Source organism: Rhodococcus sp. NBC_00297 (assembly GCF_036173065.1).
Lineage (GTDB): Bacteria > Actinomycetota > Actinomycetes > Mycobacteriales > Mycobacteriaceae > Rhodococcoides.
In genome coordinates, this window is sequence record NZ_CP108041.1 from 1722171 (window position 1) to 1950069 (window position 227899).

The window sequence follows — 227899 nt, forward strand, 5'->3', positions numbered from 1 at the left end:
ATGGCGCCGTCGGCGTGCGCGGTGATGACGGACGCGTCGGTGACGGGGAGCAGCGGCGGTGCGTCGACGACGACGTAGTCGAAGCTCGCGCGGAGCGTGTCCATGACTGTGCGCGCCGCCTCGGACCCGAGCAGCTCGGACGGGTTGGGCGGCAACGGTCCGGAGGCGAGCACGTCGACACCGTGGAACTTGGTCGGCTGCAACACCTCCTCCACGTCCGCCTGTCCCGACAGCACGGTGGAGAAGCCGACCGACCCGACGAGGCCGAGGTACTTCGAGACACGGGGACGACGCAGGTCGCCCTCGATGAGCGCCACGCGGTGGCCGGCCTCGGCGAGGACCAGCGCGAGGTTGACGGCCGTGGTCGTCTTGCCCTCGGCGGGCACGGCGGACGTCACGACGATGACGCGCGGCGGTGAGTCCACCTCGAGGAACTGGAGGTTGGTGCGCAATTCGCGGAACGCCTCGGCGGTGCCGGAGGACGACTCGGCGAACGAGAGCGCCGCCTCCTCCTTGATGGTCTTGTCGAAGGGCACGACGCCGACGACGGGAACGCCCGAGAGATCGGCGAGGGCGGTGCGGTCCTTGATGGTGTTGTCGAGCCGGTCGCGGATCACGGCGAGCGCGATACCGAGCAGCAGTCCGACGGCCACACCGAGCGCAAGGTTGCGCGTGGTCTTCGGCGAGATCGGGCCGGTGGGAACCTGTGCCGGCTCGACGACGCTGACCTGGGCCAGCGGAGCGCCGCCGCCGGGAGGCGTCTCGAGGTCGTCGACGAAGTCCACGAACGTGGTGCCGATGCCGTTCGCGAGATCGCGCGCGGTCGTCGCGTTGGAATCGGAGACGCACGTGTCGATCAGCACGGTGTCGGGTGAGGACGTGGTGCGGACCTTCGACGCCAGTGCCGACGGGCTCATGGAGAGGCCGAGGCTGTCGATGGTGCGCTGCGCGACGCTCTCGCCGCCGAGGAGCTGCGTGTAGGAGGCGACGCGCTGCTGCGAGGCCAGGTTGCCCTGGTACACCTCGGTCACCGAGGACGACGACGAGCCGGTGGAGACGTAGAGGCGTGTGCACGCCTCGTAGACGGGCGTGGACACAAGTGAGAACACCAGCGACGCCGCTGCGGCGATCACCGTGGTCAGAACAATCACGATCCACCGCGCGCGGAGAATTCTCACGTAATCAGATATCTCCACCGAGACGACTCCTCACATCGATGACGGCCGGACCGAGCACCCGGACCACGCATCTGGGGCAAACTTCTGGACTCACCTTAACCATGTCGTGACCATCGGGCATCTCGGGAACGGGGTGAAAGCCCCGCTCCGGTTTTTACGCGATAAATGTGAGAAACACCGATTTCCGAAATCGCCATCGAGTTCGTGAGCACTACATACTTCGGCCCGCGCCGCTCGCCGTGTGGCACAGTTCACCACGTGACCAAGCTCGACCGCACCGATGCTCGCCTGTTGCTCGCGCTCTGCGACATCCCTCGCGCCACCGGAGTCCACCTCGCCTCGGTTCTCGGACTGGCGCGAAACACGGTTCAGGCCAGACTCTCTCGTTGGGACGACTCACATACCCTCGCGCCGATGGACCGGCTCGTCTCCCCTCGGGACCTGGGGTATCCCCTCCGCGCGTACGTGGGCGCAGTGACGGACCAACACCGCCTCGAAGCGGTCATCGATCGCCTGCGGGACATTGCAGAGGTGACCGAGGTGGTCGGCGTCTCGGGCGGAGCGGATCTGCAGATCGGCGTCTCGGCCGCCGACGCAGATGATCTGTATCGCGTGGCCGGGCTCATTCTCGCGGTTCCCGGAGTCGAACGCACGACGGTCTCCGTCGTGATGCGCGAAGCGATTCCCTATCGCACCCGGCCGCTGATCGAAAGACTTGCGCGCGAGAACGACAATTCCTGATTCCACTCCTGTTACGTATGCGCAAAACAGGGATCGGGCCCGACGGAAGCGTGCAACCACCCCTCGACGCAGGTTCCACGCTGATACCGTCCGACAGGTGATACGCCCAGGTTCCGGCGGCCGCAGTCGTGGTCGGTCCCGGGCACCCTTGACCGACGTCGTGCGTCGCCGTATCGCTGTACTGATCCCGACGTTCGCCGTCCCCGGCATCCTGACGATGTTCAGCGCCGCCGGCCCGGCCGCCGGCGCCCCGCGTATCGCTGCCATCGCCGTCCTGCTGTCCACTCTTCCCGTGGCTGCAATCGTCGCCACCGCTCGCAAGTCGTTCACGTGGTGGCGCCGGGCGCGCACCCAGCGCGCCGTCGCTCTGGCCTTCACCGTCTACGCCGACGTGGGGACGTCGACCTTCCTCCTGCTGTGCAGCAGTCACGCTCTGGGTCTCGCCGGGTGCGCCCTGTTCGCGGTCATCAGTTCGTACGTCGCCTTCTTCGGCGGACGCGCCACCGTGGTGGTGCACCTGGTGCTGACCACCGTCGTGATCGGCTGGATGACGGCGCTGGTCCTGCGCGAGCAACCGATCGGCGCCATGGCCACCATCGCCGCGGCGACGAGCATCTGGCTGGCGGTCAACGCGACCATGTCCATCGTCAGCACCACCTCGATGTCCCTGCACCGGCACCTCGAGCGCCAGATCGACAGTGCGCGGACCGATCCGCTGACGGGACTGCTCAACCTGCGCGGCCTGGAGGTGCAGGCGAAGCGGCAGCTCCGCGGACGGTCACAGGTGGGATTCCTGCTCGTCGACCTCGATCACTTCAAGTGGGTCAACGATCATCACGGGCACATCGCGGGCGACGGGGTGCTCGCGCTCGCCGCCCAGCGCCTGCGCAATCACCTGGGTGACCGGGCAGTGGTCGCGCGACGCGGCGGCGAGGAGTTCCTCGTGGTGCTCGACGCGCAGTCCACCGGTCTGCATGCAATCGCCGAGTCGATCCGGCTCGCGCTGTCCGACACGTCCGACCTCATCCCGGTGACGGTGAGCATCGGGGTCTCGTGTCTCGACACCACGCGGATGACGGCGGCCCCGATCGCGTCGACCATCAACCACGGCATGCACCTCGCGGACATCGCCATGTACCGAGCGAAGGCGGCGGGCCGCAACACCGTGGTGGTCTACGCGGACTGACGTCCGCGCGGTTTGCCGTCCTCCTCCTCGGGTAGCTCGCACGCGAGCCATCACCCGACGACGAAAGGACCGTCCCATGGCCGTCAATCCGATCGAACTGCAGAAGCACCTGGCCGGCGCCGACTACCCGGCGTCGCCGAAAGATTTGGCCGATCTCGCGAAGAGCAACGGCGCGGACGACGACGTGGTCGACGCACTGTCGTCCATGCCCGACGACAGCTACGACGGACCCGACGCCGTCAGCGCCGCCATCACCAAGAAGTAGGTCAGGAGTCGAAGCGCCGGGGCGGCACCGGACTCGTCGGCAGGTAGATCAGCTCCGACGATCCGATGTCCGCCGGCGCGACGTTCTGCGCGGCGATGATCGCGGCGGCGTGCTCGCTGTCCGTGGTGCCGTGCGCCCGCGCCAGGCGTGACAGCCGAGTGCGTGCCGCCGACGTGGAGTCGTCGAAGAATTCGGCCAACACACCGGTCGCACCCGAGATGGTGGCCGCGCCGCTGAGCAATGCCTGCACGGCGGCCGACGCGTCGACGCGTCGTATCTCCGACGCTCCGGTGGTGAGGGCCAACGCCGTCAGGTCGGCGAGCATCTGCCCCAGCTCGTCCGGACGCTGGGTCCCCCACGGCTCGGCGGTGTAGACGGCCAGGGCGCCGAGTCCGACGCCCAGGGCGACGACCGGATACGCCCGCACGGCGCCGACGCCGCTCTCCTCGGCGAGTGCGCGGTACTGCTCCCACCGGCTGCTTCCCGCCGCCGAGGCATCGCCGATCATGGCCACGGCCGTTTCCCGGGCACTGGTGCGGACGGGGCCGGACGTGAAGAGCCGCTCGTCGGCGGCCGCACTGCCGACACTGGCGGTGGCCACGGCGTGCAATGCGTCGCCGTCCAGCAGGGAGATGACGGCGATGTGTGCGTCGAACCCGGTGAGTGCGGTGCCCGCGATGCGCTCGAGGAGGGCGGGCAGGTCGAAGCGAGTGATCAGCGTGGCGGTGATGTCGGCGAGGGCGAGCCGAGTGGGCGTCGTGTTCACCGGGGACCTCCGTTGTCTCGTTCGTCTCTCATGCTGATCCGACGGGCCACGACGTCGGCGGCGACCTCGGTGACGCTGCGCCCTCGCGCGAAGGCGTGCGCGCGCAGGCGGTCCATCGCCACATCGGTGGTCACGGCCAGTTGCACCGCGATCATGCCCGCCGCCACGTAGACGTCGGCGCGGCTGTACGGGCCGGCGCCCTCGATGGCGGCGACGTCCTCCGATGCCAGAGCATCCTCCGGGGTGGCCGCCGCGTCGTCGGTGTCGTCCGGGTTCACGTAGTGCCCGAGCACCGTACGCGCGATCGCGACGGCGCACATGCGGGCCGCGTCGTGCTCGACGTCGGTCAGGTCCACGGGCGTCGAGCGGTAGAGCTCCAGGACGCCGAACGACGACGCGCCACCCAGCAGCGGGTAGGCGTACATCCCGCGAGCGCCCAGCGTGGCCGCGCCCTGTCCGAAGATGGGCCAGCGGGCCGCGGAATCGGGCGAGCGGATGTCGCCCACCCGTACCGGTTCTGCGGAGCGATGCGCGTCGATGCACGGGCCTTCGCCGACGGTGAACTGCAGTTCGTCGAGCTGCTGCGAGAGGGCGTCGGTGGCGAAGACGAGTTCGCGCACGTCGTGCGAGGTGCCGAGAAGCGCGACCGCGGCCCCGTCGACACCCGTCAGCCGCACCGACGTCTCGGTGACGTGGCGGATACCGGTGAACGAGGATGCACCGTCACGTGAGGACCCCCGACGATCGTCGTCACGGGTGGGGTCGTCGGGCATGGAATCCACGAGCGAACCTCCTCCGGACGCCCGGTGCGCCTCGCACCCAGTGTCCCACGCGCAGTGTCCCGGACGCGGAATGCGCCTCCTACTTTCCGATCCCGCTGCGCAGCAGCTTCCACGGGACGGCGGCGGACTCGAGCTGCACTGCGAGGCTCATCTTGGAGGTGCCGTCGACGCGCTCCTCGAAGCGGATGGGCACCTCGGCGATGCGCAGCCCGTGCTTGATGACGCGGTAATTCATTTCCACCTGGAAGGCGTAGCCGTTGCTGCCGACGGACGCGACGTCGATGGTGCGCAGCGTCGATGCACGCCAGGCCTTGAAGCCGGCCGTCGCGTCCTTGACCTTCAACCGCAGGATCGCGTTGACGTAGAGGTTGGCCCACTTCGACAGCGCCTTGCGGTGCCACGGCCAGTCCTCGGCGACGGCGCCGCCCGGCACGTAGCGCGATCCGAGCACCACGGCGGCGTCCGACTCCTGCAGGCGCTGCACCATGCGCGGAATGGCCTCGCACGGGTGGGAGAGATCGGCATCCATCTGCACGACGATGTCCGCCCCCTCCTCCAGCGCGCGCAGGATGCCGGCGACGTACGCGCGGCCCAGCCCGTCCTTGGTGGTGCGATGCAGAACACTCACCGGGATGGCGGCGGAGGTGGTGAGCCCGTCCGCCACGTCGCCCGTCCCGTCCGGCGATCCGTCGTCGACCACGAGGACGCCGAGGTTCTTCATGTGCAGGTCGGTGAGCATTCCGACCAGCTTGGGAAGGTTCTCGCGCTCGTTGTACGTGGGTACGACGACGGTGATGCGGGGGTCAGCGGAGGCTTCGGACACTGTGGAATGGTGATGGATCGGCCGGTAGATCGCAAGAACCGGACATACCGCGTCGTTCAGCGGCGCGGGACCATGGCCCACATCGCTGCGAGCACCGTGGACGCTGCGACGCACCACACCATCACGGCCGGTGCCCCGCCCACCATCAGTCCCAGCGTCGTACAGAGAAGAAGGACAGCGAGTACTGACGCTGTGCGAGCGTCGAGTCGCCTGGTCATCGTCGACCCGAGCCTTTGTGTCCACGCGTGACCTGATCGGGGTCGGCCACCGCTCGACCCGTGATCACCCGGTCCTCACACGACGTCTCTCCCCCACCGACCTCACCGACGAATCCGCCGACCGCTGCCCCGACCGCGACACCGAGGGGCCCGCCGGCCGCGCCCAACATGCCTCCGACACTGGCACCGCTCAGTGCTCCGCTGAGCATCCCGGACGAGCATTCGTCCACCGCAAACTCCCACGACTCGGCGAATCCCTGCACCGGATCGATCACCTCGGTCGCCGCTGCCGACCCCGCGCTAACGGCCGCGCACAATCCGACAGCTACTGCGATGACGAGTGTTCGTGCGAGCTTCATCTGATCCCCCGATTCGTGGCGACGCCGTGTCGCCTCGCTATCGAGAGAAACAGCCCCCGAACAGGTAGTCCATGACGTCGCCGCACGAACACAGATTGGCCACATGGACGCACGGCTCGCTGTTCAGATCTGAACTGAGAGTTCAATAGCAGGCGGGTGCGAGCGCGACCATCGATTCCGCGACACCGTCACTGCACACAGCCCGGAGTATCACCTCAATCATTCAGACAGACCACAAATCCTGCGCGGCACCGGCATTCACTGCGATATTCGACACATATCCTGACACTTTCCCCAGCAAGACGGGCACTGCAGCCTGTTGTAGGCTTCGATCAATCGGGACGCGCACACCGCGCACACGCCGCTGACAATCGCTGCGTGGAAATACCGCACAAGTATTGTGGGGAATGCATGACCAATCCATCTGTGCATATCATTGGCACTCGTGGCTACCCGAGTTATTACGGGGGCTTCGAAACGCTGGTCCGTCGCCTCGCCCCGTACCTCGCGGATCAAGGCTGGGACGTCACCGTGTACGGCCGGGGCCGTACCGCCGACGCCGGCAAGGCGGACGGCGACTCTCGCATCCGCTCCATCGACACGGTGGGCGTCGAATCCAAGTCGTTGAGCACTCTCTCCTACGGCCTGACCTCGACCGCTCACTGTGCCTACGCCAAACCCGACGTGGCTCTCGTCATGAACGTGGCCAACGGCTTCTGGCTCCCCCTTCTTCGCGCTCGGGGGATTCCCACACTGGTGAACGTGGACGGCATCGAATGGGAACGTGCCAAGTGGGGCAACGCGGCCAAGAAGTTGTTCCGAGCAGGAGCAACCGCGACTGCGCGGCACGCCGACAACCTCGTGTTCGACTCGAAGGCGCTGGGCGCGAGGTGGGGCGACGAGTTCAACCGTACCGGTGAATTCATCCCCTACGGAGGTTCGTTCGGCAAGGACCGGCCGGTCGTCGACGGACTCGAGCGCAGAGGCTACATCCTCATGGTGGCGCGATTCGTGCCCGAGAACACGGTCGCAGAGTTCCTCGAAGCTGCAGAAACGCTGAGCGAGCGCTGGGATGTCGTGGTCGTAGGGTCGTCCGGGTACGGCGGCGAGCTGGAAGACCGACTCACCGCTCTCACGGAGCGCAACCCACGGGTGCGATGGTTCGGTCATGTCAGCGATGACGAGGTGCTGTTCTCACTGTGGGAGAACTGTGGTGTCTACTTCCACGGGCACAGCGTGGGCGGGACGAATCCCGCACTTGTTCAAGCAATGGCCCTGGGCGCACCGACGGTGGCTCGAGACACAGTCTTCAATCGGGAAGTACTTCAGGACGCGGGTAGCTTTGTACACCCCACGGCTAGCTCAATACAAGAAGGTCTAGCAAATTTGATGGACCTGCCTTCTACACAAGAATCTCATAGCGCGAAAGCCATCCGACGTGCAAAGGAAGCGTATACATGGGAGTTAATCTGCCAGCAATACAACGACGCTTTGATGGCACTGCAACGGTAATATCGATGCCAAGCCAGTAGTGTTCAAAGTATAAGACAACAACATTCGTTCGAACAGTTGGTGCTCATTTGGCTTTCCGCCTTAAGATCGACTTACCGAGGTCGGTAAATACCTTCAGGTCCCGTCGAAAAGGTCTAAGCAATCCTAGCACCGCAATCGAAACGACTGCTGAAATCGAAAATAGGACGGCACGAACTCCGTCACCGTCGATCACCGAAGCAAGTCCAGCGTACGTTATACAAGCCAACGCGGCGTGAAAAAGCACACGGATCGTTACGTTGAATAACTCGACCAGCACTTGCGGATTAATAAAGTAAAACGATAGGTGCGCGATCGCGAAATTCACCATAGCAGCGCCGGCCACGATACACGCCACGGCCAATGCACCACCCTGAGCGAACACGAAGCAGGCCACTATCATCGCCACGCGGCCAGGCAACTCCGCAAAGAATAGGGCGCCCACCCTATTGCTCGACATTGCTAGCCAGTAAACCGAATAGCCAACTGCCTGATAGAAAGAAGCAACGGCTAGGATCGCCATAATCTCGGGAGCGCCGCCCCACCCACCGCCCAAGAGGATCATGGAAACCAACTCTGAATTACATCCGATCCAAACCGCAAGCCCACCAAGCGTATAAGAGAAGATGATGTGAGCACGACGTATAGTATCCGTAAACTGCGAAACGCCCCTCGAGGCAGCCAGCGCAGGCAACAAGACTCGCGTAATGGGCTGACCTATTTGCTGCAACGGTAACGACAATATCTGCAGCACGCGCGAATAACTGCCGACGACCGCCGGGCTGGTTGCTATGCCGAGGGCCGCGGGCTGAATACTTACGGACGCATAATTGACCAGCTGCGTCCCGGTTGTCGAAAACCCGAAGGTGAAGAAAGATCGCATGCCGTTGCCACGTCTCCACGCTTGCGGCCGCCAACGTGTCGCCATGACCAAACCGAACAGCAGAACCGCAGCCGCAGTGACCTGCTGCAACACAAGCGCCATCGCACCGAGTCCGAGTTGCGCACCACCGATAGCTACGACCAGCCCTAAACCCTGCGACGCGACATCGATCGACGCCAAGAACCCGAATCGCCCCTCCCTTGTCAGAAGCACCCTGTACTGCGTCGACAGGCCGTTCAGAAGAAACACTACTGAAATGACCCAGGTCAAGGTATTCAAATCTAGAGCGTAAAACGCCGAGATGAGCGGAGCGAATATGCATACTACCCCAGCAACTGCAGCACCAAGAATGCTATTCAGCCAGAACAGGTTTGAGGACTGCTGATTCGACAGACTTTCCCTAGCTAACGCCGCCAACGAGAAACCGAAGTCACCGAGCACGTTCGCGAACCCAGCAAACGCCAAGACCATGGCAACTGCTCCGAACTGCGCTGACTCCAGCATCCGGCTCAAGATAACAATTCCGGCAAGTTGAAAAAGAACTTTAGCGGCCTGTCCCACCATGGTGATTCCGGCCGACCGTCCCAACGATGGACGACCACCAGTTCTGCGCCCGCTCAAACCCTCAGTCATATACTTCCGTGCATCAGGCCGAGTTTCTTGAAACGTCTCCGGGATGCGCTGTTGTAGACATCCACTGTTTGCTCGACCGTAAAGGCCCAAGATCTGTTCTCATCGAATACAGGCATACCGGAACGCGGGCCTACGGACCAGCAGACTGCCTCTTGCAGGTCAATTGTGTCAAGATCGCCCGAAAAATACCTGACCCATTCTTTACCGACTTCCTGCTGCAACTCAAAAGTGGCTGGCGTGCCTCTAATCAGCAAAGGCCTGCCTACCGAAAGTGCGAACAGAGCGGAACCTGAATTCTCAATATTTCTGTATGGAAGAACGATTAGATCCGCCTTGCGCACTACCTCGTTAAGTTCCTCTTGACTGAGGTACCGCATGTCGAGGCTTGCGCCCGCAGTCTCGTCGATTGCCGTAGAGAGGTACCGCGCGAAGTCAGAATCATTGCATTCACCGACCACAGTCAAGGTAACACCAACGTCATGCTTCTTCAAATCCCGGAAAGCGTCAATCAGATACTCAACACCCTTATACTTTCTCAACTGTCCAAAGAAGACGATACCAACCGACTTAGAAGTTTTTCGCGGCTCGAACGGCGCAATATTACGGTAATCTGGGTGAAGCACCACGACCCGTTTCGTGTCACTCACGAAACCTGAAGAACGGTTCAAAACAAAAGATACCTTGGTCTGCCGGTCGAGCATGACCAAAAGCCATCGATGGACCCGACCGTGTCCACTTTCGTGAGGTGCGATGTTGTGCATTGTGCGCACAATGGTGAACCGCGAACATGCCGAGCGCGCTATCACCAATAGAAGAAGCGCCCGCTTCGCTATACGGCCGTACCAAGTTCGAGAGGCAAGCAATGCCTCCGGCCAGTGAACGTGGAAAACATCCACGCGTTGAAACAGCAAACCACGCCAGGCGAAAGGCACGACGTCCACATGTTCCGCAACAAGGGCCGAAAGTGTCGTTACGTACGGATTTGCTTTTGGATCATCTCCGCGGAAAGAAAACATCACGCTGGTCCGTCTCGACTGTTCGAAGTTCATGCGCGCTACTACCAACGCCGACTACTAACAGGGGGAAGCTGCAACATTGGGTTCACTCTCCGCATTCGACTCGACCTCTTACAGCGTCTAGATACTGTCGCCTAATCCTCGAAGGCGCGAACACTTCGGCTTTGTAAGATCGCACTTCCCGCGATTCCGGTTTCAGCTGGTCGTTGTAGACCCCGTTGTCGAGTTCGAGGAGGAACGATTTGAGAAATGAGATGTCTTGCAGAATAACACCTTCACCGCATCGCAGTACTATCTCGCTGGGCCCATCGCCGGCGAGACATACCGGAAGTGTGCCACACGCTATTGCCTCGGCAACAGTTCGGCCAAACGCCTCATGCTCGGAGATGTTGAACAAGACGTCGATGTCTGACAGTAACTCCATCACCTTATCGGTTCTGTCGATTATTTGCACTCTGTCTGAATTGTCAGCACGTTCGCGAACATACCGCTCGAAGTCGGACCGGGCTTTCTCGTCCGGTTCACCACCTACCACTATAAGTGAAGTCCGCACTAGTTTGAGGTCAGTAAAAAGATCCACTAGAAAATCGACACGCTTGTGTGAAACTACCTGTCCAATTATTGCGGTTACGATAGAACTGGAGAAATCTTGGTCCGGTCGTGTGCTGTCTGAAGGCACTACAATATCTTCCAAAGGCCGCGGTACTACGATCGTTCGCTCATGCTCGATTCCGAATCGATCAATTATTGACTGCGACGGTGCGATGACGAGATCAGCCGAATGACACACCCTGCGGGCGACCATACGTCCGAGACGACCGCCGATCGTCTCGTGGAGGTCCACGACAAGGCGGCATCTTCTGATCTTTGCCGCAACCAGGACTTCCAGCGCTTGCCATAGGCTGAAAGCTACAACAATCTGGCGAGTATCTAGAATTTGCACGAGACGTGCGACACTCAAGATAAATTTCGGCAAACGGCTGGCAACGAGTACCAGGGCTGTTTTGAAGGTAGAGCCCTCCGACCCACCCGACAGCGTCAAGGTGTTATTTAGCGCGAATGCATGACCAACCGTGTCAATACCACGTTCGAACGCAACTGCGTGTAGTGGAGATTCATTATCAGCAACTATGAAGGTGTTGCGTTCGCCGTCCAATAGCGCGAGTAACGAGGTCTCCGCACCCCACACGCTCGGCGATTCCGTAACGAATGCTACTTTTTCATTGCCAACAATATTTACATCCCTACCCATTGCGCGACTCCGGTCGGATGCCAATCTGCTTCGCAGGTACGCCGCCAACGATCGTGAACGGTGCGACATCCTTATTCACCACGGCACCTGCTGCGACGATCGCACCGTTTCCGACCTTCACGCCCGCGAGAATGGTTACGTTTGAACCCACCCACACATCGTCACCGATATCCACACACTGCCGGGTTTCGCCCTGCTCGCGTATTGGCAAATCCCTACGTTCGAACTTATGATTCTCGGACATTATTACAACGTTTGGCCCCAACAGAACATCCGAACCAATCCGTATTCCCCCTTGCCCTTGCAACACGTTTGACATGCCGATCGACGTCCGAGCACCGACAGCAATACCCGTACCCAAGTTTCGGTAGACGCCGGATACTTTCAGGGACGCATTTGAGTCTACTGTTACGTGTTCACCTAGGCTTATATCGCCACCTACAGCATCCAGTCGCACACCAGAACCCAGGGAACAGTTTCGACCAAGAATCAGCCTTCTGCGACTCCGAATAATCACAGCCGGCCCCATGTATACCAGCGGCCGGCCTCTGATGAGACCGCGGACTCGCCAAGCAATCTTTGAAGCGACGAACGCCAGCAGTTCGCTTGTAGAAAGGTTGGGGTCCAGTCCTTGTCCCAGCGCTCGGTTGCGACGGTACAAGTAGTCAATCAGTCTGCGCGCACTCGTACTGACCGACATCAAACCGACCTTCTCTTGTAGTTCAATTCTTCCGCGACTGATCGAATACCGGACACAACAGTTCCCCACTGGGGGAGAGTGTACTCAGCCTTCGGAACAGTCCGGCTGCCGACAGCCTCTGTGATAGCTCGAGCCATGTCGTGATTATCATCTGGGTCGAAGAAGTGGCTGGCAGGTATCATAGATTTGAACTCGCCAAAAGCAGGGATAGAACTAAGTGCAATTGGCGCGCCGCACATCAAAGCCTCCACCACCGGGAGTCCAAAACCTTCGTCCAATGACGGAAAGACAAAGGTGGCGCAATTCTCGTACAGCCACTTCAAATTTTCCGGAGATACCGCTCCAAGGAACATGACATGCTTTTGCAAAGCCTCTTGTGTGTGTTCAAGAGTAAGCCCTAGCCCGTCTCGTTCGCCCACAATATACAAGACCACGTCCTGCGCTGAGTCTGTAGCAGTCATCGATAGAACGGTTTCAATCAGTCGCTCAATATTCTTACGACGATTCAGACGCCCTACCGAGAGAAGGAACGGACGGTTGTCGACAGTCTCTGGACGTTCAGCGCAGGCTTCTGCGAACGAGGACGGGACCGCGAGACCGACCGCTTTGGCTTGTCGTGGTAATCGGAGCTGCTCATTTATATAGTTTGCTTCATGAATCGATGAGGTGCAAAGCGCGGTCGCTCGTCGCAGGCTCAACTCCATCAACTTGAAGTAGGCACGTTCGCCGACGCTGAAGAACTCGGGTCGCCGTCGAAAAATAAGATCGTGTAAGAATGTGATAGTAGGAACAGATCGAACAATTGGTGTGAAGTTCTGGGTAATTAGAACGTCGCCGCCGGTAGCCAAAACCCCTGCTTCAAGCAGGTTGGATAAACCATGTTGATTAATTCTCGCGTTAATCTGCCTGACGTTTGTAGGCAAGTCCAGGATTGGCGACTTACTGATCAGTTGGACCGTGTCCCCAGGGTACGAAGTCGTCCAGCTTTCTACCAGCGAACGGAGTACGTTCCTGCCCGAGGGGGGTCCGTTATTCCACCAATGTGCTTCAAAGACCACCCTCATAGTCGATCTCCGATCAAAGATGCACGTGAGTCTTTCGAACCCCGCTGTTGGGCCAGAGTGAACAGCATGACAACTGCGGCGGTAAGCCAAAAGTATCCGTACCAGACAGGGTTTGTTGTTGTAGACACGACCGCGAAGGTTCCTATCAGCAACAGACCCGCCACTCCATTAAAGAATGCAAAACCGATGAGCGCAAGAACAATTAGGGATGCTCCGACATAACCGGTATCATAAATAATGGCGACCCAAAAGTTTGCTAAATATTCGCGTCCGTCGGAAGCAGTCGCCGAGAAATGGGTTTGCGGATATGAGTTTGTGCCGTATCCAAATAGTCTATTTTCGATTGGTCCGGTGTTGATCTCTTCCAGTGCGTTGGCAGCGACTTGGGCACGCAACGCCCCCGTTCCGGTCGCGCCCGCATTGCCAAAACTATTAACCCGGTCCGCAACGGCGACAGCGAGCGGGTTAGTCGTGTTGTCAACCGAGATGTTTGGCTTCCATACACCGGTTGCGAGTAGTAACACAGCGAGAAACGTCGTTGCCACCACGGTAAAGGCAATTAACGGCGTGGCTCGCTTGCAAATGAGGACCAGAATGAGCGCCAAGTACACGACTATGGCTGTTCTAGTCAGGCTCGCCAGGATTACGAGACCAGTCATTGCGCACTGCGTAGTGATCAGAAGTGTCGGTATTCTACGGCCATAGGCCACCGTGATGACCAGCAGACAACACAGGTAGGACGCTACGAGGTTGGGTTCTATCATCAACCCCTTCGCGCGAAGGACTTCGCTTGCGTAGTCCTGCTGTACAAAGATAGTCAGCTCGTCGTAGTTAACGGAAAGCATCCACGCAAGGAATACGATCGTTGCATAGCAAGTAGCAGCAACGCAGACATCACTTGCGACACTCGCGGCGTCCATCCCAAGCCGCACCACAACGAGTAACGTGAAAACGGAAATCATCAACCACGCAAGAATCTTGATGCTTGAGAATGTATCGTTAGCCATCAGTAGGCTTGCTGTGATACATAGGCCAAGCCACAATACCAAGAGGAGCATGAGCCACTGATCGGTTGCGCGATACGTGGGCCGCCCGAATGGTCGGCCAACGAGTTTCATCACCACCACGGCTACCAGCAAATGTTCCGGTAGGAAAGTAACGCCGAATGCTGTGACCGTAAATCCTGAACATCCGGTTGCCGATACCAATACCACCAACGCGTAGCGATCACTTCTCAGAACGAGGAGTGCCGCAACCAGAACACCACAGGCGTATGCGAAAATCGGGGCGACAAATTGCGATGCGGCAAGCGCAAGGGGCAAGACGCTCGCTGAAGCGATCAAACCGTACCGGTTGGTGCCTGTCGAACGATCTCCCGAGCCTGCATTCGGTGTATCGGCTCCGAGCGAGTCCCGGAGCCGTTCAGCAACTTGATGCGTTGTGTCCATCGTATTCCGTGCCTTCACTCGAGCTTCGGTTCGGTCCTACTTCAAGTGCGAACGCTGTCAAACAACACTCCGACAGATAGTAACTGTTGGCCTCCCCCGCCAAGCCAATGCGCGGTTCGGACCGATCGTCGGACGAAACCCTGACCAGCAACTTCGCGCATACTACGCAGATCGATCGAGGTTCATCGCATACACATCTGCAGACCTGGGTGTTTGCGCTGGACGTGAGGCGGCGTTTTTCGCGAGTGAAGGAACGGAAAACTTCGCGGCCATGCTCCGCTTCGGGGAGTTGTCACCAAAACTGGCTTCGTGTGATCAGTTCTGAGCCGTCGTGGCGGCGACGCAGTTGCAGTTTTGGTAAATCTATTATGGCAGTTTCGAGCATGCAAGCACCGTGCGGTTCCCCCGGTGTGACCGCCCAGTGACCGCTTAATCCCATGCGCCGGCCGATCGAGGAACCGCCGGCTTCTGCGATGCACCAGAGGATCGTCGCCAGGAACGGGCACTATGCTGACAGGTCTGAACTCGCCGTGGTGGGTAGGCCTCTTTTCGCGGATTCCCGACCGCGACCGCACTGCCAGGTTGATCCGCCGCATGAGCGAATCATGACAGAATTAGTCGTTGTTCGCGTGTCGAGTGAGGGCACGCACACGGTCGCCGAGTGCAGCCCCTTGGTAACAGTTGGGCTTTCGCAACCACCTACCTACTGATTCACACCACATCGGCGCACACCATGGCTTTGACAATTGAGTCGAAGTCACGTGTAACGCTCCATCCCAGGGTCGTGCGCGCCTTCGATGCATCGCCGACTGCAACCGCGGCGTCTGCGGGTCGCCGTAACTCGGAGTCCGAGAGGACCAGGTGCTGCCAATCGGAGATACCCATCGTATTGAAAGCCGCTGCTAGGAACTCCATGATCGACCTCGCCTCCCCCGTCGCCACGATGAAGTCGTCGCCCTTCCCGTGCATCGCCATCCGGTACATCGCATCCACGTAGTCCGGGGCCCAGCCCCAGTCGCGCCGGATGCTCGTGTCGCCGAGTGTCAGGGTGTCCTGCTTGCCGGCCGCGATGGCGGCGACGGCCGCGGTGATCTTGCGGGTGACGAAGGTGGTCGGTCGGCGAGGTGACTCGTGGTTGTACAGAATTGCGTTGGTGCCCTCGAGACCGCGGGCTCGGTAGACCTGAACGAGGTTGTGCGAGAACGCTTTGGACGCGCCGTACGGCGACGTGGGCCGGATAGGGGTGTCCTCGGTCTGCGGAGACTCGGTCGATCCGGCGAAGATCTCGGCGGACGAGGCGTTGACCACCATCACCTTCTTCCCCGACTTCTCCTGCTGCTGCAGGCAGGCGTCGAGCAACGCCGCCGCGGAGACTCCGTTGACTCGCGTGGTGGTCACCGGGTCCTGCCACGACTTCCACACGGACGAGATGCCGGCCAGGTGGAAGACGTAGTCGGGCGCGATCTCCTGCACCGCCGTCGTCGTCGCGACCGGGTCGGCGATGTCCTGGTATCGCACGGTCACGCCGTCGAGGTACTGCAAAAACGGGGGTCCGTCGTCGTTCGGGCGCGTGATGCCGTGGACCTGCCACCCTTTCGACACCAGCAGCTCGGCCAGGTAGGTGCCGTCCTGACCACCCACTCCGGTGATCAGCGCTACGGGTGCGGTGTCGTCGAGCTCCACGTCGGTAGGGCCGGTGCTCATGCGGTCAGTATGCCGTCCCGCGTGCCTCGATCCCCAGCCACGTTCGCGGTGTTGCCCAGTCGTGAGCGGGCGAAGTCGTACGCCTCGGTCAACCGCCCGGCCATCAGCGCGAAGTCGAAGGACTTCGCCACCTCCACCGACTGCGCCCTCACGAGCTCCTGGTAGTCCAGGTCGGCGAAGAACCGCCGGACGGCGATCGCCATCTCCACCGGGGTGGTGCCGGCGAGGGGGTAATTGAGCGACACCATGCTGGGAATCGAGCGGCTGAGAATCGGGCATCCCATCTCGGCCGCCTCGAGAGTGGACAGCGGAGCACCTTCCCACGCAGCGGTGTGGAGGTAGAGGCTCGCGGTCTGGACCAGACGACGAACCTCGGCCGGCTCGATCCATCCCGTGATGCGCACACCCGCGCGCTCGAGGCACTCGCGCCCCTCGTCACCCGAGCCGATCCACACGAACTCGCACGACGAGCCCACCACCTCGGCCACCTCGGCGAAGAAGCGCGGGTCCTTCTGGTCGGCGATCCGTCCGAGCATCGCCACCAACGGGCGGTCCGACGCGGGCGGTCGCTCCACGACGAGGGACATGGGGGTGGCGGTGTTGGGCACTTCGCGGCTCGGCATGCTCGGGCGCAGATCGTGCCCGATGGCCAGTTCGCGAGGACTCACGGCCATCAGCATCTGCTCGCGGCCGGCGAGAAAACGTTCCACCGCCCAGTACGTGAGGCGCTTCGCGGGCGGGTGGCCCTCCTCCATGGCGTAGCAGTGCGGGGAGTAGACGATGCGGGTGCCCTTGGGGAGCATCGCGCGCAGCAGCCCCGCGTAGCTCGAATGCAGGTGCACGATGTCGAAGTTGTTGTCCAGGATGAACCTTCGTGCGTCACGGAGGAACGCCATGAGGTCGCCGTCGAACGTCTGGACGGTCGCCGTCTCCGGCACGTCGAACGTCTCGTGCCCCACGCGCGTGCGGACGAACAGATGGTGCTCGTGGGCGTCGGCACCGCGGACGTAGTTCACGATGGCGCTCCGCAGCCCGCCGCCGAACGCTTCCGACACATGCACGATCTTCATCTCGCACCTTCTCGGTCGTGGGTGGCACGACGCTCCCCACCCGCGTGCAGACGAAACATAACGCCCAGAACCATTCTTTGCACGTCGAACAATGTTTGTTCACATCGGTTGCGTTCTTACAATGGAAAAGGCGAGGCTACTTTACCCATAAGGGTGCTGAAACTGGGCAGAAAGCGGCGTCGTGACTGTTTCGAGGCTGCGGGCGCATGCTGACGGACCACGACGATCCGTCCATTTTCGTGCAATAGTTGTCGGCATGGCGGCACCGGTCTCGACGGACGATTCGCGCAAGCAGTGGGTCTCGCGCGTGCAGACGGGCGCTCGGGAGCAGGCCGGTGAGCGGCTCTACAACGTGGTGATCACCCGGATCCCGTCACGCACGCTTCGAGTGGGCTGGTTGCGGCTGTTCGGGGCCACCATCGGCGAGGGCACGACCATCAGGATGGGCACCCGAGTGTTGGGGCTGCGCTCCCTTGTCATCGGTGCGCACTGCGCCATCGGTGCAGGCTGCCTGCTCGACGCGCGGGGGCAGGTCACCATCCACGACGACGTGGAGATCGACGCGCACGTGCAGATGATCAGCGGCCAGCACGTCGTCGACTCTGACGATTTCGGTACCACCTACTGCCCCATCGTCATCGGACACCACGCCTGGATCGCCAGCCGGTCGATGGTGGTGGTCGGCGTGCGCATCGGAGCCGGTGCAGTGGTGGGAGCCGCGTCGCTCGTGCGCGACGACGTGGCGCCGAGGACCGTCGTCGCGGGTGTCCCTGCTCGTCCCATCGGGACACGCGACGCGGCGCTCGACTATCACCCGGTACGGAGCCCGCGCCTCACCTGAGGTGCGTCGTGCTGCCTGCGCCGACGGTGGCTGGTGGCCACGCACCCCAGGACACTCGCGCCGGACAGTCCCAGCTTCCCCACCGAGTGCGTCAGATCCGCCGAGGTGGTCGACCCCAGAAGCGCCACCAGCAGGACGCCGTCCGCGACTCCCGCGAGGACGGCCGCGTCGGCCGAGCACAGCACCGGCGGTGCGTCGATGATGACGAACTCGAAATACTCGTGAAGTTGCTTGACCATCTCGTTCATCGTCACGCGGCCGAACAGGGCGCTCGACGACTCGGTGGCGACGCCGGTACCGATGATGCTGAGGTTGTCACGGTCGGTGGGGACCACGGCGTCGTCGAGTGTGGCCTTGCCGCGCAGCAATTCGCTCAGCCCCGGCACGCCCCCGATACCGAACAGGGTCGGGAGCCTCCCGCCGCGGAAGTCGGCGTCGATCAGGGCCACCGATCTGCCGGTGTCCGCCAGTGCAGCCGCCAGTCCTGCCGCCACCGTCGTCGATCCGGTCCCCACCGTCGGCGCCGCCACCACCATGGTCCGCGGCGGCGTGCCCGTTCTGAGCGCGAGGATCACTGTGCGGATCTCGCGGAACGCTTCCTCCGCCGTCGGAAACGACGAGCCGAGAAGCAAGGAGTCGGCGTTCGCGTCCTCCTGGCGGGGAACGACACCGAGCACGGGCCCGGCGGCGCCGGCCGCGATGTCGTCGTCGGTGTGCACGGTCGAGTCGAGGGCCGAGCGACCCACCGCCGTCGCGAGACCGAGGATCAACCCTCCGAACAGCCCGAACACCAGGTTGCGACCCCAGCGGGGACTCGAGGGAGCGACCGGGAGATCAGCGAAATCGGCCACGGTGGCGGTGGCTGCCGGCAGTTGCCCCGCCTGTGCCGTCTCCAACTCCTGCACGAGCTGACTCGTCTGGGACGCCACCGCATTGGCCAGGTCGCGAGCAGCGGCCGCGTCGGAATCGCTGGCCGTGACGTCCAGCAGAACTGATCCCGTGACCGCCGCGGCGGTGACTCTCGACATCACGCTCTCCGGAGGAACGTTCAGACCCAGTTCGTCGATCGCGCGCTCGGCCACCTGCTTGCCCACCGCGAGCCCCGCGTACGACGCGACGCGACCGGTGGAGAACAGGCTGCCCTGATACGCGTCGCTGATGGAGCCCGCACCGGTGGTCGAGATGAAGAGTCGCGCCGTCGCCACGTAGGTCGGTTGCGACAGGGCCGACACCGCACCGGCAGCACCGACCGCGAGCACGGTGCACAGCACGATGGTGACCCAGTGTCTCCGCCAGGCCGAGAAATACTCCCGTATGTCCATGACCCGTTCTCCCCGCGGAAGATACCCAGCGATTGTGGCCGGGAATGATTGCTCATAGTATGCGGATGATCAGTGAAAAGCGCAGGGCAACATGGGTGTCACAGAATGGTCATCAGCTCGCGCAGGCGCACTGACAGAATGAAACGGCGATACCCGGAAATGGCCCCGTTTACGGGGACGTACATGAGCACGACGCGACGGAGTTCGGCGTTTCGGACACTCGAGCTCGACTGACGGAAGCGATGGTGTGTCTTGACCAAGCGAGCTCTCATCACAGGAATCACAGGGCAGGACGGCATGTACCTCGCCGAACTGCTGCACGAGAAGGGGTACGACGTGTTCGGCCTGGTGGCCGGCCAGAACAATCCCAAGGCGGATCTGCTCCGCGTCACACACCCGTACGTCGAGATCATCAGCGGCAACCTGCTCGATCTGGTGAGCCTCATTCGCGCCGTCGCCCATGCGAAGCCCGACGAGGTCTACAACCTCGGCGCCATCTCCTTCGTCGCGTACTCGTGGGAGAACGCCCGCCTCACCAGTGACGTCACCGGCGGCGGTGTGCTGAACATCCTCGAGGCGGTGCGCTTCTTCCAGGACAGCTCCGGCCGCGACGTGCGGTTCTACCAGGCATCGAGTTCCGAGATGTTCGGCAAGGTGCAGGAAGTACCGCAGACCGAGAAGACGCTTCTCTGGCCACGCTCGCCCTACGGCGTCGCCAAGGTGTACGGCCACTACATGACGATCAACTACCGCGAGTCCTACGGCATGCATGCCAGCTCCGGCGTCTTGTTCAATCATGAATCACCGCGCCGTGGACCGGAATTCGTCACCAGAAAGGTGTCGCAGGCCGTCGCTCGCATCACATTGGGCCTGCAGGACGAGATCGCACTGGGAAACCTGGACGCCAAGCGCGACTGGGGCTTCGCCGGCGACTACGTCGAGGCGATGTGGTTGATGCTGCAGCACGACCACGCCGACGATTACGTCATCTCCACCGGTGAGACGCACTCGATCCGCGAACTGCTCGACATCGCGTTCGACGAGATCGGCATCTCCGACTGGAGCGAGCGGGTGCACATCGATCCGGCCTTCATGCGACCGGCCGAGGTGGACGAACTCATCGGCGATTCCACGAAGGCACGGGAGACGCTCGGCTGGCGCCCCAAGGTCGGCTTCGACGAGTTGGTCCGCATGATGGTGCGGCACGACGTCGACGATCAGTCCAAGCGCGCGGCCGGTGCCCAGTGAACTCCGCGCCCTACTCGAGCACGCGCAAGGAACAACTGGGTGAGCGCGTCTTCAACTTCCTGATCACCCACATCCCGTCGCACACACTCCGTCAGGGGTGGCTCCGCTTCTTCGGCGCCACCATCGGCACGGGCTCGTCGATCATGCTGGGCTCCACGACGTTCGGGCTCCGACGGCTGGTGATCGGCAACAACGTGTCCATCGGGTCGTCCGTGCTGCTGGACGCCCGCGGGGGTCTCCTCATCGACGACGACGTGGTGATCGCGTCCGACGTCCACATCATCACCGGCGACCACGACGTCGACAGTGACGATTTCGGTGTCCGCCTCGGGCCGGTGCACGTGGGACACCACGCGTGGATCGCGAGCCGCGCCACCGTGCTGCGGGACGTGGAGATCGGCGCCGGCGCCGTGATCGGTGCCGCGTCGCTGGTCCGCCGCGACGTGGGCGAGATGGAGATCGCCGCCGGCGTTCCCGCCACGGCGCTGGGCAAGCGCACGTCCGCGTTGGACTACCACCCCACCTTCCGCCCGCTCCTCTACTGATGGGACCCGACGTGGTGGATCTCGCCCGTACGCGGCTGGTCTACGTCGCACCGGCTGCCGGCCGCAGCGGAGTCGGCGACTACGCCGACGATTTCCTCGCCGAGGTCGCCCCGCACTTCCTCGACGTCGTCGACTACCGCATCGAGACCGAGGGCGCGGAGACGGCGCGCGAGGTACTCGCCCATGCGCGACGGATCCGCGCGCTGGTGAAGGCCTCGTCGGCGCAGGGCCCCACCCTCGTCCACTTCGAGCAGAGCGGCGGATCACTGTCGGTGTTCTGGGCGTCGCTGCTGCGCGGGGTGACCGTCACGGCCACGGTGCACGATCCGCCGTACCCGGTGTGGTGGCCCTTCAAGACCAAGTTGGTGGGACGCCACCGCCTCCTGCACCACGCCGTCCACTACCCGTTCCGGATCGTCACCACCGCGCTGCAACGACGAGTGCTGCGGGGGCGCACCGTCTTCGCCCTCACGACGATGGGCGCCGACAGCATCCGTCGTACCTTCCCCCGGTCACACCCGGTCGCGGCACGCATCTTCGTGCCGGCCCGCCCCGACCTCACTCCGCCCGCCCAGCGTCCACTCGCCGTCGGCTTGTTCGGCCATGTCTACCGCGGCAAAGGCTTCGATCTCATCGGCCGTCTGCGCGAAGAACTGGACGCCGACATCGACATCCGCGCCGCCGGACGAGGAACGGCGGCACTGCCGGCGATGGCCGGTGTGACCCTCGTGGGCGAGGTCAACGGTCCCGACGAGGACCGCTTCTTCGAGTCGATCCGACTGCTTCTGGTGCCGTACTCCAAGCACAATCCGTACGGCAAGGCCTATCCCGCCTCCAGCGCCGTCACCCGATCGTTCGCGTACGGAACGCCCATCGTCTGCATCACCGAGGGAGCGCTCGCCGAGACGGTGGAGCGCGGAGGCGCCGTGGGAGTCGACAGCGTCGACGATCTCGCGGCCGCGGTCCTCGGCGTGGTGCGCGACGGCGCCCGGCTCGACGACCTCACCCGCCAGGTCGACGCGGTACGGCGAGCCGACGCCATGACCCACTGTGCGGCCGTCTTCCTCGACGCGTGGTCCGCCGGGGCGAGCGTCGACGCCGCCGAGTACTCGGTGCGATGAGAGCGCTCGACAGCCATCTCCTCCGCACGGGGGTGGCGTCGTTCTGGAACTACAGCGGCCGGCTCGTCGGGCTCGGCTGGACGTTCGCCCTCATCCACACCCTCGGCATCGGCTCCTACGGGCAGTACGCCGTCGCGGTGGCGACGGCTGCCATCGTGAACGCCGGCATCGACAACGCGTTCTACGTCCGCTCCCTTCGACTCGACGAGGCCAGGTACGAGCGGGAGCGTTGCGCCCGCGTGCTGTTCGGCTCGGTGGTGGCGGTGGTCGGTGTCGCCGCGTTCACCGCGTCGTTCGTCGTGGGTTTCGCCGTGATCGTCGCGGCGGGCGAGCTTCTGTTCAACACCTGGAAGAGCCACCTGCTCCGGGAGGGACGTCCCGACGTCGCCATGCGCTACGACGCGGTCCGGCAGATCACGAGCATCGTCCTCGGTGCCACGTATCTGTATGCGGTGGAGGCACCGTCGCTGTCGACGGCCGCGGCCCTGTACCTGCTCCCCTACCTCGTGGTGGCGGCCGCCTGCCTCCGGTACGTCCCCGGACGGACCCCCGCCGCACCCGGCGGGCCGAAGGAGTTCGCGCTGCTCTCCTTCGAGGCTCTCGCCGCCGCCCTCTACGCGCAGGGCGACGTCGTCGTGATCGGGTGGGTCGCGGGCGACGAGGTCGCGGGCTACTACTCCGTGGCACTCGTGGCGGCACTGGCCATCTCGACCATCGGCCAGAACTATGCCAACACCTACCTCGAGAAGATCCGGGCGGTCGGCGGTCACGTGTCGGGAGCGCCGGCGCTTCGCGACGTCGTCAAGGTCGGCCTGCTCACCGGTGGGTCGATGGCCGTCATCGGCGTCGGCATCCTGCTCTGGGGCGGCGCCGACTACACCGGCCACATCACGCTGATCCTCTCGCTGTTCGTGGTCGCGCGGGCGATCAACCACTCGTTCATCGTGGTGCTGTTCGTGCAGAAGCGCGACGCCCTGCGGGTGAAGGCCACCGTCGCCGTGGCGGTGGCGAAGCTGGCGGCACTGGCGTTGCTCGTGGGCCCGCTCGGCGGGTACGGCGCGGCCGTGGCCTGTGTCGTGTGCGAGGCCGCCCTGCTGTTCGTGTACCACCGCGCCGTGCACGGCGCGGCGTCGTCCTCCAACCGAGAACCACTTCACGACAGGGCTACTCGATGAAAGCGGCGTTTCTCCTGGCCAAGGATCCCCGGTTCGAGTCGACCGGTGACCTGACGATGGCGAACCTCGTGATGACGCTCGCCCGGTCGTCGTACGACGTCGCCGTCGTGTGCCTCTCCGGCCGCCCGGAGGTGGTGGAGGCCGACGTCGTCCGCATTCCCAAGACGGCTCCGCGCCCGGCCGAACTGGTGAGCCGGAGCCTGCGCACCCGTCGCAGTCTGGTGCACACGCGCTTCACGTCGGACAGCCTCGTGAAGGCTGTGGACGGCACCGACGCCGACATCTTCGTCGCCGACCACAGTTACATGGCCGAGGCCTTCCTGCACTCCTCGCGGGCACACACCCGTCGACACGGAGACCCCATCCTCGCGGTGAGCACCGTCGTGTCGGAGACGTTGGTGTGGAGGGCCACTCGGGGAGTGCTCGGCCGGGTCGACTCGCGCCGCATCGTGCGCGACGAGCTCCGCGTCGCGCGTCAGGCCTACTCCGTCGGGACGTACGACGCGGAGGAAGCGCAGTTCTACTCCGATCACGGGGTGCGGCGAGCGCACTGGCTGGATCTGACACTGCCCCCGAAGACGCAGGTGGACATCGGCGAGTCCGGCCCTCGACTGGTGTTCCTCGGCGACCGCCAGTGGTCGCCCAACCAGGAGGCGTTCGAACGGCTGCTGACGTGGTGGCCGGACATCGCCCGCGGCATCGACGGTGCGGAACTGCGCATCGTCGGCTCACGCGGACCCGGCCGGCCCGTACCGCTGCCGCCCGGCGTGGAGGATCTGGGCTTCGTCGACGACCTGGACGCGTTCCTCTCGACCAGCCGCGCCATGGTCGCGCCCATCGTCACCGGCGGCGGAGTCCGGGTGAAGATCCTCGACGCGGCCAGCCGGGGCATGCCCGTCGTCGGCACCACCGCAGCCGTCGGATCGCTCGGACCCGTCCTGGGAATCGACGGCATCGACGACACGCACGAGTTCGTGCAGCGTTGCCGGCGCTATCTGCTCGACCGTTCGGCCGCGGTGGCCGACGGCGACGCCCTCTACCGAGCCAACGCTGACCGATGGAACGAGGGCGCACCGCACCGCGCGGTGCAGGAGTGGTTGGCGCCGTGACCCCCCGCGGAGCGTCTCTCCTGGTGGGCATCCTCGGCGCCGGTGTGGCCGTCGCGGTGGGACTGCTCTCCGGCTCGAACACCAGCGCGGCCCGGCTGCTCGCGGTGGGCCTGATCGGCATGGTGGTCGGCGTGACGGTCACCCTTGCCTCACCCAAGTTCATCTATGCTGCACTGGGATTCACGCTCGGTGGCATCCCGTTCGCGGTGATCCCCGGTGCAGGGCCCGCGGTGCTGCTCCTCGCGGTCGCGGTGTGGGCGGCGATGCTCACCCACCCGCCCCCTGTACTGCGGGTGCGCAGCCTCGACGTGATGGTGGCACTGCTTCTGCTCGTCTCGCTCGCCTCGGTCACCCAGAGCGCCACCAGCGGAGTCCATGTCACCGAGTTCCTCAAATGGGCGGTGGCGACGTCACTGATCTTCCCGCTGCTCCGACTCGATGCGGTCGACCTGCGCCGCTTCGGCCTGTCCTATGTGTGCGGCGCGGCGATGGGCGGCGGCGCCTCCCTCCTGATCCTGTTCTTCGACCACACCGGGACGGCGATCTCCGTCCTGTCCCCCATCGGGTACGGGAACACCGGGACCATCGGCACCACGCTGCGCTGGTTCGAGGTGGGCGGCACGTCCATCCGTCGGTTGGCCGGCACCTACATCGACCCGAACGTGGCGGGCATCTTTCTGTTCCTCGGCTTCGCCCTCGCGTTGGCGTTGACCCGCGGGTGGATCCGCATCGTGTCGAGTGCCGTCATCGGCCTGGCGCTGATGGCGACCCTGTCGCGCTCGGCCATCCTGTCGGTGCTCGTCGCGCTGGCGGTGTACCTCGCGTTCCAGCGACTGCGGACACGGACCCGCGTGATCGTCGTGGCGGCCACGCTGCTGGGCGCGGCTGTCGCACTCGCCATCCCCGCCGTCAACGCGCGGTTCCTGTCCAGCTTCGGCTCGTCCGACCGCGGAACCGACGACAGGGCCCGCGCACTCGCGAACTTCCTTCCGTCGATGGACGGGCACTGGCTCTTCGGGCGCGGGTGGGGTGCCCTCGAGCTCATCGACGAGGTGGCCGGCTACAACGCGAACTACGTCGCCAACACCCCGTTGCTGACGCTCTATCGCGGGGGCATCATCGTCGGCGTCGTGTTCCTCGCGCTGCTGCTGGCCGCGCTGGTCATCGCGTACCGACGGATGCGCTCGTCGACGCACTGGCAGGCCGGTGTGATCGGTGCTGCCTTCATCGGATTCCTGCTCGTCGCACTGCAACTGGACTTCCCGGTGGTCACCAATCCGATCGTCACGATGGTGTTCTCGGTCTTCCTCGCTCTGCTCACCGTCAACCCGACACCCCTCTCGGACGACAGCGCCGTCGAACCCGATCATGCTCGACTGCAGGAGGTTCCACGGTGACCGATACCCCCGCTCCCGTCACCGCACCGCCGACCCAGCGGAAGGCCTGGATCGCCGGGCTGGAAGGCCCCCGCGGTGTCGCCGCGATCTGCGTCGTCCTCGCCCACGTGGCCGTGGTGCACACCCCGAACATCGTCGCGTCGACGCGGATCGACTTCCTGGGCCAGGCCCTCACGTTCTTCTTCGCGCTGTCCGGTTTCCTGCTCTATCTCCCGTACGTCACCCGCTTCGCCGACGGGGCAGCGTTCCCGAACACGAAGCGCTACTTCGTCGCCCGCGTCCGACGGGTGTTTCCCGCCTACATCGTCATCTTCCTGATCGTGAACTTCGTCCTGGGCGCCGGCTACGTGGTGAATCCCGTGACGAGCGGCTGGGATCATTCCGCCGACGGCACCGGCACCATCACCGCGCCGCTCCCCCTCCTGGCGCACCTGACGCTGACCCAGTCGTATTTTCCCAGCACTCTGCAGACCGGAATCAATCCCTCCTGGTCGCTGAGCACCGAGTGGGGCTTCTACCTCGTTCTGCCGATAGCGGGCTTCCTGCTCTTCCGGTTCGGCCGCGGCGGCCGGCGACCCCTCGTGACCGCGCTGATCCCCGCGGTGGCGCTCATCGCGCTCGGGCTGATCGCCAACACCATCGTCGGCAGGCTGCAGCACGCGAGCGGCCTCCCACCGCTCGAGCAGTACTGGGGACCGAACTGGGTCGCGGTGTTCTCGCGCAGCTTCCTCGCTCTCGCCGACCACTTCGCCTGGGGCATGGTGGCGGCCGTCGTCTACGCCGCGATCGCCCGGGGAGCTTTCTCCCGCTTGTCGACGTCGCGGTTGTCGGCGGTTCTCCTCAGCATCGCCGTCCTGGCGCTGTCCGGCTCGATGCTGTTGTTCGCGCTCGGATCTCGCTACATCTCCTCGGTGTTCGCGATCGCCTCGTGCGCCTCCATTCTCGCGATCGTCGCGCCTCTCGGCCGCGGCGAGGACTCCCGCCTCGCGAGGATGACCGACTGGGCGCCGCTCAAGTATCTCGGCATGGTCTCCCTGTCCTCCTATCTGTGGCACTACCCCGTTCTGATCCTGGTCGGCCGTGCGGGGATTCCGATCCCGCCCACCGCACTCGGTCTCGTGTGGGGATTCGTGCTGGTCATGTCCTTGACGGTGGCGCTCGGGTCGCTGACGTACTACCTGGTGGAACGACCGATGATGCGATGGCGAGCCGGTCGTACCACGTGAACCGACGGGGGTTCCTCGTGCTCGCGGCCGCGGCAGTGGCGGCGGGGTGCACGCGGGACCGGAGTGCGCCGCCCGTGCCCGAGGAACTCCAGGCGCCTCCCCGGGTACTCGGCTACTCCACCGGGTCGTCCATCCTGTGGGCCGAGGACGCGGACGTCTCCCGGACGATGGCCGCGGTCCGCGACGGCGGGGCGACATCGGTTCGTATCGACATCTCGTGGCGCTTCGCCGAACCTGCTCGGGGTCAGTACGACTGGCGACCCTCCGATCGGGTGGTCGACGCTGCCAGGGCGGCCGGCCTGGACGTGGTGGTCACGCTGACCACGACACCGGCGTGGGCGGCCATCGGGTTCTCCGACCTCGCCGCAGCGGCTCCCCGGAACCCGCAGGAGTACGGCGTGTTCGCGGGCGTCGTCGCCGATCGGTATCGCGGGCGGGTGTCGACCTACGAGATCTGGAACGAGCCGAACGGCCGACTGTTCTTCTGGCCGAACCCCGACCCCGCCCGGTACACCGCCATGCTGCGGTCCGCCTTCACCGCCGTCACCGCGTCCGATCCCGACGCCGTCGTCGTGGCGGGGGCACTGGGCAACACGGACACCACCGACGGCCGAATGGACTCGAACGACTTCCTCCTGGGTATGTACGACGCCGGTGCGGCCGGGTCGTTCCACGCGCTCTCGTACCACGCGTACGACTACGGCACCACCCTGGCCGACGCCGGCCTGTACCCCAATTCGGCTGTGCAGCAGATCATCAGGATGCGGCAGACGATGGTGGCGCACGGGGATGCGGCGGCACGCATCTGGATCACCGAGTACGGCGCGCCCGACACCGGCGTGGACGCGGACACGCAGGCGCGGCTCATCGTGGAGTCGGCGCAGCAGTGGGGCGAGGTGCCGTACGGCGGGCCGTTCTACGTCTACACCGTCCGTGACGGCGACAGCCTGTCCCCCGATCCGGAGGCACGCTTCGGCGTGCTCGACGATGCCTTCGTACCCAAACCCGTCTACGGACAGTTGGCCGCACTGGCCGCGGCGGGGCTGCCCCAGCGCGACATCGCGAACCGGTTCGACGCCGCCGCACCCACCGACTTGGGCGAGCCGTGGGGCCCGGTCTTCGCACTCCCCGCGGGCTCGGGCCGCCAGTACGCCCACGGCAGTCTGTACTCGACCGCGAGCGGCTGGCTCACCTCACCGCCGGCGGTCGCCGACATCGCCCGCACCACGGGGCTCGTTCCGGCGGGCCCCTTCCACGACGGATACCAGGACCTGCTGGCCGACGGCGGGTTCCGGGTGTTCTCCGATCCGCGGTTCGGCACATGGGCCGTCGTCGGCGCGATCCTCGATCAGTGGCGGCCGGAGCTCGGGTTCCCGGTCACCGGGGAGTACGAGGCGCCCGACGGTCAGCGCGTCGTGGACTTCGAGTCCGGCCGCATCCTGTGGAACCCGACGGACGGGGCAGTGGTGGTGCGCGACCGGTGACGCGGCTGGGCGCGCTGCGCCGGGTTTCCGCTGACGTCGCCGTTGCTGGACATTGCGACACCGTTTCACGGGCCGCTACTCGAGCGTGACGGGCGTCCGGGAATTGCGGTTCAGAGGCGTCTCCTCGCGCAGAATGCGAGCCCCGTCCTCGATGTCCGCATTGTGAATGGCACGGCCCATGACGACGCCGATGACCAGGGCTGCGACAACCCAGACGGCGCCGATGCCGTAGACGATCCACCACATCGCACGAGTGTGACACCGAAATTCGGAAATGTGACCAGAAATGGCAATAAAACCATTGAGAACGTTTCTCAGCGGGGTTCGAAGCGCCACCACGGGCGTCTTCGGTACGCACTCCGCACCACAGAGCCTGTCATTCGATCGGAGGACGGGGTCGACGACGCTTCTGTGCACTCGGCCTGTTCAGGCGTGTTTCGAGTTCTTCGACGCCGAGGACGAGTCGGATGAGATGACGGGATGACTTGCAGCGGAAACAGCGGATGGCCATACTTTCCGCATGGCCAGACGACGTTCGCGCATTGTTGCGCCCGATAAACCGACTCTCGGACAAGTCAGCTCCGTCGGTGTCAGTTTCGTCGCTTTTCTCGTTTTGCTGTTTCTCTGCATCAGCCACGGCCTTCTCTGAGTTTCAGCCCACTTGCGCGCATGTAGGTAGTTCGAACACATGTTCGAATTTTGTCGGTGGGTCGCGGTACTGTGAGGCATGTTTTCGGGGGGAAACGCAGGGGATGGTCGTCGTGACGACGGCTCCATCGGTGACCCCGTTCTCGCTCAGCTCGTCGCTGCGCAGGAGGAGCTGACGCGCCGTATCGCGGCCTACGACACTCAGCACATCGGGACGGCCGACCGTCTCGCCCTTCTGGTGCGGGACGAGAAGGTGACGCGGTCGCGGCAGGCGCAGGCGCACGTGTGGCTGGCCGAGCTCGTCCAGCAGCGCGGCTTCGAGGAGACCGGAGCGCACAACGCCGATGCGCTGGCTCAACTCCTCACCATCGATCGCGCAGCCGCTGTGGCGCGACTGTCCGTGGCCGCCCAGCTCGGCAACAGGACCACCCTGCTCGGCGACGTCATGGAACCCGAGCTGCCCGCCACCGCTGCGGCGCTGCGCGAGGGTGCCATCGACCCGGCCCACGTGAAGGTGATCCGGAAGTTCGACAAGAATTTCCCCGCCGCTGTGGATGCAGACACCCGCGCCCACGCAGAGCGTCACCTGGCCGACGCGGCGCGCGAGGTGCGTCCCGCAGAACTCACCGCGCTCGCCGAACGCATCACCGCGCACATCGTCGAGGAAGGCGAGTTCGAGCTCCCGCCGGAGCGCGTCCGCAAGCGCGGCATCTTCATGGGCAAGCAGGACAGCGACGGGATGCGCAGCGGCAGGTTCGTTCTCGATCCCGAGACCGCGGCGTACCTCGATGCCTACAACAGCAAGTACGCGGCGCTCGGAGTGGGCAATCCCGAGGACACACGCGCGCCCGTCATCGAAGAACCGGACGACGAGACCCGCCAGCGCGACACCCGTACCACACCGCAACGACGGCACGACGCCCTCAAATTGCTGCTGCGCGACAGACTGTCCTCCGACGATCTCGGCAAGCATCGCGGTGTCCCGGTCAAGGTCATCATCGTCGCTCGTCTCGAGGATCTGGTCCGGGGCACCGGGCTGGCCACCACTGCAACGGGTTCCACCATGCCGATCCGCGACGTCATCCGCATGGGGTCGCACGCCGATCACTACCTCGCAGTCTTCGGCGACGACGACGGCAGACCACTCCACTTCGGCCGCACCCGCCGCATCGCCAGTGAGGACCAGCGCCTCGTCCTCATGGCCACAGACCGCGGATGCACAGCACCGGGGTGTGATCGCCCTGCCGTCGCACCACATCCACGAGTGGCAGGACGGCGGGCCCACCGACATCGAGTCGCTCACCTTCGTGTGCGACATGCACCATCCGATGGTCCATGACGGAGCGCTCGGATGGTCCACCACCACAGCGCCACCAGGCCATCCCTACGCCGGGCGCACTCTGTGGCACCCGCCTGCCCTCATCGACCCGTCGAGGACGGGCCGGGTGAACCACTATCACCACCCACAGGACTATCTGTGGGAGGACGACGAGCCGGCGGCATGAGTCATCTCGCTGAGTCGCAACGCATCCCACGGCGCGAAGCCCTTCGCGTCGTTGTCGAAGTAGACGTACACGTCTCGCTTCGCAGCGCGCCACTCACCGATGCGCTCGGCCCACCGGCCGAGCGCCTCGTCGGAGTACCCACTCGTGTACAGCTCCGTGTCGCCGTGCAACCGGACGTAGACCACGTCACTGGTCACCTCGGTGAGCATCGGGAACTTCCCGGCCGAGTCGGCCACCACGCACCCGATGCCCTGTGCCCGCATCAGCTCGTATGCCTCCGCTGAGTCGAAGCTCGGGTGCCGCACCTCGAGACAGTGTCGCAGCGGCCGGTCCTCGTCGACGTCCAGGAACACGCGGTCGTCGGCGAGCTTGTCGTCGTGCTTCTCCCCCAGCCGGGCTGCCTCCGTCGTCGACCGCGGCAGCAGCGCGAAGAAGTCGGCCATCCTCGAGGCGTCGAAACGGAACGTGGCCGGCAGCTGCCACAGGATCGGCCCGAGCCGTGGCCCCAGCGCGAGAACACCCGACGCGAAGGAGTTGCCCAGCGCCGCGTCCACTCCGACGAGCTTCTTCATGTGCGTGACGAAGCGAGGCCCCTTCACCGCGAACACGAAGCCCTCGGGTGTCTCCGCACGCCAGCGCCGGTAACTCGACGGCCGCTGCAGGGAGTAGAACGAGCCGTTGATCTCGATGGAGGTCAGTGCACGGGAGGCGTACTCGAGCTCGCGGCGCTGCGCCAGGCCTGCGGGATAGAAGTCGCCCCGCCAGCCCGCGTAGCGCCACCCGGAGATGCCGATGCGCAGTTCCATCGGCTACCTCCGTCCTGTCGGCCTCCGTCAGCAGGTACCCGCACACCGAGCTGCGACACATGTGCCTGGTGCGATCACGGTCGCGGTGGCCAGGCGGCCCAGCCGTCAGGAAGTGCACGGAGAATGGGATCCGCAGCGTCGAGACGCGCTGCGGGGATATCGCCGGCGCCGGTCCGCCCCGAGCTCGCGCCGTCGGGAAAGGTGAATGCGTACCCGACCATCGGACGGAGCCCGCGCTTCACACTCTCCCGATAGTTGCCGTTCACGACCGCGAACACCTGACGCTCGAGGCCGTCGGCTTCGTCCTGCCAGGTCGAGTCGCACGCGTCGCACCCGCAGCTCGGGAAGTAGAAATCGTGCAGCAGACCAGCGTGCATCCCGATCCCGGGGTAGGACGTGAAGATCAGTGTCAGTGTCGCGCAGTCGGGATCGCTCGGTCGGATTCGAACTGCACGAGTCGTATCGCGATGCGGCCGAACCAACTCCGCAATCGCCTCTGGGCCCTCGTCGATCTCGACGTCGTAGGTGTCGCGTAGGTGCTCGATGAGGGCATCCGCGATCACATGAAGTGGCGCATAGCGTTCCGGGTGTTCGGTCACGGAATAGGCACTCTCCGGCGGAGAGTCGGCCCACAGGTTTCCGTAGTCGATGACCCGACCGTCGGAGTCGCGGAACACCGGCTCCTCGATCGTGGGGCGTACGTACGAACTCACGTCAGTCGTCCTCTCTCGCTGCGAGCAGTCCGATCGGCGCTACTGCCCGGTCGGTGCGGGGATCGCACCACACCGCGACACCCGTCTCGTGGAGCGAGAGGGTCCACCGAAGTCGGTCGAGGTCCAGGTGCGCACCGGACCGGCGCCAGTGCAGGTCCGACCCCACCGCGACACACGCGTCGACCATCTGGGTGGGCGCACCCATTCCGGAGTCGGGGAGCAACGGCAACGTCCACTCGTCGATGTACTCGAGATCGGGGCCCCACATCGGTCCAGTGTGGCAAGCATTCCGGTGCTCGGAAAACTGTTTTTCACGATCCCGCCGACACCGTACGGTTCGGTGCATGGACGAGGTCGTGACCCGACGGAAGAACCAGCCACCGCCCCGACATGTGGTCTTCGACGATCTCGCGCATCCGGGTCGAGAGACCAGACGACCGTGGTTGCACCTGCTCGATGACGAGACGCTTCCGCGCGTCATCGAGTCCGAGCCGCCGTCGCTGGTCGTGTGGTCGTCGCTCTGGCCGGCGAGACCCGATGCCCGTATTCGATTCGACCTGGCCGACGATGGCGCTGGGACGAACCTCCGGTGGACGTTGCTCCTCGACCCACCGCGCCCTGACGACGACGCCGTTCGCGGCATGCGCAAGCGCATCGACAGGCTGATCAATGGCAACCTCCGCCATACCTACGGGCAGTGACCGACCGGTGCGGTGAATGGGAGCGTGCGAGAGCCACCATGACGCCAGGGATCAGGGACTGTCCAGCACCCGCTCGAGTGGCACGTTCGGGATCGTGATCCCCCTCGACGCGCCGAGGCCGGTGATCTGCAGCCAGATGGTGTCGGCGAGGAAGGCGGCGAACGTGTCCAGATCGACCGAATCCTCCTGTGCGCGCCACGTTCTCACGGCGCCGACACAGCCGGAGATGAGGCTCGACACCCACGGTCCGACCAGCCGCAGGTCGTCGTCGCCCAGGTCGGCGTCGACGAGGGCGAGGAAGCCGCCGACGGCCACCTCGATCTTCTCGGCGACGCGGGCGATGGTGCTCTGCAGCGGTGATTCGGACGATCCGGTGACGTTCTGCTCGATGACGTACGTCCAGGTGGGGTGGGCCACGACCCAGCGCACGTACGAGTCGACCACCCGTTGCACCACCGAGCGGGGCAGACCCTCGAGTGTCACCGACGCCGTCAGGGTGTGTTCCAGCTGCTCACAGATGGTGCGCTGGATGGCGACGTCGAGGTCAGCCCTGTCGGCGAAGTAGCGGTAGATGCCGGTGCGATGGATGCGCGCCTCGTCGGCGATCTGCTGCGCCGTGACCCACTCCCCCGGATGCACGCCCCGCTCGAGCACGTCGAGGGCAGCGGCGATCACCTGACGGCGGCGGTCGGCGTTGTGCTGATCCCACCGTCGCCTCCGGCCGTCACCGGAGGTGGTGCGCTCGGTGCTCATCGCACCGAAGCATCTCACGTACGCAGTAGTCTCCGCGGCGCCCTGACCGTCACACGTGCCGCGACGGCCTCCTGGTCGAGCCGATCGACGATCTTCACGCGCGGCCGACCGTTCCGTCGACCGAGGGCGAGCTCCTCCGCATCCAGCCGGCGCCATGCCGCCAGGTCACCCGCCCGCGGGATCGCTGCTGCGATCAACTCGTCGGGCGTGTGGTGCGGCTCGGTGATCTCAGAGTCCAGGTGGTCGAGCACTGCCTCCACCGTCTCCTGCGCACAGGTCTTGTTCGTGCCGATGAAGCCGCGCGAACCGCGCTTGATCCACCCGACGACGAACACACCCGGCGCCACCCGCCCGCGATCGTTCGGCACGGTGCCCGTGCGCTCGTCGAACGGGAGCCCGGGCAGACCGACACCGCGGAAGCCGACCGACCGCACCACCAGGCCGGCGTCGAGGACGTACTGGTCGGACGTCGGGACGGCGACGACGGCACCGTCAGCACCCTCGACCAGGTTGTTCCGGGCGACGCGGACGCCGGTCACCCGGCCGTCCCGGCCCAGGATCTCCACCGGAGACACCGCGAACGTGAGCACGATGCGACGGCGCGTGGCGTCTGTCGATCGCGGCCGAGCAGCCAGCTCCGCGAGCAGGCGACTCCGCTGATCGTCACCTTGCAGCTGTGCGGGATCCGCCTCGACGATGACATCGACATCGGTGAGCGCTGCGAGACCCATCAGCTCGGGCACGGTGAAGGCCGCGTCGGCCGGTCCGCGTCGGCCGAGAATCTGCACCTCTCGGATCCGAGAACCCCGGAGCTGGTCGAGAGCGTGCGGCGCGATGTCCGTTCTCTCCGAGAGCCATTCGGTGTCACGGGTGAGCATGCGCGCGACGTCGAGGGCGACGTTGCCGTTGCCGACGACGACGGCGCGCTCGTGATCGAGCGTGACGGCGGCGTCCCGATGGTCGGGATGGCCGTTGTACCAGCCGACGACGTCGGTGGCCGCCACGGAGCCCGTCAGGTTCTCACCGGGAATGCCGAGCGTGCGGTCGGACGACGCGCCGACGGCGAACACCACCGCGTGATAGACCGACTGCAGCTGCGCCACAGTGACAGTCGTTCCCACCTCGGCGCCCAGCACGTAGCGGAAGCCCGGCTCGTTCTCGATCGCCTCGAAGAGATCGGTGACCTTCTTGGTCGTGGCGTGGTCGGGCGCGACGCCGTGCCGCACCAGGCCGTGCGGAGTGTGGAGCTTGTCGTAGACGTCGACCGACGCCACCTCAGGATGCTTGAGCAGCTCGTCCGCGGTGTACAACCCGGCAGGCCCCGCACCGATCACCGCGACGCGGAACGGGCCACCGCGGCGCAGACGGCGTTGCGGCGCAACGAGAGCCAGCGGAGTGCGGTCCGCGTGCGGAGACCGCTCGAAGTACTCCGCGTTGAGGGCCGCGTACGGAGCCGTCTCGATGGTCAGCTTCGTGTCGGGGACGATCGCGCCCACCGGGCACGCCGTCACACAGGCACTGCATCCCACGCATGTCGCCGGGTCGATGAACAGCATGTCGGTGGTTCCGAACCCGGGCTCCCCCGGCGCGGGGTGGATGCAGTTGACCGGGCACGCGAGGACGCAGGACGCGTCGGCGCAGCACGTCCCGGTGACGACGTGGGGCATCGAATCAGGCCGCGGCGGAGGCGGGTTCGCTGCGGAACCGCGAGGGGCGCCCGTCGATACGCAGACTCGTCCACAGACGCTTCGAGACGCGGTTCATCAGGCCCATGTCCTCGGACAGCTTGCGGACGTCACCGAACATGTCGCGCAACGTCTTCGCGGAAGCCTCGTTGTCCCACCACACCTCACGCACCACCTCGGGCGGGATTCCGAGCTCGCGCTGCACCTGCTTGCTGGGCTTCATGATGACATCGCACAGCACGCGCATGATGATCGGCGTCGCGATGGACATCGCGAACCGCTGACGTCGGGACAGCTTGGGCGCGCGGTGCTCCAGGTACTGGTGCGCGAAGCCGATGTGCCGCGCCTCCTCGGCGACGTGGATCTGCATGATGCGCGTCATCAACGGGTGCTGCGATGCACCGGCGCGCAGGATCGACTTCTGCGCGTGGTCGATGGGCTCCTCGCCGGCCAGCACTCCGACGAAGAAGCCGAACGGCAGCGGGCCCGCGAAGAGGGGAAGAAGAGGGCCGGCCTTGCGGAACCACCTCGGGCCACCGGGCACGGCGACCCCGATGCGGTTCACCAGCTCCTGGAACATCTGGGTGTGATGGCACTCCTCCGTCGCCTCGTGCGTGGAGTAGCGGAACTCCGGCGAGCCGTTCGGGAGCCGCAACGCGTAGTTCATGATGCCGGCGATGAGCACCTGCTCGAACTGCAGACCCACCTTGAGGATGTTGGCCTGCCGGTACATGCCGACCGCGATCTGCCGATCGAGAGGCAGCGACCGGTACCACTCGGTATTGCCCAGCGGATCGGCTGCCGGGAGCACCCAGCGGGGATCGTCGGCCACGATCGCGTAGTGCGGATCGTCCCAGGGGATGTCGAGGAAGGCATCGAAGTGCTGGTGAACGGACGCTTCGGACAGGGTGCGCAGCGTCTGCTCGTACTCGGAGCGCGTGTCGGATGTGATCGTCATGGCGTGAACCTCCGTGAGTGCCGGGCCGACTTGGTGCGACAGGCTGTTGCAGTAAAAGTTACTGCAACTCGGTGTACCACGCAAGCAGTGAGCCGTCGCGAATTGGTACAACGAACGTTGTCATCATGGCCGAAATCAGGCCATTCTCGGTTGTTGCATTCACTCGGCATCTATTCTTCGATCATCGGGTACCGTTTGCCCGTCCTTGCGAACCGCAGCTCCGAATACCGGGAACTCGACCTGTCCTTCTCCTCACTGCCGCATCGTTCGTCGGGGGTCGACGCGGCTCGACGAACGAGAGTGTGTGTTGCCCGTACGTCCGATCCCGACCGCCGACCACGCCGCGGCACGCCTCGAGTACCCGAGCGTGCCTGCGATGCGTCTCGTCGTGTTGACGCTGGTCATCATCGTGGGCCTGGCCGGGATCACCTGGGGTCTGTCACCGCAGTTCGACAGGACGTCCTTCGTCATCGTCGCCGTGGCGGCGCTGACCACTCTTCCGTCCGCGTTGCTCATCTACCTCTACGGGCGGAACCTCCGCTACTCGATCCCTTTCGTCGTCTACGCCGACATCGGCATCACCGTCGTTCTGTTCGCTTCCCGCTCGCCGTTCGACGCCCTTCCCGGCGTCGTGCTGCTGATGCTGGTGTCGTTGTTCGCGGGTGTGTACGTCTCCGGGCGGATCCTGGCGGCCCAGCTGGCCTTCGCCGCGGCGATCCTCGTCGTGCTGTCTGTGCTCTCGGTACACGACGGAGTCCCCGGCTGGCTCGTTCTGTCTCGAGCGCTCACCCTGCTCACCGCGGTCATCGTGCCGATCCTGCTCAAGATGCACGTCGACTTCCTCACCGACAAGCTCGAGAACAGCCGACGCGACAGCGTCAGCGGCCTGCTCAACCGTCGCGGCCTCGACGGCGCCGTCGCCCGGTTCGATGTCCCCCGCGGAGTCGAGCAGACCCTGGGCACGGCCGTCGTCCATCTCCGCGACTTCGTGCAGATCGAGCGACGCCTCGGCCGCGCCACGAGCCACGACCTGGTCGCCGAGACATCGAGTCTCCTCACGGATGCGTTTCCCGACGCCATCGTGGCCCGGACCCAACCGGGCGAATTCGCTTGTGTCTGGCTCGGTTCCGCGGACGACGTGGCCGAGCGGCTCGCCGCGGCGCGCGCCCTGGTGGAGTCGACCCGCCTGCGCAGCGCCACCGTCAGCATGACCTGCACCAGTTCCACCGTGCCGGTCGACTACCGCACCACGGTGACCGTCGCGCTCGGCAAGACCCTCACCGCCGCCGCGTTCCTGCAGTACGGCGACGCCGTGGCTCCGCGCAGCAACCACCACGTCGCCGAGCTGATCGCCGACGGCGGGCCCGCCATCGTCTTCCAACCCGTGTTGTCGGTGTCGACGGGTCGCGTCATGGGCTACGAAGCGTTGTCCCGCTTTCCTTCCGGGCACGGCACCACCCAGAGCTGGTTCCTCGACGCGGCCGCCGACGGCCTGCAGATCCCGCTGGAGCTCGCTGCTGTCCGACGCGCCGTCGCGGCGTCCCGAGACCTCCCGACCGACGTCTTCCTCGCAGTCAACGTCTCGGCGACCACCATCGTCGCCACCGACCTGGTGCCGATCCTCGACGAGGCCGCCGAGTGCCGACGCGTCGTCGTCGAGATCACCGAGCACGACCTGGTCAGCGACTACACCGCACTCGGCGCCGCCCTCGATCATCTGCGCGACGAGGGCCTGTCCATCTCCGTCGACGACGTCGGGGCCGGCTACTCCGGTCTCCGTCAGCTCGTCGAGATCAAGCCCGACGTCCTCAAGCTCGACGCCTCGATCGTCCGCGGCATCGACACCGACCCCATGCGCCGCGCCGCCGCCAGCGCCCTCACCACCTTCGCGGCCGCCATCGGTGCGGAATGCGTGTACGAGGGCATCGAGACGCCGCAGGAGCTGGAGTCGGCGCGCAGCCTCGGTGCCGACATGGTGCAAGGGTTCCTGCTGGGGCGCCCCACCTCCACTCCGATCCTGAGCCGTCAGGACGGCATGAACGCACTCTGAGCGGGTATGGCCCGGCCATGACGACACCAGGTTCCGACTTCGTTCCCCGCACCGCCGTCGTGACCGGCGGCGACTCCGGCATCGGCCGCGCGGTGGCCGTCGCATTGGCCGGTGGCGGCCTCGACGTCGGGGTGACCTACAACCGCGACCGCGAGGGCGCCGAGGCCACCGTCGCGGAGATCCGCGCGCTCGGGTGCAGCGGGTTCAGTGCCCACATGGACCTGACCGACCTCCCGGGCGCCCCGTTCGCCGTGGACTCGCTGGCCAGTGAGCTCGGCGGGATCGACGTGCTGGTGAACTGCTCCGGCACAGGCACCGCCACCTCGTTCCTCGACCTGGACTTCGACTCGTGGCGCACGGTGCTGTCGGTCGACGTCGACGGGGCGTTCCTGTGTGGCCAGCACGCCGCACGGCTGATGGTGGAGCAGGGCCACGGCGGGCGCATCGTCAATGTCACCAGCGTGCACGAACACCTGCCCAAGGTCGGTGCGGCACCGTACTGCGCCGCGAAGGCCGGTCTCGGCGGACTGACGCAGGTGATGGCGATCGAGCTCGCGCAGTACGGCATCACCGTCAACTCGGTTGCGCCGGGTGAGATCTCGACACCGATGACCGGTCAGACCGACGAAAACCCCGAGAGCAACCCCCGGCCGGGTGTCCCGCTCGGGCGTACCGGCGACGCACGGGAGATCGCCTCCGTCGTCGCGTTCCTCGCCGGCCCGACGTCGTCGTACATGACGGGCGCCTCCCTCGTCGTGGACGGCGGCATGGCCCTGATGGGGCCGCAGGCCGTCCAGTTCGTGAAGGACGACGCCTGGCGGAGCGTGTGACGTCCGATGGCCCTGCACTGCAGGGCCATCGGGGTCGTCAGGTGCCCTTGACGTTCATGATCTGGCGGAGCTCGTGGAGCACCGTGACCAGATCGCGAGCATCCTCCATCACCACGTCGATGGACTTGTAGGCATCGGGGATCTCGTCGATGAACTCGGCCGAATCCCGGTACTCGATCCCCACCATCCGCTCACGCAGGTCGTCCTGCGTGTAGCGCTTGCGCGCCTCGGCACGGGAGAACCGCCGACCCGCACCGTGCGGAGCCGAGTGCAGACCGCTCGCGCTGCCCTTGCCCTCGACGACGTACGACCGCGTTCCCATGCTGCCCGGAATGATGGCCCGCACACCCTCGGCCGCGTGAACTGCGCCCTTACGGGTGAGCCACACGTCCTTGCCGGCATGCTTCTCCGGCCGGGTGTAGTTGTGGTGACAGTTGATTCGGTCCGACTCGACACTCGTGTCGGTACCGGCCCGATGCACGAACTGGTGCAGGAACCGATCCATCATCTCGGCCCGGTTGAGGTACGCGAACCGCTGCGCCCACGTCAGATCCGCGATGTACCGATCGAACTCGGGCGTGCCCTGGGCCAGGTACGCGAGGTCACGGTCGGGCAGCTGGATCCACCACTTCTCGCACATCTTCTGCGCGATCGCGATGTGCTTCTTGGCGATCTTGTTGCCCACCCCTCGCGAACCCGAGTGCAGGAACAGCCACACCCGGTCCCGCTCGTCGAGACACAGCTCGATGAAGTGGTTGCCACCGCCGAGAGACCCCAGCTGCTGACGCCACTTCGGCGAGTGCGACAGGTCCACCCCGCTCTTCTCTGCCAGTTCCTCGAGCTCCGCGATCTTGGCAGCGGTGAACTCGAAGCGGTCGAGGTGCCCGTTGTAGTTGCCGGGCGAGAGGGGGATGACACGCTCGACGTCCTGACGCAGCTGCGCCAGGTCGAGGTCCGTGATGTCGCTGTGAGTCAGCGTCGTCTCGACGCCGATCATCCCGCACCCGATGTCGACGCCGACCGCGGCGGGGATGACCGCGCGCAGTGTCGGAATGACCGTGCCCACAGCGCTTCCCATTCCAGGGTGCGCATCGGGCATCAGGGCGACGTGGGGGTGGATGAACGGCATGGCCGCGGTGCGACGCGCCTGCTCCAACGTGGCGTCCTCGATGGCCGAGGCCCAGTTGAGCAGCCGCGTTCCCGCGCCTGTCGGTGGCATGGTGATCTCCTTCGTTGTCGGTGAGTCAGTGACGGTACGAGGTGTGGGTACCTCGGTGCCAGGCAATTACGCTGTCTCGCATGCACTCGGAGTACGACGCGATCGCCCCGGACTACGCGGCCGCCTTCGCCGACGAGCTCGGCTCGCGCCCCTTCGACCGCGGGTTCCTGTCGTCGTTCGCTCGCTCGGTACGGTCCTCGCGCGGCACGACGGTGCTCGACGCCGGGTGCGGGCCCGGCCAGGCGGCACGCGAGCTCGCGGGTGCCGGCCTCGACGTCCTGGGTCTCGACGCGTCGAAGGGCATGATCGCCGCAGCATCGGGGCCGGCCTCCTGGGTGGTGGGCGACATGACCGCGCTCCCCCTGGCCGACGGTTCTGTGCACGGCGTGTGCGCCTGGTACTCGATCGTGCACACCCCCACCGCCGATCTGCCCGCTCTGTTCGCCGAGTTCCGCCGCGTCACCGTCCCGGACGGCTGGCTGCTGCTGGCATTCCAGACCGCCGCACCCACCCGCGAGCTGCGCACCGCGTTCGGGCGGGACGTGCACCTCGACTACCTCCGCCACGACGTCGACGAGGTGCAGTCGCTGCTCATCGACAGCGGGTACGTGCTGCACCGAGACGCCGTGCGATCCGCTCACGGCACGGAGACGGCGGCGCAGGCGTTCGTCGTCGCGCGGGCACGCGATCACTTCGTGGAGCCGCCGCCGCGAGGGTGTTGATCGTGGATGTCAGACCCCGGAATCCAGGGTTCCGATTCCACTGTTCCTGCGGGGATCCCCGGTGGGCCCACGCCCGTCCAACAGTGCGTGAACGAACTGGACAGATTCGCTGGTCGGCACGACGGCGTCATCAGCCGGGCGCAGGCCCTGGCACTGGGGCTGTCGTCCACTGCGCTCGAACGCCGCGTGTCCGCAGGACGCTGGACCCGCATGGCTTCGGGCATCTACATGCCGGCAGGTCAACCGGTCACCCAGCAGGCGATGGTGCGCATCGCGGTGCTCCGATGCGGTCGCGGAGCACTCGCGAGTGGGCCCACCGCCGCATGGTGGCTCGGCCTGCTCGAGCGGCCGCCCGCCCACTCCTGGGTGACCATTCCGCGTGCTCGGCGCTACCTCGATCGGTCGGTCACCGTGCGACGACGCGACGTTCCTGCAGTCGACGTGGCGGTGGCCCGCGATCTCCGCGTCACCGGCCTCGCTCTGACTGTGCTGGAGACCGCGGTGATCCTGGAGGAGGCGCGACCCGGCGACGGAACCCAGTTCCTCGACCGCGCACTGCAGACCCGCACGTCACTGGACCGGCTGCAGAGTGCCCACGCTCGCAACCCCGGACGTGTCGGCAGCCCTCGCGCCGCGGCGATGCTCGTGCACGCGGCGACCGGCGGCGAATCCGAGGCGGAGCGAATCTTCCTTCGACTGCTGCGCACCTTTCGCATCACGGGATGGGAGTGCGCCGTGCGGTCATGCGGTTACGTGATCGACGTGGCCTTCGTCGACCGACGGGTGGCGATCGAGATCGACGGCTGGGCGTATCACCGCACGGCCGAGCGCATGGCACACGACGCGGTGCGTCAGAACGCGCTCGTGAACGACGGCTGGACGATCCTCCGGTTCACCTACCACCGGCTGATTCGAGAGCCCGAAGCCGTGATCGCCGAGGTACGTCGAGCACTGCGTCGATAGTGGAATCGGCGCCCCGGATTCCGGGGTTCAGATTCCACGATCAGCGTTTTCCACGCAACAGGATGATCGCGAACGCCGGCACACCCACGAGCGCCGTCACGACCCCCACCGGAATCTCCTGCGGCGCGAAGACGCTGCGCGCCAGGGTGTCCGCCCACACCATGAACACGGCACCGATCGCCATGGACACCGGCAGCACGCGGTGATGGGCGGTGCCGACGAGGATGCGAGCCGCGTGCGGGATGACCAGCCCGACGAATCCGATGGCTCCCGCCGACGCCACGATGGTCGCGGTCATCAGTGCAGTGACTCCGAGCAGGACGACGGACAGGCGGAGCATCGAGACACCGAGCGCGCGGGCCGTGTCCGATCCCAGCGTGACCGCGTCGAGCGACGGCGCCGCCACCACGCACGCCACCGCCCCGATCCCCACGGCGCCGGCGCACACCGCGACATCGCTCCACCCGGCACCGGCGAGCGAGCCCAGCAACCAGAACAGCACCCCGCGCGTCTGCTCGGCGTCGGCGGAGGACAGCACGATGAACGAGGTGAGGGCCGAGAACAACTGCGTACCGGCCACTCCCGCCAAGATCACCGGCCCAGTTCCACCGCCGGCGCCGGTGGCCAGCATCATCACCAGCACGAAGGACACGAGAGCACCGACGAAGGCGCCGGTCGACAGCGACAGTGCGCCCGCACCCACACCGAGCACCGCCACCGACACGGCGCCCGTCGAGGCACCGGACGAGATGCCGAGAACGAACGGATCCGCCAAGCGGTTACGCAGCAGCGACTGCATGATCGCGCCACACAGCGCCAGGCCGCACCCGCAGATCGCCGCGAGAAGTGCACGGGGAAGCCGCAGTTCCCAGACGATGCCGTCCTGGATGCGGCTGACGTCCGCCGGCGGGCCACCGAGATGCGCGACGACGACGGCGACCACGTCGGGCACCGTCACGTTCGCCGGGCCCAGCGCGATGGACACCGCCACCGACGCGACGACCGCCAGCAGCGTGGTCACGACCGCCAATGCCGGTCGCACCCTCACCCGTTCGACCACTCCTGCAGTGCCGCAGCCACTTTCTCGATACCGTCGATGGTCCGGATCGACGGATTGAGGTCGGCACCGTTCACGACGATGTAGCGCTTGTCGATCACCGCCTGCATGCGACTCGTCACCGGGTTGCTCTCGAGGAATGCGATCTTGCTCGCCAGCGCGTCACCGTCGATGCTGCGCCGGCTGAGGTCGGCCAGCACGAGTGCGGAGGGGTTGCGGTCGGCGACACTCTCCCAACTCACCTGCGGCCATTCGTCCTTCGTGTCCGCGAAGACGTTGCGCACGCCCACCGCGTTCGAGATGACACCGGACGCTCCGCAGCACCCGGCCATGTAGGGGGCAGTGGTGTCGGCGAACCAGTACGCGAGCGACGCCTCCGACACCGGCGTGGATGCCGCGTCGTAGCGCGTTCGCAGCTCGTCGACGAGGGCATCCCCTCGGTCGCGGACATCGAAGATCGCCGCGAGATCGCGCACCTCCTCGAACACCGTCTCGATGCTCAGTGGCTCGTCCCGGGCACCGTCGGCGTTGACGCTGGTGGCCGACTTACCGATGCAGTCGGTCGGCGACAGGTACGTCGGGACGCCCAGGGCATCGAACCGGTCGCGGTCCGCGACTCCACCCTCTCCCAGCGTTCCGCCGAACGACCCGGTGACCAGATCGGGCTCGGCGTCCAGCACCACCTCGAGCGAGGGCTTGTTGTCCGCCAGCCGAGGAACCTGCGCGTCGGCGTCCGCGAGGTCGGCCCGTACCGGGTCGGTCCAGGTGGCGGTACCGACCATCCGATCTTCCAGCCCGAGGGACAGCAGAATCTCGGTGGATCCCTGGTTGAGGGAGACGGCGCGCTGCGGCGGCGCGTCGATGGTGACGGTGCGGCCGCAGTTCTCGAGGGTGACGGGATAGTTGCTTCCGGCCTCGGCCGCAGCCGTCGTGGTCGGGCCGGTGGAGCATCCTGTGGCGAGGAGGCCGACTGTCGTGACGACAGCGGCGATCGCGAGGCGTGGGGTCATGTTCGGTTGTGCCGTCCTGCTGGGAGCCCGTGCGCGGAGCTTCGAGGGTGGTGCCGGACAGCAAGCGATCGGACTTCGAGCCGAAGCTCGTCACCGTTGCGCGCCAGTCCCGGAATCGCACCGGGTTCCCTCGCTGAACGACTGTTCGAGGGTCACTCTAACGGTCGGTCGTCAGGCCGCCGAGTCGCGGCGGTGTTCGGGAGTCGACTCCTGCCGACGCGCGTCGCGCTCCGCCTTGCGGACGGCGCGACCGATCCAGACACCGATGAGGACCGCCATGAGAAGCCACGCGACCGCGATGCCCACCACGAGCATCCAGCCCGTGGTCACGAGCGGGTCCCGAGGTGGTGCGGTGTCGTCACGACGAGTTTTCGTCACGGCCATTCGCGAGGATTGGCGTGCTCGATCACAATCAGATCTCGGTCCCCATCACCTCGTGGGAGCGAGTGGCGCGTCACCGTCGACGTCGTGTGCGTGCTCGACGTCTTCCTCGACGTCGGCCACATGAATGGCATGGCCGACTCGGACGCCGAGAACGACCGACACCACCATCCAGACGGCCACGAAGCCGATGACGAACCACCACATGTCACGAAGTGTTCCACCGATACCGGCGACCGAACCGCCTGCGAGGACGCGACATGGTCACGGTATCCGCTCAGTTCACATACGGAATGTTCACGAAGCTGGGGTTCGCGGGGTCGAGTTGCACGTGCTGGGGTGCCAGCGCGGAGTCGACGAGCATCGGCCCCAGTGGCAGGTAGCGCGGCACGCTGGCGGCGTAGACGTCGATGCGGATCCGGTGGCCCGGCGCGATCACGGCATCCGTGGGGAGCAGGTTGATGTCCACCGTGGTCGGGACGCCGGGCACGAGGGGTTGCCGGCTCGCGAGCGTGAGCGCCGGCTTCGCGTCGACGTAGTCGCCGTTGGCCGAGCGGGTGCTCTTCGCCTCGTCGATCTGGCGAAGCGATGCGGTGAGAGCGCCGTGGCTGATCGGGGTGGACGTGCCGTCCGGCGCGACGTCGTTCATCGTCGCGGCCCAGAAGCCGTCGGGCCGATCGAGCACCGTGTTGAGATGCAGGTTGGTGGCACCCGAGATCTGAGTGGGCTTCTCGGCCGGCGCGCTGGTGAAGGTCAGCGCCTCGGCCTCGTTGAACCGGGAGTCCTTCGTGCACACGGACCCCAGGATCGCCGCCGCACCCGCAGTACCGACCGCGGCGTCGCGGGAACAGACCCCGCGCAGGCCCGGCGCGACGGTGAGGCGCGCGGTGTCGGACGTCGGCGACGAGGACAGCGAGCCGTCGTGGAGGCTGTGCCCGGCGGTGCCGCTGGGGGCGGCGGAGAGGTAGGTGCGCTGAGACTGCGCTCCGGCACGGGGGAACTGATCGGTGGTGGTCCACCCGCCGCCCTGCTGGAACAGCGTCACGGGGCCGTACTTCTCGACACCGTTGTCGACGCCCTTGAGCCAGTGGTCGAACCACGCGCGTTCGAGTGCATCGAGCCGCGGCGGGTTGCCCGGGCGTCCGAAGCCCGCGCCCGGATTGACGTGGTACCCGTCGCCCATGATCAGCTGCTTGCGTCCGGGCGCGACCGGGATGTCGTTGTAGATGCGCGGCTCACTGTTGGTGAAGATGTCGTGCCAGCCGCCGTAGACCATGGTGGGCACTTCGATCTGCGACAGATCCGCCGAACGGTCGGCGTAGAACTCGCCGTCCTGCGCGACACCGAGTGTCTCGGGCCGGATGTCGGCAATGGTCGGCGCCGTGAAGGCGTTGGCGAGTTCGGGGATCAGGATCGCCGGGTCAGCCAGTCGATCGGCGAGCCACCGAGTGTCGAACTGCCCCTGCAGGATCGACTGCACGTTCGGGACGAACTTCAGCACGTTGACCAACGTGAGCCACAGCGGCATGAACCCGACACCCAACGCGCCGCCGGTACCCACGATGTCGCGCAGCAGGTCGTTGCCGGGCTCGACCGGGAAGATGGCCTTCAGCGCCGGCGGACGCAGCGCCGCGGCCTGCACGGAGTTGATGGCCGAGTAGGAGATGCCCGACATACCGACCTGACCGTCCGACCAGGACTGCCGGGACGTCCAGTCGATGATCTCCGCCGAATCCTGTTGCTCGCGTGGACCCAACACGTCCCACGTGCCCTGCGAGAACCCGGTGCCGCGGGCATCGACGATCACCTGGGCGTAGCCGTTCTGGACCAGGTTTCGGTTGACGGCGAAGATGCGCAGGCCCCCGCCGTCGACCGCCTGCGTGAGATCGGTGATGCCGTCGAACGGCGTACCGGCGAAGTTCAGGCTCGCCAGGAAGTCGAGCACCGGCTCGCTCACTCCGGGAATCTGCTGGATCGAGTCGATCAGGTTGCCCACCAGCTTGGTGTACGGCGTGATGTTCAGGACGGTCGGGAGGTCGGTCTCCACCGGGCGACCGGACGCATCGGCGGGCCGGTAGATGTTGGCCTGCAACACCGTTCCGTCACTCATCGTGATGGGGACGTCCCAGTCGATGGCCACCTGCGGGTACTGCGGCGGCGCATCGGCCGCGGCGGTCCAGGCGACGGCGTCCGCGCCGCCGGTGGGATCCGCCGTGGCCGGCACCGCGGTACCGGATGCGACGAGGAGGGCGACGAGAACGCCCGAGATGACCGTGGAACGACGCCGCACACGAGCCCCCATGCTCTGATCGGCACCCTCCCCTGTGATGGGCGCCACTAACCTACCGGACGGTAACCTACGGTCACGGAAAGGTCAACGACCATTCATGCGCCGAACAACAAGAAGAGACCGAGGAAGGTGTACAGCACCATCACCAGCATGAGAGCCAGTTCGCCGAGCAGCGCGTCCTTCTTCGGTAGGAGCCGCAGAGCCGCGTCGTGCGCCAGTGTCACTCCGACGATGTGCCCGATCACCACGCACAGCACCGTGATCGATGCGACCACCGACGGATGCGAGGACAACGCGTAGTTCACCGACGCGTCCGCGATGCCGAGCGGATTCCATCCTCGGTCGAACGGATCGAACAACGTGAAGACGCTCTGCTGACCTTTCTCCACGAGATAGGTGAGGTAATGGGCGAAGAAGTACCCGACGACGATCGGGATCAGCGAGTGCGCCAGCAAGCCGGGCAACTGCGCGCGACGCTCCCTCGTCACGCCGCCGGTGGTGCGCGCCGCGAGCCAGAACACGGTGCCCACCAGTGCGACACACGCCAGCACGCCGGCCGTGCGGATCAGCACCGGGTCACCGAGGTCACGCGCGAACGACTTCCATCTCGGCGTCTGCGCCAGCGAGTCGAACGCGGTGGAGCCGAGCAACGTGGCCGTCACGGCGACGGTTCCGCGTCGTACGGGGAGGGTGGCGGCACCGTCGAGCGGGTTCCGCAGCATGAGGGCGCGAGACTCCCTGTCGCGCGCCAGGATCGACAACCGCGCCACGGTGTCGCTGAACACCTCGAACGGATCCGCGCGCGCGAACCATTCCTCGCCGAAGATCAGGGCGCCGCCGAGCAGGACCACCACGTACAGCAGACACCAGGTACGCACGGCGGCGACCGAACCGGGATCACTCGACGCCAGTTCGAGCCACACGAAGGCCAGCAGGCCCAGCACCGCCGGGACCACCCCGATGCCGTCGGGCACGGTCCGCGGCCGGCCGTGCGGCAGAACGCGATACAGCGCGCGGACCGGCGACACGATGCGCCACACCGGCCCGAAGACCAGCGATGCCGGGACCAGCCCGACCCACACCAGCACGTAGAACACGCCGAGCAGAGCGTTGGATGCATCCTGCGGACCCAGCACCGACGCCGCACCGACCCACACGGCCAGCGCCACCGACGCGGCGCCGACGACGCCCCGGAACGCGGCAGCGTCCACGAGTCGCGCCAGCGGCGTCCGGACCAGGTGTCGATCGGGCGTCAGACGCGGAGTCTTCCACGCCAACAACAGGACCGCGAAGGACGCTGCCAGCGCCCAGGCACCGCCGATGAGGGCGTACGTCACCGGGATCGGCAGGTCGGTCGACCCGCCGAGACCGTGCGCGAGGACCTCGCTGCTCACGACCGGACGAGCACCGTCGCCACGGTGACGTCGGCCTCGTGCAACTCGATGTCGACCGAGCCCGGCACGTCGACCGTGAAGCGGAACTGCTGATCGTCACCGACCGCCACCGGGAAGCTGTGCTCCGGAACGGAATGCACGTGGATCTCGTCCTCCGCGTCGCTGGACACGGTCACGAGGATCTCCTCGCCGACCCTGCCCTCGAGACGCTGGTCGACCGGGGTGACCTCACCGCCCGCGATGGAGACGTCGAGCGTGGTGGTGGGCGTGATGCGTGGGACGTCGGACGCCGCTACGGACGTGGCCGGTGTCGAGGAGACCTGCTCGGGCGTCGCCTCGGTCTCCGGCTCCGCCTGCGAGCACCCCGCCAGCGCCAGTACCGCCAGCCCGACCACCACTACCCGCCTCACTCCGTGCCCTCCCTCTCGTTTGCATCCTTCAGGTCGTTCTCGGCGTTCTCCGCCCGCTCGGTCCGCCGGTCGCGCACGACGATGACGATCACCACGAGAGCGATGAGCACTGCGGGTATGACGGCCGGAAGTGCCAGCACGACAGAGTGATCCGCGAGGTACGTCACGTTCGGATCGGGCGTCATACGCGACTGCGCTCCTTGCTGCCCTTCGTCGCGGTGTTGCCGGGGGTGGCCAGGCTGATGCGTGCGGCGCCCCAGGACAGCGACCAGATGAGGGCCAGCGAGCAGGCCAGCACCACGAGGCACGCCGCCGTGAACAGCCATGCCGGGTGGTCGAACGAGCGCTCGCGCTGCAGCAGCTTGGTCTCGTACTGGAATTCGCGGGTGAACTCGGTGGTCGCGGGGACCTCCTCGGCGCCGATGCCCTCGTCCGCCGCCATGAAGATGGGCGCACCGGCCATGGTGCGGCCGTCCTGGATGCGCAGGAACGTCTTCCACGTCCCGTCGACCGGCATGGCACGCGTGGAGCGGTACTCACCCGGGCCGGTGCGCTCGAGGTTGTCGACGACGAGTCCGTGCAGCGAGTCGCCTGCGCCCTGCCAGGCGAGGATGGAGACCCACTCGGGATCGTCGGACACCAGGTCGCTCGGGTCGATGCTCACCGTGGCGGTGACCATGCGGAAGCCGTCCTCGCGGGGAGCGTCGGTGAGACTCACGGTCGCGCTCGCGCCCTGCGGAACGTCGATCATCAGGCCGTTCGCGACGCTGCCGCCGAGCACCAGCACCATCGCGACGACGACGGAACGCCGGACGGCGGGACGCGGGAGTCCGTCACCGCTGAGAGCCTGTGCGAACAGACCCGCGGTGAGACCGACGACGAGGCCGGCCGGGATGCAGGTGGCGAGCGCCTCGACCCACATGCTGTTCGGCCACGGGTAGAGGAAGACGGCGTCGACCCACATGGACTCCAGGTACAGGCCGACGGTGCCCACGGCGACACCGGTGACGGCACCGAACAGGAGGCGGCGGCGGACGAGAGTGGTCAGACCCATGATCTCGACGACCACGGCCATGCCCAGGTAGAGCGTGAACACGCTGTGCGGCTCACCGAGGACGGGACCGACGATCAGCGCGGTGACCTCGCGGATCACCGCGGCGAACGCGACGGCGAACAGAGCGGATCCGCGGCCCACCATCAGGCGGGCGGCGATGAGCGCGAAGGCGCCGGCAGCCGTCATGAGCAGCGGCTGGAAGACGAGGCGGAACTGCTCGACGCCGAAGTCGTACTCGATCTGGAAGACGGACAGGCCGATGACGAGACCACCGAAGGCGGAGCTGCGCATGAACCAGGTGATGATCGAGCGCTTGCGGGAGTCGACGGCCTGCGCCGGGTCCGCCTTCGTCTCGCCGTCGGGCTCACCGGCGGTGGCGGCGGTGGTCACGGCGGTGGAGGCCATCGCGACGCGACCCTCGTGCTCGAGCAGCAGCACGCCGACGAGCGAGAGCCCGGCGCCGCCGATGAGCATGAGGTGCGTCGGTCCCCACAGCGTCACGTCCTGGCCGAACATGCGGTGCCAGATGTCGTCGAGCGGGAAGCCGATGAGCGCGTACAGGCCCGAGCCGGCGATGAGCAGCCCGCCGGTGGGGGCATACCAGGTCCGGGTGATCTTGATGGCTGCCGGACCGGGCTTCTCGTCGCGCGGCAGGATGATCGCCAGCGCACCGGCGATGAACAGGAAGAACAGGCCCACCAGGATGAAGTAGTGCGCCGGGTTGGCCAACGGGCCCTCGTCGCGACCACGTCCGATGTGCAGGCTGACGTCCCAGATGAAGCCGAAGAACGCGGTGAGGATCGTCGAGATGAACATGACGAGCGGCAGCGCCACCCACCCGGGGCGGTGCAGCTTCTCGCCCGCGTAGTCCGCGAGGCGCTGCAGCCACGTGATGCGCCTCGTCCGGTGCATCACGGCCAGATACAGCAGGAACAGCGAGATGACACCGGCTGCCGCGGTCATGCCGAAGACCTGATCGAGCGCGGCGCCGCCACCGGCCGGCGCCTGTGCGATCAGGTTACTCGAGGTAACACCTACATTGTTCACGCATCGGATTATGTCTGTAACCGGGCGTCGACACCAGAGCTACCCGAAAGTAATTTCTCGGGCACTCTCACGTGCCGCGCGCGGCGGTCGTCGCTGCTCTATCGTCTGCGCATGGACGTCGAACTCCGGCACAACCCCTCCAACACCGTCGCCCGATGCCGCCTCGCACCACGGGAATCGCTGAACACCGAGGGCGGGGCGATGCTCGCGTGTTCGGCCGGTGTGGACATCCGGAGCAGCACCCCGGGCGGATTCCTCGGCGGACTCAAACGCAGCGCGCTGAGCGCCGGATCCTTCTACGTCACCACGTACACGGCACCGGACCAGGGCGGCTGGGTCGACCTGGCCGGCAAGCTGCCCGGCGACGTCATCACCGTCGACGTCGCCGACGGGCAGGAGTGGTTCGTGGGCCACGGTTCCTGGCTCGGCAACTCCCCCGACGTCACCGTCGACCCGCAGTTCGGCGGAATGAAGCAGATGTTCGGCGGCCAGGGCGCCTTCGGCTACAAGGCGTCGGGACGCGGGCACGTGCTGCTGGGTGTGTACGGCGCCATCGACGTCATGGACCTCGGTCCCGGGGAACGCGTCACCATCGACACCGGTCACGTGGTGGCGTACCACCTCGCGATGACGTTCGACGTGCGTCGAGCGGTACAGGGAAAGACGATGCAGACGCTGAAGTCCGGCGAGGGGCTGGTGTTCGACTTCACCGGTCCGGGCCGCGTCCTGCTGCAGACCAGGAACCCTCGCGAACTCGAACGGCTCATCGACGAGAACCGGCCACGCTCGAGCTGATCGTGGAACTCAGACCCCGGAATCCGGGGTTCAGACTCCACTATTCGCGGTGTAGGCCCGCCAGCCGCCGAACTCGGTGATGTCGGTGCCCGCCTCCGCCGCATCGGCGGCGCACATGAAACCGACCACCTCCCGACCGTCGGACAGCGTCACCGATCCCAGGCCCATCGGTGCGGGCAGCCCGGCCAGGAACGTGCCGAGGTGCGCCGGGGCCATCCGGTACAGCTCGCCCGCGATGGAGGCGCTGCCGCCGCGCACCAATCCGGGCTTGGGCGGTGTGGTGCCCAGATCGACCAGGCGGTAGTCGGCGGAAGTGCTCACCTCACCGACGAACCGCGCACCACGCTCGACCAGCTGACCGTTCAGCGGGAACCCTCGCAGGTGCGCGCCGACGACGAGCACGTCCACGCCGTCCTCCACGAGTACCGCCGTGTCCTGATCCGCCACCGCGGCGCCGATGTCGAGCAGTACCTGATCGGTGAACGCGGGGCCCACGACCATGACGCCGAAGGGATCACCCGCCGTCGTGCGCGCACCCGGCACCGCGACCGCCGCCATGTCGAGAAGGTTGCAGAAGTTGGTGAACGTGCCGAGCCTGCGATTGATGCCGAGCGGATCCGCCTGTACCGCAGCGATGGTGGGGTGCTCGGTGGTCGTCGGCAGCACCAGGCCGTCGAGCCCGTCGAGAATCGACGCCGCGTGCGCCTTGGCCGCCAGCAGCGTCGAGAGGTCGTCGACGTACGCGTGCGCTGCCGGATCCTTCGCGCCCAGCACGATGCGGGAGACGGTCGGGTCGGCGTGCTCGGGCGATGTCGACAGGAACTCGCCGACCGCCGCGTAGCGCTGCGCCACGATCGCCCCGTCGTACAACAACACGGCGGCGTCCAGCAGCACGGAGATGTCGACGATCTCGTGGTCGATCCCCACAGCGTCCAGTCCCGACACCGTGCGCTCGAACGCCTCCGCGTACTCGGGGCACAGCGCGCGGAGATCCTCGGTGCGTGGAACGGCGACACGGGGGCGCGGCGGGGCCGACAACGGCACCGTCGCGGGCCACGCACGACTCCGCGGATCTGCCGAGTCCGCACCGATCATGATCGCCATGGCTGCTGTGGCCGTGGTGATGTCGGCGGCGAAGACCGTCACGGCGTCGTAGTCCACGCACGCCGGGACGACGCCGGTGTTCGGCACCAGTCCCAGCGTCGGCTTGATGCCCACCAGGGACGCGAAGGCCGCAGGAACTCGGCCCGACCCTGCCGTGTCCGTTCCGAGGGCGATGTCCACGATGCCCAGCGCGACCGCGGTCGCGGAGCCGGAACTCGACCCGCCGGAGATCTTCTCGGGGTCGTGCGCGTGCCGCACCGCGCCGTACGGGCTGCGCGTTCCCACGAGTCCGGTGGCGAACTGGTCGAGATTGGTCTTGCCCAGCACCAGAGCGCCGGCGGCGCGGAGTCGCGCGACCACGGTCGCATCGACGTCCGGGGTACGCGAGAACTCGGGGCACGCCGCCGTCGTCGGGAGACCCGCGACGTCGATGTTGTCCTTGACCGCGAGCACGGTCCCGTACAGCGGCAGGCTCTCGTCCAGACCGGCGGCCTCCGCGAGGACGTCCGCCTCGTCGCGCAGCGTGATCCACACCTCGGGGCGGTCGACCTCGGCAATACGCTTGTACGCGAGCAACACTCGATCGGTGGCGGTCGTCATCATGCTCCCTGTGCTGTGGTGAGGGCGAACTCGCCGGCCGCGGACCAGGCATCGCGCTCTATGCCGAACGCCTCGGCCTGCTTCTTGCGGAACTCGGCGATGGAGCTGTCGTTCTCGGCCAGGAACTCGTCGTGGTCGGCCAGAGAGAAGGTGCCGTCGGTGATCTCGACACCCGCTCCGCGCCCGGCCGCGAGATCGGCGCGCATGTCGGCGAGCTCCTCGGTGCTGACGGGGTACCAGGAGATGCGGTCGAAGAAGCGCAGCAGCCAGGGCGTGCCCTCTTCGAAACCCTTGACTGCGGAGGGGTGTCGGTGGTTCCAGACCTGCGTGGTGCGACCGACGAACTGGTAGCCGCCGGGTCCCTCCATGCCGTAGATGCACAGATACGCGCCGCCGATCCCCACGGCGTTCTCCGGTGTCCACGTCCGCGCCGGGTTGTACTTCGTCGTGACGAGGCGATGCCGTGGATCCAGCGGAGTCGCCACCGGCGCACCGAGGTACACGTCGCCCAGGCCCAGCACCATGTACTCGGCGTCGAAGACCGTGTCGTACACGTCGTCGACGGACTCGAGCCCGTTCATCCGGCGGATGAACTCGATGTTCCACGGGCACCACGGCGCGTCGGAGCGTACGCCGTGCATGTAGCGCTGGATCGCCTCGCGCGTGGACGGGTCGTCCCACGAGAGCGGCAGCCGCACCTGCCGACTGGGCACCGTGAGCTCGGAGGTGTCCGGCAGCGCGTCCTCGGCCTCGAACAGCAGATCGAGGAGTTTCGCAGTCGGCAGCACATCGGGGTCGACCTTCACCTGCAACGACCGGATACCGGGCGTCAGATCGACCAACCCGGCGGGAGCGATGGCCTCGACGGCCTCGTGCAGGGCGTGCGCACGGGCCCGCAGCGCGAGGTCGAGGGACATCTCGCCGTACTCGACCAGGATGTTGTCGTCACCGGAGCGTCGATAGGTGACCGGCGTGGCACCGTCGCGGCGCGCGATGACACCGTCGTCCCCGTCGCCGCCGCGCGAGAACACCACGGGCAGGCTCGCGCGCCGGCCGACGCCCAGCGTGTTCTTCGAGGCGGCCGCGGCGGCCTCGAGCGCGACGAAGCACACCGTGTCGCCGGGGCGCAGCTGACCGAGCTTCCAGCGATCGGCCGCGACCACCGTCACCGGGCACACGAAACCGCCCAGGCTCGGGCCGTCGGGACCGAGCAGGATGGGGGTGTCGCCCGTGAAGTCCAGCGCGCCGACCGAATACGCGTTGTCGTGGATGTTCGACGGGTGCAGACCCGCCTCTCCCCCGTCGGTGCGCGCCCAGTCCGGGCGGGGTCCGACCAGCCGCACGCCGGTGCGATCGGAGTTGAAGTGCACCTCGTAGTCGGTGCCGAGAATGGTGTCCATGTCGGTGCGGGTGAAGAACTCGGGTGCTCCGTGCGGCCCCTCCGTGACGGCGAGCTGCCACGAGTGCGTCAGCGCCGGAACGTGTTCCATCGGCACGGGGGCGGGCGTGCCGATGGCGCGATCCGCCGGGGCGAGGTCGTCGCCCGCCTGCAGCACACGGCCGTCGAGCCCGCCGAACGTCCCGAGTGTGAAGGTCGACGCACTGCCGAGGTACTCCTCGGCCAGGACGCTGCCGCGGATCGCGATGTACATCCGCAGACCGGCCCCGGACACCGCACCCACGTCCAGCACCCCGCCCGCGGGCACCGTGATCGGCGTCCAGCGCTCGGCGGGTTCGCCGTTCACTGTGACGGGTGCGTCCGCACCGGTGACGCACACGACGGTCTCGTCGTCGAAACGCAGTGCGGGACCGCTCATCGTGGTCTCGAGCGCCGGCGCTCCCTCCGGGTTGCCGACGGCGACGTTGGCCAACCGCAGCGACAGGTCGTCCATCGGCCCCGACGGGGGTACTCCCACCTTCCAGTACCCCACCCGGCCGGGCCAGTCCTGAATGGTGGTGAGCATGCCGGGGCGCTCGACGCGGATGCTCATGCGGGCCGCGTCACGATCAGACGAACCGGTGTCGGGTCGAAACCGTTGCACGGGTTGTTGATCTGCGGGCAGTTCGAGATCAGGACCAGCGAGTCGATCTCCGCGCGCAGCGCGATCCGCTTGCCCGGCGCGGACAGTCCGTCGACGATGCCCAGACTGCCGTCCGCGTCGACCGGGACGTTCATGAAGAAGTTGATGTTGGAGACGATGTCGCGCTTGCCCAGACCCCACCGCGACCCCTCGAGCACGAAGTTCTCGACACACGCGTGCTGGTGCTTGGTGTGGTGGCCGTAGCGCAGCGTGTTCGATTCCTGCGAGCACGCACCGCCGATCGTGTCGTGATTGCCCACCTCGTCGGCGACGATGGTCATCATCGGCCGGGACTCGCTGTCGCGCAGAACAGTTCCCGTGGTGAGGTAGACGTTGCCCTGACCCACCATGGTGGCCGGTGCGCTGTAGCGGACGGTGTGATCGTCGGCGCCGTAGACCAGGGTGTCGACGGCCTGGTTGCCCTCCAGGTCGAGGATGGTGAGGACGTCGCCGGCGCGCACGACGGCGGACCACGGGCCGCGGGCAGGCGCGACCTCGTCGAGCACCACCTCGCCGGAGACGAGGGCCAGTTCCTGTACTGCTGCGGTCATTTCGAGCCTCCTGCTGCGTACGTGTCCTCCGTGTTGGCGACGGCACGGAGGTATTCGGGATCGGTGTTCGGCAGCGCGTCGAGATCCTGCGGCGACGGCCAGGCCAGCACCTGGAGCGACGTGGTGTCGAAGGTGGGCGACGGATCGATCGGGTGCGCCGTGTTGGCGATGCTCACGATCACCGGCAGGTGCAGGATCAGGTCGACCTCGCGGCCGGCACCCGCGGAACCCGTGCTGCGGAGGGCCCCGTCGGGATCGACGGTGACGCCGTGGAAGAAGCTGAGTGTCGGCGGCACGTCGCGGGGACCGAGGCCGTTCTTCAGGGCGGCCAGGATCAGCAACTCGCGGCCCGCGGGCGACGCCGAGTACGCGCTGCCGTCACCGTACTTCGCGGTGTTGGAGAGCAGCGTCGTCGTACCGCACAGTGCGTCGTGGTGTCCGGACGAGTCGGCCAGCACAGTGGCGAGCACCCGCCCCTGGTCGGACAGCAGCGGATGACCCACCCCCATGTACGCCTGCCACGGCACCTTGACGGTGTCGGCGGTGTTGAGGCGTTCCCACGGTGCGTCGGCACGGTGCAGCAGGACGTGCGCGCAGGCCGCTCCGTCGATGTCGCGCAACCGGACTCGGGTTCCGCGCTGGAGCACCTTCGTCGTGTACCGCCCGCCGGGAACGGTCTCGGCCCAGACGAGCGACGCGGCATCGGTTCCGGGAACCTCGTGCGGCCACAGGGAGGGTGGGACCACCGGCATCGAGTCGGTGATCTCCCGAGCCTGCGACCGGGCGTGCTCGCGGGCGGCTGTGGTGGTGGCGGTCATGCGGACACTCCTGTGGTGACGGGGTTGGGGTGGGCCTTGCCGCGCGGGAAGCACAGCGCACCGACGGCGACGACGGCCAGCACGGTGAGGGGCGCGGCCCAGCGCAGCAGCGGGAAATCGCCGGAGGGGTCGTAGATCTCGGGGCGCGGCCAGGACAGGTTGACCACCATGGCAGCGCCGTAGACGACGGCGAGAAGGTTGACGGGCAGGCCGAGTCGGCCGAGGGTGAACAGCGGCTTGCCCTCGGAGTCGACCTTCGGTGCGCCGGTGGTGTTGTGGGGCCAGCCCTTCAGCCGCTGGAGGAGCAGCGGCACGGTGACCATCATGTAGGCGAGGTAGATGAGCACGATGCACACGCTGGCGAGGGTGGAGAAGATCGCCGAGTTGCCGACGTTGACCACGAGCACCAGGACGCAGCCCAGTCCGATGACGACGGCCGGGGCGATGGGCGTGCCCGTGGTCTTGTTGACCGATCCGAGAACACGGGACGCGGGGAGCCGGCCGTCGCGGGCCATCGAGAACATGAGCCGGGACGCGGCGGTCTGAATGGCCAACGTGCAGATGAGGATCGCGATGGCCACGTCGATCAGGAGCACGGTGCCCCACGGGGACGAGAGCACGGAGTTCAGCACGTACGGCAGGCCCTGCGTCGCGAGTTCACCGTCGGTGAGGCTGGGTGCCGCCATGAGCGCACCGATGATCATGAGCCCGCCGCCCAGCGCGGAGACGGACAGCGCGAGACGGATGGTGCGCGGTGCGACCCGACGGGGATTCTTCGTCTCTTCGGCCAGTTCGCCGGCGGAGCCGAATCCCACCATGACGTAGGCGGCCATGAGTCCCGAGACGATCCACGCCCCGATGTAGCCGGAATCGACGGGCACGCCGCCGGTGTCGAACACGACGTCCGGTCCGCGCTGAGCATGAGTGAAGAACACGCCGATCACCGCGATGACACCGACGATCTCGCACGTCACGCCGATCGAGTTGATGCGCGCCATGGCGTTGACACCGATGGAGTTGATGGTCGTGGTGATCACCAGCAGCGCGGTGCCCAGCACGACGGCGTTGGTGGCGCCGTCCGACGAGGTCAGTGCGGTGTCGGTGCCGACGATCTGGAAGCCGCTCCAGACGTTCGGCAGCACCACCTGCAGTGCGATGGCGGCGGCGGAGGCCGTCACGATCTGCGCGATGATCATGAACCACCCGGCGAACCAGCCGGTGATCTCACCGCCGACGCGGCGTGACCACTGGTAGATGGCCCCGGAGATGGGGTAGCGCGCGGCCAGTTCGGCGAAGCACAGCGCCACCATGAACTGGCCGACGAACACCACCGGCCACGCCCAGAAGAACGCCGGGCCGGCGAAGCTGAAGCCCAGGCCGAACAGCTGGAAGATCGTCGTCAGGATCGAGACGAACGAGAAGCCCGCCGCGAAGGACGCGAACTTCCCCAGCTTGCGATGCAGCTGTTGTTCGTACCCGAACTCGAGGAGATCGTCGGAGTCGCCGTCCGCGTGACGGTCCGACGGGGGTGGGAGCACGGCCTGGCTCATGGGTGTTCTCCATCGACGGGAGGGGTGTATCTGTCGAGTGATAGTTAATCGGACGCAGCGGCCGCGGTGGTGTCCGTGATGTATCGAGATGTTGCGAGTGCGTTACGAGCTCAGGGCGCGCAGGAAGAAGGGAAGGAAGGGGCGTGCGGACGGTGCGCCGGCCTGGCGGAACGGTGCCGAGTCCTGCGATGCGGCGATCCAGTCCCGCCGCTCGACGTCGGTCAGATCCAGCCGGAACCCGGTCGGCGCGACGAGCAGATGCAGCAGCATGGTCGCGGCCCGTCCGTTGCCCTCACGGAAGGGATGCACCTGATTGAGGTCGGCGTAGGTGCGGCTCAGGAGGTACGCGAGCTCCCCCCGGTCGGCGGCCGCCCAGTCGGCGCTCAGGATGGTCTCGTGCACGCCCATGAGGCCGTCCCACACGACGGAGCACCTCGCGAACGCGGTGCCGTTCTTCGACAGTTCCACGGTGCGCACGTCGCCTGCCCACACGTAGAAGTCTTGGAAGACGTAGCGGTGCACGCTCAGCAGGCGGTGCACACCGACGGCGCCCCCGAGGTCGGCCCGCCCGGTGTGACAGCGGACCAGACGGAGTGCGGTGAGGATGCTCTCCGCGCGGTGCAACGCGGCCGCGTCGACGATGCCCAGCACGTTGCGCAGCGTCGTCGACCCGGGCAGCAGGTACGGGGTGTGCCGCGGACGCAGTGCCGCCCAGCGTGATTCACGCTTCGGTCCGTCGCCGACGAGCCCCTCGCGCACCGACGGCAGCACCGTCTCGCCGCGACACTCGGCGACGAGGAGTGCGAGGTCCGCGGGCGTGGGACGCCATCCCTCGAGTCGTTCGGCGGCGACGGCCTGATCGACGGCGTGACACTGATCCGGGGTGAGCCCGGCGAACGTGTCGGGATGTTCCTCGGACGGCCTCATCGAGCCAGGTACGCCGAGGCCCGTTGCACGCCCGCCACTTCCCGCGCAGCCGCGTCGAGCAGGCTCCGGTCGAGGGGCGTGAGGTCCGACGGGCGCACCAGGTCGTCGACGGGGCGGCCGTCGCGCAGTGCCTCGCACTGGTGCCGCAGCCGGATGCGCTGGACGACGTCGAACGATTCCGCGAGCACCGCGGCGTCGTCCTCGGACAGCACCTGCGCGCGAGCACCGTGCTCGAGCCGAGCCGGCGTGCCCACGGCGTCGTGCCCGGCGGAGACACCGGCCCAGCGCGCGATGTCCACGATGGGAGTCAGGATCCCCGCCTTCACGTCCATCGTGTCCGCACGACGGAAGAGCTTGTCCCGCAGCGTCACCCGCGCCTTGATCGTCGTCGCCTCACGCAACATCAGCAGTCGCGAGTGAGCGGCGTCGGCCAGCGCGGCGCGCGCGGGCTCCGCCGGTGTCCATCCGCCCGGCACCACCGGACGCGCATCGAGCGCGAGCGAGAGCATCACCACACCGGTGTCCTCGTACGGATCGGCCACCCAGCCCGCCACCGCGTCGGACCACTCGTCGACCGTCCGCACGAAGCGCGGCGACGCGGCACTCGCGTGATGGGGATCGGCTGCGAGACCGCAGCGTTCGAGTACGGCGTGCACGTCCGACCCCATCGGGGACGGGCCGCCCACCCGCGCCGTCTCGACATCGGACGACGGGACCGATTCGCGTCGAGCGACGCTTCCGGAGACCAGCCAGGTGGACGCGTCGTCGCCCAGCAGTTCGGCGGCCCGGCGCACGGTGGCCGTCACCACGGACGATCGCACTGCCGTCACGTCGGCCGACGGGACGCGGGAATCGTTCAGCGACAACGTCACCGAGGCAAGCCGCCCGCACGCCTCGACCAGATCGTCGACACTCGCCGAGCGCTCCACCGCGGTGCGCAGCGCTGTGCCCGCACGCAGCGCCGGCGAGAGCAGGTCCTGTTCGAGGGCGATGCCGAGCACGCCCCCACTCGCGTCCAGCACCACCAGTCGGCGGACACCCGCAGCGAGCGCGAGGGCGGCCGCCTCCGCGACGGGCACCTCGGCGTCGACAGTGACGGCAGGAACGGACGCGACGGCCGACACCGGTGCCGCGGTGCTCAGGCCCGCGGCGATCACGCGTCGGCGCAGGTCGCCGTCGGTCACCACTCCCCACGCCGAGCCCGGACACTGCACGACGAGGGTGCTCGACCTCGCCCGGGTCATCGCGTCGGCTGCCTCCGCGACGGTGATGTCGGCTCGACCGATCGGGACACCGCGACGCGTCAGCGCGCTCACCGGGGAACGCCGACGCGAGGAGGTCACCCGGCCACGTTAACCCCGACGGCCCCACTGTTCCCGGTGCACGGCGTCGGACAGGGGCCGACGCGGACGCCACCCGAACCTCTCGAGGTCCGGAACCTCCTGGAACTGCGTCACCGGACCGACGCACAGCCACGCGACGGGACGCACGGCGTCGTCGCCGGTCAGGCCGATGATGTCCCGCAGCACCGCCTCGTCGTAGAACGACACCCACCCGACGCCGACACCCTCGGACACCGCTGCGAGCCACAGGTTCTCGATGGCGAGGGCCACGGAGAGCAGGCCCGTGTCCCGCACCGTGGCCCGGCCCAGGACGTGCTCACCACCGCGGGAGTCGTCGTACGTCACGACGACGCCGGTGCCACTGGTCTCGATCCCCTCGACGCGGATCGGCTCGAAGGTCTCGGCGCGGTCGGCGGGCAGCGATGCCGCGAAGTCGGCGCGGCACTGCGCCACGTGCGCGGCGAATCGCCCCAGCGTCTCGGGGTGTCGGACGACCACGAAGTCCCACGGCTGGGTGTTCCCGACACTGGGTGCGCGGTGGGCGGCGGCGAGAAGACGGGTGAGGACGGCGTCGTCGACCACCTCACCGCTGAATTCGCTACGGACGTCCCGACGTGCGGCGATGGCGTCGTGGACGGACAGGTGCTCGGTGCTCATGTGGTGACCGTGCCAGAACACGCCTAGTGTCGACACCACTCGGTGCGTCCGAGTCTCGAGACAACGGGGGGTCGATTCATCGTGGGTTCGACACCCGGCACCACGCCACCGCCCGGTAGGGGTCAGCTCACCCGCACCGTCATCCTGCGCGCGGGCATCGCCTTCATCGACGACAACGGCGCTCGCGATCTGACGATGCGCCGACTCGGCGGGCGTCTCGGCGTCGAGGCGATGGCGCTCTACCACTACTTCGGTGGCAAGGAAGAACTGCTCGACGGCATCGTCGACCAGGTCATCGACGATCTGGGCAGCGACCCGCAGGTGCTGATGAAGGGCGCCTCGAGCTGGCAGGACTACCTGCAGCGGCTGGCGCACGGCGTGCGCCGGATGGCGCTCGAACATCCCGAGGTGTTCCCGCTCATCGCGACCCGGCCGAACAGCGCGCCGTGGGTGCGGCCCCCACTCCGCAGCGTGCGGTGGCTCGAGAACTTCCTCTCCAGCCTGAAGGAATGGGGATTCGACGACGCGGCCGCGGCCGCCGCCTACCGCTCGTACACGAGTTTCCTGCTCGGACAGCTGTTGCTCGAGGTCTCGGCGCAGGGAGTCTCGATCGGTCCGACGGACCCCAACGATCCCGACGATCCCCGCGCCACCGCTCAGCCCGGAGACGACATCGACCCGACGGAGTTCCCCACCGTGGTGCGGATGAAGGCGGAGCTGGCGCGCGATCTCGGCCTGCCCGAGTTCGAGAAAGCGCTCGAGGCGCTGCTCGACCGACTCGCCGCGACCCTGCCTCAGGTGGACGGGTAGCGTAGCTTGGCTCCGGCCTCGACGATGTCCGCGGCAAGCTTGTGCAGCGGTCGGTTGTTGTTCTGCGACAACTTCGAGAGCATCTCGAACGCCTGGACCGAATCCACCTCGAACCGCTCCATCAGCATGCCCTTGGCCTGACCGATGATGTCGCGGGACGCGAGACCGGACCGGAACTGCGCTTCCTTCTGCAGACTCTGCACCGCGATGGCGGCGTGCGCCGCGATCGCCGTCGCCACGGTCAGGCTGTCCTCGTCGAACGCCGCGGTCGACGACGAGTAGAGCGTGAGCACTCCCAGCGTGCGCTCGTGCATCGCGAGCGGTACGGCGGCCAGCGCGCGGACACCGACGGCGTCGGCCACCTCCGCCAGACCGGGCCAACGATGCACCGGACCGGCGACGACGGCAGCGAGGTCCACGCCCGCCTGGGAGGACCGATGCAGGAGATCGACGGTCGGTCCGTCCCCCGGTCGCCTCTGCACCCGGTCGAGTGCGGCCGCGATGTCGCTGCTCGTGCGGCTGGGCTCCGCAGGCCCCGATACCTCGGCCGCCAGCCGCACCGACGCGTGATCCGCGGCGTCGATCAGATCGACCGACACCGCGAGGACGTGATCGAGAACCTCGTCGATCGTCCGGACCTGGCGCGACCCGGCGAACTCGCGCGCCAGCTCGGCCAGAGTGCGCACCAGATCGAGGTGCTCGGAGCTCGGCGGCCGACCGTCGTTGCTCATGTGTGGTGCTGATCCCTTCGGTTCTCTCATCATCCGTCGTCACTCGGTCATCGCAGACCGGACGACAAAAGGCGACACCCACCAGTGCCGACGCCTACTGCTGGACGCCGGGCGGGGTATCGCCTTCCGCGCAACTATAACCGGACAGCCCGACAGCGGTACGGTGGTCTCGCACTCCGCGTACGGGTCGTCGAGTGATGAGTCGGCGAAGGCGGGAGATGCGGTAATGACCGACAGCGCGGACACCACGGACGAACGACGGGCGTTGGCCCTGTTGGCGGAGGCCCTGACAGACCTGGACAGTGCGCTCGCCGTCTCCCACACGGCCGACGGCGCGCTCGACACGATCTGCGCGCGCGTCGTGACGGCGATTCCCGACGCCGACGCAGCGGGCGTCACGGTGTTCCGCCGCGGCAGGCCGCAGACCGCCGCGAGCACAGAGACGTTCGTCCTCGAGGTGGACCAGGCCCAGTACCGCAGCGAGCAGGGACCGTGCATCGAGTCGGCGTTGACCCACGAGGTGGTGCGTGCCGATCTCGACGACGTGTCCCAGCGCTGGCCCGTGTTCGCGAAGGCGATCGATCACCTCGACGTCGCGAGTTTCCTGTCCGCGCCCGTCACCGCGGGTGGTGCCCACATCGGCGCCCTCAATCTCTACAGCCACACCGGCCACCGGTTCGATTCCGTCGACGAGTCGGCGATGCGGGTGTTCGTGCAGGCCGCCCAGTCGGCCCTGACCGGAGCGGAGAACTCCGAGCACGCCGCGAGACAGGTCGAGACCTATGCCGCCGCGATGGAGTCCCGCGCCGCGATCGAACAGGCCAAGGGCGCCCTGATGCTGGGACTCAACGTGTCGGCCGACAAGGCCTTCGACCTGCTGCTCTGGCGCTCGCAGACCACGAACATCAAGGTGCGGACTCTCGCCGAGCAACTGGTCCGCGACATCGGCTCGCTCGGCGATGCACCGGACGCCCTGTCCACCGAACTCGGCAAGCTGCTGATGACAGCGCACACACGCGTGCCGACGGGCCGGGTCACTCCGGCCGAGTAGTGCGCCCCGACCGCGTCGACGGGTCTTCGCCTCGGGTCAGCGGCGGCACGTGTTCCACCGCACCCGCCACCGTCGCGAGCAGTCCGCTGGTGCGCTGCAGCAACTGCACCGCCGACGGCGTGGTCACCCGCCTCGACACCACGTCCAGTGCGTCCCGCGACCGGTCGAGCACCGTGAGCGGCAGCGCGGCGACGACGTTGCCCGGTGGGCGGCGGGCCACCACCGGATGCGGCCTCGTCGGGGCCGTGCGCCGCACCGCGGTCCACGCCAGGCCGAGCCGACGGAGCTGCGCGTCGTTCATCGCGCGGCGCAGCATCGGGAACAGCCGGTCCTCCTCGTCGCGCACGTCCTCACGCAACAGGACGACGATGCGATCGAGCAGCGCGCTCCCCTCGTCGGTGCCGTCGCCCTTCTCCTCGAGCGTGGAGAACAGCTCGTTGATCTCCTGATGCTCGCGCTCGATCTCGAGGGTCAGCGACTCGCCGTCCGGCACCCACTTCCGGATCGCGGGCCACAGCACCGACTCCTCGGCGAACGCGTGCGGGAAGACGAGCCGACAGATGCGGTTCAGCACGTCGGCACGATCTGCGGCCGGCGTCTCGCCGAGCTCGTGGAGCAACTGGTCGAGCTCGATGTGGTCGTCGCGTTGCCGGGTCAACACGCTGGTGCGGCCGCCGAGCTCGGCGACGGAAGCCGTGGCGATGGACGGAAGTTGTTCTGTCACAGCAGATCCTTCAGGTCGGGGACTCAGGTTCGGGGCTCGAGAGACAGCTCGACGCCGTAGGTGTTCAGAGTCGGGGGAAGTGGTCGCGACGGTGCGAGCGCAGGGTTCGTGAGAGCCACCCCCGACCGAGCGAGAATCGACGCCAGCATCGACGACGCGGTGAACAACACGAGATTCTGACCGGGACACACCACCGGCCCGGCACTGAACGGCACCAGCTGCGGGTACTGCTCCGCGGTGCCGTCGAGCCAGATGTCGGGCGCGAACCGATCGGCGAAGGGCAGCGCGTCCGCGTCCCGGTGGAACCCGGACGCCAGAATGGCGAACGCCGTGCCGGCTCGCACGATTCGAGTGCTCGAATCACCGGTCCACTCCGTGTCGACGGTCGAGTCCCGCAGGATCGCCGGCGTCGTCGGCCACAGACGAATCGACTCCAGGATGCACGCCCGCAGGAACGGCAGTGCTTGCGGACGGCCGACGTCACCCGCGCTCGCCTCCTCGACGGCCCGCCGCTCGTGGTCGGGATGCGAGGCCAGCAGCGCGAGCGCCCGCAGCGTCGCCATACCGGCCGCGTCGAACGCGAAGAGCCATTGCGGCATCTGACCCACCGGGTCCACCGCACCGCCCACCCGACTGTGCGCGACGACGGCGGCGAGCGAGTTCGGCTCCGCCGCATCGACATACGAGTACAGGTCGTCGATGAAGCGATCCCGCGCACGGCGTCGCTGCGGTACGAAGTACGACCAGTTACCGTTCCCGCGCAGGGAGCGCAGACGGTCGGTCACCGTCTCGTCGTCGCGCGCGGACGCACCCAGCACGACCCGGCGCACCACCCGCCACCACAGCTGCAGGAACTCGTCCGCCGACACCGGGCGCGGCGCTCCCGCACCGGGACCGGACAGCAGAGTGTCGACCTCCTCGTCCACCACGGCCACGAACGCCGACGCGAGGTGGTGCAGCGGCTGAGGGGTGTCCAGGACCTGCTCGTTGAACGCACGACGCTCGTCGCGCAGCCGGCCACGGGAGATGAGCACCCCGTGCGGCTGGAACGGTCCCAGCGCGCCGATCTTCTCCCGGTTCGCCGCCGTGAAGTCCTCCGGGGAGTCGACGAGGATGCGCCGGACATCGGCAGGGTCGAGCACGACGGCGATGGTGCGACCGGGCAGAGCCAACTGCACGGGCGCGGAGCCGTACCGGAGTCGCAGCTCCCGCATCGCGGCCAGCGTGGCCGCATCGGCGTCGACCTTCTCGGCCAGCGCCATGGCCGCCGGACGACGAAGGATCACCCCCGAGGTGATCGAGGGTCCCATCAGCCGCGCCGCGTAGGCGAGAGCCCGTGGGCCGGTGACGGCCGGCGCGACGGCGGGGCGGTCGTCGGTCGAAGTGTCGGTCATGGACCTGCGGTACCCCGGCAGGGGGCCGTGAAACGAGCCGGTCAGCTCAGGGCATCGATCACCGCACGCGCCCGATCTGCGAGCGAGGTCCGTGAGCGGCGGGCGTCGGTGACGAGCAGGTCGGTCGCGGGGCCGATGTCGAGACCGTGGGTCTCGGCGAGCACACCGATGGCCTGATCGATCACGGCGGCGTCCTCGAGGACCTGCTGTCGACGCGTCGCCTCGACCGACAGGCGCACGTCGCCCTCGGTGTCGACGCTGACGGCCAAGGCCGCCAGATCCGCGACGGCCTGGACGAACGCCGCCGCGTGACCCGGTGCCCGCCACGGCCCCGACGTGTGGACCACGACGGCGCCGATGACCCGGTTCGCGATCCGAGCCGGGTAGGCACGCATACCGCCGATGCCGGCCGCACGCGCCGCGCGGGCGTGGTCCTGCCAGCGCCCCGGAGCGTTCTCCAGATCGTCGAGCAGCACGGCCGCGCCGGTGCGCACGCACATCGCCACCGGTCCGCCCACGGACAGCGATCGGTCGAGCAACCCGGTCGAGGCCGCAGCGACCAGGTCGAGGTCGACCGACCCGGACCCGTCGAACACCACCGACACCGCGGCGGCCCGCAGGGCCTCGCGGGTGCGGGTGGCGAGGAGGTGGAGCAGATAGGGGGCGTCGACCCCGGCGGCCAGATGGCCCGTCAGCTCGGCGAGGACGACGACGGGCGACGGCACGTCGGTATCACCGATCCGCCCGGTACCGGGCGGATCGAAAGTGGGCGGGAAAGTCACGACGGCTGTCCTTTCGTCGTCGAGTCCGACGCGGTGTCGTCGGTGGAGAAGCGCACCTTGCGCTCGACCACCTCGCGGGCGATGTCGTCGACGGGGCGTCGGGCCGAGTACGCCGCGGCGCGCAGCCGGGCGAGCGCCTCGGTCGGCGACACCCGCATCTGCACCGTGATCATGCCGACGGCCAGATTGACGTAGGGCCGGGTGCGATGGTCGCCCAGCGGCGAGTCGTCCGAGGCGTCGCCGAGCGACTGTCCCGCGCCGAGGCCGGGCGCGAAGGCTTCCAGCAGGCTGATGGCTGCCGCGTCCGCGGTCAGCTGGGCGACAGCGGCGAACTCGTCGCTGAGTTCACCGACGGATGCGCGATACAGCTCGAGCACGCCGAACACGGTGTTGCCGCCGCGCAGCGGGAAGGCGAACAGAGCGGCCGCGCCCCCGTCCGAGGCGTCGGCGGCGAATCCGGGCCAGTGCTCCTCCGCCTCGTTGTCGAGGTCGGCGACGAACACGGTCCGGCCACGGTGGAACGCGTCGACGCAGGGACCCTGACCGGTGGTGAACTGCAGTTCGTCGAGGTACTGCGACACCGCGTCGGTGGCGTAGACCAACTCGCGCGTGGTGCCGCTCATGACGGTGATGGCGGCGCCGTCCACCTCGACCAACTGCACGACACTGCGGCACAGATCGGCGATGTCGGTGATGGACAACGGTGCGTGCGCGTCGTCGTCACCACCCGATCGCGTCGTCATGACCTGCACTCACTCCTCGTCGATCGACGTCCACACCGTTGTCCGCGACCCGAGGAATGCCCCGTGTGCCGCGAGTCAACCGTAGCGACAAGTCTGGACCGCGCGGGCGACCGGCGTAGAGTTTTCCCGCACCGTTGCACTCGTGAACGGGCGAACAGGCGAACGACCGAGAACACGGAGACCCATGACGAGCGACCCGGAGCAGTCGTTGCACGAACGCATCCGCGCGGCCGCAGACGAACTCGTACTGCTCGAGCGACTCGGGGCCGTGGTCACCGAGCGCATCCGGCTGTCCCTCGATGCGCGCGCCGCGATCGATCTCGCCGTGGGTGCACTGATGGTGCGGCACGGATGCGAGGCACCTGCCGCGGTCGCGCGACTGGCGTCGACGGCGTCGTCGCTGTCCGCCACGATGCCCGAGATCGCCGCCGAGGTGCTCGCGACCATCCGATGAGCGGTCGACTCAGTACGCGCCGTCGCTGCCGACGACGGCCTTGAGGGTCTTCAGCACGATGAGCAGATCACCTGTCATGGACCAGTTCTCGACGTAGCTCAGGTCGAGGCGCACCGATTCCTCCCAGGACAGGTCGGAGCGGCCACTCACCTGCCACAGGCCCGTCAGACCGGGTTTGACCAGCAGCCGGCGGCGCACGTCGCCGTCGTAGGTCTCCACCTCGCGGCGCAGCGGCGGCCGCGGGCCCACGATCGACATCTCGCGGCGCAGCACGTTGAAGAACTGCGGCAGCTCGTCGATGCTCAGCCGCCGCATCACGCGGCCGACCTTGGTGACACGCGGATCCTCGCGCATCTTGAACAGGACGCCGCCCTCGCTGTCGTTGAGCGCCAACAACTCCGACACCCGAGCGTCCGCGTCCTGCACCATCGAGCGGAACTTGATCATCTGGAACGGTGTGCCGTCGAGGCCCATGCGCTCGGATCGGTAGAACACCGGACCCTTGCTGGTGGCCTTGACGAGAAGGGCGGCGAGGAGGAACAGCGGGGCCACGGCGACGAGGGCGACCACGGCGAACACCATGTCGAACGCCGTCTTCCCGAAGCGGCTCGCACCGTTGTACTGCGGCTTCTCCACGTGGATGAGCGGGAGGCCGGCGACCGGCCGCATGTGCAGGCGCGGGCCGGCGACGTCGACGACGCCGGGAGCCACGACCAGATCGACGTTCTTCTTCTCGAGATCCCACACCATGCGGCGGATGCCCTCGTGGCCGATGTGGTCCGTCGCGGTGACGGCGACGGTGTCCGCGCCCGTGGCCTCGATGGCATCGAGCACGTCGTTCTCGTTGCCGAGGACGGGAATCTCGAGACCGTCGACGGACAGCTGATCCTCGGTGACCGACTGGGTGCGCGGCAGGCACACCCCGACCACGGCGTATCCGGCACTCCCGTCGCGGTTGAACGACCGCGCCATGGAGAGGGCCGAGCTGTGACTGCCGACGATGACGACCGACGTCTGATAGTCGCCGCGACGACGTCCGCGAGCCACGTGCTTGCGGAAGAGCCACCGCGAGACCAGGAGCCCGATCAGCCCGACCGGCAGTGCGATGGCCAGGTAGCCACGCGCCAGTTCGAAGCGGAAGAGCAACGAGATGATGGCCACGAGCCCGAAGAGGCGGAAGGTGGCGGACAACAGACGCCTGTACTCCTCGGCTCCCCCGCCGAGCACACGCGGCGAGCGGGTGCGGAAGATCGCGAGGAATGCGATCCACGTCAGCGCGAGGGTGACCGAGACCAACGTGTAGTTGAACGCCGCGCGCGGTACCTCGAGATCCGGCCGACCGAAGCGCACCACCTGTGCGCAGGCGACGGCGGCGACGACGACGAGCACGTCGGTCACCCGGAGCCGGTCCATGTACGCGCGCTCCCAGTCGCGTCGCGAGGTCGCCCTCCGCGATCGCCGAGCCCGCGGCAGTGCGACGTCGCGGCGCTCGGCCGACTCGCTCTCCGCCGGGCTGGGAGCAGACACGTGTACCTCGTTCCGTTCGACTGGATCCGCCTGGGACTCGACCGCTGATACGTGTACCAGGGCAGTCGGTAGCTTATTGCCTTCCCGCAAGGCTCGCTCAGACAACCACAGTGCGGTGAATCACACGGTGAGTTCACACAGATTTAGCGTGTTCGAACGACACGATTTCAGAGGACCCTCAGGCCATTTCTTTGCGGCCGCTCACGAAGAAGACGATCCGCGACGCGACATCGATGATCTGGTCGGCGTAGCGCTCGAAATACCGTCCCAGCAGTGCGATGTCCACGGCATTCATCACGTCGTGCCCGTGATCGTCCGCCGACACGGTGTCCACGACCGTTGTCTTCAGAGAATCGACCCGATCGTTCTGTGAACTCAGACAATCGATACGCCCGAGATCACTCGTACGCAGTGCGTCGACTATTCGACCGGACATGTCGAGACACAATTCGCTCATCTCACGAAACTGCGGCATCAGATGATCGGGAACGATCGGCTCGGGAAAGCGACGGCGCGCGGCTTCGGCGATGTGCACCGCGAGGCCGACCATCCGTGAGAGGTCACTGCTGATGCGCACGGCCGAGAACACTCGCCGGAGATCCGCCGCGACGGGTGCCTGCAGCGCCAGTACGGTGACAGCCTGATCCTCGCAGCGGGCACCGAGTTCTCCGAGTGCCTCGCCGCGGGCGATGACGGACTCCGCAGCCCGCAGGTCGCCGTCCAGTAGAGCGATGCTGGCGTCGCGCATGGCGGTCTCCGCCGCCTGCGCGAGAGCGCACAGATCGTCGTTCAGTCCCTCGAGTTGAGCTGTGTACGCGTTGCGCATGATGTCCCCGATCCTGGCCGTCCCGCCGACGCGTCCCGGAGGACGCGACGATGGGGGGTACCCACGAGAGCGCCCCCTAATCGAGCAGAGAGCGAACATCGCGCGCGGGCACCGCACGAGAGTAGAGAAATCCTTGGACGCGAGTGCACCCAGTATGGCGGGCGGCCGCGACCTGGTGGTCGCTTTCGATTCCCTCCACGACCAGGGCACGGCCGGTGTCGACCGCGAATCCGGCCAGTGCACGGACCAACGAGTCGCCCGCGGCGGTACCGAGCGTGCGCGCGATGCCCGCGTCGATCTTGAATCCGTCGACCGGGAAATCGACGAGGCGTTCGAGGGACGAGAAGCCGATGCCGATGTCGTCGAGCAGCACCCGGAACCCGACGGCCTGCAGGGCGCTGACGAACTCGTGTGCCCGTGCCGGGCGAGCATGCGACACGGTCTCGGTCAGTTCGAAGACCACGCGCGCCGCCGGCACCGCGGACGCGGCGACGATCTCGATCAGGTGGCGCACCGCGTCCGGGGCCGCGAGATGCCGCGCGGACAGGTTGACGTGCAGGTCCATCTCGGGAGCGTCGACCATCCACCGCTCGAAGTCGACGAGCGCGCGGACGAGGACCGCGTGGTCGACGTCGATCTCGAGGTCGCTGCCCTCGATGGTGGGCAGGAAGTCCGCAGGACTCACCATCGACGGCGCAGTGGTGCCGTCGCCCGGACGCGTCCAGCGGGCGAGAGCCTCGACCGCGGTGACGGCGCCGGACGACACGTCCACGATCGGCTGATACCAGGGGGTGATCTCGCCCCGCTCGATCGCGGCCGCGACAGCGCGAACGCACCCGGCGGTCTTCGAGCGCCCGTGACCACGCAGCGCCTCGAGATGGGTCTCGACCACCCGACCGAACTCGGTGAGAGTGGTGACCGTGTACTCGTTCGCGGGGTGCGGCACGGTGTCCAGCACGCAGAGGGTGCCGATGATCAGCCCTTCGCGTCCACGGAGCGGTACCGCGACGTAGGACCCGAGCGACAGAGCGTGCAGAGCCTGAGCGGTGGCCGCGCGGACCGGATCGTTCGAGAACCGGTCGAGGCCGGAGTTCGAGACCGCGACGGGCCCCGCGGACGCGACGACGTGCTGACAGGCGGTGACGGAGCGCGGCAGTGTGTGCGGGAACGGTCCCCCGTGCTGAGCACGGGTGTACTGCACGTCCTCGTCGAGGATGTTGAGCTGCGCGGCGGAGAATCCCAGCGTGGTCGCCGCGAGAGCTGTGAGGGTCTGCAGCGTGGAGTCCGTGGCCGTGAAGTCGACATAGTGCCGCGCCGACTCACTCTGGCGCCGGAGTGCGCTCCTCTGCATGACGTGTCCGTTCTACGAGGCCACCGTCGGATGGTTCCGACGTGGCGTGTCCCGACACCGTGACCCCCCGGATCGTCAGTGATTCGTACCTGTTCCAGCCCCGTATCGGTCACGGGCGGGAAAAGGTTTCGTCCATTCCACAGCCGAGTCATCGTACAAGCCGTCAAACGGGCACGACGCCGGGTATCGGAGGTTCCGCCGTAGTATCACCGAATGACAGCGGACGGGCCCCTGGCCGGGTCGGACTGGAACGCACGCGAGCGGCACGAGACCGAGACCGAGCGCCTCGATCGCAACTGGTCGAACCTTCTGCAGGAGCTGCGCGTGGTGCAGACCGGTATCCAGTTGCTCACCGGCTTCCTGCTCACCCTCCCGTTCCAGGCCCGGTTCCCGGAACTCGAGACGTACGAGCAGGCCGTGTACCTCGTGACGCTCGGAGCATCGGTCACCGCCACCATCCTTCTGGTCGCGCCGGTGGCTCTACACAGGATCCTGTTCCGTCGACGGGCACTGCGTCAGCTCGTCGACCACGCGAACCGGTTCGCTCTCGCCGGCTTCGTCCTGCTGGGCATCGCGATGTCCGGCGTACCGCTGCTCATCTTCGACCTGGTGGTGGGTCCCACCGCGGGCATCATCGCGTGCGCAGTGGCGGCCACCCTGTTCGTCTCGGTCTGCCTCGTACTGCCCGTGTCGCTGCGCCGCCGGCTGGGTCCGGTGAACGATCGGTCCGATTCGACCGAGTGATCTCGACCATGGATGTGCTAAATCTGCGCGCAGTGGGTACAGGGCTTCCATGATCACCGACGTCGCCGACGACATGCCGGTCACCGACCGTGGTGACGCGACCCGCGATCTGATCCTGCAGGACATCCCCGCCGAGCCGCGGGCGCTGACCGGTGTGCGTACGACGGTGCTCGCATGGCTGCGCGACCGAGGCCTCGACGAGGACCTGTGCCAGGACATCACCCTGGCCACGTACGAGGCACTGGCCAACAGCGTCGAGCACGCCTACGAGCGCTCCGCGGACACCGTGGTGCGCACCGTCGGACTCGAGGTGCGTACTCCGCGGGCCGGCGAGGTGACCATCGACGTGACCGATCGGGGATCCTGGGTAGACAACGGCAACGATCCGCGCCGAGGTCGAGGGCTTCCCCTCATTCATGCGCTCGCGCACGAGGCGTCGGTGGATTCCTCGGAGGACGGCACGACCGTCCGGATGCGGTGGAACGCGGCCTGACGGTCAGACCAGTGCGTGCCGCGACTGCGTCGTCACCGCGGGCACCGGTTCCGACCGCGTCGGTACCACCGGCAGCGGCGCGCTGAACGGAGACTCCGACCGCCGTGCGGCGAGGAGGGCAGCCCCCGTCGCGGCGATGGACTGCGGATCCTGCGGCATCACCAGAGCGGAGCCCCACTCGCGCGCGAACACACCGCGCAGCAGAGGGAGGTTCGCCGGTCCGCCGGCCAGCACCACGGCGTCGACACGATGCGCACCCCGGCGCACCACATCGCTCACCCAGTCGGCAGCCTCGGTGACGTAGTCCAGCATCAGCCGGTCCACCGTGGTCCGCCAGACGTTCACGGTGCCCCCGACGAACGGTCCGCCGACGCGCACGACGCGGTGCAGGGCGATCATCTCCATCGCCCACTCGACGCCCTCGGTCAGTAGCTGAGAGTCGTTCGGCGACAGCGGTTCCGCTGTGCCGTAGGCAGCCAGGAGGTGCTCGCGGACACTGTCCGCGAAGGCGCTGCCCCGGTAGCGGTCGGTCCACGTCGCATCCTTGACGAAGCCCGTGGCCACGTCGACGACGGACACCGACGTACCGCTCTTCCCCATGTCGACGACGGCGATCGTGGATCCCGACTCGACCAGGCCGCGCATTCTCAGATACATCAGCTGGGCGCCGAGTTCCGAAGCGAGACGGACACATCCGCCGGTGTGCACGGACAGGGAGATGGTTCCCACGCGTGACCGGGGCTCGTCCGGAACCACCAGCACGGCGGTCTCACGATCGGCGCCGTGGCGCGCACAGACCGAATCCACCACGTCGACAGCGGCTTCCAGTCGATCACGACCGCGTGCCACCGTGACGGACTCGGTACCGAGCAACGCACGGCCCATGGGATCCATCACCGCGGCTCGTATCGCCGACGCTCCGAGGGAAATTCCTACCACTGCTCGCATGACCCGCCCCGTTCCTGGTGTTCCGCGACGAAGCCTAGGCGCTCGAACAGGGAAAAGGTCGGTTCTCAGTGGCTATTGGCAAAGTTTGGTTGGTTTCACTAGGAGCCGGGGCGTCACTCGACCGACGCGGTACCGGACGTGTCCGGCGTCGGGTCGGGCTCGGACGGCTGGCTAGGCGGCTCGGAATCCGTCGGCGGCTCGGACGACGAGCCTCCCGTCGATCCGGGTGTCTCGCCGCCGCCGGAACCACCGCCCGTACCGGTGCCGGGGTCGGTACCACCCGTGCCGGTTCCGCCGCCGCTGGTCGATCCGCCGCCACCGGCGGAGCCTCCGCTGGTCGACCCACCGCTGGTCGACCCACCGCTGGTCGAGCCTCCACTCGTCGAACCACCGCTCGTCGAACCACCGCTCGTCGAACCACCGCTCGTCGATCCGCCGCTCGTCGATCCGCCGCTGGACGGCGCCGCCGACGAGGTTCCCGGTCGCGTGGTCGCGGCACCGGGTGCGGCGGGCACCGACACGGCTCCGTTCTGCTGCGTGACACCGGGGCGGATGCCGGTGAGGGCGTCCGCGGCCGTGGTGCCGCCGGGCACGGGTGCCGGCACGGCCGTGGGGCTCGATCCGGCGGGCGCTGCGGGATTGGGAGCGATACCGGTGCCCGCCTCGGCCGAGTCGGTGGCCGACGTGGACAGGGGTTCCGCGACACCGGCGGCCTCGGGAGCCCGCGGTCCCGTCACGGCCCAGACCGCGAACGATCCGGCCAGGACGGCGGCAGCGACTCCCGCACCCACGACGGCGAATCCCCGGCGCGTCTCGCGTGAGGACGCGTCGACCGGCTCGGGCAGCACCACCGGGATCGGACCGGTGATCGCGTCGCCGGCGTCGTGGTCGGCCCACAGCGCGACGGCGACCGCCGGTTCGAGGGACGGATCGACGTCCACCGCGTCGACGACGACCACGTCGCGAACGTGACCGTCGCGCAGCGCGGACTCGACGGGCTCACGCAGATGCGGCGACTCGAGGACGACGGCGGCACCGGTGAGCAGCAGATCGGCGCGGGCAGCCCGGAGCCGCATGACACCGATGGACGTCGCGACCGCCGCGGCCACCTCGGCCGGCGACCCGGTCTGCATCGGGATGGTGCGCTCGTCGACCGGACCGAGCCGAGGCAGCTCGACGTCGACGAGAGCCGCCGTCACCTCGTCGCTCGTCGCCGAGATTCCCAGCACGATGTGCATGTCGTCGTCGTCCGCCTGTTCGTTCTCGATGATGCGTGGTCTCGTACGGTCCCGCCCGGCAACGTCAGGGCGTCGTGGTGGCCTGCGCGCTGGTTGCCGTGGGCGTGGTCGTCCGAGTCGTCGTGGACGTCGGCGACGGAGCCGCAGATGTCGTCGTCGTGCTGGTGTTCGAGTTCGGTCGCCGTGCCGTGGTGGGCGCCGGCGTCTCCTCCGGCTCGTCCTGTACCGCGGTGGAGGGTGCCGGGGCGAGCGTCGGGCGCTGGGAGATCGAGGTCGACGGGGTGATGCTCGACGGTGCTGCGACGGGCGACTCCGTGGACGGCGCCGGTGCGGCGGTGGCGCTCGACGACGCCGCCGAGGGCGAGGCCGGCGCCGCGTCGACGCGCGGGGCAGTGCTGGGCGCGGTGGCGGCAGTGGGCGTGGCGTCGACGGACGACGTGACGACGACGCGATCCGTCGCCTGCACGGCCTCGGTCTCCGACCGTCCCGACGCACCGGCGGCTGCGCCGAGGGTGACCGCGGCGACGAGCGCCGTGGTTCCCACCACGACACCGGCACGGGACCGACGTCGCCGCGTGGAGCGGGCGCGTCGAGGCGCACCGGTGACGACGCGCGGCGTGGGCAGCGGTGGTCGAGCGTTCTCCGGCTCCGGTGCCACCTCGGGTTCCGGGGTGGGAACCGGCTCCGCCGCTGGGGTGTGAGCCGGCTCCGCCACCGTGGTGAAGGCGGCCGTGACCTCGTCGTCCGCCGGCGGTGCGGTGACGACGGGCAGCGGCACGGCGTCCACGGCGGGGGGCACGACGGTGGAGAGATGTGCGGCGCCCATGGCCGCGAAGAACTGCGGCCAGCGCGGCGTGATGACGGGGACCGCGACCCGAGCGGCGATGTCGCGGCGCACCGACGGGATGTGCGCACCGCCGCCGACCAGGAGCACGGCGTCGGCTCCCCGGGCCACGGCGTCGTCCACGAGGTCGACGAGCATCGCGGCGGGCTGGTCGATGAGAAGTTCGAAGTCGGTGCGGCGCAGGCGAACCGAATCGGTGACGAACGGCCCCGACAGGTCGACCGCACGCTCGTCGGACAACATCTCCTTGGCCGCGAGACTGTCTCGGGCCAGGGTGCGCACGGCGGCGGGGCTCATCTTCTCGGCAGCACCGAAGGTGGTGGACAGGTGATCGGCGACCGCGGCGTCGATCGCGTCACCGGACAGTTCCGTGATGCCCACGCTCGAGTACAGGTCACCGGTCTGCGTGTCCAGGACGTGCACGCGCGTACCGACCCGACCGAGGTCGACGATCGCGAGGGTGCGAGCCGCGTCGACGCAGCCCTCCATCCGTGCGGCGGCCAGCAACGCGTCGCACTCGGCGACGAGTCGGACTCCGCCGGGCCCGTAGGTGCTCTCGGGGTCTCCCCCCACGGCGATCACCGGCGCGTCCGGACCCACGCACAGATCCGCGGCCATCTCGAACGCTGCCGCAGCGGCCGCGGACAGAGGATGGTCGGATCCGGTGGCGAGCGAGCGCACCTCGACGACCCGGCCCTCCGGGTCCATCACGACTCCGCGCACGCACCCGGTGCTCATGGAGACACCGAACGTTTCCGTCTCGGTTCGCATCATGGATCACCACCATCGGCTGTCGGAGTTTCAGACAGACCGATAGTAGAGCGTCAAACCGGGCATAGCAACGTATACGACGGGTAAAACCGACCGTAGGTCTACTGGAGAAAGTTCAAATAAGCCTTCGACGGGGTCGGGCCGCGCTGTCCCTGATACTTCGATCCGAGCGCTGAGCTGCCGTAAGGATTGATCGCCGGACTGGAGAGACGGAACAAGCAGAGCTGCCCGATCTTCATGCCCGGCCACAACGTGATGGGCAGATTGGCGACATTCGAGAGCTCCAGCGTGATGTGTCCGCTGAAGCCCGGATCGATGAAACCCGCCGTCGAGTGTGTGAGAAGTCCCAGCCGGCCCAGACTCGACTTGCCCTCCAGTCGCCCCGCGAGATCGTTCGGCAGGGTCGTCAGCTCGAGCGTCGACCCGAGCACGAACTCGCCCGGATGCAGAACGAACGGCTCCCCCTCGGCGGGCTCCACCAAGGTGGTCAGCTCGTCCTGCTGCAGCTTCGGGTCGATGTGGGTGTAGCGCGAGTTGTCGAACACCCGGAACAGCCCGTCCAGGCGCACGTCCACACTCGACGGCTGCACCATCGCCTCGTCGAACGGCTCGATGCCGAGCGTTCCGGCATCCACCTCGGCCTTGATGTCGCGATCGGAGAGCAGCACGCACAGAGACTATCGACCGAGCCCGCCGAGGCCACCCGGGCGCCCTGCTAATCTTCAGGGCAGCACCACCGGCCGATGTAGTTCAATGGCAGAACATCAGCTTCCCAAGCTGAATACGCGGGTTCGATTCCCGTCATCGGCTCCACGTCTCCCCTCGCCGCCGGGCAATGGTGGAATCCGGACCCCGGAATCCGGGGCCTACATTCCACAGTTCACACTCGCGGTCGTCCCACTGTGTCCAGCGACACGCGTCGTTCCTGGTCAGGCTGGGTACACCTCCGCGCACACCCCCTCTCCCCCCGGAAACGAGCACCTCCATGACCGAACGCGTCGTCTCCGCACGCCTCGATGTCGACATCACGGCCGCCAGCACCCTGGAGTTCCAGATCGCCGTGGCCCCGCATCCCGGCGCGCAGGTCGCCGAGACCCTCTCGTTCGTCCTGGACGGGAAGACGGTCGAGGCCCGCGAGGTCAGCGGAGCCCACGGCAACCGGATCCACGTCCTCGAGGCACCGGTGGGCAACCTGCAGGTCTACTACGACGCGACCGTCACCGGGAACGCGGAGCCGTCCCCCGTCACGGATCTCGATCGCTCGGTCTACCTCCGTCCGAGCCGGTACGCGGAGGCCGACAAGTTCTTCGGTTTCGCTGCCACCGAGTTCGGCAGCGAGTCGGACGACGCGGTCCTGTTGTCGGAGGTCTCCGACTGGGTCGGCCGTCGACTGCACTACGTCCCGGGCAGCAGCGATCCCATCGACGGTGCGGCGGACACGCTGCTCGCCGGTGCCGGCGTGTGCCGTGACTACGCGCACCTGGTCGTCGCGATGCTGCGCGCGCTGAACGTTCCGGCTCGTCTGGTCGCCGTCTACGCACCCGGATGCGACCCGATGGACTTTCACGCCGTCGCGGAGGCCCTGGTGAACGACACCTGGCACGTCGTGGACGCGACGTGCCTCGCACCTCGGTCGACGCTGGTCCGGATCGCGACCGGACGCGATGCGGCCGACACCGCGTTCCTCGACAACCACAAGGGTTCGATCACGCTGAACAGCTCCACGGTCACGGCCGTGGCGACCGACGGCCTGCCGAAGGACGACATCCACGAGCTGGTCTCCCTCACCTGATCCCGCGCATGCGTCGGTCGCCTCCTGCGTCGTCGGGTTACTGTGACTCGACGAATCAGGAAGCGAGACGCACATGAGCATCGAACGAGATGCAGCGTTCACGGGTGGGCGAGGGACGGCGGCGGACCGGAGCACTGACTCCGACGATGCCGTCGAGCGGCTGACGACGACGCCGAACAAGGACCCGTTCTACCGCTCCCCCGCCGGGTTCGAGAAGGCCGAGCTGGGGACCGTGCTGCGGTCGCGCCGTGTCGAGATCGCCCTGTTCGGCACCATCCGCCAGCGCGTGTCGGCATGGCAGCTGCTCTACCGGTCGTCCGACATGCACGGCGAACCGCGCACGGGTGTCACCACGGTCCTGCTGCCGGCCGGCGCGGTCCCGGGTCGGAGCAGGCCGCTGCTGTCCTACCAGTGCGCCATCGACGCCGTCTCGGACCGCTGCTTCCCGTCGTACGCGCTGCGGGACGGAGCACACGCCCACGGCGCCGTGCCCCAGTTCGAGCTGCTCATCATCCTGTACGCGCTGCGCCGCGGGTGGGCGCTGTCCCTGCCGGATCACGAGGGCATGGACGGCCGCTGGGGCGCACCGATCGAACCCGGATACTGCACTCTCGACGGCATCCGCGCCGCCCTGTCCTTCGCACCTCTGGAGCTCGACGACTCGGCGCCCGTCGCACTGTGGGGGTACTCGGGCGGCGGCCTGGCCACGTCGTGGGCCGCCGAGGCCGCCGACGAGTACGCGCCGGAGCTGAACGTCGTCGGTGCCGCGCTGGGCTCGCCCGTCGGTGATCCGGCGTCGGCGTTCTCCCGCCTCAACGGCACGATCTTCGCCGCGTTGCCCACCATGGTGGTCGAGGGTCTGCGCCGCACCTACCCCGATCTGGACCGGACGATCCGCGATCACGTCGCGCAGCCCGGCATGACCATTCTGTCCTCACTCGAGCGCAAGACCACGGTGCACGCCGTTCTGACGCTGCTGATGCACGACCTCGAGCGCTACACCGACATCCCGCTCGCCGACGTCATGGCGACCCCCGAGCTGGTGCAGATCTTCCAGGACATCCAGCCGGGCAAGTCCGCACCGAGCTTCCCGCTCCTCATCATGCAGGCGGTGCACGACCCCATCATCGCCGTCGACGACGTGGACGGGCAGGTGGAGCGGTACCGCACCGCCGGCGCCCACGTGACGTACGTGCGCGACCGGCTCAGCGAGCACCTGTCGCTGCATCCCATCGCCGCACCTGCGACGCTGAACTGGCTCGCCGATCGCATCGCCGACCGCCCGGTGCCCCCGAACACCACCGAGACCGTGTGGTCCTCGGCCCTGTCGGTGTCAGGTGTCCGAGGGCTGCTCGGGCTCACCGTCTCGACCGGTCGCGCTCTGCTCGGCCGGGTCCGCTAGGCGGTCGTCGCCGGAGTCGCGGCGCGTCGGCTCGATCCCGAAGTCGGGTGGCCCCGACGCCTCCGCGACACCGGACGGCTCCGAGTGCTTCTCGTCGGACGTCGACATGATCACGCCCCGAGCTTGTCGATCATGTCGTTCAGCGCGGTGGCCGCCGTCTCGAGTCGCTCGGGTGACCGGTCGTCTCCCAGTTGCTCGACGAGTGCCGCCTTGGTGGTCACCAGAACGGCACCCGAATCGTCGTCGGTCATCGTCAGTTCACCGTCCCGCATCACCAGCAGCGTTCCGTCGGGTGCGTCGAGCACGCCGCGCACCGTGTCGCTCGTCATCGTCATCGTGTCGATCCTCCTGTCAGGGTGTTGCCTCGTGACCGCGCTTGCCGTGCGTGCGTCGATCCTCCTTCATCTCCGCCTCGAAGACGTGACGGCGGCCGTCCATCAGGTCGTCGCGGATCCGGCGTTCGTGCTCGCGCGCGGTGGTCCAGTACCCGTCGTCGAAGTCCTCGACCATCTGGAACGTCCACCGACCCTCGATGACGTTGCGGCCGATCACCTCTCGCTCCAGTGCGTCCGCTGCGTCACCGTGCCCGGCGTCGCGGAGCTCGTCCGCGGCAGAGCCGAACTGGAGATCGGCGTGGCCCATCAGCTGGTGGAACGTGTACAGGTGGCCGCGGGCGCGTTCCACCCACTCGAGGGCCTCCGAGACCGAACCGACGGCGGACACCGTGGCATCGTCGGACCCGTCCGGACGGTGGTGGTCCGTCAGCATCTTCTCGCGATCATCGCTCATACCTGCTGGTTACCCGTCCGGCAGTCACGGCACACACCCCAGAAGAAGACGTCGACGCCGTCGATGTCGAAGTCGTCGTCCTCCGGCTCGGGAGCACGTCGACGCACATCGGAGGTGAGGGCCGTGTCGAACACTCGGCGGCACTGCCGGCACATCAGATGGTGGTGGTCGTCGCCGTCGACCCGAAGTTCGTACAGCGCGGGCGAATTGGCGGGCTCGATCCGGCGCAGGAGATCCACCGACACGAGTGCGTCGAGGTTGCCGTAGACGGTCTGCCGCGACATCCCCTGGCTCTTCAGCGTGCGGGCCACGTAGCCGGCGTCGACGTGTGGGTGCCGCGCCACGACGTTCAGCACGCGCAGGCGCGGGCGGGTCACGCGCAGCCCGCGCTCACGCAGTACCCGACGCCACTGCTCTTCCGACGAGACGACCGTCGGCTGTTCCCTGGTGTCCACGACGCCGGAGTGCCCCCGCAGGGCGCCGTGAAACGTCCGGGCCGTGTCAGTCGTCGCGACCCCGGTCCTCGGTGGTGGACGCACGGATCTTGCGGCGATGGCTGGTGTCGCAGAAGGGGTAGTTCTTGCTGCGTCGACACGCGCAGAGCGCCACCATGAAGCGGTCGGACCGCACGCGGGTGCCGTCCTCCATCTCCACGTCGACGGGCCCCTCCACCATCACCGGCCCGCCCGGAACAACCCGGACGAGCCGTGCTGCGGGAGCAGCGTCAGGCGCGTCGGGCACGGACGACCACCAGTTCCTCGGAGCGCCGACCCGGCTGCAGGGCGCCCGTGGCCTCGAGCCACTCGGCGCGCGCGTGCATGACGGGACCGAACGCGATCCGACGGCGAGCCACCACGTCGACCGTGGTGCCGGACCGCATCAGACGCTCGATCGTGCGGTCCACACCGGCGAACTCGGACTGCACGATCAGCATGGTGCCGCCCGGAGTGAGGAGATCGAACGCGTTGTCGCACAACGGGTCCAGGACGATGCGACCGTCGGCGCCGGCGTCCCACGCACGGTGCACACCGCGCCCCTCCGGCGCGGTCGGCGACGGCACGTACGGCGGATTGGAGACCACGAGGTCGAACGGCGCCTCGGCGAGGGCGTCGATGAGCGTGCCCTGTCGCGCATCGACCTCGACACCGATGCGCTCGGCGTTGTCCAGGGCGCACGCGACGGCGCGAGCATCCAGGTCGTAGGCGAGCACCTCACGTGCACCGAGACACGCAGCCTGGAGTGCGAGCACTCCGGTACCCGTACACAGATCGAGGGCACGCGCACCCAGGGGCGACGCCGCCACCGGCATGACCTCGCAGAGCAGTCTCGAATCGTCCTGGGGGGCGTACACACCGGGGTGTGCACGCACCATGCTGATCGTGTCGCGATGAATCGTCGTCACACGAGAACCTTCCGTCGGCGCAGATGCGCTGGCAGCATCTGCCGCCTTTCTTCAGGAATGGCATTCCCGAACGGACGCGATTCAAACGCGGGACCGGCGCGTCACCACCTCCGAGCGATGATGGAGACGATGCGCGGAATCTCCTCGTCGGCAAGCGGTTCGACCCCGATGACCACCTGGCGGGTGAGCAGACCGTCCACGGACATGGCGAACAGTTCCGCCGACGCCACGGTCGCGGGGTAGCCCGCCTCGCTCATCTTGGACGACACCAGGCCGACGAACGCGGCCAACTGGGCGTCGAACGCCGCCTTGAGTTCGGGCCGCACCAGACCCTCGCCGAGAAGGTGGTGCCGTGCGACGACGCGGCCGCGATGCTCCTCGCTGCACATGTCGCGAACGAACCCGACGACGGCGTCGACCACGGCGTCGTGATGCCAGGTGTCGAGTGCGAAGTGCCGACCGGCGACCTCGAGATCTCTCCGGAACACCTCGTCGAGCGCCAGCGAGAGCAGGGTGGCTCGATCGGGCGCGTGATAGTTGACGGCGCCGGCACCGAGACCGGTTGCCTGATCGACCGCACGATGTGTGAACCCACGGGGACCGCGTTCGGCGAGCACCTGCACCGCGGCGGCAGAGATCAGTGAGCGCCGACTTCTGGGCTTCTCCACCGTCTCACCATCACTCATTGGTGAGATGTTACGGCCCTGACGTGCCGGTACCACCATCACCGGTCACGGTCGGCTCACGATGATCGCGCCGGCGGAACGGGCTGATCGAGCCCGCTCCACCGTCCCCCGACTGCCGCGTCACGATCATGACAGGCGTTGAGGGTACACCCGTCTCGGCACGTCCGCTCGTGCTTGACACCGGGGTCGCCGGCGTCTTTTCTGTACAGATGTTGAGGAATCGGGCCATGAGTCGTCGCGGGATGTTGGGAGCGGCCGCCGTCGCCGCGGGAGCGGTCACGGTGGGGATCGCCCCGCGCGTCCGCGCAGCGCCGACACTCCCCTCGGCGGCCTGCGCCGTTCGCTATCCCGGCTACCGCGGCGCCGACTTCGCGCTCCCGTACGCCCGCTACATGCAGGCCCGGACCGTCCCCGCGCCGCAGATCGTGGCCGACGCCTTCGCCGGCCCGGCGCTACCGGCGGGAGCAGTGCCTCGGTTCGAGGACATCACGCGCGATCTCGGCCCGACCGGGACGTCCGCCGTGGAGACCGGGTACGGCCAGGGCGCCGACGGAGTGGTCTTCGTGGCGGTGCGCACCGTCATGCCGAGAGTCACTGCGGCCATGTGGGACTGGTGGTTCGGGTGGCACTCCAGCGAGGCCGCGCGCTACAAGTTGTGGCATCCCGACGCGCACCAGTTCGCCGCCCTGGACACCGACCTCACCACCGCCGACCTCACGGACCGGCAGAAGTACATCGGCAACACCACCTACGTCGACGAGTACGTGGGGCCGAAACTGCAGCAGCTCGGGATCAACTTCCGAGACCCGGTGGCGCACGGGTTCACCGTGCCGTCGGATCAGACCATCGTCTTCGGCCGCGTCGGAAGCAGCATCGCCCCCGTGGACCTGGGGTGGCTCGCCCACCAGGTCCGCCCGATCGAGGGCGGCGCCGAGATGCGCAGCCGATTCCACCTGAACCTCCGCGGCCTGCACGTACCGAACGTGACGCAGGCCGCGTGTGCGGTGGCCCGTGGTGCGTCGGTCGATCCGACCGATCTGCAGCTGAGCCTCGACCTCGGTCGTGACCTGCTGATGCACTGCGGGCAGGAGATGAACCACCTCGCGGCGTTCCTCCCCGAACTGCACGCCGAGTTCTCGTGACCCGGCACCTCAGCGAGCCGACTCCGACCCCTTCTCCACCAAGTGGACCGACAACCGGCTGATCGGGGTGTTGGAGTCCTGGGACAGCCTGGTCAGCAGGGTGAAGGCCTGCTGGGCGTCGACGCCGAAACGCTCCATGATCATGCCCTTGGCCTGCCCGATGACGTCCCGGGACGCCAGGGCCGAATGCAGTTGATCCTCGACCCGACCCGCTGTCAGAGCGATCGCGGCGTGGGTGGCGAGCGCCTCCCCGACCATGATCGCGTCGTCGGTGAAGGCTCGGGGCTCGAACGCGAACAGGTTCAGGGCACCGAAGGTGTCGCGGTGGGTGAAGAGCTGGAAGGAGAGCGAGCTCCGCACGCCCTCCGCCAGGGCGATCGGCGCATACTTCGGCCACCGGGTGTCGGTGGTCAGATCATCGGCCCGCACCACCGCGGTGGTGGTCGCCGCGTCCAGGCACGGGCCCTCCCCGAACTCGATCTGAGCTGCGTCGAGCCGCGGCGGAAGGGACGACGTGGGCCCGTGCGAGGTGAACGACGACCTGCCCGAGATCGCCACCACGTCGGCGGCGTCCGTTCCGGGAACCAGATCGAGGGCCGCCTCGGTGACCCTGCGCAACGTGTCGTCGAGATCGGTGTGCGCCGTCAGGTCGCGAGCGAACGCCGCCAGCGCCGACGCGATGTCCGACGGCTCCCGTTCTCGAGACGCGTTCATCCGACCTCCTCGAGCAGCAGCGGGCATGACACTCGGCACAGATTGACCGCGACCGGGGACGGGTAAACCAGGACCACTCACTCGAAAGGCATGTCTTGCGCATCCTGGTCACCGGGTCCACCGGCTACATCGGCTCACGTCTCGTTCCCATCCTGCTGGGCGACGGTCACGACGTGCTCGCCGCCATGCGCGACGACAGCAAGGCGTCCTCCTTCAGCTGGGAGGACGACGTGACGCCGGTCCACTTCGACATCACCGACGAGAAGTCCATCGACGCCGCGCTCGAGGGTGCGGACGCGGTCGTCTACCTCGTGCACTCGATGGACGACGGCGACTTCGTGACCAAGGATCGCGAGGCCGCGCAGGCCGTCGCGCGCGCCGCGGAGAAGCACGGCGTGGGCCGCATCGTCTACCTGTCCGGCCACGTGCCCGACGACGACGAGGACCTCTCCGACCACATCACGTCCCGCCTGCAGGTCGAGGAGGTCTTCCTCAACTCGTCCGTCCCGGCGACGGTGTTCCGGGCGGCCATCATCCTCGGGTCCGGCTCCACCTCGTTCGAGCTCGTACGCAGGATGGTCGAACGGCTCCCGGTCACCCCCGTGCCGAGCTGGATGGTGAAGAAGGTGCAGCCGATCGCGACGACCGACGTCCTGCACATCATCGCCGCCGCTCTCGGTGACGAGCCCATTCCGGGGTCGTACGACATCGGCGGGACCGAGGTGCTCACCTACCCCGAGTTGCTCACCCGCTACGCGACCATCGCCGAACTGTCGCGGCCCCAGTTCCGCGTGCCGCTGGCTCCCACACCGATCGTCGGGCGAGCCGTCGCCGCCATCACACAGATGCCGCCCGGCACCGTGATCTCGTTGGTGGACAGCCTGCATCACGACATGATCGTCCGTCGCGGCAACGCGGCCACGGACACGTTCGCGCACGCCGTCGACTCTCTCGTGGGTATCGACGAGTCCATCAGGCGGTCGCTGACGGTCAGCTCGCACGACGGCACCGACGCCGAGGGCACCACCGACCCGCAGTCCGCGGCGGACACCGACCCCTCGTGGGCCGGCGGCGTCGTGTCGATCGGCCGAGACGGACGGGTGCGTCACGACGTGTCCGGACGATTCTCGCGAGCGCTGTTGCACCCGCGTTCCTGAGGCGGGACCAGGATTCCCGGTCGGGTACGCGGGTACCCGACCGGCATGACTTCGTCGAACGGCTCGATCGACCAGTACTCCAAGAGAGACCCGCGTACCGCCTACGCGACGCCGGATCGCGATGGGCAGCAACCGATCTCGCATCCCGGGCTGACCGAGGACATGCGGACCACCCCCGACCACGGGGAGTCCACCTACCGCGGATCAGGGCGGCTCACCGGCCGGAAGGCACTGATCACCGGAGCGGACAGCGGCATCGGCCGCGCCGTCGCCCTGGCGTTCGCGCGCGAGGGCGCCGACGTCGTGCTGTCGTACCTCGAGTCCGAGGAGCCCGATGCGCGCGAGACGGTGCGGCTCGTCGAGGAGGCCGGCCGCCGGGCCGTCAGCGTCCCCGGTGACATCCGCGACGAGGCGCACTGCGACGCCCTGATCGACACCGCGGTGCGCGAACTGGGCGGTCTCGACATTCTCGTGAACAACGCGGCGTTCCAGATGGCCCAGAGCGGCGGTATCGCCGACATCACCACCGAGCAGTTCGACCGCGTACTGAAGACCAACCTGTACGCGTTGTTCTGGTTGTCCAAGAAGGCTGTGGCCGTGATGGATCCGGGCTCGACCATCGTCAACACCTCCTCCGTCCAGGGCGTGAGCGCCTCACCCGAACTGCTCGACTACGCCACCACCAAGGCCGGCATCATCAATTTCTCCAAGGGGCTCGCGAGCGATGTCGCCCAGCAGGGCATCCGCGTGAACGTCGTGGCACCCGGACCCATCTGGACACCGCTGATCCCGGCCACGATGCCGTCGGACAGTGTCGACGGTTTCGGCGACCAGGTGCCGCTCGGACGTCCGGGACAGCCCGCGGAACTCGCACCCGCGTACGTGTTCCTCGCCTCGGGCGAGTCCAGCTACATCACCGGGCAGGTCATCGGCGTGACCGGCGGTTCCCCGATCACCTGAGCATTCCCGCATCCGCACGACACGAAAGGCACATCATGAGAGCAGTGACCTGGCACGGCAAGCGCGACGTCCGCGTCGACAACGTCCCGGATCCGACGATCCAGGATCCGACGGACGCCATCATCGAGGTGACGTCCACCAACATCTGCGGCTCCGATCTGCACCTCTACGAGGTGCTCGGGCCGTTCATGAACGTCGGTGACATCCTCGGCCACGAACCGATGGGCATCGTGCGCGAGGTCGGCAGCGCCGTGTCGACGCTGGCGGTGGGAGACCGCATCGTCGTCCCGTTCCAGATCTCGTGCGGCTCGTGCTTCATGTGCGATCAGTCGCTGTACACCCAGTGCGAGACCACCCAGGTACGCGAGACCGGTATGGGCGCAGCACTGTTCGGCTACTCCGAGCTCTACGGATCCGTGCCGGGCGGCCAGGCGCAGTACCTGAGGGTGCCGCACGCCGACTTCACCCACATCAAGGTCCCGGAGGGCCCGAGCGACGAGCGATTCGTCTACCTGTCCGACGTACTGCCCACCGCGTGGCAGGCCGTGCAGTACGCGGGGGTGCCCGAGGGCGGCTCGCTGACCGTGCTGGGCCTCGGTCCGATCGGCGACATGGCGGCACGCATCGGCACCCATCTCGGATACCGCGTCATCGGCGTCGACCGCGTACCCGAACGGCTCGAGCGTGCTCGCGCTCGCGGCATCGAGACGGTGGATCTCCGGGCCCACGGCGGGCAGGTGGGGGACGTCGTCCGCGAACTGACCGACGGCCGCGGTACCGACTCGGTCGTCGACGCGGTCGGAATGGAGGCCCACGGCTCACCGGTGGCGAAGGCCGCGCAGCAGGTGGCGGGTCTGCTCCCGGACGCCCTCGCGAAACCGTTCATGGAGAAGGCCGGAGTGGACCGCCTCGACGCGGTCTACTCGGCGGTCGACATCGTCCGCCGGGGCGGCACGATCTCACTGTCCGGCGTGTACGGCGGCGCGGCGGATCCGATGCCGATGATGACCATGTTCGACAAGCAGATCCAACTGCGCATGGGTCAGGCGAACGTCAAGAGGTGGGTCGACGACATCATGCCGTTGCTGACGGACGACGATCCGTTGGGCGTGGACGACTTCGCGACTCATACCCTGCCGTTGACGCAGGCGCCGCACGCCTACGAGATCTTCCAGAAGAAGCAGGACGGAGCCGTGAAGATCATCCTGCGTCCGTGACGAGCGGGTCAGCTCGCGAGCGGCTCCGGTTCCACCGAAGCCACGACCGGCACGAGACGGGTGAGGCCGAGGACACCGAGAGTGCGCCGCACCCGAGGTGACGGCGAGATCACGACGTCGATCGCGGTCGGGGCGTCCGACAGGACGTCCTCGATCGCGGTCACGCCGGCCGAGCTGAAGAACCGGACGTCGGTGAGGTCGACCGTGACGGGGCCGTTCGAGACGGCCGCTCGGAGGCAGCGGGTCAGGTCGCGCGCGGTGACGAGGTCGACGTCGCCACGGACGGCGACGATGCGGCGGCCGTCGTGGCCTGCGTGGACGACGACGTCGAACGGGCTGGAGGAGTGGTGGGAAGGAGCAACCGTGGTCATCATGTTCCTTCTGCGGCGCTGCTCGGACGCGGTGTCTCGCACCGGTACCGAGGGTGTAGCGAAGGGCCCTGGGCTGGACCGCCTTGCAGACAACTCTGATCGATCGACATCGCGGTTCGGCCAACCGGAACATCACGATCAGGTCACGGCGAGTAACGGAATGATCACGGCGCCGGGCTCGCCGAGCGGGTTCATCAGACTGTCCTCATGAACCCCCGCCCTCTCGCCCGGTTCTCGGACTCGGTCGTCACGTTCACGGGACGCTCCTCTTCCGACTACGGCGCGCTGCATCGCTGGTCGGTCGACGAGCCGGAACAGTTCTGGGCCGGTGTCGGCACCTTCTTCGACGTGCCGCTCACCGGTCACGAGTCCGTCCTGTCCCCCTCGGAGGACCCCCGCGTGTTCAGCGGGCGGCAGTGGTTCCGGGGTGCCCGCGTGAACTACGTGGATCGCGTACTGGCGTGGTGCGACCGGTCACCCGAGTCCGTGGCGATCATCGACGACACCGAACCGGGCGGACTCGGCACCCGCACATCGTCCTACGCGGAACTGGCCGAGCAGATCTCCTCGATCGCCGCCGCGCTGCACCGCCTCGGCGTGCGGAGCGGCGACCGGGTGGCCGGTTACGTCCCGAACACGACCGAGGCCGCCGTCGCGTTCCTCGCCACCGCCGCACTCGGCGCCGTCTGGACCTCGTGCGGGCAGGACTACTCCGCGGCCGCCGCGGTGGACCGGCTCGGACAGCTCGAACCGACGGTGTTGGTGACCGCCGACGGCTACCGCTTCGCCGGTGTGGACCGCGACCGCCGGGACCAGGTGGCGGTACTGCAGGCCTCGATTCCCTCCCTGCGGGCGGTGATCGCCTTCTCCCGACTCGGCACCGACGTACCCGGAGCCGTCCGATGGGACGATCTGCTCGACGAGGGGCGCGGTGGCCCACGGGTGCTCCCCGAGCCTGTCCCGTTCGACCACCCACTGTGGGTGCTGTTCTCCTCCGGCACCACCGGGCGCCCCAAGGGCATCGTTCACGGACACGGCGGTGTTCTGCTCGAGCACCTCAAATCTGCTGCGCTGCAGTCGGACATGACCGAGGACGACGTGTTCCTCTGGTACACCTCACCCAGCTGGATGATGTGGAACTACCTGCTGGCCGGGCTGCTCGTGGGCTCGACCGTCGTCTGCTACGACGGCAGCCCCGGCCATCCGGACGCCGGCGCACTGTGGGAGCTCGCGGCGCGGCACCGCGTGACCGTGCTCGGCACCAGTCCCGGGTACCTCCTGCACTGCGAGAGTGTCGGGGTCGAACCGGCTCGGGCACAGGACCTCTCGGCACTGCGCATTCTCGGGGTCACCGGGTCGGTCCTCCCCGCCGCGGCGCACGGCTGGGTGGCGGAGCACGTGGGGCGGTCGGTGCACCTCGCGCCGGTGTCGGGCGGCACGGACGTCGTCAGCGGATTCGTGGGAGCGCCCACCGGGGTGCCCGTGGTCCCCGGCGAGATTCCTGCCGTGAATCTCGGTGTCGCTCTGGAGGCGTGGAGCGACGACGGGACCCCGCTGGTGGACGAACCGGGTGAGATGGTCATCGTCGCGCCGATGCCGTCCATGCCCGTCGGGTTCTGGAAGGACCCGAGCGGTGACCGCTACGCCGACGCGTACTTCTCCACGTTCCCCGGCGTCTGGCGGCACGGCGACTCGATCACCGTGACCAGCGGGGGCAGCGTGGTGATCCACGGACGATCGGACGCCACGCTCAACCGCAACGGTGTGCGCATGGGCAGCGCCGACATCTACGGCGTGGTCGAGCGTCTGCCCGGCATCGCAGAGAGTCTCGTCGTGGGTCTCGAACGCCCGGACGGCAGCTACTGGATGCCGCTGTTCGTCGTCACGTCCGACGACGTGGAGCTCGATGACGATCTGCGCGATCGCATCTCGGCGGCGCTGCGGAGGGAGGCCTCGCCGCGTCACGTCCCGGACGACATCATCGAGATCCGCGCCGTGCCGCACACGCGGACCGGGAAGAAGCTCGAGATCCCGGTCAAGAAGATCCTGTCGGGTGCGGACCCGTCGACGGTGGCCGATCCGGAGTCGGTCGACGACCCCGACGCGCTGCGCTGGTTCGCGGCGCTGGCGCCGGGGTCCTGACCGGTCGGCTCAGCTCAGCGTGGCGCGCAGCGCGTCGACGGCCGAGACCGGCTCACGCTCGAGCAGTCGAGTCAGATCTCCCGACTCGGTGTCGAGGTCGCCGCGGGCGATGCCCGCGTCGGCGCTCGCCAGCATCTGCGCGACGGGCGCGGGCAGTCCCGCACCCTCGAGCGCGCCGATGTGCTCGTCGGTGCTCAGATCCTGGTACTCCACCGGCGCGCCGATGATCTCGGAGATCGCACCCGCCAGACCCTCGTACGTCAGACGCTCGCCGCCCAGCTCGTACACGGCGCCCGCCTGGTCGTCGGCTATCAGCACCGCGGCCGCGGCCGCCGCGTAGTCGGCCCGAGCAGCACCGGCCACGACACCCGACCCACCGCTCCCGATGATGGCGCCGGTGTGCTGTGCCTGGCCGATCGACGCCGCGTAGTTCTCCCAGTACCACCCGTTGCGCAGCAGCACGGACGGCACGGAGGACGACGCGAGGCGCTCCTCGGTGGCGACGTGCTCGGGCGCGAGACTGATGCCGCTCGTCGGCGCCTTCAGCACACTGGTGTACGCGATGAGTGAGACACCGGCCGCCTCGGCAGCCTCGATGACGTTGGTGTGCTGCGGGATTCGCTTACCGGGCTCGGAACCCGACACGAGCAGGAGCTTATCCACCCCGTCGAGAGCGGCGCGCAACGCAGCGGGATCCGCGTAGTCGGCGACGCGGACGACGACACCGCGCGCCGCCAGGTCGGCGGCCTTGGCCTCGTCGCGCACCACGGCCACGATGTCGCCCGCGGCGACCCCGTGATCGAGGAGCGATCGAATCACTGCGCTGCCGAGTTGTCCGGTCGCGCCGGTCACCGCTGTCGTGGTCATGAGCATGTCTCCCTGGAGAGTGAGCGTCGTCCGGCGCACCACGAGGGTGTGCCGCTGCGACCGATCCGGCCGTCGGCACCACTATGCACTTACTATTCGTGCAGTGCAACATTCCTCGTAACCACTTACGGACCAGCTGGTAGGATGGCGCTCGTGCCCGACACCGACCCGACACTCGAAGCCGACGTGTTCTCTCGCCACTGCTCGTCCCGCGACACGATGCAGGACATCACCAGTCGCTGGGGCCTGCTGGCGCTCGCCGCGCTGCACGAGGGGCCGTACCGGTTCGGGGCTCTGCGGCGGCGCGTGGACGGGGTCAGCGAGAGGATGCTGTCGCAGACACTGCAGCGGCTGGAGCGTGACGGGCTGATCACCCGCACCGTGCTCGAACAGATTCCGCCGAAGGTGGAGTACGCACTCACCGACCTCGGGCGCGAGACGGCGACCCGGCTCGTCGGCCTCATCGAGTTCGTCGAATCGACGCTTCCGACCGTGACGGCCGCGCGCGCCGAGTACGACGCGCGCGGCACGGACGGGGTCTAGCTGGTTCCGCGGCCCGTCTCGGACTGCAGCTTGTCGATCATCTCGGACGCCTGCGCCTTGGTCAGGTCCGACGGCACCTCTTCGCCGGCCTCGCGGGCCAGCGTCTCGAGGTAGCTCAACTGGGGGCCGGTGGGCGGCTCGTCACCGGTGACCCAGTCGGACGGATCCTTCTCCGCGCTCTGGTCGACGTCCGCATTGCCTGTCTTGGTGGTGTCATTCGCATCGCTCATACGTTCGACTGTACCCACGAGTACCTCCGCGCAAACCGACGCGAATCGGCGAGCGGGCAGCCGCCGAGCGCGCCGATCGAGATTCATTCCGGTTTACTCCGTAAGAAACCGATCCAAGTCTCGCGTTTCACAGAATGTTTTCAGTTCGAGGTGCTACAAACGGAATCGTGATAGTCGTCGTGGTCGTCGGAGTGGTGTGGCTGCTGGTCGCCGCGGGTGCCGCAGTGCTGCTCGGACGCGCCGCATCGCGCGCGGACCACGAGGAACTCGGCTCCGAGCTCCAGTGGGACATGGCCGAACTCGATCACGAGGTCTTCGGCTCCCGCTGACTGGCCGACCATTCTCCGTCGGCCGCCCCAAGTCACAGCACGACGGCAGAATAATCCCCGTCGGTCGGTTTCAGGGATTGGTACGCGAACGCAATTCGGTCGATCGCAGCCTCCAATCGATCGGCACCCTCCGTGTACGGCAGGCGCACGTGGCGCTCGAACGCCCCCTCCACCCCGAACCGCGGCCCCGCCGCCAGCGCCACCCCGTGCGCCGGCGCGATCGCGGCGAGAGCCGTGGACGCCGCGGCAGGCATCTGAACCCACAACGACAGGCCGCCCGGCGCCGGGTCGTACGACCAGTCCGGCAGGTGCCGCGCCAGAGCCGCCGTCAGCGCATCCCGGTTACCACGGAGTTCCGCGCGGCGGGGAACCAAGATCTCCTCGTGCCGCTCGATCAGTGCCGCGCACGCGAGCTGATCCATGATCGGCGTGCCGATGTCGACGGCGGCCCGCGATGTCGCCAAGCGAGAGATCAGTGACGGCGACGCCCTGATCCAGCCGACCCGCAGACCACCCCAGTACGCCTTCGACGCGGACCCCACGGTGACGACAGTGCCGGGATGCCCCACCGCCGCGACCGGAGCGGGCGGCGCCTCGTCCAGCCACAGGTCGGCCATCGACTCGTCCACCACCAGCGTGGTGCCGGTCCGGCGGGCGTTCGACGCCAGTTCCGCGCGGCCGGCGACATCGAGCAGGGCACCCGTCGGATTGTGGAAGTCGGGCAGCACGTACGCCATTCGCGCCCCCGTCTGCACCGTCGCGTCACGAATCGCGTCGAGGTCCCATCGCCGCGACGAGCGCGCCGATCCAGGGGTCGAGTACTCCCGCGGCCTCAACGGAACGGGCACCGCGCGCGCCGCAGTTCGTCGAATCGCCTCCAGCGCATTGGGATACGTCGGGTGATCGACCACCACCCGGTCACCTGGCGACACCAGCACCTCGAGCAGCAGCCGCCAGGCCTGCTGCGCGCCGGACGTCACCATGATCTGGTCCGGCGACGTGGGCAGCCCGCGCTCGTCGTACCGGCGAGCCAGGGCCTGCCGCAGTGTCGCGAGACCGACCGGCTCGATGCCGTGACCTGTGTAGTAGGCCGGAAGTGCCTCCAGCGCAGCGGCGTACGCCTGTGTCACCTCGTCGGACGGGGCGGTGACGGCGGCATGGGTCAGATCGATCACCGACGCGGCCGCGCGGGCCGGCCGCCCCGCCAGGGTGGTCCGCGGCAGTGCGACCGTGCTGCGGGAACCCTGCCTGCTCAACAGGTACCCCTCGTCACGCAGTGCCGCGTACGTGTTGGTGACGGTGGTGCGGGACAGCGACAGGGCTCCCGCCAGATCGCGCTCGCTGGGCAGGGCGACGCCCAGGGGGATGCGGCCGTCGTGCACCAGGAGCCGGATCCCGTCGGCGAGTGCCCGGTAGACCGGCCGGTGCCGCCCCGACGGCCGCCAGTGCCCGAGGTCCCGCGAGAGAGTCGAGGCACCGATCACGCGAGTCACCATGAGGTCCAGTATCCACCTCGGTGGACACCGGGGTGCAGTCCAGTTCAGGCGGTGCGGACGGATCCCATGAGGAATGCCCCGGTACCCGGGAGCCATCCGACGGTGCCGTTCTCGAACACGTTGTAGCGGCCGTGGCCCGTCGGAGTGCGCTTCTCGTCGGTGAGCGGGTAGCCGAGCGATCCACTCGGGCCGCCGTGCGCGAGGTACCAGGCGAGGATGTCGCCGTGCACCTCGTGCGCGCCGCCCTCGGGGAGCGCGAAGACCGTGGCGTGCTGGAACTCGAGCATGCCGCCGCCGCGCGGCCCCAGCATCAGCTCACCGACACGGTCACCGATCCACGAGTGCTCGAAGCTGAAACGCTCGAACTGGCACTGGAAGACCTCGAGCCCGACGTAGGTGCTGTCCATAGCGGTCCTCCACTGACCTGCTCTCGCCGAGAGGGGGATCCGTTTTGTTCCACCTCATAGCGAACCTGAGCCACAGTATGAGCCATCCTGGCGTTATCGTCACGCCATTTGTGATATCTCGACCGTGTCAGGACAGGATGTCGCGCCGCACGATGGTCTGGTCACGGCCCGGACCGACGCCGATGTACGACATGTACGACCCCGAGAGCTCCTCGAGACGCAGCACGTACCTCTGGGCATTGACGGGCAACTCCTCGAAGGTCCGCGCCCCCGAGATGTCCTCCCACCACCCGGGCATCTCCTCGTAGATCGGCTTCGCGTGATGGAACCCGGTCTGCGTCATCGGCATGTCGTCGTGACGCACGCCGTCCACGTCGTACGCGACGCAGATCGGGATGGTGTCGAGCGAGGACAGCACGTCGAGCTTGGTGAGGAAGTAGTCGGTGATGCCGTTGACGCGCGTGGCGTACCGCGCGATGACGGCGTCGAACCAGCCGGTGCGCCGGGCGCGGCCGGTGGTGACACCCACCTCGCCGCCCTGCTTGGCCAGGTACTCGCCCGACTCGTCGAACAGCTCCGTCGGGAACGGGCCCGAGCCGACGCGCGTGGTGTACGCCTTCAGGATGCCGAGGACGGTGGTGATCCGACCCGGGCCGACGCCCGAACCCACGGCCGCGCCGCCCGCCGTCGGGTTGGACGACGTGACGAACGGATAGGTGCCGTGATCGACGTCGAGGAGCGTGCCCTGCGAGCCCTCGAGCAGCACGGTCTCGCCGCGCTCGAGCGCCTGGTTCAACGCGAGCCGGGTGTCGGCGATGCGGTGCTTGAAGCCCTCGGCCTGGCCGAGCACCTCCTCCACCACCTTCTCCGACTCGAGGGCGCGCCGGTTGTAGATCTTGGCGAGCACCTGGTTCTTGAATTCCAGTGCGGCCTCGACCTTCTGGGTCAGGATCTTCTCGTCCAGGACATCCGCCGCGCGCACTCCGACGCGGGCGATCTTGTCCTGGTAGCACGGGCCGATGCCGCGTCCGGTGGTGCCGATCTTGCGGGCACCGAGGAAACGTTCGGTGACCTTGTCGATGGCCACGTGGTACGGCATGATCAGGTGCGCATCGGCGCTGAGCAGCAGTTTCGACGTGTCCACGTCGCGCTTCTCGAGGCCGTCGAGTTCGGTGAGCAGCACACCTGGATCCACGACGACGCCGTTGCCGATCACGTTGTTCACACCGGGCGAGAGGATGCCCGACGGGATGAGGTGAAGCGCGAACTTGTCGCCGTTCGGCAGCACCACGGTGTGGCCGGCGTTGTTGCCACCCTGGTAGCGCACCACCCACTGCAGTCGCTCGCCGAACAGATCCGTGGCCTTGCCCTTGCCCTCGTCGCCCCACTGGGCGCCGATGAGGACGATTGCCGGCATGTGTTGCTCCATCACTCGGGTGGACAGCCGGACCATCCCGGGCTGTGGCACGTGTCGGAACGCACTTCGTGACGTGCGGAACGCGCACCGACCATGACCGGTGACACAGTGTACCGCCCGAGACGACACGTGCCGCTCACAGCCGACCGCACACCGTACTGCCTGGTCTTCTGTCGCGGCGGCACGGTCAAAGCGACGCGAAATCGAGACCGGGCAAGCGCCTTCCCGGGGTCCACGACGACCGTGTCCTGATTAGGGTGGGGCAGACCCGTCCGGCTGAGAAGGAATTCGCGTGACTCCGTTCGTCTTGCAGTGCGGCAGGCCCTTGCTGCCCATCGCGCTGTCCTCGCTACCGCTCACCGCGGTACCCGAGGTGCCGTCGAAGGAGGAGTGCGACGCCCTGCTCGCCGAACTCGACGCGGTGCACGACCCCCGGCTGATCGTGCTCGGCACCGACGCCTCGCTCGCCGCCGTCCTCACCCGGTTGATGCGGCGCGACCGACTCGACATCGAGCTCGCCTACGTCGCCGAGACCGCCAGCGAGGCCAGCCACCTCTTCCGCGTCGGCACCGGATCGCGCGCCGCCAAGGTCGCGCTGTCCGGCACCGCCTCCCCCACTCCCCTCATCCGTGACGACGCCGGATCGGCCGTCGTCGGACTCGCCACCGTCTCGGGGCCGTCGGGCCACCTCGTCGGTGAGGCCTACGTCGACGACACCAAGCTCTTCTCCGGTGAGGTGCCGGGCATCGAGGTCACCCCGACGCTCGAGATGCCGGGACTCCGAGCTCGGGTGCAGGGCAAGCGCGGACTGTTCCGCCGCCGCTGGATCACCGGCCGGGCGATGCAACTCGGAGCCACGGCGGCGCGTCTGACGAAGGACGGCATCGACATCCCCCGCGAGACCACCCGGTCCACCATCTACCGCCACGACAAGCAGTGGTTGCTCGTACGTTAGCGCCGACTGATACTGCTGCTCAGCATCTTTCGTAGTTCTTCGGCGTCCCGTGGTCGCGATCCCTGTTCGAGCATGCCGTCCCGGACGAGGTCCGCGGCGAGCGCCAACGGCCACGGTGTCCGCAACCTGGCCCGTCCCAGCAGGTCGATGTCCGACAGCAACGTCACCGGATCCCCCTGCACCACAGCGCCGTCCACGACCACGGCGACCGAGTTCGACCACTCCAGCGCCAGGGCCACGTCGTGTGTCGACAGCACCACGGTCGTGTGGTGATTCTCCAGGCGGTGCAGCGCGGCGAACATCTCGTCGACGCCCTGCGGATCGAGCCCGGCCGTCGGTTCGTCGAGCAACAGGATGCACGGCCGCATGGCCACGGCGCCGGCCGTCGCGACGCGCTTGCGCTCACCGTAGGACAGCTGGTGCGTCGGCCGGGACCGCAGATGGTCGATGCCCATCACCTCGAGCGCCGCCTCCGTGCGCTCGCGCACCTCGTCGGGCCCCAGGCCGAGGTTCACCGGACCGTAGGCGACGTCTCGGTACACGTCGACCGAGAACAACTGATCGTCCGGATCCTGCAGCACCAGTTGCACCTCCTGGCGATGTGCCCGCAGGCCCGACCGGCTGTGGCGCAGTGCGACGTCGTCGATCTCCACCCGGCCGCCATCGGGAACGATCGCTCCGGACAGGCACCGCAGCAGGGTCGTCTTGCCCGAGCCGTTGGCGCCCAGGAGCGCCACCCTCGCCGCGGCGGGAACGCTCAGGCTCGCGCCGGCCAACACCGGCGGCCCGCCCTGATACCGCACCTCGAGGTCGCGGGCGGTGAGCGTGCGGTGGCTCATGCGCGATGTCCCAGCAGGGACAGCGCCACCACGGCTCCCAGCACCGCCACGACGGTCACCAGGAAGCTCGGCGAACTGCGCTGCCGGTCGACCGGATCCGCCGAGACCGCGTCGCCGAACTCGCGACCCGCCAGCCCCGCCTCGAGCCGCGAGGCCCTGTCCCACGACTTGATCAGCACAGCGGCCGTCAGCAGACCCGCGGAATGCAGCGACCGGCGCGGCGACGAGTAGCCGAGGCGGGCGGTCTGCGACTGGCGGATGGTGCGTACCGACGACAGCAGCACGAACAGGAAGCGGTACATCACGGCGGCGACGTCGATGCATGCCTGCGGTACCCGCAGCCGTCGCAACCCGGTCAGGATGTCGATCATCGGTGTCGTGACGGCCAGCAGGAGCACGGCCGACGTCCCGGCGATCGCGTGACCGGACACCTCCAGCGCTCGTCGCGCGCTGTCGGCCGTGACCCCGACACTCCAGTCCGGCGTGGCGGTCACCGTGACGGCGACGGAGACGGCGCCGAGGGCGATGAACGCAGCCGGTGCGGTGAGCGCACGCAGCACCGGCCGGAGCGGTGTGCGGGCAGCCCCGACGGCCGCACCGAGCGCGACCACCGTGACGATCAGCGCACCGGGCCACGGCGGGAGCAGCAGCGCGCACAGCACGAGGCCCAGCGACAGTGCCGCCTTGTCGCCCACCGCGCGCGTGCGCCACGGACTGGCCCAGGCCGCGTCGTCGACCGCGAGACCCTGCACCTACGTCCGTTCGAGTTCGGTGCGGAGCGCGTCGAGCTTGCGCCGACCGCGCAGCGCCGCCAGCACGTACCCCAGGACGAGTCCACCCAGCGCGGCCTGCAGCGCGAAGAGTCCCGACTCCACCTCGCCCGACGTCGGCGAGAACACCGACTCGAACCACGGCACGTAGTCCGGGTGGTCCTCCTCGATCTGCGACGTGGCGGCCGAATCGGTACCGACGAACCGCTCCTCGTCGCCGCTGCGTCCCGCGTCGAGCACCAGCGCGGCGCCGACGATGAGGACGATCCCGAGGACGAGCAGCAGGTTGATCACCACGTTCCTACGCATCGACGGCACCCTTCTCGCGGCGCAGCACTCCGAGGTCCCGCAGCTCCGGCGTCGCCACGGTCCGCAGGACGCGGAACACCAGCACACCCAGCAGGCCCTCCGCGATGGCGAGCGGAATCTGGGTGACAGCGAAGATGGACAGGAACTTGGTGACGGCTCCGAGTACGCCGCTCTGCGGATCCGGGAACGCGAGCGCGATCTGCACCGACGTCGTGCAGTACGTCGACAGGTCGGCCAGCATCATCGCGAAGAACACCGACAGCGACAGACCACCGCCCAGCCTGCCGGTGAGACGGAACGCGGCGTACCCCACCCACGGGCCGACGATCGCCATGGAGAACGCGTTGGCGCCCAGCGTCGTCAAGCCGCCGTGCGCGAGCAGCAACGCCTGGAAGAGCAACACCACCGTGCCGAGGAACGCCATGACCGGCGGCTTGAACAACACCGCGCCCAGGCCGGTCCCGGTGGGATGACTCGAGCTGCCCGTGACGGACGGCAGCTTGATGGCGGAGAGAACGAAGGTGAAGGCACCGGCAGCACCCAGCAGCAAACGGCTGCGGGGGTTCTCCCGGACCTGGACGACGACGGCGCGAGCGCCGTGAACGACGAACGGCGCCGCGGCGCACGTCCAGACTGCCGCGTGAACGGGTGGCAGAAAACCCTCGGCGATGTGCACGAGTGGAACTCCTCAGATTGCGCGTCCGATTCGAGTCTCACGTGCCGGATCGGCGATCTGACTCACGGACGACGAGGCCCGCTCACAGTGGCGCGACCGTTCCGGATTCTCACCGGATTCCCCTCGCCAGCACGTCGCAGGTACTGACCTGCCGTGTCATGGTCGCACAGGTGTTCCGATGCCTGTCACCATCCCGACCGGCCTGCTACCAGGTGAGCTCGTCGCGGCAGGTGGCACCGTGCACCGCGGGCTCGACCTGCACGGTGGCGTGGTCCAGGCCGTAGGCCGAGAGCACTTCCTTCCCGCGGGCCAGCATCACCGATCCGGAACCGTCCGACGTGATGTGCACCGTGGCGACGTCCATGCCGGTGGTGAGGGTCCAGACGTGCAGGTCGTGGACGTCGACGACTCCGGGCAGCGCCCGCAGATCGGCCTCGAGCGCACCGATGTCCACCGACGACGGGCTGGCCTGCGTGAGGATGCGCAACGACTGGCCGGCGAGCGAGAGTGCCCGCGGCACCACCCACAGCGAGATGGCGATACCCACGACGATGTCCGCCCACGTCCAGTCGAACGCCAGGAGCAGCACACCGGCGACGAGCACCCCGACGCTGCCCACGGTGTCCGCGAGCACCTCGAGATAGGCCCCGCGTACCGCGATGGAGTCCTTCGCGTCGGCGCGGATGAGCAGCATGACGACGATGTTGGCGACGAGTCCCGCGGCGGCCGTCAGCACCATCGCGAGGCCCGGGATGTCCGGCTGGTCCCCGATGCGGCGGATCGCCTCGACGAAGATGAAGACCGCGACCCCGAGCAGCAGCACCGCGTTGGCGACAGCGGTGAGCACCTCGGCCCGGTGCCACCCGAATGTCCGTGCGGCAGAATTCGATCCGCGCCGGGCCATCGTGAGCGCAACGAGGCCCATCGACATGCCGATGATGTCGGTGAGCATGTGCCCGGCATCGGCGAGCAGGCCCAGCGAATTGATGATGAGGCCGACGGTCAGCTCGAGGGCGAAGAACGCGACGAGCACGAACCACGCGATCCCCATGCGTCGCAGCCGCCCGGTGCCGGCCTCACCAGCCGCCGGTGTGTGCGCATGTCCGTGCCCCGCTCCCATGATCGAGACCATACATGCGAATGTGTGCATATGGTGAGTCACGCTTCCCGCAGGGGTTCCGTATTCGAGTAGGGGTTGCAGCGTCCGCGGGAACACGGAACGGCCGCGTGAACCCAGAGACCTCCGGCGTCAGCGGAACGCGATGGCCATCCCGGCCGCGAGCAGACGCCGTAGCCGTTCGGGATGACGCAGGTCGTCCCACGTCCACCGCACCACATGGCAGCCGAGCGCGCGGAGGGCGTCCTCGCGCAGCTTCTCGTCGATCACCGACTGTGCTCCGCCGCGATACTTCGTCAGCCCGTCGAACTCGCCCATCAGCCGACCGTCCCAGTCGAAATCGGTGCGGGCCACGATGCGACCACGATCGTCGAGGAAGCGATGCTGCAGCCTCGGCGAGGCAATCTCGGGCCACTGCATCATCAGGGCTCGGCTCCACGATTCGCCGATGCTCTCGGTGAGAGGGCTCGCGAGGTCCACCGCGCGGCGGGCGGTGGCGATGCCGCGACGGCGCCCGAGCCGTGCGAGGCACTCCTGCAGATCCGGCGCCTCCGTGCGGAGTGCGGACTCGACAGCGCACAGCGCACGATCGAGTCCCACTGTGCACGCGATGTCGAGCGCCGTCCGCGTCGGCGTCGTGACCTGCACACCGTCGACGGTGGTGACGTCCAGCGGGGACAGCGGCACCCGGTGCTCGGCGACCCTCCTCGTCGACGCACCACCTCCTCGACCGTCGACGCTCACATGCACTCGGTCTCGGTCGGGAGCGAGAAGGGGGAGCCGATGCAGCGCCGCCGCGGACTCGTGACTGGCGACGGCCACCGCGGTGCGTCCCGCCATGACTCCGAGCACGCGCAGGCGGTAGCGCTCGTCTGGTGATGCCGACGCCCACTCCGAGCCGGGGCCGTAGGAGCCGCGGCTCACGCGGACCAGTTCGCCGCGCCTCACCAGACCGCGCAGCGCCGCATCTGTCACGTCACCGGTGGCGCGGCGGTGCAGGTCCATGGCGGTGAGTGTCGATCACGCGCGGACGGGGACACGCCTTCCTGTCGCCCGCCTGTGGAGCATCTTCGTCCTGTGTACCGGCAGCTCCCGCAGGGCTTCCGTACTCGAGGAGGGGTTGCAGCGTCCGCGGGAACACGGAACGGCAGCGGGAACCTAGTAGTCGAGCTCGGGCGGCACGGCGGGGTGGTCGACGGTCGGGGGCAGGGTCGCCAGCGCGGAGATCCGCGAGAGCCCTGCCACCTGGAGCAGGTCGACGACGATGGACCGGATCTGCGCGAGCACCACCACCGCGGACAGGCCGGCGTCCTGCATGAGCTCCGCCTTCGCACCGACTGCCACGTGCCGGAGAACCCGCGCTGCCTCGGCTCGGTCGGGTTGCTCGCCGGGATCAGCGAGCATCATCTTCCGCACCACCTCGGTGGCCTGCGCGAGCTTCTCGACGAGGTCGACCAGTCGGGGGTCGAGAATCTCGTCGTCGCGCACCAGGGACAGGGAGCGCCTGGCGAGAACCCGGATGTTGCGCACCGCGTTGTCCAGCGGATCCGCCGTCGCGGCGAGCTCGGCCAGGCGCTGCTTGCTGTTCCAGTACAGCGGGGAGATGCGGCTGATCTCGCGCCCGCCCTTGAGATCGGTGCGCATCGCGTCGATGGCCGGTTGTGTGGCGCGCGCAGCCTTCAGTGCCTTGGCGATCGGTTCCGCGTCGTTGGCCAGGAGACCGTCCGCGACGAGTTGCAGTACCCGGCCCGACGTGGCGATGACGGTGGCCGCGTCCTTGCGTGCGCGGCGCACGGGGTGCGTCGGCACGACGGCGACGACGGCGAGTCCCACCAGACCGCCGATCAACGCGTCGACCATGCGGTTGAGTCCGCCGGCGTTGCCCGGCGGGATGAGCGTCGCCACCAGCACGGCCGACGATCCCGCCTGCATCGCGATGATGGCGCCGCTGTCGAGGAAGACCGCGGTCGACATCGCGAGCGCGACGACCAGGGCGATCTGCCACGGGCCGGTCCCGATGAGGGCGATGATCGCGTCACCGACACCGATGCCGACCGTGACGCCGACGACGAGTTCGGCCGAACGTCGCATCCGCGCCCCGAGGGACACACCGAGCGAGACGACGGCCGCGATCGGTGCGAAGAAGGGCGTGACGTGCCCGACGACGTCCGTCGCCACGAACCACGCGATGCCCGCGGCGAGCGCGCACTGGATGATCGGCAACCCGGAGACACTCAGTCGCCGCAGCGAGGCGTCGATCCGCGCGGAGCCGCGGGTGCGCAGGCCGAGATGCGGGGCCGTGAATCGTGGGTAGCTCCCGAATCGGCCCATGAAGCTGGTGCTAGCCGACGCCGAGTTCGTCCGCGGCGCGCGGATCGCAGTCCTCGAGCAGGTCGAGGCAGCGGGCGTACTCGTCCGTCTCCCCGATCGACTGCGCGGCGCGGGCCAGGACGGCCACGCAGCGCAGGAAGCCGCGGTTGGGCTCGTGGCTGTACGGCACAGGTCCGAAGCCCTTCCAGCCGTTGCGACGCAGCTGGTCGAGCCCGCGGTGGTAGCCGGTGCGTGCGTAGGCGTACGCGGTGATGGTGCGGCCGTCGGACAGGGCGGCCTCGGCGAGGTAGGCCCACGCGATCGACGCGGTGGGGTGCGCCGCGGCCACCTCCTCGGGGGCCGTGTGGTTCAGGAGAGCGGACTCGGCCTCGTCGTCGCCGGGCAGCAGGGTGGGCTGGGGACCGAGGAGATCACCGAAGGAAGTCATGACGACAGTCTCCCACGGAGCGCGCGGGAGACGTCGGGCGCTGGATAAGGTGCACGCGTGTCCCCGGATAACTCGCGCCCCGCCGCACCGCGCCGCATCGAACCCAGCGCCGCACCGAAGAAGGTGTCGACGCGCTCCGGTGGACGGCGGCGCGGACCGTGGATCGCGGCGGCCCTCGTGGCCCTGCTGGCGATCGCGGGTGTCGTGGCGTTCGCACTGCTGCGGGGCGGCACGAGCGTCACGGGTCCGAGCGACGACGAGAAGATCCGCACCTCGATCGACACCTTCACCGCGGCGTTGCGTGACGGCGACCTGACCGCTCTGCGCGGCGTCACGTGCGGCGCGCTGGCGTCCTTCTACGGCGGCATCTCCGAGGCCGACTTCGCCGCGACGCACGACGCCGCCGTCGCATCCGGAACGGTGCCGGTGGTACAGAGCGTCGACACCATTCAGATCACCGAAGCGGAACCGCCGGATCAGACGACGGCGATCGCACAGGTCACCGCGCGCACCGAGGGCGCGGAGCCCTCGGCGCGCACGTTCGACCTCGCGCTGGACGGCGAGACCTGGAAGGTCTGCGCCTGACCGCGCTCGTCAGCCCGCTGACACACTCCGACCGGCGGACTTCAGGTCGTTGCACGCCTCGACGACGCGCGCCGTCATACCGGCCTCGGCCTTCTTGAGGTAGCTGCGCGGGTCGTAGGCCTTCTTGTTGCCCACCTCGCCGTCGACCTTCAGCACGCCGTCGTAGTTGCTGAAGAAGTGGCCGGCGATGGGCCGACTGAACGCGTACTGGGTGTCGGTGTCGACGTTCATCTTCACGACGCCGTACTCGAGGGCCTCCTCGATCTCGCTCTTGGCCGAGCCCGAGCCGCCGTGGAAGACGAAGTCGAAGGGCTTGGAGCCGGCAGCGAGTCCGAGCTTCTCGGTGGCGACGCGCTGGCCGTCCGCGAGCACCGACGGCTTGAGCTTGACGTTGCCCGGCTTGTAGACGCCGTGGACGTTGCCGAACGTCGCGGCCAACAGGTAGCGCGATCCGGCATCGCCGGCACCGAGCGCCTCGACCGTCTTCAGGAAGTCCTCGTTCGAGGTGTACAGCTTGTCGTTGATCTCCGCCTCGACGCCGTCCTCCTCGCCGCCGACCACGCCGATCTCGATCTCCAGGATGATGCGCGCCGCGGCGGCCCGGGCCAGCAGATCCTTGGCGATCTCGAGGTTCTCGTCGATCGGCACCGCGGAGCCGTCCCACATGTGCGACTGGAAGAGGGGGTTCTTCCCGGCGTCGACGCGCTCCTGCGACACCGCGAGGAGCGGACGCACGTAGGTGTCCAGCTTGTCCTTGGGGCAGTGGTCGGTGTGCAGCGCGATGGTGACGTCGTACTTCGCGGCGACGACGTGGGCGAACTCGGCGAGCGCGACGGCGCCGGTGACCATGTCCTTCACACCGAGGCCGGACGCGAACTCCGCGCCACCGGTGGAGAACTGGATGATGCCGTCGCTGCCCGCGTCGGCGAAGCCCTTGATGGCCGCGTTGACGGACTCGGATCCCACGCAGTTGATGGCGGGAAAAGCGAACTTGTGTTCCTTGGCGCGGCCGAGCATCTCGGCGTACACCTCGGGAGTTGCGATCGGCACGAAGAAACCTCCACGGTGAGCGAACGGGGCACCCGATCAGGTGCGGTCACTAGCAGTATGTCAACCGAGGTGACGCCGGTCGCGCCCTGCCCGATCTACTCGCCGGTAGTTGCTGAGAGTTGCTCGTGAGTTGTACTACCCGCCACTCGGCGTGCGGGTATCGGCTGCTCTCGCCGGTACTGTGGGCGCTTGTGACTACCGTGGCCGCCTCCGTGACCGACCTCGCCCTGCTGCCGGGGTTCCTCGATCCCGTCAACCTGCTGAACTCGTTCGGCACCTGGGTCCTGGTCGGTCTGCTGCTGGTGGTGTTCATCGAGTCGGGCCTGCTGTTCCCGCTGCTCCCGGGCGATTCGCTGCTGTTCACGGCCGGTCTGATCGCCGCGTCGAAGAGCGCGGAGATCGAGCCGTTCGCGCCGCTGTGGGTGCTGTTGGTGACCATTCCGATCGCCGCGGTGCTGGGTGATCAGGCGGGATATCTGATCGGCAAGAAGGCCGGCACGGGCCTGTTCACGGACGACGCCCGCTTCCTGAAGAAGCGCTACATCGACGAGTCGCACGCGTTCTTCGAGAAGCACGGTCCCATCACCATCTTCCTGGCGCGCTTCGTGCCCATCGTGCGTACGTTCGCGCCGGTCGTGGCCGGTGCCTCGGGCATGCGCTACCGCACGTTCATCACCTACAACGTCGTCGGCGGCATCGTCTGGGGCTCGGGCGTCACGCTGCTCGGCTACCTGCTGGGCCAGATCGCCGTCATCCGCGACAACGTCGACATCATCTTCCTGCTCATCGTCGCCGTGTCCGTCCTGCCCATCGCCTGGGAGGTCGGCAAGCGGATCGTCGCCTCGCGCCGCACCCCGCTCGGTGAGGCCGTCGACGCGTTCGACGGCAAGCTCGACGGCAAGGTCGAGCCGTCCAAGTGGTCCGAGCCGGCCCAGAGGTCGGACACTGCTCAGCGGTCGGAACCAGCTCAGTGGTCCGAGCCCGTCCAGCGCACCGAGCCCGCTCCGCGCGACTCGTCCTCGTAGATCGGTCCCCCGTTCATGCTTCTCGCCGGTAGCACCGTGCTCGCCGAAGGCGGCGCGATGGGATTCCTCGAATCGGCCGGGCCCACCCTGGTCTGGCTCATCGTGGTGTCCTTCGTGTTCCTCGAGTGCGCCGTCATCGTGGGCCTCTTCCTTCCCGGCGACTCGCTGCTGATCACCGCCGGCATCGGACTGGCCGCCCACGCCTCGGGCACCTCGCACGTGTGGGCGCTGTCCGCGGGCGCGTTCCTGGCCGCCATCGCCGGTAATCAGGTGGGGTACATGATCGGTAAACGCACCGGTCATCGCCTCGTGGCGCGCAAGAACGGCAAGTACGTCAACACCGCGAATCTGGAGAAGGTCAACCGACTTCTCGAGAAGCACGGCTTCTGGGCGGTGCTCGTCGCGCGCTGGATCCCGTGGGTGCGGACCCTGTGCCCGATGGTCGCCGGTGCCGGTGGGATGAACCACCGCCGCTACACCATCGCCAGCACGCTGGGTGCGCTCATCTGGGCACCCGTGCTGCTGCTGATCGGGTTCTACTTCGGAGCGGTGCTCGACAAGGTGTCGTGGCTGTTCCCCACCGTGCTCACGCTGATGATCGTCTCGATCGTGGTCGGCACCATCTTCGGTCTGTACCAGTACCGCAAGGAGATGAAGAAGCCGGTGGAGACCACCGAAGTGCACGATCTCTGACGGCTGACGTTCAGCCGAGGCTGTGCGCCGCCTCCATCAACATCCAGCCGCCGAGCTGGACGGAGAAGTCGCGCTCCGGCACGGACGACGACGTGACGGTGCCGGCGCTGAACCGGGCGATCGACGCACCGAACGAGGGCAGCTTGGCGATGGCGGACCAGTCGCTCCCGAACAGCGGCAGGCCCTCGATGGACAGGCAGTTGTCCCACGCGGCCTCCGCCGACGCCAGCACGATGTCGGCGGCGACCGAGCGCGCCTCGTGGTCCTCGTCGTCGTCTCCGGGCAACGACGTCGCCACCAGTGCGAGGTACCGGGCGAGGATCCCGTTGAACAGGCCGCCGTCCCCTCCCCCGCCGCCGATGATCACGCCGTCCTTCGTGAGGTGCTGCTGCACGGCGGCGACGAGTCGATGCACGCGCTCGCGGTGCTTGTCGTCACCGAGGCTGATCGCGAGTTCGGTCTCGGCGCCGAGCACGACGCCCTGGCAGTAGGAGTAGATCGGCGTCTCGACGCGGCCGTCTGCGTGGATGCCGTCGAGCACGAGATGGGTCGTCGGATCGACGAGAGTCGCGTCGATCCAGTCGGCCATGGCCTGGGCGCGCCACAGCTTGCCGGTCCGTGCGAGCAGCACCGCCGCCGGGCCGTTGGCCGGCACGTTGAAGAAGTCGCTCTTCCTGGACCAGCGGATACCGCCCCCGTGCGCCGGATCCCAGGCGTCGAACAGCTCCGACTCCAGTGCCGCGATCGCGGTGCGATTGTCGACGAGGTGCAGACGTTGTGCTCGCTCCAGGGACAGCCCCAGCCACGCCATGTCGTCGTAGTACGAGTTGGTCCAGCCGGTGAGGTTGCGCAGCCGGTGGGTGCGCGCGATCCGGGCCAGCCGTCGTCGGCGGCGCGCCGACGGCGCCCGCTCCTCGGCGTCGACCACACAGTCGATGAGGTGCGCCTGCCACCAGTAGTGCCAGCGGAAGAACAACCGCTCCCGTCGGACCGGCGGCCACGCCACGACACCCAGAGCCGTCCCCGGCAGTCCCCACAGACGGCGGACGTGGCGAGAGAAGACGGCCTCCTCGGCGGCGTCCGCCCTGGAGGACCACGTGTCGTGCATGATTCGATCCTGCCAGTACCCCTCGGCTCGGGAGCCGTCGGGCACGGTCACCAGGCCAGGTCGGGATCCGCGTGCTGCCGGATCCAGGCGTGCATCGTGATCCCGGCTGCGACACCGGCATTGATACTGCGGGTGGAGCCGAACTGCGCGATGGACACCGTCATCGACGCGGCGGCGCGCGCGTCGTCGGTCACGCCCGGGCCCTCCTGACCGAAGAGCAGCAGCGCATTCCGCGGGAGAACGGCAGTCTCGAGCGGGACGGACCCGGGCACGTTGTCGACGGCCACCACCGTCAGGCCCGCCTCCGCCGCGTACGCCGTCAGCGCCTCGACGGTCTCGTGATGCTCGATGTGTTGGTAGCGATCGGTGACCATCGCACCGCGACGGTTCCACCGCCGACGCCCGACGATGTGCACCGCGGCGGCGCCGAACGCGTTGGCCGTGCGGACGACCGTCCCGATGTTGGCGTCGTGCGCGAAGTTCTCGATGGCCACGTGCATCGGATGCCGGCGCGTGTCCAGGTCCGCGACGATCGCCTCGCGCGTCCAGTACCGGTACGCGTCGACGACGTTGCGCCGATCCCCCTCGTCGAGGAGTTCGGGGTCGTAGCGGGGATCGGTGGGCCGAGGCCCGTCACGCTCGACGTCCCAGGCGGGTACGCCGCGCGGGTGCTCACCCCACTCGGTGGCACCCGCCTCGTCGCTGCGGTCGTTCTCGGTCAACTCAGGAATGGGACAGACGGCGGTTGACCTCGCGGGTCAGCCAGACCGGGGAGAACCGCGAGCCCATGGACAGCGCCTTGGACGGGAGCCCCACCGGGAAGTGCACCTTGTGGTAGATCCGCTTGGCGGGCTGCGTCGACTTGAAGATCGCGTCGGCGACGTCCTGCGCGGTCAACTTGATGCCCAGCGAACCGGTGGTACCGGTCTGGATCCCCTTGGTCATGGCGGTCTGCACGAAGAGCGGCCACATGGCCTTCACGGCGATGTCGTGCTTGTGCCACTCGAGGTCGAGCGCCTCGGTGAGCCCGCGCACCGCGAACTTGGTCGCGCCGTACGTGGCGAGCTCGGGCTGGCCGTAGATGGCAGAGGCGGAGCACAGGTTCACCACCTGGGCGCCGCGCGTCTTCTTCAGGTACGGGAACGCTTCGAGCAGCCCGTTCAGCACGCCGCCCACGTTGATGTCGAACTGCTTGCGGTGCGTCTCGATGGCCTGCTCGGCGAACTGGCCCGCGATGAGGATGCCCGCGTTGTTGATGAGCACGTCGAGTCGCCCGCCCGCCGCCTCGTCGAACTCCTTCAGTCGCTCGGTGAACTGCGCGGTGTCGGTGACGTCGAGGATTCCCGTCGTCGACGTCGAGCCCTTCGCCGCGATCTCCTTCGCGAGGGAGGCCAGTCCCGTCTCGTCGATGTCGTACGCACCGACGTGGTACCCGGCGGCGGCGAACGTGAGTGCGGTGGCCCGCCCGATGCCGGCTGCTGCGCCGGTGATGAAGACAGTAGGTTGAGACATGTCTGAAGAGTAAAGGGTCGGGCTGAGCTGCAACAGAGCGGTGAGCCGAAAACTTACCGCCGAGTAGCTTCCGGTGTCCTCGGAGGCGCTCACGGGAGGGATCCGAGTCGATGGACCACGAGAGAGTGGGTCGGGCGGTGGCCGTGGTCACCGCCATCTACGTCGTCGTGCTGGCGGTCTGGGCGCTCGTGCTCCTGCCCAAGGCCCCGGACGGCACCGTTCCGTATCAGATCGCTGCGCTGGTCGCGGGCTTCGGCGCGGCACTGGGACTCGCGATGATGGCTGCCGGGCGCCCCACCGCCGACGAACGCCGCATGCGCGACCACGGGCTCGAGGGGTGGGCCGTCGTCGACGAGGTACGGGAGATCGGAGCCGAGACGGAGGTCGACCTCACGATCACCGTGCCCGGGTCGGGGTCGGGGTCCTACCCGGGCACCGTCCGACGCACGGGGTCCGTTCGGTACGAGGTCGGCGCGACCGTTCCCGTCGTCGTCGATCCCGACGACCGGACGCGGATCCGGTTGTGACACCGACCGACTCGACCCGGCACCACACCGTTCTCGACACCCCGGTGGGTCCTCTCACCGTCGTGCGCACCGGGACGGCGCTGTCGGGCGTCTACTTTCCCGGTCACCGTCCGGCACCGGCTCCCGGCCGGATCGGCACCGCCCGGGCGGACGGGTTCGACGAGATCCGCGATCAGTTGGCGGAGTACTTCGGCGGCCGGCGGCGCCGCTTCGATCTCGAGCTGGCCCCGGTGGGCACCGAATTCCAGAACGAGGTGTGGGCCGCGCTCCGCACGATCCCCTACGGCGAGACGTGGACGTACTCCGCTCTGGCCGTCGCCGTCGGCCGGCCCACCTCGGTGCGAGCGGTGGCGTCGGCCAACGCCCGGAACCCGTTGTCGATCGTCGTGCCGTGCCACCGCGTCATCGGAATGTCCGGCAGCCTCACGGGTTTCGCCGGCGGCGTCGAGCGCAAACGCCTGCTGCTCGATCTCGAGTCGGGAACCCCGACGCTGTTCCCGTGAGGGAGTCGACGAGCGCGTACTGAGCGCCGGTGTAGGTCGCGAGCACCGCGACCTCGAGGACGTCGCGCAGGCGCGCGTCGGCCGTGGTCCGCCGCACGAGCACCATGCCGTCGGAGACGGTGAACAGCGTCGATCCGACGACGGCACGGGTGTCGCCGTCCGCACCGAGAACGGACATGGCACCGAGGGCGACGCCGTAGGCCATGGAGATCGGTGCAATGGTCGGGGCGCGTCTCGTGGCCAGCACGGCGCCGCCCGCCCATCCCGCCGCTCGAAGCAGAGCATGGTGCGGCCGCGCGCGAGAACCGTTGCGATGCAACAGTACCGACCAGCACCCCTGCATGACGGCGAACGACGACGCCCCCGCAGTGAACCGGCGATCGTCGTCCGGATCGATCATCGCGACGTCGCCGAGCGTCGCCGCCGAGAGCCCCGCAGCCAGCAGTGGCGAGCGGTGGGCGCCGGACCGCACCGCGAGAATCGGCATGAGGAGCGGCTTGCACACCGCCTGCACGACGGGTCGATGCGTGGCGGCACCGACGATGGTGCCCGCCGCAGCGACGGCGTAGGCCAGGGTCGTGGCCCTGCGGACCAGCGTGGCGGACGACCCGGACGGCATGCGGACACCGTAACCGACCCCACACTGGATTTCGATAGTTAGCTTATGTAACGTTAAGGGAGTGCAGACCACGGCGATGCGAACCGACGAACTGCGGACACTGCTGTCCGAACTGGTCACCACGACCTCGCGTTTCACCCGGCTCGCGGCCTCGGTCGCGCCCGCGGAGCATCCCCGTACGTGGTCGCGCGCGCTCTCCCTGCTCGACGAGTACGGCGCGATCCGGATCAGCGAGTTCGCCCGCCTCGACCGATGCTCGCAACCCTCGGCGACGGCCCTGCTGCGCACGCTCCACGAGAACGGTCTCGTCGACCGCATGACGGATCCGACCGACTCCCGCGCCGTGGTCGTGTCGATCTCGGACCACGGACGCACCTGGCTCGCCGACTCGCGTCGCGCCATCGGCGACGGACTGCTCCGCCACCTGGGCGAGCCCGATCCCGACCAACTCCGACGCATCGTCGAGGGCCTCGACGACCTGCGCTCGGTACTCAAGAACACAGCACGAAAGGAACACCCGTGACGACGATCGAGGAGAAGAAGGACGCGTCCCAGCCGAGCCTTCTGCAGCAACCGAAGGCCGTGTGGGCAGTGGCGTTCGCCAGTGTCATCGCCTTCATGGGGATCGGCCTCGTCGATCCCATTCTCAAGCCCATCGGCGAACAGTTGAACGCGACACCGTCGCAGGTGTCTCTTCTGTTCACGTCCTACATGCTTGTGACGGGCGTGGCGATGCTCGTCACGGGCGTCGTCTCGTCGCGCTTCGGCCCGAAGAAGACACTGCTGGCCGGTCTCGCGATCATCATCGTGTTCGCCGCGCTCGCAGGCTCGTCGAGCACCATCACCCAGATCGTCGGGTTCCGCGCCGGCTGGGGACTGGGCAACGCACTCTTCATCGCGACCGCCCTGGCGACGATCGTCGGCGCCGCGAGCGGTGGCGTCGCGCGGGCCATCATCCTGTACGAGGCCGCACTGGGCATCGGCATCGCCACCGGCCCGCTGGTCGGCGGCGTCCTGGGCAGCATCAGCTGGCGGGGCCCGTTCTTCGGCGTCGCCGTCCTGATGGCCGTGGCCGTCGTGCTGCTCGTCGTCATGCTGCCGGAGGGCGAGAAGCCCACGCACCGAACCTCTCTCGCGGACCCCTTCCGCGCACTGCGGCACCGCGGGCTGCTCACGGTCGGCATCACGGCACTGCTGTACAACTACGGATTCTTCACCCTGCTCGCCTACACGCCGTTCCCGCTCGACCTCGGCACCTACGCGATCGGCTTCATCTTCTTCGGCTGGGGACTCGCGCTCGCGGTGGCCTCGGTGTTCCTCGCACCGCGCCTGCAGCGCCGGTTCGGGACGCTGAACATGATGATGTTGGCGCTGCTCCTCTTCGCCGCCGACCTCGCCGCGATGGCTCTGTTCACGGAGAGCAAGCCGGTTCTGATCGTGTGCGTCGTCCTTGCCGGACTGTTCCTCGGCGTCAACAACACCCTCATCACCGAGACCGTCATGATCTCGGCGCCGGTCGAACGGTCGACAGCCTCGGCGGCCTACAGCTTCGTGCGGTTCGCCGGCGGCGCTGCCGCCCCGTACCTCGCCGGCAAGCTCGGTGAATCCAATGTGCACGTGCCGTTCTGGGTGGGCGCCGCCTGCACCTTCCTGGCCATCGGCGTCCTGGCGACCGGCCGGAAGGTCCTCGCACACGTCGACGACCACGACCCGGCACCGCACAGCGTCGACGAGGCGACAGCGCTCACCGTCGGCGACTGACCAGGGAAAACCGAATCACACCAGTCACATTCACCGCATGAACACCATCTGCACCAAAGGTCACACTTCGATGACGAAGTAACTCTGAAGTAAAGGTCTAGGCTGACCGGAAGGTACGTTCTGTTCGGTCGGGGGACGCGTACACCATTCTTCACCGCTTCTCGGATACGGCAGGAATGCCGTCTTCGGTATCGAAAGGCCATTCATGTCGGACAAGTCCATCACCCGTGCCCGCAGGACGCGGCTCGCTGCAGCAGGCGCCGTGCTCGCCGTGTCGCTGGCTGTCGCCGCACCCGCCGTGGCCGTCGCCCAGCAGGATCCGCCGGACAGCTCGGAGAGCAGCGAGTCCTCCTCGAGCACCACCACCGAGGCTCCCGCCACGTCGAGCACCGAGCAGGCACCCTCGGCGACGGATGCGCCGCCGGTCACCACCGTGCCCACCACCGCTCCCCCGGCCCGGCCGCTGCCGCAGGTCACCGGTTCCGTCGTGGTCGACGACGAGGGCAACTCCTCCATCAAGGTCGACATCGACGCGAAGCTGACCGAGGACGAGAAGAAGGCACTGCAGGTGGCCAAGGACGCCACCAAGGCCGCCGTCGACGCCATCAAGAAGGCGCAGGCATTCCTCGACGACGCCATCGCCGCAGCGCAGGGCGGCGACGCCGCTGCCGAGGCCGAGGTCGACGAAGCGAAGGCCGAGCTCGAGGCATCCAAGGCCGAGGAATCGGCGTCGGTCGCCGAGCAGGAGAGCATCGTCGCCGCCGGTGTCGCCGCCAAGGCGCAGGAAGAGGCGGACGCCGCCAAGGCTGCAGCGGACGAGGAGAAGAGCAAGGCGGACGCCGCTCAGGCCGAGGCCGACGCTGCGAAGGACAAGGCCGACGAGCTCGAGGGCGACGCTGCCGCGGATCCGACCGAGGCAGAGGCCGCACGTGCGGACGCCGATGCGAAGGCCGAGGCCGCAGCCGCCGCGCGCACCGCCGCGGAGGAGGCCACGAAGGCTGCCGAGGAGTCGTTGACGGCCGTCGGTGACGCGTTCGCGACGCTCGACGCCGCCAAGATCACCACGGCGATCCAGGCCGCGTACGCGAAGGCGTCGACGCTCTTCGCCGCTGTCGTCAAGGCAGCGACGACGCAGGTGGCCGCCACGGTCGCCGAGGAGAACGCGAAGCGGCTCGAAGCAGCCGGTGACGCCGAGGCGGCAGCAGCAGCAGCCGAGGCCGCCGCAGCAGCGAAGGCCGAGGCCGAGGCAGCTGCGAACGATGCCGCGGACAAGAAGGCCGCCGACGAGGCTGCCGCGGAGAACGCCGCCAAGGAGACCGTCACGGTCGAGGTCGGCGACGAGAAGAAGGAGGACGTCGAGGTCGCGACCATCGACTCCACCACGGTCGAGGTCACCGCCTCCGGAATACGTCTCATCGGCTTCTACGTCGACGGCCCGACGCGCACGTTCAAGGTGGTCGACTACTTCACCGACGACGAGGAGGGCAACGTCATCGTCGCCGGCGAACTGCCGGAGATCGGTCTCGTGTCGTCCGAGTCGAGCCTCGCGGGGTCGGATCAGGCGAGTGCCTCGAACGACGAGGGCGGACTGCCCGTCGCCGCGATCGGCACCGGCGTGGCCGTCGTCGCCGTCGCGGGTGTCGGTGCGTTCGCACTCTCGCGTCGCAAGGGCACTCGCTCCTGACGACCGAGCGCGTGGGTGCGGGGGCTCTCTCGGCCCCGCACCCACGCGCTCTCGGCGTTTTGGGATGATGAAGACATGCCGACACTCGCCTACGTCATCGCCGGATCCGAAGCCACTGGAGGCGCCGGCCTGCAGGCCGACCTCAAGACGTTCGAGCGGCTCGGGGTCTACGGCGTCGGCACCATCACCTGCATCGTCTCGTTCGATCCGAAGGCCGGGTGGGGCCACCGTTTCGTCCCCATCGCGGGACCGGTGATCGCCGACCAGATCGAGGCGGCGACGGCTGCCCACTCACTGGACGTCGTGAAGATCGGCATGCTCGGCACACCCGAAACCGTTGCCACCGTCGCCGAGTCGCTCCGTCAGCAGCCGTGGCGACACGTCGTCGTGGATCCCGTCCTCATCTGCAAGGGCCAGGAGCCGGGCGCGGCGCTGGACACGGACAACGCCCTGCGCGCCGAGATCCTCCCGCTCGCGACCGTCGTCACGCCGAATCTCTTCGAGGCGCAGACCCTGTCGGGAATGGACTCGATCGAGTCCGTCGACGATCTGTCGGAGGCCGCCCGCCGCATCGCGGACCTCGGACCGCGCTACGTGGTGGTCAAGGGCGGCGCGGGTCTGCCCGGCGACGAGGCCGTCGACGTCCTGTTCGACGGCACCGACGTCTCGGTGTTCCGTGCGCCGAAGATCGGCGAGGAGCGCGTCTCCGGAGCCGGCTGCATCTTCGCCGCCGCCATCACCGCCGAGCTCGCGAAGGGTTCCTCGGTCCAGGACGCAGTGGCCACGGCCAAGGACTTCGCGCACGCCGGCATCGTCGGCCGCGTGACGACGAACGCGCCCTTCACCGCCGTCGGCTGGCAGTAGAGCTCAGAGGTTCAGGTCGCCCAGACCGAGGAGGGACCGGTACTCGAGACCCTCGGCCGCGATGACCGCGTCGGCGCCGGTGGCGCGGTCCACCACCGTCGCGACGCCCACCACGACGGCACCGGCGTCACGCAGAGCCGCGACGGCCGTGAGCGGGGAGTTGCCGGTGGTGGTGGTGTCCTCGACGACCAGGACCCGTTTGCCCACGATGTCCGGGCCCTCGATCTGGCGCTGCATGCCGTGGGCCTTGGCCGCCTTACGGACGACGAACGCGTCGATGGGACGGCCCGGCGCGTGCATGACCGCCAAGGCGACGGGGTCGGCACCCATGGTGAGTCCGCCCACGGCGTCGAAATCCCAGTCCGACACCAGTTCTCGCATGAGCTGCCCGATGAGGGCACCGGCGCGGTGGTGCAGCGTCGCACGGCGGAGGTCGACGTAGTAGTCGGCTTCCGTGCCCGACGACAGCGTCACCTTCCCGTGCACGACGGCCAACTCGCGGACCAGTTCTGCCAGTTCGGACTTCTCGGTAGCTGCCACGAGCAGTGAATCTATCGGGTGCGCTCAGGCGGCGTGCTGCGGCGCCCGCAACCACGCCGTGTCGGCGTCCGCGGTCTCGGCGAACACAGCGGGCGCCCGGACGCCCAACAGCCGGACGACGGGTCCGGACAGCGGCGAGTCGGCGAGCGAGGCCAACGACGAGGCCTGCGTGTTGTACACGCGGACGGCCCCGGCGACGCGATGCTCGATGCGATCGAGTTCCGTTGCGGGCGAGCTGAAGTCCCACCCGAGAGGCCCACTGGCCCGACCGTCGAAGAGCACCTCGTGCAGCGCGACCGACAGCGCGTTCTCGGCGCCGGCCCGGGCGCCGAGCTCGGCGCGCCGATCCCGCATCATGGCCGACAGCGACCGCGCTCCGACGAGTTGGTTCACGGCGGCGCGGTCGAGATCGGCGTCGACGGCAGCGCGCACGAGATCGGGGATCACGGCCCGTCGTCGATCGAGCTCGATCTCGAGCAGGTTCAGTCCGGCAGCGACGGAGTCGGCCGACCGACGTGTCCGCCGGACGACCGACACGATCCAGCCGATACCGATGATCATCACGAACGCCACCAGGGCCACAACAGTCACACCAGAAACATAGCGCCGTCGAGTATGAACGTCGACCCGAGGTCGAGGGTTCGCCCCGGCCGCCGGAGCCTACGTCCGACCGCGCGCGCTGCCGACCAGGGAGACCACGCGGCGAGCGATGGTACGGGGCACCAGACGCGATACCGAAGTCAGTGACTTGTACTGAAGCCCAGGCACACTCAGCACGGTGTTCTTCTCCAGGTCGGCGAGCGAGGCGTCGACGACCTGGTCCACGGAGAGGTACATGAACGACGGAATCGACGACATCTCGATGCCGGCGCGCTCATGGAACTCGGTCCGCACGAAGCCCGGGCACAGAGCCTGGATACGGACGCCGGTACCGGCGAGACCGCCCGCGAGACCCTCGCTGAACGAGACGACATACGCCTTCGACGCGGAATACGTGGAACCGCGACCCGACATCAGGCCGGCGACGCTGGCCACGTTGATCACCGAGCCCTTCGCACCCGCGATCATCGACGGCAGCGCCGCGCGAGTGAACTGCATGACGGCGGTGACGTTGACGTCGAGCTGCGACTGCAGCAGCGCGGGATCCGCCGTCCAGAACTCGCCGGACGTGCCGAAGCCCGCGTTGTTGATCAGGACCTGCACGCCCTCCTGCAGTCGGGCGACCACGGCAGCGCGGCCCTCCTCGGTCGCGAGGTCCGCGCCCAGGATCTCCGACGAGGTGCCGTACGACGCGCGTAGCTCGTCGGCCAGTGCCTCGAGCCTGACGGTGTCGCGGGCGACCAGGACGAGGTCGTGGCCACTGGCGGCGAGACGGCGGGCGAACCCGCCGCCGATGCCGGACGTCGGACCGGTGACGAGGGCGATGGGCCGCGGTGTTGGAGTCGACATGCCCACGAGACTAACGGGTGAGGTTCCTCACGGCGGCACGTGGCTGATGAAACGATCAGTCGTCGCGTCCAGGTGCTGCGCGGCGTCGCGAGGGCGGCAACACGTGCAGAAGGCCGGACAGGCGGGTGACGGCGTCGATCGCGGCGTCCCAGTCGCGTCCCGAACTGCCCACCGGAACGGTGCCCAGCGTCCACGGACCCTCGCTCCACAGCAGCTGCACCACATCGGGCACCGAGTGCGTGAAGGCGACCATGCGCTGGTCACAGACTCGCCGTGCCACGTCGAGGTCGGTCGCGAAGATGATGCGCGGACCCAGCGAGCCGAGGAGCTGCATGTCGGCCTCCTTCGGCGGCGGCGTCGTGCGGGACCGCAGATCGAGGTCGACGTCGGATCCCACCTCGCGGCGCACCGCCACGACGGTCGCGGCGTCCTCGAGGTCGAACAGGACGAACTCCTCGCCGCGTCGCACACCCTCGACCACGTCGACGGCACCGAGGAACTCCTGGTTCGCCATGGCCGCACGCGAGAAGGTCGACGGCAGGTCGGGATCGGCGGGAACGTAGTGGTAGCCCTGCGCTTTCGCCCAGATCTGACGCACCCGGCCCTGCTGTCCGCGGCGGGCGCGATCGATGTACAGCAGTGCCACCGCACCGAGGAGTGCGATCAGAGCAAGGCCGAACCACATCGCTGTCATCGCTCTCCACTGTACTTTTCCCGGGGCACGGCGCCGTCGTCGGCCCATCGTGTCATTACCCGCCGGTATACCCGTGGGTAGCGCATCGCCACAGGTCAGTGACCGATCACGACCCTTTCGGGCGTTGGTGAGATGTACTCGCCAGTACGCTCGTGGACCGTCACACTGGCTCGGAAGACACTTTCCCTTCGAGACGGCGGAGCGCATGTTCACACGCATAGCAGTAGTCAACCGAGGCGAAGCAGCTGTTCGCCTCATCCGAGCGGTACGCGAGCTGAACAACGAATCGCGGTCCGCCGAGCCTCTGCGCGTCATCGCTCTGCACACCGACGCCGAGCGGAAGGCGATGTTCGTCCGCCAGGCCGACGAGGCCGTCACGCTCCGCAAGACGGGCGTGCAGAACCCGTACCTCGATTACGTCGAGCTCGAGCGCGCACTCGTCGAGGCCCGCGCCGACGCCGTGTGGGTCGGCTGGGGCTTCGTCGCCGAGGACCCGACCTTCGCCGACATCTGCGCTCGCCTGGGCATCACGTTCATCGGCCCGTCCGCTGCCTCGATGCGCCTGCTCGGCGACAAGGTCGAGGCCAAGATCCTCGCCGAGAAGGTGGGCGTCCCGGTCGCGCCGTGGAGCGGTGGTCCCGTCGAGACCCGCGCCGATGCACGTCGGCACGCCGCCGCCATCGGTTATCCCCTGATCATCAAGGCGCGCAGCGGCGGTGGCGGTCGCGGTATCCGCAAGGTCTTCGCCGAGGACGAGCTCGAGCTCGCACTCGAGCGCACCCAGGGTGAGGCCGAGCGCTCGTTCGGCGACCCTGTCGTCTTCCTCGAGCGGCTCGTCACCGAGGCGCGCCACGTCGAGGTCCAGGTCATCGCCGACACCCACGGCAACGTGTGGGCACCCGGCGTCCGCGACTGCTCGATCCAGCGTCGCAACCAGAAGGTCATCGAGGAGTCCAGTTCGGCCGTCCTGACCCGGGAGCAGGCCGACGAGCTCCGCGCCGCCTCCGCGGAGCTGGTCCGCGCCGCCGGGTATCACGGCGCCGGCACGGTGGAGTACCTCTACCAGCCGGAGCAGAAGATCTTCACGTTCCTCGAGGTCAACACGCGCCTGCAGGTCGAGCACCCCATCACCGAGGTGACGACGGGCCTCGACCTGGTCAAGCTGCAGATCCTCGTCGCGGGCGGCCACGTGCTCGAGGGCGACTGCCCGACCGAGTTCGGTCACGCCGTCGAGGCACGACTCAACGCCGAGGACGCCGACAACGGTTTCGCACCGGCGCCCGGCACCGTCCGGTTGCTGAAGTTCCCGCTCGGATCGGGCCTGCGCGTCGACACGGGCATCGCCCAGGGCGACGTCATCCCGCCCGACTACGACTCCATGGTCGCGAAGGTGATCGCCTGGGGCCGTGACCGTTCCGAGGCCCTCGCCCGGCTGCGTACGGCGCTTCGCGAGACCACCGTCGTCATCGACGGCGGCACCACCACGAAGTCGTTCCTGCTCGACCTGCTCGACCGCGAGGAGCTCATCGACGCCACTGCCGACACCGGCTGGCTCGACCGCACCGGCGCGGGCACCGCGGAGGGCCCCACCCGCGTCGCCGACGTCGCACTGATCGCCGCGGCCGTCGACGCCTACGACGCGGACGAGGCCCGTGAGCGCGCCAAGTTCCTGCTGTCCGCCCGCGGCGGCCGTCCCCGCGCCAGCCACGACATCGGCCGCACGGTCGAGCTCAACTACCAGGGCCAGGGCTACCGCCTGACCGTCGGCCAGGTGGGACCGCACCGCTACCTGGTCGCGGTCGACGACCACGAGATCACCATCGACATCGAGCGGCTCGGCACCTTCGAGCGTCGCGCCGAGATCGACGGCACCCGCTACTCCGTCGTCACCGTGCCCGGCCCCGCCGGGTATCTCGTCGAGGTCGACGGCGTGAGCCACCAGATCAGCCAGGACGAGGCCGGCCTGGTGCGCGCACCTGCCCCCGCTGTCGTCGTCGCCGTGCCGGTCGCCGTGGGCGACGAGGTCGAGGCGGGACAGACGCTCGTGGTCCTCGAGGCCATGAAGATGGAGACCGCGGTGCGCGCCGCCTCGGCCGGTCGGGTGAGCGAGGTGCTCGCCGTCGTCAACGCACAGGTCGACAACGGCGCGGCGTTGCTGCGCGTCGACCCGATCGGTGAGACGGCCGCCGCCTCCACCACCGCCCGGGTCGAGTTCCGCTCGCCGTGCGGCGACGCCGACCGCGACGACCGCATCGACGCACTGGCCCGTCTCGACGAACTGCGCGCCCTCCTCAGCGGATTCGACGTCAGCGCGTCCCGTGCGCTCGCCACCATCGCCGAGTACGACGCTCTGCGCGGGGCACTCCCGCGCAAGGACGGCGAGCTGGTCCGCGCCGAGCTGGACCTGCTCACCACCTTCGCCGACATGTGCGAGCTGACGCGTAACCGTCCGACCATGGACGAGGAGGGCACCGACGAGCGCGTCCACAGTCCGCGCGAGCACTTCCACGCGTTCCTGCAGTCGCTCGACGCCGACGTCCAGGGCCTGCCGGACGAGTTCCGCGACAAGCTGGCTCGCGCACTGCGGCACTACGACAAGAACGATCTCGATCGCGGCACCGATCTCGAGGAGGCCGTCTACCGACTCTTCCTGGCGCAGCAGCGCATCGAGAACCAGGTGCCGGCCATCGCGGCGCTCCTCGATCGGTGGATCGCCGACCCGTCGGTCGCCCCCGACGCGGACAGCGCCGTCGGTGAGGTGCTCGACCGCCTCGTCGTCGCGACCCAGGTGCGGTACCCGGTGATCGGCGACGTCGCCCGCAACCTCCGCTTCCAGTTGTTCGACGAGCCGCAGATCCGTAAGGCGCGCGAGCAGGTCTACGACGGTGTCCGCGGCAGTCTGCAGTACCTGGCCGAGCGGCCCGACGCCGACGATCACCAGGAGCGCATCGACGCCCTGGTCGCCACGGAGGAGCCGCTCGTGGAGCTGCTCTCCCAGCGCATGTCCGATCCGGGCGCCCTGCTCGAGGTGATCACCCGCCAGTACTACGAGATCCGTGACTTCGAGGACGTGAAGGCCTTCGATCGCGAAGGGCAGCACTATGTCTCGGGCACCTTCACCCTCGTCGGCGGCAAGGTCAACCTGCTCTCGACGATGACCGATCGCGCGGGCCTCTCGTCGACGCTGGTGGCGCTCACCGAGACCGCGGGGCCGGCACCCGAGAACCTCGCGGTGGATCTGTACCTCTCGTGGCCGACAGCTCCCGAGGACGGCGACCAGGTGGTCGAGGAGCTGCGCACCGAGATCGCCGCACACCCGGCGACCACGTCGTGGCGTCGCGTCACGGTCACCGTCTTCGGACGCGGCACCGGCATCTCGCGCCAGGTGACGTTCCGGCCGCAGGCAGGCGTTCTGACAGAGGACGTCTCGCTCCGCGACCTGCATCCGCTCACCGGTCAGCGACTGGACCTGTGGCGCCTCAAGAACTTCGACGGCACCCGCATCCCCTCCGCACCCGGCACGTACCTGTTCGATCTGGTGGCGAAGGACAACCCCAAGGACGAGCGACTGGTCGCCCTGGCCGAGATCCGCGACGCCGCAGTGCAGTTCGACGCCCAGGGCAACGTGGTCTCGGTTCCCGCCATCGAGCGCACGCTCTCCGCGTGCCTCGACGGCATCCGCCGCGCCCAGGCTCGCCGCGGCAACCGCCGCCTCGACCACAATCGCGTCGTCCTCTACGTGTGGCCGGTGCTGAACCTGCCGCTCGACAAGCTGCGCATCGTGGCCCGGCATCTCGCGCCGCTCACCGTGGCCGCCGGTCTCGAGGAGATCACCATGATGGCCCGCGTCGTGGTGCGCCCCGGCGCGGAGCCCACCATGCAGGCCCTGCGCTTCTCGTACCGACCCGGTACCGGAGTGGTCACCAAGATCACCGACCCGCCCACCGAGCCCATGCGCCCGCTGGACACGTACACCCAGAACGTGCAGCGCTCGCAGGCACGCGGCACCGTGTACCCGTACGAGCTGATCCCCGTGCTGACCAAGCGCGACGGTTCCTTCGTCGAGTACGACCTGGACGAGTCCGGTGCGCTGCAACCCATCTCGCGGCCGTACGGTCAGAACACCGCGGGCATCATCGTGGGCCTGGTGTCCACGCCGACGGCGCTGTACCCGGAGGGCATGACCCGCGTCGCCCTGTTCGGCGATCCGACCAAGGCGTTGGGCACGGTGGCCGAGGCCGAGTGTGCGCGCGTCGTCGCCGCGATCGACCTGGCCGAGGAGATGAACGTCCCTGTCGAGTGGTTCGCGCTCTCCTCCGGCGCGACCATTTCCATGGGCAGCGGCACGGAGAACATGGACTGGGTGTCGCGGGCTCTGCGCCGCATCATCACCTTCACGCAGGCCGGTCACGAGATCAACGTGATCGTCGCGGGCATCAACGTCGGCGCGCAGCCGTACTGGAACGCCGAGGCCACGATGCTCATGCACACCAAGGGCATCCTGGTGATGACGCCGGAGAGCGCGATGGTGCTCACCGGCAAGCAGTCCCTGGACTACTCCGGTGGCGTCTCCGCGGAGGACAACTTCGGCATCGGTGGCTACGACCGCGTCATGGGCCCCAACGGGCAGGCGCAGTACTGGGCTCCGAACCTCGGAGCTGCGTGCGACGTCCTCTTCGCGCACTACGATCACGCGTATCGCGCACCGGGAGAACGCTTCCCGCGCCGCACCACGACCGTCGACCCGGTCGACCGCGACGTGCGGACCTACCCGCACGTCCACCCGTCGAGCGACTTCAAGACCGTCGGCGACATCTTCTCCTCGGCCACCAACCCCGAGCGCAAGAAGCCGTTCGACATCCGCACCGTCATGCGCGCCGTGGTCGATCAGGACCACGCCGTGCTCGAGCGATGGGCCGACATGGCCGACGCGGACACGTCCGTCGTCTTCGACGCCCACCTCGCCGGTTACCCGGTGTCGGTGATCGGCATCGAATCGCGTGCCATCTCGCGCAAGGGATGGTTCCCGTCCGACGGCCCCGACCAGTGGACGTCGGGAACGCTGTTCCCCCGCTCGTCCAAGAAGACGGCCCGTGCGATCAACGCCGCCAGCGGCAACCGCCCGCTGGTGGTGCTGGCCAACCTGTCCGGCTTCGACGGGTCACCGGAGTCGCTGCGCAACCTGCAGCTCGAGTACGGCGCCGAGATCGGCCGTGCCATCGTCAACTTCGACGGACCGATCGTGTTCTGCGTGGTCTCCCGGTATCACGGCGGCGCGTTCGTGGTGTTCTCCGGAGCGCTCAACGAGAACATGGAGGTGCTTGCCGTCGAGGGATCGTTCGCGTCCGTCCTCGGTGGTGCACCGGCCGCAGCAGTGGTCTTCACGCGAGACGTCAACAAGCGCACCGCATCCGACCCGTCCGTCCGCGATCTCGAGGCACGCATGAACTCCTCCGAGGACGACACGGAGCGGGCCCGGTTGCAGGTGGAGCTGTCGGCCACCCGCACCGCGGTGCGCTCGGAGAAGCTCGGTGAGGTGGCGTCCGAGTTCGAGGCGGTGCACAACATCGAGCGAGCGCGGACCGTCGGTTCGGTGCACCACATCGTGGCGGCCGCCGAACTGCGCCCGCAGATCGTCGCGGCGATCGAGCGCGGAATGGCCCGCCAGGCCTGACCTGATCGACAGAGAGACACCCTCCCCCGCGTGTGCGAGGGAGGGTGTCTCTCGTTCGGTGGTGGCGGTCGACGCCCCGGCGTCAGTTGAAGCCGATACCGGCGCTGACGATGACCTCGGCGGTGATGGACCCGTCGGCCAGCGGGGTGCCCTGCACCACGATCGAGGTGCCGGGCGCGAGGTCCGCCACCGTGGCGGCACCGAGCGCGAGGATCTGCGTGTTCGCGTTCGTCACCACGGTGACGGTGGACCCGCCGATCCCGTCCATGACGATGGTGGTGCCGTCGTTCGAGATGATCGTGCCCACGGAGGCCCCCTGGGACCCCAGCGCCTCCCCCACTCCCCCGGGAATCTGCTCCAGACCCGGCAGCGAGCCCAGCGGCGGGACGCTCGACGGCGGCGCCGTGGTCGTGGGCGGGGCGGAGCGCGGCGTGATGGCCGGCGCCGCGGTGCGCGAGGACGACGTCGAGTCGTACAGCAGATAGGCCCCGGTGCCGATGAGTGCGATCACGACGAGCGCCGCCACGACGATGAGTGCGGTCTTCGGACCGCGCGGGGGCTTGCTGTCGCCGTTCTCGAGGAAGGGCGCTTCGCCGTACTGGTTCTGCTGGTACGGGGGCTGCTGGTACTGGGGATAGCCCTGCGTCGGGTAGCCCTGCTGTGCCGGGTAGCCCTGAGTCGGATACTGCTGCTGCTGGGGGTAGCCCTGCTCGTACGGCGGTTGCTGGGCGTACCAGTCGCCTGCCGGGAGCGCCTCGGTCGGGTTGTAACCGGACTGCCCGTAGGCCTGGCCCGGATCCGACGTGTGACCGGGAGTGCCGAGGTACTCCGTCGGCTGGTCGCGGTCGCGAGCCGAGTCGTCGTTGTCGCGCGGTCCGGTCGGCGTCGTCATGACCTCAGGATAGTCCCCGAAAAGACCGGGCAAATCGGACGAGATGTGCCGTGCGCCGGGCACCGAACCGACCGTTGTGATCGACTCGGAAGGTTCGCATCTCACGAGGAGAACTGACATGTCGATCGACAACAAGGACGCGGACCCAGTCAGCGCGACCGGACAACCCGGCGCTCTGGGAACCAGCCTGAAACCACGTCACATCACCATGATCTCGATCGCCGGTGTCATCGGCGCCGGACTGTTCGTCGGATCCGCGACCGCGATCAACCTGGCCGGCCCCGCCGTGCTGTTGTCGTATCTGTTCGCCGGCATCCTCGTCGTCCTGGTGATGCGCATGCTCGGGGAGATGGCGACCGCCAACCCCGACACCGGGTCGTTCTCCACGTATGCGACCCGCGCGCTCGGCCATTGGGCCGGGTTTTCCGTCGGGTGGCTCTACTGGTGGTTCTGGGTGCTGGTCATCCCGGTCGAGGCCACCGCCGGCGCGCTGATCATGTCGTCGTGGATCGGCGGTGACCAGTAGATCTGGGCGCTCGCCATCACGCTGATCCTCACCGTCACCAACCTGCTGAGCGTGGGCAACTACGGCGAGTTCGAGTTCTGGTTCGCGCTCATCAAGGTGGTCGCGATCATCGGGTTCATCGCGCTCGGCGTGCTCGCGATCCTGGGTCTGCTGCCGGGCAGCGACGTCAGCGGGGTGTCGCACCTGTGGTCGGACGGCGGGTTCATGCCCTTCGGTTTCGGTGCGGTCATCGCCGCCATGCTCACAACGATGTTCTCGTTCATGGGCACCGAGATCGTCACCATCGCCGCCGCGGAGTCGCCCGATCCGAAGAAGGGCATCACCCGCGCGGTCAACTCGGTGATCTGGCGCATCATGATCTTCTACCTCGGCTCGATCTTCATCGTCGTCGCCCTGGTGCCGGCCGCGGAGCTCGACGCCGAGACCGGCTCGTACCAGTTCGTGTTGGGGCAGATGAACATTCCGCACGCGGACCGCATCATGGACGTCGTCATCCTCACCGCCGTCGCCTCGTGCCTGAATCCCGCGCTGTACACGGCGAGCCGCATGTTGTTCTCGCTGTCCGAGCGTGGCGACGCCCCCGCGGCGGTACGCAAGGTGTCGAGCCGCGGCGTGCCCTACGTCGCCGTACTGGCCTCCACCGCACTCGGATTCGTGGCCGTCGTCGGCAACTACGCGCTGCCGGAGAAACTGTTCGGGTACCTGCTCGCGACCACCGGGGCCGTGGCTCTCTTCGTGTACCTCGCCATCGCGGCCAGCCAGTTGGTGTTGCGGCGCACGCTCGACCGGGAGGGTCGCCGACCTCCAGTGCGCATGTGGCTGTATCCGTGGCTGACGTATCTGGCGATCGGCTTCATCGTCGTCGTCCTCGTCATGATGGTGATCATGCCGGAGCAGCGGACGGCCATCGGCTTCTCCGCGGTGCTGGCAGCGGTCACCGTCGTGGCCGGTGTCCTGCGTCAGCGACGCGTGACCGCCGCCGAATCCGCGCGCGTCTGATCGCCCCGCCACCGTCGTTCAGAAAGGTGGCGGGTCGTCGATCGCTGCGGCTTCTCGAGCTCGGCGGTTGCGTGCCCGTTCGGCGCGTCGCCGCGCATGAACGGCCGCAAGGCGAGTGCGTCGTCTCGTCGGTGGCGACTCGGTCCCGGGCGGCGGGTGCACCACCGGGTCGTCGAAGGTGACGTCGGCCAGTTCCGGGTGGAGGTCGTATCCGTTGTGAGCCGGACCGGGAACGGTGCGACCCTCCGGGGTGGTGACGGTCGAGAGGACTCTGCCGGGTAGCTCCGGATCGGGGTACTGATCGTCGAGGAAGTCGGTGAACGTCTTCAGAGTGTGGTGAAAGCGGCACTTGCCGTTGAGATTCACCGCCGTGGTCTGTCCACCGGCGGCCGGGTCGTCGTGGTCGTACTCGGTGACGTGGTCGAGGTCCGCCGTCACCGCCGGGTTGTTGCATCCAGGCCACGTGCAGTACTGGTCGCGGGCACGGACGAACGTCTCGAGTGCCGCGCTGGGCCGGTACGGGTCGGCCGGCTGATGGGCTGCGGGCGTCGCGTCCATCCGTCGACGCACGGCATCGGAACGGTTCGCCAGATCCCGCAGGTGGTCGGGCGAGATGACACCGTGACCGTGCAGGAAGCCGGAGCGGCCGGAGGTGTCGGGGGCTGCACCTTCCGGGCTCGATGCAGCTGGGGTGGCCGCATCCAGGGTGGCCGCGTCACCGACCACGTGCACGACGACGGTGGTCGCGCTGATCGAGTCGGGGTCGGTCTCCGTGTGTGTGCACGTGGGATCGCCGCACTGACAACCGAATCCGGTGCCGGTGACGAGCGCGAACAGTGCGTCGGACGCGCGAGCGTTGCGGCTGCGCGGATCGCGTGAGCAGACGTTCGCAGCAAGAGCCTCGACACGGGTTGCGACGAGCAGCGCGTCCTCGGCCGCCAGGGTGGCACCGACGGCCGCCATGCCGTCGGGAGCGTTATCGACCCAGAAGGAGCGATTCTCCTTGGCCTTGATGCGCCTCTCGCGCACCGCATCAGGATCATGACGATGAACGACGCAGTCGACCATGTCCCGAAGCCGGGTGTCGGACCACGAACGGCGACGCCGAAGGGCGGCAGCGATCTCGGCGTCGACCTCGTCGGCGTAGTCGCGGCCGTCGACCAGATCGGTACGTGTGACGATGGTGTGCAGGTGTTTCGGCGCGAGCAGCCCGTCCCGCAGACACTCTGCGACACGCGGCAGGCGATCGCGCAACACGAGGGCGCGAAAGAGAATGCCGTCGGCGGCACCCTGACTGACGGACAGCACGGTGGCGATGCGGGCGGCGCACTGCGTCGCCGCGTCCAGGCGTCGGCGGTCCGAGGCCTCGACCGGCGCGACGATCAGGGCGTGGAGGTGCGCGGCCGCCCGGTAGCGAGTCCACTCCAGGAAGCCGAGGCCGGCGGTCGCGTGAACGACGGTGTCCAGAGCCTCCTCGATCGACGCATCGGTCAGCGCCACCGGAAGGCCCATGGCCTCCGGATCCTGCTGCGCCCACCCCGACTCGAACATGTGTGCGAAGATAACAGGAGCCACCGACACCGTCAGAAATGTCGACGAGCAAGGTCTGCCGCCAGTTCCGCGACGCGTGTCCGCGCCTCGTGCGGCTCCACCACCTCGAGGTGATCGGCGAACTGCAGCAGTTGCCGTACCCCCTCGATGGTCGAGTATCTGATCGACATCTGCGTCCAGCCGTCTCCGGCGGGCTCGCTCGCGGTGATGCGCGATCCGAGCACACGGTGGGCGAGATCTGTTCTGTTCGAACGGAGACGAGCCGTGACGATCACGTCGCCGGGCGCCTCCACCGCCGCGGACAGCTCGGACCACACACCGCGCAGGCCGACGGAACGATGGTGACTCGACTCGCCCGTGACCTCGTACCCGTCCAACCGCGCCAGTGCGAACAGCCGTCCGCGCCCACCGACGTCGGCGACCAGATACCACCGTCCGGCCTTCGCGGCGAGACCGTACGGATCGACCACCACCGCTTCTGCCTCGAGCGCTCCGCTTCGCCTGTAGCGCAGGAGGAGTCGGCGGTCGGAACGAAGGTCGAGTGCCAGATCCCCGACGTTCACGACGTCACGACCGGGTGCGAACCAGCTCGTGTTGTCGACGACGACCAGCTCCGCGAGACTGCGGCTCGCCGCCTCGACGCCTGCTCGACGCGCCGCGATCTTGCGCATCGCCATGTCGTGCGTCCCGGTCACACCGAGTCGCTCACGCTGCTCCTCGTCGAGACCGGCGAGCGTCACCGCGTCCATCTCTGCCGGCTCGAGGTACGACGCATTGAGTCGTGCCCCCGGCAACAGCACGATCCCGCCGTGCCGTCCTCGCTCGGCGTACACCGGCACCCCGGCGGCCGACAGGGCATCGACATCGCGCAGCACTGTGCGCCGACTCACCTCGAGACGTTCCGCGAGTTCACCCGTGGTGATGCGGTGCCGGGTCTGCAGCAGCAGTAGAAGGGCGAGAAGTCGGGAGGACGTCATGACAGGAATTGTGCGCCGAATAGGTGACGGCTTCTGGCAGGTATGGCGCGCTTCATGGAGTCCGTCATCCACCTCACTCACACAGGAGCGTCCTCGTGCCCGCACCCAATCTGTTTCTCGTCTACGTCACCGACATCGACCGCGCGACCGACTTCTACAGTCGGCTGTTCGACATCGAGGCGACCTTCCGCAGCCCCCGCTACGTCGCCTTCGACGCGGGCGGAACCGTCACGTTCGCTCTGTGGAGCGGGCGCCCCGACCATGCGCACTCGGCCACTCCGCGGACGTCCGAGATCGGGGTGATGCTGCCCGGCCCGGCGTCGAGGATCGACGACGTGTTCCGGGACTGGTCCACGACGGCCGGACTCGTCGTCGTCGAATCGCCCCACGACGACGTGTTCGGTCGGACGTTCGTGGTCGCCGACCCGGACGGCAACCTCGTCCGGGTCGCCCCCGTCGACTGACCCGAGCGTGACGGCCACCACACTCGATTGACCGTGACGCAGCGACACAGTTACCTTCTGTCCACCTTCTATGCGTTATCGCATAGAACCGACGGAGCGGGGTTCCATGGCACTGCATCAGGCACCACCCACCACCTCGCTGTCAGGGCGAGGCCGCGCGCTGGCGCTCCTCGTCATCTGCGCGGCCGAGTTGCTGGTGGTCCTCGACAACACCATCGTCAACGTCGCGCTGCCGTCCATCGGCGTCGAGCTCCAGACCTCGATGTCCGGCCTGCAGTGGGTGGTCGACGCCTACACACTGACGTTCGCCGGCTTCCTGTTGGCGCTCGGGCACTTCGGCGATCGGTACGGACGCTGCCGCGTCATGATCATCGGCCTGCTCGGGGTGGCGGCGCTGTCTGTGGTGGGGGCGCTGTCGAGTGACCTCGACCAGGTCATCGCGGCACGCGCCGTCATGGGCGTCTTCGCGGCGGCAGTGTTCCCGGCGACGCTGGCCATGATCATCACCATCTTCACCGACCCCCGCGAGAAGGCACTGGCCATCGCCGCCTGGACGGCCATGGCCGGCTTCGCCATCGCGATCGGTCCGACCGCGGGTGGCTATCTGCTGGAACACTTCTCGTGGCACTCGGTCTTCTGGATCAACGTGCCCGTGGCACTCGTCGTGGCCCTCGCCGCTCGGGTTCTGGTCCCGGAGTCGCGCGCCGAGCACGTCGGCCGCTTCGACGTCGTCGGACTCGTGTCCTCCTTGGTGGCGATCACGGCACTGGTGTGGACGATCATCGAGGCCCCGCATCGCGGATGGCTGTCGGCCACCTCCCTCGCCGGCTACGCGCTCTCCGCCGTGGCGATCGCCGGCTTCCTCGCGTGGGAGAAGCGCACAGCCGCTCCGGTTCTCGATCTGACTCTGTTCGCGAACCGTCGCTTCTCGCTCCCGGCCCTGTCGATCGCCGTCGGCTACTTCTCCATGTTCGGCTTCCTGTTCATGATCACCCAGTACTTCCAGGGCGTCCGCGAGTACTCACCGCTCGAGTTCGGCCTGCACTCACTGCCGTTCGCGGTGGCCGTGGGTGTGGGCGCACCGATCGCCACGCTGATCGCTCAGCGCTTCGGTGCCACCGCCGTCATCGTGCTGGGTCTGCTCATCGTCAGCACGGGGATGGCCATCGCCGGCCAGACCACCGTGGACACGCCCTACGTCGGCCCGGTATTGCTGTCGATGGTCCTCATGGGGCTGGGACTGGCCGTCGTCCAGGGACCCGCGACCGACTCCATCATGTCCGCGGTCGACCTGGACGGCGCAGGCGCCGGGTCGGCGGTCAACGACACGACACGCGAGATCGGCGGCACACTCGGTGTGGCGGTACTGGGTTCGATCGTCGCCTCGGTCTACTCCGCGCGGGTCACCCCCTTGCTCGACGCAGTGCCCTCGTCGCTGATGACGGACGGCGAGAAGGGTTTCGCGTCCGAAACCGTCATCGCGGTGATCGAGATGGCGAAGCGTCCCACGCCGTCGCTGTTCGAACAGCAGAAGGCGGAACTGATTCTGGCGATGAAGTCCGCAAGCCTCGAGGGATTCCAGTTCGCCTCGTACGTCACGGTGTCCGCGTGCCTGGCGTGCGCCGTGGCCGTCGCGATCTGCATGCCGTGGAAGCCCGCCGCCGACTCGGTTCTGGCCGCAGCACGAACTCGCCGCCGGTAGTCTGACGTCGGAGTGTGCTGATTCCCAGCGCACTCCGGCGCCGCAGACCGTCGAAACGAGTCGTCGTGAGATCACAGCGGATCAGTCCTGATCCGGTTCTGTCGTTTCTCGCGTTGACGCCGAGACCAGCAGAACGATCTCGCGCCGTCATCGCGGGCATCACGGTGCTCGTCGGCGTCGCCGGCCTGCTGCTCCTGCCCTCCGACGCCCTCCGACCGGGCGGCGCGGTGTGGATACTTCTGTTCTCCGCCACGACCGTTCCCGTCGCGGTCGCCTGGTTCACGACCACGCGTCCGAGGCACTTCGAGACCGCCTACGTCGTCTACGCCGACGTGGGCGTGCTCACCGTCGTGACGATGTACGACTCCGCGTTCCTGTCGATGCCGGCATGCGCCGTACTGGTGCTGGTCTCCCTGTTCGCAGCGGCGTTCACCGACACCCTCACCCTCACATTGCATGTCGCCTTCTCCTGCGGCCTGCTCGTCGTGCTCGCCGCCGTCTCGGTCGAGCAGGGCACGGAGATCTGGCTCGTGCTGTCACGCACGCTCGCGCTGATGAGCATGTTCGCCACGCCCTTCGTCATCCGCATGTACGTCTCCTACCTCCGCCGACAGGTCGAGGCCTCGCAACGCGATCCACTCACGGGGTTGCTGACACGACGCGGGCTCTACAACCGGGTGACGTCGCAGTCGCAGTCCGTGCAGAGTCGCCGCACCGCTCTCGGCGTCTTCGTCGAGATCGCCGACTTCGCGGACGTCGAGCAGCGTTTCGGCCGCGGCTCGGGCCGGGAGGTGCTCGAGGAGATCGCCGAGCGGCTCACCACCGAAGCTCCGGCGGACGCCGTCGCGGCACGGTTGAGCACCTCGCAGTTCCTGTGTGTGCTTCTCGTCGGCCCGGACGGTTCCGCCGATCACGCGATGCGGGATCTGGCCACGGGACTCGAGAGCACCTCTCTGCGCAGCGCACCGGTCACGGTTCTGACGGGCTCGGTGGCGGAGACCGTCGACCCGCATGCCGACGTGGGCACCACGCTGCACCACCTGATGACGCGCGCGGAGGCGACGATGCAGCGTCGCCACGCCAGTCGGGCGTCCGAGTCGGCGGACCTGCGCGACCGCATCGCGGCGCTCATCGCGTCGGGCGGCCCGAGCATCGTCTTCCAGCCCGTCTGCACCACCGACACGGGAGCCGTCGTCGGCTACGAGGCATTGTCGCGATTCCCCGACGGGTACGGCTCACCGCAGACGTGGTTCACCGACGCGTCGACCGTCGGCCTGCGCGTGGACCTCGAACTCAGTGCCATCCACGCGGCGATCACCGCGTCCAGCGTGCTGCCATCGGGCGCCTTCGTGGCGGTCAACACCTCGGCGGACACCATCCTGTCCAGCGATCTCGCCGCGGACCTGATCGGGCGCGGCGACAGGGGCAGGCGCTGGATCGTGGAGGTGACCGAACACGACCGCATCGACGACTACGACGGGATGGGCGTCGCCGTCGAGATGTTGCGCTCGGCGGGCGTCCTCATCTCGGTGGACGACGTGGGAACCGGCTACTCGGGTCTGCGCCAACTGGTGGAACTACGTCCCGGCGTGGTCAAACTCGACGCCTCGATCGTGCGCGGCATCGACACCGACCCCATGCGTCGTGCCGCCGCCGTCAGCATCGTCACGTTCTCTCGGGAGATCGGTGCCGTCTGCATCTTCGAGGGCGTGGAGACCGCCGAGGAACTCGCCACGGCGCGCGAGGTGGGAGCGGATCTGGTGCAGGGATACCTGCTCGGCCGCCCCGCACCCGCCTCGGAACTGCTCGTGAGGGACACCCCCCACCCGACTTCCTGATGACAATGATTATCATTACGACATGGCACCTCTGCTCCCCGTCACCGTCCTGTCCGGCTTCCTCGGCGCCGGCAAGACCACCATCCTGGAACACGTACTCGCGAACCGGCAGGGTCTCAGGGTCGCGGTCATCGTGAACGACATGAGCGAGATCAACATCGACGCGAGGCTCATCGACGGGTCGGTCACCGGGTCGACCACGCTGGTCCGCACCGAGGAGCGGCTGGTCGAACTCACCAACGGCTGCATCTGCTGCACGCTTCGCGACGACCTCATCGAGACCGTGGGCACGCTGGCATCGGCAGGCGACATCGACTACCTGCTGATCGAATCGACAGGTGTCTCCGAGCCCATGCCCGTCGCGGCGTCGTTCGACTGGGTCTTCGAGCCCCGAGGGTTGGAGCCGCAGAGCGATGCGCCCGTCAGCCTCGGCACCCTGGCCCGCCTGGACACGATGGTGACGGTCGTGGACGCCTCCACCTTCCTCACGGAGATCTCCCGCGGCGACACACTCGACGACCGTGAGCTCGATGTCGCCGAGGGTGACGAGCGATCCATCTCGGACCTCCTCGTGGACCAGGTGGAGTTCGCCGACATCGTGCTGATCAGCAAGACGGACCTCGTCTCCGACGCTCTCGCCGGAGCCACCGACGCCGCCGTGCGACGGCTCAATCCCCGCGCCGAGGTCGTGCGCACGATCAACGGGGTCATCGACCCCGCCCGAATCCTCGATACCGGTCTCTACGACCCCGAGGCCGCGCTACTCGCCCCGGGCTGGGACGACGAGCTCTCCGGCACCCACGTGCCGGAGAGCGAGGAGTTCGGCATCTCGAGCTTCGTCTACACCGCCGACCGGCCGTTCCACCCCACGCGCCTGAACCGAACACTCGACCGGTTGCACGATGTGTTGCGAAGCAAAGGTTTCTGCTGGATCGCGTCGCGACCGGACCGGGCGGCGGTGTGGTCGCAAGCGGGCCCGAACCTCACCATCGACGGTGCGCAACCGTGGTCGGAGATCGACGTTCCGGCCGGCCAGGAGATCGTCGTCATCGGAGTACGACTACGCCCGGACATGGTTCGTGACCTTCTCGACACCGCACTGCTGACAGACGCGGAGGTGACAGCGGGTCCGGACGCCTGGAGGGGCTATCCGGACCCGTTGCCCGAGTGGACGATCGATGTTCACGTGCACGGTTGACGCGTCGATCTCAGCTCAGCTCGAGCGTCGCACCGTCCTCCGACGTGTCCACCGTGACCGTGTCACCGTCGACGACCTTGCCCGCCAGCAACAGCTTGGCCAACTGGTCGCCGATGGCCTGCTGGATGAGTCGACGCAGCGGCCGGGCGCCGTACTGCGGGTCGTAACCCCGTACGGCCAACCAGAACCGGGCCGACGGCGTGACGTCCAGCGTGAGTCGACGAGCCGACAGGCGGCGCTGTAGTTGCAGCAGCTGGATGTCGACGATGGACTGCAGCTGCTCCTCGCTCAGGGCGTCGAAGACGACCACGTCGTCGAGCCGGTTCACGAACTCCGGCTTGAACGCGCTGCGCACCGCCGCCATCACATGGTCCCTGTCGCCACCCGCACCGAGATTCGAGGTGAGGATCAGGATCGTGTTGCGGAAGTCCACCGTTCGGCCCTGACCGTCGGTCAGACGGCCCTCGTCGAGCACGGCGAGCAGGATGTCGAACACGTCCGGGTGCGCCTTCTCGACCTCGTCGAACAGCACCACTGTGTACGGCCGACGACGCACGGACTCGGTCAGCTGACCACCGGCCTCGTACCCGACGTATCCGGGCGGGGCACCGACCAGCCGAGCCACCGAGTGCTTCTCGCTGTACTCGCTCATGTCGATGCGGATCATGGCGCGCTCGTCGTCGAACAGGAAGTCCGCCAACGACTTCGCGAGCTCCGTCTTGCCGACGCCCGTCGGTCCCAGGAACAGGAACGACCCGGTGGGCCGGTTCGGATCGGACACCCCGGCACGAGCGCGGCGCACCGCGTCGGACACGGCCTGGACCGCGTCGTCCTGACCGACGACACGCCTGCCCAGCTCGTCCTCCATGCGGAGGAGCTTCGCCGTCTCACCCTCGAGCATCCGGCCCGCGGGGATACCGGTCCACGCCGCGACCACGTCGGCGACGTCGTCCGGACCGACCTCCTCCTTCAACATCACGTCACCCTGGGGAACGGTGGCCGCGGTCTTCTCCGCGAGCTCCTTCTCCAGCGACGGGATGCGTCCGTAGCGCAGCTCCGCGGCCTTGCCCAGATCACCGTCGCGCTCGGCCCGCTCGGACTCGCCGCGCAGCGCTTCGAGCTGCTCCTTGAGGTCGCGCACCGAATCGATGGCGTTCTTCTCGTTCTGCCAGCGCGTGCTCAGTTCGGCCAGCTTCTCCTTGCTGTCCGCCAGCTCACCGCGCAGCTTCTCGAGACGGGTCTTCGACGCGTCGTCGGTCTCCTTGGCCAGCGCCATCTCCTCGATCTCGAGTCGGCGCACGACACGCTCGATCTCGTCGATCTCGACCGGACGCGAGTCGATCTCCATGCGGAGGCGGGACGCGGCCTCGTCGACGAGGTCGATGGCCTTGTCCGGCAGGAACCGTGAGGTGATGTAGCGATCCGACAGTGTGGCGGCGGCGACCAGGGCGGAGTCTGTGATGCGCACACCGTGGTGCACCTCGTACCGCTCCTTGAGGCCGCGCAGGATGCCGACCGCGTCGTCCACGGACGGCTCACCGACCAGCACCTGCTGGAACCGGCGCTCGAGTGCGGCGTCCTTCTCGATGTACTTGCGGTACTCGTCGAGCGTCGTGGCGCCCACCAACCGCAGCTCACCACGCGCGAGCATCGGCTTGATCATGTTGCCCGCGTCCATGGCGGACTCGCCCGTCGCGCCCGCTCCGACGATGGTGTGCAGCTCGTCGATGAACGTGATGACCTGGCCGGCCGAGTTCTTGATGTCGTCGAGCACGGCCTTGAGCCGCTCCTCGAACTCACCGCGGTACTTGGCGCCCGCGACCATCGATCCCAGGTCGAGCGACACGACGGTCTTGCCGCGCAGGCTCTCCGGGACGTCGCCGGCGACGATGCGCTGCGCGAGGCCCTCGACGATCGCGGTCTTGCCGACGCCGGGCTCACCGATGAGCACCGGGTTGTTCTTGGTACGGCGCGAGAGCACCTGCACCACACGACGGATCTCGGTGTCGCGACCGATGACCGGATCGAGCTTGCCGCTGCGTGCGGCCTCGGTGAGGTCGGTCGAGTACTTCTCCAGAGCCTGGTACGTGGCCTCCGGGTCCGGGCTCGTGACGCGGGCACTGCCACGCACGGTGGTGAACGCCTCGCGCAGCGCCGCCGGTGTCGCCCCGTTCCTCTGGAGCAGCGTCGCGACATCGGAATCGCCCGTCGAGAGTCCGACCACCAGGTGCTCGGTCGAGACGTACTCGTCGTCGAGTTCGGTGGCCAGCTGTTGAGCGGCGGTGATCGCGCCCAGCGCGTCACGTCCGAGCTGCGGCTGGGTGGTGGAGCCGGTGGCCGACGGCATGCGGTCCACCAGTGTCTGCACCTGCGAGCGGATCGCGCTCGGGTCGACGCCGACAGCCTTCAGCAATGGCGCGGCGATGCCGTCCGTCTGGTCGAGCAGTGCGACGAGCAGGTGAGCCGGCCGGATGTCCGGGTTGCCCGCTGCGGATGCCGACTGCAGTGCAGCGGTCAACGCTGCCTGGGTCTTCGTGGTGGGAGTGAACGAGTCCACCGGTCACCTTCCTTCGGGTCGAACGGGTGTGTCGACGAGAACAACCTTAGTCGACTTGAGTCTATTCCGCTCAAGTTTGTTGACGCCGCACCACGCAGGAGGGCGCCGCCCAGCGCGCTGGCCGTGACCGGACACGACCACTACTCTCGGACACACCACTCGCGCACGAACCCGTCACCCGCCACGACTATCGAAGGTGCCCATTGCTGGACCCGCAGGCCCTGGCGCGAGTGCGCGCCGGAGTTGCCTCCGCGCTGTCCGACGACGGCGCGGACACCGTGGCCGGCGCCTTCTACGCTCGGCTGTTCGCCGAGTACCCCGATTTCCGCGGCTTCTTCCCCGCCGCCATGGATCAGCAGCGGCACCGCCTCCTGCGCGCCGTCGACCACGTCGTCCGGCACCTCGACGACCGCGACTTCCTGCCCTTCCTGCATCAACTCGGGCGTGACCACCGCAAGCACGGCCTGACCGGCGCGCACTTTCTCGCCGCCCAGAACGCGCTGGTCGACGCGTTCCGCACCACGGCGGACCCGGACGTCTGGACAGACGAGACCGACGCGGCGTGGCGCCGCGTGGTGTCGATGATCTGCAACTCGATGGCCGTCGGGGCCGACACCGAGGACCTGCCGCCGTACTGGGGAGCGACGGTGGTCGAGCACCATCGCGTGCTCGACGACCTCGCGATCGTGCGCCTGCAGACGGACGCCGACATTCCCTTCGCCGCCGGCCAGTACCTCAGCGTGCAGATCCCGCAGCGTCCACGGATGTGGCGGTACCTCTCCCCCGCGATCGCACCCAACGACTACCGCGGCATCGAGTTCCACGTCCGGCGAGTGTCGGCCGGCTGGGTGAGTCCGGCCATCGTCTCGGAGACCACGGTGGGCGACCGCTGGCTGCTCGGGCCGCCGCTGGGCGGACTCAGCGTGGACACGTCGCCGGGCAGCGAGGACGTGCTCATGATCGCGGGTGGCACCGGCATCGCCCCCCTGCGTGCGCAGCTGATGGACATGGCGATGCGGAGCCGTAATCCGCGGGTGCATCTGTTCGTGGGCGGCGAGTATCCGAGCGACCTCTACGACCTGGACACGCTGTGGAACCTGGCACGCACCAACCCGTGGCTCACCATCGTGCCGGTCGTGGAGCAGCCCGAGGAGCCGTGGTGGCGGCCCGGTCCGGCACGCGAGTTCCCACCGGGCATGAACCACACCATGGTGGGCAAGCTCGGGCAGGTGGTCACGCGGTTCGGATCGTGGGCCGATCGGCAGATCCAGGTGTGTGGGTCACCGTCGATGGTGCGCACCACTCTGTACGCACTGCGCAAGGTGGGGACGCCGATGCAGAACGTCCAGCACGATCCCCTGGGTCAGTGAGGGTGCGCGTGCGCCAGGCGGCGTAGCGGAGGCACCGTCTGTGGCGGCTGCTTGCGGGGCGGGAGCACGCTCAGCAACCGGGTGGTCGACGCGGTGACCTCGGCCACGGCGGTCTCGAAGGCGTCCCGGTTCGCGTCCGACAGTGTGCGGAGTCCGCTGACCTTGCGCACGTACTGACGCGCGGCCGCCTCGATCTCCTCGTCCGTCGCCGCAGGCTCGAGGCCGCGCAGTTCGGTGATGTTTCGGCACATGCGAATCACGGTAGACCGGGCACCGTCCGAGGGGAACACCCGAAGAGCTTTACGCTGTACAGGCACCGCGTCGGATAATGTCCACCAATTCAAGCTTCGTGCAGTTTTCGATCACCGTGAATTCATCTGTTCAACCGATTGCGCGCTGATCGGAAAGCGCATTTCCCAGCATCCGCTCGGGCGCCGACAAACCACCCCAGACGCCGTACGGCTCACCGGCGGCCACCGCGTAATCACGGCACCGCATCAGCACGGGGCACTGCTCGCAGACCCGTTTGGCCTGCTCCTCGCGGGCTGTTCTCTTATGTCCCCGTTCACCTTCCGGATGGAAGAAGACGGCAGAATCCATACCGCGGCACAATCCGTTCAACTGCCACTCCCACGTCGTGGCAATCGGCTCGGGTAACTGGACGGGCTTCGACATGACGCTCCTCGTTGTTCGCCTCGTATGCGACGTCACGCTCTCAGTATTACATTACGAACAATCGTCCAAAAAGTTAATGCGAATAGTCGTGACACACGATTTCCAGTCATCGCGGGTCACAGACACCCTCGCGGCCGCTCCTCGGACCTCTCTCCCCGATGAGGCGAGCAGGGCCCCCGTCGCCTAGGTTTGACCGAGTGAGAAGCCCCGGTCACCGTCCAGGTCGTGCGCTGTGAGCGCTGTGGACCTCCCCCTCGACCTTCGCCGCGCCCTCGTCGGCGTCGCGCGGGTGCCGAGACTGCTGGTCGCCTCCGACTACGACGGCACCATGGCGCCGTTCGTCTCCGACCCGCAGAAGGCGTTTCCGCTGCCCGAATCGGTCCGCGCACTCCGCGCTCTCGCTGGTCTCGACGGCACCCAGGCTGCTGTGATCTCGGGGCGCGCGCTGCGTGACCTGGCGATCCTCTCCCGCCTGCCCGTCGAGGTACAGCTCGTGGGCAGCCACGGGTCCGAGTTCGACGCCGGCTTCGTCACCGAGCTCGGCGGCGAGGCGACGGCACTGCTCGAGCGCGTGGTCGCCGAGCTCCGCACGATCGCGTCCCGCGGCGCGAACATCAGCGTCGAGACCAAGCCCGCCAGCGCCGCTCTGCATGTGCGCAACGCCGACCCCGAGGCCGGACAGCGCGCCCTCGACGAGGTCCGTGCGGGCGCAGCCACCTGGGACGGCGTGCAGGTCACCGAGGGCAAGTCCGTGATCGAGCTCGCCGTCATCGCGACCGACAAGGGCCAGGCCCTCGACATCCTGCGGCACCAGGGCGGCGCCTCCGCCGCCGTCTTCTTCGGCGACGACGTCACCGACGAGAAGGCGTTCCGACGGCTGCACGGGCCGGACATCGGCGTCAAGGTCGGCGACGGTGAGTCGCTCGCCGGCTACCGCGTCGACACCCTCGAGCAGGTGGCCGCGGCGCTCGCGTTCCTGTTGGAGGAGCGCCGCACCTGGCTCTCCGGTGCGGACGCCCCGCGCATCGAGCGTCTCACCATGATGGCGAGCCCACGATCGGTGGCACTCCTGACGCCCGAGGCCGGCCTCACGTGGCTGTGTCACCCCGAACCCGACTCCGCCGCCGTCTTCGCACACCTGCTCGGCGGCGACGAGGCGGGCCACTTCACCGTCGGCCCGCTGCGTCCGTCCCTCCCGCTGAGCCAGCAGTACATCGACAGCACCATGACGGTGCAGACCCGCTGGGCCAGCCTGCAGGTCGACGACTACCTCGCGCACGACGTGCCGAGCGACCGCACCGACTTCACCCGCGTGATCACCGGCAAGGCGAAGGCCGTGGTCACGTTCGCGCCGCGCCCCGAGTTCGGGCAGGCACGCGTCCGGCTCGAGGCCGAGGACGACGGCCTCCGCGTGTTCGGCACCAACGACCCGATGGTGCTGCGCGCGCCGGGCATCACCTGGACCGTCACCAGCGAGCACGGCCAGGAGACCGCGCGGGCGGAGATCGATCCGTCCACCGGTCCCGTGATCCTCGAACTGCGCTGCGGGACGTCGGATCTGGGCCCGTCCGAGGTGCCCGAAGCCGAGCGTCGCGCCGAGGCCGAGTCCTACTGGCACGACTGGGCGGCCGGGTTGACGCTCCCCCAGCTCAAGCCCGATCTGATGAAGCGGTCCGCGCTCACCCTGCGCGGCCTGGTGCACGCCGACTCCGGGTCGATCATGGCCGCGGCCACGACGTCGCTGCCCGAGGAGATCGGCGGTGTCCGCAACTGGGACTACCGCTACTGCTGGCTGCGCGACGCGGCCCTGACGGCGTCCGCGCTGGTGTCCCTGGGCTCGCTGTCCGAGGCGGAGAACTACCTGCACTGGGTGCACGACGTGCTCGAGACCGTCCCCGGACCGGAACGCCTGCACCCGCTCTACACGCTGTGGGGGCAGTCGCTGCCTCCCGAGGCCGTCATCGACGCCCTGCCCGGGTACGCGGGATCCCGCCCCGTGCGGGTGGGCAACGCGGCCAACCAGCAGGTGCAGCTCGACGTCTTCGGACCCATCGTCGATCTCATCGCGACACTGGCCCGCGCCCGCACCGCGAGCGGCGTCACCGCGAACGCCGAGGTGCTCACCGATCAGGACTGGGACCTGGTGTGCGCCATGGTCGACGCCGTCGAGCGACGCTGGTCCGAGCCGGACAACGGCATCTGGGAGATCCGCGGCAACCCGCGCCACCACGTCTACTCCAAGGTGATGTGCTGGCTCACCGTCGATCGCGCCATCACCCTGGCCGAGGCGTACGGCCGCGAGGCGCAGCTCGGCTGGAGCACGTTGCGTGACGTCATCCGTCGTCAGGTGCTCGACAAGGGCTGGAGCGACGAGGCGCAGTCCTTCACGGCCGCGTACGGCGGAACCGATCTCGATGCGGCCACCCTGCACATCGGCCTGTCCGGTCTCATCGATCCGAGCGACCCGCGCTTCGCGGCGACGGTCACCGCGACCGAGGCCGAGTTGCGCAGCGGCGCCACGGTGTACCGCTACCACCACGACGACGGCCTCCCCGGTGGCGAGGGCGGGTTCCACCTGTGCGCGGCCTGGCTCGTCGAGGCGTATCTTCTGATCGGGCAGCGACTTCCGGCCGAAGCGCTCTTCACCCAGCTCGTCGCCGCGGCAGGCCCGACGGGCCTGCTGAGCGAGGAGTACGACCCCGTGGCCGAGCGCTCGCTGGGCAACCACCCGCAGGCCTACAGCCACCTCGGCCTGCTGCGCTGCGCCCAGCTGCTGGCCCGCTAGCCGGTCCGCACCGGGCCGAGCGTCACCCCGGCGAGCAGATGCGTCGGGAGGTGCTCGGTCCGGTCCACCCCGGAATGGCTGACGCCCAGCACGATCTCACCGACGAGCCGACCCTTCTCGAGGACCGGCTGCTGGACCGACGTCAGGCCGATGCGGCGCGCCTCGTCGACCCCGTCGAAACCGGTGACCGACATCTGTTCGGGTACTGAGACACCCTGCGCGGCACAGTGATCGAGCGCACCCAGAGCCAGCACGTCGGACGTGCACACCAGCGCGGTGGTGTCCGGCGCCGCCCGGAGCGCCTCGGCGGCCGCCGACCGTCCGGCCTCCCGCGTGTGGTCGAAGCGCTCGACGATCACGATGTCGGGATCGACGCCGGCCGCGATCATCGCGTCGCGGATGCCGGCGAGACGCTCGCGCTGGACATGGAAGGTGATGCCGCTCCGGCGTTCCGGATCGACGAGTCCGTCGTGCCGGTCGCGGCGCAGCCGCATGCAGACCACGCTGATGCGAGTGTGGCCCCTCGCGAGCACCTCCTCGGCCATCCGTCGCATCGCCACCCTGTCGTCGATTCCGACGAGCGAGGTGTCCTCCGCGTCCCGAGGCTGGTCGCACACGACCGTCGGCAGATGACGGTCACGGACCGCCGTCAGGTGCGGATCGTCGTCGGACACCGAGTAGACGACGAATGCGTCGACCCCCGCCTGCTGCACGACGGCCGCGGCGTCCTCCGGCGTCGAGGCGGGCCCCGCGGGAATGAGCAGCAGACCGCGTCCGGCCCGCTCGCACGACTCGGCGAGGCCGGTGAGGAACTGCACGGCCGCGGGATCGGAGAACGAGTAGCTGAGCGCCTCGGTGAGGACGAGCCCCACCGCACCGGCGCGCCGGGTGCGCAGCGAGCGGGCGACCGGGTCGGGCCCCGGATAACCGCGGGCCCTGGCCGCGTCGAGCACACGTTCCCGCATCTCGGGTGAGAGCTGGTCCGGGCGGTTGTAGGCGTTGGACACGGTGGTGCGCGAGACGTTCAGTTCGGCGGCCAGCGACGCGAGCGTGGCCATCCGTCGCGGTTCCGTCGACCTCGCCATGAAGAGACGGTATCCGGTCGGGGTCGCGCACGTCGGCTCCGGCACGGTTTCGCCGTCGGGGTGGTGGGGCGGTAAGGTCACGACAACGGTTTCCATTAACGATAACGTTCGACCGACCCAGGAGCACCCCTCGTGTACGCACCCGCCCGAATTCCCCTCCGCACGCTCGTCACCGCCCTGGGTATGACCGCCCTGACGGCGACCGCCCTGGTGGGATGCAGCTCCGACGACACCGCGACGGCCGAGTCCGGTCGGCCCACCGTCGTCGCGTCGACGAACGTGTGGGGCTCGGTCGCCGAGGCCGTCGTCGGAGACCGAGCGGACGTCACGGCGATCATCTCCGATCCGTCCGCGGATCCGCACTCCTACGAGGCCAGCCCCGGCGACGCCGCGGCACTGTCCGAGGCCTCGCTCGTCGTGTACAACGGCGGCGGCTACGACGAGTTCGTCGACGACGTGCTCGGCTCCGCGGGCGACGTGCCCTCCGTCGACGCGTACTCGCTGCTCGAGGGGCACGCGGACGACGCCGACCATGCCGACGAGGCGGGTGCCCACGACCATTCGGGCGAGACCAACGAGCACGTCTGGTACGACCCGGAGATCGCGGCGGCCACCGCCGAGGCGATCGCCACCGAACTCGGTAAGGTCGACCCCGACAACGCGGCCTACTACACCGAGAACGCCGAGGCGTTCCACGACGACATCCACGAGATCACCGACATCACGGATCGCATCGCCCAGCAGAAGCCGGGCGCACCCGTCGCGCAGACGGAGCCGATCGCGCACTACCTGCTGGAAGGAGCCGGGGTGGACGACAAGACCCCCGAGGACTTCGAGGACGCGATCGAGGAGGGCAACGATCCCTCGCCCGCCGCCGTCGCCGCGACGCGTGACCTGTTCACCGGCAAGGGCGTCGACGTGCTGGTCTACAACATCCAGACGGAGGACGCCGTGACCGAGGACGTGCGCCGCATCGCCGAGGAGAACGGCATCCGCGTCGTCGAGGTCACCGAGACCCTGCCCGCAGGGCAGGACTACGTCTCCTGGCAGCGCACGGCGGCGCAGGATCTCGCCGACGCGCTGGGGGTCGTGTGACCGCTGTCCGACTGACCGGAGCCACCCTCGCCTACGGCGACCGGGTGCTCTGGTCCGATCTCGACCTCGAGGTCGCACCGGGCGAGTTCGTCGCCGTGCTGGGCCCGAACGGCTCCGGCAAGACGTCGCTCCTCAAGGTGCTGCTCGGGCAGGCCCACCTCACCGCCGGCACCGCGACCATCGCCGGCGGTCGATCCTCCGTCGGCTACATCCCCCAGCAGAAGGCCATCGACGAGGGTGTTCCGCTGCGCGGGCGCGACTTCGTCGGCCTCGGGTGGGACGGACACCGCTGGGGCATCGGCTTCCGTGGGCGCCACGCTCGTCGCGAGGCCGTCGACATCGCCGTCGCCTCGGTCGGTGCGGAAGCGTTCGCCGACGCGCCGCTGGGGCAGATGAGCGGCGGTGAGCAGCAGCGGCTACGCGTCGCGCAGGCACTCGTCGGCGATCCGGACGTGCTGCTCTGCGACGAACCGCTGCTGAGCCTCGACCTCGCCAACCAGCAGGTCGTCGCGCACCTGATCGACCAGCGTCGGCGCTCGCACCGCACCTCGGTGGTGTTCGTGACGCACGAGCTCAACCCGATCCTGCCGATCGTCGACCGGGTGGTCTACCTCGTCGACGGCAAGTTCCGCATCGGCACCACCGAGGAGGTGATGACCTCCGAGGTGCTCTCCGAGCTGTACGACACCGACGTCGAGGTCCTGCGCGTCCGCGGGCGGCTGGTGGTCGTCGGTACCGGAGACGCCATGGACGCCCTCGGGAGCGCCGGCGGCATGCACCACGTGGACGAGTCGGAGTAGGCATGGACAAGGTTCTCGACGCCCTGAGCAAGGCATTCGACTTCGGTACGACGGCCGATCTCCTCACCTACGACTTCGTGCAGCAGGCGCTGATCGCCGCGGCGATCCTCGGTGTGCTCGCCGGGGCGCTCGGCCCCCTCATCGTCAGTCGACAGTGGTCGTTCGCCGTCCACGGCTCGTCGGAGCTGTCCCTCACCGGTGCGTCCGCGGCCCTGCTGCTGGGGTTGGCCGTCGGGGTCGGCGCCATCCTGGGATCCGTCATCGCGGCGGTCCTGTTCGCCCTGCTGGGCCGTCGTGCGCGCGAACGCGACTCCGTCATCGGCGTCATCATGAGCTTCGGGCTCGGCCTGTCGGTCCTCTTCCTGTGGGCGTATCCCGGCCGCACCGGCACCAGCTTCTCGCTGCTGGTCGGGCAGATCGTCGGCGTCGGCAGCACGGGTCTCGGCCTGCTGCTCGCGGTGGCGCTCGTCGTCATCGTCGTGCTCTTCGTGGTCTACCGGCCCCTGCTGTTCGCCAGCACCGATCCCGAGGGCGCCGAGGCGCGCGGCGTACCGATGCGACTGCTGTCCATCGTGTTCGCGATCCTCGTCGGTGTCGCGTGTGCGCTCGGCGTCCAGATCGTCGGCGCCCTGCTGGTGCTCTCGCTCCTCATCACGCCCGCGGCAGCGGCGTCCCGCGTCACCGCCAACCCCGTCACGGCGACGTGGCTCTCGATTCTCTTCGCCGAGGTCGCGGCCGTGGGCGGCATCCTGCTCTCGCTCGCTCCCGGGGTGCCGGTCTCGACCTTCGTCACCACCATCTCGTTCGTCATCTACCTCGTCTGCCGGGCGGTCGGTCGACGCACACCGTCCCGCACCGTCGTCCACGCCTGACCGTTACCCTCGTGTGGATGGTCGATCTGAACTCCGATCTCGGCGAGGGCTTCGGCACCTGGACGCTCGGTGACGACGCGGCGATGCTGCGTGTGGTCACCAGCGCCAACATCGCGTGCGGCTTCCATGCGGGTGATCCGGCCACGCTGCTGCGGACGTGCGCCGACGCCGTCCGGTCCGACGTGCGTATCGGCGCCCAGGTGGGGTACCGGGACCTCGTGGGCTTCGGCAGGCGCTTCCTCGACATCACCGCAGAGGACCTGCGCGCCGACGTGATCTACCAGATCGGGGCTCTCGACGGCCTGGCCCGCTCCGTCGGCGGACGCGTGCGGTACGTCAAACCACATGGAGCGCTGTACAACACGATCGTGCACCACCGAGTGCAGGCACAGGCGGTCGTCGACGCCGTCGCCGCGTACGACCCCGGCCTGCCCGTCCTGGGGCTGCCCGGCTCGGCATTCCTCGAGATCGCCGCGCGGGCGGGCCTGCGGACCGTCACCGAGGCGTTCGCCGATCGCGGCTACACGGCAGCGGGAACCCTCGTCTCCCGCCGCGACCCCGGTGCGGTCCTGTCCGACGTCGAGGCGGTGGCACGACGCGTGCTGCGGATGGTCACCGAGGGCGTCGTGGACTCCGTCGACGGGGTGACGGTGCCGGTGAACGCCGACTCGGTGTGCCTGCACGGCGACACCCCCGCCGCGGTGGACATGGCCCTGGCCGTGCGTGCGGTGTTGTCCCGCAACGGCGTCACCCTGACCCCGTTCGTGTCGTGAGGATCGCCCCGGCGGGCGACCGCGCCCTGCTGGTCGATCTCGACGACGTCCGCACAGTCGCGGCGCACCACGCCGGGTGGGCCGTCGGGCACCCGGGAATCGCCGAGATGATCCCCGCCGCCGCCACCGTGCTCGTGATCCTCACCGAGGACGCGGAACCCGCACGGGTGTCGGCGTGGCTCCGCGAGACGCCACCGGCGCAGGTGCTCGGCTACTCCGGTGAGACGATCACGATCGACGTCCGATACGACGGGCCCGATCTCGACGAGGTCTGTGCGACAACGGGACTGGACATCGTCGCCGTGCACACCGGTCAGGTGTGGACCGCCGCGTTCTGCGGCTTCTCCCCCGGCTTCGCGTACCTGGTCGGTTCCGATCCGTTGTCGATCCCGCGCCGCGCCGATCCGCGCACCTCGGTGCCGGCGGGATCCGTGGCGCTGGCCGGCGAGTACACCGGGGTGTACCCGACCTCGTCGCCCGGCGGGTGGCAGATCATCGGCAGCACCGACGCGGCGCTGTGGGACGTGAACCGGGACGACCCCGCGCTGCTCGCGCCCGGCACGCGCGTGCAGTTCCGCGCGGTGACGTGATGCTCGAGGTATCGGCAACCGGGCCGCTGACGACTGTGCAGGATCTCGGACGCACCGGGTGGTCCTCGCTCGGCGTCGGCACGTCCGGCGCAGCCGATCGACGCTCGCACGACGCGGCGAATCGGTTGGTGGGGAACACGATCGACGCCGCGACGCTCGAGGTGACACTCGGCGGACTGGTGCTGCGCGCACGCACCGCGGTGGTTCTGGCGGTGACGGGGGCTCCGACCCCGTTCACGGTGGACGGCGTACCGCAGGGGCACGGCGCCGTGGTCGTGGTGGGGTCGGGCGCCGAGATCCGCCTCGACTGGGCACCGGTGGGACTGCGCACGTACGTCGCCGTCCGCGGCGGCATCGACGTGCCCCGGGTTCTCGGGAGCCGATCGACCGACTCCCTGTCCGGTATCGGGCCCGAGCGAGTGGCGCCCGGCGCCGTGCTGCCGATCGGTCACGACGCCGAGGACTGGCCCGGGGTCGACGTGAATCCTTACCCGTTCGAGCACCGTACGACCCTGCGGGTGATTCCCGGCCCGCGCGCGGACCGGTTCACCGACGACGCGCTCGACCTGCTGCTCGCCCAACCTTGGACGGTGCGGACGGATTCGGACCGCGTCGGCATGAAACTCCAGGGCGCCGAGCCACTGTCGCGATCGCGGGAGGACGAACTCCCGAGCGAGGGCATGGTGACCGGCGCACTGCAGGTACCGCCGTCGGGACTGCCCGTGTTGTTCCTCGTCGACCATCCGGTGACCGGCGGCTACCCGGTGATCGCCGTCGTGGTGTCGGCGGACCTCGGATCCGCGGCGCAGTGTGCGCCGGGACAGACGATCCGCTTCAGTGTCTGATCATCGGGAGACAGGAACGGCGATCTCGTTGCGGCGGCGGAACGACACCGTCCAGGGCGGGTCGTAGAACCAGGACATCGGCTCGCCGGTCGTGTCGATGCCGCGGGACTTCAGGATCTCCAGCAGCTCCGTGGTGCGCTCGGCCACGGCCTGCGCACCGCGGTCACCGCTGAACCGCAGCACCGCCACCGTCTCGGCCGGCACCTCCACCAGGCGCACCCGATCGTCCTTCGGCGCCGGCAGAGTGTCCATCGTCCATCGCGACGGCATGAAGAACCGGACGACCCATCCCTCGTCGCTCGCGGCGCGCGACACGGGTGCGGTCATCGCGATGGTCTGCCCGCGCGACGCCGACTGCCCAACGGGAGCCGTCATCGCGATCCTGTCGGATCCCTGATTGCCCCCGAAGATGTACCCGGCCAGCCGGCGGAAGCCTTCGTTACGGGCGCGTTCCTCGTCGGCGTCCACGACGGTCTCCGCCGCGATCCGGGGTTCGTATCGGCGAATCTCGACCGCCCCCGTGAGCGACTCGGTGGTGTGGGGTGGTTCCTCGGTACCCACCCGAACCCCCACGATTCCCAGTGCGGCCTCGGCCACCTGTGTCACCGTCGTCCTCAGCCGCTCGATCATGACTCGACGGTACGCGCGGACGAGCCCCACCCCGGTCGCGCTCGACCTAGGGACCCTGGCGCCACCACGCGACGACGTAGAGCACCATCGCCGTCACCAGACCCGCCACCACCCACAGCACCACGGTGTAGTCGACCCACGACCCGATCGGCGGGGCGCCGGGGAACAGGTTGCGGATGGGCAGCACCGCGAAGAGCGTCACCGCGAACCACGTCATGATCGGCGGCAGGAACTGCTTGCGGCGGCGCAGCGTCTGGATCGACACGAACAGCGTGCACGACGGCAGGACGACGAGCACGACACAGATCGCGATGTCGAAGATCGTGGTGCCCACCGTGCGCGCGACACGGATGTCGAAGGCCTGCGCCGAGGAGGAGTCGATGTCGACGGCCTCGACACTCCACGATGTGAGGGAGTCCGTCACCACGATCTCCGACGGCACGGCCACCCGTCCGGTGGCTGCGTTCGAGAACACTCGCACCTGGATCGACGACGCGTCGTAGGTGTCGAACGGCCATCGCCGGATGTCGCCGTCCGCGTACAGGGAGACCGGGAGCGGGCCCACACGGGTCCCACTGGGGAACGTCAGGGTGCCGGCGCTCGCGGTCGGCGTCACGTCGACGATCAGGTCGTCGACCAGGTTGCCGTCGGCATCGGTCAACTCGGTCCCCGGATACACGGACACGCGGGCGTCGAGCGAGAAGTTCTCACCGGAGACGGTGTCCACGTCGAGGTAGACGAGCGCGGCGTCGGGTGCGGCCTCACGGAGATCGGGGCCGTTCGGCGGGCTCCCCAGCGCGTAGGTGAGCACCACCGCGACGTACGCGGCGATCACCACGGCCACCAGGACCACACCGCGCACTCTGCGACCCGCCGCTGTCATGGACAGATGATGACAGGACTCAGGTCTGCGCGTGCGGTTCCACGACGTCGTACTCCGCGCAGAGGAACGCGCCGTTGCGCGCGAAGTCCACGAGTCGGAGATCGAACCGACGCGGGAACAGCGGCCTGCCGGCACCGAGAGTGACCGGCGCGATCGAGACGACGATCCGGTCCAGGTGGCCGGCCTCGGCGAACTGTGCTGCCAGGTCACCGCCCCCAACGATCCAGACGTCCTTGCCGTCGGCCGAGTCCTCGATCGCCGGCCACAGGTCGGCCACGTCCCCCGCAGCGAATCGAACGTCGTGCTCGGAGTCCGCGAAGTCTCGATGGGTCACCACCCAGGCCGGCATGTCGTACGTCCACGCCTCACCGGTCGACGCGTTGTGCTCGAGGACCCAGGCGTAGGTCGTGGCTCCCATGACGATCGCGCCGATGTCCGCGATGAAGTCGCCGTAGTTCATCGGGCCGTACTCGTCGATGTCCTGACGGAAGAGCCACTCGAGAGAGTCGTTCTCGTCGGCGAGGTAGCCGTCGAGGGTGCTGGCGGTGAAGTAAGTGCTCCGGGTCACAGGACGATTCTGCACCCGACCACCGACACCGATCGAGCTTGCGGCCGGGCACGTTGCGGGGGGTGTGCACACCCTCTCCGGTGAGCGCACACCCCTCGCCGCCGGCTGCAGAGAGTGTGCGGTTCAGGCAAGGGGTGTGCGCACCCCATCCGACCCAGACTGGCGCTCAGCTGCCGGCCCCGTTCATCGAGTCGGTCCGCGTCCACTGAGCCGGGTTCAGCCCCGGCGCTGCCGTGCGATGCCCGCGAGCACGACACCCGCTGCGACGGACGCGTTGAGCGACTCCACCGGACCGGCCATGGGGATCGACAGGATGCTGTCGCAGTTGTCGCGGACGAGGCGGGACAGACCCTTGCCCTCGGACCCGACGACCACCACGATCGGCCCGGTGCCGTCGAAGTCGTCCAGCGAGGTATCGCCGTCGGCGTCGAGACCGACGACCATGACACCCTTGTCGGCCCAATCCTTCAGCGTCCGAGTCAGATTGGTCGCACGGGCGACGGGGAGACGCGCTGCCGCGCCGGCACTGGTGCGCCACGCGACGGCCGTGACACTCGCGCTGCGTCGCTGCGGGATGACCACGCCGTGTCCACCGAATGCTGCGACCGACCGGACGACGGCACCGAGGTTGCGGGGGTCGGTGATGTTGTCGAGAGCGACCAGCAGCGGCGGCTCCTGACGCTGGCGCGCCTGCGAGAGGAGATCGTCGGGGTGGGCGTACCGGTACGGCGGCACCTGGAGCGCGATGCCCTGGTGCATGCCGTTGGCACTCATCCGATCGAGATCGGTGCGGGAGACCTCCAGGATCGAGATGCCCTTGTCCGCGGCGATCTGGACGCTCTCCTTCAGCCGATCGTCGGCCTCGGTGCCCGACGCGACGTACAGCGCCGTCGCCGGCACTCCCGCGCGCAGGCACTCCAGCACCGGGTTGCGGCCCAGCACGTTCTCCGGACCGTCCTCGGTCTTGCGGACCGGCGGACGGCCGCGACCCGAACCGGACGCGTCCCGGCTGGTCGGCCGTGCGCGCCGGGCGTGCTTGGTGCGCTCGGCCGCCGGCGGGGTCGCTCCGCGGCCCTCGAGGCCCTTGCTGCGCTTGCCGCCGGACCCGACGGTCTGGCCCTTCTTGGTGCCGGTCTTGCGCACCGCTCCGCGTCGACTCGAATTGCCTGCCATTACTTCTCCGTGCCTTCCGGCTGTGCGATCGACCATTCCGGGCCGTTCGGGGTGTCGGTGACCTCCACGCCCGCACGGGCGAGGCGGTCACGAATACGGTCGGCCGTCGGCCAGTCCTTGCCTGCCTTGGCGGCGCTGCGCAGCTCGAGGTCGTCCGCGATGAGCAGATCGAGCGCCGCCCGTTCCGCCGACGCGTCGGCCGAGCCGGACGCCCAGTGCGGATCGAGGGGATCCACGCCGAGGATCGACGTCATGGCGCGGACGGACGACGCGGCCTCGACGGCCTCGTCCAGCTTCCCCGCGGCCAACGCACTGTTGCCCTCGCGGCGGAGTCCGTGGATCTCGGCGAGCGCCTTGGGCACCGAGAGATCGTCGTCGAGCGCCTCGGCGAACGCGGGCGTCCAGGTACCGATCGGCACCTCGCCCGCGCGCTCCGCGGTCTTCGTCACGAACGCCTCGATGCTCCGGTACGCCGATGCCGCTTCCTGCAGTGCCTCGGCCGAGTACTCGAGCATTGACCGGTAGTGCGCGCTGCCGAGGTAGTAGCGCAGTTCCTGCGGACGCACGGTCTCGAGCATCGTCGGGATCGAGACGACGTTGCCGAGCGACTTCGACATCTTCTCGCCGCTCATGGTGACCCAGCCGTTGTGCAGCCAGTACTGCGCGAAACCGTCTCCCGCTGCGCGGGACTGGGCCAGCTCGTTCTCGTGGTGCGGGAACACCAGATCCAGTCCACCGCAATGGATGTCGAACGCGGACCCGAGGTAGGTCTCCGCCATCGCGGAGCACTCGATGTGCCACCCGGGGCGGCCGGGTCCCCACGGGGTGGGCCACGACGGCTCGCCGGGCTTGGCCGTCTTCCACAGCGTGAAGTCGCGCGGATCGCGCTTGCCCGCACCGACGCTCTCACCCTGGTGGACGTCGTCGAGCCTGTGCCCGGACAGAGCGCCGTACTCGCCCCAGCTCCGCACGTCGAAGTAGACGTCGCCGGCGGCCGCGTACGCGTGACCCGCGTCGATCAACCGACCGATCAGCTCGACCATCTGCGTGATGTGACCCGTGGCGCGCGGTTCGGCCGACGGGGGAAGCACACCGAGGGCGTCGTAGGCCGCGCTGAAGGAGCGCTCGTACGTCGCCGCCCACTCCCACCACGGACGGCCGGCGTCGGCGGCCTTGTTCAGGATCTTGTCGTCGATGTCGGTGACGTTGCGGACGAAGGCGACGTCGTAGCCGGCGGCCGTCAGCCACCGCCGAAGGACGTCGAACGCGACGCCGCTGCGCACGTGACCGATGTGGGGATGCCCCTGGACCGTGGCCCCGCACAGATACACCGAGGCGTGTCCGGGGGCCAGCGGAGTGAACTCACGCACGGCCCTGGTCGCGGTGTCGTAGAAGCGCAGGGTCACGACGGCCGATCCTACCGGGGATTCGACTCGCCCTGTACCACGCGAGCGTCGTCCGGGACCGCACTCTCCAGCACGAGAGCGGTGGCGATCGCGGCCACACCCTCGCCGCGGCCGGTCAGGCCGAGCCCGTCGGTCGTGGTGGCCGAGACGGAGACGGGCGCCCCCAGGATGTTCGTGAGCAGTGTCTGCGCCTCCACCCGACGTGGGCCGACGCGCGGACGATTGCCGATGACCTGGACCGCGGCGTTGCCCACGCGCATCGAGTGCTGCGCGAGCAGTTCGCGGACGTGCATCAGCATGGTGGCGCCGCTGACGCCGTCCCATTCGGGGCGACCCGTGCCGAACACCGAGCCCAGATCTCCCAGACCGGCCGCGGACAGCAGCGCGTCGCAGAGTGCGTGCGCCGCGACGTCGCCGTCGGAATGCCCGGCACAGCCGTCGGCGTCCTCGAACAACAGTCCGGCGATCCAGCACTCACGCCCCACCTCGACGGGGTGGACGTCGGAACCGATCCCTACGCGCATGGTCTCCCTCTCACGACTGTGTCCGGCGGGCGACGAGTGCGCGAGCCAGGACCAGATCCATCGGGGTGGTGATCTTGAAGGCCTCGGCGTCGCCGACGACCGTGTGCACGTCGACTCCCAGACGTTCGACCAGGCCGGCGTCGTCGGTGGCCGTCTCGGGAAAGGAATCGTAGGCACGCCTCAGGGTCACCCCGTCGAATCCCTGCGGCGTCTGCACCGAGCGCAGCGTGGCCCGGTCGACCGTTCCGGTGACCACACCGGCGGCATCGACGGACTTCATCGTGTCGACGACGGGCAGCACCGGCACCACGGCCGACGCGCCGGCGCCGACCGCCTCGACGACGCGGGTGATCAGGCTCGGCGGCGTCAGGCAGCGTGCGGCGTCGTGCACGAGCACGATGTCCGCCGCACCGGCCACTGCCAGGCCGGCCCGCACCGAATCGGTGCGCTCGGCTCCGCCGACGACGACGTCCACCGGCAGGACGCAGGACTCGACCAGACGAGAGGTCGTGTCCTGCAGAATGTTCGGGACCACCACCACGACACGAGAAAGGGCGCCGGAGGCAGACAGGCCGTCCAGCGCCCACTCGAGCAGAGTGCGTCCCGCGAGTTCCACGAACGCCTTTGGCATGTTCTCCCCGAGGCGAACGCCCGATCCGGCTGCCGGAACGAGCGCGACGACGTCCGTCACACGCGCGTCAGGACGCCGCGGCCAGAACCTCGTCCAGCATGGAGTCCGCCCTGACTTCGTCGGTTCCCTCGGCGAGTGCGAGCTCGCCGACCAGAATCTGACGTGCCTTCGCCAGCATGCGCTTCTCACCAGCGGACAGGCCGCGGTCCTGCTCACGACGCCACAGATCGCGCACGACCTCGGCCACCTTGTTCACGTCACCCGACGCGAGCTTCTCCAGGTTGGCCTTGTACCGGCGCGACCAGTTGGTGGGCTCCTCGGTGTGCGGCGCGCGGAGAACCTGGAACACCTTGTCCAGACCCTCCTGGCCGACGACGTCCCGGACACCCACGTACTCGGCGTTGTCGGCAGGAACTCGAACGGTGAGATCACCCTGGGCTACCTTGAGAACGAGGTATTCCTTGGCCTCGCCCTTGATGGTGCGTGTCTCGATATTTTCGATCAGCGCCGCTCCGTGGTGCGGGTAAACGACGGTGTCTCCGACCTTGAAAATCATGTGTTCGGTGCCCCTTTCGATATGGCCAGTTTAACACGCCTCCGATCCGGGGTCGTTCCAACGGTGCAGGTCAGGGGCACAGGGCTGGTGGGGACGCTCTTGACAGGGGGCGGGATACATGTATCGAGCAGGCTGTTCGGCCCGCGGCGGCACCGACTGGCGTCACCCGATCCACACGTCCGGACGGCGAACTACTACGCTGCGTGGTGGTGGCCGCCCGTCGGCACAACTCTCGATGACGACCAGTGGAGGACGACCAGTGACCGCATCTACCGCCCGGATCCGGCCGGCCCGAGTCGCGACCGGCGTCGCGCTCGCTCTCGGCACGGTGATCAGCCTCTCCGCGTGCAGCGCCGGGCAGATCTCCCAGACGGCGACGCAGGTCGCCGCGGTCAACGGCAACGGCGCGGACCAGGGCACCGTCTCCCTGCGCAACGTGCACGTCGCCTACCCCTCCTCCGACGAGTTCGTGCTCGAGCCCGGTGGCCGCGCGGAGCTGATCTTCACGGCGATCAACACCAGCGAGACCACACCGGACCGCATCACCGGCATCGAGACCGAGGGTGCGGCCGAGGTCGTCGTCACCGGTGCCACCGGTGGCACCTCCATCGAGATCCCGGCGCAGGCGTCCGTCGCGTCCGGAGTGCCCGCGGACCAGGACCCCACCGCCCCCGAGGGGTCGCAGTCCATCACCGCCGTGATGGAGGACCTCTCCGAGAACGTGCGCCCCGGACTCACCGTCCCGGTCACCTTCACGTTCCAGCAGGCCGGCGACGTCACCGTCAGCGTGCCCGTCGATCCGGGCCCCGTCACCCCGCGCCTCGACGAAGAGGCCAACGGCTGACGGTCCCCCGTCGGCCGAGCATTCCTGTCGGTAGACACCTCTAGTCTTCGCGAGTGGCCAAGACTCGTACCAGTTATCGCTGTTCGGCCTGTCAGCACACCGTGGCCAAGTGGGTCGGCCGCTGCCCCGAGTGCGAGACGTGGGGCTCGATGGACGAGGTCACCCTCCTCGCCTCCGTGTCGTCCCGCCCGGGTGCGAGCGCCGTTCGGGCGGGCGGCGCGTCGATGATCCCGACGTCGCCGGCACTTCCGCTCACACAGGTCTCCAGCACGTCCTCCATCGCCCGTCCCACCGGGGTCGACGAGCTCGACCGCGTGCTCGGCGGCGGCATCGTGCCCGGCTCGGTGGTGCTGCTCGCGGGTGAACCGGGCGTCGGCAAGTCCACCCTCCTGCTCGAGGTGGTCAAGCAGTGGGCCGAGCGCAGCCCGCAGGACATCGCGCTCTACGTCACGGGTGAGGAGTCGGCGGGGCAGGTGCGTCTGCGCGCCGACCGGACGGGCGCCGTGCACGAGCGCGTGTTCCTCGCCGCGGAGAACGACCTGGCCACCATCTTCGGCCACGTCGACCAGGTCGTGCCCACCCTCGTCGTCGTCGACTCCGTGCAGACCATGCAGGCGTCCGACGTGGACGGCGTCATCGGCGGCGTCACCCAGGTCCGTGCCATCACCTCGGCGCTGACGTCCCTCGCCAAGGGCAGCGGCACGGCCGTCATCCTCGTCGGCCACGTCACGAAGGACGGCGCGGTCGCCGGGCCGCGCTCGCTCGAGCACCTCGTCGACGTCGTCCTGCACTTCGAGGGCGACAAGCACTCCACCCTGCGCATGGTCCGGGGCGTCAAGAACCGCTTCGGCGCCGCCGACGAGGTGGGCTGCTTCGAACTGCGCGAGGGCGGCATCCACGGCGTCAGCGATCCGTCCGGCCTGTTCCTGCACCACCGCGCCGACTCGGTCCCCGGCACCGCCGTCACCGTCACGATGGACGGCAAGCGGGCCCTGCTCGCGGAGGTCCAGGCGCTCGTCGCGCCGTCGCACATGCCCACGCCCCGCCGGGCCGTCAGCGGTCTGGACGCCGCCCGGGTGTCGATGATCCTCGCGGTCCTCGAACGTCGCTGCGGCGTGCAGCTCAGCAGCCGGGAGGTCTACGCCGCCACCATCGGCGGTATGCGGACCACCGAGCCCGTCGTCGATCTCGCGTTGGCACTCGCGGTCGCCTCCGCGGCCCGTGACACCGCCCTGCCCCCGGGAATGGTGGTGCTCGGCGAGGTGGGGCTGGCCGGAGAGGTCCGGCGCGTGGTCGGCGTCGACCGGCGCCTCGCCGAGGCCGCGCGGCTGGGGTTCACCTCCGCGATCGTCCCGTCCGACCAGCGTCGCGGCGTGAAGGACGACACGGCCGGAGATCCACCGGGCATGCGGGTCGTCCGGGTCACCGACGTCGCCGGCGCGATGCAGGGGGCCTTCGAGCGACGACGGAAGTAGACCACTCGACCCGCGGACGGAACGCCGGTGCGGTGAGTACCGGTACCCTGACTCTGCACCACCGGCAACCGGGAACGACGTGGGAGGGGGACCAGTGACCGACACCGTGACGACTCCGGACATCTCCCTCGGCTTCCCGGTACCCCATTCGTCCCTGCGTGACGCCATCGCCGACCTCGCCCCGGGCACCACGTTGCGCGACGGTCTCGAGCGCATCCTGCGTGGCCGCACCGGCGGACTGATCGTCCTCGGGTACGACGAACAGGTCGAGAGCATCTGCGACGGCGGCTTCGATCTCGATGTCGAGTTCGCCCCCACCCGGCTCCGCGAACTGTCCAAGATGGACGGCGCCGTCGTGTTGTCCACCGACGGTTCGCGCATCGTCCGCGCCAACGTGCAGCTCGTCCCCGACCACACCATCCCCACGGTCGAGTCCGGTACCCGCCACCGGGCCGCCGAGCGCACCGCGATCCACACCGGCTACCCCGTGGTGTCCGTCAGCCAGTCGATGAGCATCCTCAGCGTCTACGTCGGCGGAACCCGGCACGTCATCGAGGGTTCCGCGACCATCCTGTCCCGCGCCAACCAGGCCGTGGCCACCCTCGAGCGGTACAAGGCGCGCCTCGACGAGGTCAGCCGTCAACTGTCCGTGACGGAGATCGAGGACTCGGTGACGTTGCGCGACGCGCTCACCGTCGCGCAGCGCCTCGAGATGGTCCGGCGCGTGTCCGTCGAGATCGAACAGAACGTTCTCGAGCTCGGTATCGACGGGCGCCAGCTCGCCCTGCAGCTCGAAGAACTGGTGGGCGACAACGACTCCGCGCGCCAACTCGTCGTCCGCGACTACCTCGCCGGCACCGACACACCCACCACCGCGGCCGTCGAACGCTCCCTCGCGGCACTCGACCGGCTCACCGACGTCGACCTGCTCGACCTCACGGTGATCGCTCGTGCCTTCGGCTACCCCGGCACCATCGAGGCGCTCGACGCACCGATGAGTCCCCGCGGGTACCGGTTGCTCACCCGCGTTCCGCGGCTGCAGTTCACGCAGATCCACCGACTGGTCGGGCACTTCGGCACCCTGCAGACACTGCTGGCCGCCACCGCAGCCGACCTGCAGTCCGTCGAGGGCATCGGTGGGCTGTGGGCCCGGCACATCAGAGAAGGCCTGTCCCGCATGGCCGAGGCCAGCATCTCGGGGCCCTTCGATTAATCGGCCGGCCTCCGGCCTTCCCGTTCGATTGATCGGCCGGCCTCCGGCCTTCCCGTTCGACTGATCGGCCGGCTCCCGGCCTTCCCGTTCGACTAATCGGCCGGTCTTCCCGGAGGGGTTTCGTGTTCGCGCTGCGACTGCAGCACCTGCCGGAACGCGGAACTGCCGCGGGAACCGACCTCGCTGAGGCGGAACGGACGTGCGCTACGTGATGTTGAACGTCTCCGGCGCGCTGCGCAGCTGGCCGAGCTGGCCGACCACGCTGTATCCGCCGGGTCCCACCGGGTTCCGCGGCGCCGCGCACCCGGGCTCGGAGGTGGTCGCGGACCACTTCACGGCGAACGGCGCCTGCTCACCGGGCTGCAGCGTGCGGATGTCGGGAGTCGTGGTGGGGAAGCAGTCGACGTTCGACCAGAGTCGCTGCCCCTCCAGCGTGTAGACCAGCACCTGCTGCAGACCCGAACCCAGATCGCGCTCGCACGCCGAGGTTCCGATGTTGGTGACGACGACGGTGAACGCCGGCTCCTGCCCCGCGGGGTAGGACGGCTGATCGGGCGAGGCCTTCACGGCGAGAGACTGATCCGCGCACTGACCGGGAGCGACGGGCGCAGAGGACGTCGTGGCGGACGTGGACGTCGCCGACGACGAGGACGCGGCGTCTCCGCCCCCGCCGCCACCACCGGAACCTCCTGCCGGAGCTGAGCCTCCGGTCGCGGACGCGTCGGGGCGGTACGTCGTGGCAGCGGACGGTGCGAGCGAGGCGGACGCCGCGGTGGACTCGGAATCCTGCGACCCGCCACCGGCGAGCGACACCACCAGCCACACCACGAGTCCGATGACCACCACTGCGCCACCGATCGCGAGCGCGCGGCGTCGCCAGTAGATCTCGGGAGGCAAGGGTCCGTTCGGCTCGAGCACAGGTCAACCGTATGTGCCGACGCGGTGACCGAGCGGCACCTACTACGGCGTGTCGCTCGCCGTCGCTGACGAGGTGAGCAGATCACTCGCATCGGTGCGGTCGGTCGACCCCATCTCGACGTGTCCGATGTCGCCCAGCGCGCCCTGGAACTCCACCTTGCCCTCGGCCAGCTTGTACGTCAGGCCGACGATGGCGAGTTTTCCCGCGGCGACGCGCTTCTCGAGGATCGACGACCGATCGATCAGCAGCTTCCCGGTCTCGAGGACGTGGCGCGCCTCGACGTCGTCGGCGCGCGTGTACCCCAGTCGGTGGGCGTTGAGGACGGACGGCGTGACCCGCTCGACGATGTCGCGGATGAAGCCACCGGGGACGGTGCCCTCGTCCAGCGCGTTGATGGTCGCCTTGACGGCGCCACAGCTGTCGTGGCCGAGAATGACGATCAGGGGCGCTTCGAGGACCTCGGCGCCGAACTCCAGGGAACCCAGAACGGCCGAGTCGACGACCTGGCCGGCCGTGCGGACGACGAACATGTCGCCGAGGCCCTGGTCGAAGATGATCTCGGCTGCCACCCGGGAATCGGAGCACCCGAAGACGATCGCGGTGGGGTGTTGACCGTCGACGAGCGACGCGCGGTGATCCACCCCCTGGCTGGGATGCTCCGGGCGGCCGTCGACGAAACGGCGATTACCCTCGACGAGTGCGTTCCATGCTGAGCGGGGACTCGAATTAGGCATGGCCTCATTGTTACCGAAACATGAGTCACCTGCCGGTGGCGGCCCCGACTTCCGGGAAGGATCACAGACATGGACAGCGAGGTTCTGGTCTCGTGGTACCGACGCGAGGCCAGGGATCTGCCCTGGCGCCGTAGCGGTGTCAGCGGGTGGCAGATCCTGATGAGCGAGGTGATGCTGCAGCAGACTCCGGTGGCGCGGGTCGCTCCGATCTGGGTCGAGTGGGTACAGCGATGGCCGGTGCCGTCCGCCATGGCCGCGTCATCGCGGGCCGACGTCCTGCGGGCCTGGGGCAAGCTCGGCTATCCCCGTCGCGCCGCACGCCTGCACGACTGCGCCGCCGTCCTCGCCGAGCACCACGGCGACGAGACGCCGTCGGATGTCGAGACGCTGCTGACCCTGCCGGGTGTCGGGGCGTACACCGCGCGCGCCGTCGCCTGCTTCGCCTACGGGCAGCGGGTCCCCGTCGTCGACACCAACGTGCGGCGCGTCGTCGCCCGTGCGGTCCACGGCCGCGCCGAGCCCGGAAACCCCAGCACCACACGAGATCTCGCAGACACCGAGGCCTTGCTGCCCGAGGACGTCGCCACCGCGGCCACTCTGTCGGCGGCACTGATGGAGCTCGGCGCCGTCATCTGCACCGCACGCAATCCCGCCTGCGCGGACTGCCCGCTCCCGTCGTGCGCGTGGGTCGAGGCCGGTCGGCCGGCGCACGACGGACCGCCGAGGAAGGTGCAGAAGTTCGCCGGAACCGATCGGCAGGTGCGCGGAAAACTGATGGACGTACTGCGCTCCACGATGGGTCCGGTGGAGAAGTCCGAGCTCGATCTGGTGTGGACGACCGATCCCGGCCAACGTGACCGTGCCCTGAACTCGCTACTGGTCGACGGGCTCGTCGAGCAGACGTCCGCCGGCGCCTTCGCGCTCGCCGGGGAGGGCTCGTAGGAACGACTCGACAGCGCACCGGTACTCCCCCGGCCGATCGTCGTGCACCAGATGCCCGGCGCCGGCGACCACCTCGTACGTCGAGTCGTGATGCAGTGCAGCCATTCTCGCCATCTGACCCGCTGGAGTGACCGTGTGCTCCGCCTCGAGCAGCAGCGCGGGAGCACGCACTGCTCGCCACTCGTCCCAGAAGTCGCGTCGTCCCCATTCGTCCGAGATCGCCGCGAACGTGTCCACGTCTCCGTGCAGGTGCAGCCCGTCCGGCGTCCGCTCGAAGGAGTCGAGGAAGTACTGCCCCGCGACGTCACCGAAGTACGCCAGAACCGCGGCCTCGTCGGGGAACGGCTGGGGCCACGCACGGATGACGGCGGCCCACCCGTCGGAGGTGCGACCGCGGAAGTCGGGAGCCATGTCCTCGACGACGATCCCGCGCACCCGATCCGGTTCGCGCGCCGCGAGGCACCACGCGTGGAGCGCGCCCATGGAGTGACCGATCAGGATCACGGACTCGAACGGCGCCAGCGCCTCGCGCAGCTCGTCGACGAACGCCTCGGTGGTGAGGGTCGCCGGAGCAGCACGCCCGTGTCCCGCCGCCCGGGCGGCGAGGACGTGGCCGTGCTCCCGCAACCAGGGCACCTGCCGCCGCCACGTGTCCGGGCCGCCCATCAGGCCGTGCAGCAGCACGAGGGGCACTCCGGAGCCGCCGTGGTCGTCCAGCATCGCTCGACCGTAACCGTCGCAGGTAGCCTCGGGTCCATGCCAGTGGTCAAGATCAACGCCATCGAGGTGCCCGAGGGCGCCGGCCCCGAACTCGAGAAGCGCTTCGCCGCCCGCGCCGGATCGGTCGACGGCTCACCCGGTTTCCTCGGTTTCCAGTTGCTCCGCCCGGTCAAGGGCGAGAGCCGCTACTTCGTCGTCACGCAGTGGGAGGACGAGGAGTCGTTCCAGGCCTGGTCGGGTGGACCGGCTCGCGAGGCCCATTCCGGTGAGCGGGCGAAGCCGGTCGCCTCGGGTGCCTCGTTGCTGGAGTTCGACGTCGTCCTGGACGTTCCGGCCCGTCGAGACGGACCGGCCGACCGGTAAACCCGGACATGGCTGTAGGTAAGGTCGGTTCTTCACGGCAGTTCGAGCCACAGCAGTTCGAGCGGGAACGAGGTCGGCGACACATGCCCACGTCACGCAGGTACGCCATTCTGGCCGCTGCCGTCACCGCGACTCTCACGCTCGCCGGATGCTCCGCAGGCGTCGATCCGCTGCTCGAGTCGGGAGCCGCGCGCGGCGACGGATCCACGACGGAACCCGCCGACACGACCGCTGCCCCGGCCGCCGGCGCGCCGATCACGGCGGTCACCGACACCGTCCTCGGTTGGATCACGACGCCGGACCCCACCACGCTCGACCCGGCCGCGATCGACTCCTTCGCGGCGCCCGAGCTGGCGCAGGCACTGGCTCAGGTCGGCGGGCTGCTCGGTCCCGTCGCGCAGATCCTGGCGAGTGGACCCCTCACCGTGGGCGAACGGACCGAGGACGGCCTCGAGTCCACCGTGCAACTGAGCACCGGCCGGAACGCGCCCGTGACGCTGCGACTGCGCGCCACCGAGGACGGCCTGCTGTCCGGGATCCAGGCTCTGCCCGACACCGAGGGCGTCGACTCCTTCGCCTCGTCGGACGCCGCGCTCACCGCTCTCGGTGCCCGCACGTCCTACGTCGCCTCCCGCGTCACCGACGGCACCTGTACTCCCGTTCACAGCCTGAACGCGGACGACTCCCTGCCGCTCGCCTCCGTCGCGAAGCTGTACGTGCTCGGCGCGGTCGCGCGGGCCGTCGACAACGGGACGCTGTCGTGGGACGAGCAGTTGACCGTGACCGACGCACGCAAGTCGGCCCCGTCGGGACAGTTGCAGTTCGCTCCCGAGGGAACACCGGTGACGGTGCGCGAGGCGACCGACGCGATGATCGCGATCAGCGACAACACGGCCACCGATCTGCTGATGGATCGCATCGGACGGGACGCGGTCGAGTCCGAGGTCACCATCATGGGCGCCGCGAATCCTGCGGCGCTGACGCCCTTTCCGACGACACGCGAGTTCTTCGTGCTCGGGTGGGGACGGCCGGACCTGCGGGCGCAGTGGCGCGACGCCGACACGCAGACCCGCCGCGACATCCTGGCCGGTATCGAGAATCGCACCATCGACAGCGAACCCGTCGATCCGGTGACCGCCGACCTCGACTACCAGGGCATCGCGACGAGGCCCGGTACGCCGGACGGAGTCGAGTGGTTCGGCAGCGCGAACGACATCTGCCGCGCGTACGCGGCGTTGATCACGGGTCCGCAGATCGACGTCGTGCGCCAGGTCCTCGCGCTGAACCCCGGCGCCGAGGTCGATCCCGCTCGCTGGCCGTACGTCGCCTACAAGAACGGCAACGCCGCGGGCGACGTGTCCGGGTCGTGGTTGCTGACGGATGCGACGGGCCAGGACTGGGTGGTGGCCACCCAACTGCAGTCCGACGAGGCGATCGGCCCCCTGGACAACGCCTACGCGTTCGCCGTCGTCCAGGGGACGTTCGAGCTGTTGCGTTAGCTCTCGAGAGCGGCGTCGAGCGTGATCTCGACGCCCGTCAGGGCCTTGCTCACCGGGCAGGTCTCCTTGGCGTTCTGCGCTGCCTTCGCGAAGCCGTCGGCGTCCAGACCGTCGACCTCACCGCGCACCGTGATCGTGATGCCGGTCAGCTTGAAGCCGACCTCGTCCGGTCCGAGCGACACCTCGGCGGTGACGTCGAGGCTCTGCGGAGTGCCACCGGCCTCGGCGATGACGGCCGAGAGCTGCATGGCGTAGCAGGACGAGTGCGCTGCGGCGATGAGCTCCTCGGGGCTGGTGGTGCCGCCCGCGTCGTCCGCCGCACGCTTGGGGAACGACACGTCGTACGTGCCGACCTTCGAGCTGGAGAGCTCGACCTGTCCCGAGCCTTCCTCGAGTGAACCGTTCCATGCTGTCCGTGCTGTACGAGTAGGCATCAGCCATCCTTGTCGCTGGGGAACTCTTGACTCGTTCAGAGTATCCAGCGGCTGTCGACTTCGAACCGATGCCAGGTCAGACGCTCGGGTCGACGGCGATCACCGCAAGGACGTTGCCGGACGGGTCGGTGAACCACGCGATGTCCGGGCCGTTCCCCCGCATGACACCCTTGTCGTCCTGCGGTGCCCCGTCGTATCGGACGAACTCGACACCTCGCGCTGTGAGGTCGGCGACCGTGGCGTCGATGTCACGCGTCGGGATGTTCAGCACGGTGTGCGTGGCCGGTACGTGATCCGGCTTGGGGTAGGCGAGCATGCTGGTGCGTCGGTCGATGCGAATCCAGGAAGTACCCATCTCGGACGGCAGTACGCGCATGCCCAGGACATTGCGGTAGAAGCGCGTGGTGTCCTCCATGTCTCGGACCGCGATGCCGGAGAACGGCGTCGTCGGAGCGCCCATCTGCGCTTCCATCTCGTCCCGCAGACGGACCAGCTGGATCCAGTTGCCGTCGGGATCCTTCGCGGTGGCGAACAGGTCCCCGTCGCGGCTCTCGAGGGGACTCACCCACTCGCCGCCGAGCGCGTCGATTCGACCGGCGACCGCCTCCGGGTCGTCCGGTTCCACGTTCAGGACGACGCGCGCACCCTCTCGATTCGGGCCCGTCACGTCGTCACGCTTGTCGAACATGACGAAGAAGCCGTCGAGGTCGATCACGGTGTACGGGCCCATCGACATCGGCGGCGCCTCGCACACCTCCCCGTACCACCGGGCGAGCGCTTCGGGATCGGGGCTGGACAGGAGCATCGAGTTCACGGTTGCAGTAGCCATACCGGTACAGACCGGGCGGTGCGGCCGAACTCATCGCGAGAGACACCACGAACGCAGAACGGGCGAGACCCGTGAGGGTCCCGCCCGTTGCCGTGCGTACGTACTACTCGGAGCTCTCGCCCGACTTCGCCAGGTCGACGGTCAACTCGTCGGGAAGGCTGATCGGCTTCTTCTCGCCGCGGAAGGTGAAGACTGCGTCCTCGCCCTGTCCTTCGCCGTCCCAGTTGTCGACGTCGACCAGCACGATCTGACCCGGCTCGATCTCGCCGAACAGGATCTTCTCGGACAGCTGGTCCTCGATCTCGCGCTGGATCGTGCGACGCAGCGGACGCGCACCCAACACCGGGTCGAATCCACGCTTCGCCAGGAGCGCCTTGCCCTTGTCCGTGACCTCGATGGCCATGTCCTTGTTCTTGAGCGCAACCTCCACTCGCGCCAGCATGAGATCGACCATCTGGATGATCTCGTCCTTGGTGAGCTGGTGGAAGACGACGATGTCGTCGATGCGGTTCAGGAACTCGGGGCGGAAGTGCTTCTTCAGCTCGTCGTGCACCTTGAGCTTCATGCGCTCGTAGTTGGAGCCACTGCCCTCACCCGAGGAGAAGCCCAGCCCGACGGCCTTGGAGATGTCCGACGTACCGAGGTTCGAGGTGAAGATCAGCACGGTGTTCTTGAAGTCGACCGTACGACCCTGACCGTCTGTGAGACGGCCGTCCTCGAGCACCTGCAGGAGCGTGTTGTAGATCTCCTGGTGCGCCTTCTCGATCTCGTCGAACAGCACCACGGAGAACGGCTTGCGGCGCACCTTCTCGGTGAGCTGGCCACCCTCTTCGTAGCCCACGTATCCGGGGGGCGCACCGAACAGACGCGATGCGGTGAACCGGTCGTGGAACTCGCCCATGTCGATCTGGATGAGCGCGTCGTCCTCGCCGAACAGGAAGTTCGCCAGAGCCTTCGACAGCTCCGTCTTACCCACACCGGACGGGCCGGCGAAGATGAACGAGCCGGACGGACGCTTCGGGTCCTTCAGTCCTGCGCGGGTACGGCGGATGGCCTTCGAGACCGCCTTGACCGCCTCGACCTGGCCGATGATGCGCTTGTGGAGTTCGTCCTCCATGCGCAGGAGACGCGTGGTCTCCTCCTCGGTCAGCTTGAACACGGGGATGCCGGTCCAGTTGCCCAGGACCTCGGCGATCTCGTTGTCGTCGACCTCGGCGATGACGTCGAGGTCTCCGCTACGCCACTGCTTCTCGCGCTCGGCACGCTGCGCGACGAGCTGCTTCTCCTTGTCGCGCAGGTTGGCGGCCTTCTCGAAGTCCTGCGCGTCGATCGCGGACTCCTTCTCCCGACGAGCATCGGCGATCTTGTCGTCGAAGTCGCGCAGGTCCGGCGGCGCCGTCATCCGACGGATGCGCATGCGCGCGCCCGCCTCGTCGATGAGGTCGATCGCCTTGTCCGGCAGGAAGCGGTCGTTGATGTACCGGTCGGCCAGGGTCGCGGCCGCCACGAGCGCGCTGTCGGTGATCGAGACGCGGTGATGCGCCTCGTACCGGTCGCGCAGACCCTTGAGGATCTCGATCGTGTGATCGACCGACGGCTCGCCGACCTGCACCGGCTGGAAGCGACGCTCGAGGGCCGCGTCCTTCTCGATGTACTTGCGGTACTCGTCGAGCGTGGTGGCACCGATGGTCTGGAGCTCACCACGAGCGAGCTTCGGCTTCAGGATGGAGGCCGCGTCGATCGCGCCCTCGGCAGCACCCGCGCCGACGAGCGTGTGCAGCTCGTCGATGAACAGGATGATGTCGCCGCGGGTGTTGATCTCCTTGAGCACCTTCTTCAGGCGCTCCTCGAAGTCACCGCGGTACCGGCTGCCGGCGACGAGCGAGCCCAGGTCCAGCGTGTAGAGCTGCTTGTCCTTGAGCGTCTCGGGAACCTCGCCGTTGACGATCGCCTGCGCGAGGCCCTCGACGACGGCGGTCTTGCCGACGCCGGGCTCACCGATGAGCACCGGGTTGTTCTTGGTACGGCGGCTCAGCACCTGCATGACGCGCTCGATCTCCTTCGCGCGTCCGATCACCGGGTCGAGCTTGCCCTCGAGTGCGGCCTGCGTGAGGTTGCGGCCGAACTGGTCGAGCACCAGCGACGTGGACGGTGTGCCCGCCTCGCCGCGGCTGCTGCCGGACTCGCTGGGCTCCTTGCCCTGGTATCCCGACAGGAGCTGGATGACCTGCTGGCGCACGCGGTTGAGATCGGCGCCGAGCTTGACCAGCACCTGCGCAGCCACACCCTCGCCCTCACGGATGAGGCCGAGCAGGATGTGCTCAGTGCCGATGTAGTTGTGTCCGAGCTGCAGCGCCTCACGCAGGCTGAGCTCGAGGACCTTCTTGGCACGCGGAGTGAACGGGATGTGCCCGGACGGTGCCTGCTGGCCCTGGCCGATGATCTCCTCGACCTGGCTGCGTACACCTTCGAGGGAGATCCCGAGCGACTCCAGAGACTTCGCCGCCACGCCTTCACCCTCGTGGATGAGACCCAGCAGGATGTGCTCCGTGCCGATGTAGTTGTGGTTGAGCATCCGGGCCTCTTCTTGGGCCAGGACGACGACGCGCCGTGCGCGGTCGGTGAACCTCTCGAACATCGCTCTCCCTCACACTGATGACGGGGCAGGCGTCGGACCCTCTAGTCCGAACCTCGAGCCCGACTCTCACTCTAGTTGCCGTGACCTTCGAGTGCCGCTCCGCCGGGGAAGTTCATCCGACGGCGAACGGTGGCTCCCACGCCCTCGGCGCGTCCATCGGGACGACACCGGCACCCTTGTATGCAGTCACAACGCACGACACCGGAGATTCGTTACCACGAGCGACAGCGGATTCACCGTTCCCGCCTTCGCCCGCAGCGAACGGCCTACTCCTGATCGGCACCCACGGCAATGGGTCGGCGTGATGAGACGTGACGGACATTCCGCCCATCCATTGGAGTTATTGTCATTCAATCGAATGACAATGACTCCGACAGACAGGACAGAATCACGAAGAAAGTTCCCAGGCCCGCACGATCTCGGACGATATGCGGCCCCGCGCGCTGATCTCGAAACCTTGCGTGCGCGCCCATTCCCGTATTGCAGCACTGCGCGCCCGATCGGCCGCTCCGCGTGTCCGCGTGCCCCCGGACGAGCTCGCGGCCGACCCTCCCCCGGTCGTCCGCGTCGACACCCGCCGCGCGTGCTGGATCCACTGATCCATGACTTTCCGCAGCTCATCGGCGTTCGAGTTGGACAGATCCAACTCGAACCACGTGCCGTCCAACCCGATCGACACCGTCTCGTCAGCCGGCACGTTGTCGACGTCGTCGACCAGCGTGACCGTCACCTTCTTGACCATTCGACGCATTCCCCCCTCCGAACACAGCGACACTTTTCGCCGAGCAGGATCGATAATAGCGCGCATTACCGAGGCCTTGCAGCGTACCGAGTGGAATGTTCCATTCGGGCGTCAGCCGCGGTCGGGACGCACCAATGGAAAGAGGATGGTCTCGCGAATACCCAGCCCTGTGAGCGCCATCAGAAGGCGGTCGATGCCCATTCCCGTACCCGTTGTGGGCGGCATCGCGTACTCCATGGCGGTGAGGAAGTCCTCGTCGAGGACCATGGCCTCGTCGTCGCCGGCCGACGCCAGCCGGGCCTGATCGACGAAGCGCTCGCGCTGCACGACGGGATCGACGAGCTCCGAGTAGCCGGTGGCGAGCTCGAAGCCCCGCACGTAGAGGTCCCACTTCTCCACCACACCGGGGATGCTGCGATGGGCCCGGACCAGAGGCGACGTCTCCACGGGGAAGTTGCGGACGAACGTCGGAGTGTGGAGCTGGTCCCCGCAGCTGTGCTCCCACAGCTCCTCGACCAGCTTGCCGTGGCCCCACCCCTTGTCCGTCGGCACGGCGAGACCCACCCGATCGGCCAGCGCACGCAGGTCGTCCGGGCTCGTCTCCGGTGTCACCTCGATACCGACGGCGGCCGACAACGACGGGTACATCTCGATGGTGGTCCACTCGCCCGCGAAGTCGTACGCGGAACCGTCCGCGAGGGTGACCTGGAGCGACCCGTACACGGCCTGGACGACTTCCTGCACGAGCTCGCGCGTCATCACTGCGGAGTCGTCGTACGTGCCGTAGGCCTCGTACGTCTCGAGCATCGCGAACTCCGGGGAGTGCGTGGAGTCGATGCCCTCGTTGCGGAAGTTGCGGTTGATCTCGAAGACCCGGTCGATGCCGCCCACGACCGCCCGCTTGAGAAACAGTTCGGGAGCGATGCGGAGGAACAGGTCGATGTCGAGCGCGTTCGAGTGCGTCGTGAACGGTCGGGCCGCGGCGCCGCCGTGCAGCGTCTGGAGCATCGGGGTCTCGATCTCCAGGAATCCGCGGCGCTCGAGCCCGTCACGCAGTGCGCGCAGCGCGGCGACGCGGCGGCGGGCGTTCTCCCGCGCCCCGGGACGCACGATGAGGTCGACGTACCGCTGGCGGACGCGGGACTCCTCGTTCATCTCCTTGTGGGCGACGGGCAGGGGCCGCAGCGACTTGGACGCCATCTGCCACTCGTCCGCCATGACGCTCAGCTCGCCGCGTCGGGAGCTGATCACCTCGCCGTGCACGAAGATCATGTCGCCGAGATCGACGTCCGACTTCCACAGCGCCAGCGCGTCCTCGCCGACACCGGCGAGGGAGATCATGGCCTGGAGCTGCGTGCCGTCCCCGTCCTGCAGCGTCGCGAAGCAGAGCTTGCCGGTGTTGCGCAGGAAGATGACGCGACCGGCCACCCCCACCTGCTCGCCGGTGTGCGTGTCCGGCTCGAGCGCGGGATGCGCAGCCCGGACCTCGGCCAGCGAGTGCGTCCTCGCGACCGACACCGGATACGCCTCGCGCCCAGACTCCAGCAGCCGGGCGCGCTTCTCGCGGCGGATGCGCACCTGTTCCGGGGTGTCGTCGGTGGGAACGGCGGCGGGGTCGGTGTCTGCTCGTGGTGTCTCGGTCACGACTGCCCAGCCTATAGAGAGGTCAGTGCGCGACGAGAGTGCGCCCTTCGCGCAGGCAGTGCCGTGCGCTCCCCACGACGCCGGTGAGCCCGGCGTCGACGATGGCGCGGTACCCACCGATGACGTCGGACGCTCGCGTGAGCCCCAGTTCCTGCAGCGCCGCGGCGGCCAGCGAGGAGGTGTAGCCCTCGGAGCACAGCACGATCCACTCGACGTCGTGATCCACCGCGATGGCCAGGCGTGCGCTGCTCGTGGGGTCGCACCGCCACTCGAGGACGTTGCGCTCGACGGCCAGTGCCCCCGGCATGGTCCCCTCCAGCGCGCGCTGTGCCTGGGGGCGGATGTCGACGAGCACCGCGCCGCGGGCGACGGCATCGGCCAGCTCGGAGACGTCCGTGCGGCGGTACGTGGACCGTGCGCGCTCGAGCATGTCGTCGATGCTCGATCGGGTGGTGGGTCGAGTCGTCATCACGCGTCTCCCTCGGGCAGGTCGGTCAGGACGGACCGGGTGCGGCGCAGAGCACCGCGCTCGCCGATCTCGTAGTAGGACATGGCCGTCAGCGGCGGCGAGTACGCATGCACGCTCAGTGTCGGACCGCTCACGGTCACCGGGTCCGATGTCGGGGCCGGTGCGTGGGTGACGTCGTGGACCCACCCCAGCGGGAAGGACGCCTGATCACCCGCATCCAGGCGGCGGTGATGCAGACCCTCACCGTTCCAACGGTATTCGCTGAGCGAGCCGCTCAGGACGGTCAGCGCGCCGAGCGATCCGGCGTGGTCGTGCAGTTCGGTGGACTTGTCCGGCACCCAGCTGATGAGCCACAGGTCGACCAGATCGTCCGAATGTAGACGGGCACACCACCGTTCACCTGCTGGAAACACTCCACCGGGCGGGAGGAGCGCATCATGGCGACCGTCGAGCACGTCCGCCGCACCTTGATCGGTGAGGCGCAGCAGATCGGCGGGACGCAGAGAGGTGGGGGCGACAGCAGAGAGCGAGAGCACGACAGGACTCCAGGGAGGTGTGATGACAGTCAGGGCAGGCGTCAGCCCCGACAACACTCCCGAGCACCCGTGCGATCAGTCACCCCGAAAGTGTGGCACACCGTTCGGCAGCGCGCCACCTCGACCGTCGTGGCCTCGATCAGCGGCGACGGGCCTGATTGCGCTCGTAGACCAGCCGCAGTCCCGCCAACGTGAGGTCCGGCTCGATGCGATCGATCGACGAGGAGTCGTCCATGACGAGCGACGCCGTGTCGCCGGTGGCCACCACGACGACGTCGTCGCCGTCGAAGCCGGGCACCTCGCGGCACACCCGGTCGACGATGCCGTCGACGAGGCCGGCGAAGCCGAAAATCGCACCCGACTGCATGGCCTCGACGGTGTTCTTGCCCAGAACACCTCGGGGCCGGACCAGTTCGACCTTGCGCAGCGCCGCCGAGCGGGACGCGAGCGCGTCCATGGAGATCTCGAGTCCGGGTGCGATCGATCCGCCCAGGAACTCCCCCTTCGCCGACACGACGTCGACACACGTGGACGTCCCGAAGTCGACGATGATGCACGGGGCGTCGTACAGGTGGTGAGCCGCGAGGCTGTTGACGATGCGGTCGGCGCCCACCTCCTTCGGATTGTCCACCAGCAGAGGCACTCCCGTGCGTACACCGGGCTCGACGACCACGTGGGGAACGTGCGACCAGTACCGCCCCAGCATCGTCCTGATCTCGCGCAGCACCGACGGGACCGTCGACAGCGCCGCGACACCCGTGATGGTCTCCACGTCGGGACCGAGGAGACCGCGGAACGTCAACGCGAGCTCGTCCGCCGTCATCGACGCGTCCGTCCGCATCCGGCGTTGCCGCGTCAGCCGCGCGTGGTCACCGGTGCCGGTGAACACGCCCAACACGATGTTGGTGTTGCGGACGTCGACGGTGAGCAGCATCAGACCGAGACCGTGTCACGCGTGTCCGCGGTGAGTGTGCGCGGCGAGATCAGTCCGGAGCCGGCCGGGCTGTCCGCCGGATCGGTGCCCACCTGGACGGGGCGGTTGTCGGCGTCGACGAACACCACGTTCGGCGCGTACTCGGCGACCTCGGCCGGATCGAGGATGCCGTAGGCGATGATGATCACCAGATCACCCGGATGCACGAGATGCGCTGCGGCGCCGTTGATCCCGACCACTCCCGAACCACGCTGCCCCGCGATGACGTAGGTCTCGAGCCGAGCACCGTTGTCGATGTCCACGATGGTCACCTGCTCACCCTCGAGCAGCGCGGCGGCGTCGAGCAGGTCCTGATCGATGGTCACCGACCCCACGTAGTGCAGATCGGCGTGGGTCACGGTGGCGCGGTGGATCTTCGAGGTCATCATCGTGCGGAGCATGGTGGGTCCTTACCTGTCTGGAGCCGGGCGGAGTTGCGGGCAGGCCGGTCGAAGTGGAGTCAGGAGTGGCCGAGATGGCGTTGTCCAGCTGCGGATTCCGGATCGCGACCCTGGAATCCGGTACCGAGAGCGACGCCCACGTTGTCGAGCAGGCGCGTGGTGCCCACGCGGGCGGCGACCAGCAACCGGCCGTCTCCCTCCTCGGGTGCGTCACGGAGATCGGCTCCGCGTATCTCGAGGTAGTCGACGTCCACCTCCGGCACCGTGTCGAGCACCGACTGTGCCGCCGCCAGAACGGCATCCGAACCACCCTCGGCAGCATGGGTGCCGGCGATCAGCGCTGCCGACAGGGCCACCGCGAGGGACCGCTGGTGCTCGTCGAGGTACCGGTTGCGCGAGGACAGGGCGAGACCGTCGGACTCGCGGACGATGGGGACGCCGCGGATCTCGACGTCGATGTTCAGGTCGCGCACCATCTGGTCGATGAGGACCAGCTGCTGGTAGTCCTTCTCCCCGAAGTAGGCCGTGGTGGGTGCGACGATGCCGAGCAGCTTCGCGACCACCGTCAGCATCCCGGCGAAATGGCCGGGCCGCGAGGCGCCTTCGAGTTCGGCACCGAGCGGACCGGGGTGCACCGTCGTCCGCGGACCGTGCGGGTACATGTCCTGCACACTCGGGACGAAGGCCAGTTCCACCCCGGCTGCGCGCAGCACGTCCAGGTCGGCGTCGAGGGTGCGCGGGTACGCGTCGAGATCCTCCCCCGCCCCGAACTGCAGCGGGTTGACGAAGATCGACACCACGACGACAGCGCCGCTCCGCTTCGCCATCTCCACGAGCTGGACGTGACCGGCGTGCAACGCACCCATGGTGGGCACGAGCGCGACTCGGCGTCCCGCCGAGCGCAGGGCACGGGTGACCGACCGGACGACATCGGGTGCGTGATGCACCGTCAGTTCACCCGGTGTGTACGCGCCGTCGAGTGCACTCACGGCTGCCTCCTCATTCGTTGTCCCGCAGGACGTTCATCACGGTGTCGTCCGCGCCGGTCCGCTCGGCCGTACGCAGTGACATCGCGCGATAGCCCGCGGCGATCCGCGGGTCGAGATCGGTCAACGCGTCGAGATGCCTGGACACCGTCGCCCCGTCGCCGCGCGCCACCGGACCGGTCAACGCGCCCTGTCCGCTGCGCAGCACGTTGTCCAACGCCGCCGACAGCAGTGGCGCCAGAACCCGCTCCGCCACACCACCGGGACGCTGTTCCACCGGCTGCTGGCCGGGAAGTTCCTCGTGGGCCAACGCGTCCCGCAGCGCGTCGAGGGCGTCGACGACCAGAGTGACCAGGTGGTTCGACCCGTGGGCGAGCGCGGCGTGGTACAGCGTGCGCGCCTCCTCGGGCACACCCACGGGCTCGCCGCCGATCTCGAGCACCAGTCCCTGCGCGATCGCGAGGCCGATCTCGTCGGCCGCCGTGATGCCGAAGCACGCGGTCGCCAGACGGTCGGTGTCCTCGGGTTTGCCGCTGAAGGTCATCGCGGGGTGCACGGCCATCGTCACCACTCCTCGGCCCGCCAGCGGCGCGAGGATGCCGACACCGTTGGCGCCGGACGTGTGCAGCACGAGAGTTCCGGGCGACACCGCATCGGTGCGCGCCAACCCGCGGACCAGCGCGTCCAGTTCCTGATCCGGCACCGCGAGGATCAGCAGTTCACTGCGCCGAGCCACATCCGTGGCCGGCATGATCTCCGCGTCGGGGAGGCGGGTCTCGGCGCGGCGCCGGGACGCGTCGGAGACGGCGGCGCAGCCGAACACGACGTGGCCGACGCGTTCGAGCGCCTCACCCAGCGCGGTACCGACCCGGCCTGCGGACACGACACCGACGGACAGGCGCGCCGGGGCGGGGTCGGACGTGACTCGATCGGGGGACAAGAAGGGTCCTCTCGGGGATACAGTTCCAGTCCCGCTCGGCGGGTACCGGACTCATCGACGCCCACACTAGTGTCCGGCGTCGACCGACCGCCATGCGACGCCGGTCACACCCGCGGCGCAGATCTCACTCGACGAAGCTCTCACTCGGCGCGGTGTCTACTCGGCACGGCGGCGCCGGCGACCCGATCCTGTCGACGCGTCCGCGGTGCCCATCCCCGCGAGGATGTCCGCGACGGAGCGCCCACTCGAATGTGCTCCCGATCCTGCGTCGACCGGTGCGTCGGACTCGTCGTCCGGATCCGCAGCGCGTCGTCGACCGCCCGACTGCACGGGTGCGACGGGCGCGGGTTCCGGAAGCTCGGGCTCTTCCGGCTCGGGTTCGGGCTCGACGTCCAGGGTCGGCAGCGGATCGGGTTCGGGCTGCGGCTCGGGTTCGGGGAGCGGCTCGGGCTCCGGCAGGGGTTCGGGCTCGGGTTCGGGTTCCGGCAGCGGTTCCGGCTCGGGCTCGGGTTCCGGCTCGGGAAGGGGTTCCGGCTCGGGGGCGACGGGAATGCTGTCGGCGCGGTGACTCGACGGGTTCCATTCGGGGGTGCGCGGCGACGGCGGTGCGGGTGCCGGATGGAAGGTGCCGTCGTGATCGAACTCGCCGCCGATGACCGACGTCTCCGCCGTGACCGGGTCGTCGAAGGGAGTGGCGAAGCCGGGCCGGGAGTAGGTCGGATCGGGGGCGAAGCTCGGCGGGCGGGTGCGCGATCCGGGAACGTACAGACCGGACGGCGCCGGCTCGTAGCCGCTGTAGGAGCGCTCGGCCAGCTCCCGCATCCGCATCGCCTCGCCGGCGATGGCAGCGCGGTCGTCCGGCAACTCGCCGTCGAACAGCATCTCGAGGCTGCGGCGCAGCGACGCGAGTTCGGCTCGGAGAGCACGCATCTCGTCTCCGTCGGCACCGATCTCGGCGCGCACCCGCGACTCGACGCCGAGCTCGTACTCGCGGCGCGCGGCAATCTCCCGCTCCAGCTGGAGCTCGTAGACGGTCTGCAGATCGCGCGCCTTCATCTGATCCACCGCGGCGTCGCGGCGGTATTTCGTCATCGCGAACGCGCCGAGAACGGCGGCCCACAGCGCTGCCACGATGCCCACGCGCAGCAGCGGAACGCTGTCGCTGAGGATCATCAGAACGCTGGCCACCACGCCCAGCAGAACCAGACCGGCGAGAGCCGTGTGGTTGCCGCCGCGTTTCGTGCGACGGTTCGCCTTGCTCCTGCCGGTGTCCGTCATGAATCCCAGGGTAACGGCTCGGGCGGCTGTCGCACTTCACCATGCACGGACGGGGTGTCCGAGGACGGCCGCGATCGGGTCAGTGGGCGGGCTCGTCGGCTCCGTCGTCCGGTGTCCGGCAGCAGTGCTCGAGCCACAGGGCAGCGGCCACGGCGACGATCCCGGCGACGAGGCCGATCAGCGCTCCCGGCGTGTCCTCCGACGCCGCGCGCACCGAGGACCGCAGGGGCAGCAGATGGATCAGCAGACCGGCCCACACTCCCGCCGCCGCTGCACCGACGAGGGCCGCGGCCTTCGCCAGTGCGACGGCGCGGGCGACCGTGATCGGATGCAGCTGGCCGGGCCCGGGGCCGATCCTGCGGGTGCGCAATCGGGACCGCACCAGCAGACCCACGACCACGAGGACGACCGCCACCGGATACAGCGACGCTCCGGCGAACGTCGAGATCGGCGGAACAGACCCGTAGAACGAGGACGCGAGGATCCAGGTGGCCACCACGGCGAACGCCGCGAGCGCGACGAGGTCGCGCACGCGCGTCGGGCTCACGTGGAGTCACCGCCGGCCCGCCCGCAGCGCACCGGGTCCCACAACCGTGTCTCGGTGCGACGCACACCGGCACGTTCGGACTCCGGCAGCTCGGCCAGCAGGTCGCGCACCGATCGGCCACGCAGCACGGCGTCGGGATCGGCGTCCAGCCACGGTGCGAGGACGAAGGCGCGCTCGTGCGCCAGTGGGTGCGGAAGAATCAGCTCGGGGTCGTCGCTGACGACGTCGTCGCACACGACGACGTCCACGTCGACGGTCCGCGGTCCCCAGCGCTGCACCCGCTCGCGGTGAGCGGCCGTCTCCAACTGCTGTCCCCGTCGCAACCAGCCCCGGCAGTCGGTGTTCTCGTCGTCCACGATCACGACGGCGTTGAGGAAGTCCTGCTGGTCGATGCCGCCCCACGGGGCGGTGGCGAACACGGTCGACACTGCGACGACGGCGTCACCGAGACCCTCGACCACGGCCCGCAACTGCTGTTCGCTGTCCCCGATGTTGCTCCCGATCGAGAGCACCGCGCGGGTCACGCAGACCTCGATCGGCTCACCACGACGGCCACGTCCGTGAAGGTCAGGGGGATCGGAGCCGACGGCTTGTGCAGGGTGACCTCGACGCGTTCCACGCGCGGATCCGTCAGGACACCGTCGGCGATCTCGCTCGCGACCGTCTCGATGAGATCGCGACTCGGCCCCGCGACGACCGCGGCGGCGGCCTCGGCCAACTCGCCGTAGTGCGCCGTCTTCGTCAGGTCGTCCGATGCCGCGGCCGGGGCGAGATCCATGTGGACGACGAGGTCGACGAGGAAGTCCTGCCCGTCGCGCTTCTCGTGGTCGAAGACACCGTGATTGCCGCGCACGGTCAATCCGCGCAGCTCGATGCGATCGGTCATGTCGTGCCTTTCGGTTCGGTCGGGCCGTGCCACTGCCGGTGCACGGCGAGAGCGTCGAGAGTGCCGACGGCGTCGTGGACGCGCACCCCCCAGGCGCCCGCCACGGCGGACAGCACCGAGATCGCGGCCGTCGCAGCGTCGCGGCCGTGCGGAGGGCGAGGCTGCCCGTCGCGGGCGAGCAGAGTGCCGAGGAATCGTTTGCGGGACGCACCCACCAGCACGGGAATGCCCGTGTCGACGAGACGATCGAGTCGGCGGAGCAACGCCCAGTTGTGCTCCGCGTTCTTGGCGAAGCCGAGCCCCGGATCGAGGACGATGCGGGAACTGTCCACCCCGGCGGCGACGGCCGCGTCGACCTGACGGAGCAGTCCGCTGCGCACGTCCTCGACGATGTCGCCGTAGTCGTGCTCCTCGGCGGCACCGGGTCGGTGGGTCCAGTCGACGGTGGAACGCCAGTGCATGAGCACCCAGGCGACACCGGCATCGGCGACGACACCCGCCATGTCGGGATCGGCGCGGCCACCGGAGACGTCGTTGACGATGGACACGCCCGCACCGATCGCCGCGGTCGCCACGGATGCCCGCATCGTGTCGACGCTGACGCACACGCCGTGAGAGACCAACTCGGCGATCACCGGTGCGACGCGCTCCGCCTCGACGGACGGGTCGACGCGGTCGGCTCCCGGACGTGTCGACTCGCCCCCCACATCGACGATGTCGACACCCGCGGCGTGCAGTTCGAGGCCGTGACGCACCGCGGCGTCGACGTCGAGGTAGCGGCCGCCGTCCGAGAACGAGTCGGCCGTGACGTTGACGACGCCCATCACCACGGGCCCGTCCGCGTGCGGAAGCGTGAACACGAGCGGCGCCTATTTGCGAAGAATGAGATCCAGCGCCTCGGACCGGGACACCGCGCTGGACTGGAACACACCGCGCACGGCGGACGTGGTGGTGCTGGCGCCCGGCTTACGGATTCCCCGCATCGCCATGCAGAGGTGCTCGGCCTCCATCACCACGATGACTCCGCGCGGTTCGAGCTTGCGCATCATCGCGTCGGCGACCTGCGAGGTGAGACGCTCCTGCACCTGCGGCCGCTTCGCGTACAGGTCGACGACCCGCGCCAGCTTCGACAGGCCCGTCACCCGGCCCGACTTGCCCGGGATGTAGCCGACGTGCGCGACGCCGTGAAAGGACACCAGGTGGTGCTCGCACGTCGAGTACATCGGGATGTCCCGCACGAGGACGAGCTCGCGGTGCGCCTCGTCGAACGTCGTTCCCAGCACCTCGTCAGGATCGACGAACAGTCCGCCGAACATCTCCCTGTATGCACGCGCCACTCGAGCGGGCGTGTCCTTCAGCCCCTCGCGCTCGGGGTCCTCACCCACCGCGAGCAGCAGCTCGCGAACGGCCGCCTCGGCGCGCTCCTGATCGAACGTTCGACCGGACACCACGGACACGGGCTCGTCGATCGACTGATCGGCTTGGTTGACGGACACGGGAGGTCCCTTCGCTGACGGACGCGCTGCCGATGGATCAGAGCAGCCGGAGTGATGTGCGGGCGGGTGCGGCCGCACGGACGAGAGGGTCGGACGAGCGACTCTAGCGCGCGTCCGGGCCCTCCCACCGCTGGGTGTTCGGCGGCAGCTGGGGATCCTCGGCCTCGTCACGCGGAGGCTGGTACTGCCCCTCCGGGTTCTGCGGGTTGCGGTAACGCGGCTCGGGCTGAGCCGGCTCCCCCACACCCGAACCGGGGTACTGCCCGTACGGCTGCGGATCCTGGTACGGCTCCTGATAGGGCTGGGGTTCCTGGTACGCCTGCGGTTCCCGATAGGGCTGGGGTTCCTGGTAGGGCTGCGGTTCCTGGTAGGGCTGGGGCTCGTCGTAGCCGCGCGGTTCCTGGTACCCACGCGGACCCTGGTAGCCCTGCGGGTCACCCTGACCCTGCGGCTGCCCGTATCCCTGGGGCTGGCCGTAACCCTGGGGCTGGCCGTAACCCTGCGGCTGGCCGTAACCCTGCGGCTGGCCGTAACCCTGCGGCTCCGGGTACCGAGGTGCCTCGTTCTCGCGAGGAGGCCATCCCGGTGCGGACCAGCCGGCCGGTGCGCCGTAGTCGGGCATCGAGGAGCCGGGACGGCCGCCGCGATGTGCGCCACCCTGACCGTTCGGGGTCGACCCGTTCTGGCCCTGCCCGTTCTGACCGTGACCGTTCTGGCCGTGCCCGTTCTGGGCGTGGCCGTTCTGGCCGTTCTGTGCCTGGCCGTTCTGGGCCTGGCCGGCGTAGCTCGGCTCCTTGACGATCGAGACGGGGGGCCACGGCTCCCCGCGCTCGGTCGCGAGCTCGCGCGGCGTCTTCACCGGGGGCTTGGACGACGGAACTCGATCACCGAAGTCGTTGAACGCGGTGATGCGGGGACGCTTCTCGACGCCGGTGAAGATCTTCTCCAGATCCTTGCGCGTGAGTGTCTCGCGCTCGAGCAGCTCGGTGGCCAGGATGTCGAGGACGTCGCGGTAGTCGTTCAGGATGGCCCACGCCTCGGTGTGCGCGGCCTCGATGAGGTTGCGCACCTCCCCGTCGATCTCCCGCGCGACCTCGTGCGAGTAGTCGGACTGGACGCCCATCGAGCGGCCCAGGAACGGATCGCCCTGCTCCTGGCCGTACCGGACGGCGCCGAGCTTGCTGCTCATGCCGTACTCGGTGACCATGGCGCGAGCGATCTTGGTCGCCTGGTCGATGTCGGACGACGCTCCCGTGGTCGGCTCGTGGAAGACGAGCTCCTCGGCAGCGCGGCCGCCCATCGCCATGACGAGGCGCGCGATCATCTCGGAGCGCGTCATCAGGCCCTTGTCGTCCTCCGGCACCGTCATCGCGTGACCACCGGTGCGGCCGCGGGCGAGGATGGTGACCTTGTAGATCGGCTCGATGTCGGGCATCGCCCACGCCGCGAGGGTGTGACCACCCTCGTGGTACGCCGTGATCTTGCGCTCGTGCTCACTGATGATGCGGCTCTTGCGTCGAGGTCCGCCGATGACGCGGTCCACCGACTCCTCGAGGGCGGCCTCGGTGACCACGGTGCCGTTCTCCCGCGCCGTGAGCAGTGCGGCCTCGTTGATGACGTTCGCGAGATCCGCGCCCGACATGCCGACGGTGCGCTTGGCCAGACCCTCGAGGTCGGCGTCCTGCGCGATCGGCTTGCCCTTCGAGTGCACCGCGAGAATCGCGCGGCGTCCTGCGAGGTCGGGGGCGCCGACCGGGATCTGCCTGTCGAAACGGCCCGGGCGCAGCAGGGCGGGATCGAGGATGTCGGGGCGGTTGGTCGCGGCGATGAGGATGACGCCGGTGCGCTCACCGAAGCCGTCCATCTCGACGAGCAGCTGGTTGAGCGTCTGCTCGCGCTCGTCGTGTCCGCCGCCCAGACCGGCGCCGCGCTGGCGACCGACGGCGTCGATCTCGTCGACGAAGATGATGCAGGGGCTGTTCTGCTTGGCCTGCTCGAACAGGTCGCGCACACGTGAGGCACCGACACCGACGAACATCTCGACGAAGTCGGAACCGGAGATGGTGAAGAACGGCACGCCGGCCTCACCGGCGACGGCGCGGGCGAGCAGCGTCTTGCCGGTTCCGGGAGGGCCGTAGAGCAGCACGCCGCGGGGGATCTTCGCGCCGAGTGCCTGGTAGCGGGCCGGGTTCTGCAGGAAGTCCTTGATCTCGTACAGCTCTTCGACCGCTTCGTTCGCGCCTGCCACGTCCGCGAACGTCGTCTTCGGCATGTCCTTGGTGAGCTGCTTGGCCTTGGACTTGCCGAAGCCCATCACACCGCCACGCCCGCCGCCCTGCATGCGCGACATCACGAAGATGAAGATGCCCAGCAGGATGATCATCGGGAGCAGGAACACCAGGATCGACGTGAACCAGCTGTCCTGCGTCACCTCGGTGTCGTAGCTCTCGGCACCCGACGCGGCGACCTTGTCGAAAATCTGCTGCGACGCGGCGTCCGGGTACTGCGAGATGATCTGCGTCTCGTTGCCGGTGGCGTCGTTGCCGCTCTTCAGCGTCAGACGAACCTGCTGCTCACGGTCGTCGATCTGCGCGGTCTGCACGTTCTGGTCGTCGAGCTGCGCGACGGCGACCGACGTGTCGACACTCTTCCACCCCCGCGTGTCGTCGCCGAAGTAGCTGAAGGCGAAGATCACCAACAGGATGCCGGCGACTATCGCCAGGTTGCGGAACAAAGTCTTGCGGTTCATACAGCGTCGCCCTCGATGGCAGTCGGACTCACAGGCAGGTGGTCATGGTTCGCGTCGGTCGGCCGGCAGCAGTTCTCGATCGTTGCCGGTTGCGCACCGGACAAGCCAGGTTACCGCGGATGCGGACGGCCGGGCGGCGCGCACATCTCGGTCAACGCGCCGACACGCGGTGAGGTTCCCGCGCCCAGCTGCGCGTGACGAGTGTTACCGGTCGGCCGCGGTGCGTGGCCAGGGCCGATGCTGTTCGATCTGTGCCGCGAGCGCCAGCAGTCGACGCTCGGACCCGGGAGGGCCCGCCAGCTGCACGGCCAGCGGAGTCCCCGACTCGGGATGGAGTCCCGCGGGCACACTCACGGCGGGCCACCCCAGCAAGTTCCACGGTGCCGCGAAGGGTGCGTAGCGAATGTTGGCCGCCATGTTGGCTGCCCACCCGCGCTCGCTCCACCGGTCCGCACGGATCGGCGGCGCGGCGAGCGCCGGCGTCAGCACCACGTCGACACTCTCGAAGTACGAGCGCATGCGTCGCGTGAGCGTCTCGGTCTGCGATGGCCGCACGAACCGTGCCGCTCGCCGACCCACCGCGATGTGGCGACGGGTTCGCTTCTGCAGCGCCGACACATCGAGCCCGGCGGCGTCCGCGGCTCCGCCGGCCGTCCAGCGGGCGAGCTGCCCGAGTGGACTGGCCGGGTAGGGCAGCGCTGCCGTGCTGGTGCGGTGCCCGATCCGCTCGAGCTCCCGTGCGACGTCGAGTGCGGCCTGCCGGAAGTGGGGATCCACTCGCACGACGGGCGACGGCGACTCCACGGCGACCCCGATGCGCGTGGTCTCGGGAGCGTCGACATAGGCGAGATCCGGATCGTCCGCCATGACCGAGAGCAGAAGCGCCGCGTCGGCGACGGTCGTGGTCAACGGACCGTTCTCCGACATGCCGAACCACGAGCCGTTGCCCAGTTCGGACGGGACGAGGCCGAGCCCCGGCTTGATGCCGACCAGTCCGCAGTTCGCGGCGGGGATCCGGATGGACCCCATGCCGTCGTTGCCGTGGGCGACGGGCACCATGCCCGAGGAGACCGCGGCGGCGGCGCCACCGGACGATCCGCCCGGGGTGAGGTCACGGTTCCACGGATTGCGGGCGATGCCGTCGGCACCGTCCGTCGCGCCCCACAGGCACAGCTCGGGAACCGAGGTGAGACCGACGACCACGGCGCCCGCGCCGCGCAGGCGCGCGACCACCGGGTGATCCGCGGCGGCGGGAGTGTCGGACGTCGCGAGCGAACCGTTGCGCATCGGGTAGCCCGTCACCGGGACGTTGTCCTTGATCGCCACCGGGACGCCGGCGAGCGGCAGGGCGCGCAGATCCGCTCGGACGGCGATCGCGTCCGCTTCCCGGAGCACCTCGTCGGGACGCACCACGACGAACGCGTGCAGGTCGTCGTTCCGAGCGGCGATGCGGTCCAACGCTTCTCGGGCTACCGCGGCAGGTTGGACCCGCCCGTTCCGGACGTCGTCCGCGATGGACGTGGCGGTGGGGCCGACCTGTTCGCGCGACATTCGATCAGCCTCCGTAGACCCGGGGTTCCAGCAGTCCGATGTAGGGAAGGTCGCGGTAACGCTCGTCGTAGTCGAGGCCGTAGCCCACGACGAACTCGTTCGGGATGTCGAAGCCGACGTTCGCGACGTCGACGTCCACCTTCACCGCGTCGGGCTTGCGGAGCAAGGTGACCACCTCGAGCGACGCGGGCTGGCGCGTGGCGAGGTTCTTCATCAACCACGACAGCGTCAGACCGGAGTCGATGATGTCCTCCACGATGAGAACGTGGCGGCCGTGGATGTCGCGGTCGAGGTCCTTGAGGATGCGGACGACGCCCGACGAGGACGTGGACGATCCGTACGAACTGACCGCCATGAACTCGAGCTGGCTCGGGATCGGCAGTGCGCGTGCGAAATCCGTCATGAACATGATGGCGCCCTTGAGAACTCCGACGAGCAGCAGATCACCCTCGGGAGCCCCCACCGGATAGCGAGCGGCGATCTCCTCGGCCAGCTCGGCGATACGCTTGTCGATCTCCTCTCGGGAGATCAGGATCGATGCGATGTCGCCCTCGTACACGGGTGTCCCTTCACTCGCTCGCGGCCCGGCCGGTCCACCGAACCAGGTCGAGCTTGCCACGTCGTCTCTCGACGACCAACCTCTCGACCGGGCCGCCCCCGGCCACCGCGACGCCGCCCTGCCCGCGCCACGCGCCGACGAGATCGTCCACGGCGCGCACCTGCGCCTCGTTGCGCAACGGCACTCCACAGTCGGCCAGCCACTCGCGGATCACCCGCCGACGGAGTGCACCCGGTACCTCCACGAGGGCGGACACCTCCAGCGCGTCGCCGACGCGGGCGGACACGGCGATGTCCGCGGCGAGTGCGTCGAGAACGGCGCCGTCCTCGCGCAGCTGGTCGGCGGTGCGCGCGAGCGCGGCGGCGACACCGCCGTGCAGGACGTCCTCCAGCAGCGGGAGCACCTCGCCGCGGAGTCGGACCCGAACGAAGGACGGGTCGAGGTTGTGCGGGTCGTCCCACGCGGCGAGACCCAGTTCGGCGCACGCGCCGACGGTGGACTCGCGGCGCACTGTCAACAGCGGCCGACCTCGCGGCGGGTCCCAGGCCGCCATCCCCCGCAGCGATCGGGACCCGGATCCGCGGCCGAGTCCGAGCAGGACGGTCTCGGCCTGGTCGTCCAGCGTGTGGCCCAGCAAGATCGGGCGGTCACCGCGGACCGCGTCGAGAGCGGCGTACCGGGCGCGCCGGGCCGCGGCCTCGGGTCCACCCGCCCCGGTCACCGACACGGTCCTCACCTCGGCGCGGGAACACCCGAGGTCTCGTGCCTGCTCGACGGCCCTGTGCGCCACCTCGGCCGAACCCGCCTGCAGTGCGTGGTCGACGACCACGGCGTGCACCTGCGCGCCCTCGGCCACACAGGCGGCGGTGAGCGCCAGCGAGTCCGCACCACCCGACAGCCCGACGACGACGGCGCGCTCCGGGCAATGCTCCCCGAACCAGGCGCGCACCGCCCGCCGCACCGTGAGCAGGTGCGGGCCCTCCGGCATCGGGCGTGCCCCGGTCATGCCGGGACGCCGGTCATCCCAGAACTCGCTGCGTCCACTTCTCCGGCGCCTCGATCTCGGAGAGCAGCGGCAACGTGTCCGCGTCGGTCCACACGGTGTTGAAACGCTCCATGCCGACCTGGCCGACGACGGCGTCGACGAACGCCTTGCCGCGGACGTACTGCGCCATCTTCGCGTCCATCCCGAGCAGCGCGCGGATCACGCGCTGCACCGGGTTCTGCTTCCGCGTGCGACGGGCGTCGAAGGCCTTGCGGATCGCCGAGACCGACGGCACCACCGCGGGACCCACCGCGTCCATCACGTGGTCGGCATGGCCTTCGAGCAGCGTTCCGAGCACCAGCAGACGATCGAGTGCCTCCTGCTGCGCGGGTGCCTGCGTCGCCCGGAGCAGACCGATGATGCCGCCGTCGCCGCCGTCCTGCCCGCGGGACCGCACCGCCGCCGCGAGGCGTCCCACGACGTCGGCCAGGGGCTCGTCCGCGCCGCCCTGCAGCGTGGTGACGTTGTCCTTCATGTAGCCCGCGAGCCACGGCGACGACGAGAACTGCACGCGGTGCGTCACCTCGTGCAGACACACCCACAGTCGGAAGTCGCTGGGCCGCAGGCGAAGCGATCGCTCCACGGACACGATGTTCGGGGCCACCAGCAACAGCGTTCCGTCCGGACCGGTGAAGGGGTCGTACTGCCCGAGAATGGCCGTCGACAGGAACGCCAGCATCGCGCCCGCCTGCACGCCGCCGGGCTTGCCGCCGAGGAACGAACTGTCGTCGCCGTCGGAATCACTGACCAGGTGCCGCATCGACTCGGACGCGGCGGCGATCCACTCCGGCCGATCGAGCACGCGCGCCGCCGGGACGGGCAGACCGTCGGCGAGGCCCGTGACCTCGCGCACGGGGCCCTCGGCGCGTACCGACGCGTCGGCCAGTTCGCGCAGCGCCGCGTCCGCGGTGTACCGCGACGTCTTCGGCCCCCGTGGTGCGAGCCGGGCACCCGTCCGGGCGGCCAGACCCCAATCGATCACACCAGTGTCGGACATGCCCTCACCCCTGTTCTCTCTCGGAATCGACCGGTCAGGTGCAGCCGCAGGAGCGGAGCGTCGACGCGAGTGCGTCCAGGGCCGGACGACCGACCTCGGGCGGCCTGTCGTTGGACATCAACGCGAACGTCAACACCCGGCCGCTCTCGTCGGTCACGTATCCGGCCAACGCACTGGCGGTCGAGAGCGTTCCCGTCTTGGCGCGCAGCCACCCCGCGGCCGTGCGGTCACCCGACGCGTAGCGGGCGGCGAGCGTGCCCGTGGCACCGGCGACGGGCAGGTAGTCGAGCATCGGCCGCAGGTTCTCGGTGCCGGACCCGGCGGCCCGGGTGACGAGCGCGCCCAGCACCCGGGCAGGGATGAGATTGTCGACGGAGAGTCCGCTGGTGTCCTCGAGCGTGACTCCGGTGACGTCGACGCCGTTCTTCTGCAGTGTCTCCAGGACGGCGTCCGTGGCCCCGTCGAACGACGCGGGCCGGCCCACCTCCTCGGCGATCTCGCGACCGACGGCCTCCGCGAGCACGTTGTCCGAGAACCCCAACATCTGCCCGAGCCGCTGCCGCAGAGGCGCGGACTGCACCGTCGCGAGAGATCCGGCACCGGACTGCGCGCGACCGTCCGTCACGACGGCCGGGTCCAGGCCGAGAGCGCGCGCCAACGCCCGACCGGCGTCGAGACCGGGAGTGGCGCTGCGCGGCGACTCGTCGACCGTCGGCACCGAGCGACCCCCGTCGAGGGTGATCGGTTCGATGGGTGCGATGTATCCGGCGGCCACGTCGCCGGGGAACCAGCCCTGCGCCTGCTCCGGCCCCGAGTACGCGCCGCCGTCCACGGCGATGGACGTGACGGCCGTGCCGGACCTGCGGATCTGTTCGGCGAGGTCGTCGATGCGGGCTCCCCCGTCGTAGAACCCGGGTCGTCCGACCGGCTCCGCCGTGAGCGTGGGGTCGCCGTCACCGACGAGCACCACCTGACCGGCCGCGTCGCCCGCCACGACCTTGGTGGTCACACGGTGGTCGGCGGGCAGCGCCATCATGGCGGCCGCGGCCGTGAGGATCTTGGTGGTCGACGCCGGCGTCATGGGGGTGTCCGCATCGGCGCTCCACAGCACCTCACCGGTGATCGCGTCCGCGACGGATCCGGTGAAGCGGCCCAGATCGGGATTGCGCAGGGGTGCGGCGAGCACCGCCTCGAGGCCCGCCGGGCTCGGTTTCGGCGCATCGGATGGGACCGGAACCACCTGGGGGGCAGGCAGAACGGGCGACGGCTCGGGTGAGGTCGCCACGGGTGTCGAGTCCTCGGAGAGCGTGGGGGTGATCAGCGCGACGCCGACGATCGCCAGCACGAGCACCACGACCGAGGCTCCGATCAGCAGCACGCGCGTGCGTAACGGCGTGCCGGACGGCCGCTTCCCTGAGCTCACGTCTCTCCTCCACTCGCGGGTCCGTGGCCGTTCTCCGGCGATGCACCTCTCCTCGCACCCTATCGACGCGGCCGGTTACTGTCTGACCACCGGCGCGTCCTTCGATGCGCCCGACAGACGACTGCACGACAGTACGTGGCCGCCGAGCAGGTAGCCGGGCCACCGAGCAAAGGACAGTGGACGTGAAGTTCGACGTGACCATCGAGATCCCCAAGGGTCAGCGCAACAAGTACGAGGTCGACCACGAGTCCGGGCGAGTACGCCTGGACCGCTACCTCTACACGGCGATGGGCTACCCCGCGGACTACGGCTTCATCGAGAACACCCTCGGTGAGGACGGCGATCCGCTCGACGCGTTCGTCCTGCTGCCGGAGTCCGTGTTCCCCGGTGTCCTCGTCGAGGCCCGCCCCGTGGCGATGTTCAAGATGGTCGACGAGGCCGGCGGCGACGACAAGGTGCTGTGCGTCCCGGCGGGCGATCCGCGGTGGGACCACATCCAGGATCTCTCGGACGTCTCGCAGTTCGAGCTCGACGCGATCGAGCACTTCTTCCTGCACTACAAGGATCTCGAGCCGAACAAGCACGTCACCGGGTCCAACTGGGTCGGCCGCGCCGAGGCCGAGGCGGAGTTCGAGGCATCGGTCGAGCGCCTGAAGAACCAGGGCGACCACTAGAGACCGTCGGAAACCCGGATGCGGTGCTGTCCGCTGATAGCATCGCATCCGCGGTCCCCCGGGCCGTGTCAGGACGAACGAGCCACGACGTAAGGGTGCGGTACCACCGATGAGTGACGCTGTGAGCGACCGGAGAAATCCCACGTCCGAGGCGGTCTCGACCACGACGCAGTTCCCGTCACTGCCGGTGACCGTCGTGCTCGACCGCATTCCGTTGGCCGTCCTCGCCGTCGAGCCCGGCGGCACGGTCGTCTTCGCCAACGAGGCCTTCGACGAACTGATGGGCTTCGACGAGGAGTCCCCCCGGTCGAACGAGACCCTCACACTGCAGGACATCTTCCCGGCCAACGAACCGCTCGGAGTCAACATCGCCGAGACGTTCCTGACCACCGTCGCCACCCGCGCCGACTCGCTCTGGCGCATGACGGACTCGAAGGGCGACATCCTCCAGGTCCGGGCGAGCAAGTCGATCCTGCGCCGCGCTGAGGACTCGGTGGTGCTCGTCGTCCTCGAGGACTTCACCGATCAGCTGTGGAACGACCCGAAGAGCGCCTTCCGCTGATCGGGCCGCTCCACCGGGGTCTCTCTACTTGCCCTGGAACGACGCGGGGCGCTTCTCGAACACCGAGGTGATGGCCTCCGTCAGATCCTCGGACGGCAGGAAAGCAGCGTTCCACGCGGCGACGTAGCGCAGCGAATCCTCCACTGCCGCAACGCGACCGTGGTCGAGAACCGCCTTGATCCCGTGCACCACGAGAGGCGGGTTCGCCGCGATCTCGGTGGCCGTGGCACGCGCTGCGGCGAGCACGGCCTCCGCGTCGTCGAACACGTCGTTGACCAGACCGATCTGCTGCGCCCGGGCACTGTCGATGTCTTTTCCGGTCAACGCGAGTTCGCGAAGATGACCGTCGCCGATGATCGCGGGCAGACGGGCGAACGACCCCATGTCCGCCACGATGGCGACCTTCACCTCGCGCACACTGAACTTCGCGTCCGCGCTGGCGTAGCGGATGTCGGCGGCCGAGATGAGATCGATCCCACCGCCGATGCACCACCCCTGCACGGCGGCCACCACGGGCTTGCGGCAGTCGGCCACCGCGTTGATCGACGCCTGCATGCGCTTGATCATGTCGTGGAACGTGCTGCGCGGACCGGCCTGTGCCTTGTCCCCCATGACCGCACCGAAATCGCCTGCCATGGCGGGCAGGTCGAGACCGTAGCTGAAGTTGCGGCCCGAGCCGGCGAGCACGATGGCGCGTACCTCGGGGTCCGCGTCGAGCGCGGAGAAGACGAGAGGCAGTTCCGACCAGAAGTCGGGACCCATCGCATTGCCCTTGTTCGGGCCGATGAGGGTCACCGTCGCGACATGGGCGTCGGTCGTCACCGTGAAGGCTTTCCACGCATCCGTGTGTGTCATCCGGTCAGGATAGCCAGCGCTCCCGCTCACCGGATGTCCCGGCGGCGTGGACTGACTATCCTGCGACCATGACGCGGATCCACCATCCCGCTGCGGCACACGTGTCGGACGTTCTGATCGCCCGAGGTCATCACGGCGTGATCGTGACGCAGTCCGAGCCGACGCACACGGCGCGTCAGGCCGCGGCGGTGAGCGGGGTTCCGCTCGGTGCCGTCTGCAAGTCGCTGGTGTTCCTGCTCGACGACGACCCGGTGTTGCTGCTGGTGTCGGGTGCACACAACGTGGACCTCGATGCCACCGGTCGACGTCTCGAGGGCACGCTGACCCGCGCACCGATCGACGTGGTCGAACACGCCACCGGGCAACCGGTGGGCGGGATCGCTCCCGTGGGCCACCCGACGAATCTGCCGACGTTCGTCGACACGGCGCTGGAACGCTTCGAACGGCTGTGGGCTGCAGCGGGTCACCCCGCGACCCTCTTCCGCACGACCTACCCCGAACTGCTGCGCATCACCGCCGGGCTCGCTGTGGACATGGGCCCCGAGACCCGCGAGGGCTGAGCCTCAGGACGCGCGCAGGCGCCGAACCTCCAGGGCGGGCACCACCTCGGTGGTGATCGCCCGGACGACGGACTCCCGCGTCTGCTCCACCACCGGACGCAGGGTCACGCCGTCCGCCACGTCGACCGTCACGATGTCGGCGACGAGGCCTGCGAGACCCGACGCGGTGCCGACGTACTGCAGCGTGCCGGGGCGAGGCTTGCTGTCCGACGCCAGCACCTCGCGGCGGGCGGTCCGGGCGTCGGCGGCGATGTGCACGTCGATGTCCACCACGACGCGAGCACCGGGGTGCTCGGCCTTGAGGGTCGCGTAGCGGCTCTGGGCCTCGGAGAGATCGGCGGCGGAGAACCGGACGACGTCCGGGGAGGTACCGGAGACGCCGTCGAGGAAGACGAGGGAGTCGGAAGACACCGTGGTCATGAGTTGTCCAGTCAGTCGTGGGTGCAGCGGTGGCTGTGAGGTGAAGTGAGTCGCACGATCACCGGAACGGACAGGCGCTCGAGGTCGCACGGCAGAGGTCGACGTGTCGTCGACCCCACAACCTGCTCCTCGTCATGATGCTGATGCTAACGATCCGGTGGTGACGCGATCCCGCAGTGAGAGGCACGTCACACGCACCGCCTCCACGAACCGGTCGACATCGTCGGCGGTGGTCCCCAGCCCGATGCTCGCCCGCACGGCACCGTCGGCCGCGCCGACCCGCGAGAGGAGGGGGTGGGCGCAGAACTTCCCGGCCCGCACCGCGATGCCGTGATCGTCGGCCAGCGCGGTGGCGAGTGCACCCGCGTCGACACCGTCGACGGTGAAGGACACGATGCCGACGATGTCGGCGGAGTCGCTCCACAGGCGGAGGACCGACACACCGGCCAGAGCGGTGAGCCCGCCGAGCAGGGCGCCCGTGCACTCCTGATCGTGAGTGGCGATGGCACCGTGGCCGATCGCGCCGATCTCGTCGCACGCCGCGGCGATCGCGACGGCGCCGAGGAGATTGGGTGTGCCGGCCTCGTGCCGCGCCGGGGACGGCGCCCAGTCGATGTCGACCGACGCACCGAGGACGGACACGTGCCGGGTGGCTCCACCGCCCGCGAGGTACGGCTCGGCCACATCGAGCCAGTCACGCCGTCCCACGAGCACTCCCGCTCCGAAGGGCGCGTACAGCTTGTGACCACTGAAAGCCAGGTAGTCGATGCCCGCCGCGGTGATGTCCACGGCGCGGTGCGGAACGAGTTGCGCCCCGTCGACGAGGATGCGGGCACCGTGTCGGTGCGCCAGATCCGCGAGTCGATCGAGGGGCAGGACCTCGCCCGTCACGTTGGAGGCACCCGTGACGGCAAGCAGCGCAGCAGGTCTCGACGCGAGTTCGTCGCCGAGCCGAGTCAGAGTCTCCTCGACCGAGTCCGCCGATCGCACCACCCGGCGGTTCCGCCACGGCAGCAGATTCGCGTGATGCTCGACGTCCAGCACCACCGTGTCCCCGGGAACGCAGCCCGCCAGGAGATTCAGCGCGTCGGTGGTGTTCCGCGTGAACACGACCACGTCGTCGGGATCCGCGCCGCAGAAGCGGTGCACCGTGTTCCGGGCGGACTCGTACTCCCGGGTGCAGACCTGCGACTTGTGGCCGGCGCCGCGGTGCACACTCGCGCAGTGCGGCAACACCTCTCGTACTCGCTCGACCACCGCGTCGAGCGCGGGAGCGCTGGCCGCGTAGTCGAGATCGATGCTGCGAGTGGTGCGGCCGTCGGCACACGTCACCTGCTGATCGCGGCCGTGCACGGATGCGATGGGGCGCTGCAGAACTGTGGTCATGAGGAATCCCTCCGTCGAGGGATCGACGCACGGCACGAGGGCCGCGATCTGACGAGAGGCGTCGATCCGCGCTTGCCGCCTCCGTCGTCGGAGCGCGGCCAGGTCGTCACCCGGAGCACCCCACCGCGGAGGAGGGTTGCCGACCAGCGAGCCGGGGCTTGATGCTGGTACTCGTGACCTGGAAGCAGGATGGCAAACGGTCGCCCGAGTTGTCAACCGGTTCGCGGCACGCGCGCCGGGTCGGCGGAGTTGTTCACCAACCCGCAAACTGGGCGTGCAATAACGTGTCGTCACACCCGCCAGCGTTCCGTCGTCCCTGTTCGATGCGAGAGGCCGTTCGTCTTGTCACTGCAGACCCGTGTTCCCGAGGCCTACCTCCGTTCCTCCGTGGCGGCCCCGGTGCGCACCCTCGTCGACATCCTCGAGGACACCGCTCGGGCATTCCCCGATGCGCCGGCCATCGACGACGGCGACACCACCATCAGTTACAGCGAACTGCTCGACAACATCGACGAGGGCGCTCGGTGGCTGTCCCGACACGGCGTCTGCGCCGGCGATCGCGTCGGGGTCCGCATGCCGTCGGGCAGTTACTCGCTCTACGCGGCGATCCTGTCGGTCATCGCCGCCGGTGCGGCCTACGTCCCGGTGGACGTCGACGACCCGGACGAGCGGGCCGAGCTGGTGTTCTCGGAGGCCGGCGTCACCGCGATCATCGCGGACGGCGGCGTGACCCGAACCGACACCGCGGGGACCGGTCGCGCGGTCGGCCATCCCACACCCGACGACGACGCCTGGGTCATCTTCACCTCGGGCTCGACCGGCAAGCCCAAGGGCGTCGCGGTGAGCAATCGCAACGCGGCGGCGTTCGTGGACGCCGAGGCACGACTGTTCCTGCAGGACCGACCCATGGGCCCGGGCGATCGAGTGCTGGCGGGGCTCTCCGTGGCGTTCGACGCGTCGTGCGAGGAGATGTGGCTCGCCTGGCGCAGTGGCGCGTGCCTCGTTCCCGCGCCGCGCTCCCTCGTACGCAGTGGCATGGACCTCGGCCCCTGGCTCGTCGCACGTGACATCAGCGTGGTGTCGACGGTGCCGACCCTGGCGGCGCTGTGGCCTCGCGAAGCGCTCGAGGACGTCCGGTTGCTCATCTTCGGAGGCGAGGCCTGCCCGCCGGATCTCGCTGAGCGACTGGCTGTTCCGGGCCGTGAGGTCTGGAACACCTACGGGCCCACCGAGGCCACCGTCGTCGCCTGCGCCGCTCTCATGGACGGTGTCGGACCGGTGCGCATCGGGCTGCCGCTCGACGGATGGGACCTCGCCGTCGTGGGCCCGGACGAGGAGCCTGTCGCGGTGGGCGAGGTGGGTGAGCTCGTCATCGGTGGCGTCGGCCTCGCGCGTTACCTCGATCCGGTGAAGGACGCCGAGAAGTACGCTCCCATGGCGACTCTCGGATGGGACCGCGCCTACCGCAGCGGCGATCTCGTGCGGCTCGAGCTCGAGGGGCTGCTCTTCCAGGGCCGCGCCGACGATCAGGTGAAGGTCGGCGGGCGCCGCATCGAGCTCGGTGAGGTGGACAACGCCCTGCAGGCCCTCCCCGGTGTGAGCGGCGCAGCCGCCGCAGTGCGGACCACCGGCTCCGGAACACCCGTGCTGGTGGGCTATCTCGCCAGCACCGACCCGGACTTCGACCTCGTCCGCGCGCGCGAGCTCCTCGCGGAACAGCTTCCCGCCGCGATGGTTCCGCGTCTCGCACTCGTCGACGAACTGCCCACCCGCACCTCCGGCAAGGTCGACCGCGCGGCTCTGCCGTGGCCGCTGCCCAAGCGTGGTTCGACTCCGGACGACGCCTCTCTCGCCGGGACCGCCGGCTGGGTGGCCGAGCTGTGGAGCGACGTGCTGGGCGCCGAGATCGGATCCCTGGACGCGGACTTCTTCGCTGCCGGTGGCGGATCGCTCTCGGCCGCACTGCTCGTGACCCGATTGCGCGAGCGTTTCCCCGAGATCACGGTCGCGCAGCTCTACGACCATCCGCGACTCGGCTCGCTCGTCGCGTTGCTCGACTCGCTCGTCCCCCCGCCGGTGACCGCGAAGCGCATCGTGGTCCCCACACCCCGGACGGCCCAGGTGGTGCAGGTCCTCGCGACCCTGCCGCTGACGACGTTGACCGGGCTGCAATGGGTGACCTGGCTCGGCATCATGGCGAACACATTCAGCTGGTTCGCTCCCCGCCCCTGGCTGCCGACGGTGTCCTGGTGGTGGCTCGCGCTCGGGTTCCTGCTGTTCGTGACGCCCGTGGGCCGGATGGCGATCTCCGTCGCCGGATCACGGCTCCTCATGCGCGGCGTCACGGAGGGCGCCCATCCGCGCGGCGGCAGCGTGCACCTCCGGCTGTGGACCGCCAACCGGTTGACCGACGCCAGCGGTGCCTCGAACCTGTCGGGCGCGCCGTGGATGGTCTACTACGCCCGCGCACTCGGTGCGACGGTCGGCCGCGACGTCGATCTGCACACCCTGCCTCCGGTGACCGGCATGCTGACTCTCGGTGACGGCTGCTCGCTCGAGCCGGAGGTCGATCTGTCCGGCTACTGGATCGACGGCGACGTCGTGCACATCGGCTCGATCGAGGTCGGCGCCGGCGCCACGGTGGGTGCGCGGTCGACCCTGCTCCCCGGAGCCAGGATCGGCCGCCGCGCCGAGATCACTGCGGGATCGGCCGTCTCCGGCAAGGTCAAGGCCGGTCAGCAGTGGTCCGGCTCGCCCGCCGCGAAGGTCGGCAAGGCGATGCACCCGTGGCCCGACGAGGCGCCGCCGCGCGGTCGCGGCTGGGTGCCCGTCTACGGCGTGACGTCGCTGTTGCTGTCGGGACTTCCCCTCCTGTCCATTGCTGCGGGCCTGCTCCTCGTCGCCGTCGGAGTCGCGCACGCGACCACCCTGCCCGGTGCGATCGGCCTCGGGCTGGCGCTGCTCGCTCCCGCCACTGCGGTGTCGTTGCTCGTCTTCGCAGCGGTCACGCTCGTGTCCGTGCGGTTGCTGTCGATCGGGCTGATTCCCGGCCACCACGCGGTACGCAGTCGCATCGGCTGGCAGGTGTGGGCCACCGAACGCCTGATGGACTCGGCCCGTACGTTCCTCTTCCCGCTCTACGCGAGTCTGCTCACTCCGGGATGGCTCCGGCTGCTCGGCGCGACCATCGGCAAGGACGTGGAGGCGTCGACGGTCCTGATGGTCCCGAAGTTCACGACAGTCGGCGACGGTGCCTTCCTGGCGGACGACACCATGATCGCCAGCTACGAGCTCGGCGGCGGCTGGATGCTGCTCGGCGAGGCCAAGGTGGGCAAGCGTGCGTTCCTCGGCAACTCCGGCATGGCGGCCGCGGGTCGACGCGTGCCGAAGAACGGCCTCGTCGCCGTGCTGTCGGCCGCACCCGCCAAGGCGAAGTCGGGATCGTCGTGGCTCGGCAGCCCGCCGGTGCGCCTGCGCCGAGCGCCCAACTCGTCCGACACCACCCGCACCTTCGACCCGCCGCGGCGACTCAAGATCGCCCGCGCCGTGGTCGAGACCTGTCGACTCGTGCCCGTCGTCGTGTCGTTCGGCATCGGGTTCGGCGTCCTCGCCGCCCTGACCTGGATCGCCGGGACGCTGGGCTACTGGGCCGCCGCCCTGCTCAGCGGCGTCGTGTTGCTGATCGCCGGCGCCGTCGCGGCCGGAATCTCCGCCGTCGCCAAGTGGTCGCTCGTCGGCCGCATCGGTGCGGTGGAGCACCCGCTGTGGAGTTCGTTCGTGTGGCGCAACGAAGTGGCCGACACGTTCGTCGAGGTCGTCGCCGCCCCGTGGTTCGCCCGCGCCGCCGAGGGAACCCCGGTGCTGAACCTGTGGCTGCGCTGGCTCGGCGCCCACATCGGGAAGGGAGTCTGGTGTGAGACCTACTGGCTGCCGGAGGCCGACCTCATCACGCTCGGCGACGGTGCCACCGTCAACAGAGGGTGCGTCGTGCAGACACATCTGTTCCATGATCGGATCATGAGCATGGACACGGTGAGTTTGGGGGCGGGAGCCACGCTGGGCCCGCATTGCGTCGCACTGCCCGCAGCGGGAATCGGGGCGGGTGCCACGGTCGGACCGGCCTCGCTGGTCATGCGCGGCGACACCGTCCCCGAGTCGAGCCGGTGGCAGGGCAACCCCATCGCACCCTGGACCGAGAAGTGATGCCGGACTCTCCCATCGACCCGTACCTGCCGCAGAACGGCAACCGCGGGTACTCGGTCGAGCGATACGCCCTCGACCTCGAGTACAAGGTGCAGTCGAACCGCCTGTCCGGCAAGGCCGTCGTGCATGCGGTGGCCACCCGGTCGATCACCAAGTTCTCACTCGACATGGGTCCGGCCCTCACCCCGTCCAAGGTGAGTGTCGCCGGAATGCGCGGTGTCCGGTTCACCCATCGGGGCGGCAAGCTGACGGTCACGCTGCAGCGTGCCATCGACGTGGGCGCCTCCTTCACGGCCACCGTCGCCTACAGCGGCAACCCCGCACCGATTCGCAGCGTGTGGGGTGAGGTCGGGTGGGAGGAGCTCACCGACGGCGCCCTCGTCGCGAGCCAACCCAACGGCGCCGCATCGTGGTTCCCGTGCGACGACCATCCCAGTTCCAAAGCGGCGTACACCATCTCGATCACTGCCGATTCCCCGTACCACGTCGTCTCGAACGGCACACTGACGCGGAAGTACGTGAAGTCCTCGCGCACCACCTGGGTGTACGACCAGCCCGAACCGATGGCTTCATACCTCGCGACCGTGCAGATCGGCCAGTACGAGAAACACCGGGTCAGCGACTCCCCCGTGCCGATCGACGCGATCCTGCCGGCGCATCTGCGCCAGAACTTCGATCACGACTTCGGCCGTCAGCAGCAGATGATGGAGACGTTCGTCGAGTCGTTCGGCCCCTATCCGTTCGAGTCGTACTCCGTCGTCGTCACCGACGACGAGTTGGAGATCCCCGTCGAGGCACAGACGCTGTCGATCTTCGGCGCCAATCACTGTGACGGCGACCGCGAGTACGAGCGACTCGTCGCCCACGAACTGGCGCACCAGTGGTTCGGCAACAGCCTCACCATCGCGCGGTGGAGCGACATCTGGTTGCACGAGGGCTTCGCCTGCTACTCCGAGTGGATCTGGTCGGAGAGCTCGGGCGGACCGTCCGCGCACCAGGAGGCCACCCGGGCACACAGTCGCCTGTCGTCCCTGCCGCAGGACATCGTGCTGGGAGATCCAGGACCGGAGGACATGTTCGACGACCGCGTGTACAAGCGCGGAGCCCTTGCCCTGCACGCACTTCGGCGCACCATCGGCAACGCGGCGTTCTTCGATCTGATCCGCGAGTGGACCACGACCTTCCGCCACGCCACCGTGGCGACGTCGGACTTCGTCGGGTTGGCGAAGCAGTACGGCAGCACCGACGAGTTCTGGGAGTCCTGGCTCGAGAAGAAGCGGCTACCCCGACTGCCCTGACGGCAGGTGCGACCGCGTTCTCGTCGCGACGAGCGCCAATGACACCGCGGCGAGAACCGCACCGGCCGTGAACAGTTCGGGGTAGGTGATCGCGTCGGGGAACTCCTGCACGAGCAGCGCCAGAATTGCCGGCACCGCGAAGCCGAGGTAGGTCACCGAGTAGAACACCGCGGTGAGTCCGGCCAGATCACGCGGTCCCGCGATGCGCTGCACCTCCTGCAGGCCCGACACCATCGCCATGCCGTAGCCGCACCCGAGCACCGCGGCGGCGAGCAGCGCCATCGGGATCGTCAGCACGTCGGCGGCGACCGAGACCAGCACCATGCCGACGACGATGATGCCCAGCGCGACCAGGACGGCGCGCGCACTCGACGCGGTGTCGATGCGTCGGCCGACGGCCTGGATCGCGAAGCCGGACGACAGCGCGACCACGCCGAGCAGTGCGGAGAACGCGATGGGGAACGCGCCGGAGTGGTCGGCCATCAGACCGGGCAGCACTGCGTACGCGACGCTGGCCGCGCCGAAGACCCACGGCGCCATGGGAAGAACGACGGACACGAACCGACGGTGACCCGCCGACGGGATACGCAGATCGGACAGCAACGAGGCGCCGTCCACCGCACGCGCTCGCGTCTCGGGCACCCCGAGCAGGGCCACGGTGGCCAGTGCTGCCAACGCGACGTGCACCAGGTACGGCAGCACCTCGGGCCACGGCGCCCACTGCGCGAGCACCCCGGCGACCCCTGCGCCCGTGGCGAATCCGCCCGTGAGCGACATGGCGGCACGGCGGGCACCCGAGCCGTCCGTGGACAGCTCCTTCAACCAACTGCCGCCGACGGCCATACCCAGCCCCAACGCGATGCCGCTGAGCACGCGGCCGGTCGCGAGGATCGGGGCCGAGTGCGCGCCGAGGGCGATGACGAGAGATCCCGCGGCGGCGACGGCCGGCGCGGGCACCATGAGCGGCCGCCGTCCGTAGCGATCCGAGAGCGGGCCCCCGATCAGCAGGGCCGGCACGATGCCGACGACGTAGGCGAAGAGGAACACGTCGACGACGACGGGTGAGAAGCCGTGACCCTCGCGGTACATCACGAGGAGCGGCGTGAACTCGTTGCCGCCCCAGGCGACGGCGAGCATGCCGAGCGCCACGGGCAGCCAGGTGCGGGTGGTGGTCGTGCGGTCGAGAACGGTCATGGTGGGGTCCTTCAGCGGATTCCACGCGGCAGCGCGTGCGTGGCTGCCATGTGGAGGGAGAGGGCGTCGTCGTACGCGGCGACGTCGCCCTGCTCGACGAGTGCGGTGAGACGGGTGTGGTCGCCGATGATCGACGCCAACACGTCCGGATTGCGCGCCACGGAGTTCGCGGTCATGCGGCGCTGCCGGTCGCGCAATCCTGAGTAGAAGGTCGACAGCAGGGGGTTGTCCCCGTGCGTGACGACGATGGTGTGGAAGTCTGCGTCCTCGGCAGCGAAGCCGAGGGAGTCGCCCGCCTCCGCGAGAACGCGCTGCCGGTCGAGGCTCTCCCGCATCTGTGCGGCAGCGGAGGCCCGGCTGCCCGGATCCTGTGCGAACGCTTCGAGCGATCCGGTCTCGACGAGTCGACGGGCGGCGACGAGATGGGTGGCCTCGTCGGGGGCGACGGGAACCACGAGGGCCCCGCGCTTGGGGTAGAGCCGCATCCATCCTTCGGCCGCGAGCCTGAGGAAGGCCTCACGGACCGGGGTGCGGCTGGTGCCGGTGCGCTCGGCGATCTGCCCCTCGCTGATCAGCTCCCCGCCCGGCAGCTCGCCGGAGACGATGAGCTCCTTGACCGTCGCGTACGCCCGGTCGGACGACGTCTCGGTTGCATCTGTGTTGCGCACATCTTGTATCTAAACAGTCGGCACACCGCGTTGCCAGGTGTGTGTGACGGGCATTACGCGGTACGCGCTGCTCGCCGCAACGCAGTTCGCCACCCGCACCCCTGATCGCGGGTGCGCCGAACGATCCGCGGAGCGCGGGCGCAGCGCCCGGTTCTCTGCGCACCGTGGAAGGTGCGCGCGGCGACGAGCGGTGCGCCCGGCGAGGCTCGAGCGCACCGCAGTTCGCCACCCGCACCCCTGATCGCGGGTGCACCGAACGATCCGTGGAGCGCGGGCGCAGCGCTACAGAACCGCGGTGTCGAGGTCCAGCGTCGTACGGTCCAGGTTCTCGAGCAGGTCGAACTGTGGGCCCGTCTTGGGGAGCTCGTACCGGAAGAAGTACTGCGCCGCGACACGCTTGCCGTCGTAGAAGGCGCCTTCCTTGTCGCCGATCGCGCGGAGCTGGTCGAGCCAGAGCCACGCGACGACCACGTGACCGGTCGCCTCGAGGTACGCGGACGAGTTGGCCAGCGCCACCTCGGCGTCGCCCTGACCCCACAGCGTGCCGGTGACGGCCACGAGGCGATCCACTGCCGCTCGCAGGGCGTCGGCGTACTCGCCCGACATCGCGTCGATGGTCTCCGTGATGGTCTCGACGAGGAGCTGAAGTCCTCGGCCGCCCTGCGCGACGACCTTGCGTCCGAGGAGGTCGAGGCCCTGGATGCCGTTCGTTCCCTCGTGGATGGGGTTGAGGCGGTTGTCGCGGTAGAACTGCTCGACGTTGTAGTCGCGGGTGTAGCCGTACCCGCCGTGCACCTGGATCGCGAGGTTGTTGGCCTCGAGGCACCACTGCGACGGCCACGCCTTGGCGATGGGGGTGAGCACGTCGAGGAGGAACCCGGCGCGATCCGCCGCGTCCTGCTCGCCGGTGATCTGCTCGTCGACCAGCCGCGAGCAGTACAGACCCAGGGCCAGACCGCCCTCGACGTAGGACTTCTGCGCGAGCAGCATGCGACGCACGTCGGAGTGGTCGATGATCGGCACCTGCGGGGCAGCCGGATCCTTGTCACCGACGGGCCGGCCCTGTGCACGGTCCCGGGCGTACGCCACCGAGTGCAGGTAGCCGGTGTAGCCCAGCGCGGTCGCGCCCATGCCGACGCCGATGCGCGCCTCGTTCATCATCTTGAACATGTACGACAGGCCCTTGTGTGGCTCGCCGACGAGATAGCCTGTGGCGCCCCCGTTCTCGCCGAATGCGAGGAGCGTGTTGGTGGTTCCGCGGTACCCCATCTTGTGGTTCAGGCCGACGAGGTTCACGTCGTTGCGCTCGCCCAGCGACCCGTCGGCGTTCACCAGCGTCTTGGGCACGACGAAGAGCGAGATGCCCTTCACGCCTGCCGGACCGCCGGGGATCTTGGCGAGGACGAGGTGCACGATGTTCTCACCGAGTTCGTGCTCGCCGCCCGAGATCCACATCTTGGTTCCGGTCACCGCGTAGGTGCCGTCACCCTGCTCGACGGCCTTGGTGGTGATGTAGGCGAGCGACGATCCGGCACCGGGCTCGGACAGGCACATGGTCCCGTGGAAACGGCCTTCGAGCATGGGCCGGACATAGGCGTCGACCAACTCCTCGCTGCCGTACTCGATGAGGAGATTGGCGTTGCCGATCGTGAGGAAGGGATAGGTCGCGGTGCCGGTGTTCGCGGCCTGGAACCACGCGAGCGACGCCTTCGACACCGTGGTCGGCAGCTGCATGCCGCCGAGCGAGTCGTCGAACTGCCCGGAGATGAGGCCGGCGTCGTTGAACACCTTCAGCGCCTGCTCGACCTCGGGAATCAGGACGACCTTGCCGTCCTCGCCGACGTGCGGCTCGTTCGCGTCCGCCTTCTTGTTGTGCGGCGCGAAGTGCTTCACCGCGATCTGCTCGCTGAGCTCCATCACCGCGTCGAACGTCTCCCGGGAATGATCGGAGAAGCGCTTCCGCTCGGTCAACGACTCGACGTCGAGCCATTCGTAGAGGAGGAACTCGAGATCGCGACGAGACAGAACGAGGTGCGCGGGAACATCAGCAGCAGAGGACATGCTTCGAGACTAATACCGCCTAGTAGTTCTGTGTCTCGAGCTCGAGCAGAAGCTGCTTGGCGACCTCACCGCCGGCGTAGCGACCGGGCGTTCCGTCCGACCGCACCACGCGATGACACGGGATGACCAGGGGCAGCGGATTGCGCGCGCAGGCCGATCCCACGGCGCGGACGGCCTTCGGGCTGGCCGTCTCCGCGGCCACGGCGGCGTAGCTCCGGGTCTCACCGTAGGGGATGCGCTGGAGATGCGTCAGGACGTCGCGACGGAACCCTGCAGCGAGGCGCAGATCCAGGTCGACGTCGACGACGCGGGACGTCCCGGCGAAGAACGCGTCGAGCCCGCGGACCACCGGGTCGAGCCGGGCCGGCGCTCGGAGCACCCGCGGACTGATGCGGGTGGCCAGCGTCTGCAGGACCGTGTCGTGGTTCTCGACGTCGAAGGCCACGCGCACGACACCTCGCTCGGTGGCCGCCACGAGGAGCGTGCCGACGGGTGAGTCGAGGGTGCGGTACGCGACGTCGAGCAGTCCTTCCTCGGCGGCGCGGTGCGTCAGTCGCTCGTGGAGCGCGGTCAGTTCGGCGGCGGTGGTCACAGCAGCTCACTCCTCGTGGTCGTGCGGCGTAGCGTCGCGATGCCGTCGGCACATGCACGCCGGGCGGCTGTGGTCGAATTACCCAGCAGCGCAGCGACGTCCGCATGAGGGAGCCCCCCGATGTGGTGGTACGCGACGGCCAGTCGCTGAGTGTCGGGCAGGGCCGCGACCGCGGACCACAGGGCGTGGTTCTCGTCGGGCACCATCGTGGCGACGTCCGGAACGGAGTCGGTGGGCACGGGCCGGCGAGCTGCCGCGCGATGAACGTCGACGGCCTTGCGGTGCGCGATGGTCACCAGCCAGGCCTGCACGTTCGCGTCCTCGGGCAGATCGGGGTACGCCCGGAGTGCGGCGAGGAAGGTCTCCGACCACGCGTCGTCGGCGTCGACGGGACCGACCACGGCGCGACAGACCCGCAGCACCACGGGGCCGTGGGTGGCCACGACGGTCTCGAACGGAAGCATCACGATCAGTAAACGCGTGAGGGCGGCGGAACGTGAGAATCCACGGGATCGCGAGGTGCAACGAGCTGCGTGCACACCCCCTGCGTCAACCGCACACCCCCTCCAGCCTGCGGCAACGGGTGTTCACCACACGCCGGCCGTGTGCACACCCCTTCCAGCCGGCCACCGCACCAGCGCGCGCACCCCGACACTCAGCAGGGGCTGGGGACCCGATCGGCGTAGGACCGGTCGAGCCCGCGCTGCACCATCCACAGTGCGCGGGGGTCGGTGGTCAGTTCCATGTGCCCGGCGGTGTTGCTCGGGCAGCCGTCCTGCACCCAGACGTTGTCCACGGTCGCGCCCGGGCCCGCGGCGAGGAAGGTGTTCTCGGGCGGCGTGGAGACGGTGTCCGCGCGGGTGGCGATCACGGTGTAGTCGACGCCCGGGACGGTGTCGCCGCCCGCGTTGAGCACGTCGAGGAACGACGAGCCGACCATCTGCTGGACGAACGACGGTCCGACGGCCGCGGCGGCGACCTCGCCGACCGGCAGTCCGAACTGCTGCGCGAGCGATCCGACGAGCTGCCCCGCCGAGAACGTGGTGCCGTGATTGGTGGCGCCGAGGGTGACGAGGGTGTGCACGGCGTCGGCTCCACCTTCGAACTTCAGGTACTGACGCGCCACGACACCGCCCTGGGAGTGCCCGACGACGTCCACGTCGGCTGCGCCGGTGCGTGATCGGACGTCGTCGACGAAGGCACGCAGCTCTCGCGCGGACGTGGCGATGTCGTCGCCGCCGTAGGTCTGCAGCAGGTTCTCGCCGGGCTCGGCGCGGTAGCCGTACTCGAGTGTGAAGACGCAGTAGCCCTCCGCCTCGAGCTGCGGAGTGAGGGTGGACCAGGTGTCCGGACCGTCGACCCAGGTGCCGTGCACCAGCACGACGGGACGGGGATGCTCGGGTGAGCAGGAGCCGGCGGTGTCGGCCGCGGCCGGACCGGCGCCGAGAGGTGCGGTGCCCACGGCCACGGCGAGTGCCGTCGCCGCCGTCAGAAGTGCCCGTCTCATGCCCTCATCGTATCCGAGCGTGTTACTGGTGTGACGGATGGGACTCGTCAGTCGCCTTCCGGTCCGAGCGAGATACCGCGGCCGATCAACCACAGTTCGGGATCCACGTGCTTGTCCGCGACGACGGTCTCGAAGTGCAGGTGCGGCCCGGTGGAGTCGCCGCGGTTCCCCATCGTCGCGATCTGCTGCCCCGCCGCGACCCGCTGACCGGCCACCGCGACCAGGGTGTCCACGTGACCGTAGATGGACACGGTGCCGTCGTCGTGTCGCACGCGCACCCACAACCCGAAGCCGCTCGCAGGGCCGGCCTCGATCACCTGACCGTCCGCCACCGACAGGATCGGTGTGCCGATCGGGCCGGCGATGTCGATTCCGTTGTGCATCGTTCCCCACCGCGGGCCGAAACCGGACGTGTACGTGCCGCGAGCCGGTGAGGCGTAGCTACCGATGCGGGCGCCGATCACGGCCGGGGGCAGCTCGTACAGTCGGCGATCCTTCTCCTCGGCGCTCGCCGCCGTCGAGAGCACGGCGATCGCGGCCGCGTACTCCTCCTCCGCCGTGGCGCGGTTGACCTTCGCGATCTGGCGCAGCGGGCCCAGGTTGCGCTCCGGTTCCGCCAGGAAGCTCGGCCGCAGGTCCGCAGCGGGAGCGGCGACCGCCCCGACGGCCGGTTCCTCGGCCGTCGGCCGGGTCAGGTGGAACACGAGCACCGCGACGGCGAGCACGAGCACGATGGCCAGCGCCTGCGCCGAGACGGTCCGCACCGGAACGGTCGCAGGCGTCGTCACGGGCGGCCGATCGGCCGCCCGTGAGCGCGAGAGCAACTGAACCACCGGAGGAACGCTACCGCTCGGTAAGTCCTCCCGGACCGAGATTCACCGCGCCGGTCGACGCATCAGTCCCCGAGGCGGAGCGGGGCGATGCTCTCGAAGACGTCGCCCGGCCCGGGATTGTCCGGATGTGTCGATCCGCCGAGGTGGTTCATGACTCCCCACACCGCGTTGAGCGCGGTCTGGATGGCGCCCTCGGCCCATCCCGCCGTCCACGAGATGTCGTCGCCGGCGAGGAAGATCCCGCGATGCCGGGGGGCGAGCTCGTCCTGCACGAAGTGCGAGAACAGGCGTTCCTGATAGCGATAGTGGCCGGGCAGGTTGGCCTTGAAGGCACCCATGAAGTGTCGCTCGGTCTCCCACGACAGCGTCACCGGATCGGAGACGATGTGGCTGCGGAAGTCCACCCCGGGATAGATCTCCTCGAGCGATCCCAGCATCAGCGTCAACCGCTCGTCGGGTGAGAGCGGCAGCAGCTTCAGCGAGTCGTCGCTCCACGTGTACGACAGACAGATCACGCCGGGCCGATCGTCGCCGTGATCGAGGAGATACGTTCCCCGACTCAACCGGTCGGTGAGGGTCATGCTGACCAGTTCCCTCCCCGTCTCGGGGTCGACGTCCTTCCAGAACGGTCGGTCCACGAGCACGAACACCTTGGTCGACCCCATGTAGTGGGTGCGTTCGACGGCCGTCCAGTGATCGATGGGCAGCAGGTCGTCGTCGGTGTCGATCGTGTTGAGGAGCATCCAGCTCTGCGCGGTCACGACGACCGAGGCGAACTCGTCCGTCCGGCCCGAGGAGTCGGTCACCGCGAAGGTGTGGTCGCCGGTGGCGTCGTCGGTCCGTCGCCGGATCTCCGTGACACCCGGGCGGGGTGTGCCGCCGTGCAGCGACGCGACCGAGGTGCCCGCCGGCCAGTGCGCCGCGTCCGACACGGCCTCCGACCACAGACCACGTGGCAGGCGGCTGGATCCGCCGACGATGCCGCGGTGGTGATCGTCCGCCTCCGTGGCCACGACGCGCAGGATCTCGAGTATCGAGTTCGGGAAGTCGGTGTCCCAGCCACCGGTGCCGAAACCGACCTGCCCGAACAGCTCTCGACGCGCGAACGACGCGAAGTGGGGGGATCCGACGAGGAACCCGTAGAACGTCGTGTCGTCGAGTCGCACCACGAGGTCGTTCCAGATGCGCTTCACCGCCGCCGCGTCCCGGGCGCGGATGGCGCGCTGGAGAGGGACGAGTTCGGACTGTTCCTCGAGCGTGCGCTGCCACGCCCTGGCCACCTCGGCGTACTCGTCGGGGAGATCGGTCAGCTGCCGCGCGTAGTGACTGGTGCCCTTGAGGTCGATGACGGTGCTGGGCGTCGCCTCGGCGAGCGGGTTGGGGAACGGGGTGGTCTCGATGCCGAGGTGGTCGAGGTAGTGGAACAGGGCGGTGGACGACGGCGGGAACCGCATCGCGCCCATCTCGGCGACCGTGTCCTCGTGCCCCTCGAACGGGACCGAGTGCATGCGGCCGCCGATCCACCCCGCCTCGTACACCACGGGTTCGAGTCCCATCCGCAGCAGCTCCCGGGCGGCGACGGTGCCGGCGAGACCGGCACCGACGATGGCGACGCGGGTGCCGCGGCGCTCCGGAGGGACCGACCCGAGCCCGGCCGGGTGCGCGACGAAATCGTCGTAGGCGAAGGGGAAGTCGGGGCCGAACATGGTGACCGGCTGCTCACGGTCCCCTGCTGATCGCTCGTGGACCGAGCTGTCGGGAGTGACGGGCGTGGTCATGGGGTCGTCTCGATTCTGATTCTGTCGTGGCGGGATGGCAGGGACGGCGTCAAGACCCACAGCACCGTGGTGTCGACCTCCGCGCGGAAGCTGTGCCGACGACGAGGATCGAAGGTGAGCGCGTCACCGTCGTCGAGCTGCACGGTGCGCTCGTCGAGCGTCAGGATCAGCCGACCGGTGAGCACCAGGACGAACCCCACCTCGGCCGGCAGTTCGTACGACTCGTCGCCGCTGCCTCCTCCGCGCTCGATCCTGCCGTGGATGACCTGCACGCGCTGTTCGCCCGCCGGGGTCAGCAGGTACTCCGTCTGGGCATGACCCCCGAGGGCGATCGGGGGGTACTCGCCGGCGCGGACGACGTCGCCGTGCGGAACGTCGTCGAACAGCGACCCCATGGGAATCTCGAGCGCGTCGCACCAGCGCACCAGGACGGCGACGGACGCGGATGCGCGGTCGTTCTCGACCTTGGACAGGTATCCCTTGGTCACACCGACGGTCGACGCGAGCGCGTCGAGAGTGAGACGACGGGCGGCCCGGGCCTCCCGCAGCCGGTTTCCGATGGTGGACACGCCGCGATCATGCCCTGCTCCGCGTCAGGAAACAAGTGTTGACCAACCGCCTGAAGTGAGGAAACATCACTGCTCATGACCGACATCAGGGGACCTCTGGACGGCTCGCGATACCCGCGGTACATGGAACCGTCGACCTTCGCGCGGCTGCCGCGACTCGACGAGGTCTCCCGGGCCGACGTGAGCATCGTCGGAGTGCCCTTCGACTCGGGCGTGAGCTACCGGCCGGGCGCGCGCTTCGGTCCCGGCCACATCCGCGCGTCGTCCAAACTGCTCCGGCCGTACAACCCCGCGCTGGACGTGTCGCCGTTCGCGCACCGCCAGGTGGCCGATGCCGGCGACATCGCGGTCAATCCGTTCGACATCGCCGAGGCACTGACGACCGTCGAGCACGCGATCACCGATCTGCGCAAGGACGGCAGCACGGTCCTCACTCTCGGTGGCGACCACACCATCGCGCTGCCGATCCTGCGCGCGCTGCACCGCGACCACGGGCCGATCGCCGTGTTGCACTTCGACGCCCACCTCGACACGTGGGACACGTACTTCGGTGCACCCTTCACGCACGGGACACCGTTCCGACGGGCCAGCGAGGAGGGGCTGATCGACCTCGAGCGGTCGCAGCACATCGGGATCCGCGGTCCGCTGTACGGCAAGAAGGACCTCGAGGACGACGCCGTCCTGGGGTTTCAGATCATCCGGTCCGACGACTACGAGACGGACGGGGTGGCCTCGATCGTCGAGCGGATGCGCCGCCGTCTCGACACGGGCCCGGTCTACGTCTCCGTGGACATCGACGTCCTCGACCCGGCCCACGCCCCGGGCACCGGCACACCCGAGGCGGGCGGCATGACGTCGCGGGAACTGCTGAACACCCTGCGCGGGCTGGTGGGAGCGAACATCGTCGGTGCGGACATCGTCGAGGTCGCGCCCGCGTACGACCACGCGGAGATCACCGGAATCGCCGCGTCACACGTGGCCTACGAGCTGCTGTCGGTGCTCGCGCTGGGATCGTAGGCCCGCGCCGCGCCCTTCTCGGAGCGATGAGCCCGGACGCGCCACACGATCAGCGCGATCACCACCACCGCGACCACGATGATCGCCGCGTCCCGTCCCACCGTCTTCGCGACCTGTTCGTACGAGTTGCCGGCGACGAATCCGAGCACCACGAACCCCGTCCCCCAGACGAGCCCACCGAGTGCGTTGTACGCGAGGAACTTCGGGTACGGCATGCGCGACATCCCGGCCAACGCCGGCATCACCGCTCGGAAGAAGGCGACGAACCGGCCGAGGAAGACGGCCGTCCCGCCCTTGCGCGCCAACAGGTCCCGCGCCTTGTCCAGCTTGTCGCGACGCTTGTCCAGAATCTTCATGGCCAACAGTCGTGGGCCGAAGTGCTTGCCGATCTCGAAGCCCACCGAGTCACCCACCACGGCCGCGACGACCACGACCGCCGCCATCGCCACGACACTCACGTGGTCCTGACTCGCCGCGACACCGCCGATGACCGCGGCCGTCTCTCCCGGGATCACGAAACCGACGAAGATCGCGTCCTCGAGGAACACCAGCAGGAAGACGATGAGGAACACCCAGATCGGTGCGATGTCCAGCAGGCGCTCCATCACGGAAGTCATACGACCATGATGGCCCACAACCAGTGAATCGAGGTTCGATGTGGCTCCACGCAATCCGCACGCCATCGCGGACGGCATGATCGTGCGCAGTGTCACACGCCCGGATCGGGTCTTCCGGGTCAGCGGAAATCCCGGCGGGACTCGGGTCAATTTCGTGGCGCTGTCGCCGGGCACGCGCACCGTGGTGAACGGCAGCCCTCGCAACTACCGTCCCGAGACACCGGCCGAGGAGTTCGAGCGACTCGCGGACGCCGGGCGGGACGACGTGATCGAGGACGTCCGTCGGACCGAGCCGGCCGACGACGAATCGGCGGGTACGAGCGCCGTGGCGGACGAGCCGACAGACGACGATTCCGTCGCCACACTGTGCGTACGCATGCAGGATGCCGTCGCGCGCGTCGCCGACGGCGAGTGCGACCCGGACGACGCCGCCGCGATCGTCAGCGCCGCGGCCGCGCTCAATGCCGCCGTGATCGCGGAGCACGCACGCCGCGGTTGAGCCCACGACACGAAGAACCCCACCGGTGCGCAGGCACACAGTGGGGGTCTCCGAGACATCGGCGGGCTTCTTCACTCGACGGCTCTGGCACTTCGTGATGTCCGGACAACACGAGTACCTGATGCTTGCGATACCCGCTGGCCACCGAACTCAACCGGAGTCGCTGCTGGTGTCCCCGCGTCGTGCGATGATTCTCAACCGTGGAGAGCAGGGACAGCGCCGTGGCGGCGACAGCGGACTCGGAGCGCGCGGAGGCGGACGAGTCGACGTCGCGTGCGGCGGAGTTGGTCACCGAAGTGGCCACCGGGTCGGTCGCTCCCCGTCGACTCGCGGCCATGCTGAGCGTGGTCGGCGGCAGCGTCCGCGACGACGACCATCTGGCGGTGCTGCTGAAGCGCACCGCGGAGATCGCACACGAGGCCGTCGACGGTGCGTCCAGCGTCGGTGTGAGCATCCTGTTCGGCGGCCTGACGTACACGGCCGTGCACACCGACGACCGCACGCTCGAGGTCGACCGCCATCAGTACGAGATCGGTGAGGGTCCGTGCCTCGAGGCCGCCCGGACCGGGGAGATCGTGCGCGTCGACGTCGATGCGGCGCAGCAGCGCTGGCCGGAGTTCGTACACGCTGCCCGCGAGGAGGGCGTGCGCTCGTTCCTCGCCGCGCCCCTGCACACCGCCGACATGAAGCTCGGATCGTTCAACCTGTACGGCACCGCCCCCGACGCGTTCGGGTCGATCGACGAGTCGATCCTCGAGCTGCTGACGTCCACCGTGTCCACGGCGATCGGCGACTACGCGCGCGTGCGGTCGGCCCGCGAGGTCGCGTCGGGCCTGCAGGACGCACTCGAGCACCGCGCCCCCATCGAGCAGGCCAAGGGCATTCTCATGGCGCTGCACGGCGTCGACAGCGACACCGCGTTCGGCATGCTGTCCGCGGAGTCACAGCGTGCCAACCGCAAGCTCCGTGACATCGCCCGCGACTTCGTGGAGAGCGTCTCGCGCGGCGAGTGATCAGCTCGCGCTCCAGCCGCCGTCCATCGTGTACGACGCGCCGGTGATCATCGATGCCTCGTCTCCGACGAGGAAGGACACCAGTGCGGCCACCTCCTCCGGCTCCACCATCCGCTTGATCGCACTCTCGGTCAGCAGCACCTTCTCGAGCACCTCGGACTCGTCGATGCCGTGGACGCGCGCCTGATCGGCGATCTGCTTCTCCACGAGGGGTGTTCGCACGTAGCCGGGGTTGACGCAGTTGCTGCGGACGCCCCGCTCGGCGCCTTCGAGAGCGGTGACCTTCGACAGTCCCTCCAGCGCGTGCTTCGCCGTGACGTACGCCGACTTGTTGGCCGATGCCCGGATGCCGTGCACGGACGACATGTTGACGATGCGTCCGTACCCGGACTCGTACATGTGCGGCAGAGCGGCACGCACCAGCAGGAACGGTGCCTCCACCATGAGTGTCAGGATGCGGCGGAACATCACCGGGTCGAAGTCCTCGATCGGCGACACGTGCTGGATTCCCGCGTTGTTCACCAGGATGTCGGTATCGAGGGTGAGGTCCGCGAGCGCGTCGACGTCGGAGAGATCCACCTGCCACGCGTCTCCCCCGATCTCGTGTGCCAGCGCCGTGGCGGCGTCACCGTCGAGGTCGGCGACGGTGACCCGGGCGCCGTTCGCCGCGAGGGCGCGGGCGATCGCGGCCCCGATTCCGCTGGCACCACCGGTGATGAGAGCCGATCGTCCTGTGAGGTCCGTCATGGTCACGAGTCTGTGCCCGTCGCGCTCCGTCTTCAATGACGACCTGCGCACCCGCTTCCTGCACAAGTGCAGACTGGACCCATGACCGACGAACGACTCGAGTTTCAGCGCGTGATGCCGTTGCCCGCGGCGGACATCTTCGACGTGCTCTGCGATCCCGACGGCCACGTCGCCATCGACGGCTCGGGCATGTTGATGAGCGCGGACGGCGCACCCGTGACGTCCGCGGGAGACACCTTCGTCGTGCACATGGATCGCGAGGCACTCGGCGACCTCCCGATGGGTACCTACGACGTCGAGGTCACCATCGCGACCTTCGAGCGCGATCGGGACATCTCGTGGACGATCGTCGGCACGGTCCGACCGCCCATCGGCCACCGCTACGGGTACCGGCTCGCGCCGCACTCCTTCGAGGACGGCACGGAGGGCACCCTCGTCACGTCCTACTACGACTGGTCCGACATCCATCCCGACTGGCGGGAGCGTGACATATTCCCCGTGGTGTCCGGATCGTCCCTGCGCGTGACCCTCGGCATTCTCGAGCGCACCGTGCGTCGCGGTTACCCTCGACCGCTGCGGGTATCCGACACGGTATGAATCTCACACCGCTGTTCCACCCGCTCGAGAAGGCGACGTTCCTCGATCCGGTCAGCGACCCCGTCGCCGGGAAGCTCCGATCCGCTCTCGAGGGGACGAAGGTCGACGGCCTCCTCCGTGGGACCTTCGTCGGCCACCCGATGCATCCCATCATGGCCTACTCCTCGGTCGGATTGTGGACCAGCGCAGTCTTTCTCGATGTCACCGGTGGAGACTCCGCGGCAGCGCGGCGCCTCATCGGTGCCGGACTGGTGACCGCCCCCACCGCACTGGTGACGGGGTGGGCGACGTGGTCGACGCTCAACGCGGAACAGCGACGAGTGGGTCTGATCCACGCGAGCACCAACGCCGTAGCCCTGGCTCTGTTCACGGCGTCGTATCGCCGGCGCGCGAAGGCAGCGGACGCGTCGTCGCCGCCGGACACCACGTCGAAGGCGCTCGCACTCGCCGGATTCGCCGTCGCCGGTCTGGGCGGCGCTCTCGGCGGTCATCTCGGGTACAACATGGGAGCGGGAGTCGCGGCACGGGCACTCCCGGCGGGCGTGTGAGTACCGACGAGGTGTTCGCCCAGTTGCGAGCACGCGGTGTCACGGCCGAGGGTGCACGGCGCTTCGCGGACGGCAGTGCCGAGAACCTCGATCCGGAGGCCCTCGCGGCACTCACCGAGGCGAACCTCACCGAGGCGCAGCTGCACGACTACGTCACGCAGGCGGCGGAGTGACCGTCCGATAGTGCTCGGCGATGTCGCCGGCGGTGGTGAACCAGACACCGTCGGCGTGCGACGTCAGGTGATCCAGCGCGCGACGAAAGCGTCTGAGCCGGTGCGGTTGCCCGGTGAGGAACGTGTGGGTGGAGATGGCCAACACGCGCGGTGCGCGCCGCGACTGCTCCTTCAGCTCGTCGAACGAGTCGACGACGATGTGCTCGAAATCCTCCGCGGACCCGTGGTGATGGACGAACACCGGAAGGTCGTTGACCTCGTGCGGGTACGGAACACTCAGTAGAGGTCCACCGCGCGTGGCCATCCACACCGGCTGGTCGTCGATCGGCCAGTCGAGCGTGTACTCGAATCCCTGCTCCGCCAACAGGTCCTCCGTCACCCGGCTCGGGTTCGCGCCGGGGCTCATCCAACCCCGAGGCGGCGAACCCTCGTGTGACTCGATCGCCCGTCGTACCGCCTCGATGGTGCGACGTTCCGCGTCCTCGTCCTGCTGGTTCGGCTGCTCGGCGTTGGTGCGGCCGTGGGCGACGACGTCCGCGCCGAGTGCGCGATACGCCGCCACCAGATCGGGAGCGTGCTCGTAGATCTCGGCGTTGACGAGCAGAGTCGGACGAATTCCGCTGTCGCGCAACGTGTCGGCCAACGCGAAGCCACCCGCCCTGTTGCCGTACTCGCGCCAACCCCAGTTGTAGGTGTTCGGCTGGTCCATTCCCGGCGTCCATCCCAGCCCGGGAGCTCCGTCGTCGTACGGGAAGTGCTCGCAGTTGACGGCGACGTACACCGCGAGGGACGCGCCGCCCGGCCACGAGAACGACGGACGGGACGTGATGGGCGAGTACGGGAATCGGCCGTGCGAGGGCAGTGCCATCACTCGCCCCGACTCGTACGGATCGCGGCGCGGAGGCCGTCGAGATAGGGCTCCATGTCGGTCTCCGACGTCAGCGCCACCGCCTCGACAGGGTGGTGCCGCGCCTCGACCACCACACCGTGGTCGCCCACCGTCGCCGACGCCCACCACCGTTCCTGCCCGCCGTGCATCTCGAAGTCGGTGTCCGCGCCGTTTACCGGCACGACGACGCGACGCGCCTCCGTCGCCGCGATGGCCTCACGTCGCCGCTTGTACTCGGGCGACATCGGCGTCAGACCGATCGCCGACAGCATCGCCTTCAGCGCCGTGCGGTGCGCGTCCTTCGTGGTGGTGGTGACCTCGACGAAGGGACCGTCGATGTCGTCGCCGTCCCAGTCGACCTCACCGTGCCGCAGTGTCACGCTGGTCAGTACGTCGTTCTCCCGCGACCACGGGCCCATCACCCGCACCCCGTTCCACCCGTTCACCGTGTAGGTCGGGAAGGTGGTCGACTCGGCGCGGATCTGATCCTCGATCGCGCGTTGCTGGGTCCAGAACTCGTCGGGCGTGAGGTGGCCGGTGATCTCCATGCCTCCAGTGTGCCCACTTCGCCGTCGTGCGACTCTCACGCCGGAAGAAACACCCGGCCGCGATACGCCTCGCGCACCGTCCTCGTCGCCACCGTCGTCCACGCCGTCACCAGCACGGCGAACAGCACGACCGCCAGTGCCTCGACGACGGACGACTCCAGCGCGCGCCCCAACGCCGCCGCGCCGGTGACGCATGTTCCGACCGGGAAGGTGAACGACCACCATGCCAACGAGAAGCGCAGTCCTCGGCGCGCCGCGTGCACGGTCAGCGCCGTGGCCAGGGCGAACATCATCGCTCCGAAGCCGCCCATCACCATTCCGAAGAGGATTCCCGCCGCACGCAGGACCACCGCCACCTCGCTCCGGTCACCGGTGAACACCATCGCCGCATCGGCACCCAGGAGGTTGGCCGCGGTGACGGACTGGCCGATGACGCCGAGAGTGATCCATATAGTCGGTGCAGCCTGGACCGGGAGGACGGCGCCGTGCAGCAGTCGACCGAGAACCGCGGTCGTCACCATCAGCCCGGTCACGAGTGCCAATCCGAACAGCGCGTAGCAGCCGACGAGCATCGCGAGCCGCCACTGCCCGTCGGCGATGTGCGGGAGGAGAAGTGCACCGGTGGATGCCGAGACCATCGGCGGCACCACGGGCATCAGCCATGCCGGGAGCGCGACCGTGTCGGCACTGCGGCCGCGGGTGATCATCACGTACGGGACGACGACACTGGTCGCGAGCCCCAGCGCGGTACCCACCGTCCAGAGGACGACGAAGATCGAGGTGGCCAGGCTCTGCCCGATGATGTCCACGCCGAGGAGGCTCGTGCCGGCACCGACGGTGAGCAGGGCCATGGGCGGCGCGCCGTAGAACTGCATCATGACCGGGTGGGCCGCGTGGGCCTGCGCGACGCGGCGGTGCGCGAGCCAGTGCGCGGCGAACAGGGTCGACACGACGACGAGGACAGTCGAGGCGAGCAGCCACATGACGACGGCTGCCATGTGGAGCACGACATTCTGCACGGGCAGCGTTGCTGCGGCAGTGGCGACGATTCCGGTCCCCATCACCGATGCGAACCAGTTCGGCGTGATGTGCTCGATCACGCTGCCGGGCGAGTCGAGATCGCGGAGCAGCCCGTGCGATGTCGCGGTCCGGAAGGTCGTCATGCCTTCACAGTGCGCCGGGACGGCGACGATCAGTAGTGGTCGTGCTCTTGTCACCCCACAAACGCTGTTTGTGGCTACTGCCGGGCAATGTCGAGGAAGTCGCGACGTGGACCGCGCAGTGCTGCAGACAGGCTCCAGACCGCGCGCAGCTCACGCGTCATCGAAACACCGGGAACGTCGATGCGCACCAACGCGCCACTCCGCAGCTCCCCCTCCACCGCGAGGGACGACACCACCGCCGGCGCATTCGCCGATATGGCAGCAGACTTGACAGCGGTGACGGAGTTGAGCTCGATGAGCGGCGGAACCGTCGGGCGGACGGCGCTCTCGTACGTGGTGCGGGTTCCCGACCCCGGCTCCCGTTGCACCAGAGCCGTCGTCTGCAGCAGCTCCATCGACGCCGCACGTCTGGTCGCCCACGGGTGGGACGGTCCCGTGACGATGATCAACTCGTCGTGCGCGACGACGGCGACCCCGAGCCCGGCCGGCACGTCGGGCCCTTCGACGAAGCCGATGTCCGCGCGCCCGTCCAGCACCTGCTCGGCGACCTCCGCCGAGTTCATCAGTCGCATCTGCACCTGGACGTCGGGCGACTGTCTGCGCATCGACAGCATCCACGCCGGCACGAGGTGCTCGGCGACGGTCATACTCGCGGCGATGGTGAGCGTCGCATTGCCCTCGCGCAGAAGCGATGTCACTCCTGTCGCGAACTTCTCGGCCGAGTCGAGGATGCCGCCCGCCCACTCCATGACCGCGACGCCCTCGGGGGTCAGGGCGACACCGCTCGTCCCGCGATCGAAGATGCGGACACCGATGTCCCGTTCCGCAGCACGCACTCGCGCGCTGACCGCCTGCTGACTCAACCCGTGTTCGCGGCCCGCTGCCGTCATGCTGCCCAACCGGGCGACGGACACCATCACATCGAGGGCTCCGAGGTCCGGTACCCGCGGCGACAATGGCATCCGCCCACCGTAGCGACTGCGCCGGTGGGCTCGGGGTCAGCTACCGAAGCCTGCTCGGATACCGACGAGCTGGTACGTGCCGAAGGCGAGGCCGGGCGCACAGTTCACGAGGATGATGTCGCCTCGTTCGCGGTACTCCGCCGCCGTCTCCTGGCAATTCTTCGCAGGCGGGAAGTAGAACTCACCGAAGGTCTGGAAATAGAGCGGGCCGATCGATGGTGCTGCAGACGCCGTCGCCCCGCCCGACAGGGCAATGGCAGCGGCTCCGGCGCCTGCCACGGTGGCACCGACGAGTGAACGGGTGATTCGACGAGACATGGTGGACCTCCTGGTTGGACGTACCGTTCGGTCCGTTTACGGTAGACCCGGTCTCCCGCCGTGTACAGAGGTCGAGCTGCGTGCCGCTTCCCGCGGGAGTTACGTCGTACCGCGCCGGTTGCAGTGCCCGCGGCAACACGAATCGACCGCGGGAATTCGTCGGTCGAGTTCGCCGACGATCAGCTCCCGAAGAGATCCGTGCGGATTCCGACGAGCTGATAGCCGGGGTACGCGAGATTGATGGCGCAGTCGACGAGGATGATGTCGCCCCGTTCGCGATACCGTGCCGCCGTGTTCTGGCAGTTCTCACTCGCAGGAATGACGAGCACGCCGAACGATTGCCAGTAGATAGGGCCCTGAGCGGGTGCCGCCGACGCCGTTGCAGAACCCGACAGGGCGATGGCGACTGCTCCGGCGCCGGCGGCTGTGGCTGTGGCTCCGACGAGTGTGCGGGTGAGACGACGAGACATGGTGGACCTCCTGGCTGGACGTACCGTTCGGTCCGTTCACGGTAGACCCGGCCATTCGCCGTGTACAGAGGTCGAGCGACCCACGCACTACATCGTCATGGTGTACCTGACCTCGTTCTTCAGGATCTTTCCGACCTTCGACCGGGGCAGAAGATCCCAGACCTCGATGTTCTTCGGCGCCTTCACGCTGCCGATGCGTTCTTTGACGAAGGCGATCAGTGCGGCGGGATCCACCTCCTGCCCGGCGCGCAGCTCGACAGCCGCCACGACCCGTTCGCCCCATTTCTCGTCGGGGAGACCCACCACGGCCGACTCCTTCACTGCAGGGTGAGCGAGCAGAGCCTGCTCGACTTCGGCCGAGTAGACGTTGAAGCCGCCCGTGATGATCATGTCCTTCGCGCGGTCCACGACGTAGAGGAAGCCCTCGTCGTCGAGGTATCCGATGTCGCCCGTGTGGTGCCAACCGTGAGCGCCCACCTCTGCCGTCGCCGCCGGATTGTCGTGATAGCCGTCCATGACCAGGGGACCGCGCACGACGATCTCGCCACGCTCACCGGTGCCGACGAGGTCGCCCTTCTCGGTCATGATCGCGACCGTGGTCAAGGGTGTCGGACGACCGGCCGAGGTGAGCCGTTCCGTCGCCACCGTGCCGTCCGGACGAAAGTGGTCCGCCGGCGCCAGGGTGGCGATCATGTTGGGCGCCTCGGTCTGTCCGAACAGCTGCCCCAGCACCGGCCCGATGCGCGTGAGCGCTTCCTCGAGCCGCGTCGGCGACATCGGCGCCGCCCCGTACCAGAGGCAGCGGAGAGACGACAGGTCCCGATGATCCAGCTCCGGGTGGTCGAGCACGCCGTAGATCACCGTCGGAGGCAGGAACGCATGGGTGATGCGGTGCCGTTCGACCAGCGCCAGGAACTCCCCGATGTCGGGGGCCGCCATGATGACCACCTCGCCGCCGAGACTCAGGATCGGGAACGTCAGCACACCGGCGGAGTGTGTGAGCGGCGCCAGCGCGAGATACCGCGGACGCACACCGAAGGGATAGCTCATCAGCGCGAGCGCCGTCGAGGTCATCATGTTGTCCTCGGTCAGCCGCACCCCTTTCGGCTTTCCCGTGGTGCCGCCCGTTCCCGCCAGCATCGCGAGCCCGCGCGGCGGCCGCCTGTCCGCGTCGAGCTCGCCGCGGTGTTCGGCGAGCCACGACTCGAACGGGATCGACCACTCCGTGTCACCGTCGAGGCAGACCAGTCGCACGAGGTGCGGCAGATCGCCTCGGATCCGGTCGACCAGATCGGTGAATCGGCTCTGGAAGAACAGATTTCGGCATCCGAAGAGATCGAACAGCTGGCGGTTCTCGTCGGCCTCGTTCCGCGGATTCACCGGGCACCACACCGCGCCGGCGCGCGAGATGCCGAACACGCACGTCAGCGCCAGCGGGTCGTTACCGGACAGGACGGCGACGCGATCGCCGGCCTCGACACCGTCGTGTTGCAGCGCCGCGGCGATCTCGACCGACCGGTCGTACACCTCACCGTAGGTGGAGGTGTCACCCCCGGCCGTGAGGCACGGTGCCCCACGGCCGAGCGAGACGCCCTTGTCCAGGTAGTCGGAGAGTCGCATCTCAGCGGTGCACGGAGACGATCGGGTCCAGGACCAGACCGAACGCCCGCAGCGTGCCGAGCAACTCGCGATGACCGAACGCCTCACAGCTGGAGGCGAATCCGACCTTGCGCGGAGCTCCCTGCAGAAGTGCGGCAGCCCCGTGTGCGTTGAGCAGCGCGGTCTGCTTGTAGTTGCAGTTGCCGTGGATGACGCAGTGTGCGCGGCCCAGCGGACCCGATGCGTACACCGAGTCCAGCGAGGTGTTCAGGCGCGGATTCTCTCGGGGCGGCATCTCGCTGCGGATCGCGGACGACTGCTCGTCGATGATGCGGTACTTCTCCTCGTCGGACTTGCCCTCCATCTGTTCGAGGGCGGCGGCCACCAACAGCGGAACCGCCTTCATCAGAGGTGGATTGAAGACACCGCCGAGAGCCTTCGCGGTGGTGACCCGCGGGTCGTTCTTGAACCAGACCGGGTGCGACGTGCCGCCCCACGGCAACGCCAGGCCGAGATCGTGCTGACCGGGAACGCTCACGGTGTAGAGCCCGGCGTCGGCGGGCCACTCGACGTACTCGTTCTCCTCCAGGTAGTACGCCTTGGAGAACGCGGCGTTGGTGAGGATGGTGTTGGTCGAGGCGACGGTGGGGTGCCCCTTCCAGAACACCTGGATGTCGAGGCTGTTCAGACCCGGGTTCTCCAAGCAGATGTTCGCGGCGATCTCACCGATGGAGTACATCTGCGCGAGGCCCGGCGTGAGAACCAGTCCCTGCGAGGCGAAGTCGGCGCTGTACTGCGCCTCGGCGTCGATCATCCAGTTCTGCTCGCCGTTGGTGTCGGTGTAGTGCGCACCGATGGCCAGGCAGGCCTGCGCCACCTCGTGGCCGTAGCGGGCGAACGGTCCCACGGTGTTGAGGACCACGGTCGCGCCGCGGAAGGCCTCGGTCAGCGCCTCCACGGTGTGCTCGACCTCGACGATCTCGTGCTCGACGGTGTCGATACCCGGCACGGCACTCACGGCATCCTTCAGGCGGGCGTGATCGCGGCCGGCGGCCAGGAAGGGAATGTTGTACTCGCGCAGGTACTCACAGATGAGGCGGCCCGTGTAGCCGGACGCTCCGTAGACGACGACGCGCTTGTCAGTGGGCATGGTTGATCTCCTGGTTCGAAGTGGGGTGGTCGAGAGCCGTGCTGGTGGGGCGGCAGGTCACATGCCCATGCCGCCGTCGACGGGGAGCCCCGCGCCGGTGATGAACTTCGCGGCGTCGGACGACAGGAACACCACGGCGTCCGCCATGTCGTCGACCTGGCCGAGTCGACCGAGGGGCGTCAGTTCCACGACGGTCTGCACTGCCGCCTCGACGGACGGGAACAGGCCGAGTTCCGCGGTGTCGACCGCGAGCTTGTTGCCCATCGCGGTCGGGGTCAGTGCCGGATAGATGCAGTTGACGCGCACGCCGTAGCCGAGCTTTCCCGATTCGGCGGCCGCGACCCGGGTCAGTCGGTCGATGCCCGATTTCGTGGCGGAGTAGAGGCTGATTCCGGGGAACGCGATGGTGGCGGCGACCGAGGCGATGTTGACCACCGATCCGCCCTTACCGGCCTTGCCACCGGGGCGCATCGCGCGGAATGCGTGCTTCACGCCGAGTGCGGTGCCGATGACGTTGACCTGCAGCATCGCGGACGCCGCCTCGGCGTCGAGATCGGCGATGAGACTGGTGACCTCGATACCCGCGTTGTTGACGACGATGTCGAGGCCGCCCAGTGCGCCGATGGTCGACTCGACCGCCGCCTCCCAGGCCGCGTCGTCCGTGACGTCGAGCTGGACGAACTCCGCTTTCGCTCCTGTGGCCCGCAGCGCCTCGACCGTCTCCTGACCACCCGCGGCATTGATGTCGGCGATGGCGACGGACGCTCCTGCCGCCGCGAGAGCCTGCGCCATTCCCGCGCCGAGGCCCTGCGCACCGCCTGTGACCAGTGCCGTTCGTCCGGTCAGGTCGTAACTCGTCATGTCCGCTCTCCTTGTTCGAAGCGTTCTTCGCGTGGAATCACATCCGCTGTTCGATGTGATGCAGGCAACACTAGGGACAAGTCTTGACAGTCGTCAAGAAAACTCTTGACGACTGTCAAGAGTTCGTCGATGCGGCGGTATGCTTTCCGGGTGACCCAGACCACCGACCCCCGACTTCGCGTCGAGGAGCGCTCTCGAGACAAGTTCGAGGCGCGTCGCAGCGAGCTCGCACTGGCGACTCTCGCGACGTTGGCGGAACTCGGTTACGCCCGCACCAGCCTCCGCGAGATCGCTCAGAACTCCGAGTACTCGCACGGCGTCCTGCACTACTACTTCTCCAACAAGCTCGATCTCATCGCGCATGCCGTGCGGCAGTACGAGGAGATCTGTGTGACGCGGTACGACGACGTCGTCGCCGGGGCCGAGTCCGCGGAGCAGCTGCGACGCTCGTTCACCGAGACCTTCTTCGGCACTCTGCTCGCCGACGCGGCGATCCACCGCCTTTGGTACGACCTGCGCAATCAGAGCCTGTTCGATTCCTCCTTCCGTGCCGACGTCCTCGAGATCGAGTCCCGGCGCGAGGAGATGATCTGGCGCGTCGTCTCCCGGTACTGCGAACTCGTCGGAGCGGCGCCTGTTCTCACGCCGGCCACCGCCTACATCACCATCGACGGCATCTTCCAGCGCGCCCTGCTGAACCAGATCGCCGAGCGCCACCCCGACGTCGACGAGGGCCGGGCTCAACTCGACGCCGTCTTCGACATGGTGACCGGTGGCGTACCCTCCTCCCACTGACGACCGCGCCGCGGATCCGCTCGGCTATCTCGGCATCGTCCGATTACCCGGTGCCGCACGCGCTTTCCTCCCCGCACTGCTCGGCCGCCTGGCCTTCGCGATGGTCGGACTGGTCATCCTGTTGGCGGTGCAGCGTGCCACCGGATCGTTCGCGGTCGCGGGTTCCGCGACGGGTGCGTTCGGTGTCGCCAATGTGGTGGCGTCACCGTATCGGGCACGTCTCGTCGACCGCATCGGTCAGCGGCGAGCCCTCGTCTCGATGGCCGTCGGATTCGCTACGGCCCTGGGCACTCTGGCCGTTCTGACGTACGTCGATGCCCCGGCCTGGTCCCTGGTGCTCGGCAGTCTGGTCACCGGATTCTTCCCTCCCCCACTCGGTGCCTCGATGCGTGTCGTCTGGAGCTCGCTGACGCCGCCGGGGCCGACCCGCACCCGCGCCTACAGTCTCGATGCCGTGAGCGAGGAGTCGATGTTCACCATCGGTCCCCTCCTCGGCGCCACCCTCGTCACCGCCCTGTCCCCGTCGATCGCACTCGCCGCCACGGGATGCGTCGCCGTCGTCGGCACGGTCGGCATGACCACCAGCCGGCACTCGCGCGGACACGGCCCGCGCACGACAGGGACCACTCCCTCGTCGCGCCCACTCCGCCGGCCCGGCTTCGTCGGTGTCCTGACAGCGATGGCAGGGGTCGGGGCCGTCCTGGGAACCGTGGAGATCGCCGCCACAGCCTTCGCCGCGAAGCAGGGAGCCATCGGATCGGCCGGAACGCTTCTCGCGGCGCTCGGAGCCGGAAGTGTCTGCGGTGGACTGCTGTACGGGCGCCGGAGCTGGGCCGGCTCGCTGACCCGTCGACTTCTGACGACGGTCCTGATGATGGCCGTCCTCACCTCCCTGCTGTCGCTGGTCTCGACCACGGTGCCGCTGCACGTCGGACTGTTCCTGTTGGGCTTCTGCATCGCGCCCGCCCTGGTGACGGGGTACCTGCTGTCCGATCACCTCACCACCGCCGACGTGCGCACCGAGGCGTCGAGCTGGATCAACACCGCGGTGAACGCGGGCGCTGCTCTCGCCTCCGCGGGTATCGGCGTGGTGGTCGACTCCCGTTCTCCCGGTACAGGATTTCTGGTCGGTGGCGCCGCGGCGGCTCTCCTCCTCGTCCTGGCAGCGGTGACGAGGCCGCCCTCGTGACCGTCGTCGCCGTCACCGCGCGGCTCACTCTGCGCACCTATTCCCCCGACGACGAGCACCGGCTCGACTTCTACACCGATCCCGAGGTCTGCCGGTACCTCATGCACGAGCCGTGGACGGCGGAGGACGCACGGATCGCAGTGCAGAGACGCTGCGAGCGAACGAGTCTCGACACGGGGGCAATGAATGCTCTGGTCGAGCTGAACGGCCGGGTGATCGGCACTGTCTCCGCGTGGTTCGTCGCCGAGGACACCGTCGAACTCGGGTGGACCTTCGCGCGCGACGTCTCCGGCCACGGCTACGCCACCGAAGCGGTGCAGGCAATGCTCGACGAGGTACTCGCTCTGGACCGGGTCCGGCGCGTCACCGCGGAGATGGACGCGCGCAACGCAGCCTCCGCACGTCTGGCCCAGCGCGTGGGATTACGCGACGAGGAACTGCGCCTGCAGGACTGCTGGTGCAAGGGTGAGTGGACGGACACGCTCGTGTACTCGCTGAGCCGCTGACCTCGACCGGCCTCGGGCCTTCCCGCTGACCGCACAGGTTCTCGTAGGTGTCGCAGCGTCCGCAGCAACCGGGAACGTCCGCGGGAACCCCGACCCGCGTGCGCCATACTCGAGGAATGGCCGACATCGACTCTCTCCCCGTGGCCGAGTTCGCCTTCCCCGGGCCGCTACGCGATGCCCTCGTGTCGGCGATAGGCGCAGGCCGCAAGACGGCGACCACCTCACTGCGGGTGGAGTACGAGAACGAGCCGCTGCCCCGAGTGGGCGAGCGTCACAGGGTGATCGACTCCGGCGGCGCCACTGCCTGCGTCATCGAGATCACCGATGTACGCGTCAGCGCTCTCGGCGACGTCGACGATGCGCATGCCGTCGCGGAGGGTGAGGGTCACGCCGACATCGCCGCATGGCGTGCCGGGCACGAACGCTTCTGGCGATCCGACGAGATGGCGGACACGCTGGCCGGCCTCACCATCGACGACTCGACTCTCGTGGTCCTCGAACGGTTCCGGGTCGTCTGAGCCTTCGGCCTTCCCGCTGAGAAACGGCCGGCCTCCGGCCTTCCCGCTGAGAAACGGCCGGCCTCCGGCCTTCCCGCTGAGAAACGGCCGGCCTCCGGCCTTCCCGCTTGCCTTTCGTGTTCCCGTAGGCGTTGCATCTACCGCGGGAACACGAAACTCCCGCGGGAACACGAGTCACGGCCGTCTTTCCCGCAGGTCACCGCGGAGGAAAGCCACCCGCACGCCCGAGGAACCCCGGCACGTCCTTGCCCAGCGCCGAGCCGAGCCAGGTCGCGGCGTCGACCAGCACGTCCATGCTCACTCCCGTCTCGACGCCGGAGCGGTCGAGCGCGTAGATCAGGTCCTCGGACGCGATGTTCCCGGTGGCGGCGGGTGCGAACGGGCACCCACCGAAGCCGCCGATGCTGGCGTCGAGGGCCTGCGCCCCCATCTCCAATGCGGTCAGCGCGTTGGCGTAACCGGTGTTGCGCGTGTTGTGGAAGTGCCAGCGCTGCGGGATGTTCGGAGCGTTCCGGGTGGCGAGCTCCGCCAGTCGACGAACCTGCGCCGGCACTCCCACGCCGATGGTGTCGGCGAGGGCGATCTCGGCCGGTGCGCATTCGGCGATCCGTGCGACGAGTTCGCCGACTCGCACCGGATCCACCTCACCGCTGAACGGGCACCCGAACGATGCGGCGATGGTGACCGTGCCCGGCACCCCCGCCGTACGCGCATCCGTGATGATGTCGTGCGCCGCCGCCACCGCCTCGTCGACGGAGCACCCCTGGTTGCGCCTGCTGAACTCCTCCGTCGCGACGACCACGACGTTGACCTCGTCGACGCCGGCCGCCAGCGCGCGGTCGAGTCCACGTCGATTGAGCACCAACCCGATGTACGAGACGGAGCCGTCACGCGGGACGCCTGCCATGACCTCCTCGGCGCCGGCCATCTGCGGCACCCGCTTCGGGTTCACGAAGCTCACCGCCTCGATGCGCGTGGCACCCGAGGCGACGCTGCGCGTGATCAGTTCGATCTTGTCGTCGACGGAGAGGACAGCGTCCTCGTTCTGCAGTCCGTCACGGGGACCCACCTCGACAAGTTGCACCGCAGTCATGGGCCCATCCTGCGCCGACACGCCGTTGTATGCAATAGCGGATCGGAAACGAGAATTTAACGACGATTACCGGGACACGCCATCGTCATGGGCCTACATTGTGAACAATTCACCACCGACCACAGGGAGTCGCATCCATGGCGAGAGCCGTCGACCGCGTCTACGCGCACATCCGCGACAGCATCGTGTCCGGGACGTATGCGCCCGGTGCACGTCTCGGAGAGGTCGAGATCGCCGAACTCACCGAGACCAGCCGGACACCGGTGCGTGAGGCGCTGCGACAGCTCGAGATGGAGGGACTCGTCGAGGTTCTGCCGCATCGCGGGGCTCGGGTGTACCAGTGGACGGCGGACGACCTCGAGGAGATCTACGACCTGAGGATGACGCTCGAGGCCATGGCCGCGGCACGGGCGGCCTCACGTATCGGCGAGAAGGACGTCGACCGACTCGCCGAGCTGTGCGACCTCATGGAAACCGCGGCCGGGGAGGGAGCAGATCAACGCCTGGACCTGATGGCGCAGCTCAACGACGAGTTCCACGCCATCGTGCGCACTGCCGCGGCCAGCACCCGCCTCATCTCGATGCTCGGAGCGGTGATCCAGCTGCCGTTGGTGATGCGCACCTTCCATCGCTATGCCCCCGTCGATCTCGCACGCAGTCACGCCCACCATCGCGACCTGGTCGCGGCTCTACGCGCCGGCGACGAGACGTGGGCGGACTCGGTGATGCGCGCCCACGTCCGCGCCGCCAAACATGTTCTGCTTCAAGCCCTCACGACCGACGAGACGAAGGAGTCCTCATGAGCGAGGCCCCCACCGGCCCACTGTCCGATCTGCGTGTCGTGGAGATGGGTCAGCTTCTCGCCGGCCCCTTCTGCGGACAGTTGCTGGCCGACTTCGGCGCCGAGGTGATCAAACTCGAGCCGCCCGGCACCGGCGATCCGATGCGCCAGTGGGGTCGGGAGAAGCCGCACGGCAAGTCCCTGTGGTGGCCCGTCGTCGCGCGCGGCAAGAAGTCCGTGACCTGCAACCTGCGCAGCGCCGAGGGTCAGGACCTCGCCCGCCGGATCATCGCGGACGCCGACATCGTGGTGGAGAACTTCCGCCCCGGCACGATGGAGCGTTGGGGCCTCGGGTTCGACGCACTCCGGGAGATCAATCCGCGCCTCATCATGGCCAGGGTCACCGGGTACGGCCAGAACGGCCCCTACGCACCGCGGGCGGGCTTCGGGTCCATCGGCGAGGCCATGGGCGGAATCCGCTACGTCACCGGCAATCCCGAGATGCCGCCGTCTCGTACCGGCATCTCCCTCGGTGATTCACTCGCAGCCGTGTTCGCCACGATCGGCGTCCTCACCGCGCTGCATCACCGGGAGAACACCGGACGGGGGCAACTCGTCGACTCGGCCATCTACGAAGCGGTGCTCGCCATGATGGAATCCCTGCTGCCCGAGTGGGAGATCGGCGGGTACCAGCGTGAGCGGACCGGCTCCGTGCTGCCGAACATCGCGCCCAGCAACGTCTATCCCACCCTGGGCGGCGAGATGATCCTCGTCGCGGCCAACCAGGATTCGGTGTTCGGCCGATTGGTCACCGCGATGGACCGGACCGACCTGATCGAGGACGCCCGCTACCGCGACCACGAGGCGCGCGGGAAGAACATGACCGAGCTCGACGACATCGTCGGGGCCTGGACGTCCGCCCTCGACACCGACACCGTGCTCGACCTCCTGCACGAGGCGGGCGTTCCCGCCGGTCGCATCTACACAGCGCGGGACATGTTCGACGATCCGCACTTCGCCGCGCGCGAGGCCATCGTGCGTCTGGCGCACCCGGACTTCGGCGAGATCCCCATGGCGAACGTCGCACCGAAGCTCAGCGACAGTCCCGGCTCGGTCCGGCACGCCGGACCCGAACTGGGAGAACACAACTCCGACATCTACGGACGACTCCTCGGAGTCACGGAATCCGACCGGGCGGCGCTCGCGGAGCGCGGCATCATCTGACCTTCGCTCCTCTCACCCTCACAGCACGGGAGAACACCATGCGTTATCGACTCGGCGTCGACGTCGGCGGCACCTTCACCGACGTCTTGCTTCTCGAGGAGACGACCGGCACCACCTTCAGAGCCAAGACACCGTCCACCCCTGCGGACCAGTCGATCGGTGTGCTCAACGGCATCGCGAAGGTCTGCGCGGAGGCCGAGATCGAGCCGTCGGAGATCGGGCAGGTTCTGCACGGCACCACGGTCGCGACCAACGCCATCCTGCAGGGACGTGGTGCGCGCGTCGGGCTCGTCACCACGGACGGGTTTCGCCAGGTGCTGCAGATCGCGCGCTCCTTCGTCCCGGGCGGGCTCGCGGGGTGGATCATCTGGCCCAAGCCGGAACCGCTCGCGGCGCTCGAGAACACCGTCGAGGTGGTCGGGCGACTGGCTGCCGACGGGTCGGAGATCACTCCTCTCGACGAGGAGCAGGCCCGCGCGCAACTGCGTCGACTGGCCGGTGCGGGCATCGAGGCGCTGACCATCTCGTTGATCAACTCGTATGCGAACGACGCGCACGAGAAGCAGGTCGCGGCCTGGGCGGAGAGCGAACTGCCAGGCATTCCGGTCTCCATCTCGAGCCAGGTGCTTCCCGAGATGCGCGAGTACGAACGCACTCTGACGACGGTGGCCAACAGCTACGTGCAGCCGGAGGTCTCTCGCTACGTGCGGAACCTCGACCGGTCGCTGCAGGAGAAGGGCATCACGGCGCCGCTGTCGATCCTGCGCAGTGACGGTGGCCTGGTGCAGTCGGCCAAGGCGGCCGAGTCACCGGTGTCCCTGCTGCTGTCGGGCCCGGCGGGAGGCGTCACCGGCGCGGTGTGGTTCGCCGAGCAGGCCGGCTACTCCGACTTCCTGACCTTCGACATGGGCGGCACGTCGACGGACGTCGCACTGGTCCTCGGCGGTGAGCCGCGGATCGGTCGTGAGACCAAGGTCGGCGACCTCGCTGTGCGCGCCACCAGTGTGGACGTCCGGACGGTCGGTGCCGGCGGCGGGTCGATCGCCCATGTCCCCGAGCTCACGAAGGCGCTGCGGGTGGGTCCGCAATCCGCGGGAGCCGACCCCGGACCCGCGGCCTACGGCAACGGCGGCACGGAGCCGACGGTGACCGACGCCAACGTCGTGCTGGGGTACCTGCCTGCCGCTCTCGCGGGCGGTGAGGTGAGCCTCGACGTCGACGCGAGCAGGACGGCAGTGGCGACCATCGCCGACGCCATCGGGCTCGGCAGTCCCGAGGAAGCGGCGTCGGGCATCGTCGACATCGTCAATGAGAACATGTTCGGCGCACTCCGACTGGTGAGCGTGCAGCAAGGCTACGACCCCCGCGACTTCGCACTGGTGTCGTTCGGTGGCGCAGGTCCGCTGCACGCCAACGCACTCGGGCGTCTCACCGGCGCGTGGCCTGTCATCGTCCCGCCGTCGCCCGGCGTCCTCTGCGCCTACGGAGACGCCACCACCTGCGTCCGCGACGAGAGCGCTCGCACGATGATCCGTGCGTTCTCCGACACCGACGACGCCGAGCTGCGCACCGCCCTGGCGGAACTCGCGACGTCCGCGGCCGCACGACTGTCGGCCGAGGGCGTGCCCGCGGATCAGCAGACGGCGAAGTACCAGGTGGATCTCCGGTACCAGGGCCAGGGCTTCGAGATCCCCGTGGATCTCGACGCGAGCGCACTCGAGTCCGGCGATCTGCTGTCCACTCTGGGAACGGCATTCGACACCGAGCACGAGCGTCTCTTCTCGTTCCTGTTGAAGAACGAACGCGAGGTCATCAACCTGCGCGTCACGGTCAGCGGGCCGCGACCGGACGTGGCCTTCCAGCCGCTCGAGGAGGGCGGTGCGGATCCGTCGGCCGCACTGGTGTCCACGAACGACGTGTGGATGGACGGCGAGTACGCGAAGGCCGGCATCTACGACCGGGTGAAGTTGCTGGCAGGCAACGTCGTCGAGGGACCCGCCGTGATCACCGAGATGGACTCGACCACGTTGGTCCTCTCCGGTCACGCCGCGACGGTCCATTCCAGCGCCAGCCTTCTCATCGCTCCCCGCTGATCCCCTCTCGCCCGGAACTCATCTCAGGAGACCTGATGGCCACGATCATCGAGACCTCGACCACGCCCTTCACCACGGTTCCCGTGGATCCGATCACGCTCGACATCATCGAGAACGCGCTCCGCAACGCCCGATACGAGATGGACGAGGTGCTCTTCCGTACCGCACTCTCACCCGGTATCCGCGAGCAGCACGACGAGTTCCCGCTCATCGCCGATCCGAGCGGGAAGATGGTCGTCGGGCAGTTCGGTCTGTCCGTGCCCGACTTCCTCGACAATTTCAACGGCACCGTCGGTGAGGGCGACATCCTCCTCACCTCCGATCCGTACGCGTGCGGTGCCGCCATCAGCCACGCCAACGACTGGCTCATCGTGCTGCCGATCTTCCACAGCGGCCGCGTCGTCGGATGGTCGTCGATGTTCGGCCACATGTCCGACGTCGGCGGAAAGACCCCGTCGTCGATGCCCACCGACGCGCACACCATCTTCGAGGAGGGCGTCATCATCCCGCCCTTCAAGCTGTACAGCGAGGGGCAGCTCAACGAGACCGCGCTCGACATCATCCTCAACCAGGTCCGCAAGCCCGACTGGAACAGAGCCGATCTCAACGGCCTCGTCGCCGCGTGTTCGACGGCGTCCCGGCGCATCGTCGAGTTGTGCGACAGATTCGGTGTCGACGTCTACCTGTCCGCCCTCGACGCACTGCTGGACCGCAACTACCAGGCGATGAAGGTACTGCTCGCGATGCTCTTCGTCGACGGCGAGACCATCGAGTTCAACGACTTCATCTGCGACGACGGATGTGGTTACGGACCTTACGAACTCGCGATCACACTGACCCGGCACGGCGAGAAGATCCACCTCGACTTCAGCAAGGCGGCGCCGCAGGCGGTCGGTCCGATCAACTACTTCATCAACGAGAACCTCGTCCGGATGTTCTTCGGGATCTACGTCATCACCGTGGCGGATCCGCAGATCCTCTGGAACGACGGCTTCTATCCGCTGATCGACGTCACCATTCCCGAGGACTCGTTCTGGAAACCGCGCTATCCCGCGGCGCTCAACGGCCGCAACCACGGCATCGGGCGGGTGTTCGACCTCTTCGGTGGGCTCCTGGGCAAGAACAATCCCGACATCCTCAACGCCGCCGGGTTCTCGTCGTCACCCCACTTCATGTACTCGGGCCATTACGACGGCGGACCGCGGGACGGTGAGTGGTTCCAGCTGTACTCCATCGGTTTCGGTGGCATCCCCGGCCGACCGATGGGTGACGGTCCGGACGGACATTCGCTGTGGCCGTCGTTCGTCAACATCCCCTGCGAGTACCTGGAGTCGTACTACCCGCTGCGCATCGAGCGGTGGGAGACGGTCACCGACACGGGCGGCGCCGGTCTGCATCGCGGCGGCAACGGCGTGGACGTGGCCTACTACTTCGAGGAGCCGGGCACCATCGCGATCCACGACGATCGCTGGCTCACCTATCCGTGGGGTGTGAACGGCGGCAAACCCGGTGCACGCGGACGCAAGTGGCTGATCCGCGCGTCGGGTGAGACCGAGATCCTCCCCAGCAAGATTCACGACGTCGAGGTGTCGCGGGGCGATGTGCTGCACTTCGTGACGTGGGGTGGCGGCGGCTGGGGCGACCCGCTGACGCGCGAT

At 68.3% G+C, this 227899-nt stretch carries 228 protein-coding genes, 1 tRNA gene, 3 pseudogenes and 2 riboswitches (2 of these 234 only partly in view); of the genes and pseudogenes, 85 read left to right on the plus strand and 147 right to left on the minus strand.

The window, feature by feature from the left end; genetic code table 11:
• A protein-coding gene (locus OG947_RS08160; RefSeq protein WP_328813637.1) for a polysaccharide biosynthesis tyrosine autokinase crosses the window boundary here: on the minus strand, positions 1-1196 show its 5' portion. Its footprint begins 424 nt before the window's first position; 1196 of the gene's 1620 nt are visible here — the first part of the coding sequence; it begins with the start codon at positions 1194-1196; its stop codon lies beyond the left edge, outside the window.
• A 240-nt stretch (positions 1197-1436) separates the two neighbouring features.
• On the opposite strand from OG947_RS08160, the gene OG947_RS08165 reads away from it, so the two are divergent.
• From OG947_RS08165 to OG947_RS08175, 3 genes are all read left to right on the plus strand, one after another.
• A complete protein-coding gene (locus OG947_RS08165) occupies positions 1437-1919 on the plus strand; it encodes an Lrp/AsnC family transcriptional regulator (protein WP_027506980.1) in 483 nt (160 codons plus the stop codon).
• Between the two features lie 148 nt (positions 1920-2067).
• Positions 2068-3105 carry a GGDEF domain-containing protein gene (locus OG947_RS08170; RefSeq protein ID WP_328813638.1) on the plus strand — a complete coding sequence of 346 codons (1038 nt, stop codon included), beginning with the start codon at positions 2068-2070 and terminating at the stop codon, positions 3103-3105.
• Between the two features lie 76 nt (positions 3106-3181).
• A complete protein-coding gene (locus OG947_RS08175) occupies positions 3182-3370 on the plus strand; it encodes a DUF2795 domain-containing protein (protein ID WP_056443925.1) in 189 nt (62 codons plus the stop codon).
• 1 nt (position 3371) lies between these two features.
• On the opposite strand, the gene OG947_RS08180 is transcribed toward OG947_RS08175, so the two are convergent.
• From OG947_RS08180 to OG947_RS08200, 5 genes are all read right to left on the minus strand, one after another.
• Positions 3372-4136, minus strand: a complete 765-nt coding sequence (locus tag OG947_RS08180; RefSeq protein ID WP_328813639.1) for a GAF domain-containing protein — start codon at positions 4134-4136, stop codon at positions 3372-3374.
• On the minus strand, positions 4133-4909 hold the full coding sequence (locus OG947_RS08185; protein ID WP_056443920.1) for a GAF and ANTAR domain-containing protein: 777 nt from the start codon (positions 4907-4909) through the stop codon (positions 4133-4135). The genes OG947_RS08180 and OG947_RS08185 overlap by 4 nt, the downstream gene beginning before the upstream one ends.
• An 88-nt stretch (positions 4910-4997) precedes the next feature.
• Positions 4998-5741 carry a polyprenol monophosphomannose synthase gene (locus tag OG947_RS08190; RefSeq protein WP_328813640.1) on the minus strand — a complete coding sequence of 248 codons (744 nt, stop codon included), beginning with the start codon at positions 5739-5741 and terminating at the stop codon, positions 4998-5000.
• Between the two features lie 56 nt (positions 5742-5797).
• On the minus strand, positions 5798-5959 hold the full coding sequence (locus OG947_RS08195; protein ID WP_155957123.1) for a hypothetical protein: 162 nt from the start codon (positions 5957-5959) through the stop codon (positions 5798-5800).
• Positions 5956-6318: a hypothetical protein gene (locus OG947_RS08200; RefSeq protein ID WP_328813641.1), complete on the minus strand. Its 363-nt coding sequence runs from the start codon at positions 6316-6318 to the stop codon at positions 5956-5958. Before OG947_RS08200 ends, OG947_RS08195 begins: the two co-directional genes overlap by 4 nt.
• 411 nt (positions 6319-6729) lie before the next feature.
• Here OG947_RS08200 and OG947_RS08205 point away from each other — a divergent pair, with 411 nt between their 5' ends.
• Entirely contained in the window at positions 6730-7830 is a 1101-nt protein-coding gene (locus tag OG947_RS08205) for a glycosyltransferase (RefSeq protein WP_328813642.1), read from the plus strand.
• Positions 7831-7894: 64 nt separating this feature from the next.
• On the opposite strand, the gene OG947_RS08210 is transcribed toward OG947_RS08205, so the two are convergent.
• The 8 genes and pseudogenes from OG947_RS08210 to OG947_RS08245 all read right to left on the minus strand — a co-directional run bounded on the left by OG947_RS08210 (position 7895) and on the right by OG947_RS08245 (position 17618).
• Positions 7895-9364 carry a lipopolysaccharide biosynthesis protein gene (locus tag OG947_RS08210; protein ID WP_328813643.1) on the minus strand — a complete coding sequence of 490 codons (1470 nt, stop codon included), beginning with the start codon at positions 9362-9364 and terminating at the stop codon, positions 7895-7897.
• Positions 9361-10413, minus strand: coding sequence for a glycosyltransferase (locus OG947_RS08215; RefSeq protein WP_328813644.1), 1053 nt, complete (start codon positions 10411-10413; stop codon positions 9361-9363). Before OG947_RS08215 ends, OG947_RS08210 begins: the two co-directional genes overlap by 4 nt.
• Before the next feature lie 52 nt (positions 10414-10465).
• Positions 10466-11632, minus strand: coding sequence for a glycosyltransferase family 4 protein (locus OG947_RS08220; protein WP_328813645.1), 1167 nt, complete (start codon positions 11630-11632; stop codon positions 10466-10468).
• Positions 11633-11654: 22 nt separating this feature from the next.
• Positions 11655-11801: pseudogene (locus OG947_RS22645) on the minus strand (DapH/DapD/GlmU-related protein); the annotation flags it as partial.
• 530 nt (positions 11802-12331) lie between these two features.
• Positions 12332-13255 (minus strand): glycosyltransferase family 4 protein, encoded by a 924-nt coding sequence (locus tag OG947_RS08230; RefSeq protein WP_328813647.1) that lies wholly within the window; start codon positions 13253-13255, stop codon positions 12332-12334.
• A 137-nt stretch (positions 13256-13392) separates the two neighbouring features.
• Positions 13393-14844: an O-antigen ligase family protein gene (locus OG947_RS08235; protein ID WP_328813648.1), complete on the minus strand. Its 1452-nt coding sequence runs from the start codon at positions 14842-14844 to the stop codon at positions 13393-13395.
• Positions 14845-15555: 711 nt separating this feature from the next.
• Positions 15556-16548 (minus strand): GDP-mannose 4,6-dehydratase, encoded by a 993-nt coding sequence (locus tag OG947_RS08240; protein WP_328813649.1) that lies wholly within the window; start codon positions 16546-16548, stop codon positions 15556-15558.
• The gene (locus OG947_RS08245) at positions 16545-17618 is read right to left on the minus strand and encodes a glycosyltransferase (RefSeq protein WP_328813650.1); all 1074 of its coding nucleotides are present in this window, start codon (positions 17616-17618) and stop codon (positions 16545-16547) included. The genes OG947_RS08240 and OG947_RS08245 overlap by 4 nt, the downstream gene beginning before the upstream one ends.
• A gap of 256 nt (positions 17619-17874) precedes the next feature.
• Here OG947_RS08245 and OG947_RS08250 point away from each other — a divergent pair, with 256 nt between their 5' ends.
• Positions 17875-18459: an acyltransferase gene (locus tag OG947_RS08250; RefSeq protein ID WP_328813651.1), complete on the plus strand. Its 585-nt coding sequence runs from the start codon at positions 17875-17877 to the stop codon at positions 18457-18459.
• Here the strand turns inward: OG947_RS08250 and OG947_RS08255 are convergent.
• Entirely contained in the window at positions 18429-19781 is a 1353-nt protein-coding gene (locus OG947_RS08255; protein ID WP_328813653.1) for a P-loop NTPase, read from the minus strand. The two genes, OG947_RS08250 and OG947_RS08255, sit on opposite strands and share 31 nt — an antisense overlap.
• A 252-nt stretch (positions 19782-20033) precedes the next feature.
• Between OG947_RS08255 and OG947_RS08260 the strand changes: the two genes are divergently transcribed.
• Genes OG947_RS08260 through OG947_RS08295 form a run of 8 tightly spaced genes read left to right on the plus strand, consistent with a single transcriptional unit; the run spans position 20034 to position 29086 of the window.
• Positions 20034-21029, plus strand: a complete 996-nt coding sequence (locus OG947_RS08260; protein ID WP_027506355.1) for a GDP-mannose 4,6-dehydratase — start codon at positions 20034-20036, stop codon at positions 21027-21029.
• Positions 21026-21574: an acyltransferase gene (locus OG947_RS08265; protein WP_051613483.1), complete on the plus strand. Its 549-nt coding sequence runs from the start codon at positions 21026-21028 to the stop codon at positions 21572-21574. Before OG947_RS08260 ends, OG947_RS08265 begins: the two co-directional genes overlap by 4 nt.
• Positions 21574-22695 (plus strand): glycosyltransferase family 1 protein, encoded by a 1122-nt coding sequence (locus tag OG947_RS08270; RefSeq protein ID WP_328813654.1) that lies wholly within the window; start codon positions 21574-21576, stop codon positions 22693-22695. Before OG947_RS08265 ends, OG947_RS08270 begins: the two co-directional genes overlap by 1 nt.
• A complete protein-coding gene (locus OG947_RS08275; RefSeq protein WP_328813655.1) occupies positions 22692-23870 on the plus strand; it encodes a lipopolysaccharide biosynthesis protein in 1179 nt (392 codons plus the stop codon). Before OG947_RS08270 ends, OG947_RS08275 begins: the two co-directional genes overlap by 4 nt.
• Positions 23867-24979, plus strand: a complete 1113-nt coding sequence (locus OG947_RS08280) for a glycosyltransferase (RefSeq protein ID WP_328813656.1) — start codon at positions 23867-23869, stop codon at positions 24977-24979. The genes OG947_RS08275 and OG947_RS08280 overlap by 4 nt, the downstream gene beginning before the upstream one ends.
• The gene (locus OG947_RS08285; RefSeq protein WP_328813657.1) at positions 24976-26376 is read left to right on the plus strand and encodes an O-antigen ligase family protein; all 1401 of its coding nucleotides are present in this window, start codon (positions 24976-24978) and stop codon (positions 26374-26376) included. The genes OG947_RS08280 and OG947_RS08285 overlap by 4 nt, the downstream gene beginning before the upstream one ends.
• Complete coding sequence (locus OG947_RS08290; RefSeq protein WP_056443883.1) at positions 26373-27602, plus strand: acyltransferase family protein; 1230 nt, start codon at positions 26373-26375, stop codon at positions 27600-27602. The genes OG947_RS08285 and OG947_RS08290 overlap by 4 nt, the downstream gene beginning before the upstream one ends.
• Positions 27578-29086 carry a cellulase family glycosylhydrolase gene (locus OG947_RS08295; RefSeq protein ID WP_328813658.1) on the plus strand — a complete coding sequence of 503 codons (1509 nt, stop codon included), beginning with the start codon at positions 27578-27580 and terminating at the stop codon, positions 29084-29086. Before OG947_RS08290 ends, OG947_RS08295 begins: the two co-directional genes overlap by 25 nt.
• 75 nt (positions 29087-29161) lie before the next feature.
• On the opposite strand, the gene OG947_RS08300 is transcribed toward OG947_RS08295, so the two are convergent.
• On the minus strand, positions 29162-29332 hold the full coding sequence (locus tag OG947_RS08300; RefSeq protein ID WP_328810740.1) for a hypothetical protein: 171 nt from the start codon (positions 29330-29332) through the stop codon (positions 29162-29164).
• A gap of 481 nt (positions 29333-29813) precedes the next feature.
• Here OG947_RS08300 and OG947_RS08305 point away from each other — a divergent pair, with 481 nt between their 5' ends.
• Entirely contained in the window at positions 29814-31073 is a 1260-nt protein-coding gene (locus OG947_RS08305; protein WP_328813660.1) for a DUF222 domain-containing protein, read from the plus strand.
• Between the two features lie 132 nt (positions 31074-31205).
• Here the strand turns inward: OG947_RS08305 and OG947_RS08310 are convergent, their stop codons facing one another.
• From OG947_RS08310 to OG947_RS08320, 3 genes are all read right to left on the minus strand, one after another.
• Positions 31206-32045 carry a DUF72 domain-containing protein gene (locus OG947_RS08310; protein ID WP_328813661.1) on the minus strand — a complete coding sequence of 280 codons (840 nt, stop codon included), beginning with the start codon at positions 32043-32045 and terminating at the stop codon, positions 31206-31208.
• A gap of 74 nt (positions 32046-32119) precedes the next feature.
• Entirely contained in the window at positions 32120-32758 is a 639-nt protein-coding gene (locus OG947_RS08315) for a DUF6226 family protein (protein WP_328813662.1), read from the minus strand.
• A gap of 1 nt (position 32759) precedes the next feature.
• Entirely contained in the window at positions 32760-33026 is a 267-nt protein-coding gene (locus OG947_RS08320; protein ID WP_328813663.1) for a hypothetical protein, read from the minus strand.
• 76 nt (positions 33027-33102) lie between these two features.
• Between OG947_RS08320 and OG947_RS08325 the strand changes: the two genes are divergently transcribed.
• Positions 33103-33459: an SRPBCC family protein gene (locus tag OG947_RS08325; RefSeq protein ID WP_328813664.1), complete on the plus strand. Its 357-nt coding sequence runs from the start codon at positions 33103-33105 to the stop codon at positions 33457-33459.
• Positions 33460-33510: 51 nt separating this feature from the next.
• Here the strand turns inward: OG947_RS08325 and OG947_RS08330 are convergent, their stop codons facing one another.
• The 3 genes from OG947_RS08330 to OG947_RS08340 are packed head-to-tail and all read right to left on the minus strand — an operon-like array spanning position 33511 to position 36855.
• The gene (locus tag OG947_RS08330; RefSeq protein WP_328813665.1) at positions 33511-34212 is read right to left on the minus strand and encodes a TetR/AcrR family transcriptional regulator; all 702 of its coding nucleotides are present in this window, start codon (positions 34210-34212) and stop codon (positions 33511-33513) included.
• A 14-nt stretch (positions 34213-34226) separates the two neighbouring features.
• A complete protein-coding gene (locus OG947_RS08335) occupies positions 34227-35879 on the minus strand; it encodes an FAD-dependent oxidoreductase (protein WP_328813666.1) in 1653 nt (550 codons plus the stop codon).
• 4 nt (positions 35880-35883) lie between these two features.
• Positions 35884-36855, minus strand: a complete 972-nt coding sequence (locus OG947_RS08340; RefSeq protein WP_027506362.1) for an AurF N-oxygenase family protein — start codon at positions 36853-36855, stop codon at positions 35884-35886.
• 304 nt (positions 36856-37159) lie between these two features.
• On the opposite strand from OG947_RS08340, the gene OG947_RS08345 reads away from it, so the two are divergent.
• Complete coding sequence (locus OG947_RS08345; protein WP_222638813.1) at positions 37160-38905, plus strand: EAL domain-containing protein; 1746 nt, start codon at positions 37160-37162, stop codon at positions 38903-38905.
• 17 nt (positions 38906-38922) lie between these two features.
• Complete coding sequence (locus OG947_RS08350) at positions 38923-39735, plus strand: SDR family oxidoreductase (protein ID WP_328810750.1); 813 nt, start codon at positions 38923-38925, stop codon at positions 39733-39735.
• A 37-nt stretch (positions 39736-39772) separates the two neighbouring features.
• Here OG947_RS08350 and OG947_RS08355 read toward each other — a convergent pair whose 3' ends face one another.
• Positions 39773-40954 carry an RtcB family protein gene (locus OG947_RS08355; protein ID WP_056443848.1) on the minus strand — a complete coding sequence of 394 codons (1182 nt, stop codon included), beginning with the start codon at positions 40952-40954 and terminating at the stop codon, positions 39773-39775.
• A gap of 80 nt (positions 40955-41034) precedes the next feature.
• Between OG947_RS08355 and OG947_RS08360 the strand changes: the two genes are divergently transcribed.
• On the plus strand, positions 41035-41676 hold the full coding sequence (locus OG947_RS08360) for a class I SAM-dependent methyltransferase (RefSeq protein ID WP_328813667.1): 642 nt from the start codon (positions 41035-41037) through the stop codon (positions 41674-41676).
• 6 nt (positions 41677-41682) lie between these two features.
• Positions 41683-42639 (plus strand): type IV toxin-antitoxin system AbiEi family antitoxin domain-containing protein, encoded by a 957-nt coding sequence (locus tag OG947_RS08365; RefSeq protein WP_328813668.1) that lies wholly within the window; start codon positions 41683-41685, stop codon positions 42637-42639.
• Positions 42640-42679: 40 nt separating this feature from the next.
• On the opposite strand, the gene OG947_RS08370 is transcribed toward OG947_RS08365, so the two are convergent.
• The 5 genes from OG947_RS08370 to OG947_RS08390 form a co-directional block, all read right to left on the minus strand.
• Positions 42680-43660 (minus strand): FecCD family ABC transporter permease, encoded by a 981-nt coding sequence (locus OG947_RS08370; protein WP_328813669.1) that lies wholly within the window; start codon positions 43658-43660, stop codon positions 42680-42682.
• Between the two features lie 23 nt (positions 43661-43683).
• Positions 43684-44706: an ABC transporter substrate-binding protein gene (locus OG947_RS08375; protein ID WP_328813670.1), complete on the minus strand. Its 1023-nt coding sequence runs from the start codon at positions 44704-44706 to the stop codon at positions 43684-43686.
• A gap of 171 nt (positions 44707-44877) precedes the next feature.
• Complete coding sequence (locus OG947_RS08380; RefSeq protein WP_328813671.1) at positions 44878-45036, minus strand: hypothetical protein; 159 nt, start codon at positions 45034-45036, stop codon at positions 44878-44880.
• 99 nt (positions 45037-45135) lie between these two features.
• Positions 45136-45294 (minus strand): hypothetical protein, encoded by a 159-nt coding sequence (locus OG947_RS08385; protein WP_155957071.1) that lies wholly within the window; start codon positions 45292-45294, stop codon positions 45136-45138.
• A 70-nt stretch (positions 45295-45364) separates the two neighbouring features.
• Positions 45365-47311: a CocE/NonD family hydrolase gene (locus OG947_RS08390; protein WP_442973104.1), complete on the minus strand. Its 1947-nt coding sequence runs from the start codon at positions 47309-47311 to the stop codon at positions 45365-45367.
• Here OG947_RS08390 and OG947_RS22650 point away from each other — a divergent pair.
• Positions 47265-47396 (plus strand): annotated as a pseudogene (locus OG947_RS22650) (hypothetical protein); the annotation flags it as partial. The gene OG947_RS08390 and the pseudogene OG947_RS22650 overlap by 47 nt on opposite strands.
• Positions 47397-47472: 76 nt before the next feature.
• Here the strand turns inward: OG947_RS22650 and OG947_RS08395 are convergent.
• The 4 genes from OG947_RS08395 to OG947_RS08410 are packed head-to-tail and all read right to left on the minus strand — an operon-like array spanning position 47473 to position 51282.
• Entirely contained in the window at positions 47473-48771 is a 1299-nt protein-coding gene (locus OG947_RS08395) for a hypothetical protein (RefSeq protein WP_328813674.1), read from the minus strand.
• Positions 48768-49181 carry a hypothetical protein gene (locus OG947_RS08400; RefSeq protein WP_056443829.1) on the minus strand — a complete coding sequence of 138 codons (414 nt, stop codon included), beginning with the start codon at positions 49179-49181 and terminating at the stop codon, positions 48768-48770. Before OG947_RS08400 ends, OG947_RS08395 begins: the two co-directional genes overlap by 4 nt.
• Positions 49178-49366, minus strand: a complete 189-nt coding sequence (locus tag OG947_RS08405) for a hypothetical protein (RefSeq protein WP_328813675.1) — start codon at positions 49364-49366, stop codon at positions 49178-49180. Before OG947_RS08405 ends, OG947_RS08400 begins: the two co-directional genes overlap by 4 nt.
• Entirely contained in the window at positions 49363-51282 is a 1920-nt protein-coding gene (locus tag OG947_RS08410) for a hypothetical protein (protein ID WP_442973105.1), read from the minus strand. Before OG947_RS08410 ends, OG947_RS08405 begins: the two co-directional genes overlap by 4 nt.
• A gap of 111 nt (positions 51283-51393) precedes the next feature.
• Between OG947_RS08410 and OG947_RS08415 the strand changes: the two genes are divergently transcribed.
• Positions 51394-52077 (plus strand): TIGR00266 family protein, encoded by a 684-nt coding sequence (locus OG947_RS08415; RefSeq protein ID WP_051613494.1) that lies wholly within the window; start codon positions 51394-51396, stop codon positions 52075-52077.
• A gap of 30 nt (positions 52078-52107) precedes the next feature.
• Here the strand turns inward: OG947_RS08415 and atzF are convergent, their stop codons facing one another.
• The 8 genes from atzF to bluB all read right to left on the minus strand — a co-directional run bounded on the left by atzF (position 52108) and on the right by bluB (position 61708).
• The gene (gene atzF, locus OG947_RS08420; protein ID WP_328813678.1) at positions 52108-53784 is read right to left on the minus strand and encodes an allophanate hydrolase; all 1677 of its coding nucleotides are present in this window, start codon (positions 53782-53784) and stop codon (positions 52108-52110) included.
• Positions 53781-55772 carry a 5-oxoprolinase/urea amidolyase family protein gene (locus OG947_RS08425; protein ID WP_328813680.1) on the minus strand — a complete coding sequence of 664 codons (1992 nt, stop codon included), beginning with the start codon at positions 55770-55772 and terminating at the stop codon, positions 53781-53783. The genes atzF and OG947_RS08425 overlap by 4 nt, the downstream gene beginning before the upstream one ends.
• Positions 55769-56413, minus strand: coding sequence for an urea amidolyase associated protein UAAP2 (locus tag OG947_RS08430; protein WP_222646717.1), 645 nt, complete (start codon positions 56411-56413; stop codon positions 55769-55771). Before OG947_RS08430 ends, OG947_RS08425 begins: the two co-directional genes overlap by 4 nt.
• Positions 56410-57231 carry an urea amidolyase associated protein UAAP1 gene (locus OG947_RS08435; RefSeq protein ID WP_328813681.1) on the minus strand — a complete coding sequence of 274 codons (822 nt, stop codon included), beginning with the start codon at positions 57229-57231 and terminating at the stop codon, positions 56410-56412. Before OG947_RS08435 ends, OG947_RS08430 begins: the two co-directional genes overlap by 4 nt.
• A complete protein-coding gene (locus OG947_RS08440) occupies positions 57228-58781 on the minus strand; it encodes an amino acid permease (RefSeq protein WP_222638827.1) in 1554 nt (517 codons plus the stop codon). Before OG947_RS08440 ends, OG947_RS08435 begins: the two co-directional genes overlap by 4 nt.
• Positions 58782-58883: 102 nt before the next feature.
• Positions 58884-59708, minus strand: a complete 825-nt coding sequence (locus OG947_RS08445; RefSeq protein ID WP_328813682.1) for a Fic family protein — start codon at positions 59706-59708, stop codon at positions 58884-58886.
• A complete protein-coding gene (locus OG947_RS08450) occupies positions 59705-61051 on the minus strand; it encodes a putative nucleotidyltransferase substrate binding domain-containing protein (protein WP_328813684.1) in 1347 nt (448 codons plus the stop codon). The genes OG947_RS08445 and OG947_RS08450 overlap by 4 nt, the downstream gene beginning before the upstream one ends.
• Before the next feature lie 9 nt (positions 61052-61060).
• Positions 61061-61708: a 5,6-dimethylbenzimidazole synthase gene (gene bluB, locus OG947_RS08455; protein ID WP_328813685.1), complete on the minus strand. Its 648-nt coding sequence runs from the start codon at positions 61706-61708 to the stop codon at positions 61061-61063.
• A gap of 81 nt (positions 61709-61789) precedes the next feature.
• Here bluB and OG947_RS08460 point away from each other — a divergent pair, with 81 nt between their 5' ends.
• Positions 61790-62518: a TetR/AcrR family transcriptional regulator gene (locus tag OG947_RS08460; protein WP_231476411.1), complete on the plus strand. Its 729-nt coding sequence runs from the start codon at positions 61790-61792 to the stop codon at positions 62516-62518.
• Here the strand turns inward: OG947_RS08460 and OG947_RS08465 are convergent.
• Complete coding sequence (locus OG947_RS08465; RefSeq protein ID WP_328813687.1) at positions 62503-63249, minus strand: GAF and ANTAR domain-containing protein; 747 nt, start codon at positions 63247-63249, stop codon at positions 62503-62505. The two genes, OG947_RS08460 and OG947_RS08465, sit on opposite strands and share 16 nt — an antisense overlap.
• Before the next feature lie 226 nt (positions 63250-63475).
• On the opposite strand from OG947_RS08465, the gene OG947_RS08470 reads away from it, so the two are divergent.
• Entirely contained in the window at positions 63476-64300 is an 825-nt protein-coding gene (locus OG947_RS08470; protein ID WP_328813688.1) for a GAF and ANTAR domain-containing protein, read from the plus strand.
• Here OG947_RS08470 and OG947_RS08475 read toward each other — a convergent pair.
• From OG947_RS08475 to OG947_RS08490, 4 genes are read right to left on the minus strand one after another with little or no spacing between them, the layout of a single operon-like run.
• Positions 64284-65024: a hemerythrin domain-containing protein gene (locus tag OG947_RS08475; RefSeq protein WP_328810770.1), complete on the minus strand. Its 741-nt coding sequence runs from the start codon at positions 65022-65024 to the stop codon at positions 64284-64286. The two genes, OG947_RS08470 and OG947_RS08475, sit on opposite strands and share 17 nt — an antisense overlap.
• Before the next feature lie 23 nt (positions 65025-65047).
• Positions 65048-66418, minus strand: a complete 1371-nt coding sequence (locus OG947_RS08480) for a cytochrome P450 (protein WP_328810771.1) — start codon at positions 66416-66418, stop codon at positions 65048-65050.
• 41 nt (positions 66419-66459) lie between these two features.
• Positions 66460-67200, minus strand: coding sequence for an ANTAR domain-containing protein (locus OG947_RS08485; protein WP_328813690.1), 741 nt, complete (start codon positions 67198-67200; stop codon positions 66460-66462).
• Positions 67197-67943: a GAF domain-containing protein gene (locus tag OG947_RS08490; protein WP_328813691.1), complete on the minus strand. Its 747-nt coding sequence runs from the start codon at positions 67941-67943 to the stop codon at positions 67197-67199. The genes OG947_RS08485 and OG947_RS08490 overlap by 4 nt, the downstream gene beginning before the upstream one ends.
• 184 nt (positions 67944-68127) lie before the next feature.
• Between OG947_RS08490 and OG947_RS08495 the strand changes: the two genes are divergently transcribed.
• Positions 68128-68397, plus strand: a complete 270-nt coding sequence (locus OG947_RS08495; RefSeq protein WP_328813692.1) for an ANTAR domain-containing protein — start codon at positions 68128-68130, stop codon at positions 68395-68397.
• Positions 68398-68406: 9 nt separating this feature from the next.
• Here OG947_RS08495 and OG947_RS08500 read toward each other — a convergent pair whose 3' ends face one another.
• The 3 genes from OG947_RS08500 to OG947_RS08510 form a co-directional block, all read right to left on the minus strand.
• Positions 68407-69810 (minus strand): sugar transferase, encoded by a 1404-nt coding sequence (locus OG947_RS08500; RefSeq protein WP_037186361.1) that lies wholly within the window; start codon positions 69808-69810, stop codon positions 68407-68409.
• A 292-nt stretch (positions 69811-70102) separates the two neighbouring features.
• Positions 70103-70750 (minus strand): phosphate signaling complex PhoU family protein, encoded by a 648-nt coding sequence (locus tag OG947_RS08505; protein ID WP_328813693.1) that lies wholly within the window; start codon positions 70748-70750, stop codon positions 70103-70105.
• 76 nt (positions 70751-70826) lie between these two features.
• Positions 70827-72101: an EAL domain-containing protein gene (locus tag OG947_RS08510; protein WP_328813694.1), complete on the minus strand. Its 1275-nt coding sequence runs from the start codon at positions 72099-72101 to the stop codon at positions 70827-70829.
• A 213-nt stretch (positions 72102-72314) separates the two neighbouring features.
• On the opposite strand from OG947_RS08510, the gene OG947_RS08515 reads away from it, so the two are divergent.
• Together OG947_RS08515 and OG947_RS08520 are read left to right on the plus strand one after the other, a co-directional pair.
• Positions 72315-72845 (plus strand): DUF6328 family protein, encoded by a 531-nt coding sequence (locus tag OG947_RS08515; protein WP_328813695.1) that lies wholly within the window; start codon positions 72315-72317, stop codon positions 72843-72845.
• A gap of 49 nt (positions 72846-72894) precedes the next feature.
• Complete coding sequence (locus OG947_RS08520) at positions 72895-73338, plus strand: ATP-binding protein (RefSeq protein WP_051613502.1); 444 nt, start codon at positions 72895-72897, stop codon at positions 73336-73338.
• A 3-nt stretch (positions 73339-73341) separates the two neighbouring features.
• Here OG947_RS08520 and OG947_RS08525 read toward each other — a convergent pair whose 3' ends face one another.
• The 4 genes from OG947_RS08525 to dcd all read right to left on the minus strand — a co-directional run bounded on the left by OG947_RS08525 (position 73342) and on the right by dcd (position 77807).
• Positions 73342-74286 carry an Hsp70 family protein gene (locus OG947_RS08525; protein ID WP_156380600.1) on the minus strand — a complete coding sequence of 315 codons (945 nt, stop codon included), beginning with the start codon at positions 74284-74286 and terminating at the stop codon, positions 73342-73344.
• A gap of 113 nt (positions 74287-74399) precedes the next feature.
• Entirely contained in the window at positions 74400-75524 is a 1125-nt protein-coding gene (locus OG947_RS08530; protein ID WP_056443764.1) for a hypothetical protein, read from the minus strand.
• Between the two features lie 64 nt (positions 75525-75588).
• Entirely contained in the window at positions 75589-77142 is a 1554-nt protein-coding gene (locus tag OG947_RS08535) for an Hsp70 family protein (RefSeq protein ID WP_328813696.1), read from the minus strand.
• A gap of 98 nt (positions 77143-77240) precedes the next feature.
• Positions 77241-77807 carry a dCTP deaminase gene (gene dcd / locus OG947_RS08540; RefSeq protein WP_027506388.1) on the minus strand — a complete coding sequence of 189 codons (567 nt, stop codon included), beginning with the start codon at positions 77805-77807 and terminating at the stop codon, positions 77241-77243.
• 71 nt (positions 77808-77878) lie between these two features.
• On the opposite strand from dcd, the gene OG947_RS08545 reads away from it, so the two are divergent.
• The 3 genes from OG947_RS08545 to OG947_RS08555 all read left to right on the plus strand — a co-directional run bounded on the left by OG947_RS08545 (position 77879) and on the right by OG947_RS08555 (position 80333).
• Positions 77879-77952, plus strand: a tRNA-Gly gene (locus OG947_RS08545).
• Between the two features lie 172 nt (positions 77953-78124).
• Positions 78125-78931: a transglutaminase-like domain-containing protein gene (locus OG947_RS08550; protein WP_027506389.1), complete on the plus strand. Its 807-nt coding sequence runs from the start codon at positions 78125-78127 to the stop codon at positions 78929-78931.
• A 73-nt stretch (positions 78932-79004) separates the two neighbouring features.
• Entirely contained in the window at positions 79005-80333 is a 1329-nt protein-coding gene (locus OG947_RS08555; protein WP_328813697.1) for a lipase family protein, read from the plus strand.
• 110 nt (positions 80334-80443) lie between these two features.
• On the opposite strand, the gene OG947_RS08560 is transcribed toward OG947_RS08555, so the two are convergent.
• The 6 genes from OG947_RS08560 to OG947_RS08585 all read right to left on the minus strand — a co-directional run bounded on the left by OG947_RS08560 (position 80444) and on the right by OG947_RS08585 (position 83210).
• Positions 80444-80668: a hypothetical protein gene (locus tag OG947_RS08560; protein WP_027506392.1), complete on the minus strand. Its 225-nt coding sequence runs from the start codon at positions 80666-80668 to the stop codon at positions 80444-80446.
• 16 nt (positions 80669-80684) lie between these two features.
• Complete coding sequence (locus OG947_RS08565; RefSeq protein ID WP_027506393.1) at positions 80685-81122, minus strand: hypothetical protein; 438 nt, start codon at positions 81120-81122, stop codon at positions 80685-80687.
• On the minus strand, positions 81119-81577 hold the full coding sequence (locus OG947_RS08570) for a Fur family transcriptional regulator (RefSeq protein WP_222646741.1): 459 nt from the start codon (positions 81575-81577) through the stop codon (positions 81119-81121). Before OG947_RS08570 ends, OG947_RS08565 begins: the two co-directional genes overlap by 4 nt.
• A gap of 46 nt (positions 81578-81623) precedes the next feature.
• Positions 81624-81797 carry a CDGSH iron-sulfur domain-containing protein gene (locus OG947_RS08575; RefSeq protein ID WP_082544411.1) on the minus strand — a complete coding sequence of 58 codons (174 nt, stop codon included), beginning with the start codon at positions 81795-81797 and terminating at the stop codon, positions 81624-81626.
• Positions 81798-81846: 49 nt separating this feature from the next.
• Positions 81847-82524, minus strand: a complete 678-nt coding sequence (locus tag OG947_RS08580; protein WP_027506395.1) for a methyltransferase — start codon at positions 82522-82524, stop codon at positions 81847-81849.
• A 101-nt stretch (positions 82525-82625) separates the two neighbouring features.
• On the minus strand, positions 82626-83210 hold the full coding sequence (locus tag OG947_RS08585) for a TetR/AcrR family transcriptional regulator (protein WP_027506396.1): 585 nt from the start codon (positions 83208-83210) through the stop codon (positions 82626-82628).
• 227 nt (positions 83211-83437) lie between these two features.
• Here OG947_RS08585 and OG947_RS08590 point away from each other — a divergent pair, with 227 nt between their 5' ends.
• Positions 83438-84352 (plus strand): DAPG hydrolase family protein, encoded by a 915-nt coding sequence (locus OG947_RS08590; protein ID WP_328813698.1) that lies wholly within the window; start codon positions 83438-83440, stop codon positions 84350-84352.
• 9 nt (positions 84353-84361) lie between these two features.
• Here the strand turns inward: OG947_RS08590 and OG947_RS08595 are convergent, their stop codons facing one another.
• Entirely contained in the window at positions 84362-85066 is a 705-nt protein-coding gene (locus OG947_RS08595; RefSeq protein ID WP_328813699.1) for a GAF and ANTAR domain-containing protein, read from the minus strand.
• A gap of 95 nt (positions 85067-85161) precedes the next feature.
• On the opposite strand from OG947_RS08595, the gene OG947_RS08600 reads away from it, so the two are divergent.
• Genes OG947_RS08600 through OG947_RS08610 form a run of 3 tightly spaced genes read left to right on the plus strand, consistent with a single transcriptional unit; the run spans position 85162 to position 88400 of the window.
• On the plus strand, positions 85162-86223 hold the full coding sequence (locus OG947_RS08600) for an NAD(P)H-binding protein (RefSeq protein WP_328813700.1): 1062 nt from the start codon (positions 85162-85164) through the stop codon (positions 86221-86223).
• 45 nt (positions 86224-86268) lie between these two features.
• Positions 86269-87183 carry an SDR family oxidoreductase gene (locus OG947_RS08605; RefSeq protein WP_328813701.1) on the plus strand — a complete coding sequence of 305 codons (915 nt, stop codon included), beginning with the start codon at positions 86269-86271 and terminating at the stop codon, positions 87181-87183.
• 35 nt (positions 87184-87218) lie between these two features.
• Entirely contained in the window at positions 87219-88400 is a 1182-nt protein-coding gene (locus tag OG947_RS08610; RefSeq protein ID WP_027506400.1) for a zinc-dependent alcohol dehydrogenase, read from the plus strand.
• An 8-nt stretch (positions 88401-88408) separates the two neighbouring features.
• Here the strand turns inward: OG947_RS08610 and OG947_RS08615 are convergent, their stop codons facing one another.
• Positions 88409-88774: an STAS domain-containing protein gene (locus OG947_RS08615; RefSeq protein WP_328813703.1), complete on the minus strand. Its 366-nt coding sequence runs from the start codon at positions 88772-88774 to the stop codon at positions 88409-88411.
• A 204-nt stretch (positions 88775-88978) separates the two neighbouring features.
• Here OG947_RS08615 and OG947_RS08620 point away from each other — a divergent pair, with 204 nt between their 5' ends.
• Positions 88979-90913: an acetoacetate--CoA ligase gene (locus tag OG947_RS08620; protein ID WP_328813704.1), complete on the plus strand. Its 1935-nt coding sequence runs from the start codon at positions 88979-88981 to the stop codon at positions 90911-90913.
• Between the two features lie 9 nt (positions 90914-90922).
• On the opposite strand, the gene OG947_RS08625 is transcribed toward OG947_RS08620, so the two are convergent.
• Positions 90923-91780, minus strand: a complete 858-nt coding sequence (locus OG947_RS08625; RefSeq protein ID WP_197027820.1) for an NmrA family NAD(P)-binding protein — start codon at positions 91778-91780, stop codon at positions 90923-90925.
• Between the two features lie 144 nt (positions 91781-91924).
• Between OG947_RS08625 and OG947_RS08630 the strand changes: the two genes are divergently transcribed.
• Positions 91925-92323 carry a winged helix-turn-helix transcriptional regulator gene (locus OG947_RS08630; RefSeq protein WP_197027821.1) on the plus strand — a complete coding sequence of 133 codons (399 nt, stop codon included), beginning with the start codon at positions 91925-91927 and terminating at the stop codon, positions 92321-92323.
• Here OG947_RS08630 and OG947_RS08635 read toward each other — a convergent pair.
• A complete protein-coding gene (locus tag OG947_RS08635; RefSeq protein WP_027506404.1) occupies positions 92320-92553 on the minus strand; it encodes a DUF3072 domain-containing protein in 234 nt (77 codons plus the stop codon). The two genes, OG947_RS08630 and OG947_RS08635, sit on opposite strands and share 4 nt — an antisense overlap.
• Before the next feature lie 167 nt (positions 92554-92720).
• On the opposite strand from OG947_RS08635, the gene OG947_RS08640 reads away from it, so the two are divergent.
• Positions 92721-92882: a hypothetical protein gene (locus OG947_RS08640; RefSeq protein ID WP_155957078.1), complete on the plus strand. Its 162-nt coding sequence runs from the start codon at positions 92721-92723 to the stop codon at positions 92880-92882.
• 32 nt (positions 92883-92914) lie between these two features.
• On the opposite strand, the gene yczR is transcribed toward OG947_RS08640, so the two are convergent.
• The 3 genes from yczR to OG947_RS08655 all read right to left on the minus strand — a co-directional run bounded on the left by yczR (position 92915) and on the right by OG947_RS08655 (position 96202).
• On the minus strand, positions 92915-94378 hold the full coding sequence (gene yczR / locus OG947_RS08645) for a MocR-like transcription factor YczR (protein ID WP_222638846.1): 1464 nt from the start codon (positions 94376-94378) through the stop codon (positions 92915-92917).
• A 44-nt stretch (positions 94379-94422) separates the two neighbouring features.
• Entirely contained in the window at positions 94423-94785 is a 363-nt protein-coding gene (locus OG947_RS08650) for an LGFP repeat-containing protein (protein ID WP_056443694.1), read from the minus strand.
• A gap of 127 nt (positions 94786-94912) precedes the next feature.
• The gene (locus tag OG947_RS08655) at positions 94913-96202 is read right to left on the minus strand and encodes an adenylosuccinate synthase (RefSeq protein ID WP_027506406.1); all 1290 of its coding nucleotides are present in this window, start codon (positions 96200-96202) and stop codon (positions 94913-94915) included.
• 292 nt (positions 96203-96494) lie between these two features.
• Here OG947_RS08655 and OG947_RS08660 point away from each other — a divergent pair, with 292 nt between their 5' ends.
• On the plus strand, positions 96495-97157 hold the full coding sequence (locus OG947_RS08660; RefSeq protein ID WP_027506407.1) for a hypothetical protein: 663 nt from the start codon (positions 96495-96497) through the stop codon (positions 97155-97157).
• On the opposite strand, the gene OG947_RS08665 is transcribed toward OG947_RS08660, so the two are convergent.
• The 8 genes from OG947_RS08665 to OG947_RS08700 all read right to left on the minus strand — a co-directional run bounded on the left by OG947_RS08665 (position 97154) and on the right by OG947_RS08700 (position 103626).
• Positions 97154-97996: an energy-coupling factor ABC transporter ATP-binding protein gene (locus OG947_RS08665; RefSeq protein ID WP_328813706.1), complete on the minus strand. Its 843-nt coding sequence runs from the start codon at positions 97994-97996 to the stop codon at positions 97154-97156. The two genes, OG947_RS08660 and OG947_RS08665, sit on opposite strands and share 4 nt — an antisense overlap.
• The gene (gene cbiQ / locus OG947_RS08670) at positions 97993-98748 is read right to left on the minus strand and encodes a cobalt ECF transporter T component CbiQ (protein WP_027506408.1); all 756 of its coding nucleotides are present in this window, start codon (positions 98746-98748) and stop codon (positions 97993-97995) included. Before cbiQ ends, OG947_RS08665 begins: the two co-directional genes overlap by 4 nt.
• A complete protein-coding gene (locus tag OG947_RS08675) occupies positions 98749-99075 on the minus strand; it encodes an energy-coupling factor ABC transporter substrate-binding protein (protein WP_222638850.1) in 327 nt (108 codons plus the stop codon).
• Entirely contained in the window at positions 99068-99751 is a 684-nt protein-coding gene (locus OG947_RS08680; RefSeq protein WP_204869804.1) for an energy-coupling factor ABC transporter permease, read from the minus strand. The genes OG947_RS08675 and OG947_RS08680 overlap by 8 nt, the downstream gene beginning before the upstream one ends.
• A 1-nt stretch (position 99752) precedes the next feature.
• Positions 99753-99899: riboswitch (adenosylcobalamin (AdoCbl) riboswitch) on the minus strand.
• Between the two features lie 57 nt (positions 99900-99956).
• Positions 99957-100871, minus strand: coding sequence for a cation diffusion facilitator family transporter (locus OG947_RS08685; RefSeq protein ID WP_056444318.1), 915 nt, complete (start codon positions 100869-100871; stop codon positions 99957-99959).
• A gap of 129 nt (positions 100872-101000) precedes the next feature.
• The gene (locus OG947_RS08690) at positions 101001-101873 is read right to left on the minus strand and encodes a type IV toxin-antitoxin system AbiEi family antitoxin domain-containing protein (RefSeq protein WP_328813707.1); all 873 of its coding nucleotides are present in this window, start codon (positions 101871-101873) and stop codon (positions 101001-101003) included.
• 153 nt (positions 101874-102026) lie between these two features.
• The gene (locus tag OG947_RS08695; protein ID WP_204869801.1) at positions 102027-103199 is read right to left on the minus strand and encodes an FUSC family protein; all 1173 of its coding nucleotides are present in this window, start codon (positions 103197-103199) and stop codon (positions 102027-102029) included.
• Positions 103200-103209: 10 nt separating this feature from the next.
• Positions 103210-103626, minus strand: coding sequence for a DUF3151 domain-containing protein (locus OG947_RS08700; protein WP_027506413.1), 417 nt, complete (start codon positions 103624-103626; stop codon positions 103210-103212).
• A 57-nt stretch (positions 103627-103683) separates the two neighbouring features.
• Here OG947_RS08700 and OG947_RS08705 point away from each other — a divergent pair, with 57 nt between their 5' ends.
• Positions 103684-104211, plus strand: coding sequence for an Rv0361 family membrane protein (locus tag OG947_RS08705; RefSeq protein ID WP_056695874.1), 528 nt, complete (start codon positions 103684-103686; stop codon positions 104209-104211).
• 9 nt (positions 104212-104220) lie between these two features.
• Here the strand turns inward: OG947_RS08705 and fbaA are convergent, their stop codons facing one another.
• On the minus strand, positions 104221-105261 hold the full coding sequence (gene fbaA, locus OG947_RS08710; RefSeq protein WP_027506415.1) for a class II fructose-bisphosphate aldolase: 1041 nt from the start codon (positions 105259-105261) through the stop codon (positions 104221-104223).
• 191 nt (positions 105262-105452) lie between these two features.
• Here fbaA and OG947_RS08715 point away from each other — a divergent pair, with 191 nt between their 5' ends.
• Both OG947_RS08715 and OG947_RS08720 read left to right on the plus strand, forming a co-directional pair.
• The gene (locus tag OG947_RS08715; RefSeq protein ID WP_328813708.1) at positions 105453-106286 is read left to right on the plus strand and encodes a VTT domain-containing protein; all 834 of its coding nucleotides are present in this window, start codon (positions 105453-105455) and stop codon (positions 106284-106286) included.
• Positions 106287-106301: 15 nt separating this feature from the next.
• The gene (locus tag OG947_RS08720; RefSeq protein ID WP_051613508.1) at positions 106302-106979 is read left to right on the plus strand and encodes a DedA family protein; all 678 of its coding nucleotides are present in this window, start codon (positions 106302-106304) and stop codon (positions 106977-106979) included.
• Between the two features lie 10 nt (positions 106980-106989).
• Here the strand turns inward: OG947_RS08720 and OG947_RS08725 are convergent, their stop codons facing one another.
• Genes OG947_RS08725 through OG947_RS08735 form a run of 3 tightly spaced genes read right to left on the minus strand, consistent with a single transcriptional unit; the run spans position 106990 to position 109599 of the window.
• Positions 106990-108087: a glycoside hydrolase family 76 protein gene (locus OG947_RS08725; RefSeq protein WP_222638853.1), complete on the minus strand. Its 1098-nt coding sequence runs from the start codon at positions 108085-108087 to the stop codon at positions 106990-106992.
• Positions 108088-108134: 47 nt separating this feature from the next.
• Positions 108135-108809 (minus strand): TrmH family RNA methyltransferase, encoded by a 675-nt coding sequence (locus OG947_RS08730; RefSeq protein ID WP_027506418.1) that lies wholly within the window; start codon positions 108807-108809, stop codon positions 108135-108137.
• A 1-nt stretch (position 108810) separates the two neighbouring features.
• A complete protein-coding gene (locus OG947_RS08735) occupies positions 108811-109599 on the minus strand; it encodes an SDR family oxidoreductase (RefSeq protein ID WP_027506419.1) in 789 nt (262 codons plus the stop codon).
• Positions 109600-109709: 110 nt separating this feature from the next.
• On the opposite strand from OG947_RS08735, the gene OG947_RS08740 reads away from it, so the two are divergent.
• Positions 109710-110126: a hypothetical protein gene (locus tag OG947_RS08740; RefSeq protein WP_328813709.1), complete on the plus strand. Its 417-nt coding sequence runs from the start codon at positions 109710-109712 to the stop codon at positions 110124-110126.
• Complete coding sequence (locus OG947_RS08745) at positions 110123-110629, plus strand: methylated-DNA--[protein]-cysteine S-methyltransferase (protein WP_222626475.1); 507 nt, start codon at positions 110123-110125, stop codon at positions 110627-110629. Before OG947_RS08740 ends, OG947_RS08745 begins: the two co-directional genes overlap by 4 nt.
• On the opposite strand, the gene OG947_RS08750 is transcribed toward OG947_RS08745, so the two are convergent.
• Positions 110550-111248, minus strand: a complete 699-nt coding sequence (locus OG947_RS08750) for a lysoplasmalogenase (protein WP_222633148.1) — start codon at positions 111246-111248, stop codon at positions 110550-110552. The genes OG947_RS08745 and OG947_RS08750 overlap by 80 nt on opposite strands.
• Before the next feature lie 76 nt (positions 111249-111324).
• On the opposite strand from OG947_RS08750, the gene OG947_RS08755 reads away from it, so the two are divergent.
• The 4 genes from OG947_RS08755 to thiD all read left to right on the plus strand — a co-directional run bounded on the left by OG947_RS08755 (position 111325) and on the right by thiD (position 115557).
• Positions 111325-111771 carry a MarR family winged helix-turn-helix transcriptional regulator gene (locus OG947_RS08755; RefSeq protein ID WP_056444311.1) on the plus strand — a complete coding sequence of 149 codons (447 nt, stop codon included), beginning with the start codon at positions 111325-111327 and terminating at the stop codon, positions 111769-111771.
• On the plus strand, positions 111768-113009 hold the full coding sequence (locus tag OG947_RS08760) for an MFS transporter (protein WP_222638856.1): 1242 nt from the start codon (positions 111768-111770) through the stop codon (positions 113007-113009). Before OG947_RS08755 ends, OG947_RS08760 begins: the two co-directional genes overlap by 4 nt.
• Positions 113010-113214: 205 nt before the next feature.
• The gene (locus OG947_RS08765) at positions 113215-114693 is read left to right on the plus strand and encodes a hypothetical protein (protein WP_328813710.1); all 1479 of its coding nucleotides are present in this window, start codon (positions 113215-113217) and stop codon (positions 114691-114693) included.
• Positions 114694-114768: 75 nt separating this feature from the next.
• Positions 114769-115557, plus strand: a complete 789-nt coding sequence (gene thiD, locus OG947_RS08770; RefSeq protein WP_056443661.1) for a bifunctional hydroxymethylpyrimidine kinase/phosphomethylpyrimidine kinase — start codon at positions 114769-114771, stop codon at positions 115555-115557.
• 3 nt (positions 115558-115560) lie between these two features.
• On the opposite strand, the gene pyrE is transcribed toward thiD, so the two are convergent.
• The 4 genes from pyrE to OG947_RS08790 all read right to left on the minus strand — a co-directional run bounded on the left by pyrE (position 115561) and on the right by OG947_RS08790 (position 118231).
• On the minus strand, positions 115561-116097 hold the full coding sequence (gene pyrE / locus OG947_RS08775) for an orotate phosphoribosyltransferase (RefSeq protein ID WP_037186299.1): 537 nt from the start codon (positions 116095-116097) through the stop codon (positions 115561-115563).
• A gap of 24 nt (positions 116098-116121) precedes the next feature.
• The gene (locus OG947_RS08780) at positions 116122-116688 is read right to left on the minus strand and encodes a hypothetical protein (protein WP_222633151.1); all 567 of its coding nucleotides are present in this window, start codon (positions 116686-116688) and stop codon (positions 116122-116124) included.
• Positions 116689-116757: 69 nt separating this feature from the next.
• Positions 116758-117546, minus strand: coding sequence for an SDR family NAD(P)-dependent oxidoreductase (locus OG947_RS08785; protein WP_204869786.1), 789 nt, complete (start codon positions 117544-117546; stop codon positions 116758-116760).
• Positions 117547-117601: 55 nt separating this feature from the next.
• Positions 117602-118231 carry a hypothetical protein gene (locus tag OG947_RS08790; protein ID WP_056444305.1) on the minus strand — a complete coding sequence of 210 codons (630 nt, stop codon included), beginning with the start codon at positions 118229-118231 and terminating at the stop codon, positions 117602-117604.
• A 214-nt stretch (positions 118232-118445) separates the two neighbouring features.
• On the opposite strand from OG947_RS08790, the gene OG947_RS08795 reads away from it, so the two are divergent.
• Positions 118446-123914, plus strand: coding sequence for an ATP-binding protein (locus OG947_RS08795; RefSeq protein ID WP_222633152.1), 5469 nt, complete (start codon positions 118446-118448; stop codon positions 123912-123914).
• A gap of 82 nt (positions 123915-123996) precedes the next feature.
• Here the strand turns inward: OG947_RS08795 and OG947_RS08800 are convergent, their stop codons facing one another.
• Positions 123997-124806, minus strand: a complete 810-nt coding sequence (locus OG947_RS08800) for a hypothetical protein (RefSeq protein WP_328813711.1) — start codon at positions 124804-124806, stop codon at positions 123997-123999.
• A 118-nt stretch (positions 124807-124924) separates the two neighbouring features.
• Between OG947_RS08800 and OG947_RS08805 the strand changes: the two are divergent.
• Positions 124925-126331: pseudogene (locus OG947_RS08805) on the plus strand (amino acid permease).
• 18 nt (positions 126332-126349) lie between these two features.
• Here the strand turns inward: OG947_RS08805 and OG947_RS08810 are convergent.
• Together OG947_RS08810 and OG947_RS08815 are read right to left on the minus strand one after the other, a co-directional pair.
• Positions 126350-127882 carry an HNH endonuclease signature motif containing protein gene (locus OG947_RS08810; protein WP_328813712.1) on the minus strand — a complete coding sequence of 511 codons (1533 nt, stop codon included), beginning with the start codon at positions 127880-127882 and terminating at the stop codon, positions 126350-126352.
• A 32-nt stretch (positions 127883-127914) separates the two neighbouring features.
• Positions 127915-128859 carry a helix-turn-helix transcriptional regulator gene (locus tag OG947_RS08815; protein ID WP_328813713.1) on the minus strand — a complete coding sequence of 315 codons (945 nt, stop codon included), beginning with the start codon at positions 128857-128859 and terminating at the stop codon, positions 127915-127917.
• A 95-nt stretch (positions 128860-128954) separates the two neighbouring features.
• Between OG947_RS08815 and OG947_RS08820 the strand changes: the two genes are divergently transcribed.
• The 4 genes from OG947_RS08820 to OG947_RS08835 all read left to right on the plus strand — a co-directional run bounded on the left by OG947_RS08820 (position 128955) and on the right by OG947_RS08835 (position 134061).
• Positions 128955-129323: a VOC family protein gene (locus tag OG947_RS08820; protein WP_222633156.1), complete on the plus strand. Its 369-nt coding sequence runs from the start codon at positions 128955-128957 to the stop codon at positions 129321-129323.
• Positions 129324-129429: 106 nt separating this feature from the next.
• Entirely contained in the window at positions 129430-131025 is a 1596-nt protein-coding gene (locus OG947_RS08825; RefSeq protein ID WP_328813714.1) for an MFS transporter, read from the plus strand.
• A 65-nt stretch (positions 131026-131090) separates the two neighbouring features.
• Positions 131091-132863, plus strand: a complete 1773-nt coding sequence (locus tag OG947_RS08830) for an EAL domain-containing protein (protein ID WP_328813715.1) — start codon at positions 131091-131093, stop codon at positions 132861-132863.
• A 22-nt stretch (positions 132864-132885) separates the two neighbouring features.
• On the plus strand, positions 132886-134061 hold the full coding sequence (locus OG947_RS08835; RefSeq protein WP_328813716.1) for a GTP-binding protein: 1176 nt from the start codon (positions 132886-132888) through the stop codon (positions 134059-134061).
• A 10-nt stretch (positions 134062-134071) separates the two neighbouring features.
• Here the strand turns inward: OG947_RS08835 and clpB are convergent, their stop codons facing one another.
• The gene (gene clpB / locus OG947_RS08840) at positions 134072-136618 is read right to left on the minus strand and encodes an ATP-dependent chaperone ClpB (protein ID WP_328813717.1); all 2547 of its coding nucleotides are present in this window, start codon (positions 136616-136618) and stop codon (positions 134072-134074) included.
• Positions 136619-136824: 206 nt separating this feature from the next.
• Between clpB and OG947_RS08845 the strand changes: the two genes are divergently transcribed.
• Positions 136825-137988: a globin domain-containing protein gene (locus OG947_RS08845; protein ID WP_027506432.1), complete on the plus strand. Its 1164-nt coding sequence runs from the start codon at positions 136825-136827 to the stop codon at positions 137986-137988.
• Here the strand turns inward: OG947_RS08845 and OG947_RS08850 are convergent.
• On the minus strand, positions 137982-138239 hold the full coding sequence (locus tag OG947_RS08850) for a DUF2277 domain-containing protein (RefSeq protein WP_027506433.1): 258 nt from the start codon (positions 138237-138239) through the stop codon (positions 137982-137984). The genes OG947_RS08845 and OG947_RS08850 overlap by 7 nt on opposite strands.
• A 130-nt stretch (positions 138240-138369) precedes the next feature.
• Positions 138370-138663 carry a WhiB family transcriptional regulator gene (locus OG947_RS08855; RefSeq protein ID WP_027506434.1) on the minus strand — a complete coding sequence of 98 codons (294 nt, stop codon included), beginning with the start codon at positions 138661-138663 and terminating at the stop codon, positions 138370-138372.
• A 232-nt stretch (positions 138664-138895) separates the two neighbouring features.
• On the opposite strand from OG947_RS08855, the gene otsB reads away from it, so the two are divergent.
• Positions 138896-141448 carry a trehalose-phosphatase gene (gene otsB / locus OG947_RS08860; RefSeq protein ID WP_328813718.1) on the plus strand — a complete coding sequence of 851 codons (2553 nt, stop codon included), beginning with the start codon at positions 138896-138898 and terminating at the stop codon, positions 141446-141448.
• On the opposite strand, the gene OG947_RS08865 is transcribed toward otsB, so the two are convergent.
• Positions 141445-142533 (minus strand): LacI family DNA-binding transcriptional regulator, encoded by a 1089-nt coding sequence (locus OG947_RS08865; protein WP_056444302.1) that lies wholly within the window; start codon positions 142531-142533, stop codon positions 141445-141447. The two genes, otsB and OG947_RS08865, sit on opposite strands and share 4 nt — an antisense overlap.
• Positions 142534-142716: 183 nt before the next feature.
• Here OG947_RS08865 and OG947_RS08870 point away from each other — a divergent pair, with 183 nt between their 5' ends.
• The 6 genes from OG947_RS08870 to OG947_RS08895 are packed head-to-tail and all read left to right on the plus strand — an operon-like array spanning position 142717 to position 147508.
• Positions 142717-143628 (plus strand): metal ABC transporter solute-binding protein, Zn/Mn family, encoded by a 912-nt coding sequence (locus OG947_RS08870; RefSeq protein ID WP_222633240.1) that lies wholly within the window; start codon positions 142717-142719, stop codon positions 143626-143628.
• Entirely contained in the window at positions 143625-144428 is an 804-nt protein-coding gene (locus OG947_RS08875) for a metal ABC transporter ATP-binding protein (protein ID WP_328813719.1), read from the plus strand. The genes OG947_RS08870 and OG947_RS08875 overlap by 4 nt, the downstream gene beginning before the upstream one ends.
• 2 nt (positions 144429-144430) lie before the next feature.
• Positions 144431-145300: a metal ABC transporter permease gene (locus OG947_RS08880; RefSeq protein ID WP_328813720.1), complete on the plus strand. Its 870-nt coding sequence runs from the start codon at positions 144431-144433 to the stop codon at positions 145298-145300.
• Positions 145301-145317: 17 nt separating this feature from the next.
• Positions 145318-146073: a LamB/YcsF family protein gene (locus tag OG947_RS08885; RefSeq protein ID WP_056443617.1), complete on the plus strand. Its 756-nt coding sequence runs from the start codon at positions 145318-145320 to the stop codon at positions 146071-146073.
• A 2-nt stretch (positions 146074-146075) separates the two neighbouring features.
• Positions 146076-146663: a 5-oxoprolinase subunit B family protein gene (locus OG947_RS08890; RefSeq protein ID WP_442973123.1), complete on the plus strand. Its 588-nt coding sequence runs from the start codon at positions 146076-146078 to the stop codon at positions 146661-146663.
• Positions 146663-147508: a biotin-dependent carboxyltransferase family protein gene (locus OG947_RS08895; protein WP_222638867.1), complete on the plus strand. Its 846-nt coding sequence runs from the start codon at positions 146663-146665 to the stop codon at positions 147506-147508. The genes OG947_RS08890 and OG947_RS08895 overlap by 1 nt, the downstream gene beginning before the upstream one ends.
• Here the strand turns inward: OG947_RS08895 and OG947_RS08900 are convergent, their stop codons facing one another.
• From OG947_RS08900 to OG947_RS08935, 8 genes are all read right to left on the minus strand, one after another.
• Positions 147509-148138 carry an SOUL family heme-binding protein gene (locus OG947_RS08900; RefSeq protein ID WP_328813722.1) on the minus strand — a complete coding sequence of 210 codons (630 nt, stop codon included), beginning with the start codon at positions 148136-148138 and terminating at the stop codon, positions 147509-147511.
• Positions 148139-148184: 46 nt separating this feature from the next.
• Positions 148185-149021: a DUF4436 family protein gene (locus OG947_RS08905; RefSeq protein WP_328813723.1), complete on the minus strand. Its 837-nt coding sequence runs from the start codon at positions 149019-149021 to the stop codon at positions 148185-148187.
• A gap of 19 nt (positions 149022-149040) precedes the next feature.
• Positions 149041-149589: a dihydrofolate reductase family protein gene (locus OG947_RS08910; RefSeq protein WP_328813724.1), complete on the minus strand. Its 549-nt coding sequence runs from the start codon at positions 149587-149589 to the stop codon at positions 149041-149043.
• 216 nt (positions 149590-149805) lie between these two features.
• The gene (gene rlmB, locus OG947_RS08915; protein WP_027506446.1) at positions 149806-150762 is read right to left on the minus strand and encodes a 23S rRNA (guanosine(2251)-2'-O)-methyltransferase RlmB; all 957 of its coding nucleotides are present in this window, start codon (positions 150760-150762) and stop codon (positions 149806-149808) included.
• Positions 150762-152168, minus strand: a complete 1407-nt coding sequence (gene cysS, locus OG947_RS08920) for a cysteine--tRNA ligase (RefSeq protein ID WP_328813725.1) — start codon at positions 152166-152168, stop codon at positions 150762-150764. Before cysS ends, rlmB begins: the two co-directional genes overlap by 1 nt.
• An 11-nt stretch (positions 152169-152179) precedes the next feature.
• Complete coding sequence (gene ispF, locus OG947_RS08925; RefSeq protein ID WP_027506448.1) at positions 152180-152692, minus strand: 2-C-methyl-D-erythritol 2,4-cyclodiphosphate synthase; 513 nt, start codon at positions 152690-152692, stop codon at positions 152180-152182.
• A gap of 10 nt (positions 152693-152702) precedes the next feature.
• The gene (ispD, locus tag OG947_RS08930; protein WP_222633166.1) at positions 152703-153383 is read right to left on the minus strand and encodes a 2-C-methyl-D-erythritol 4-phosphate cytidylyltransferase; all 681 of its coding nucleotides are present in this window, start codon (positions 153381-153383) and stop codon (positions 152703-152705) included.
• 7 nt (positions 153384-153390) lie between these two features.
• Positions 153391-153879 carry a CarD family transcriptional regulator gene (locus tag OG947_RS08935; protein ID WP_027506450.1) on the minus strand — a complete coding sequence of 163 codons (489 nt, stop codon included), beginning with the start codon at positions 153877-153879 and terminating at the stop codon, positions 153391-153393.
• A gap of 259 nt (positions 153880-154138) precedes the next feature.
• On the opposite strand from OG947_RS08935, the gene OG947_RS08940 reads away from it, so the two are divergent.
• The 3 genes from OG947_RS08940 to disA all read left to right on the plus strand — a co-directional run bounded on the left by OG947_RS08940 (position 154139) and on the right by disA (position 157411).
• A complete protein-coding gene (locus tag OG947_RS08940; RefSeq protein WP_056443593.1) occupies positions 154139-154723 on the plus strand; it encodes a hypothetical protein in 585 nt (194 codons plus the stop codon).
• 53 nt (positions 154724-154776) lie between these two features.
• Positions 154777-156198, plus strand: a complete 1422-nt coding sequence (gene radA, locus OG947_RS08945; RefSeq protein WP_328813727.1) for a DNA repair protein RadA — start codon at positions 154777-154779, stop codon at positions 156196-156198.
• 121 nt (positions 156199-156319) lie between these two features.
• Complete coding sequence (disA, locus tag OG947_RS08950; RefSeq protein ID WP_027506453.1) at positions 156320-157411, plus strand: DNA integrity scanning diadenylate cyclase DisA; 1092 nt, start codon at positions 156320-156322, stop codon at positions 157409-157411.
• A 204-nt stretch (positions 157412-157615) separates the two neighbouring features.
• Here the strand turns inward: disA and OG947_RS08955 are convergent, their stop codons facing one another.
• Positions 157616-158329, minus strand: coding sequence for a hypothetical protein (locus OG947_RS08955; protein ID WP_056443587.1), 714 nt, complete (start codon positions 158327-158329; stop codon positions 157616-157618).
• A 42-nt stretch (positions 158330-158371) separates the two neighbouring features.
• Complete coding sequence (locus tag OG947_RS08960) at positions 158372-159064, minus strand: carbonic anhydrase (protein ID WP_051613514.1); 693 nt, start codon at positions 159062-159064, stop codon at positions 158372-158374.
• Positions 159065-159133: 69 nt separating this feature from the next.
• Here OG947_RS08960 and OG947_RS08965 point away from each other — a divergent pair, with 69 nt between their 5' ends.
• Positions 159134-160006 carry an A/G-specific adenine glycosylase gene (locus tag OG947_RS08965; RefSeq protein ID WP_037186305.1) on the plus strand — a complete coding sequence of 291 codons (873 nt, stop codon included), beginning with the start codon at positions 159134-159136 and terminating at the stop codon, positions 160004-160006.
• Here the strand turns inward: OG947_RS08965 and OG947_RS08970 are convergent.
• On the minus strand, positions 159938-160726 hold the full coding sequence (locus OG947_RS08970; protein ID WP_328813728.1) for an alpha/beta fold hydrolase: 789 nt from the start codon (positions 160724-160726) through the stop codon (positions 159938-159940). The genes OG947_RS08965 and OG947_RS08970 overlap by 69 nt on opposite strands.
• A 36-nt stretch (positions 160727-160762) precedes the next feature.
• Here OG947_RS08970 and OG947_RS08975 point away from each other — a divergent pair, with 36 nt between their 5' ends.
• Both OG947_RS08975 and OG947_RS08980 read left to right on the plus strand, forming a co-directional pair.
• Positions 160763-161089, plus strand: coding sequence for an antibiotic biosynthesis monooxygenase family protein (locus OG947_RS08975; protein WP_027506456.1), 327 nt, complete (start codon positions 160763-160765; stop codon positions 161087-161089).
• A gap of 83 nt (positions 161090-161172) precedes the next feature.
• Positions 161173-162588, plus strand: coding sequence for a serine hydrolase (locus OG947_RS08980; protein WP_328813729.1), 1416 nt, complete (start codon positions 161173-161175; stop codon positions 162586-162588).
• Here OG947_RS08980 and OG947_RS08985 read toward each other — a convergent pair.
• The 23 genes from OG947_RS08985 to dacB form a co-directional block, all read right to left on the minus strand.
• Entirely contained in the window at positions 162585-163022 is a 438-nt protein-coding gene (locus OG947_RS08985; protein WP_027506457.1) for an OsmC family protein, read from the minus strand. The two genes, OG947_RS08980 and OG947_RS08985, sit on opposite strands and share 4 nt — an antisense overlap.
• 76 nt (positions 163023-163098) lie before the next feature.
• A complete protein-coding gene (locus OG947_RS08990; protein ID WP_328813730.1) occupies positions 163099-163851 on the minus strand; it encodes a VOC family protein in 753 nt (250 codons plus the stop codon).
• Positions 163852-163954: 103 nt separating this feature from the next.
• Positions 163955-166489, minus strand: a complete 2535-nt coding sequence (locus OG947_RS08995) for an ATP-dependent Clp protease ATP-binding subunit (protein ID WP_027506459.1) — start codon at positions 166487-166489, stop codon at positions 163955-163957.
• Between the two features lie 388 nt (positions 166490-166877).
• Positions 166878-167231 (minus strand): histone-like nucleoid-structuring protein Lsr2, encoded by a 354-nt coding sequence (locus tag OG947_RS09000; protein WP_222633172.1) that lies wholly within the window; start codon positions 167229-167231, stop codon positions 166878-166880.
• A 111-nt stretch (positions 167232-167342) separates the two neighbouring features.
• The gene (gene lysS, locus OG947_RS09005) at positions 167343-168875 is read right to left on the minus strand and encodes a lysine--tRNA ligase (protein WP_328813731.1); all 1533 of its coding nucleotides are present in this window, start codon (positions 168873-168875) and stop codon (positions 167343-167345) included.
• A 22-nt stretch (positions 168876-168897) separates the two neighbouring features.
• Positions 168898-169344 carry a rhodanese-like domain-containing protein gene (locus OG947_RS09010; RefSeq protein WP_027506462.1) on the minus strand — a complete coding sequence of 149 codons (447 nt, stop codon included), beginning with the start codon at positions 169342-169344 and terminating at the stop codon, positions 168898-168900.
• Positions 169344-169880, minus strand: a complete 537-nt coding sequence (locus OG947_RS09015) for a cysteine dioxygenase (protein WP_235579015.1) — start codon at positions 169878-169880, stop codon at positions 169344-169346. The genes OG947_RS09010 and OG947_RS09015 overlap by 1 nt, the downstream gene beginning before the upstream one ends.
• Before the next feature lie 139 nt (positions 169881-170019).
• A complete protein-coding gene (locus OG947_RS09020; protein ID WP_328813732.1) occupies positions 170020-170814 on the minus strand; it encodes a type III pantothenate kinase in 795 nt (264 codons plus the stop codon).
• On the minus strand, positions 170814-171254 hold the full coding sequence (gene panD / locus OG947_RS09025; protein ID WP_027506465.1) for an aspartate 1-decarboxylase: 441 nt from the start codon (positions 171252-171254) through the stop codon (positions 170814-170816). The genes OG947_RS09020 and panD overlap by 1 nt, the downstream gene beginning before the upstream one ends.
• Before the next feature lie 59 nt (positions 171255-171313).
• Complete coding sequence (gene panC / locus OG947_RS09030) at positions 171314-172243, minus strand: pantoate--beta-alanine ligase (RefSeq protein ID WP_328813733.1); 930 nt, start codon at positions 172241-172243, stop codon at positions 171314-171316.
• 10 nt (positions 172244-172253) lie between these two features.
• On the minus strand, positions 172254-173180 hold the full coding sequence (locus OG947_RS09035) for a Rossmann-like and DUF2520 domain-containing protein (RefSeq protein WP_027506467.1): 927 nt from the start codon (positions 173178-173180) through the stop codon (positions 172254-172256).
• Positions 173181-173336: 156 nt separating this feature from the next.
• Positions 173337-174458 (minus strand): DUF6779 domain-containing protein, encoded by a 1122-nt coding sequence (locus tag OG947_RS09040; protein ID WP_328813734.1) that lies wholly within the window; start codon positions 174456-174458, stop codon positions 173337-173339.
• Between the two features lie 79 nt (positions 174459-174537).
• Complete coding sequence (locus tag OG947_RS09045) at positions 174538-175005, minus strand: DUF3180 domain-containing protein (protein ID WP_027506469.1); 468 nt, start codon at positions 175003-175005, stop codon at positions 174538-174540.
• A complete protein-coding gene (gene folK / locus OG947_RS09050; RefSeq protein ID WP_328813735.1) occupies positions 175002-175529 on the minus strand; it encodes a 2-amino-4-hydroxy-6-hydroxymethyldihydropteridine diphosphokinase in 528 nt (175 codons plus the stop codon). Before folK ends, OG947_RS09045 begins: the two co-directional genes overlap by 4 nt.
• Positions 175526-175891: a dihydroneopterin aldolase gene (gene folB, locus OG947_RS09055; protein ID WP_328810809.1), complete on the minus strand. Its 366-nt coding sequence runs from the start codon at positions 175889-175891 to the stop codon at positions 175526-175528. Before folB ends, folK begins: the two co-directional genes overlap by 4 nt.
• Positions 175888-176715: a dihydropteroate synthase gene (folP, locus tag OG947_RS09060; protein WP_051613538.1), complete on the minus strand. Its 828-nt coding sequence runs from the start codon at positions 176713-176715 to the stop codon at positions 175888-175890. The genes folB and folP overlap by 4 nt, the downstream gene beginning before the upstream one ends.
• 45 nt (positions 176716-176760) lie before the next feature.
• Positions 176761-177387 (minus strand): GTP cyclohydrolase I FolE, encoded by a 627-nt coding sequence (folE, locus tag OG947_RS09065; RefSeq protein WP_027506473.1) that lies wholly within the window; start codon positions 177385-177387, stop codon positions 176761-176763.
• Between the two features lie 103 nt (positions 177388-177490).
• Positions 177491-180136: an ATP-dependent zinc metalloprotease FtsH gene (gene ftsH / locus OG947_RS09070; RefSeq protein ID WP_307109575.1), complete on the minus strand. Its 2646-nt coding sequence runs from the start codon at positions 180134-180136 to the stop codon at positions 177491-177493.
• A 204-nt stretch (positions 180137-180340) separates the two neighbouring features.
• Positions 180341-181687, minus strand: a complete 1347-nt coding sequence (locus OG947_RS09075; RefSeq protein ID WP_222638881.1) for an amidase — start codon at positions 181685-181687, stop codon at positions 180341-180343.
• 4 nt (positions 181688-181691) lie between these two features.
• A complete protein-coding gene (gene hpt, locus OG947_RS09080; RefSeq protein ID WP_027506476.1) occupies positions 181692-182246 on the minus strand; it encodes a hypoxanthine phosphoribosyltransferase in 555 nt (184 codons plus the stop codon).
• A gap of 10 nt (positions 182247-182256) precedes the next feature.
• Positions 182257-183252, minus strand: a complete 996-nt coding sequence (gene tilS / locus OG947_RS09085) for a tRNA lysidine(34) synthetase TilS (protein WP_328813736.1) — start codon at positions 183250-183252, stop codon at positions 182257-182259.
• Between the two features lie 13 nt (positions 183253-183265).
• The gene (locus tag OG947_RS09090; RefSeq protein ID WP_027506478.1) at positions 183266-184288 is read right to left on the minus strand and encodes a zinc-dependent metalloprotease; all 1023 of its coding nucleotides are present in this window, start codon (positions 184286-184288) and stop codon (positions 183266-183268) included.
• A 34-nt stretch (positions 184289-184322) separates the two neighbouring features.
• Complete coding sequence (gene dacB, locus OG947_RS09095; RefSeq protein ID WP_328813738.1) at positions 184323-185711, minus strand: D-alanyl-D-alanine carboxypeptidase/D-alanyl-D-alanine endopeptidase; 1389 nt, start codon at positions 185709-185711, stop codon at positions 184323-184325.
• A gap of 182 nt (positions 185712-185893) precedes the next feature.
• Between dacB and OG947_RS09100 the strand changes: the two genes are divergently transcribed.
• A complete protein-coding gene (locus OG947_RS09100; RefSeq protein ID WP_027506480.1) occupies positions 185894-186385 on the plus strand; it encodes an inorganic diphosphatase in 492 nt (163 codons plus the stop codon).
• 109 nt (positions 186386-186494) lie between these two features.
• On the plus strand, positions 186495-186947 hold the full coding sequence (locus tag OG947_RS09105; protein WP_027506481.1) for a histidine kinase: 453 nt from the start codon (positions 186495-186497) through the stop codon (positions 186945-186947).
• 24 nt (positions 186948-186971) lie between these two features.
• Here OG947_RS09105 and OG947_RS09110 read toward each other — a convergent pair whose 3' ends face one another.
• Positions 186972-187802, minus strand: a complete 831-nt coding sequence (locus OG947_RS09110; protein ID WP_027506482.1) for a crotonase/enoyl-CoA hydratase family protein — start codon at positions 187800-187802, stop codon at positions 186972-186974.
• 68 nt (positions 187803-187870) lie between these two features.
• Here OG947_RS09110 and OG947_RS09115 point away from each other — a divergent pair, with 68 nt between their 5' ends.
• A complete protein-coding gene (locus OG947_RS09115; protein WP_027506483.1) occupies positions 187871-188362 on the plus strand; it encodes a YbaK/EbsC family protein in 492 nt (163 codons plus the stop codon).
• Between the two features lie 3 nt (positions 188363-188365).
• Here the strand turns inward: OG947_RS09115 and OG947_RS09120 are convergent, their stop codons facing one another.
• Together OG947_RS09120 and OG947_RS09125 are read right to left on the minus strand one after the other, a co-directional pair.
• Positions 188366-188782 carry a hypothetical protein gene (locus tag OG947_RS09120; RefSeq protein ID WP_037186306.1) on the minus strand — a complete coding sequence of 139 codons (417 nt, stop codon included), beginning with the start codon at positions 188780-188782 and terminating at the stop codon, positions 188366-188368.
• Between the two features lie 132 nt (positions 188783-188914).
• Positions 188915-190168 (minus strand): aminotransferase class V-fold PLP-dependent enzyme, encoded by a 1254-nt coding sequence (locus OG947_RS09125; protein ID WP_328813739.1) that lies wholly within the window; start codon positions 190166-190168, stop codon positions 188915-188917.
• A 63-nt stretch (positions 190169-190231) separates the two neighbouring features.
• Positions 190232-190347, minus strand: a riboswitch (SAM riboswitch).
• A 163-nt stretch (positions 190348-190510) separates the two neighbouring features.
• Between OG947_RS09125 and OG947_RS09130 the strand changes: the two genes are divergently transcribed.
• Positions 190511-194371, plus strand: coding sequence for a Pls/PosA family non-ribosomal peptide synthetase (locus OG947_RS09130; RefSeq protein ID WP_328813740.1), 3861 nt, complete (start codon positions 190511-190513; stop codon positions 194369-194371).
• Positions 194371-195669, plus strand: a complete 1299-nt coding sequence (locus tag OG947_RS09135) for a M1 family metallopeptidase (RefSeq protein WP_328813741.1) — start codon at positions 194371-194373, stop codon at positions 195667-195669. Before OG947_RS09130 ends, OG947_RS09135 begins: the two co-directional genes overlap by 1 nt.
• Here the strand turns inward: OG947_RS09135 and OG947_RS09140 are convergent.
• From OG947_RS09140 to OG947_RS09180, 9 genes are all read right to left on the minus strand, one after another.
• Positions 195652-196863, minus strand: coding sequence for an MFS transporter (locus OG947_RS09140; RefSeq protein ID WP_222646837.1), 1212 nt, complete (start codon positions 196861-196863; stop codon positions 195652-195654). The two genes, OG947_RS09135 and OG947_RS09140, sit on opposite strands and share 18 nt — an antisense overlap.
• 11 nt (positions 196864-196874) lie before the next feature.
• Complete coding sequence (locus OG947_RS09145) at positions 196875-197531, minus strand: GntR family transcriptional regulator (protein WP_037186307.1); 657 nt, start codon at positions 197529-197531, stop codon at positions 196875-196877.
• Between the two features lie 282 nt (positions 197532-197813).
• Positions 197814-199592: an acyl-CoA dehydrogenase gene (locus tag OG947_RS09150; protein ID WP_222633185.1), complete on the minus strand. Its 1779-nt coding sequence runs from the start codon at positions 199590-199592 to the stop codon at positions 197814-197816.
• A gap of 19 nt (positions 199593-199611) precedes the next feature.
• On the minus strand, positions 199612-200184 hold the full coding sequence (locus tag OG947_RS09155) for a methylated-DNA--[protein]-cysteine S-methyltransferase (RefSeq protein ID WP_328813742.1): 573 nt from the start codon (positions 200182-200184) through the stop codon (positions 199612-199614).
• Positions 200181-200648, minus strand: coding sequence for an RNA polymerase sigma factor (locus tag OG947_RS09160; protein WP_027506491.1), 468 nt, complete (start codon positions 200646-200648; stop codon positions 200181-200183). Before OG947_RS09160 ends, OG947_RS09155 begins: the two co-directional genes overlap by 4 nt.
• 191 nt (positions 200649-200839) lie before the next feature.
• Entirely contained in the window at positions 200840-201691 is an 852-nt protein-coding gene (locus OG947_RS09165) for an esterase/lipase family protein (RefSeq protein WP_051613520.1), read from the minus strand.
• A 47-nt stretch (positions 201692-201738) separates the two neighbouring features.
• The gene (locus tag OG947_RS09170; RefSeq protein ID WP_231476416.1) at positions 201739-202524 is read right to left on the minus strand and encodes a M23 family metallopeptidase; all 786 of its coding nucleotides are present in this window, start codon (positions 202522-202524) and stop codon (positions 201739-201741) included.
• Between the two features lie 62 nt (positions 202525-202586).
• The gene (locus OG947_RS09175) at positions 202587-204302 is read right to left on the minus strand and encodes a flavin monoamine oxidase family protein (protein ID WP_222638890.1); all 1716 of its coding nucleotides are present in this window, start codon (positions 204300-204302) and stop codon (positions 202587-202589) included.
• Positions 204299-204871 (minus strand): helix-turn-helix domain-containing protein, encoded by a 573-nt coding sequence (locus tag OG947_RS09180; protein ID WP_328813743.1) that lies wholly within the window; start codon positions 204869-204871, stop codon positions 204299-204301. The genes OG947_RS09175 and OG947_RS09180 overlap by 4 nt, the downstream gene beginning before the upstream one ends.
• A 75-nt stretch (positions 204872-204946) precedes the next feature.
• On the opposite strand from OG947_RS09180, the gene speB reads away from it, so the two are divergent.
• Complete coding sequence (gene speB, locus OG947_RS09185) at positions 204947-205888, plus strand: agmatinase (RefSeq protein ID WP_027506493.1); 942 nt, start codon at positions 204947-204949, stop codon at positions 205886-205888.
• Here speB and OG947_RS09190 read toward each other — a convergent pair.
• Positions 205852-206505 (minus strand): DedA family protein, encoded by a 654-nt coding sequence (locus OG947_RS09190; protein WP_051613522.1) that lies wholly within the window; start codon positions 206503-206505, stop codon positions 205852-205854. The genes speB and OG947_RS09190 overlap by 37 nt on opposite strands.
• 40 nt (positions 206506-206545) lie before the next feature.
• On the opposite strand from OG947_RS09190, the gene OG947_RS09195 reads away from it, so the two are divergent.
• On the plus strand, positions 206546-207004 hold the full coding sequence (locus OG947_RS09195; RefSeq protein WP_328813744.1) for a hypothetical protein: 459 nt from the start codon (positions 206546-206548) through the stop codon (positions 207002-207004).
• Between the two features lie 200 nt (positions 207005-207204).
• On the plus strand, positions 207205-208017 hold the full coding sequence (locus tag OG947_RS09200) for a GAF and ANTAR domain-containing protein (protein ID WP_056443510.1): 813 nt from the start codon (positions 207205-207207) through the stop codon (positions 208015-208017).
• Here the strand turns inward: OG947_RS09200 and OG947_RS09205 are convergent, their stop codons facing one another.
• Positions 208018-208764, minus strand: coding sequence for a 3-hydroxybutyrate dehydrogenase (locus OG947_RS09205; RefSeq protein WP_328813746.1), 747 nt, complete (start codon positions 208762-208764; stop codon positions 208018-208020). It abuts the gene before it with no gap.
• 81 nt (positions 208765-208845) lie between these two features.
• On the opposite strand from OG947_RS09205, the gene OG947_RS09210 reads away from it, so the two are divergent.
• Genes OG947_RS09210 through OG947_RS09220 form a run of 3 tightly spaced genes read left to right on the plus strand, consistent with a single transcriptional unit; the run spans position 208846 to position 210082 of the window.
• Positions 208846-209361, plus strand: coding sequence for a polyketide cyclase (locus OG947_RS09210; protein ID WP_027506497.1), 516 nt, complete (start codon positions 208846-208848; stop codon positions 209359-209361).
• Entirely contained in the window at positions 209358-209909 is a 552-nt protein-coding gene (locus OG947_RS09215) for a DUF2231 domain-containing protein (protein ID WP_027506498.1), read from the plus strand. The genes OG947_RS09210 and OG947_RS09215 overlap by 4 nt, the downstream gene beginning before the upstream one ends.
• Entirely contained in the window at positions 209906-210082 is a 177-nt protein-coding gene (locus OG947_RS09220; protein WP_155957085.1) for a hypothetical protein, read from the plus strand. The genes OG947_RS09215 and OG947_RS09220 overlap by 4 nt, the downstream gene beginning before the upstream one ends.
• Here OG947_RS09220 and OG947_RS09225 read toward each other — a convergent pair.
• The 9 genes from OG947_RS09225 to OG947_RS09265 all read right to left on the minus strand — a co-directional run bounded on the left by OG947_RS09225 (position 210063) and on the right by OG947_RS09265 (position 218042).
• Positions 210063-210950 (minus strand): polysaccharide deacetylase family protein, encoded by an 888-nt coding sequence (locus OG947_RS09225; protein ID WP_056443505.1) that lies wholly within the window; start codon positions 210948-210950, stop codon positions 210063-210065. The two genes, OG947_RS09220 and OG947_RS09225, sit on opposite strands and share 20 nt — an antisense overlap.
• Positions 210950-211519 carry a hypothetical protein gene (locus OG947_RS09230; protein WP_328813747.1) on the minus strand — a complete coding sequence of 190 codons (570 nt, stop codon included), beginning with the start codon at positions 211517-211519 and terminating at the stop codon, positions 210950-210952. Before OG947_RS09230 ends, OG947_RS09225 begins: the two co-directional genes overlap by 1 nt.
• Positions 211520-211554: 35 nt before the next feature.
• Positions 211555-212682 carry a TDT family transporter gene (locus tag OG947_RS09235; RefSeq protein WP_222646850.1) on the minus strand — a complete coding sequence of 376 codons (1128 nt, stop codon included), beginning with the start codon at positions 212680-212682 and terminating at the stop codon, positions 211555-211557.
• A 74-nt stretch (positions 212683-212756) separates the two neighbouring features.
• Positions 212757-213644, minus strand: a complete 888-nt coding sequence (locus tag OG947_RS09240; RefSeq protein WP_328813748.1) for a LysR family transcriptional regulator — start codon at positions 213642-213644, stop codon at positions 212757-212759.
• Between the two features lie 36 nt (positions 213645-213680).
• Positions 213681-213962, minus strand: a complete 282-nt coding sequence (locus tag OG947_RS09245) for a hypothetical protein (protein WP_222638897.1) — start codon at positions 213960-213962, stop codon at positions 213681-213683.
• Positions 213963-214141: 179 nt separating this feature from the next.
• On the minus strand, positions 214142-214432 hold the full coding sequence (locus OG947_RS09250; RefSeq protein ID WP_328813749.1) for a hypothetical protein: 291 nt from the start codon (positions 214430-214432) through the stop codon (positions 214142-214144).
• 87 nt (positions 214433-214519) lie between these two features.
• Positions 214520-216052 (minus strand): AMP-binding protein, encoded by a 1533-nt coding sequence (locus OG947_RS09255; RefSeq protein WP_328813750.1) that lies wholly within the window; start codon positions 216050-216052, stop codon positions 214520-214522.
• 1 nt (position 216053) lies between these two features.
• Positions 216054-217181, minus strand: coding sequence for a DUF5938 domain-containing protein (locus tag OG947_RS09260; RefSeq protein ID WP_056443486.1), 1128 nt, complete (start codon positions 217179-217181; stop codon positions 216054-216056).
• Positions 217182-217238: 57 nt separating this feature from the next.
• Positions 217239-218042: an SDR family NAD(P)-dependent oxidoreductase gene (locus tag OG947_RS09265; RefSeq protein WP_042574244.1), complete on the minus strand. Its 804-nt coding sequence runs from the start codon at positions 218040-218042 to the stop codon at positions 217239-217241.
• A 150-nt stretch (positions 218043-218192) separates the two neighbouring features.
• Here OG947_RS09265 and OG947_RS09270 point away from each other — a divergent pair, with 150 nt between their 5' ends.
• The 4 genes from OG947_RS09270 to OG947_RS09285 all read left to right on the plus strand — a co-directional run bounded on the left by OG947_RS09270 (position 218193) and on the right by OG947_RS09285 (position 221050).
• The gene (locus OG947_RS09270) at positions 218193-218837 is read left to right on the plus strand and encodes a TetR/AcrR family transcriptional regulator (RefSeq protein ID WP_328813751.1); all 645 of its coding nucleotides are present in this window, start codon (positions 218193-218195) and stop codon (positions 218835-218837) included.
• Complete coding sequence (locus OG947_RS09275; RefSeq protein WP_328813752.1) at positions 218815-220026, plus strand: MFS transporter; 1212 nt, start codon at positions 218815-218817, stop codon at positions 220024-220026. Before OG947_RS09270 ends, OG947_RS09275 begins: the two co-directional genes overlap by 23 nt.
• Positions 220023-220532, plus strand: a complete 510-nt coding sequence (locus tag OG947_RS09280) for a GNAT family N-acetyltransferase (protein ID WP_328813754.1) — start codon at positions 220023-220025, stop codon at positions 220530-220532. The genes OG947_RS09275 and OG947_RS09280 overlap by 4 nt, the downstream gene beginning before the upstream one ends.
• 116 nt (positions 220533-220648) lie before the next feature.
• Positions 220649-221050, plus strand: coding sequence for an ASCH domain-containing protein (locus tag OG947_RS09285; protein WP_222633199.1), 402 nt, complete (start codon positions 220649-220651; stop codon positions 221048-221050).
• A 196-nt stretch (positions 221051-221246) separates the two neighbouring features.
• On the opposite strand, the gene OG947_RS09290 is transcribed toward OG947_RS09285, so the two are convergent.
• Positions 221247-222143, minus strand: a complete 897-nt coding sequence (locus OG947_RS09290; RefSeq protein ID WP_056443478.1) for a hydroxymethylglutaryl-CoA lyase — start codon at positions 222141-222143, stop codon at positions 221247-221249.
• A 137-nt stretch (positions 222144-222280) separates the two neighbouring features.
• Between OG947_RS09290 and OG947_RS09295 the strand changes: the two genes are divergently transcribed.
• The 4 genes in view from OG947_RS09295 to OG947_RS09310 are tightly spaced (at most 38 nt apart) and all read left to right on the plus strand, a layout consistent with a single transcriptional unit that may run on beyond the window.
• Entirely contained in the window at positions 222281-222946 is a 666-nt protein-coding gene (locus tag OG947_RS09295) for a GntR family transcriptional regulator (protein WP_328813755.1), read from the plus strand.
• Positions 222943-224148 carry a CaiB/BaiF CoA transferase family protein gene (locus OG947_RS09300; RefSeq protein WP_056443476.1) on the plus strand — a complete coding sequence of 402 codons (1206 nt, stop codon included), beginning with the start codon at positions 222943-222945 and terminating at the stop codon, positions 224146-224148. Before OG947_RS09295 ends, OG947_RS09300 begins: the two co-directional genes overlap by 4 nt.
• Positions 224149-224186: 38 nt before the next feature.
• Positions 224187-226241: a hydantoinase/oxoprolinase family protein gene (locus OG947_RS09305; RefSeq protein ID WP_328813756.1), complete on the plus strand. Its 2055-nt coding sequence runs from the start codon at positions 224187-224189 to the stop codon at positions 226239-226241.
• 35 nt (positions 226242-226276) lie between these two features.
• A protein-coding gene (locus tag OG947_RS09310) for a hydantoinase B/oxoprolinase family protein (protein WP_037186312.1) crosses the window boundary here: on the plus strand, positions 226277-227899 show its 5' portion. Its footprint extends 267 nt past the window's final position; 1623 of the gene's 1890 nt are visible here — the first part of the coding sequence; it begins with the start codon at positions 226277-226279; its stop codon lies off the right edge, out of view.

Bases quoted from the DNA above. Each gene is read 5' to 3' on its own strand.
- OG947_RS08175 (WP_056443925.1), top strand. From the start codon at position 3,182: ATGGCCGTCAATCCGATCGAACTGCAGAAGCACCTGGCCGGCGCCGAC.
- OG947_RS08185 (WP_056443920.1), bottom strand. From the start codon at position 4,909: ATGCCCGACGACCCCACCCGTGACGACGATCGTCGGGGGTCCTCACGT.
- OG947_RS08195 (WP_155957123.1), bottom strand. From the start codon at position 5,959: ATGACCAGGCGACTCGACGCTCGCACAGCGTCAGTACTCGCTGTCCTT.
- OG947_RS08200 (WP_328813641.1), bottom strand. From the start codon at position 6,318: ATGAAGCTCGCACGAACACTCGTCATCGCAGTAGCTGTCGGATTGTGC.
- OG947_RS08205 (WP_328813642.1), top strand. From the start codon at position 6,730: ATGACCAATCCATCTGTGCATATCATTGGCACTCGTGGCTACCCGAGT.
- OG947_RS08210 (WP_328813643.1), bottom strand. From the start codon at position 9,364: ATGACTGAGGGTTTGAGCGGGCGCAGAACTGGTGGTCGTCCATCGTTG.
- OG947_RS08215 (WP_328813644.1), bottom strand. From the start codon at position 10,413: ATGAACTTCGAACAGTCGAGACGGACCAGCGTGATGTTTTCTTTCCGC.
- OG947_RS08220 (WP_328813645.1), bottom strand. From the start codon at position 11,632: ATGGGTAGGGATGTAAATATTGTTGGCAATGAAAAAGTAGCATTCGTT.
- OG947_RS08235 (WP_328813648.1), bottom strand. From the start codon at position 14,844: ATGGACACAACGCATCAAGTTGCTGAACGGCTCCGGGACTCGCTCGGA.
- OG947_RS08240 (WP_328813649.1), bottom strand. From the start codon at position 16,548: ATGAGCACCGGCCCTACCGACGTGGAGCTCGACGACACCGCACCCGTA.
- OG947_RS08245 (WP_328813650.1), bottom strand. From the start codon at position 17,618: ATGAAGATCGTGCATGTGTCGGAAGCGTTCGGCGGCGGGCTGCGGAGC.
- OG947_RS08250 (WP_328813651.1), top strand. From the start codon at position 17,875: ATGGCGGCACCGGTCTCGACGGACGATTCGCGCAAGCAGTGGGTCTCG.
- OG947_RS08255 (WP_328813653.1), bottom strand. From the start codon at position 19,781: ATGGACATACGGGAGTATTTCTCGGCCTGGCGGAGACACTGGGTCACC.
- OG947_RS08270 (WP_328813654.1), top strand. From the start codon at position 21,574: ATGGGACCCGACGTGGTGGATCTCGCCCGTACGCGGCTGGTCTACGTC.
- OG947_RS08275 (WP_328813655.1), top strand. From the start codon at position 22,692: ATGAGAGCGCTCGACAGCCATCTCCTCCGCACGGGGGTGGCGTCGTTC.
- OG947_RS08280 (WP_328813656.1), top strand. From the start codon at position 23,867: ATGAAAGCGGCGTTTCTCCTGGCCAAGGATCCCCGGTTCGAGTCGACC.
- OG947_RS08295 (WP_328813658.1), top strand. From the start codon at position 27,578: ATGGCGAGCCGGTCGTACCACGTGAACCGACGGGGGTTCCTCGTGCTC.
- OG947_RS08300 (WP_328810740.1), bottom strand. From the start codon at position 29,332: ATGTGGTGGATCGTCTACGGCATCGGCGCCGTCTGGGTTGTCGCAGCC.
- OG947_RS08305 (WP_328813660.1), top strand. From the start codon at position 29,814: ATGTTTTCGGGGGGAAACGCAGGGGATGGTCGTCGTGACGACGGCTCC.
- OG947_RS08310 (WP_328813661.1), bottom strand. From the start codon at position 32,045: ATGGAACTGCGCATCGGCATCTCCGGGTGGCGCTACGCGGGCTGGCGG.
- OG947_RS08320 (WP_328813663.1), bottom strand. From the start codon at position 33,026: ATGTGGGGCCCCGATCTCGAGTACATCGACGAGTGGACGTTGCCGTTG.
- OG947_RS08325 (WP_328813664.1), top strand. From the start codon at position 33,103: ATGGACGAGGTCGTGACCCGACGGAAGAACCAGCCACCGCCCCGACAT.
- OG947_RS08330 (WP_328813665.1), bottom strand. From the start codon at position 34,212: ATGAGCACCGAGCGCACCACCTCCGGTGACGGCCGGAGGCGACGGTGG.
- OG947_RS08335 (WP_328813666.1), bottom strand. From the start codon at position 35,879: ATGCCCCACGTCGTCACCGGGACGTGCTGCGCCGACGCGTCCTGCGTC.
- OG947_RS08340 (WP_027506362.1), bottom strand. From the start codon at position 36,855: ATGACGATCACATCCGACACGCGCTCCGAGTACGAGCAGACGCTGCGC.
- OG947_RS08350 (WP_328810750.1), top strand. From the start codon at position 38,923: ATGACGACACCAGGTTCCGACTTCGTTCCCCGCACCGCCGTCGTGACC.
- OG947_RS08355 (WP_056443848.1), bottom strand. From the start codon at position 40,954: ATGCCACCGACAGGCGCGGGAACGCGGCTGCTCAACTGGGCCTCGGCC.
- OG947_RS08360 (WP_328813667.1), top strand. From the start codon at position 41,035: ATGCACTCGGAGTACGACGCGATCGCCCCGGACTACGCGGCCGCCTTC.
- OG947_RS08365 (WP_328813668.1), top strand. From the start codon at position 41,683: ATGTCAGACCCCGGAATCCAGGGTTCCGATTCCACTGTTCCTGCGGGG.
- OG947_RS08375 (WP_328813670.1), bottom strand. From the start codon at position 44,706: ATGACCCCACGCCTCGCGATCGCCGCTGTCGTCACGACAGTCGGCCTC.
- OG947_RS08385 (WP_155957071.1), bottom strand. From the start codon at position 45,294: ATGTGGTGGTTCGTCATCGGCTTCGTGGCCGTCTGGATGGTGGTGTCG.
- OG947_RS08405 (WP_328813675.1), bottom strand. From the start codon at position 49,366: ATGACGCCCGATCCGAACGTGACGTACCTCGCGGATCACTCTGTCGTG.
- OG947_RS08415 (WP_051613494.1), top strand. From the start codon at position 51,394: ATGGACGTCGAACTCCGGCACAACCCCTCCAACACCGTCGCCCGATGC.
- atzF (WP_328813678.1), bottom strand. From the start codon at position 53,784: ATGATGACGACCGCCACCGATCGAGTGTTGCTCGCGTACAAGCGTATT.
- OG947_RS08425 (WP_328813680.1), bottom strand. From the start codon at position 55,772: ATGAGCATCCGCGTCGAGCGCCCCGGCATGCTCACCACCATTCAGGAC.
- OG947_RS08430 (WP_222646717.1), bottom strand. From the start codon at position 56,413: ATGACCGCAGCAGTACAGGAACTGGCCCTCGTCTCCGGCGAGGTGGTG.
- OG947_RS08435 (WP_328813681.1), bottom strand. From the start codon at position 57,231: ATGACCGCCACCACCACAGCCGCCCGCGAGCACGCCCGGTCGCAGGCT.
- OG947_RS08440 (WP_222638827.1), bottom strand. From the start codon at position 58,781: ATGAGCCAGGCCGTGCTCCCACCCCCGTCGGACCGTCACGCGGACGGC.
- OG947_RS08445 (WP_328813682.1), bottom strand. From the start codon at position 59,708: ATGAGGCCGTCCGAGGAACATCCCGACACGTTCGCCGGGCTCACCCCG.
- bluB (WP_328813685.1), bottom strand. From the start codon at position 61,708: ATGAGCACCGAGCACCTGTCCGTCCACGACGCCATCGCCGCACGTCGG.
- OG947_RS08465 (WP_328813687.1), bottom strand. From the start codon at position 63,249: ATGAGCAACGACGGTCGGCCGCCGAGCTCCGAGCACCTCGATCTGGTG.
- OG947_RS08470 (WP_328813688.1), top strand. From the start codon at position 63,476: ATGACCGACAGCGCGGACACCACGGACGAACGACGGGCGTTGGCCCTG.
- OG947_RS08480 (WP_328810771.1), bottom strand. From the start codon at position 66,418: ATGACCGACACTTCGACCGACGACCGCCCCGCCGTCGCGCCGGCCGTC.
- OG947_RS08490 (WP_328813691.1), bottom strand. From the start codon at position 67,943: ATGACGACGCGATCGGGTGGTGACGACGACGCGCACGCACCGTTGTCC.
- OG947_RS08495 (WP_328813692.1), top strand. From the start codon at position 68,128: ATGACGAGCGACCCGGAGCAGTCGTTGCACGAACGCATCCGCGCGGCC.
- OG947_RS08500 (WP_037186361.1), bottom strand. From the start codon at position 69,810: ATGGACCGGCTCCGGGTGACCGACGTGCTCGTCGTCGTCGCCGCCGTC.
- OG947_RS08505 (WP_328813693.1), bottom strand. From the start codon at position 70,750: ATGCGCAACGCGTACACAGCTCAACTCGAGGGACTGAACGACGATCTG.
- OG947_RS08510 (WP_328813694.1), bottom strand. From the start codon at position 72,101: ATGCAGAGGAGCGCACTCCGGCGCCAGAGTGAGTCGGCGCGGCACTAT.
- OG947_RS08515 (WP_328813695.1), top strand. From the start codon at position 72,315: ATGACAGCGGACGGGCCCCTGGCCGGGTCGGACTGGAACGCACGCGAG.
- OG947_RS08520 (WP_051613502.1), top strand. From the start codon at position 72,895: ATGATCACCGACGTCGCCGACGACATGCCGGTCACCGACCGTGGTGAC.
- OG947_RS08525 (WP_156380600.1), bottom strand. From the start codon at position 74,286: ATGCGAGCAGTGGTAGGAATTTCCCTCGGAGCGTCGGCGATACGAGCC.
- OG947_RS08530 (WP_056443764.1), bottom strand. From the start codon at position 75,524: ATGCACATCGTGCTGGGAATCTCGGCGACGAGCGACGAGGTGACGGCG.
- OG947_RS08535 (WP_328813696.1), bottom strand. From the start codon at position 77,142: ATGATGCGAACCGAGACGGAAACGTTCGGTGTCTCCATGAGCACCGGG.
- OG947_RS08550 (WP_027506389.1), top strand. From the start codon at position 78,125: ATGACCGAACGCGTCGTCTCCGCACGCCTCGATGTCGACATCACGGCC.
- OG947_RS08555 (WP_328813697.1), top strand. From the start codon at position 79,005: ATGAGCATCGAACGAGATGCAGCGTTCACGGGTGGGCGAGGGACGGCG.
- OG947_RS08560 (WP_027506392.1), bottom strand. From the start codon at position 80,668: ATGACGATGACGAGCGACACGGTGCGCGGCGTGCTCGACGCACCCGAC.
- OG947_RS08565 (WP_027506393.1), bottom strand. From the start codon at position 81,122: ATGAGCGATGATCGCGAGAAGATGCTGACGGACCACCACCGTCCGGAC.
- OG947_RS08575 (WP_082544411.1), bottom strand. From the start codon at position 81,797: ATGGTGGAGGGGCCCGTCGACGTGGAGATGGAGGACGGCACCCGCGTG.
- OG947_RS08585 (WP_027506396.1), bottom strand. From the start codon at position 83,210: ATGAGTGATGGTGAGACGGTGGAGAAGCCCAGAAGTCGGCGCTCACTG.
- OG947_RS08590 (WP_328813698.1), top strand. From the start codon at position 83,438: ATGAGTCGTCGCGGGATGTTGGGAGCGGCCGCCGTCGCCGCGGGAGCG.
- OG947_RS08595 (WP_328813699.1), bottom strand. From the start codon at position 85,066: ATGAACGCGTCTCGAGAACGGGAGCCGTCGGACATCGCGTCGGCGCTG.
- OG947_RS08605 (WP_328813701.1), top strand. From the start codon at position 86,269: ATGACTTCGTCGAACGGCTCGATCGACCAGTACTCCAAGAGAGACCCG.
- OG947_RS08610 (WP_027506400.1), top strand. From the start codon at position 87,219: ATGAGAGCAGTGACCTGGCACGGCAAGCGCGACGTCCGCGTCGACAAC.
- OG947_RS08615 (WP_328813703.1), bottom strand. From the start codon at position 88,774: ATGATGACCACGGTTGCTCCTTCCCACCACTCCTCCAGCCCGTTCGAC.
- OG947_RS08620 (WP_328813704.1), top strand. From the start codon at position 88,979: ATGAACCCCCGCCCTCTCGCCCGGTTCTCGGACTCGGTCGTCACGTTC.
- OG947_RS08625 (WP_197027820.1), bottom strand. From the start codon at position 91,780: ATGACCACGACAGCGGTGACCGGCGCGACCGGACAACTCGGCAGCGCA.
- OG947_RS08630 (WP_197027821.1), top strand. From the start codon at position 91,925: ATGGCGCTCGTGCCCGACACCGACCCGACACTCGAAGCCGACGTGTTC.
- OG947_RS08635 (WP_027506404.1), bottom strand. From the start codon at position 92,553: ATGAGCGATGCGAATGACACCACCAAGACAGGCAATGCGGACGTCGAC.
- yczR (WP_222638846.1), bottom strand. From the start codon at position 94,378: ATGGTGACTCGCGTGATCGGTGCCTCGACTCTCTCGCGGGACCTCGGG.
- OG947_RS08650 (WP_056443694.1), bottom strand. From the start codon at position 94,785: ATGGACAGCACCTACGTCGGGCTCGAGGTCTTCCAGTGCCAGTTCGAG.
- OG947_RS08655 (WP_027506406.1), bottom strand. From the start codon at position 96,202: ATGCCGGCAATCGTCCTCATCGGCGCCCAGTGGGGCGACGAGGGCAAG.
- OG947_RS08665 (WP_328813706.1), bottom strand. From the start codon at position 97,996: ATGAGCCACCGCACGCTCACCGCCCGCGACCTCGAGGTGCGGTATCAG.
- OG947_RS08675 (WP_222638850.1), bottom strand. From the start codon at position 99,075: ATGCGTAGGAACGTGGTGATCAACCTGCTGCTCGTCCTCGGGATCGTC.
- OG947_RS08685 (WP_056444318.1), bottom strand. From the start codon at position 100,871: ATGGGAGCGGGGCACGGACATGCGCACACACCGGCGGCTGGTGAGGCC.
- OG947_RS08690 (WP_328813707.1), bottom strand. From the start codon at position 101,873: ATGGACCTGCACCGCCGCGCCACCGGTGACGTGACAGATGCGGCGCTG.
- OG947_RS08695 (WP_204869801.1), bottom strand. From the start codon at position 103,199: ATGGGCCGATTCGGGAGCTACCCACGATTCACGGCCCCGCATCTCGGC.
- OG947_RS08700 (WP_027506413.1), bottom strand. From the start codon at position 103,626: ATGACTTCCTTCGGTGATCTCCTCGGTCCCCAGCCCACCCTGCTGCCC.
- OG947_RS08720 (WP_051613508.1), top strand. From the start codon at position 106,302: ATGCTTCTCGCCGGTAGCACCGTGCTCGCCGAAGGCGGCGCGATGGGA.
- OG947_RS08725 (WP_222638853.1), bottom strand. From the start codon at position 108,087: ATGCACGACACGTGGTCCTCCAGGGCGGACGCCGCCGAGGAGGCCGTC.
- OG947_RS08735 (WP_027506419.1), bottom strand. From the start codon at position 109,599: ATGTCTCAACCTACTGTCTTCATCACCGGCGCAGCAGCCGGCATCGGG.
- OG947_RS08740 (WP_328813709.1), top strand. From the start codon at position 109,710: ATGGACCACGAGAGAGTGGGTCGGGCGGTGGCCGTGGTCACCGCCATC.
- OG947_RS08750 (WP_222633148.1), bottom strand. From the start codon at position 111,248: ATGCCGTCCGGGTCGTCCGCCACGCTGGTCCGCAGGGCCACGACCCTG.
- OG947_RS08755 (WP_056444311.1), top strand. From the start codon at position 111,325: ATGCGAACCGACGAACTGCGGACACTGCTGTCCGAACTGGTCACCACG.
- OG947_RS08765 (WP_328813710.1), top strand. From the start codon at position 113,215: ATGTCGGACAAGTCCATCACCCGTGCCCGCAGGACGCGGCTCGCTGCA.
- thiD (WP_056443661.1), top strand. From the start codon at position 114,769: ATGCCGACACTCGCCTACGTCATCGCCGGATCCGAAGCCACTGGAGGC.
- OG947_RS08785 (WP_204869786.1), bottom strand. From the start codon at position 117,546: ATGTCGACTCCAACACCGCGGCCCATCGCCCTCGTCACCGGTCCGACG.
- OG947_RS08790 (WP_056444305.1), bottom strand. From the start codon at position 118,231: ATGTGGTTCGGCCTTGCTCTGATCGCACTCCTCGGTGCGGTGGCACTG.
- OG947_RS08795 (WP_222633152.1), top strand. From the start codon at position 118,446: ATGTTCACACGCATAGCAGTAGTCAACCGAGGCGAAGCAGCTGTTCGC.
- OG947_RS08800 (WP_328813711.1), bottom strand. From the start codon at position 124,806: ATGACGACGCCGACCGGACCGCGCGACAACGACGACTCGGCTCGCGAC.
- OG947_RS08810 (WP_328813712.1), bottom strand. From the start codon at position 127,882: ATGTTCGAGTCGGGGTGGGCGCAGCAGGATCCGGAGGCCATGGGCCTT.
- OG947_RS08815 (WP_328813713.1), bottom strand. From the start codon at position 128,859: ATGACGTCCTCCCGACTTCTCGCCCTTCTACTGCTGCTGCAGACCCGG.
- OG947_RS08825 (WP_328813714.1), top strand. From the start codon at position 129,430: ATGGCACTGCATCAGGCACCACCCACCACCTCGCTGTCAGGGCGAGGC.
- OG947_RS08835 (WP_328813716.1), top strand. From the start codon at position 132,886: ATGGCACCTCTGCTCCCCGTCACCGTCCTGTCCGGCTTCCTCGGCGCC.
- OG947_RS08850 (WP_027506433.1), bottom strand. From the start codon at position 138,239: ATGTGCCGAAACATCACCGAACTGCGCGGCCTCGAGCCTGCGGCGACG.
- OG947_RS08855 (WP_027506434.1), bottom strand. From the start codon at position 138,663: ATGTCGAAGCCCGTCCAGTTACCCGAGCCGATTGCCACGACGTGGGAG.
- OG947_RS08865 (WP_056444302.1), bottom strand. From the start codon at position 142,533: ATGGCGAGGTCGACGGAACCGCGACGGATGGCCACGCTCGCGTCGCTG.
- OG947_RS08870 (WP_222633240.1), top strand. From the start codon at position 142,717: ATGACCGCCCTGACGGCGACCGCCCTGGTGGGATGCAGCTCCGACGAC.
- OG947_RS08880 (WP_328813720.1), top strand. From the start codon at position 144,431: ATGGACAAGGTTCTCGACGCCCTGAGCAAGGCATTCGACTTCGGTACG.
- OG947_RS08885 (WP_056443617.1), top strand. From the start codon at position 145,318: ATGGTCGATCTGAACTCCGATCTCGGCGAGGGCTTCGGCACCTGGACG.
- OG947_RS08895 (WP_222638867.1), top strand. From the start codon at position 146,663: ATGCTCGAGGTATCGGCAACCGGGCCGCTGACGACTGTGCAGGATCTC.
- OG947_RS08900 (WP_328813722.1), bottom strand. From the start codon at position 148,138: ATGATCGAGCGGCTGAGGACGACGGTGACACAGGTGGCCGAGGCCGCA.
- OG947_RS08905 (WP_328813723.1), bottom strand. From the start codon at position 149,021: ATGACAGCGGCGGGTCGCAGAGTGCGCGGTGTGGTCCTGGTGGCCGTG.
- rlmB (WP_027506446.1), bottom strand. From the start codon at position 150,762: ATGGCAGGCAATTCGAGTCGACGCGGAGCGGTGCGCAAGACCGGCACC.
- ispF (WP_027506448.1), bottom strand. From the start codon at position 152,692: ATGCGCGTAGGGATCGGTTCCGACGTCCACCCCGTCGAGGTGGGGCGT.
- OG947_RS08935 (WP_027506450.1), bottom strand. From the start codon at position 153,879: ATGATTTTCAAGGTCGGAGACACCGTCGTTTACCCGCACCACGGAGCG.
- OG947_RS08960 (WP_051613514.1), bottom strand. From the start codon at position 159,064: ATGCCTAATTCGAGTCCCCGCTCAGCATGGAACGCACTCGTCGAGGGT.
- OG947_RS08965 (WP_037186305.1), top strand. From the start codon at position 159,134: ATGGACAGCGAGGTTCTGGTCTCGTGGTACCGACGCGAGGCCAGGGAT.
- OG947_RS08970 (WP_328813728.1), bottom strand. From the start codon at position 160,726: ATGCTGGACGACCACGGCGGCTCCGGAGTGCCCCTCGTGCTGCTGCAC.
- OG947_RS08975 (WP_027506456.1), top strand. From the start codon at position 160,763: ATGCCAGTGGTCAAGATCAACGCCATCGAGGTGCCCGAGGGCGCCGGC.
- OG947_RS08980 (WP_328813729.1), top strand. From the start codon at position 161,173: ATGCCCACGTCACGCAGGTACGCCATTCTGGCCGCTGCCGTCACCGCG.
- OG947_RS08985 (WP_027506457.1), bottom strand. From the start codon at position 163,022: ATGCCTACTCGTACAGCACGGACAGCATGGAACGGTTCACTCGAGGAA.
- OG947_RS08990 (WP_328813730.1), bottom strand. From the start codon at position 163,851: ATGGCTACTGCAACCGTGAACTCGATGCTCCTGTCCAGCCCCGATCCC.
- OG947_RS08995 (WP_027506459.1), bottom strand. From the start codon at position 166,489: ATGTTCGAGAGGTTCACCGACCGCGCACGGCGCGTCGTCGTCCTGGCC.
- OG947_RS09000 (WP_222633172.1), bottom strand. From the start codon at position 167,231: ATGGTCAAGAAGGTGACGGTCACGCTGGTCGACGACGTCGACAACGTG.
- OG947_RS09010 (WP_027506462.1), bottom strand. From the start codon at position 169,344: ATGACGACTCGACCCACCACCCGATCGAGCATCGACGACATGCTCGAG.
- OG947_RS09020 (WP_328813732.1), bottom strand. From the start codon at position 170,814: ATGCTGCTCACCGTCGACGTCCGCAACACCAACATCGTGTTGGGCGTG.
- panD (WP_027506465.1), bottom strand. From the start codon at position 171,254: ATGCTCCGCACGATGATGACCTCGAAGATCCACCGCGCCACCGTGACC.
- OG947_RS09040 (WP_328813734.1), bottom strand. From the start codon at position 174,458: ATGACGGACACCGGCAGGAGCAAGGCGAACCGTCGCACGAAACGCGGC.
- folB (WP_328810809.1), bottom strand. From the start codon at position 175,891: ATGACCGATCGCATCGAGCTGCGCGGATTGACCGTGCGCGGCAATCAC.
- folP (WP_051613538.1), bottom strand. From the start codon at position 176,715: ATGGGCGTCGTCAACGTCACGGCCGACTCGTTCTCGGACGGCGGCCGC.
- ftsH (WP_307109575.1), bottom strand. From the start codon at position 180,136: ATGAACCGCAAGACTTTGTTCCGCAACCTGGCGATAGTCGCCGGCATC.
- OG947_RS09075 (WP_222638881.1), bottom strand. From the start codon at position 181,687: ATGTCGCGCGAACAGGTCGGCCCCACCGCCACGTCCATCGCGGACGAC.
- tilS (WP_328813736.1), bottom strand. From the start codon at position 183,252: ATGACCGGGGCACGCCCGATGCCGGAGGGCCCGCACCTGCTCACGGTG.
- OG947_RS09090 (WP_027506478.1), bottom strand. From the start codon at position 184,288: ATGTCCGACACTGGTGTGATCGATTGGGGTCTGGCCGCCCGGACGGGT.
- OG947_RS09105 (WP_027506481.1), top strand. From the start codon at position 186,495: ATGAGTGACGCTGTGAGCGACCGGAGAAATCCCACGTCCGAGGCGGTC.
- OG947_RS09110 (WP_027506482.1), bottom strand. From the start codon at position 187,802: ATGACACACACGGATGCGTGGAAAGCCTTCACGGTGACGACCGACGCC.
- OG947_RS09115 (WP_027506483.1), top strand. From the start codon at position 187,871: ATGACGCGGATCCACCATCCCGCTGCGGCACACGTGTCGGACGTTCTG.
- OG947_RS09120 (WP_037186306.1), bottom strand. From the start codon at position 188,782: ATGACCACGGTGTCTTCCGACTCCCTCGTCTTCCTCGACGGCGTCTCC.
- OG947_RS09125 (WP_328813739.1), bottom strand. From the start codon at position 190,168: ATGACCACAGTTCTGCAGCGCCCCATCGCATCCGTGCACGGCCGCGAT.
- OG947_RS09135 (WP_328813741.1), top strand. From the start codon at position 194,371: ATGCCGGACTCTCCCATCGACCCGTACCTGCCGCAGAACGGCAACCGC.
- OG947_RS09140 (WP_222646837.1), bottom strand. From the start codon at position 196,863: ATGACCGTTCTCGACCGCACGACCACCACCCGCACCTGGCTGCCCGTG.
- OG947_RS09150 (WP_222633185.1), bottom strand. From the start codon at position 199,592: ATGTCCTCTGCTGCTGATGTTCCCGCGCACCTCGTTCTGTCTCGTCGC.
- OG947_RS09160 (WP_027506491.1), bottom strand. From the start codon at position 200,648: ATGCTTCCGTTCGAGACCGTCGTGGCCACCCACGGCCCCGTGGTGCTG.
- OG947_RS09165 (WP_051613520.1), bottom strand. From the start codon at position 201,691: ATGAGACGGGCACTTCTGACGGCGGCGACGGCACTCGCCGTGGCCGTG.
- OG947_RS09175 (WP_222638890.1), bottom strand. From the start codon at position 204,302: ATGACCACGCCCGTCACTCCCGACAGCTCGGTCCACGAGCGATCAGCA.
- speB (WP_027506493.1), top strand. From the start codon at position 204,947: ATGACCGACATCAGGGGACCTCTGGACGGCTCGCGATACCCGCGGTAC.
- OG947_RS09190 (WP_051613522.1), bottom strand. From the start codon at position 206,505: ATGACTTCCGTGATGGAGCGCCTGCTGGACATCGCACCGATCTGGGTG.
- OG947_RS09205 (WP_328813746.1), bottom strand. From the start codon at position 208,764: ATGACGGACCTCACAGGACGATCGGCTCTCATCACCGGTGGTGCCAGC.
- OG947_RS09210 (WP_027506497.1), top strand. From the start codon at position 208,846: ATGACCGACGAACGACTCGAGTTTCAGCGCGTGATGCCGTTGCCCGCG.
- OG947_RS09215 (WP_027506498.1), top strand. From the start codon at position 209,358: ATGAATCTCACACCGCTGTTCCACCCGCTCGAGAAGGCGACGTTCCTC.
- OG947_RS09225 (WP_056443505.1), bottom strand. From the start codon at position 210,950: ATGGCACTGCCCTCGCACGGCCGATTCCCGTACTCGCCCATCACGTCC.
- OG947_RS09230 (WP_328813747.1), bottom strand. From the start codon at position 211,519: ATGGAGATCACCGGCCACCTCACGCCCGACGAGTTCTGGACCCAGCAA.
- OG947_RS09235 (WP_222646850.1), bottom strand. From the start codon at position 212,682: ATGACGACCTTCCGGACCGCGACATCGCACGGGCTGCTCCGCGATCTC.
- OG947_RS09240 (WP_328813748.1), bottom strand. From the start codon at position 213,644: ATGCCATTGTCGCCGCGGGTACCGGACCTCGGAGCCCTCGATGTGATG.
- OG947_RS09245 (WP_222638897.1), bottom strand. From the start codon at position 213,962: ATGTCTCGTCGAATCACCCGTTCACTCGTCGGTGCCACCGTGGCAGGC.
- OG947_RS09250 (WP_328813749.1), bottom strand. From the start codon at position 214,432: ATGTCTCGTCGTCTCACCCGCACACTCGTCGGAGCCACAGCCACAGCC.
- OG947_RS09255 (WP_328813750.1), bottom strand. From the start codon at position 216,052: ATGCGACTCTCCGACTACCTGGACAAGGGCGTCTCGCTCGGCCGTGGG.
- OG947_RS09260 (WP_056443486.1), bottom strand. From the start codon at position 217,181: ATGCCCACTGACAAGCGCGTCGTCGTCTACGGAGCGTCCGGCTACACG.
- OG947_RS09265 (WP_042574244.1), bottom strand. From the start codon at position 218,042: ATGACGAGTTACGACCTGACCGGACGAACGGCACTGGTCACAGGCGGT.
- OG947_RS09285 (WP_222633199.1), top strand. From the start codon at position 220,649: ATGGCCGACATCGACTCTCTCCCCGTGGCCGAGTTCGCCTTCCCCGGG.
- OG947_RS09290 (WP_056443478.1), bottom strand. From the start codon at position 222,143: ATGACTGCGGTGCAACTTGTCGAGGTGGGTCCCCGTGACGGACTGCAG.
- OG947_RS09295 (WP_328813755.1), top strand. From the start codon at position 222,281: ATGGCGAGAGCCGTCGACCGCGTCTACGCGCACATCCGCGACAGCATC.
- OG947_RS09300 (WP_056443476.1), top strand. From the start codon at position 222,943: ATGAGCGAGGCCCCCACCGGCCCACTGTCCGATCTGCGTGTCGTGGAG.
- OG947_RS09305 (WP_328813756.1), top strand. From the start codon at position 224,187: ATGCGTTATCGACTCGGCGTCGACGTCGGCGGCACCTTCACCGACGTC.